Raw genomic sequence first — 230,686 nt, forward strand, 5'->3', positions numbered from 1 at the left:
CTGCTGCGCTCCTTCGGCCACGACCAGGTGCCCGCCGACCTCGACGGGCGGATGGCGCTGTGGCGTTCGGCGACGGCGGGGCGGCGCATGGCACTGCTGCTCGACAGCGCGCGCAGCGCGGCGCAGGTACGCCCGCTGCTGCCCGGCTCCGACGCCGCCGTGACCGTCGTGACGAGCCGCAACCGGCTGACCGGACTCGGCCCCGAGGGCGCATCCTTCCTCGAACTGCCCGCGCTGGCCACCCCGGAGACGATGGAGCTGCTCAGCCGCCGGGTCGGGGCGGACCGGGTCCGGCGGGAGCCCGAGGCCGCGCTGGCCATGGCGCGGGCGTGCGCCGGCCTCCCGCTGGCGGCCTGCGTCGCCGGCGCCCGGGCCGCCGCCCGGCCGCGCCAGCCGCTCGCCGTGATGGCCCGGGCGCTCGGCGGGGGCGACGAGAGCGCGCTGGACGCGCTCAGCATCGAGGGGGAGGCCGCCGTACGGGGCGCGTTACAGGAGTCGTACCGCCTGCTCGAACCGGAACTGGCCGCCGGATACCGGAGGCTGGGCCTGTTGCCGGTGCCCTTCTTCTCCTCGGCGGTCGCCGCCGCCGTCTGCGGGACCGGGGCCGGGGCGGTGGAGCGGATGCTCGACGCACTGGTGGAGGCGAACCTCCTGGAGGATCTCGGCCCCGACCGCTACCGCTTCCACGACCTGCTCCGGCTGCACGCCCGCGAACGCGCCGCGGCCGAGGAGAGCGCCGAGAGCGCCGCCCACGCGCGGCGGCGGGCCGTCGACCACTATCTGTCCGTGACCACGGCTGCCGAGGCGCTGCTCACCCCGACCCATCGCACGCTGCGCCGCGATTATGCGGGGCAGCCCTCGCCGGCTCCGTTCACCGACGCCACCGGAGCGCTGCGGTGGCTGGTCGAGGAGAGCGGCCCGCTCATGGCCGTCCTGCGCGACTGCGCCCGGCGGGATGAGGACACGGCGGTCTGGCAGCTCGCGGACGCGATGTTTCCGTACTTCCTGCGGATCAGGCCGTACGACCTGTGGACCGAGGCCCACGAGATCGGGCTCGTGGCGGCCCGCCGGACGGGGGACCGGGACGCCGTGGGCCGCATGCTGACGGACGGAGGCGGCGGTCTGCGCAACGCCGGCCGGCACGACGAGGCCATCGTCCTCTACCACGAGGCGCTGGACCTCGCACGTGAGGACGTGGCGTCCGCGGACCCGGGAGCGCCGCACACCGCCCGCCGGGCCGAGGCACAGGCGCTGCACGGGCTCGGGCAGTCCCATCAGCTCGCAGGACGGCTCTCCGAAGCCCAGACGTACTTCGCCCAGGCCCTCGCCCTCCGGGAAGCGATCGGTTACCGGCGCGGCGCGGCCCTGACCCGGCTCTGTCTGGGGGACATCGCCCTGGAGCGCGGCCGGCCGGACGAGGCGCTGCGCCATCTGGACCGGGCCCGCACCGGCCTCCTCGCCGAGAACGACCCGTACGACGCCGCCCGCGCCCTCGCGTTCCTCGGCCGCGCCCATGCCCTCGCCGGCCTGCACGACACCGCCGACCGCCAACTGCACCAGGCTGTCGCCGAGTTCGGGGCGACCGGCTCAGTCCACTGGCAGGCCCGGACGCTGGAGCTGCTCGGTCAGGGGGCCGAGGAACGCGGGGACGTGGAAGGGGCCAGGGACCGGTACAACGAGTCCCTGACCCTCTACCGGCCGGTCAGCGAAGCGGACGCGGGACGTCTGGCGGGCCGGTTGGAAGGGCTACGACCGTGAGGCGGGAGCGGGTGCCGAGGACCCAGCCGCCGTCCTCGCCGGGCACGCACACGAGGCCGCATCCCGGGTAGCGCTCCAGCACGAGAGAGGTCAGCGACCGGGCCTCCGGGAGTGCCAACGGGCGTGCCGCGTACAGCATGTCGGCGCACTCCCGCCAGTTCTCCCCGCCGCCCGCGTCCAGCCGGACGACCAGCAGGCCGCTCACGCCGACACCTCGCCCTGCGCCGTTCCCCACAAGGGGGCCGGAAGTGGCGGGGGCGGCAGGACCGCCGGATGCGCGGGCTCGCCGAGGCTCAGCAGCCGGTACATCACCTTCCGCAGGTTGCGGCCGAACCGGCCCGGCTCCGAGGAGAGCTGGCGGGCGATCCGGGCGTAGTCGTCCGCCGGGTACGTGGCGCGTGCGTACGCGAGCTGCTCGGGCAGGCGGTGCGCCGCCGACAACGCCGGTGCGACCCGTGCCAGTTCGGCCGTGGGCGAGTCGGGGTTGACGTCGTGCGAGGGGAACCGGGCCAGCAGAATGGGGACGCGGGCGAGGGTCCCGTACAAGGTCACCGAGCCGTGGTCCCCGATCAGCCAGTCGGCCGCGATCAGCGGTGCGCGCCAGTCGGCCTGCGGGGGGACGACAGCGATGCCGTGCCGGCGGGCCGTCGACAGCCAGGACCGGACCTGCCAGTCGCCGTGCCCGGACCAGACGTTGGGGTGGACGATCACGGCGATCCGGAACGCGTCGGCGTCCAGCTCCGCCAGCAGCCGGGGCAGCAGGGCGTCCAGCCGGTTGAAGCTGGACCCCGCGCCCCAGGTGGAGGAGACCACCACCAGCTTCTGGCCCCGGCGCAGCCCGAGCGCGGCCCGGATACGGGCACGCCCCCGCAGCCCGGCCTTCAGCAGGTCGTACGACGAGTCCCCGACCACCTCGGCGACCGGCAGCGCCTCCGGACAGTGCCGGCGCAGCGAGTCCAGGTCGTCGCGGTGGGCGAGGGCCAGCGCCGCCGGGACCACCCGGCCGTCGCGCATCAGGTACCGTCGGCCCAGCCCGCCCACGGTGCGCGGTGAGCCGGGGTCGCGGTCGTCGTCCGGGCGGGACAGCTTGATGTGGCCCGCGCCGTGCGGCAGCCGCAGCAGCGGGCCGTCCAGCAGGTGCAGCCCCTGTGAACCGGCGGCGATCACCAGGTCGTACCGGCCGCGGACCGCCGTCTCCCAGGGGATCAGCCCGCCGTGCCGGGTCGGTACGGCGCGTGCCGCTCCGGCGTTGAAGGCGTGCGGCGCGATCGTGAACTCGACCTGGACGCGCAGGTCCGACTCCAGCAGGGGCAGGATGTCGTGCAGTCGTTTGCCGTAGACCTCCGTGTGGACGACGACCAGGACACGCTTGCAGTGCGGCAGGGTGAGCCACTGCGAGGCGCCGGCCGGGGAAGCGGTGTGGGCGGGCTTGCGTTCCGTGCTCTGGTTCATGTGGTACCCCCGTGTTCCGTACCTGTCATGAAGGTGCTCGGTGAGGGGGTGGTGCCCGGGCGGGCCGACGGAAACCTTGCGGGGGCCTTGCGGAAACCTTGCAGGGGCTACAGCAGTTCGCGCTGGACCATCGCTGACATCACCAGCATGCCCGGCAGCAGAGGGACCCAGACGGTGAGGACCCGGTAGCCGAGGACGGTGGCGGTGGCGAGGGAGAGGGGGGTGCCGTAGCCGGCGAGGGTGAGGATGAGGGCCGCGTCCAGGGGGCCGATGCCGCCGGGGGCGGGGACGGCGCCGGCGGCGGTGCTGGCGGCGAGGTAGGCGAAGGCCAGCTGGAGCCAGGAGAGGGGGAGGTCCAGGGCCGTGCCCACCGAGGCGACGATCGCCGCCTGGATCAGGGGGGCCGCGAGCGCGCCGCCCCAGAGGGACAGGAAGCGGGTCGGGCGGGAGTGGATCGCCTTGACGCCGGTCAGGGCCGTGCGGACGAACTCCGTCGTGGGGCGGCGCAGGGGGCGGATCGTCGCCAGCAGGAGGGCTCCCGCCGCCGGGATCAGGAGGATTCCGGTGACCGCCATCATCAGGGCCCGGCCGTTGGGCAGGAGGGCCTCGGGGCGGACCGCGTCGGGGGCCGCGATGACGAACGCGAGGACCACCGGGGTCTTCGCGACCGCGCGGGCCAGCGAGTAGAGGGCCAGGGACGCGGTCGCCCGGGGCAGCGGGACGTTCTGGCGCTGGAGGAAACGCAGGGTGACCGCGTGCGCGCCGAGACTGGCCGGCAGGACGTGGTTGGCGGCACCCGCCGCGAACTGCGAGGCCAGCAGGGGGCCCGGCGGGAGGCGGTCCATCAGGGCGCCCTGGCGGATGAACGCCGCCGCGACACAGCCCAGGAACGTGAAACCCGCGCCGACCAGCAGCCACCAAGGGTCCGCGTCGGCCAGCTGGGTCACGCCGTCGCTGACCGTCTGCCAGTCGAGCGCCGCCCAGACGATCAGGAACAGCAGGGGCACGAGGCTGATCGCCCGGCGGACGTGCCGGCTCACGGCGGGGCCACGCCCGGCCGCCGGGGTCGTCGGGGGCGCCGGGGTCTCCGGAGTCGTCGGGGGTGTCGGGAGCGGGGCTGTCTCGTCGTACAGCGTCTTCGTGGTCGGCAGCACGGTCACGGGGCGCTTCGTCCTTTCGCGTCGCCCCCTTCCGCGTGGGGCGTGCGGGAGGGGGCGAGGTGCGGGCGGCGGCTGGTCCGCGGGGAGCGGTGGGGCGTACGAGGACTCTCGCGCGCCCCCTGGACCGGCCACCGGTGGGGAGGGGATGAAGGAACGGTTCCCCTCCGGTGTGACGGTGCGGTGTCCGGGAGCCTACGAGGTGCGGGCGGAGGGGCGACTCGGGGACGGGAGGCTGTCGGGTCGGTCGGGTGAGTTCTGCCCAGGGTGACCGTCGCTCATCCCGGTACGACGGGCCTGTCGCACTCTCATACGGCCCACACGGTGACTCGGTTCAACTCCGCCGAGGGCGGCCGGCGTTCCCGCTCAGCCCGCCCGCAGCACCTCCGGGCCCTCCTCCTCGATCCTGGCCGTCACCTCGTCCGGGAGACCGCCGTCGGTGACGACGGTGTCGAGCCGGTCGAGAGAGGTCACCCGGAACCGCTCCGTGGAGCCCCACTTCGTGCTGTCCGCGAGCAGCGCCACCGCGCCCGACGCCCGTATCACCGCCTGCTTCAGCAGCACCTTGTCCGTGGAGTGGCTGGTCACGCCGTGCGCCAGGTCCCAGGCGCCCGCGCCCAGCAGGCACAGGTCGACGGCGATGCCCTCGATCGTCCGCGCGGCCAGCGGACCGCCCCCGGCCGCGCTCGCCGGGTCCACCTCGCCGCCGGTGTGCACGATGTGGACGGACGGGAGGGCGAAGAGGGCGAGCGCGGCGTGCAGGTCGTTCGTGACGACCGTGAGGCCCGAGCGGGGGGCGAGGAACGGGACGACCGACTGGCACGTCGTCCCCGCGTCCAGGTAGACCACCATGTCGTCCGCCACCAGCGCCGCCGCCCGCTCCGCGATCGCCTCCTTGCGGGGGATCTCCAGGCCCGCGCGCGTCGCCCGCTCCCTCGGCGGCGCGTGCCCCGCGCGCTCGGCCAGCCGGACACCGCCCTGCACCGAGACCACGAGGCCCGTCCGCTCCAGCGCGGCGATGTCCCGGCGGACCGTCATGTGCGAGACGTCCAGCGCGGACGTGAGGTCCCGGATGCTCAGCACGCCGGTGGCGCGCAGCAGCCGCAGCAGCTCCTGGTGGCGCTGTTCGGGGATCAGGGGGGCCTTGCCCGCTGGGCTCACTGGGTCTCCTCGATACGGCTCCGCTGCGCGGGCGTTCAGCCTATCCGGGAAATTTTCGGTGTCCCGACTCGTGACATCGTGTGAATCCGTGTTCTAGTGTGTGATCCCATGGTAACCAAGTTTGCGGCTCTGGAGTCGATCACCCGTACGGGTGCACTGCTGATCGTCCGGCTCGACAGCGCCGAGGAGGCGCTCGCCGTCTCCGAGGCGGCGATCGAAGGGGGGTTCCGGGCGCTGGAGATCACCCTGTCCGTGCCCGGTGCGCTGGACGTGATCTCCACGCTGGCCGACCGGTACGGGGACGAGGTGGTGGTGGGGGCCGGGACCGTGCTGGACGCGGAGTCGGCCGTCGCCTGTGTGCGGGCGGGGGCGCGGTTGCTGGTCAGCCCCAATCTGGAGCCGGCGATGATCGCCGCCGCGAACCGGTATCAGGCGGTGACCGTCAGCGGGGCGTTCACTCCGACCGAGATCGTGCGGACGCTGGAGGCGGGGGCCGACATCGTGAAGCTGTTTCCCGCCGAGTTCTCCGGGGGGCCCGCTTATGTGCGGACCGTTCGGGCGCCGTTGCCGCAGGCGCCGATCATGCCGACGGGCGGGGTGACGCCGGAGAACGTGAAGGAGTGGTTCGACGCGGGGGTGGTGGCTGTGGGGGTGGGGAGTTTCGTGACCAAGGCGGCTCGGGGGGACGGGGATTACCGGCGGGTCACCGAGGCGGCGTCAGTGATGTTGCGAGAGATCGAAGGAGCGCGGAGCTAACACCGCGTCACACCCATTACCGTCCCTTTCTTCTCCTTTCGTCCCCAAGGAGTCGTTACCGTGGTTCAAGAATCGCTCGTTTCCGCTCCCGTCAAAACCTCCCCCCGCCTCCGTGTCCGCTGGTTCTTCGTCGCGCTGCTCGTCGTCGGTGGGATCGTCAACTACCTCGACCGGGCCACTCTCAGTGTCGCCAACACCACCATCGCGGGGGAGTTCGGGCTCAGCGCCACGGAGATGGGGCTGTTGCTCGCCGCGTTCTCGTGGCCGTACGCCATCGCCAATCTGCCGGCCGGGTATCTGGTGGACCGGTTCGGGCCGAAGAAGATGTACGCGTGGGCGGCCGGGCTGTGGTCGTTGATGACCATGGTGACCGCTGCCGCCAGTAGCTTCGGGTTGCTGTACGCCGCCCGGGTCGCGCTCGGGGTGGCCGAATCGCCGTTCTTCACCGCCAGTCTGAAGGTGAACGAGACGTGGTTCGGCAAGGAGGAGCGGGCGTTGCCGATCTCGGTGGTCAACACCGGGTCGCAGATAGCCAACGCGATCGCGCCGCCGCTGCTGACCTCGCTGCTGATCGCGTTCGGGTGGCGGGGGATGTTCCTCGTGGTCGGGGCGCTCGGGATCTTCGTGATGCTGGTGTGGCTGCGGGTCTACCGGGACCCGTCGCTGCGGGAACAGGCGGAGATCCGGGGCGAGGAGATCGCCGAGGCAGTCAAGGGCGATGGGGAGAAGGCCAGTTGGGGTGCGCTGTTCGGGCAGCGGAACACCTGGTTCATGATCGTGGGGGCGTTCGGGATCTTCTACACCGTGTGGGTGTACCTGACCTGGCTGCCCAGCTATCTGGAGACCTCACGGGGCTTCAGCCTCGCCGAGACGGGCTGGCTGGCCTCGCTGCCGTACCTGTGCGGGATCGCCGGCGTGCTGTGCGGCGGCGTGCTGTCGGGGCGGCTGATCCGGCGGGGGCTGCCCACGGTGACGGCGCGGAAGGTGCCCATCGTCGGCGGGGCCGTCCTCGCCGCCGTGTCCGTCCTGCCGGTGGCGTACGTCGAGAGCACCCCCCTCGCCGTGGCCCTGCTCTCCCTCGGCTACTTCGCGGCGCAGGTGCCGATGGGCTGCCTGTGGACGCTGGCCTCCGATCTCGCGGCGCCCCACCAGGTCGCCTCCCTCGGGGCGATCCAGAACTTCGGGGGGTTCCTCGGGGCGGCGCTGGCACCGATCGTCACGGGCGCGATCCTCGACGCGACCGGCAACAGCTACAGCCTGGTGTTCGTGGTGGGCGGGGTCCTGCTGCTGGTCGGCGGCGCGTCGTACCTGTTCTTCGTGAAGGACACGCGGGGCGCGGGGGCCGGCGCGTGAGGGCCTACTTCGTCATCGGTCCCGCCGGTTCCGGCAAGTCCACCGTCGCCCGCCTCCTCGCGCGGCTCACCGGCGCGGCCCACCTCGACAAGGACACGGCCTGCACACGGCTGACCGAGGCCCTGCTGACGGCGGCCGGCACGGACCCCGACGACCGGGACGGCAACGCGTACTACCTGTCCGCCGTACGGGAGCTGGAGTACCTGACGCTGCTCGACCTGGCGCGGGACAACCTCGCGGCCGGCCGTGACGTGGTCCTGGACGCCCCCTTCGGCAGCTACTTCGCCGACGCCGGTTTCCTCCCGGAGGCGGCCCGGCGGCACGGCTGGCCCGCCGGCGTCGTCCCCGTCGTCGTGCGGGTCCGGGTGGACTCGGGGACGGCGTACGGCCGTGTCCGGGCCCGGGGGCTCGCGCGGGACGCCTCGAAGCTGGCGGACTGGGAGACGTTCTGTGCGAGGACCGAGGCGAACCCCTGCCGGTGGGAGGGGGCGCGGTGGCTGGAGTTCGACAACCGGGCGGAGGGGGTGGCGGAGGAGACGGTACGGCGAGCGCTGGAGCCGGAGCCCGAGCTGGGCGAGGGTGTCCCGCCCATGGCATAGAGACAGCCGCGACGGCCCGCACCCGGCGCCGGATCGGTAGCCCCGACGCGCCCGCTCCCGTCACCTGACCGGCAGCTCCAGCGCGAACACCGTTCGGCCCGTCTCGTCGGTCGTCAGCCGGATCGTCCCGCCGTGGGCCCGGGCCAGGGAGCGGGCCACGGAGAGGCCGAGGCCGCTGCCGCCGCGGTCGCGGCTGCGGGCCTTGTCGACGCGGTAGAAGCGGTCGAAGACGCGTTCGCGGTCGGCGGCGGGGATGCCGGGGCCCTCGTCGGTGACGCGGACGTACGCCGTGGCGCCCTCGACGGACACCGAGACGGAGACCGGCGTGCCGGCCGGGGTGTGGACGGCGGCGTTGGTGAGGAGGTTGTCCAGGACCTGTCTGATCCGCTGCGGATCGAGCCGTACCTTCAGCTCCACCGGACCGGGCGCCGCCGTCAGCGGATGGTCCTTGTGGCTCACCCGGAACGCGTCGGCGGCCTGCCCGACGAGGTCCACGAGATCCGCCTCGGCCATCCGCAGCGGCGCCTCCACCTCGGCGGCGTCGAGCCGGGCCAGCAGGAGCAGGTCGTCGAGCAGGAACCCCATCCGCGCCGCCTCCGCCCGCAGCCGGGCCAGATGCCGTTCCCGCTCCGCCGGCTCGTTCGCGGCGGCGTACTGGAAGAGGTCCGCGTACCCCCGGACGGACATCAGCGGCGTCCGCAGCTCGTGCGAGGCGTCCGCGACGAACCGCCGCAGCCGCTGCTCGGCCTCCGCCCGCACCGCGAGGGAGTCGTCGATGTGCTCCAGCATCGTGTTGAAGGCGGTCCGCAGCTCCTCCACCTCGGGCCCGCCGCCCCGCTTGTCGGCGCGCAGCGGCAGCCGCGCGGCGGAGTCCGTGAGGTCGTGGGAGGCGATGCCGTGCGCCGTGTGGGCCATGTCGCTCAGCGGGTTGAGCCCGCGCCGCAGCAGCCGGCGGCCTATCACCACGAGGACGAGGAGCGCGAACCCGAACGCGACCACCTGGATCTTGATCAGGCGCTGCACGGTGTCGTCGATGTCGTCCAGCGGCGCGGCGCTCACCAGGACCACCCCGGGCTCGACCTCGCAGGCGCGCAGCCGGTAGTCACCGACGCCGGCGATGTGCTCGGTGCGCAGCATCTCCTGCGGGGCGCCCCCCTGCGCCTTGGCGAGGGCGGTGAAACCGGCGATGTCGTGCGGGAGGTCGGTCGGGTCCTCGGGTCTGCGCAGCTCCGCTTCGCCGCCCTTGATGTCGTAGACGGCGTAGAACCAGCTCCAGTACTTCTTGCCCACCAGCGAGCCGGTGTCCACGACGTTCTTGGACTGGGCGATCTGGGCCTGCGCGATCTGCGTGTCGAGCTGGGTGGAGAGGTAGTCGCGCATGTACGTCGTCAGGGCCGTGCCGACGACGCCGAAGACGACCAGCGCGAGCACGCCGAGGCCGAGCGCGAGGCGGGTGCCGAGCCGCATCCGCCGGTACGACCCCCGCAGCCGCGTGATCATTCGGCGGCCTGGCGGCGGACGACGTACCCGAAGCCGCGCACGGTGTGGATCAGCGGGTCGCCCGTCGCGTCGAGCTTGCGGCGCAGGCGGCTGACGACCAGCTCGACGACGTTCGACCGGCCGCCGAAGCCGTACTCCCAGACGTGGTCGAGGATCTGCGCCTTCGTGAGGACCGTCGGGGAGCGGCGCATCAGGTAGCGCAGCACCTCGTACTCCGTCGGGGTCAGCGTCAGCAGGGTGCCGGCGCGGCGGACCTCGCGGGTGTCCTCGTCCATCGTCAGGTCGGCGACCTGGAGGACCGAGCGGGTGAAGTTGGGGCCGGCGGAGCGGCGCAGGACCGTCCGCAGGCGGGCCATCAGCTCCTCGACGGCGAACGGCTTCACCAGGTAGTCGTCCCCACCGCGGGTGAGGCCGGCGACACGGTCCGCGACGCCGTCGCGTGCCGTGAGGAACACCACAGGGACCATCGTCCCGGACCGGCGCAGGCGGTCGAGCACCCCGAATCCGTCCAGATCGGGCAGCATCAGGTCGAGCACCACGATGTCCGGCTGGAACTCGGCGGCCAGCCGCAGCGCGTCCTCACCGGAGTTCGCGGTGACCGCTTCCCAGCCTTCGTAGCGGGCGACCGTCGCCACGAGATCGGCGATCGGCGGGTCGTCGTCCACGACGAGAAGGCGTACTTTCTCCACCCGCCCATAGTGCGCTACGCCACTGACAAGGCCAGACCCTCCGATGACACTCTCCTGGATCGATAATTACTTGAAAGTGTTACGACAGGATATCGACAGCTCCCGACGGCGAAGCTCATGTCCTGAGAACCCGATCGAGGAGTCCCAGCCCGTGACGACCGTCCAGCAGTCTCCCCCCACACCCGCCGCCACGGGTATCCGACCGAAGGTGGTGGCGCGCACCGGTCTGTACGCCGTGCTCGCCGCGAACGTCGCCGCCGTCACCTACTTCGCCGCGGACGCCGGCTTCGGCTCCAACGCCCTCATCGTGCTCGGCCGCTTCGCCGGCCTCTACGGCGCGCTCTTCATGGCCTTCCAGCTCCTGCTGGTCGCCCGGCTGCCCTGGCTCGACCGCCGCATCGGCATGGACCGCCTGACCAACTGGCACCGCTGGACCGGCTTCGGCCTGCTGTGGACGCTCGTCGGGCACGTCGTCTTCATCGCCTTCGGCTACGCCGACCTCGCCGGCACGATGGACCCGGTCAACCAGATAGTGAACCTCGCCGAGACCGCCGAGGGCGTCCTGCGCGCCGTCGTCGCGCTCGTCCTGATCCTGGTCATCGGCGGCGCCTCCGCCCGCTGGGCCCGCCGCCGCCTCGCGTACGAGACGTGGCACTTCATCCACCTCTACACGTACGTCGCCGTCGTCCTCGCCTTCACCCACCAGGTCGCCATCGGGACGACGTTCACCGCGTCCGACGCCGCGACCGCCTACTGGTACGGGGTGTGGGGCGTCGCCCTCGGCGCGGTCGTCCTCGGCCGGTTCGTGCTGCCGCTGTGGCGCAACTGGCGCCACCAGCTGCGTGTCTCGGAGGTCGTCCCCGAGTCGGACAACGTCGTCTCCGTGCACATCACCGGCCGCGACCTCGACAAGATGCCCGCCCAGGCCGGCCAGTTCTTCCTGTGGCGCTTCCTGACCCGTGACCGCTGGTGGCAGGCGAACCCCTTCTCGCTGTCCGCCGCCCCCGACGGCCTGCGGCTGCGCCTCACCGCCAAGGCGGCCGGCGACGGCTCGGCCGGCCTGCGCCACATCAAGCCCGGCACCCGCGTCTTCGCCGAGGGCCCGTACGGCGCGTTCACCGCGCTGCACCGCACCCGCACCGACGCGCTCCTCATCGCCGGCGGCGTCGGCGTCACCCCGATCCGCGCCCTCATGGAGGACCTCACCGGGCACGCGGTCGTCGTCTACCGCGTCGGCTCCGAGAGCGACGCCGTCCTCTACGACGAGCTGCGCGAACTCGCCCACGCGAAGGGCGCCGAGCTGCACCTCGTCACCGGCCCGCCCGTCCCCGACCGGCTCGCCCCGCGCGAACTCGCGGCGCTGGTCCCGGACATCGCCGAGCGGGACGTCTTCCTGTGCGGGCCGCCCCCGATGATGAACGCGGTCCTCGGCACCCTGCGCGAGCTGGACGTGCCGAAACCGCAGATCCACTTCGAGCGCTTCAGCCTGGCGGGATGAGAGAGACACCGTGAAACGAGCCATACCCGTCCTTGTCCTGTCCGTCGCCGGTCTGATCCCCGTCTTCCGGTACGAGCCCGGCGTCGAGTCGTCGTCCTCGTCGGCCAGCAGCAGTACTTCGGAGACGAGCGACTCCTCCTCCTCGGGCACCTCCGGAACCGTCTTCTCCGGGACGACCGTCACCACCGACAAGGGTGACGTCCAGGTCCAGATCACGTACACCGACGGCAAGATCACCGCCGTCAAGATGCTGAAGGCGCCGGACCATCCGCAGACGGAAGCGGCCGTGCCGAAGCTGATCGCGGAGACCCTGAGCGCGCAGAGCGCCGACATCGACACGGTGTCGGGGGCGACGATCACCAGCAACGGCTACAAGGAGTCGTTGCAGGCGGCGATCGACGCGTACACGGCCGCCGCGAAGGCTTCCCCGAGCCCGTCCGCCTCCTCCGCCTCTTCTTCGAAGGTCGTCGCCGGTACGACGGTGGGTACCGAGAAGGGGGACGTGCAGGTCCAGGTCACCTTCGAGGGTGACAAGATCACGGCCGTCGAGATGCTGAAGGCGCCCGATCACCCGCAGACGAAGAACGCCGTCCCGAAGCTCATCGCCGAGACGCTGGAGGCGCAGAGCGCGGAGATCGATACCGTGTCCGGTGCGACCATCACCAGCGACGGCTACAAGGAGTCCCTCCAGGCCGCGCTTGACGCGAAGGGCTGAACCATGCACCGGGTCGAGCACGTCATGGGGTTCCCGATCTCGCTGCGGATCGACGACGACACCGTCCCCGAGGGGCTCGGTGACACCGTCTTCGACTGGCTGCGCGAGGTCGACGAGCGGTTCAGCCCGTACAAGTCCGGCAGCGAGGTCTCGCGGTACGGCCGCGGGGAGCTGACGGACGGCGAGCTGAGCGCGGACCTCGTCGAGGTGCTCGGCCTGTGCGAGGAGTACCGGGTCGCGACGGGCGGGGCGTTCGACGTCCGGCTGCCCGGCCGCGACTTCGACCCGTGCGCCGTCGTGAAGGGGTGGTCCGTGCAGCGCGCGGCCGATCTGCTCACCGGGGCCGGGGTGCGGCGGTTCTGCCTCAACGCCGGGGGTGACGTCGTCGTCGGCGGCGGGCCCTGGCGGGTGGGGGTGCGGCATCCGGAGTTCGCCGACCAGGTGTGCGCCGTCCTGGAGATCGGCGAGGGGGCCGTCGCGACGTCCGCCCGCTACGAGCGGGGGGACCACATCGTCGACGGGCGTACGGGGCTGCCGGCGACCGGGCTCGACAGCCTGACGATCGTCGCGGCGTCGCTGACGCTGGCCGACACCGTCGCCACCGCGGCCTTCGCCATGGGGCGCGAGGGTGTGGAGTGGGCGGCCGGGCGGGCGGGGTGCGAGGTGTTCGCCGTGGTGGCGGGGGGAGAGGTGCTGCGGACGGACGGGGTGCCGATCGCGTCCTAGCGGGTTCGGAGTGTTTCAGCGCCCTCGGCCGGTCGTGGCCGGGGGCGCTTTTGGCGTGGTTGCTCTCGTCTTCCTCAAGTCGCGCTTGGGGGGCCGTCGTCGAGGGGCATCCCCCCTTCACTCAGCCGCACGGGCGGCGACTACGGGGGTGGGGGAGATGGACTTTCTGATGAGCGCGGGGATCGTGGTGTTCGGGTTGTTCGCGCTGTTCGTGATCGGGGGGCTGGTCGGGACCCGGTCGCCCGCGCGGCGCCGCAGGCGGCGGTCCGGCGGCTGGGGGGACGGCGGGGACGGGTGCGGGGAGGGGTCGTCCTGCGGGGGCGGCGGGTCGTCGTGCGGGGGTGGGTCGTCCTGTGGGGGTGGCGGTGGTGGTGGCGGGGACTGATGCCGGTCCCCGTACGGCACACGGGTGGGCCGCCGGATCTCTCCGGCGGCCCACCCGTTGTGTTTTGGAGGGGTCAGCTGACGTCGGACGCGTCCAGCCGGTAGAGGCCGCTGTACTCGCTCACCGCCGTGCCGTTCTTCTTGATCCAGGTGGAGAGTTCGGAGTCGGTGCTCTGGCCGCCGCTCTCGCTGACGACGACGTAGTGCAACTTGCCCGCCTTCACGAGGGACTTGAGCTTGGCGAGGGTCATCGCGTTGTCGCTGCCGGACCAGCCGCCCATGGAGATCACCGGCTGGCCGGACTCCAGGATGATGGAGGCGGCGGTCTGGTCGGTGGCGACCGCGACGAGCCAGGCGGCGCCGTCCTGGTTCTTCTTCAGGTAGCTGATCATCGCGGAGGAGACCTGCGTACCGCCGCCCATGCCGCCGGACTCACGGGTTCCGGACTCCGAAGTGCCCGAGGATTCCGTCGAGTCGCTGCCCGTCGGGGGTTCGCCCGTCTCCTGGCCCTGCGAACCGCTGGGCCGCTCACCGGAGTTGGTCCCCTGACCGCCCCCGTCACCGCTCGGCCGCTGACCGCCGCCCCCGCCCATGCCGCCGCCCATGCCGCCCGTGCTCGGGCCCGCCGTCGGGTTCGTGCCGTTGGTGGTGGACGTCGCCGCCGACGCGGAGTACGCGGCCGGACCGGCGAGGAGCGCGACGACCGCCGCGAGCGCGGCGACCCCCATCAGCCGGTGCCGCTGCGTGAACCGGCCGATCAGCAGGCCGAGGACGGCGGCCGTGCCGGCGACACCGGCGACGACCTCGGCGACCGTGTAGACGGTCCCGGAACCGGAGACCCGCTGGAGCAGGACGACCGCCAGCGCCGTGCTCGCGGCGATCGCCGTCGGCAGCACCCAGGCCCACTTCACGGCCGGGCGCTCACGGAACGCCTGGTGGAGCATGACCCCGCCCGCACCGGCCAGCGCCGCGATCCCGGGGGCCATGGCGGTGACGTAGTAGGGGTGGAAGGTGCCCTCGGCGAGCGCGAAGGTCAGGTAGTGCAGGACGAACCAGCCGCCCCACAGCAGGAGCGCGGCCCGCTTGGCGTCGGTGCGCGGCGCCCGGCCGCGCAGCACCAGACCGCCGACGAGGGCGATCAGCGCGAACGGGATCAGCCAGGCGATCTGCCCGCCCATGATCTCGTTGAACATCCGGTACAGCCCGGCCTCACCGCCGAAGCTCGCCCCGTTGCCCTGCGAGCCGACCGACGAACTCGCCCCGAAGATCCGGCCGAAGCCGTTGTAGCCGATGACCAGGTCCCAGACCGTGTTGTCGGTCGAACCGCCGATGTACGGCCGCGACGAGGCCGGGATCAGATCGACGACGACCATCCACCAGGCGCTGGAGACGACCAGCGCGAGCGTGCCGACGGCCAGGTTGCGCAGCCGCCGCCCGATGCCGCCGCGCGCGGCCCACAGGTAGACCAGGAAGAACGCGGGCAGGACGACGTACGCCTGCATCATCTTCGTGTTGAACGCGAACCCGATCGCCACCCCGGACCACACGAGCGGCATCAGCCGACCGGTGCGGACGGCCTTCAGGAGGCCCGCCGCGCCCAGCAGCATCAGGAAGACGAGGACCGGGTCCGGGTTGGTGTCCCGGGTGATGGCGACCGTGATCGGCGTCAGGGCGAGCGCCAGCGCGGCGACGATCCCCGCGACCGGCCCGAAGTCCCGCTTCACCATCCGGTGCAGCAACGCGACCGAGCCGACGCCGAGTCCGACCATCGGCAGCGCCAACTGCCAGGTGCCGTAGCCGAAGACGCGGGCCGACAGGCCCATCACCCAGAGGGCGAAGGGGGGTTTGTCGACGGTGATGAAGCTCCCCGAGTCCAGGGCGCCGAAGAAGAACGCCTTCCAGCTCTTCGTGCCGCTGTAGACGGCCGCGTCGTAGAAGGTGTTCCCGCTGATCGACGTCATGTTCCAGGCGTACAGGGCGGTCGCGAGGAGCAGCACCGACCAGAGCGCGGGGCGGGCCCAGCGGGGGTCGTCGGGGGAGCCGAGGAAGAGGCGCCGGGCACGGTCGCCCCGCTTCGGGGGCGCGGCGTGGTGCCGGACCGGGGCGGGCGGTGGGGCGAGGGTCGTCATGACGCGTACTCCAGGTCGGCCGGGGCGGGCTTCGCCGCGACGGGCGAGGCGGTGGGGGAGGTGAGGGCGGTCGGGGCGGTGCGGCGCGGGACACAGGGCACCCGGCGCCGGGTGCGGGTCATCCGGGCGATGCCCTTCAGGTCGTCCAGCGCGGTGCGGACGATGTCGACGCGGCTGTCCGGGTCGTCGATCCAGTCGACGGGCACCTCGTGCAGACGCAGGCCCGCGCGCTGGGCCAGGACGAGGAGTTCGGTGTCGAAGAACCAGGCGGTGTCCTCGATGTGCGGGGCCAGGGCGCGGAAGACGTCGGTGCGGACCGCCTTGAAACCGCACTGCGCGTCCGAGAAGCGGGCCTGGAGACCCGCCTTGAGGAGCAGGTTGTAGGAGCGCGAGATGAACTCCCGCTTCGCGCCCCGGGTCACGGCCGACCGGCGGTGCAGGCGGGTGCCGGTCGCGAGGTCGCTGTGGCCCGACAGGAGCGGGGCGACCAGCGGCAGGAACGCTTCGAGGCCGGTGGAGAGGTCGACGTCCATGTAGGCGACGACGTCCGCCTGCGAGCGGCTCCACACGTGCTTCAGGGCGCGGCCCCGGCCCTTGAGCTCCAGCCGGCGCGCGTGGACGTGGGGGAGCTCCAGGGTGAGGCCGGTGGCGACGGACCAGGTGGCGTCCGTGCTGGCGTTGTCCGCGACCGTGATGCGGAACGGGAACGGGAAGGACTCTTCGAGATGGGCGTGGAGACGTCCGATGCTGCCGGCGAGGACGTGCGCCTCGTTGTGGACCGGCACGACGATCTCTACGGACCGCCCCCGGACGCCTCCCGCGTTCGTTTCGTTCATGGCCCCGACCCTGAGGCCGCCGTCTGGGGCGATCCTGAGGCATCGCTGAGCGGACCATGAGAATCAGCGGACTCACAGGTGTGCCACAGGGACCTGCGGGCAGCCGCACGGGGAGGGTCGGCGGCCCGCGTCTCGCATGGCGAAATTCAGACCGTGTACCCATTGAAGAGATGCAACACAGGCGGTCTACACTCTCCCCGCAACGGCCCTAGTTGCGGTCGACAACGGGCGGATTCGGCCAGACCCGAAGGGTGTTCGGCGTTTTGATACGGATAGATTCAGTCACCAAGCGGTATCCGGACGGCACGACCGCCGTCGACCGGCTCTCCCTGGAGATCCCGGACCGCGCGATCACCGTCCTGGTCGGCCCCTCGGGCTGCGGCAAGACGACCACCCTGCGGATGATCAACCGGATGGTCGAACCCAGCGAGGGCACGATCTCCATCGACGGCGTCGACACCCGCCGGCAGCCCGTCAACACCCTGCGCCGGGGCATGGGTTACGTCATCCAGAACGCCGGACTCTTCCAGCACCGCACGATCCTCGACAACATCGCGACCGTGCCGCGCCTGCTGGGCCGGAGCAAGGCCGAAGCCCGGGAACGCGCACGGGAGTTGATGGGCCGCGTCGGCCTCGACGCCGCGCTCGCGAAGCGCTACCCCTACCAGCTCTCCGGCGGCCAGCAGCAGCGCGTCGGCGTGGCCCGCGCCCTCGCCGCCGACCCGCCGATCCTGCTCATGGACGAGCCGTTCTCCGCCGTCGACCCCGTCGTCCGCAAGGGACTCCAGGACGAACTCCTGCGCATCCAGGGCGAGTTGGGCAAGACGATCGTCTTCGTCACGCACGACATCGACGAGGCCGTCAAACTCGGCACGATGGTCGCCGTCCTGCGCACCGGCGGCAAGCTCGCCCAGTTCGCGCCCCCGGCCGAACTGCTCACCTCGCCCGCCGACGCGTTCGTCGAGGACTTCCTCGGCGCCGACCGGGGCATCCGGCGGCTCTCCTTCTTCCCCTCCTCGGGGCTGGAGCTGCTCACCGGCCCGGTCGTCGCCGTCGACTCCAGCGCCGAGCAGCTGACTTCGGCGCGGAACGCGGGGGCGCCCTACCTCCTCGTGACCGGCCTGGACGGCAAACCGCTCGGCTGGGGGGAGCCCGGCGAGCTGGTCGCGGGAGAGATCGACGCCGGGCAACTCCTGTCCTGCGGGCGCCCGTTCGCCGCCGGGACCGACTCCCTGCGGGCCGCCCTCGACTGCGCCGTGCTCTCGCCGACGGGCTGGGCGGTCGGCGTCGACGCCGAGGGCCGGGTCGCCGGGGTCGTCTCGCAGCAGGCCATCGGGGACGCGATTCGCGGGGCGCACGAAGAGAGCGCCTCCCCGGAGCCGAAGGTCCTGCGGTGAGCTACTTCGACGGCTTCTTCGACATCCCCAGCGACCTCCAGCACAGCTGGCTCGGCCTCATCGGCCTCCACCTGCGCGAGGCGCTGCTCCCGGTCCTCGCCGGGCTCGTCATCGCCCTGCCGCTCGGACAGCTCTGTGTCCGCCTCAAGTGGCTTTATCCGCCGGTCCTCTGGGTGACGACCGTGCTGTACGCGATCCCGTCGCTCGCGTTCTTCGTCGTCCTCATCGACTACACCGGCATGACCGAGCTGACCGTGATGATCCCGCTGACGGTCTACAGCCTCGTCGTGCTCGTCCCGGCGATCGTCGACGCGGTGCGCTCGGTGCCGCAGGAGACGCTGGCCGCCGCGACCGCGATGGGCTTCGGCCCCGTACGCCGGTACGTCCAGGTGCAGTTGCCGATCGCCGTGCCCGCGATCATCGCCGGCCTCAGGGTCGCCGTCGCCTCCAGCATCTCGCTGGTCAGCGTCGGCACGCTGATCGGCAACCAGGGCGCCCTCGGCAACCTGCTGCACGACGCGAACATCTACAACCGCCCCGAGCTGGCCTGGAACTCGGTGCTCACCTCGGCCGCCCTCGCGGTGCTCGTCGACGCGGCTCTGGTCGGCCTGCGGACACTGCTCACGCCGTGGATGCCCCGGGGGAGCGCCGGCCGGCCCAGGACCGAGGCGGCCCCCGCCGCACTGGAGGACGCCGTCCGGTGAACGTCCTGCACTACATCAGCAACTTCTTCGAGAACGACGCCAACTGGAGCGGCTACGCGGGGATTCCGACGCGGCTGTGGGAGCACGTCCAGTACTCGCTGGAGGCGCTCGGGCTCGCCGTGCTCATCGGCCTGCCGATCGGGCTGGTCACCGGGCACTACGGGCGCGGCGGCAACGCCCTCGCGTTCGTCGCGACGGCGGCCCGCGCGCTGCCGACGTTCGGGCTCCTGGTCCTCACCACGATGATCATCGGCTTCGGCATGCTGCCGGTGATGATCCCCCTCGTCGTCCTCGCCGTCCCGCCGATCCTCGTCACCACGTACGAGGCGATGCGCACGGTCGACCCGGCGCCGGTGGACGCGGCGCGGGGGATGGGGATGGGGGAGGCGGAGATCCTCTTCCGCGTCGAACTCCCCGTCGCCCTCGCCCTGATCCTCAGCGGGATGCGCTCCGCCGCCATCCAGATCGTCTCCACCGCCACCATCGCCGCGTACGTCGGCCTCGGCGGGCTCGGCCGCTTCATCATCGACGGCCTCTACCAGCACGACTACGAGAAGGTCGTCGGCGGCGCCACCCTCGTCGCCCTCATGGCCCTCGCGACCCTCGGCCTGTTCTGGGCGGTCGCCCGGTTCGCGGTCTCGCCGGGGGTGCGCAGGAACGCGTAGGCGGCGTCCCTCAGACAGAGAAGGGAGGCCGGTACCGGGAAACCCCAGGTACCGGCCTCCCTTCTCTGTCTCAGCCGCCCGTGCGGGCCAGCGCCTGTTCCAGGACGACCAGCAGCGCGTCCCGGACCGAGCCCCGTTCGCGGGCGTCGAAGACCAGGAGGGGGACGCCGTCGGTGACGTCGAGGGCCCAGCGGACCTCGTCGAGGGTGTGGTCGACCCTGCCGTCGAAGGCGTTGATGGCGACGGCGAAGGGGATACGGCGGTGCTCGAAGTAGTCGACGGCCGCGTAGCAGTCGTCGAGGCGCCGGGTGTCGACGATGACGAGGCCGCCGACGGCGCCCTCGACGATGTCGTCCCACATGAAGCCGAAACGTTCCTGGCCGGGCGTGCCGAACAGGTACAGCTTCAGCGTCGGGTCGATGGTGATGCAGCCGAAGTCCATCGCGACCGTGGTGGTCGTCTTGCGCGGCGTGTGCGACAGGTCGTCGACACCCGCCGCGACTTCGGTGATGGCCGCCTCGGTGGTGAGCGGCTCGATCTCGGAGATCGAACCGACGGCGGTGGTCTTGCCCACCCCGAAGCCGCCCGCGATCACCAGCTTCACCGGCAGCGGCGGCCGTTCGGCGGGCGCCGTGCCGGCGGCGCCGGTGAACGGTTCAGTCGGAGTCACGGAGTACCCCCCGGGAGTCGGGGATGGCCCGCAGGCCATCGATAACCCTGCGCAGGACGGACGCGTCGTGGATCGCGCCGGAGTCGGGAACGTGCACTGTCAGATGGCCCGCCGAACGCAGGTCCTCGGCGAGGACCCGCACCACGTTCAGATGCAGCCGCAGCCGCGCCGCGATCTCCGCGATCGACTGCGGACGGCGGCAGGCCGCGACGATGTCGTGCCGTTCGAAGGAGAGCCGGTCCAGCACGTCGAGCCCGCCCGCCGTGGCCACCACCTGCGTCTCGACCGGCATCGGCCGCCCGGAGGCCGCCGAACCGCCGGCCACCCGGCCCGCGGTGACCAGGAAGGGCCGCACGGCGGAGGGCGGACGCGCCGGGGCGCCGTCCTCTCCGGCGCCCTGCGGGGTGCGCCCGTCCGCCATCTTCGCCTGCTCTTCTCTTCTGCGGTCGGCTCGCCGGCCGGTGCCGGACGGTCAGCGCATCCTGCTCTGGTGACGGTGGCGGTCCTGCTGGCTCTGCTTGGCGGCGCCCACGGTGTTCTTCAGCTCCAGCACCAGCTGCGGGCTGAGCGCGGTGCCCGCGCGGTTCGCGAACACCGTCATCTCGTAGGCGATGTTGCCGAGCTTCGCCTCCTTGTCGGTGACGACCCCGAGGACGGCGCCGCTGCCGACCGAGGAGACCAGCACATGGCCGCCCTCCAGGTCGATGATGACCTTGTTCAGCCCGCCCAGGCCGTAGTTGCCGGAGGCCCCGGCGGCCAGCGAGGTGATGCCGGAGACGATCGCCGCGAGCCGCTCGGAGTCCGCGTGCTCACGCAGCTCCGAGACGGCTATCAGCAGTCCGTCCGAGGACACGGCGATGGCGTCGACGACGCCCGCGGTCTCGGTGGCGAAACGGTTGAGCAGCCAGGTGAAATCGGCTGCGGCGGCCCGCAGATCGGTCGGCGTGGCCTCACCCGCGGGGGTGTCACCTGTCGACGTGCTCACTGCTCGGCTCCTTCCGGAAGGTGGTTCTGGTGGTGCGTGGTGTTCCGGTCTTCGGGGGATCGGCGGCTCGGCACCTCGTCGTGCGCAAGCGCTTCCTGAGTCGTTTCCGGGACATTCTCCCCGGAGGTCCCCCCGGTGGTGAAGGGGGGCGTCGGCTGCTGCGCCGTATCGGCGTTCGCCCGCGCCACCGCCTCCTCGAACTCGTCCAGCGAGTCACGGACGGCGTCCGCGTCGGCGGGGCGCGAGGTCTGGCGCGTGGCCTGCTGCGCGGCGGCGTCCGCCGTCGTCCGCAGCGTCGCCCCCCGCACCCGGCGCTTCAGCGGCCGGGGGCCGCCGACGGGCGCCGGGGGCTCCTCCGAGCGGGCCCGGGGGATGAAGGCGGCGGCCGGGTCCACGGCGGCCGGGGCCTCGGGAGCGTCCGGCCGCGGATCGCGGCGGGGGAGCAGCGGAACGTCGTCGGACGCACGGGAGCCGGGGGCGGCACGCGGCGTCGGGGAAGCCGGTGCCACCGCGTCTGCGTCGCCCTCGCCCACTTGCCGCTCCGTGATCGCTCGCCCGGTCCCCGCGACGCCTGCCCCGAAGTTCCCGCCGGAAACCACGGCTTCGCGCACGACCGGCGCCGGCTCCTCACCGCTCAGGGTCAGCAGCAGCGTCGAGGGCAGCGCGATCTCCGCGGTGACACCCCCGCCCGGCGTCCGCGACAGGGTGACCTCGATCTCCCAGCGCCGCGCGAGGGCGCCGACGACGAACAGGCCGAGCACCTTCGTCGGGACCAGGTCCAGCCGCTCGCGCCGCACCAGCCGGGCGTTCTCCTCGGCGAGCCGCTCCGCGCTCATCCCGAGCCCGTGGTCGACGACCGTGATCGACGCCCCCTCGGCGTGCGAGCGCACCCCGACCTCGACCGGCGAGTCCGCCGGCGAGAACGACACCGCGTTCTCCAGGAGTTCGGCCACCATCAGGGTCAGGTCGCCGATGATGTCCGGCGCGACCATCACCTCCGACGCGGCCCGCAGCTCGACGCGCTGATACCCCTCGATCTGCCCGAGCCCGGCGCGTACGACGTTGGTGAGCGCCGTCGGACCCGAGTCGAGGACCGTCTCCCGGATGCCGGCCAGCAGCATCAGGCTGTCGGCGTTGCGGCGCAGGCGCACCGCGATGTGGTCGATGGAGTACAGCCGCTCCAGCAGCGCCGGGTCGGTCTCGCCGCGCTCCACCGCGTCGATCAGCGTCAGCTGACGGGTCGTCAGGTTGCTGACGCGGCGCCCCACGTTGCCGAACATCTCCGCGACGTTGCGCCGGCTGAGGACCTGACGCTCCAGCAGGGCGGCGGCCGTCGTCTGCACGTTGTTGAACGCCTCGGCCAGCTCACCGATCTCGTCGTCCGCGGTGACCGGCAGCTCGCGCAGCCGCGGCGGGCCGGTCTCCTCCGTGTCGTCGTCGGCGACCCGGGCCAGCTCGCGCCCGGCGACGTCCGCGACCTCCCGCGCCGCCCCGGTCAGCGCCAGCACCGGCCGCACGACCGAGCGGCGGACCAGGACCGAGAGGCCGATCCACAGGACGAAGCCGACGACCACCAGGTTCAGCAGCAGGATGACCCGCCAGCGGGCGCTGCTCGCCGCGTCGTCCGCGCGGTCGGCGATCTCGCCGATCAGCGAGTCGGTGATCTTCAGCCGGTTCTCGGCCTGCTGCTGGAAGTCGCCGTAGGCGCCCAGCGCCTGGCGCAGGGAGGTGCGCAGCTGCGCCGTCGACGTCGCCTGGAGCGAACTCGGGTCGACGGACAGCCCCGCGTAGTGCTGGTCGATCGCGGCCTGCGCCGCGTTGTGCTCGATACCGCCGAGCTTGTCGGCCTGGTCGGTGCTCGCGAACCGGGTGAACCGCTGGACCTGGTAGGTGTACACCTCGTAGGCGCCGACCGCGCCGGTGAACTCGATGAGCGCGTTGCTGTCGCCGGTCAGCGCCGAGAACACGCCGGTCTCGAAGGCGCCGTGCGCGGCGTCCGCCCGCAGCAGGGAGTCCAGCAGGTTGCCGGTGAACGTCGTCGCCAGCGCCGAGTTGCGGTCCAGGCCGAGGCCGTCGATGAGACCGCGGGCGGCGCCCGTGTACGCCGGGTCGATGTTGTCGGCGGGCAGATAGCCCTGCTCGATCGTCGACCTCAGGCCCGCGAGCCCCTCGATCTCGCGCAGCGCCTGCGCCTCGCCCGCCGGCAGCCGGCCGCCGAAGGAGTCGCGCACCTTCGTCACCTGGTTGTCGACCTTGACCTGCGCCACCCGGTAGGGGTCGGTCGAGGGGGTACCCCCGTCGAACGACGCCTCGTGACGGACCGACAGCAGGATCGCCTGCTGGTGCTCCGCCTCCACCAGCGAGACCAGTTCGGCGACTTGGGCGCTGTCCCGCACCAACTGCGCGGCGTCCTCGGCTCGCCTGGACTCCTGGATCAGGTCCGTGATGACGTACGTCAGCAGGACCGCGATCACCGCGAGCGGCACGCCCACGAGGACGTTCAGCTTGCGTTGGAAGGGCCACCGGTCGGCGAGGGCCCGCAGCCCCCGACGGCCGGGCGCCGGGGCCGGCTTGACGGGCGCGTCCACCTCTTTCGTGGACACCGGGCCTCCTTCGTCGCGGGTGGGGCACCGCGCGCGACGCACACGGATGGCCGGTTCCGATCGGTGACCGGTCGTGTCCGGCTCCGATCGGGTCGGCGACCGATTCGTACCGGTGAGTGATCGGAAGCCGACTGCGGCGAGGCTATCGCTTCCGTGAAGGGACGGGCACATCGCCCTGGGTCAAGAATCCATTACGAAGCGACGCCGACCACAACCAGCCACGTATACAAGCGGAACCGTAAACGGAGCGCTCGGGATCGAAAGCGAATCGTTTACACAACTCCCCTTGACTGCCGGAGAAGAGGCTGGATTGGATCGAGACCTTCGGGCGTCTCGCTCGTCTCTCCTCCCCCAAGTCGGAAACAGGAACCGTGACTTCTACCGACCACCCCCGCAGATCCCTCCTCCGCAACCCCGGCGCGGCCACGGCCGTGTTCGCCGCGGCGACGGTCCTGCTGGCGGGCTGTAGCTCCGACGACTCCGGCAGCAACCCCCTGGACGGGGGCGGGTCCGACGGCAAGTCGGTCGTCGTGGGGTCGAACAACTTCGCCGAGAGCACCCTCCTCGCCGACATCTACGGCGAGGCCCTCAAGGCCAAGGGCATCAAGGTCTCCTACAAGCCCAACATCGGCAGCCGCGAGACCACGTACGGCCTCCTCAAGAACGGTTCCATCCACGTTCTGCCCGAGTACAACGGCTCGCTGCTCGCCTACCTCGACGCCAAGGCCCCGCAGACCTCGCTGGAGACGGTCAACGCGGCGGCCAAGGCCAAGGTCGACTCGAAGCTGACGCTCCTCGAATCCTCCCCGGCCGAGGACAAGGACTCCGTCACGATCAACGCGGAGACCGCCAAGCAGTACAACCTGACGGCCGCCTCCACGCTCGCGGACCTCAAGGACATCGCCCCGGACCTGGTCCTCGGCGGCTCGCCCGAGTTCCAGACGCGCCACCAGGGCATGCTCGGCCTGGAGTCGGAGTACGGCCTGAAGTTCAAGTCCTTCAAGGCGCTCGACGCCGGCGGCCCGCTCACGCAGGCGGCGCTGAAGAAGAACACCGTGCAGGCGGCGGACATCTTCACGACCGACCCGACCATCGTCAAGGAGAAGTTCGTCGTCCTCCAGGACCCGAAGAACCTCTTCGGGTACGCGAACGTCACCCCGCTCGTCTACAAGAGCGCGCTCTCCTCGGACGGCGTCGCCGCCCTCAACGCGGTCTCCGCGAAGCTCGACACGAAGACCCTCCTCGACCTCGACGCGCAGGTCCAGCTGGAGAACAAGGACCCGCTGGACGTCGCGAAGGCGTGGCTGAAGACCGTCGGCCTGGACTGACCCGCTTGGACCTCACCGACCGGCCCCGGGTGTCCGCGTACCGCGCGGACACCCGGGGTGTCACGCTCACCGGCTCCGCCCTCACCGCGGCCGAGCTGATCTCCCTCGCGGACGCCGCCGCCCGGCCCGCCGTCGCCCCCGAGGCCCGCGAACGCGCCACCCGCTCCTGGCTGACGGCCCGTCAACTCGCCTCGACAGGACGGCTGTACGGCCGCGGCACCGGCGTCGGCGCCAACCGCTCCGTCGCCGTCGACACCGCCGACGAGCACGCCCACGGACTGCGCCTCCTGCGCAGCCACGCGGGCGGCGCGGGCGCGCTGCTGCCCGCCCGCCAGGTCCGCGCGATGCTCGCGGTCCGCGCCAACCAGCTCCTGGCTGGTGGCGCCGGCATCCAGCCCGCCGTCATCGACGCCCTCACCGACGCACTGCGCCTCGGGGTGCGTCCCGCCGTGAACGAGTACGGAGGGCTGGGCACCGGTGACCTGACGGCGCTGGCCCAGACGGGGCTGACGCTGATCGGGGAACGGCCGTGGATCGGCGGGGAGTTGGAGGGCGAGGGGGCAGGTGTCCCGACGGCGCCCGCGCAGACGGGGCTCACGCTGATCGGGGAACAGCCCTGGGCCGGCGGGGAGTTGGAGGGCGAGGGGGCCGACGCGAGCGGTGCGGAGACCGCGTCCGGCGGTGCCCTGCCCCTCGCGTGGGCCGCGTCCGCCGCCCGCCCGGCATCGCCCCTCGCCGGCCACCCCGCCCCCGTCACCCTCCAACCGGGCGACGCCCTCGCCCTGTTGAGCAGCAACGCCCTCGCCCTCGGGCAGGCCGCGCTCGCCTGGCACGGGCTCGACGTCCTGTTGCGGGCCACGCACGCCGTCGCCGCGCTGTCGCTCGCGGCGGTGTCCGGGTCGGGCGAGGCGTACGCGGCACCCGTGCACGCGCTGCGGCCGTACGCCGGGGCGGCGCGCGCGGCCGGGGAGGTGCGCCGGCTGTCGGGGTGGCCCGAGGTGCCGCAGGCCGCCGGGCGCAGGGTGCAGGACCCGTACGGGTTCCGGGCGTTCCCGCAGGTGCACGGCTGCGCGCTGGACGCCGCCGAACGGCTGCGCGAGATCGTCGAGGTCGAGGTCAACTGCCCCTCCGAGAACCCCCTCGTCGACCCCGACGCGCTCACCGCCTACCACCACGGCGGCTTCTTCGCGGCCCCCCTCGCCCTCGCCCTGGACGGCCTGAACCTGGCCCTGCTGAAGACGGCCCAGCTCTCCACGGCCCGCCTCGGCGCGCTCGGCCACCCCGAACTCACCGGCCTGACACCCTTCCTGGCGGACGGACCGGCGAGCAGCTCGGGCACGATGATCCTGGAGTACACGGCCAACTCGGCGCTCGCGGAGCTGCGTTCGCAGGCCGTGCCCGCCTCCTCGGGGCACGCCGTCGTCTCCCACGGTCTGGAGGAGGCCGCCAGTTTCGCCGGCCAGGCGGCCCGGCAGTCGATGCGCGCGGCGGACGCCTGCACGACCCTCCTCGCCTGCGAACTGGTCAGCGCCGTCAGGGCACTTCGGCTCCGCCCGACCCAGCCCCCGACGCCCGCCTTCACCACCGCGTCCGCCGCCCTGCCCACCGGCACGGACGACCGCCCACTCACCGCGGACATCGCGGCGGCGGCCGAACTCCTCCCGGTCCTCGCCGAGTTGTGAAGCACCCCCGGGCGTGGGGTAGAGTTCGATCACGAGCTGGCCGCCGAACAAGGCGGAACAGAACGCGCGTTGGTGGTCCAAGGAAAGATGCCCCGCTTCCTGCGGGGAGATGCAAGTGCAAGGCTTGCCCGGCGCTCAGAAAGAGAACCCGTCCCGGTTGGGGCGGGTTTTCTGCTGTCCGGGCGGACTATGCCGGAGGAAAATCCGGAACGCCATCCGGAACCGCCCGCTAACCTCCCCTCCGATGAACAGAAGACGCCGCAAGAAGCTCGCCCGCCGCCTCGACGCCGCGATCCTGAACGGCGACCGCACCGAGATCGCCGCCCTCCTGCGCGCCGGCGTCGACCCCGCCGCCCGCGACGCCGACGGCACCACCCCCCTCTACGCCGCCGCCGTCCAGGGCCGTGCCGAGGCCGCCCGCCTCCTGCTGGCCGCCGGAGCCCCGCCGGACGAGGAGAGCGCCGGCCCCGGCGCCGAGGGCACCCCCCTGTGCGCCGCCGCTTGCTGGGGCCACACCGGCACCGTCCGCGTCCTCCTCGCCCACGGCGCCGACCCCGGCCGCCGCGAGGACCGGGGCACCGGCCGCACCCCGCTGGAGTGGGCCCGCGCCGGCTCCCACGAGGAGACGGCCGCCGTCCTGCTCGCGGCGGGCGCGCGCGACGGCGAGTGAACCCCCCGGCCGGGCGGCGCCCCGCCGGGCCGCACGCCGTAAACTGGGGCGATCCGTTCAGTGACACGTCAGCGCTCAGGAGGTCGGCAACCGTGGCGTTCGAGGACCCCTCCGCCGAAATGCTCACGCAGGCCGCCGAGAACTTCGGGCTGCTCGCGTCGCCCGCGCGGCTGCACATCGTGTGGGCGCTGGCCCAGGGCGAGAGCGACGTGACGGGGCTCGCGGAGCGGGTCGGCGGGGCGCTGCCGGCCGTGAGCCAGCATCTGACGAAACTGAAGCTGGCCGGTCTCGTGCGCTCGCGGCGCGAGGGACGGCGCCAGGTGTACTTCGTGGACGACCCGGACGTCGTGGACGTCGTCCGCCTCGTCCTCGGGCGGCTGAGCGACCGCGCCGCCGGGGCCGACGTCCCGGTGCCCCGCCTCCGTGGCCTCTGAGCGGGCCGCCGACGGCACGGCCCCGAAGCCGGGCGCCACGCCCCCCGAACACGACGGAACGGCCCTCCAGACCCTGCGCAGGCTCGGCACCCGGCCGTACGGACTGACCGAGGACGAGGCCACGGCCCGGCTCGCCCGGTACGGCGAGAACACGCTGCCCGAGACCTCCACGGTCGCCTGGCCGCGCCTCCTGCTCACCGGCGTCCGCGACCCCTTCACCTGCGTCCTGCTCTGCCTCGGCCTGGTCTCCGCGCTGGTCTCCTCCTGGGGCACCGCGACCGTCATCCTCGCCCTCGTCGCCGTGAGCTGCGTCCTGCGCGCGAGCGGCGAGCGGCGGGCCGACCGGTCCGTGGCCGCCCTGCGCGACCTGGTCGCCGGCACCGCCACCGTCGTCCGCCGCCCCGCCCCCGGCGAGGCGCCCCTCACCCGGGAGGTCCCGGCCGGCGAACTCGTCCCCGGGGACGTCGTCCGGCTCGGCCCGGGCGACCTGGTCCCGGCGGAGGTACGGCTGCTGCGGGCCCGGGGGCTCACGGTGCACCAGGCGGCGCTGACGGGGGAGTCGCGGCCGGTCGCGAAACAGGTGGAGGGACCGGGGGCCGCCACCGGGGTCGCTCTTGAGAAATCCCCCTTCGCCGCCCCCCACCTCTGCTTCCAGGGCAGCGACATCGCCTCCGGGAGCGCCACCGCCGTCGTGGTGGAGACCGGGGCGCGGACGCGGTTCGCCGCCGCGCACGCGCCGCCCGCGCGGCCGACGGGGAACGCCTTCGACCGGTCCGTGCACGGGATCTCGTGGGTGCTGATCCGGTTCATGCTGCTGACGCCGCCGCTGGTGCTGATGGCGAACGCGGCGCTGCGGGACCGGGGCCTGGAGACGCTGCCGTTCGCGGTGGCGGTCGCCGTGGGGCTGACGCCCGAGATGCTGCCGGTGATCGTCACGACGTGCCTGGCGCGCGGGGCGACCCTGCTGGCCCGCTCGCACGACGTCATCGTCAAACGCCTCCCCGCGCTGCACGACCTCGGCGCGGTCGACGTCCTGTGCGTCGACAAGACCGGCACCCTCACCCAGGACCGCCCGGTCCTCGCGCACGGCGTGGCGCCCGACGGGGGCCCGGACACGGACGTCGTCCACTGGGCCGCCGTCCAGGCGTGGTGGACCCTGCAACTCGCCGAACTCCCCACCCCGGACGCCCTCGACGAGGCCCTCCTCGACGCCGAGGGCGCGGCGGGGGAGGAGTACGACGGTGTCGACACCGTGCCGTTCGACCCGGCCCGGCGGATCGCGACGGCGGTCGTCCGCGGCCGTCGTCCGGGCACGCACCTGCTGATCACCAAGGGCGCGGTGGACGACGTCCTGGAGCGCTGCGACCTCGCGGAGGACGAGCGGGAGCGGTTGCGGAAACTCGCGGCGGACCAGGCGGACGACAGCCTCAGGCTGCTCGCCGTCGCGACCGCCGAGCGGACCGCCCGCAGCCGCCCCTACACCCCCGCCGACGAACGCGGACTCACCTTCCGGGGCCTCGTCGCCTTCCGCGACGCGCTCGCCCCCAGCGCGGCCGAGGCGCTGCGGGGCCTTGCAGCGCGCGGGATCTCCGTGCGCGTCCTGACGGGCGACGCGCCCGGTACGGCGGCCCGGGTCTGCCGGGAGCTGGGGCTCGACCCGGGGGTGCCGGCCGTCCCGGGCGCCGGTGACGTCCCCGAGGCGACCGTGTACGCCCGCTGCACCCCCGAGGACAAGGCGCGGGTCGTCGCCGCGCTGCGCGAGCGCGGGCACACCGTCGGCTTCCTCGGGGACGGCGTCAACGACGCGCCCGCGCTGCGCGCCGCCGACGTCGGGATCGCCCCGCGCGCGGCCTGCGCGGTGGCCCGGGAGAGCGCGGACGTCGTGCTGGGCCGCAAGGAGCTGACGGCCGTCGGGCACGCGGTCACCGCCGGCCGCTACAGCAGCGGCAACATCGCCTCGTACCTGCGCGTCACGCTCTCCTCCAACCTCGGCAACGTCCTCGCGATGCTCTCCGCGGGCCTCCTGCTGCCGTTCCTGCCGATGCTCCCGGCGCAGGTCCTCGTCCAGAACCTGTGCTTCGACGCGGCCCAGCTCGCCTTCGCCTACGACCGTCCCTCGGCGGCCGTGCTGCGCCGCCCGACCGTGCTGCGGCCCCGCTCCTTCCTCGCCCTGATCACCGGCTTCGGCGCGCTCAACGCGGTCGCCGACCTCACGACCTTCGGCATCCTGGCGTTCGCGCTGCGCGGCCCCGACGAGGTGGACGACGAGGCGCTCTTCCACTCCGCCTGGTTCACGGAGAACCTCCTCACGCAGGCGCTGGTGATGGTCCTGCTGCGGACCGGGCGGCACGCCGTGCGCGGGGGGCGGCGGCCGGGGCCCGTCGGCTGGGCCGCCGTCGTCCTCGTCGGCGTCGGCCTCCTCGTCCCGCCGAGCCCCCTCGGCGCCGCCCTCGGGATGACCGGGCTGCCGCTGCCGTACTACCTGATGCTCGGCGCGGTCCTGGTGCTGTACGCGCTGGCGCTCAGGCCGCTGGCCCGGCGTCAGCCGTAGGAGAGGTTCGAGCAGGGGTTGTCGTCGGCGGAGCGGGCGTCCGCCGCGACCTGGGTGGGGACGGCGGTGGGGGAGGCCGCTGTGCCGGTGCCGGTGCCGGTGCCGGTGTCCGTGTCGGCCGTCGCCGCGTAGTCGGCGCCCAGGACGACGTTGAGGGCGGTGCCCTGGATCTGCTCCAGCCGTGCGCCGGGAAACGCCGTAGCAACCGTTTGCGCGCTCTTCTCCAGACCCGGCCCGTACTGGATCACCGTCGTCGTGTGGGCCTGGCTGCCCGCCGTCGCCGTGCCCGTCACCGTGAAGCCCGCCGACGTGAGCTTCGCGGCGCCCTTGGCCGCGAGCCCCGAGACCGTGGTGCCGTTGTAGACGGCGACGTCGATTCCCGCGCCGGAGACGGGAGTCGGCGCGGGCGTGGGGGTCGTGGTCGCCTTCTTCCTGCCGCCCGCGTTCTGCCCGTCGATCGTCCGGTCCTCCTTGAGGGCCGTCCACAGCGCGGACGCGTCCGGCTCGACGATCGCGACCCGCGCCCCCTCGTAACGCCAGGGCACCGTCACGAACTTGGTGTTGTGCAGGTCGACGTCCTTGAGGGACATCGCGAACGAGATCAGCTTGTCGGCGGAGCCGAGCCCGGGGTCGACGGTGAGTGACTTGGTCGCGGCCTCGGCCAGCGGCAGCAGGTTCGTCGGGGACAGCCCCTTCTCCTTGATCTGCTTCAACAGGGAGGCCACGAACGCCTGTTGGCGCTTGATCCGGCCGATGTCCGAACCGTCCCCGATACCGTGCCTGATCCGTACGTAGTCCAGCGCCTTCTGCCCCGAGACCTTCTGCTCGCCCTTCGTGAAGAGCAGGTCGCCGCGCGTGGCCCGGCCGGGGCTCAGGTCCTTCTGGTAGATGTCGTTCGGCAGGCACACGTCGACCCCGCCGACGACGTCCGTCAGTGACGCGAACCCCTTGAAGTCGACGACGACCGTGTGGTCGACCCGCAGCCCGGTCAGCTTCTCGACGGTGTTCTGCGTGCAGGCGGGGTTCCCTTTGTCCGTCTGGCCCATGGAGAACGCCGCGTTGAACATCGTGTTCCGCTGCTCGGCGGACCAGGTGCCGTCGGGGAGCTTGCAGGGCGGGATGGTCACCAGGGTGTCGCGGGGGATGGAGACCGCGAGGGCGTGCTGGTGGTCGGCGTAGACGTGGAGCAGGAACGCCGTGTCGGAGCGGCCGATGTCGCTCTTGTCGCCGCCGCCGAGCGCCGCGTTGCCGTCGGTGCGCGCGTCCGACCCGATGACCAGGACGTTTTCGCCGGCGGTGTCCTCGGGGCGGTCGTCGGAGAGGCCGCCGGCGTCGAAGGTGCTGATGTCGCCGGTCAGCTTCAGGTAGAGCCAGCCGGCGCCCGCGCCGAGCAGGACCAGCAGCGACAGGGCGATCGCGAGCCCCACGCGTATCCGCCGGGCGCGTGAGCCGCGTGGGCCGCGCTTGTCACCGCGCCGGCGCCCGTGGCCCCGGTCCGGCGGGGCGGCGCGTCGGCCGCCGGTCCGGTGGCGTGACGGTGCTGCGCTGCGGCTGCTGGTGACGGTCATCGGCGCCCTCGCTGTGTCTCACCCTAGGTTGTACAGTTGCGCAATGTAGCAACCTTCCGGAGTGTGACTCCGACCAGGCTCGACGAAAGAGAGATCAGGCCATGCTCCGTAACGGACTGGAACCCTGGCACCTGTTGATCGTGGCGATCGTCGTCATCGTCCTCTTCGGCTCGAAGAAGCTGCCCGACACGGCCCGCGCCCTCGGCAAGTCGATGCGCATCCTCAAGAGCGAGGCGAAGGCGATGAAGGACGAGAGCGGCGTGAACCCGTCGGAGCCGGTGGCCCCCGCCTCCCCGGTGGAGCCGACGACGGTGACGACCGCGGCGGAGACGGCGCGCACCCAGCCCCTGACCGCGCAGAACGTGCAGAACGTCCAGCCGCCGGTCGCCCAGAGCTGACGCCGCGCGGGGCGGCCGGGAGGGCTGAAGGACGACGGGGCCGGCGCGGTCCGCTGTGCGTGGCAGCGGGCCGCACCGGCCTGGTGTCTTGCTGTGCGCCGAAGGCGCGCCGGTCACGGACTCAGGCGGGCTCCCCGGCCCCCTTGGGGAGCAGCGCCTCCGCGGCCGAACGGGACTCCTCGCGCCGCTGCCGCCGGGTGCGGCGCGGCTCCTGGTCGGGCAGCCAGCCGAAGGCCATGCTGCTGCCGATCAGGCCGCACAACAGGCCGACCATGAACCCTCCGATGTTGGAGGTCACCCAGGTGCCCAGGGAGAGCAGCACGGCGGTGATCGAGTAGAACAGCCGCTGTGCCGGGTTGAACAGGATCAGCAGGCCGCAGAGGATCATGAGCGACGGCAGGAGGTATCCCGCCAGCCCCTGCATGCCGATGTGCAGGATCACCGGCAGCGGCGCCTTCATCGTGACGAGGATCTCGGCGCCGCCGAAGGTGAGCAGGACCCCGCCCACGAACGGCCGGTGACCTCGCCACCGACGGAAACGCTGCCGCGCCGGCTCCTTGGGGCCCGGCTGTGCGGGCGCCACCGGCTCGGCGGACGCGGTCGACCCGGGCTCGGGTACGGCCGGCGGTTCGTGCTGGGTCACTGTGTCACGTCCCCGGGCATCCGCTGGTGGAGAAACTCATGCGCAGGTCGGGCAGCTTGAACACGGCCGCGGTGGCGGCGTAGTTGTGCTGGTACAGGTTGTTGATCGTGACGGTGCGCGCCTGCTGGCCGTAGACACCGGCGGGGCCCTTGAAGCCGGGTACCCGGTCGAAGGTGCTGGAGTCGCGGCCGATCTCGATGTCGTTGAACTCGGCGTTACCCGTGATCTCGTCCGAGTCGATCGCCAGGTTCTCCACCTCGACCTTGGTGCCCTTGTTGCCGGCGGTCAGGAGGAGCTGGATGCCGCCGAGGTCCACGGACTGGCACATGTTGGTGAGCTTGCCCTTGCCGATGACCGAGGTCACGACGAGGACCGAGCCGTCCGTGTCGCCCTGGTTGGGGCTGTCCGGGATCATGTGGTCGAGCGCGCCGTACTGCTCGAAACCGACGCCTTCGAGTTTGTCGGCCTTGACGACGAACGGCATGCCGGAGATCGCGAACTGGACGCCGAGGATGCCCTCGGCGGTCAGGACGGCGAGGGTCGCGGCGGCGAGCGTCGCGGGCACCGCCAGCACGGCGGCCCGGCGCCCGCGGACCCTGCCGCGTCTTTCGGTGGTACCGCTACCCGGATTCCCGGGTGTGCTGTCGGCGGACGGTGTGACGTCCGGGGACGAAGCCATGTCTGCTCCCATGGGCATTAGTACATGCAGGTTGCTTTGTGGCGCGTTGTCCTGGCGCGGACAGCGGCTGCCGCGCACGCTCCCCACAACTCCCGGAAGTCGTACGGACTTTCTCGTTACGCGGCAGTAGCCAAGCCAGGAAGTTACCGATGGTTACAACTACGGGTCAAGGGAGTTGTGGAAAAAGGGTGTTCATTGTGCGTCAGGTATGGATCATGGCGCCACCCGTGGTGTACCGGTGACAGCCATGATTTTCTGACGGTCCGTCACTTCATCAACTTCGGTCCAACTCCTTGACTCTGACTGAGACTCAGGTCTACAACTCTGCCTGGCTCAGCCCGGGTCCGTGGCGCCGGACCCGCAGCGCGACGCTTCGTCGCGCTCCCGGACCTTCTGCACCGGACGTGCCCGCCCCCACCAGGGGCGGGCACCTCCGCCGAGTCCGCTCACCTGGTATCCCTCGGTGTCGCATTCGCGGCCACTTCCCCCCTGCCGGCCGCCGTCCCTCGGTCCGTCACGTACGGAGAAGGCGTCACGGACCAGCGGTAGACACCGAGACCCCCAATTCCCTGGAGACCCCCGGGCCACCCCGGTTGTCTCCGGTACCCCCAGAAAAGAAAGAGGCACCCGCAATGCGCGCTCGCTCTCTCGTCGCGATCCTCGGCACCGCCGCCGCCCTCACCCTGCCCGCCATCACCCCGGCCGCCGCCGACGCCGACGCGGTGCTCACCGCGAACGGCGCGAACGTGGCCGTCGGCGACGTCCTGACCGCGTCCCTGGCCAGCGGCACCGCCGCCACGTTCTACTCCAGCGCGACCGGCACCAGCGGCATCTCCTGTGCGTCCTCGGCGTTCAACGCCACCGTCACCAGCAACCCGACCGCGCCGGGCACCGCCACCGAGACGCTCACCGCGCACACCTTCGGCAGCTGCACCTCGAACGTCCTCGGTGTCACGGGCGTCACCAGCATCACCGTCAACAACCTGCCCTACACCGTCTCCGCGGCCTCCGGCGGCGCCCTCACGGTGAACCCGCCGAGCGGCGGCGTCATCCAGACCACGATCGTCCTGCGCACCCTGCTCGGCTCCATCACCTGCGTCTACCAGGGCCCGAGCCTGAACGGCACGACCAGCAACACCGACAACAGCATCAACTTCGCCAGCCAGGCGTTCACCCGCACCTCGGGTTCGTCCCTCTGCTTCGCCGCCGGCTACTTCACCGCGAAGTACGCCCCGGTGTCGGACGGCACGAACGTGGTCACGGTCAACTGACCTGATGCCGCAGGGGCGTTCACCTGCGCCTCAACCGCGTGAACAGGGCGGTGCCGCCGGCGAGCAGAAGAACCGCCGCGGCACCGCCCGCCAGCATGGGGGCGGACGGGCCCGAGTCGGTGTTCTTCGCGACGGGGGCGGCGGCCGGTGTGCTGTCGTCCGTGGTGGCGGAGGCCGGGGTGGGGGTGGCGACGGATGCGGGCGTCGGCGTGGGTGTCGGGGACGGCTCCTGGGCCTGGGCCTCGGGTGACGCCGACTCCTTCCGCTCCTTCTGGGCCGCCGCCTCCGGGAACACCACGTCCGAGCACGAGTAGTACGTGTCCGCCGTGCTCGTGTTCTGCCAGATCGTGTACAGCACCTGCCGTCCCGTCCGGTCGGCGGGCAGCTTCGCGCTGAACCGGTAGGCCCCGTCGGTCAGTCGCGGGTCCTTGACCACCGCGAACGGCTGCTCCGGCAGCTCCGACCAGGTCAGCGGCTTCGACGGGTCGTACCCCGGTTTGGTCAGGTACAGCTTGAACGACCCGGTGTGCGGGATCGTCGACTCGTACGTCATCCGCAGCGTGGCCCCCGGCTCCAGCTCGGTCGACGGCCAGTCGGCGCGGGCCAGGTCGAGCCCCTTGTACGCGGACAGACCTCCGCTGCACAGCTCGCCGTCCGGGATCGTCTGCCGGTCCCGCCCGTTCACGTCCGCCACCCGCAGGTTGTCCCACTGGGCGAAGGAGGCGCCGTTCGCCTTCACGGCCGCCCGGCAGGCCGCCGTACCGGAGTTCGCGCCGCCCTCGGGCGAGCAGGCGAACACCCGGCTCACCGGGGTGGTCGGGGCGCCGTGCGCGGCGGCGGGGCCCGCGGCGACGGACAGCGTGGCGACGACGGCCGCCGTGAGCGGGACCAGACGGTGACGGGACATGAGGGAACGCCTCCTCGGGAACGGCTGCACCGGGCAAGTACGGCTGCGCCCGCGCCCGCGTTCAGCGGGACGGCGCCCGCGCCCCGAGGTGTGGCGCATCAGCGCGGAAACCGCTTTCCGGAAAAGTGGCCGGAGCATGACCGAACCCGGACATCTGCTGGTCAACTGCCCCTGGAAATGGGGTTCTCCCGGTGTGATCGAGGGTTTCCCCTGTATCCCGATGACCAACTCTTTGCCTATCGTTCCACCACAGCCGACCCATAGGTCACCCCGAAACCGGTCGGTCGCCCCGCCTGGCCCGCCACAGCGCGCTCTCTCGATGCACCCCCCTCCGCTTCGACGCCGAAGCGAATCGACCGCCGCTCCCGCCTCGTGCCCGGAGCCGGCCACGAAAGGCACCCCCTTGCGCACTTCGCCCGCTCTTCGACGGAAGCTCATATCCGTCACCGCCCTCTCCGCGGCCCTGCTCGCCGGTTCGACCCTGCCGTCCGTCGCCGCTCCCGCCCGGGACGCCGCCGCGCTGCCGGCCGTGCCCGCCGCGCAGACCGAGGCCGCCCCCGGCCTCACCGCCGAGCGCCTCATCGTCGGCTACAAGTCCGGTGCGGCCGAGGCCACGTCGAACAAGGCCGCCGAGGCCGACGCCACCGCGAAGGACGCCGACTTCGAGCGCCGCCTCGGCACCGGTGCCGCCCTCGTCGACCTCGGCGGTGCCTCGAAGGCGGACGTCGCCGACGTCGTCGCCCAGTACCAGGCCGACCCGTCCGTCGCCTTCGTCGTCCCGGACCGCCTGAACCAGGCGCAGGCCGACCCGAACGACACCGAGTACGCCAAGCAGTGGGACCTCTTCGAGACCGCGGCCGGCATGAACGTTCCGGCGGCCTGGAACACCACCACGGGCACCGGCGTCACCGTCGCCGTCATCGACACCGGTTACGTCGCGCACTCCGACCTCGCCGCGAACATCGTCGGCGGCTACGACTTCATCGCCGACACCGCCGTCTCCGTCGACGGCGACGGCCGCGACAGCAACCCGGCCGACCCGGGCGACTGGTACAACGCCAACGAGTGCGGCTCCGGCATCCCGGCCTCCAACTCCTCCTGGCACGGCACCCACGTGGCCGGCACGATCGCCGCCGTCACGAACAACAGCAAGGGCATCGCCGGTATCGCGTACGGCGCGAAGATCTCCCCGGTGCGCGTGCTCGGCAAGTGCGGCGGCTACGACTCCGACATCATCGACGCGATCACCTGGGCGTCCGGCGGCACCGTCTCCGGCGTGCCGGCCAACACCAACGTCGCCAAGGTCATCAACATGAGCCTCGGCGGCGACGGCGCCTGCTCGACGGCCACCCAGAACGCGATCAACGCCGCCGTGAACCGGGGCACGACGGTCGTCGTGGCCGCGGGCAACGACAACGACAACGTCGCGAACCACAACCCGGGCAACTGCAACAACGTCATCTCGGTCGCCGCGACCAACCGCGCCGGCGCCAAGGCGTCGTACTCCAACTTCGGTTCCCTCGTGGACATCTCGGCGCCGGGCGGCGAGACCCGCACCGCGACCGCGAACGGCATCCTGTCGACGCTGAACTCCGGCACGAAGACGCCGGTCGGCGAGAACTACTCCTACTACCAGGGCACCAGCATGGCCACGCCGCACATCGCGGGCCTCGCGGCGCTGCTGAAGTCGGCCAACTCCTCGCTGACCCCGGCCCAGATCGAGTCGGCCATCAAGACCAACGCCCGTGCCCTGCCGGGCGCCTGCTCGGGCGGCTGCGGCGCGGGTCTCGCGGACGCCGGCAAGACCGTGGCCGCGGTGAGCGGTTCGGGCGGCTCGACCGGCACGGTGTTCTCCAACACCACGGCCGTCGCCATCCCGGACAACGCCGCGGCGATCGAGTCCTCGATCTCCGTCACCGGCCGCACCGGCAACGCGCCCTCGGCCCTCCAGGTCGGCGTGACCATCACCCACCCCTACATCGGTGACCTCGTCATCGACCTGGTGGCCCCCGACGGCGGCACCTTCCGCCTGAAGAACAGCTCCTCCGACTCCACGGACAACCTGAACACCACGTACACGGTGAACGCCTCCGCGAAGGTCGCCAACGGCACCTGGAAGCTGCGTGTCCAGGACACCGCCGCGCAGGACGCGGGGACGCTGAACAGCTGGAAGCTCACTTTCTGACGGTTCGTCAAGTGGGCTGGTCCCACTGAGCAGTTCGTAGATGCGGGCGGGCCCGCCGGTGTGGATGGACACCGGCGGGCCCGCCGTCTCGCGTGGGTGAAAGCCGGGCTCGCTGTGAACGCTTCTTCAAGATCGTCAGCGGCCCTGAACGCCGCTATGATCGTCCCGGAAACGTTTCTACGAAGCCACCCTTTCCGGTGACCCCAGGACCCGCACCCCCCGGTCCGCCTTCGTGTCCAGCGCGGGCAGCAGCCCCGGTACGGCGATGCTCGGCAGTATGTGTGCCCACAGCACGGACAGCCGCTCGCCGAGGTCCGCGCGCCCGGTCAGCGCCCGGGACATCAGCTGGATGCCGCTGAAGCAGCCGACGAGCAGTTCCACCGTCTGCCGGGGCTGCACCGTCGGCAGCAACTCGCCCCGCTCCCGCGCCTGTTCGAGCAGTTCCTCCAGCCGCTGCGACCACTGCCGGAACGGCCCTCCGTGGTCGATCCGGTGCGGCGCCTCCTGGTCCACCGCCAGCCGGATGCTGCCCCTCAGGAGGGAGCTGGTCAGCAGCCGCTGGCCCACCACGAACGTCATGTCGACGATCTCCTGGAGCTTGCACGCCTGCGGCGGCACGATCCCGAACGGCACCTGCTCGTCGAGCACCGCCCGCGCCAGCGCCTCCTTCGACGGGAAGTGGAAGTACAGCGCGCCTTTGGTGACGTCGGAACGCTCCAGGACCATGGCGATGGTGGTGGACGTGTAACCGTGCTCGTCGAAAACCTCACCGGCTGCTTCCACGATGGCCTGGCGCGTTCTGATGGCGCGCTCCTGTTTAGCCATAAGAGCCCCTCCGCGGAACCGAGTTGGCCGATCCCGCGATCGTGTGTCTGTTCGGCCCGATCATAGGATGCCGTCGACTGATCTCATTGATGCCAAACCGGTCGCCTCGTACTCTAACGTTCGCTGTGTGGACGATTCGCCGTCCGCCGGGGCCTTGCGGGGGACCGTGAGGAGGAAGCGATGACCCGTTCTTCGCAGTCCGCCGGCACCCCGCTCCTGACGGCGACCGTCCCCCGTCAGTTCGTCCACCGGGCGTCCCTCGCCGAGACGTTGCTCACCGACTGGCGCCGCACCGGACCCGACCGTTTCACCGTGTCCGCCCAATGGCCGCGCGCGCACGGCTTACACGTGTCTCCGGACTGGTGTTCCTACGATCCGCTGCTGGTCGTGGAGACCGTCCGGCAGGCCGGCACCCTGATCATGCACACCGAGTACGACGTCCCCCTGGACCGGCGGTTCGTGCTCAACGCGTTCGAAGTCGCCACGGACCCGCACCGGTTGGAGGTCGGCCCGCTGCCCGCCGAACCCGTCGTCGAACTCGCCTTCACCGAGCTGCGCCACCGGGGCGGGCGCCCCGCGGCCTGCCGCTACACCGCCCGCGTGCTGTGCTGCGGGGAGCCCGCCGCCACCGCCGACGTCGCCTTCAGCTGCGTCGCGGAGGCCGTCTACCGCAGGCTGCGGGGCGGCAGGACCCCGGCGACGGTCCGGGCCGTCCCGCTGCCACCGGGGCTGCCTCCGCAGGCCGTGGACCGGGCGCTGCCCACCGACGTCGTCCTCGCCCCGCCCGTCCCCGACCCCGGTGCGCGGGGCGGATGTTGGCAGCTCCGGGTAAATACCGCACACCCCGTTTTCTTCGACCATCCGCTCGATCACGTCCCCGGGATGCTCCTGCTGGAGGCGGCCCGGCAGGCGGCCCGCTTCGCACTTCCTGGAAAATATGCCCCCAGCGCATACCAGGCGGTCTTCCACAGGTACGCTGAGCTGGACGAACCCGTCTGGATCGAGGCTCGCGACGAAGGCGGCGGACACCTCCAAGTCGTCGGCGTGCAGCGGGAGTCGGCCGTCTTCGAGTGTGGGGTCGACGCCGCCGCAGGGTGAGTTATTGTGTACAGGGGGTGAGAAACAAACGGCATGACCCGTTCTTTTACCGGCCCCTTTCACCGGCCCAGGAGTGTTCCAGGCGATGGCGAGGCAGTTACGCGCCGAACAGACCCGCGCGACGATCATCACGGCGGCAGCCGATCTGTTCGACCGGCATGGATACGAATCGACGAGCCTCAGTGACATCGTCGAGCACGCCCAAGTCACCAAGGGCGCCCTGTACTTCCACTTCGCGGCGAAGGAGGACCTCGCCCACGCGATCATGGAACTCCAGTCCCAGGCGTCGCAGCGCGTCGCGGGCGAGATCGACAACCGCGGCTACTCCTCCCTCGAAGCGCTGATGCGCCTGACGTTCGGCCTGACCCGGCTGTCCGTCGAAGGGCCCATCGCCCGCGCGGGGTTGAGACTCGCGACCGGGGGAGTGGCGGTGAGACCGCCCCTGCGCCACCCCTTCTCCGAATGGCTGGAGCTGGTCACCCGCGGTCTGTCCGGCGCGGTCCGCGAGGCCGACATACACCAGGACGTCGACCTCGACGCCGTCGCGCACTCCATGGTCTGCTTCTTCGTCGGCACCCGCGTCGTCGGCCGCTCCCGCGAGGCGTCCGCCCGGCTCCCGCGCCGGATGGCGGAGATGTGGTACGTCCTCATCCGCGGCCTCGTCCCGGTCCCCCGCCGCCCCCGCTACCTGAGCCTCGCCTCCCGGCTGGAACGGGAGATCACGGCGGCGTGCGTGTCCTGAGGGACCGTGCGGGACGCCTCGGAATGTTTTCGACCGTGTCCTGAAACCGTTTCAGGAAGCGTTTTCGACAAGACCGGCGGGGGGACGGGTGGGGTACGGCGGGCACGCGGGTCCGCCGTACAGGTGTGGGGCGTGGCGCGGGCGGCCGGTGACGGGGCCGAACCGCGCGATACGGTGATCCGCATGCCCCGCACCCCCACCCCGCCCGTGCTGCTCGGCGACGAACCGGGCTCCTTCCGCCGCTCCGTCCTCGCCGACCGGCACCCCGCGATCATCCGCCAGGTGCGCGAGGCGTTCCCGTACGACGCCGGCGTCGGCCGCGCCCTCGACGCGCTCGCCGCCAACTGCGCGCGGGGCGTGCTGGAACCGCTCCCGGCCGACGCCCCCGACCTCGGCCGCTGGCGGTCCTGGGGCCTCGACGACCATCTCGGCACCTCCTGGTACGACGTCCCCTGGCTCTGGTCGGAGAGCTACTTCTACCGCCGACTCCTCGACGCCGTCGGCTACTTCGCCCCCGGCGTCTGGCAGGGCATCGACCCCTTCCGCCCGTTCAAGCTGGCGGAGCTCGACTCCCCGGAGACGGACGGGGAGTTGGCGGCCCTCGACGCCCTGACCGCCCTGTCCGCCGAGGAGCGCGGCCGGGCCCTGCTGCACGGCTCGCTCTGGGGCAACCGCGCGGACCTCGGCTTCCGCCTCTCCGACGCCGACGCCGAAGAGCGGGCCGCCGTACCGGGGCTGGTCGCCGACGACGGCGACGCGCTGTGGGCGGCGCTGGAGGGCGCGGCGAGCGTGTGCCTCGTCGCGGACAACGCGGGCCGTGAACTCGTCCCCGATCTGCTGCTCCTGTCCCACCTGCTGACGGAGCGCCGGATCGGGCGGGCCGTCCTGCACGTCAAGCCGTACCCGTACTACGTCTCCGACGCGACGCCCGCCGACGTCCTCGACGCGGTCCGCAGGCTGGTCGCGGCGGGCGGGGGCGCCGGGGCCGCCGGGGAGCACGGCCGGCGGCTGTGGGCCGCGCTCTCCGACGGCACCCTCACCGTCCGCGCGCACCCCTTCTCCGCCTCGCCCCTGCCCTACACGGACATGCCGGACGACCTGCGCGCCGACTTCGCCGCCGCCTCGGTCACGATCCTCAAAGGGGACCTCAACTACCGGCGGCTGGTGGGGGACCGGCTGTGGCCGCCGACCACGCCGTTCGCGGACGTCACGGACTACTTCCCGGGGACCGTCGCGGCGCTGCGGACCCTCAAGTCCGATGTGATCACGGGGCTTTCGGCGCGGACGGAGGCGGCGTTGACGGCGAGCGAGGGACAGGGGTGGCGGATCGGGGGGACCCGGGCGCTCATCCAGGTGCGGGGGGTGTGAGGCCGGGCCCGTTCCTCAGGCGCCGTCCGCCCTCAGGAAGTCCTCCACGGCCCGGATCAGCTCCAACGGCGTCTCGTCCATGGCGTAGTGCCCCGCCGACGCGAGTTCGTACAGCTCGGCGTTCGGGTACCACGTCATCCACGTCCGCCGCATCAGGTCGGCGGAGAGGGCCGGGTCCAGGGCGCCCGTGACCGCGAGGGCCGGGACCGGGGAGCCCTCGGTGTCCTGGTGGAAGTCCTCGCGGGCCCAGGAGTCGAGCCAGGCGCGGAACGCCTTCGCGTCGCTGACCGCGAGGGAGCGGGCGACCATCCGGTCCAGCCAGGCGGCGGGGCACCGGCCGCTGGTCGTGACGTCGAGGATCGTCCGGCGGTTCTCGGGGCGGCGATCGGCCTCGGCGAACAGCGTCCACTGCTCCGGCGGCAGGTCGAGCCCGGACGCGGGCACCGGCGAGACGCCCACCAGCCGCCGTACCCGGTCCGGGGCCCCGGCGAGGAGGCGTTGGCCGATCGCGCCGCCCATCGAGTGCCCGACGACCGAGAAGCGCTCCCAGCCGAGCCGGTCGGCGAGGGCCACGAGGTCGGCGGCGGCCTCGGTGGTGCTGAACGCGCCGCCCGCGTCCCTGGCCTCGCCGTAGCCGCGCAGGTCGACCAGGGCGTACTGGAAGGCGGCGCGGTCGAGGTCGGGGACGACGGGGGCGTAGGCGGTGCGGTCGGCGAACCAGCCGTGCACCGCGAACACCTTGTGGGCGCCGTCGCCGTGCAGTTCGTGGGGGAGTGCGAAGGGGGTCGTCATACCGGTCACGGTGCGGGGCGGCGGGGCCGGTGGCAAGGGGGCGTCGAGGGCGCCGAAGAGGGATGCGTACAGGGGTTCGGGGGGAATTCACGCGATGGTGTGATCATGTGCCGCCGGACGGATGCCCCGGAAGGGGCCTGGGTAGGGCCCGGCCATGACTCAGCCGTTCGAGCTCCCGCACTTCTACATGCCGCACCCCGCGCGGCTGAACCCGCACGTCGAACAGGCCCGCGCGCACTCCACGGAGTGGGCGCGCGGGATGGGCATGCTGGAGGGGTCGGGCATCTGGGAACAGGCCGACCTGGAGGCGCACGACTACGGCCTGCTGTGCGCGTACACGCACCCGGACTGCGACGCGGACGCGCTCTCGCTGATCACCGACTGGTACGTGTGGGTGTTCTTCTTCGACGACCACTTCCTCGACATGTTCAAGCGCACCCCCGACCGCGCGGCCGGCAAGGCGCACCTGGACCGGCTGCCGCTGTTCATGCCGCTGGACCCGGCGGCGCCGGTCCCGGAGCCGCGCAACCCGGTCGAGGCGGGGCTCGCGGACCTGTGGGCGCGGACCGTCCCGGCGATGTCCGACGACTGGCGGCGCCGGTTCGCCGTCGCCACCGAGCACCTGCTCAACGAGTCGATGTGGGAGCTGTCCAACATCGACGAGGGGCGGATCGCCAACCCCGTCGAGTACATCGAGATGCGCCGCAAGGTCGGCGGCGCCCCCTGGTCGGCGGGGCTCGTCGAGTACGCGACCGCCGAGGTGCCTGCCGCCGTCTCCGGGACCCGGCCGCTGCGGGTCCTGATGGAGACGTTCTCGGACGCCGTGCACCTGCGCAACGACCTGTTCTCCTACCAGCGGGAGGTCCAGGACGAGGGCGAGAACAGCAACGGCGTCCTCGTCCTGGAGACGTTCTTCGGCTGCACGACGCAGGAGGCCGCCGACACCGTCAACGACATCCTGACCTCGCGGCTGCACCAGTTCGAGCACACCGCGTTCACGGAGGTCCCGGCGGTCGCCCTGGAGAAGGGGCTGCGGCCCGACGAGGTGGCCGCGATCGGGGCGTACACCAAGGGGCTCCAGGACTGGCAGGCCGGCGGGCAGGAGTGGCACATGCGCTCCAGCAGGTACATGAACAAGGGCGCCCGCCAGGAGAGCCCCTGGGAGCGGCTGACCGGCCCGGGGACGTCCGCCGCGGGTGTCGGCGCCCTCCTCGCCACGGCCGCCGCCGAGCGCACGCGCGCGTACACGCACGTGCCGTACCGGAAGGTCGGCCCGTCCCTGCTGCCCGAGCTGCGGATGCCGTACGAGGTGGAGCTGAGCCCGCATCTGGAGGGCGCCCGCGCGCGGCTCGTGCCCTGGATGCACGTCATGGGCATGCTGGAGGAGGGCGTCTGGGACGAGGACCGGCTGCGCGCCGCCGACCTCGCGCTGTGCGCCGCGGGCATCGGCCCGCGCGCGGACGCGGACGAGCTGGACCTCAGCTCCCGGTGGCTCGCCTGGGGGACGTACGCGGACGACTACTACCCCCTCTACTTCGGCCGGCGCGGTGACTTCGCGGGCGCGCGCCTGGCCACCGCCCGCCTCTCGGCCTGCATGCCCGTCGACGGCGAGGGGGTGCCGGTGACCCCGGCGAACGGGCTGGAGCGCGGTCTCGTCGAGCTGTGGGCGGACACCACGGCCGAGATGACGCCCGAGGAGCGCGGCTCGTTCAGACGGGCGATCGACAAGATGACCGAGAGCTGGCTCTGGGAGCTGGCCAACCAGCTCCAGAACCGGGTCCCCGACCCCGTCGACTACCTGGAGATGCGCCGCGACACCTTCGGCTCCGACCTCACCCTCAGCCTCTGCCGGCTGGGCCTCGGCCCCGACATCCCGCCGGAGCTGCGCGCCGCCGGACCCGTGCGCGCGCTGGAGAACTCCGCCATGGACTTCGGGGCCCTCCTGAACGACGTCTTCTCGTACCAGAAGGAGATCGAGTACGAGGGCGAGCTGCACAACGCGATCCTCGTCGTCCAGAACTTCTTCGGCTGCGACTACCCGACGGGCGCGCGCGTCGTCGCCGACCTGATCAACCGGCGGATGGAGCAGTTCGAGCACATCGTCGCCCACGAACTGCCCGTCCTGTACGACGACTTCGACCTGTCCGCCGAGGGGCGCGCGGCGATGAACCGTTACGTCACCGACCTGCGCCACTGGATGTCCGGCGTCCTGCACTGGCACCGCGAGGTCGACCGGTACAAGGCCCCCCACCTCGCCGCCCGCGCCCACGGCTTCCTCCCGGACCGAGTACCGGCGAATCCGGTGTTTTCATAACTTTTTCTTGCGGAATAGGACATTCACTGAACCTTGGGGAGGCGCACGGAGTCTTCTGGGGTGAGGGGAACGACCGACCCGAACTCACTACGGGGGTAGTGCCTGATGACCGACACCGTCGAGAAGACCACCGAGACCACCGTCGAGCACGACATCGAGGCGGCGGCAGCCCAGGAGCTGACGCCGTTCGCCGCACCGCTGACCGTCCCGCCGGTCCTGCGCCCCGCGCAGGGGGACGTCACGCGGGAGACCGAGATCGCCCTGCGCCCCGCCTGGGTGCGCCTGCACCCCCAGCTCCCGCCGACCCTCATGTGGGGGTACGACGGCGTGGTGCCGGGCCCGACCATCGAGGTGCGCCGGGGACAGCGCGTACGCATCGCGTGGACCAACCGCATCCCCGAGGGGAGCGAGTACCCCGTCACGGCCGTGGAGGTCCAGCGCCCCGGGACGACGACCGTACCGGGCCGCGAGGGCGTCGAACCCAACAAGGACGTCGCGGCCCTCCCCGCCTGGTCTGTGACGCATCTCCACGGCGCCCAGACGGGCGGCGGGAACGACGGCTGGGCCGACAACGCCGTGGCCGTCGGCGACGCCCAGCTCTCCGAGTACCCGAACGACCACCAGGCCGTCCAGTGGTGGTACCACGACCACGCCATGAACATCACCCGGTGGAACGTGATGACGGGCCTGTACGGCACGTACCTGATCAGGGACGACGAGGAGGACGCCCTCGGCCTCCCCTCCGGCGACCGCGAGATCCCGCTGCTGCTCGCCGACCGCAACCTCGACACCGACGAGGACGGCCGCCTCAACGGCCGCCTGCTGCACAAGACGCAGATGCTCGGCGTCAACGCCGAAACGGGCAAGCCCGTCTCGCTCCCGTTCAGCGGCCCGTACTCCACGGTCAACGGCCGCATCTGGCCCTACGCCGAGGTCGAGGCCGGCTGGTACCGCTTCCGCCTGGTCAACGCCTCGAACGCCCGCATCTACAATCTCGTCCTGCTCGACGAGGACGACCTTCCGGTCCCCGGCGTCGTCCACCAGATCGGCAGCGACGGCGGCCTCCTGCCGCGCCCGGTGCCGATCGACTTCGACGCGGCGATGCCCGCGCTGATCGCCGCCCCGGCGGAGCGCTTCGACCTCCTCTTCGACCTGCGCGGCCTGGAGGGGCGCACGCTGCGCCTGGTCAACAAGGGCCCCAACCAGGCCCCCGGCGTGCCCGACCCGGCGGGTGACGTCCGCTATCCCGACGTCATGCAGTTCCGCGTCGGCGAGGCGTGCGAGCCGGACGCCTTCGAACTCCCCGAGGTGCTCTCCGGCTCCTTCCGCCGCATGAGCCACGACACGCCGCACGAACACCGGATGATCGTCCTCACCCCGCCCACCACCAAGGGCGGCGGCGGACATCCGGAGATCTGGGAGATGCTCCCCCTGGAGAGCGCGGACGGCATCCAGTTCCCGGCCGACGGGATCATCCAGATCACCGGGGCGAACGGCACGCCGAAGACGTACCGCCGCATCTCCCGCACCTTCAACGACGGCCTGGGCTTCACCGTCGCCGAGGGCGCCCACGAGCAGTGGACCTTCCTCAACCTCGCGGGGTTCGCCCACCCCATGCACATCCACCTCGCCGACTTCCAGATCATGGGCCGCGACGTCTACGACGTGTCGGGCTTCCGCCCCGAGGTCGGCGGCACCGCCACCCCGATCACCCTCAAGCCGGACATCGTGCCCCTCCCGGCCAACGAACAGGGCTACAAGGACGTCTTCCGCGCCCTCGGCGGCCAGGGCCTGCGGGTCATGGGCACGTTCGACGGCGCCTACGGCCGCTTCATGTACCACTGCCACTTCCTGGAGCACGAGGACATGGGCATGATGCGCCCCTTCGTCGTCCTGCCCCCGGAGGCCCTGAAGTTCGACCACGGCGCGGGCGGGCACGGCGGGCACGGGGGGCACACGGGCTGAGGAGACGCGGGTGCGGCGGGAGCCCGCGGTGCCTTACGCGCCGCTCCCGGTCAGCTGATCCGTACGCGTGCGTGCCGCGTGGTCCACGGCGGCTCGCGCCAGTGCCCTGATCACCGGGTGCGGGCGGGAGCCGTCGCCGGACAGCTCCGGCTGGAAGAGGGTCGCGAGGAAGAAGGGGTGGCCGGGGAGTTCGGCGACCCGGGGTTCGCCCGCCTCGTCCCGGCCGGAGAAGCGCAGCCCGTGGGCGGTGAGGGCGTCCTCGTCGCGGGCCAGGCCGTACCGGCAGGAGTAGCGCTCCACGCTGCGGTCCGAGCCGATGACGGTGTGGGCGAGCGAACCCGGCGCGAGCAGGACGGCCCCCTCGTGCCCCTCCAGGGAGCAGGCGAGGGGCGCCAGCAGGGGCTCCTCGGCGCCGGGGTCGTTCTCCGCGTGCGCGGCGTCCGCCAGTCCGGCGACGTTCCGCGCGAACTCCAGCAGGGCGTGCTGGAACCCGCCGCAGGTCCCGAGGAACGGCACCCCCGCCACGCGCGCGTGCCGTACGGCCGCCACCGCCCCCTCCTCGCTGCGATAGGGACTCCCCGGGACGACCCACACGGCGTCGAACCCTCGGACGGCGCCCTCCCGCGCCGCGTCCTCGGTGGGAATCCAGTAGGCGTCCAGGACGAGCCGGTCGTGGACCGCGAGGGCCTCGATCAGCCGCGGGACACGGGTGTGGGAGACGACGTGCGGGGAACGGTCCCCGACCAGAGCGATGCGTGCTGTCATGCCGTCCATCCTGGAAGGCGCCCCGAGTTCACGTCCAACGATGATTCCTGCACCCCCGATAAGCAGAACTGATGACACCCTGCGGACATGGACCCGCATCTCCTGCGCACCTTCGTCGCCGTCGCCCGCCTCGCCTCCTTCTCCGAGGCCGCCCGTGAACTGGGCTACACCCAGTCGGCCGTCTCCCAGCACATCGCGGCGCTCGAACAGGACCTCGGGGCGCCCCTCCTGACCCGCCGCCCGGTCACCCCCACGGCGGCCGGCGAACGCCTCCTGGAACACGCCGCGCCCCTCCTCCTGCGCCTCGACGCGGCCCGCGCGGACGTCACCCGCATCGCCGCCGCCCCCGCGTACGGCCTGACCCTTGCCGCCTCCCCGACCGCCCTCGGCGCCCGCGTCCTCGCCGCGCTCCCGCCGGCCGGCGTCACCCTGCGCGTCGTCGCCCGCGCGGACGTCCCCGCTGCCGTCGCCACCGGGACCGCCGAGATCGGCCTCGTGGACGGCCTCGCCGCCCCCAGCGACCCGCTGCGCCTGCCCGACGTGGCCCCGCTGACCACGCACGGGGTCTCGGAGGAACCGGTGGGCGTGCTCTTCCCGGACGGGCATCCCCTGGCGGGACGCGACGCGGTGCGGCTCGCGGACCTGGCGGACGCCCGCTGGATCGACGCCCCCGACACCGCGCTGCCCCTGCCGCACCTGCGCGCCGCCAACGGGGGGCACGGGTTCCGGCCTGCGCTGCGGTACGAGGGGGTCGACGTCCGCATGCTGACGGCGCTGGTGGCGGCGGGGCACGGGCTGGCGCTGCTGCCCTGTTCGGCGGGGGAGGGGGCGGCGGGGGTACGGGTGGTGCCGCTCGGGGCGCCTCGGGTGGTGCACCGGGTGGAGTGCGTGTACGCGGGGGTGCCGGCGGGGGCCGCGGGGGAGTTGGTGGGGGCGCTCGGGTGAGGGCTCCGGGCGGGGAGTGCGGGGCGGGGGTCCCGGGCGGGGAGTGCGGGGCAGGGGTTCCGGGTGAGGCGTTCAGCTGGCCCTACCTCTTTTGACCGTGGGTCAGTCTCACTCGTTCGTGGCACGTCGGGCGCCGGTGGGCCGGGTAGAGCACCTGCCGGAGGCGATCCCCATGGAACAGACTGCGTTGCGGCCCAAACCGATGCCCGGACGGGAGCCCGGAGGCGGTGAGCGGGGCCCGGCCGCCCGGCGCCCGCACGCCGCGCGCCGCCGGGGACGGCGGATCACGACCCTGCTGCTCGGGTTCCTCGCCGCGACGGTGCTCGTCCTGGCCGGCGTCGGGCTCGGTACGGTCGGGGCGACCGTCATCGGCATGAGCAAGCTGGCGGAGATGCAGAAACAGGCGGCACGCGCGGCGGCGGGCACGAAGTCGGCGCCGGGTGCCGGCCTCCCCGGTACCGCGCTGCCGGGCACCGCCCCGCCGGGCACCGCCCAGTCGGCCCCCGCGGCCCCCTCCCCGTCCACCGCCTCCCCGGCGCCCGCGCGTGGGGCACTCGGCGTGGAGGCGGTCGACGCAGAGAAGGCGGGCGCCGCGATCGTCGCCGTCCACGTCCCCGGCCCGGGATACACGGCGGGGCTCGTCCGCGGCGACGTGCTCCTGACGTTCGGCGGGACCCGGATCGACTCGGCGGCCGACCTCGTGCGCGCGGTGGGGCGGGCGGCACCCGGGAAGGAGGTCAAGGTGACGGTGCTGCACCGGGGCGGGGGGTACCAGCAGCTGACGGTCGTGCCGGGGGTGGTGGTCTGACCGGCGGACGAGCCGGGCGTGGCGGGGGTCGTGGACCGGCCGGCGGACGCCGGCCGTGCCGGGAGGCGTGGTCCGGCCGGTGGACGAGCCGGGCGTGGCGGTGATAGGGGATGATCAGCCGACAAATGGTGGGGCCTGTGGAAAACTTCCGCACCCTGTCCGAGGGATGCGCGACGATGGCCCCATGCCGCGCAGTACCCGCGGTGACCGGCTCGCGCGGCCCCCGCCGCACGGGCAGGATGCTGACCGTAGCCCCTGACCCGCCCGGAGGCCCGCATGACCGCCACCGCACCCTTCACCGCCGAGGACTACCGGGCCCGTATGGAGCGCGCCGCCCGGTCCGCGGCCGAGGCGGGGCTCGCGGGCCTGCTCGTCGCCCCCGGCCCCGACCTGGTCTGGCTCACCGGCTACGCCCCGACCGCCGAGACCGAGCGGCTCACCCTCCTGGTCCTCACGCCCGGCCAGGACCCCGTCCTCGTCGTCCCCGCCCTGGAGGCGCCCGACGCCGCCCACGCGCCCGGCGCGCCCGCGCTGTCCTTCCGGGACTGGACCGACGGCAAGGACCCGTACGCCGCGACCGCCTCCCTCCTCGACCCGCGCGGACGCTTCGGCGTCAGCGACAACGCGTGGGCGCTGCATCTCCTCGCCTTCCAGAAGGCCCTGCCCGGCACGGCGTACGCGGCGCTCACGGACGCGCTGCCGATGCTGCGGGCCGTCAAGGACGCGGCGGAGCTGGAGCTGATGGCCGCGGCCGGCGCGGCTGCCGACGCCGCGTTCGAGGGCGTCCGCGCGGTGCGCTTCGCCGGGCGCCGGGAGTCCGAGGTGGGCGCCGACCTCGCCCGCCTGCTGCGCGAACACGGCCACCAGCAGGTCGACTTCACGATCGTCGGCTCCGGCCCCAACGGCGCGAACCCGCACCACGAGATGGGGGAGCGGGTCATCGAGGACGGCGACATGGTCGTCCTCGACTTCGGCGGCCTGAAGGACGGCTACGGCTCCGACACCACCCGGACCGTCCACGTCGGCGAGCCCACCGACGAGGAACGCAGGGTCCACGACATCGTCCGGGAGGCCCAGGAGGCCGGGTTCCGGGCGGTGCGGCCCGGCGCCGCCTGCCAGGACGTCGACCGCGCCGCCCGCGAGGTCATCGCGGACGCCGGGTACGGCGAGTACTTCATCCACCGCACCGGGCACGGCATCGGGGTCACGACCCACGAACCGCCGTACATGATCGAGGGCGAGCGGCAGCCCCTCGTCCCCGGCATGTGTTTCTCCGTGGAGCCCGGGATCTATCTGCCCGGCCGGTTCGGGGTGCGGATCGAGGACATCGTGACGGTCACCGAGGACGGCGGACGGCGGCTCAACCGCACCGAGCGGGAGCTGGTCATAGTGCGCTGAGCACCCCGGAGCCCCCTCCCCACCTCACCGACCTGTGACGGCGCGACCATGACCCAGGCATCCACCCCCACCGCGGACACCGTCCGCCGACTGGCCCGCACACTCCTCGACAAGGGCGACCCGGGCGTCCGCCCCGTCACCGAGGGCGAGGGGCACTCCACGTGGTGGGTCGGCGCCCGCCACGTCCTGCGGCTCGCCCCGGACCGGGACGCGTCCCTGCGCCAGCGCCGCGAGCTGCGGCTGCGGGACGTCGTCCGGCCGCACGTCCCGGTCACCGTGCCGGTCAGCGTCGCGCACGGCGAGTGGGCGCCGGGGCTGACGTACACGCTCGACACGCTGGTGCCGGGCGGCACCGCCGAGGAGCACGACGTGTCGGCCGTCGGCGAGGCCGACCTCGCGGGGCTGCTCGGCGGGCTGCGCGAGGTGACCGCCCGGCAGGCCGAGTCGCTCGGGGTGCCACGCGCCGCGCCGCGCTCCCTGGAGGCGCTGCGGCGGATGGCGGTCCAGTCCGCGGAACGGCTCGCCGGGGCCGACGAGTTCGACGCGGGCCGGCTGGCGCAGCTCACCCAGGCCGGCGCCGCGCAGCTCGCCTCGCAGCCCGGGTCCGCCGTCCTCGTCCACCACCGGCTGCGCGGCGAGCATCTGGTGGTGAGCGCCGACGGCCGCGTCCGGGGCGTCCTCGACTGGACCGCCGCCGTCCTCGGCGACCCCGCCGAGGACATCGCCGGCCTCGTCCGCGCGGTCGGCTCCGGTGCCGCCGTCCGCGCCGCCACCCTCGCCGGCTACGGCCCCCGCCCCTGCCTGCGCGGCCTGTGGCTGGCCCGCTGCGACACGGTCACCCGCCTCGCCGACCACCTCACCGGCCCGGCACCGGCGCTCCCCCTGCTGCGGACCCAGCTGAAGCGGGCCTGGGAGGCGATCCTGCTGGAGAGGGCGACGGAGCTTCGGGAGGACGACGAGTAGGGGCGGGGGAGGTTGGGGCCGGGGGAGCGGCGGCGGACCACCGGTGACGGCGGCGGGGGCGGTCGGCGTGCGGGCCGCGCGGGGCTGTGTTCGGGCGCGGGCTGATGAGGCGCGCGGGTTGATCGGGCGGGCGGCGACGGTCCCCGAGTCCCGCCCCTCCCCTCAGTCCTGTTCCAGCACCGTGCACGACTCCCCGGGTACCCGGAGCAGCCCGTCGGCCCCCGGAGGCTCCACGGGGTCCCAGGCGGCCAGGACGCGGGCCGGACGGGGGCCGAGGGGGATGTCCGCCGGGGTCTTCGCCAGGTTGAGGGCCACGCGGACGTCGCCGCGGCGGAAGGCGAGCCAGCGGGCGTCCTCGTCGAAGGCGACGCGGAGGTCGGCGAGGTCCGGGTCGGTGAGGTCGGGGTGGGTGTGGCGCAGGGCGATCAGGGCGCGGTACCAGGCCAGGATTCGGGCGTGGGGCTCCCGCTCGCGCTCCGGCCAGTTCAGGCAGGAGCGGTCGCGGGTGGCCGGGGACTGCGGGTCGGGGACGTCCTCCTCGGCCCAGCCGTGCGCCGCGAACTCCCGCCGCCTGCCCCGCCGGACGGCCTCCGCGAGCTGCGGGTCGGTGTGGTCCGTGAAGAACTGCCAGGGCGTCGAGGCCCCCCACTCCTCGCCCATGAACAGCATCGGCGTGAACGGCCCCGTCAGGGTCAGCGCCGCCGCGCAGGCGAGCAGACCGGGCGGGAGGGACGCGGAGAGCCGGTCGCCCTGCGCCCGGTTGCCGATCTGGTCGTGCGTCTGGCTGTACCCGAGGAGCCGGTGGGCGGCCGTCCGGGAGCGGTCCAGCGGACGGCCGTGCCGGCGCCCCCGGAACGCCGAGTACGTCCCGTCGTGGAAGAACCCGCCCGTCAGCGTCTTGGCCAGCGCCGCCAGCGGGGCCCGCGCGAAGTCCGCGTAGTACCCCTGCGCCTCCCCGGTCAGCGCGCAGTGCAGCGCGTGGTGGAAGTCGTCGTTCCACTGCGCGTGCACCCCGAGACCGTGCCGCTCGCGCGGGGCGATCACCCGGGGGTCGTTCAGATCGGACTCGGCGATCAGGAACAGCGGCCGGCCGGATTCGGCGGCGAGCCGGTCCACGGCCTCCGACAGCTCCTCCAGGAACGGGTACGCGCGCGCGTCCCGCAGCGCGTGCACCGCGTCCAGCCGCAGCCCGTCCAGCCGGAAGTCCCGCAGCCACGCCAGCGCGCTCCCCAGCAGAAACGATCTGACCTCGTCCGACCCGGCCGCGTCCAGATTGACGGCGGCCCCCCACGGCGTGTGGTGCGTGTCCGTGAAGTACGGCCCGAACGCGGGCAGATGGTTTCCGGAGGGCCCCAGATGGTTGTGGACGACGTCCAAGACCACCCCGAGCCCCGCCTCGTGCGCCCGGTCCACGAACCGCTTGAGCCCCGCCGGGCCGCCGTACGGCTCGTGGACGGCCCACAGGGACACGCCCTCGTAGCCCCAGCCGTGCGTCCCCGGGAACGGGCACAGGGGCATCAGCTCGACGTGGGTGACGCCCAGGGCGGCGAGCAGGCCGAGCCGGTCCGCCGCCGCGTCCAGGGTGCCCTCGGAGGTGAACGTGCCGACGTGCAGCTCGTACAGCACCGCCCCCTGCAACGGGCGTCCCGGCCACGGCACACGCCACGTGTACGCGCCCTGGTCGACGACCGCGCTGAGCCCGTCCGGCCCGTCCGGCTGGCGGCGGGAGCGCGGGTCGGGCAGCACGGGACCGTCGTCCACCGCGAAGCCGTACCGGGCGCTGTCGGCTGCCTCCGCCTCGCCCGTCCACCACCCCGCGCGCCCCGGATCGCGCTCCAGCGCGCGCGTGATCCCGTCGCCGTGGAGCGTCACACGGCCGGCCTGCGGTGCCCACACCTCGAACTGCACGGACGGTTCCCCTTCGTCGGTGGCCCGTCCGTCGTGCACGCACGCGTGGACGACGGCTTCGGCGGACTTGCCCGTTATAACGTGCCCCTTTTTCGTCAAGCACGCGCGCGCAGGCCACCGTTCCCCGGTTTTCTGGACACCCGGGAGCTCCTGAAAGACAATCACCAGCGTGACGTCGTCCTTCGAGTTCAACACGTACCCCGCGCGGCTCTCCGACGTGGAGCGCGACAAGGCGCTGAAGGTGCTGCGGGACGGTGTCGCCATGGGGCGCCTGTCGCACGACACGTTCATCCGCCGCATGGAACTGGCCCTCGCCGCGCGCCGCTCCGACGAACTGGTGGCGCTCACCGCCGACCTGCCCCGCGAGAAGCGGCTGTCGCGGCTGGTGTTCGGCAGCGTCGAGGCCGTCTCCGGCTTCACGGTCCGGCTGCGCAACGCCTGGCGCGCCGAGCGGCTCCCGAAGCTCCTGCTGCCGATCCCGGGCTCGGAACACCCCCTGCGGATCGGCCGCGACCCGGCGAACGGGCTGCGCCTCACCCACGAGACGGTGTCCCGGGTGCACGCCGAACTGCGCCACCAGGGCGGCATGTGGGTGCTGCGCGACCTCGGCTCGACCAACGGCACCACCGTCAACGGGCGGCGCGTGATCGGCGCGGCGCTCGTCCGGGAGGGCGACCAGATCTCCTTCGGCCGGGTGGAGTTCCGCCTCGCGGCGGACTGACGTTCGGCGCACGTTCGGGTGAGGGGGGTGCGGCTGGGGTGAGCGCGTGCCGATGCCTACGGCATGACACGCTTCCTCGTCCTCGCCACGGCCCTCTTCCTCACGGCCCTCACCGCCCCCGCGACCGCGGCCCCCGAGAACGCCGTCCGGGGGGCGCTGCCCGGCAACTGGCTCCAGATCAGCGTCACCAAGAGCGACGGCCGCTCCAGCGACATGCGCGGCACCCTCCTGCTGTGCAACGACGTCCCCCAGGGCCACGCGCGCGCCGCCGAAGCCTGCGCCCAGCTCCGGGAGGCCCGCGGCGACATCCGGTCCATCCCGGCGCAGGAGGTCCTCTGCACCCTCGAATACGCCCCGGTCACCGCCGAGGCGCACGGGCAGTGGAACGGACGGTCCGTGCGGTACGAGAAGACGTTCGGCAACAAGTGCGAGATGGGCGCGCAGACGGGCGCCGTGTTCGCGCTGGACCGGTAGCCGCCCCGTCCCTCAAGCCGCTCTCCCGCGCGCGTGCAGCGCCGCCGCCACCACCGTGCGGGACTGGTGCTCCACCTGGTGGGGGAGCGGCACCCAGCGGGCGTGGAACTGGTCCGCGAAGGACGCGCTCCACATCCGTACCAGGTGTTCCAGCCGGGGCGCCGCCCGGTCGTCGTTCTCGCGCAGCACCCGCAGCAGCATCGCCGCCGCCCGCAGCGGCAGCCGCCGGGCGAACGCGTCGACACTGCTGACATAGGCCCGCGTGGTGTCCGCGGGGGCCGTGTGCGTCCAGTCGGAGGCCAGCCCCGGCACCAGGTCCAGGCCCCACCGCGCGGCCCGCAGCAGAGGCCCCTCCGGGCCGCCCAGCCGGGGCAGCGCCTCCCGGTGGACCTCCTCGACCATCCGCGCGTCGCCCAGCAGCCTGCGCGCCAACTGCCGCAGCGCCTCCGGCGGGTCCGGGTGCGGCGCCCCGTCGTCCACCAGGTCGCTCGCCCACATCGGCACCTCCACGACCGCCGTGAGCCCCCCGTAGCGGTGCGTGCGGTACCAGGTGCTGCTGCGCGCGTCGTCCGGCATGCTCGGGTACGCCGCGCCCGCCCCGGGCCCCGGCATCACGTGCACGCCGGGCCCCGACACCGGCCAGCCCGCCGCGTCCGAGGCGCCCGTCTCGACCGGGATGCGCAAGCGCGCCGCCGAGCGCGCGAACGGCGCCGCGAGCCCCGGGATGTCCCGGGTCAGCTGCACCCAGCTGCCGCCCAGGTCGGTGCCGTGCAGCGACACCTGGAGGTAGGGCCGCAGCTCGTCGATGACGCCGGTCAGCGCGAGCGTCTCGGGCGGCAGCCGGTCCGGAGGGAGTGCCGCGGGGGACCACTCCGGCTGCTCGGGGCCGGCCGGCCGGAAGAAACCGAGGTGGTACTCCAGCAGGCTGCGCGGCGCCGGGGTGCGGTGCAGGCTCGCGCCGTCCGGGTCCGCGCACACCAGGAAGTGCCACGACCTGCCGGTGCGCAGCCGCCGCTCCCGAAGGACGCGTTCGGCGAGCGCCAGCAGGGTCGGCCCGCCCGTCGGCTCGTTCGCGTGCGCCCCGGCCACGACGAGCACGGCCCGGCGCGCGTGCCCGACGGACAGCAGGTGCAGCGGACGTCCCGCGCGCGACACCCCCACCTGGCGCATCCCGCACAACCCGGGACGCCGTACGGCGAGCGCCCGCGCGGACGAGGTCAGTTCGGCCAACGTGGGATAGCGCGGCTCCGGCAAGACTCACCCCCGTCACACGTCCTGCTCCGCCCTCCCCACTACCCCACGCCCGTCAGGCCCTGTCAAGGACGGCGGAGACCGGTGGTGCGCGAGAGCGTCGGGGAGCGAGACGGTGGTGGCACGGCAACGGCGCGCACGCCCGGCGCACGACGAGGCGCCTACGCCGGGCGCACGACCCGCACCGCCCGCCACGCCGTACCCCGCCCACGCCCCGCCCGACCGATTCCGGACCCCGCCGTTCCCGGCGCGCACCCCACCCGTCCCGCTCACTCCCCGTCCCGCTCACTCCCCGACCCGCTCCAGCAGCCCCACCGGCAGCCCCTCCAACACGTCCGCCACGCGCGCGTGCCCCTCGAACTCCCGCCCCGGGTCCAGGACGTCCCGCCACCGCCCCGGCGGCAGCGGCAGCACCGTCCCCCGCCAGCCGCCCGCCTCCGCGAGCCCCAGCGGCAGCCGGGTCACCACCGCGACCACCGCGCCCGTGCGCGCGTACGCCAGACAGTGCCCGGCGGCCTCCCCGCGCGCGGGCAGCGGGGTGTACGTCGCCGACGTCCCGAACACCTCGGGGCGGCGCCGGCGCAGCCGCAGGGCGGCGGCCGTGAGGGCGGCCTTCTCGTCGGGGGCGGCCGGCGGGAAGCGCGCGGGGCGGCGGTTGTCCGGGTCCACCAGGGCCCGGTACTCGGTCTCGGTGCCCTGGTAGACGTCCGGGACCCCCGGCATCGTCAGATGGACGAGGGCGGTCCCGAGGACGTTCGCCCGGACGTACGGGGCGAGTTCCTCCCGGACGGCGAGCACCCGCTCCGCACCGGCCGGACCCGCCGCCACGAACGCCTCCACCGCCTCCTCGTACGCCGCGTCCCGCTCCGTCCAGCTCGTGCGCAGCCCCGCCTCCCGGACGTGCTTCAGCAGCGGCTCCCGCAGACGCGCGGGGTCGGCCTCGCCCAGCCCGAACACCGTCTGCCACACGGCCCACGCGAACGCCCCGTCCGGGAACTCCGGCAGCCCGGCGACGAGTCCGGCCCACCGCTCGGGGCACTCGGCCAGCACCGCGAGCGCCGCCCGGACGTCGGCGCTGCGTTTCGTGTCGTGCGTCGAGACGGCCGTCCCGGTCGCCGGCCAGTCGCGCTGCACGCGCGCGCAGTACGCGTGGAACTCCCGCGGCGACACGGCCGGGTGGCCCGGATCGCCGCCCACCTCCGTCGCCGACAGCAGCGGGACGTACCGGTAGAACGCCGTGTCCTCCACGGACTTGGCGCGCAGCGCGGAGGACGTCTGGGCGAACCGGTCGCGCAGTTCGGCACTGTGCGCGTGCGGGTGCATGAGCAGGTCCCGGACGACGCCCACCGCCCCGGCCTCCTCCGGCACGGCGAACGCCTCGCGGGCCTCCCGGGCGGCCTCCTCGGTGAGGACGGACGCCGGGTCGCCCGAGGCGTAGGGGCGGTAGACGTCCATGCGGACCAGGAGCTCGGTGAGGGCCGTGCGCAGGGTCCAGGGGGCCCGGTCGCGGGCGGCGGGGTCGGGGGAGGCGGCGCAGGCGCGGACGGCGGCACGCGTCAGGCGGTCCAGCTCGGCGGCGAGTTCGTGGGTGAGGGTCGGGTACGCGGCCCGCCGGACGGTCGCCGCCCAGTCGCCCCCCTGATCGGCCTGTACGCCCGTCTGACGGCGGTACGCGGCCAGGAGGGTGTCGCACCCCGCCGGGTCCGTGAAAAGGCCGTCCACGTGCCGTAGCGCGTCGTAGCCGGTCGTGCCCGCCACCGGCCAGGAGCGGGGGAGGGGTTCGCCGGCCGCGAGGATCTTCTCGACGACCGTCCACCGGCCGCCGGTCGCCCGGTGCAGCCGGTCCAGGTAGGCGTCCGGGTCGGCGAGGCCGTCGGGGTGGTCGACGCGCAGCCCGTCCAGGACCTCCTCGTCCAGGAGGCGCAGGAGCGTGCCGTGGGTGGCGTCGAAGACCTCCGGGTCCTCCACGCGCACCCCGATCAGCTCCGAGATGCTGAAGAACCGCCGGTAGTTCAGCTCCGTGCGCGCCAGCCGCCACCACACCGGCCGGTACCACTGCGCGTCCAGCAGCTCCGGCAGCGGCAGGTCCGCCGTCCCCGCGCGCAGCGGCAGGACGTGGTCGTAGTACCGCAGCGTCCCGTCCTCGACCCGCATCCGCCCGGTCTCGCCGCCCGCCGGGCCCCCGAGCACCGGCAGCAGCATCCGGCCGTCCCGCGCCTCCCAGTCGACGTCGAACCAGCGCGCGTACGGCGACGCCGGGCCCTCCCGGAGCACCTCCCACAGCGCGTGGTTGTACCGGGGCGCCATCGCCATGTGGTTCGGCACGACGTCCGCGACCAGCCCGAGCCCGTGCTCCCGCGCGGTGCCCGCCAGTTCCCGCAGCCCCTCCTCCCCGCCCAGTTCGCCCCGCACGCGCGCGTGGTCGACGACGTCGTACCCGTGCGCCGATCCCGGGACCGCTTCGAGGACCGGCGACAGATGCAGGTGCGACACCCCGAGGGACGCCAGGTACGGCGCCGCCCGCGCGGCGTCCGCGAACGTGAACGCGGGCTGGAGCTGGAGGCGGTAGGTGGCAGTGGGGACGGCGCGTCGAGGGGTCATGCTGAGCTAGGTACCCGGGGGACGGGGGTTGTGTACCGGGCCGGCCGGGAACCCCCGTCCTACGCCGGGCGTTGGAGTACCACCACGCTCCGGTCGATGAGGTGGAGACGGTCCCCGGCGGTCACCTTGGGGCCGGTGCCGGGTGGCGGCGGGGTGGGGTGGGCGGTGTCGATGACGAGGTGCCAGCGGGGGCCGTGGTCGACCGGGACGACGAAGTCGAGAGGGGTCGGGGAGGGGTTGAACATGAGGAGGAAGGAGTCGTCGGCGATGCGCTCGCCGCGAGGACCCGGCTCGGAGATGGCGTGGCCGTTGAGGAAGACGGTGAGCGCGGAGGCGGTCGCGGAGGTCCAGTCGCGGTCGGTCATCTCCCGGCCCTCCGGGGTGAACCAGGCGATGTCCGAGAGGTCGTCGTGAGTGCCCTCGACGGGCCGACCGTGGAAGAAGCGGCGCCGCCGGAACACCGGGTGCTCCCGGCGCAGCCACACCAGCGCGCGCGTGAAGGCGAACAGCTCGCCGGCGTCGTCCGGGGCCGGCCAGCGCACCCAGGACAGCTCGCCGTCCTGGCAGTAGGCGTTGTTGTTGCCCCGCTGGGTGCGCCCGAACTCGTCGCCGTGACTGAGCATCGGCACCCCCTGGGACAGCATCAGGGTCGCGACGAAGTTCCGGGTTTGCCGGGCGCGCAGCCGCAGCACCTCCGGGTCGTCGGTGTCCCCCTCGACGCCGCAGTTCCAGGACCGGTTGTGGCTCTCGCCGTCCCGGTTGCCCTCCCCGTTCGCCTCGTTGTGCTTCTGGTCGTACGACACCAGGTCCCGCAGCGTGAAACCGTCGTGGCAGGTCACGAAGTTGACGGAGGCCAGCGGTCGGCGGCCGTCGTCCTGGTAGAGGTCGGAGGAGCCGGTCAGCCGGGACGCGAACTCCGCGAGCGTGCGCGGCTCGCCCCGCCACAGGTCGCGCACGGTGTCGCGGTACTTGCCGTTCCACTCGGTCCACAGCGGCGGGAAGTTGCCCACCTGGTAGCCGCCCTCGCCGACGTCCCAGGGCTCGGCGATCAGCTTCACCTGCGAGACCACCGGGTCCTGCTGTACGAGGTCGAAGAACGACGACAGCCGGTCCACTTCGTGGAACTGGCGCGCGAGGGTCGCCGCGAGGTCGAAGCGGAACCCGTCGACGTGCATCTCGGTCACCCAGTACCGCAGCGAGTCCATGATCATCTGGAGGACGTGCGGGGAGCGCATCAGCAGCGAGTTCCCGGTGCCCGTGGTGTCCGTGTAGTACCGGCGGTCGTCCGCCAGCCGGTAGTAACTGCCGTTGTCGATACCCCGGAACGACAGCGTCGGCCCCAGGTGGTTGCCCTCGGCGGTGTGGTTGTAGACGACGTCCAGGATCACCTCGATACCCGCCTCGTGCAGCGCCCGGACCGCCGACTTGAACTCCAGGACCTGCTGCCCCCGGTCGCCCCAGGAGGCGTACGCGTTGTGCGGGGCGAAGAAACCGACCGTGTTGTAGCCCCAGTAGTTGCGCATACCGAGGTCCGAGAGCCGGTGGTCGTTCACGAACTGGTGCACCGGCATCAGCTCCAGCGCCGTCACCCCGAGCCGCGTCAGATGCCCGATCACCGCCGGGTGCGCGAGCCCCGCGTACGTACCCCGCAGCTCCGGCGGCAGCTCCGGGTGGAGCATCGTCAGGCCCTTCACATGGGCCTCGTAGATCACCGTGCGGTGGTAGTCGACGCGCGGCGGCCGGTCGTCGCCCCAGTCGAAGTACGGGTTCACCACCACGGACGTCATGGTGTGCGGCGCGGAGTCCAGGTCGTTGCGCCGCTCCGGGGCGTCGAAGTGATGGCCGTACACCTCCTCGCCCCAGCGCACCTCCCCGGCGACCGCGCGCGCGTACGGGTCGAGGAGCAGCTTCGCCGAGTTGCAGCGCAGCCCGCGCGCGGGGTCGTACGGGCCGTGCACGCGGAAGCCGTAGCGCTGACCGGGCATCACCCCGGGCAGGTAGGCGTGCCGGACGAACGCGTCGGTCTCGCGCAGTTCCACCGCCGTCTCGGAGCCGTCGTCGTGCAGCAGACACAGCTCCACTCGGTCCGCGGCCTCCGTGAAGACCGCGAAGTTCGTGCCGGCGCCGTCGTACGTGGCACCCAGGGGATACGCCTGTCCAGGCCAGACCTGCATGGGACGACTCTTCCAGGTGGGTGGGACGTGTGGTTGTACGACGGTAGGGCGAACCGGGGTCCGTCCGGTCGTCCAACTCGCTCCGACCCGCTCCGATTCACAGGGAACGCGGTCGCGCCCGCTTCCCGCCCGGCCCCGGTGTGACGGATTCGGAACGGTCCGCGACGACCCTGTCCATCCGGCTGCACCGCCGACCGCTCCCGGAGTACCCTTCCTTGATCGTTGGGACGGGAGAGCTCGGGGGAGCGGAAGGCGGTGCTTGGGTGGGCTCGGGAGGGCTGGAGCTGCCCCCTGGTGACGAGGGTCACGAGGGAGGCTCCGCAGACGCCCCGCCCGGCACGGTGTCGCTGGCCAGACCCATGGACGCGGGGGCCATCGGACCGGAGCTGGACTGGGACGCCGACGCCTGGCGCGAGGTGCGCACCCGCGCGCAGCGCGCGGGCCGGGCCTACATCTGGCTGAACCTCGTCGAACAGCGGCTGCGGGCCGTCGTGTCGGCGGTCCTGCGGCCGGTGTACGAGCCCGTCCACGGCGACGAGTGGGTGGTCGCCGCCGCCGGGCCCGCCGGGCAGGAGTGGGTGCAGCGCGCGGTCGCCGTGCGCGAGGTCAGCCGCCGCAAGGGCTACCTCCTCGACCCGGCCGACGACAACGTCATCTCGTTCCTGACGCTCCCGCAGCTGCGCGAGCTGATGGTCCAGCACTGGCCCTGCTTCGAGCCGTACTTCGACGAACGGCGCGACGTCGAACTCGCCCTGGACGAGCTGGAGGTCACCCGCAACGTCGTCTCCCGCAACCGGGCGCTGTCCGGGAACGTCCTCAGCCAGGCCGAACGGGCCTCCGCGCGGCTCCTGGAGATGCTCGGCGCCAGCGGTGACGTCCCCTCCGCGCGCCGGCTGCCGGTCGACGCCGTGGAGGACCTGGTCGGCGACCGGTACGGCGACGTCGTCGCCGTCCACTCCGACCGGGTGCGGCTCATGCGGCAGTTCCCCGCCGAGGACCTCTTCGGGGGCGCCCGGCGGATCGACGCGATCGGCATCGGCCTCAACCTGCTCGTGCAGAACTTCTCCGGGCGCCGCCTGGTGCGGCTCGCCGAGGGCGGCGGGCGGGTACGGCTGCTGTTCATCAACCCCGCGTCCAGCGCCGTCAAGCGCCGGGAGCGGGAACTCGGCATCAAGCGCGGCGAGCTGAGCCGGGCCGTCGAGATGAACATCCTGCACATGCGCCGGGTCCGCTCCCGGCTGCGCGACCCCGGGGCCTTCCAGATCCAGGTGTACGACGAGACGCCCCGCTTCACCGCCTACCTCGTCGACGGCGACGGCGCCGACGGCATCGCGGTCGTCCAGTCCTACCTGCGCGGCATGCGCGGGATGGAGGCGCCGGTGCTGGTACTGCGCGGCGGGAACCGGGTCGTCAGGGCGGGCGAGACCGAGGAGGGCGGGCTGTTCCCGGCGTACCGGGAGGAGTTCGAGCTGGCCTGGGCGGATTCGCGGCCTGTGTCCTGAGATCGGCGGTTCGGTGCGGGGGATGCGGAAGGCGGTCCTCCGATTGTCAGTGGCTCGTGGGAGGGTGGAGACCACTGGGGGAAAGCACCACCGAGAAGGGGGGCCCGTATGGCCTGGCACCAGGAGTTGATGATCGGCTTCGACCTGGAGACGACGGGGACGGACCCGAGGCAGGCGCGCATCGTCACCGCCGCCGTGATCGAGGTCGAGCGCGGAGAGGTCCGCGGGAGCCGCGAGTGGCTCGCCGACCCGGGCGTCGAGATCCCGGCGGACGCGGTCGCGGTCCACGGCATCGGCAACGAACGGGCGAGCAAGGAGGGCCGGCCCGCCGACGAGGTCGCGGGAGCCGTCGCCGACGCGCTGGTGAGCGCCTGGCAGGCGGGGGTCCCGGTCGTCGCCTACAACGCCACGTTCGACCTCACGCTCCTGTCCGCGGAGCTTCGGCGGCACGGACTGCCGTCCCTGCGCGAGCGGTTGGGCGGCGCCGACCCCGCGCCGGTCGTCGACCCGTACACCATCGACCGGCACGTCGACCGCTACCGCCGGGGCAAGCGCAACCTCCAGGCGGTCTGCGCGGAGTACGGCATACGGCTCGACTCGGCGCACGACGCGTCGGCCGACGCCCTCGCCGCCGCCCGCCTGGCCCGCGCGATAGCGGACCGCCACGCCAAGGTCGCCGCCCTCGGACCGGCCGAACTGCACCGGCAGCAGATCGAGTGGTACGCCGAATGGGCCGCCGACTTCCAGGCGTTCCTGCGCCGCAAGGGCGAGGCGGACGCGGTCGTGGACGGCGTGTGGCCGGTGCGGGAGGTCGTGCCGCAGGAGGCGTGAGGGGGCGGGGCGTGAAGGGGAGGGGCTAGAAGGGGTACCAGCGGACCGACTCGTCGCCGTCGCGCAGGGAGGCCACCCGGCGGGTGAACTCGGTGAGGGCCTTGGGGTTGGTGGGGGTGTGCTGGGCCACCCAGGCGCAGCTCGCGGTCTCCCGGGCACCGCGCAGCGTGGCGCAGCCGGACCAGTCGCGGACGTCCCAGCCGTAGGCGTCGGTGAAGGCGTCGTACGCGGCGGTGGGGAGGGCGTAGCGGTCGTGGGAGAGGGCGAGGACGACGAGGTCGTGCTCGCGGAGGTCGGTGGAGAAGGTCTCCAGGTCGATCAGGACCGGGCCGTCGGGGGTGAGGTGGACGTTGCGGGGGAGGGCGTCGCCGTGGATCGGGCCGGGCGCCAGCCGCGGGGTGAGGGCGGCCGACGCCGCCGCGAAACCGTCCCGCCGCGCGCGGAGGTAGTCCGCGTCCGCCGGGTCGATCGCGTCGCCCGCGAGCCGCAGCCAGCGCTCCACGCCGGACAGCAGATCCCGCGCGGGCAGCGCGAACGGCGGCGCGGGCAGGGCGTGCACGCGCCGCAGCAGCCCCGCGAGGTCACGCGGCTCGGCGGGCCGTACGGCGTCGGGGAGCCGGTGCCACACGGTCACCGGATGCCCGTCGACCAGCGCCGCCTCCGGCTCGGCCGCCCGGACCGCCGGTACGCCCTCCCTCGCCAGCCAGTCCGCGACGGCGACCTCCCGCCGCGCCCGGTCGAGGAGTTCGGCGTCCCGGCCGACCTTGACGACCAGGTCCCCGACCGCGAACACGGCGTTCTCGCCGAGCGCGAGCAGGGGCGCGTCGGCCCCGCCCGCCCACTCCGTCCGGGCCAGCACCTCACGCGCGCGTGCCTCGTCCATCGACCTGCCTCCACCTCTCGCCGTGCGGCGGTCTTCCGGCCGCCGGTCGTCGTCCTGCCGCCGAGCCCTGCTGCTGGGCCCTGCTGCCGGGCCTGCCACCGGGCCCCGTCCGTGAACGGCACCCCTGCCTCGGAGGCCCCGGTGACGCGGAGGGCCACGATGACGTGGAGACCCCGGTGACGTGGCGGGCACCCGGCCGCCGTACCCCCGTCGGGATTCGGCCATGCGTCGGTCAGTGTCGCATTCCCACTGGTGGGAGCGTGCGCGCGGTGTCTTGACGGGCGTCGGTGGGTTCACGACCATGGCGGGGCCCGGCGGAAGGGGTGGCGTGTGAGGGCGCGGCAGGGAGTGCTGGACCGGGGCGCGTGGTTTCTGGTGCTGCCCGCGCTGATACCGATCCTGGTGCTGAGCGTCGGCCCCCTGCTGTACGGGATCTCCCTGGCGTTCACCGACGCGCAGTCGGGCCGCACCCAGGCCACCCAGTGGATCGGCGGCCTCAACTTCCGGGACCTGCTGGACGACACGCTGTTCTGGGAGTCGTTCCGGATCGGCCTGGTGTGGGCGTTCGGCGTGACCGTGCCGCAGTTCCTCCTCGCCCTCGGCCTCGCCTCGCTGCTCAACCAGGGCCTGCGCTTCGGCCGGCTCGCCCGCGCGCTCGCGATCGTGCCGTGGGCGATGCCCGAGGTCGTCGTCGGCATCATGTGGCGGCTCGTCTACCAGCCGGACGCCGGAATCCTCAACGAGACGCTGCGGAACCTGGGGCTGGGCGAGGGCAGGGACTGGCTCGGCGGCCTCGGTACGGCGTTGCCCGCCGTGATCGTCGTCGGCGTCTGGGCGGGGCTGCCCACGACGACCGTCGCGCTGCTCGCCGGGCTCCAGAACACGCCGCGTGAACTCCACGAGGCGGCGCAGGTCGACGGCGCGGGCGCCTGGCTGCGGTTCCGCACGGTCACCTGGCCCGCCCTGCGCCCGATCGCCCTCGCGATCACCGCGCTCAACTTCATCTGGAACTTCAACTCCTTCGCCCTGGTCTACGTCCTGACGAGCGGCGGCCCCGGCGGACGCACCCGGCTGCCGATGCTGTTCGCCTACGAAGAGGCTTTCCGCTACGGCCAGTTCGGGTATGCGGCGGCGATGGGATGTGTGATGGTCGCGGTCGTCGCGGTCTGCCTCGCGGTGTTCCTGGCCGGCCGGCTCAAGGGAGGTGACGAGGCGTGAGGCGACTCGCACGGCCCGCCCAGTACGCGGCGCTGCTCGCGTATCTCGTGTTCCTCGCCTTCCCGTTGCTGTGGCTGCTGTCCACCGCGTTCAAACCGCCCCGGGAGCTGGGCAGTCCGCACCCGACGTGGATTCCCCGGGACCCGACGCTCGGCAACTTCCGCCAGGCGTTCGACGAACAGCCCCTGCTGCGCGCCGGGTTGAACTCCCTGCTGGTCGCGGCGGCAGCCGCGCTGCTCGCCGTGCTCGTCGCCACCCCGATGGCGTACGTCCTCGCACGGCGCCGGACACGGCTCGCGCGCGCGGTGAACGGCTGGGTCGTGGTCAGCCAGGCGTTCCCGTTCGTGCTGCTGATCATCCCGCTGTTCCTGCTGCTGAAGAACCTGCGGCTGATCGACTCACTCGCCGGACTGGTGATCGTCTACGTGGTGTGGGCGCTGCCGTTCGCGCTGTGGATGCTCACCGGCTATGTCCGGGCCGTCCCCACGGAGTTGGAGGAGGCGGCGGCCGTCGACGGCGCCGGGCGGCTGCGGACGCTCGTGTCGGTGACCGCGCCCCTGCTGGCGCCGGGGATCGCGGCGACGGCGATGTTCGCGTTCGTCACCGCGTGGAACGAGTTCTTCTTCGCGCTGGTCCTGCTGAAGACTCCGGAGCACCAGACGCTGCCGGTGATCCTCACCCACTTCATCGGCGCCGAGGGCGTCGCCGACCTCGGGCCGCTCGCCGCCGCCTCGTTCCTCGCGACCCTGCCGTCCCTCGTGGTGTTCGCGTTCGTCCAACGCCGGATCACCGGCGGCCTGTTGACGGGGGCGGTGAAGAGCTGATGCGGGCCAGGGCGCTGAGGGCCGTCGCCGTCCTCCTGCTGGCGTTCCCGGCCGCCTGCTCGGCGGACGCCACCCGGGACGACGGCCGGATCACCCTCCGCTTCCAGTCCCTCGCCTGGCAGGACGAGTCCGTCGCCGCCACCAAGGAACTCGTGAAGGAGTGGAACGCCACCCATCCGGACATCAATGTCAAGTACGTCCAGGGGAGTTGGGACAGTGTCCACGACCAGCTCCTCACCTCCTTCGAGGGCGGCGACGCCCCCGACATCGTCCACGACGCCTCCGACGACCTCGCGGACTTCGCGTACGGCGGCTACCTCGCGGACCTGACCGAACTGCTCCCCGCCCGCCTCAAGTCCGACATCCCGGAGCGGAGTTGGGCCACGACGACGTTCGGCGACGGCGTCTACGGCGTCCCCTTCCTCCAGGAACCCCGCGTCCTGATCGCCAACGCGAAGTGGCTGCGCGAGTCCGGCGTCCGCATCCCCACCCCTCAACGCCCTTGGACCTGGGAGGAGTTCAGGAGCGTCACCCGGCAGCTCAGCGGCGACGGGAAGTTCGGCGTCGCCTGGCCCCTGCGCGAACCTGTCTCCGCCACCCTCAACCTGTCCCTCTCGGCGGGCGGCCGGCTCTTCCACCGGGGCGCGGACGGCAAGGTCACCGTCCGCATGGACGCCGGCGACACGGTCGTACCGCGAACCATCCACGACCAGGTCGACGTCGACCACAGTGCCTCGGACTCCACGCTGGGCAGCGGGGGTTCGGACACGCTGCCCGGGTTTTTCGCCGGGAAGTACGCGATGGTCCCCCTCGGCCTCTCCTACCGCCAGCAGATCTCCCAGCAGGCGCCGAAGGGCTTCGAGTGGCAGGTGCTGCCCGCGCCCGCCGGTGCCGCCGGACTCACCCAGGGCGTCAGCCCGCAGACGCTCTCCGTCGCCGAGGACAGCCCGCACAAGAAAGAGGCCGTCGCCTTCCTCGACTTCCTCCTGCGCCCGCCGAACATGGTCCGCCTCGCCCTCGGCGACTGGATGCTCCCCACCGGCACGACCGCCCTCAAGGACCCGGCCCTCCGCACCGCCGAACACGGCTGGGCCACCGGCACCGCCCTCGCCCCCCACCTCGTCCCCGCCCCCGCGCAGTCGGTGCGCGGCTACCCGGAGTGGAAGGACAAGGTCGCCACCCCCGCCCTCCAGGAGTACTACAGCGGCGCGATCGGCCTCGACGGGCTGCGCCGGCGGCTGGAGAAGGACGGGAACCTGGTGCTCGCCCGCTACCAGCGCTGAAAATGCGTTGCCGCCACCGGCCCCGTCCTTCTAGCGTCGGGGCGTGGCAGCGAACTGCACGATCATCGACACCGGTCTCGGCCGGGGCGTCACGTATTCGATTCGGATGCGTCGCGGCCCCGGAACCCTGACCGGTCCGGGGTGCGACACCCGCTGACGGCTGAGCCGCCGGGTCGTCCTTCACTCCCGCACGCCTGAGGCGTGCCATTTCTCCTGTCTTCCGGTCGGGGTCACGTCTGCCCACTCCCCGAAAACCCGGAAGACAAAGGACGTCGGCCATGGCCCGCCCCTCCCCTGTCGCACGCGCGCTCTCCCAGAACTTCCTCGCGGACCGCGCCGCCGCACGGCAACTCGCCCGACTCGCCGTGCCGTTCACCTCGAAAGTCCCGCTCATGCTCGAAGTCGGCGCGGGCAAAGGCGCGTTGACCGAACACCTCGCCCCCCGATGCCGCGAGCTGCGCGCCTACGAGATCGACCGACGGCTCCTGCCCGCACTGCGCGCCCGGTTCACCGAGACTTCCCACGTCACCGTCATCGGCGGCGACTTCCTCACCTCGCAGCCGCCCCGGACGCCGTTCTCCGTCGCCGGGAACGTGCCCTTCTCCCGGACGGCGGACATCGTCGACTGGTGTCTGCGGGCGCCCGGTCTCACCGACGCGACCCTCATGACCCAGCTGGAGTACGCCCGCAAACGCACCGGCGACTACGGGAGTTGGACGCTGCTGACCGTGCGGACCTGGCCCCGGTACGAATGGCGGCTGGTCGGGCGGGTCGCGCGGACGCGGTTTTGGCCGGTGCCTCGGGTGGACGCCGGGGTCGTCCGGATCGAACGGCGGCGGACACCCTTGGTCGAGCCGGCGTCGTACGCGTGGTGGGGGGAGTTGGTCGAGGCCGGGTTCTCGGGGGTCGGGGGGTCGTTGCACGCGTCGTTGCGGAGGGTGTGTCCCAGGAGGCGGGTCGACGCGGCGTTCGGGGCGGCCGGGCTGGAACGGGGTGTGCTGGTGGGGGCGGTGACGCCTGGGGAGTGGCTGCGGCTGTTCGACGTACTGGGCTAGAGACGCCCAAGGGCCCGCCCTGGGGATGCCCGAGGGCCCGTCGGCTTCCCTCCGGAAGTCGACGGGCCCTCGGGGCGCGGCGGTTCACACCTTCAGCGGTGCCTTCCGCTCCTGCGGGAGGGCGGCGATCTCCTCCGCCGACTCGTCGTGCGTCAGGTCCGGCATCCACCGCAGCCACTTCGGCAGGTACCAGTTCCGCTCGCCGAGGAGCGCCATCACGGCCGGCAGCAGCACGCCCCGGATGATCGTCGCGTCGATGAGGACGGCCGCCGCGAGGCCCACGCCCATCTGCTTCATCGACTGCATGGACAGCGTCCCGAAGATCGCGAAGACGGCGACCATGATGGCGGCGGCGCTGGTGACGACCCCGGCGGTGGTGACGACGCCGTGCGTGATGGCGTCCTGGGTGGTGCGGCCCCGCATCCGGGCCTCGCGGATACGGGAGACCACGAAGACGTGGTAGTCCATCGAGAGGCCGAAGAGGATGACGAAGAGGAACAGCGGCAGCCAGGTGACGATGGCGCCGACGCCCTCCGCGCCGACCAGCGAGGCGCCCCAGCCGTGCTGGAAGACGGCGACGAGGATGCCGTAAGCGGCTGCCACGGAAAGGAGGTTGAGGGCGATCGAGGTGACCGCGACCGTGAGCGAGCGGAACGACAGCAGCATCAGCAGGAAGGCGAAGACCACGACGAAGGCGAACACCGGGGCGACGGAGCCCACGAGTTGCTCGTTGAAGTCGTGCGAACCGGCCACCTCACCGGTGATCGGCGCCTGAACTCCCGCCACCTTCCCGAGAGTTGCCGGCCGGACCTCGTCGCGCAGCGTGACCAGGCTCTTCCCGGCCGCGTCCAGATCGGACCCGCCGACCAGCGGGACGTACACGTAGGCGAGGTTCTGCCGCTGGTGCACCTTGATCTCGACGGGCCCGCGCGAGGCCCCCGAGGAGACCGCCTCCGCCTTGAACTCCTCCAGCGCGGACCGGACTTCGGGCGCGGAGATGTCCCGCGCCTTGACGACGACCTCGGCCGGCGCCGTACCCCCGGGGAACGCCTCGTTGACCCGGACGTACGTCTGGACGATGGGCAGCCGGTCCCCGAACTCCTGCTCCAGCGTGAGGTTCTGCGTCTTCATGCCCAGCGCGGGCGCGGCGATCGCGAGGAGCGCGCCGCCCGCGACGGCCACCGACACCCACGGCCGGGCCAGCACCCGCTTCAGGACGGCCGACCAGAACCGGTTCTCCCCGCTCCCGCCACCGCGCCGCCGCAGGAACGGCACCCGGCCCTTCTCGACCCGCTCGCCCAGCAGGGAGAGCAGCGCCGGCAGCACGGTCACCGACCCGACCATCGCGACGGCGACGACCATCAGCGACGCCAGCCCCATCGCCTCGAACTCGGCGAGCCCCGTGAACAGCATCCCCGCCATCGCGACGCACACCGTCACCCCGGAGACGACGATCGCCCGCCCGCTGGTCGCGGCGGCGATCCGCAGCGCCGTCCGCGCGTCCCGCCCGGCCTCCCGCTCCTCGCGCTCACGGCGCAGGTAGAACAGGCAGTAGTCGACGCCGACGGCGAGCCCGACCAGCAGCATCACGGAGTCGGCGGTGTCGCTCATCGGCTGGACGTGGCTGACGACACCCATCAGGCCCATCGTCGCCGCGATCGCGGTGAGCGCCAGCGCCACCGGCAGCAGCGCCGCGACCAGCGCGCCGAACGCGACGAGCAGGATGCCGAGAGCGACGGGGACGGCGGAGTACTCGGCCTGCTTGAAATCGTCGCCGAACGCGTCGTCGAACGTCTTGTTCATGCTGGCGGAGCCGATCTCCTCGATCCGCAGCGTGTCCGCGTACGTCCTCTGCACACCGGCGACGGCCTTCAGCACCGGTTCGACCCGCTCGCCCGCGGTCTCCGCGTCACCCCGCATGTCGAACTGGACGAGCGCGCTGCGGCCGTCCTTCGAGAGGGTCCCGGTGTCGTAGGGCGAGGTCACGTCGGTGACCCGGCCGGTCTTCTCGACGGCGGCGATCACCGCGCCGACGGCCTCGCGGAACGGCGCGTCGGTGGCCTTGAGCCCGCCGCCGGCCGCCTGCACGAGGACGGTCTCACCGGCCGGTTCCTCGATGCCGGAGTCCTTGACGATGGTCGCCGCGGTGCGCGTCTCGCCCTTCAGGCCGTCCGAGTCACCGACGTCCACCCGGCCCATCGCCGAGCCGAGCCCCACCGCCAGGACGACGAACAGCACCCAGATCCCCACGGCCGCCCACCGGTGGCGGGCGCTCCACCCGCCGGCGCGGGCCGCGAAGCCCCGTACCCGCACGTCTGCCTTCCCCATGACCGGCCATCCCCCTCGGGTCCGGCGACGACCCCCTGTCATCACCTCTGCATCGAAGGTATGGCGCCGATAAGGACCCCTCGTCGTGCCCACCGACGAAGTCCCGGCCTGCGAACTCATCCCCATGGACCGCGCGCCCTCGTCACCGCGGAGGACCGCGGGCCCTTACACACATCGGGGTCGGACCCCGCCCGCCTCAGGGGCGCGCCGCCCCCAAGGCCCTACGGTGACCCCATGACGACGACGTACGCGGCCCTCCTGCGCGGCATCAACGTGGGCGGCCACCGCAAGCTCCCGATGGCCGACCTGCGCACCCTCATGGAGGGCCTCGGGTACGGCGCCGTCCGCACCCATCTCCAGAGCGGACAGGCCGTCTTCACGACCGGCGACGGCGACGAGACCTCCCTCGCCGCGACCCTGGAGCGGGCGATCGAGGGGCACTTCGGGTTCACCGTGGACGTCATCGTCCGCGACCACGCCTACCTCAGGGCGATCGTCGACGACTGCCCCTTCCCGGCCGCCGAGTTGGAACCCAGACAGCTCCACGTCACCTACTACTCCGCCCCCGTGGACGCCGCCCGCTTCGCCGACGTCGACCAACCCGCCCATCTCCCCGAGGAGTTCCGCCTCGGCGACCGCGCGCTCTACCTCTACGCCCCCGACGGCCTCGGCCGCTCCAAACTCGCCGAACAGCTGGCCCGCCCCCGCCTCACGAAGGGCCTGATCGCGACCGCCCGGAACTGGAACACGGTCCTCAAACTCGCCGAACTCACCTCACCCCAGCCGTAGCAGCTCCGCCTCCGACAGCCGTACGACGCCGGAGTCCAGGTTCTCCTCCAGGTGGTCCGGCGTCCCCGTCCCGGGTGTCGGGCACAGCACCGGCGAGCGGTGCAGCAGCCAGGACAGCGCGACCTGCCCCGCGCTCACCCCGCGCGCGGCGGCGACGGCCGTGCACGCCGGGTCGGCCGTGAGGGTGCCGTTGCCGAGCGGGAACCACGGCAGGAAGGCGATCCCGCGTTCCTCACACACCGTCAGAAGCTGTTCGGAGGACCGGTCCCGCAGGTGGTACCGGTTCTGCACGGACGCGATCCGCGTCAACTCCAGCGCCTCACCGAGCTGTCGCGGCGTGACCGTGTCCAGCCCGACCAGCCGGATCTTCCCCTCGGCCCGCAACTCGTCGAGCACACCCAGTTGTTCGGCGAGCGGGACACCGGGGTCGATCCGGTGCAACTGGTACAGGTCGATCCGCTCCAGCCGGAGCCTGCGCAGACTCCCCTCGCACATCTCCCGCAGCCGCTCCGGCCGCCCGTCGACATGCCAGGCGCTGTCGCTCGTGCGCACCACCCCGCCCTTGGTGGCGATCACCAGCCCCGCCGGATACGGGAACAACGCCTCGGCCACCAACTCCTCGGCGACGTACGGCCCGTAGTTGTCGGCCGTGTCCACGAGCGTCACCCCGCGCGCCACGGCCCGCCGCAGCACCCCCACCGCGTCCCCGGCGGCCCCGCGCGGACCCCAGTAGCCGGGGCCGGTGAGCTGGGCGGTGCCGAAGCCGAGGCGGCGGACGGGGAGTTCACCGCCGAGGACGAAAGACTCCTGAAAAGCGCCGGTCATCCGGCAGAGCCTACGCTCGTCCCATGCGCTACATCATCATCGGAGCGGGTGCCGTCGGCGGCACCGTCGGGGGCCGGCTCGCGGGGGCCGGCCGGGAGGTCGTCCTGGTCGCGCGCGGCGCGCACAAGGCGGCGATCGAGGAGAAGGGGCTGCGCCTGCACGTCCCCGAGGGGGTGCTGACGTACCGGCTGCCGGTCGTCGACGGGCCGGCGGCGCTCGGTGAGCTGCGCGCCGACGACGTCCTCGTCCTGGCCGTGAAGACGCAGGACAGCGAGGCCGCCCTCGCCGTCTGGGGCCCGGCGCCGGTCGCCGGGGGCGGCACCGCGCAGGAACGGCTGCCGCTGCTGTGCGCCCAGAACGGCGTGGAGAGCCAGCGCATCGCCCTGCGCCGCTTCACCCACGTCTACGGCGTCTGCGTCTGGCTGCCCTCCGCGCACGTCGAACCCGGCGTCGTCTCGGCGGCCGGCTCCCCGCTCACCGGCATCCTCCACCTCGGCCGCTACCCGCACGGCACCGACGCCACCGCCCACCGCGTCGCCGAGGACCTCGAAGCGGCGAGGTTCGAGGCACCCGTCGTCCCCGACGTGGCCCGCTGGCAGTACGCGAAACTCCTCACCAACCTCGGCAACTCCCTCGACGCGGTGGCCGGCCACGAGGGCGCGACGGCCCTGTGGGAGCCGGTCCGGGCCGAGGGCGAGGCGGTGCTGAAGGCGGCGGGCATCGACTGGACCGGCACCGAGGAGGAGCGGGCCCTGCGCGGCGACAAGATCACCCTGCTCCCGCTGCCCGACGCCCCGCGCGGCGGCGGCTCCTCCTGGCAGTCCCTCGCCCGCGGCACCGGCAGCATCGAGGCCGACTACCTCAACGGCGAGATCGTCCTCCTCGGGCGGCTGCACGGCGTACCGACCCCGCTGAACACGCTCCTCCAGCGGCTGGCGAACGAGTTCGCGCGCGAGCGGCGCGAAGCCGGCTCGCTGTCGGTCGAGGAGCTGCTCAGGCTTGTCGCGTTTGTTCAAGAGAGCTGAGCCGACGGTCCCTAGCGTGGGGCGCATGACGAACGACACCTACGCCCACCTGGCCGAATGTGCCGCCGAGGCCGCCCGGGTCGCCCACGGCGTCCCGGCGGCACGGCTCGACGGGCCCACGCACTGCGGGGACTGGGATCTGCGCACCCTCGTCAACCACTGGGTGCTGTACACGTCCCACGGCCTGGAGCATCGCGCCCTGCGCACCCCGCTCCCCGAGAAACTCACGGAAACCGATTTCACCGCCGACCCCGGCTGGGCCGACGCGTACGCCGCGCAACTGGACCGGGCCCTCGCCCTGTGGGCCGGCCCGGCAGCCTGGGAGGGCGAGATCGACCTCGGGTACGCCGTCCTGCCCGCCGCCGAACTCGCCGGACTCCTCATCAAGGAGACGGCCGTCCACGGCTGGGACGTGGCCACCGCCACCGGCCAGGAGTTCCGCGTCTCGGAGCAGGCCGCCGCCTTCGTCCTGGACGTGGTCCTGACCCACGCCGACCTCTACCGGCAGTACGACGGTTTCGCCGCGCCCGTCGAACTCCCCTACGACGCCCCGGTGTTCGCCCGGGCGCTGGCCGCCAGCGGACGCGACCCCAGGACCGGCTGAGCCGGCGCGGGCCGGGTGCGCGCCTCGTCGTACCGCCGCAGCAGCAGCCGTGCCACCTCCGGCGCCGGTCCCAGCACCTCCGCCAGTACGTCCGCCTCCGCCGCACCCCGCGCGATCCGGTCCGGCAGGAAGCCCGGCGCGAGGACGTACGGCGCGACCGCGACCCGGCGGCAGCCGAGCGCGCGCAGCTCCCGTACCGCGTCCTCGGTGCGGGGCAGGGCCGCGGAGGCGAACGCGGGTCGCACGGCGCACCAACCGGTGTGCCACCACTCCCGCGCGATGTCGGCGATGACCGCGATCGCCTCCGGGTCGGTGGACCCCGCCGAGGCCAGCACGACCCCGGTCGAGGACTTGTCGGCGGAGGTCAACCCCGCCTCGTGCAAACGGCGTTCGAGCGCCGTCAGGAGCAGTGGCGACGGGCCGAGGACCGCCGCCTGGCGGATGCGCAGGGAGGCGGGCGCGTCCGCCAGCACCGCCGGGATGTCCGCCTTCGCGTGGAAGGCGCGGGTCAGCAGCAGCGGCAACGCCACCACGTCCCGCGCGCCTTCGGCCGCCAGGGACTCCAGCACCTGAGGGACGGACGGGGTGTTGAAGTCGAGGAAGCCGGTCTCCACGCGCAGCCCCGGCCGCAGCGACCGCACGCGCCGTACGAGGGCGTGGACGGTCGCCGCGTGCCGTGGGTCACGGCTGCCGTGGGCGATGACGAGGAGTACCGGCACGGGAGTTCAGCTCTTCACGAGCAGGCCGCGGCTGCGCAGCACCCACCGCTCCAGCGGACTGAAGATCAGCAGGTCGATCGCGATGCCGACGAACAGGATGAGGATGATCGCCTCGAACACCATCGCCATGGAACTGGCGTTGCGCCCGTTCTCCAGCAACGCGCCGAGCCCGATGCCGAGATCGGGGGAGGAGGCGATGATCTCGGCGGCCATCAGCGACCGCCAGGAGAACGCCCACCCCTGCTTCAGACCCGCCAGATAGCCGGGCAGCGCGGCCGGCATGACGATGTGCCAGGCGCCCTTCAGCCCCGTCGCCCCCATCGTGCGGCCGGCCCGCAGGAACAGCGGCGGCACCTGGTCGATGCCGGACACCAGGCCGTTGGCGATGGACGGGACGGCGCCGAGCAGGATCACCGCGTACATCATCGAGTTGTTCAGGCCCAGCCAGATCACGGCCGGCGGCACCCACGCCACCGACGGCAGCGACTGGAGTCCGGACAGGATCGGCCCGATCGCCGCCCGCACGAACTTCACCCGCGCCACCAGCAGCCCCAGCGGGGTGCCGATGGCGAGCGCGAAGAGGAAGCCGAGCAGACCGCGCGAGACGCTGGTCCAGATGTAGTCGAGGAGCCGCCCCTCCAGCCAGGCGCTCTTGAACTCCGCGCCCACGTCGGACGGCGAGGGCAGCTTCGTCGGGTCGTCGACGACCTTGAAGGTGATCAGCGCCTGCCAGACGAGGACCACCAGGACGACGGCGACGATCGGCGGCAGGATCTTCGTCCGGAAGGTGACGAGGAACGGCGTGCGGCTCGTCGCCGACGACTCCAGTGCGTCGAGGCCCGCCTCCAGGCCGCCGAGGCCGGCGCCCGTCTTCTCCTGCGCGGTGGTCTCAGTGCTGGCCATGACGGCGGATCTCCCCACGCAGTACTTCGGTGATCTCCAGGGACAGTTCGGCCACCGGCGCGTCCTCGATGCGGCGCGGCTGCGGGATGTCCACGGTCCACTCGCGGGCCACCCGGCCGGGCCGCGACGACAGCAGCACGACCCGCTGGGCGAGCCGGACCGCCTCGCGCACGTTGTGCGTGACGAACAGGACGGACACGCCCGTCTCGGCCCAGATCCGGGTCAGTTCGTCGTGCAGGACGTCCCGGGTGATGGCGTCGAGCGCGGCGAACGGCTCGTCCATCAGCAGGAGCCTGCTGTCCTGGGCGAGCGCCCGGGCCAGGGCGACGCGCTGGCGCATCCCGCCGGACAGCTCGTGCACGCGCTTGCCGTACGAGCCCTTCAGGCGCACCAGCTCCAGCAGCTCCTCGGCGCGGGTGCGGCGCTCGTTCTTCGCGACTCCCCCGAGTTTCAGGGCGAGTTCGATGTTCTTGCCCGCGGTGAGCCACGGGAACAGGGCGTGCTCCTGGAACATCAGAGCCGGGCGCCCGTCGGTCGTGATGGTGCCGGCGGAGGGCCTGTCGAGGCCCGCCACCAGGTTGAGCAGGGTCGACTTGCCACAGCCCGAGGCCCCCAGGAGGGTGACGAACTCACCCGGCGCGACATCCAGCGTGATGTCGTCCAGGACGAGCTGCTGCCCGGCGGGCCCGGCGAAGGACTTCGAGACGTGCTCGATACGGGCCGCGTGCTCCACCGACTCGGCGTCGGCGGCCTTGGCGAGAGCGGTTGCCATGATCGTCACCTCCTGGGAACTCGGGGGAATCCGGACCTACTTGACGCCGAGACCGGCGTCGGAGACCTCGGTGGCGCCCTCGGCCTTCAGGACCTTGTTCAGGAGCGTCAGGTCGTAGATGCCGTCCAGCTTGGGCTTGGCGAGCAGGCCCGCCTTGACCGCGTGCTCCGCCTCGGAGTTGAGGGTGGCGGCCAGCGGGTCGTCGATGAACTGGATCGACGACCACGCCGGGTCGAGGACGTCCGCCGGGAGCGCCTTGCCCGAGTCGATCTTCAGCTGGGCGTTGGCGGCGGCCTTCGCCTCCGCCGGGTTGGCGTTGATCCACTTGTTGGTGTCGACCGACGCCTTCAGGACCGCCTCGACGGCCTTCGGGTGCTCGGTGAGGAACTTCTGCGACACGATGATGTTCGTGATCACGAACTTCTTGTCCGGCCACAGCGACGCCTCGTCGAGCAGCACCTTCGCGCCCTCGGCGACCAGCTTCGACGCGGTCGGCTCCGGCACCCACGCGCCGTCGATGGAACCGGACTTGTAGGCGTCCGGCGTCACCTTGTTGTCGGTGCGGACGACGGAGACGTCACCCTTGCCGCTCTGCGCGTCGACCTTCCAGCCCTGCTCGGCGATCCAGTTGAGGAACGCCACGTCCTGCGTGTTGCCGAGCTGCGGGGTCGCGATCTTCTTGCCCTTGACGTCCGCGATCGACTTGATCTTCGCCGGGTTGACGACCAGCTTGACCCCGCCGGACGCCGAACCGCCGATGATCCGCAGGCTCTTGCCGTCCGACTTCGTGAAGCCGTTGATCGCGGGGGAGGGGCCGATCCAGCCGATGTCGATCGAACCGGCGTTGAGCGCCTCGATCTCGGAGGGGCCCGCGTTGAAGGTCGAGTACGACGCCTTGGTCGCGCCCAGCGCCTTCTGGAAGAAGCCCTTCTGCACCCCCACCAGCGCCGTGCCGTGGGTCAGGTTGCCGAAGTAGCCGATCTTGACGGAGTCGAGTCCGTCGATCTTCTCCGCGCCGGCGGCGACCTTCTGCTCCGAGGAGGTGTCCTTGGACTCGGAGCCGTAGCCGCAGGCGGCAAGTGCCAGCAAGGGGAGGGTGGTTGCCGCGATCAGAGTGCGGCGGGCGAGCGAGGAGCGGGAGGCAGGCACGGGAGGGGTTCCTCTCGTTGGCCCGGCGGGTCACGGTCTCTCAGGTCGTGGCCGGGAGTTCGGCAGGGCGTTTTCGTCGATGACGGGACGTCCGGTGGGGGGACAGGGCGCGCAGGCGGTGCGCGTACGTCATCACGCACATCGGGCCACCCCGCCCTGCCCGCTGCCGAGGGCGCCGCTGCCGACGCGGCCACCCTCCTTCGCGAACGTCGAGTAGAAATCCACCTGAGTCATCGTCAGAAGTCCCAACCGTCGTCGTCCGAGGCGTCCTTGACGGGTTCCGGCGCGGCGAACGACTCGCCGACCATGCCGGCCGTGAGCGTCGTGCCGTCGGCCGGGTCGATCAGGATGAACGAGCCGGTGCGGCGCGAGTCGGCGTACGAGTCGACCGGCAGCGGCTCGGCCGTACGGATCTTCACCCGGCCGATGTCGTTGGCGACGAGCTGTCCCGGGTGCGGGTGCAGGGACAGGTCGTCGAGGGTGAGGCGGGAGGGGATGTCCTTGACGATCGCCTTGACCGTGCGCGTGCCGTGCTTGATCAGGACGCGGTGCCCGACGGTCAGCGGCTGGTCGGCGACGTGGCAGACGGTCGCCTCGACGTCCTGCGTGGTCGCGGGGGCGTCCTTGCTGGGGACGATCAGGTCGCCGCGCGAGACGTCGATGTCGTCCTCCAGGAGGATCGTCACCGACTGCGTCGTCCAGGCTTCGTCAACTGCCGTGCCCAGCAGGTCGATCCCGGCGATCCGGGTGGCGCAGCCCGACGGCAGGACGGTGACCGGCTCGCCGACGCGGAACGAACCGGCGGCGATCTGACCGGCGTACCCCCGGTAGTCGGGGTGCTCGGCGGTCTGCGGGCGGATCACGTACTGCACGGGCAGGCGCGCGTGGCAGTGCGCCAGGTCGTGGGCGACGGGGACGGTTTCGAGGTGTTCGAGGACCGTCGGGCCGCCGTACCAGTCCATGTTCGCCGACGGCTCCACGACGTTGTCGCCGGCCAGCGCCGAGATCGGGATCGCGGTGACCTCGGGGACGCCCAACTCCGTGGCGTACGCGGTGAATTCCTGGGCTATCGCGGCGAACACGCCCTCCTGGTAGTCGACCAGGTCCATCTTGTTGACGGCGAGGACGACGTGCGGGACGCGCAGCAGGGCCGCGATCGCCGCGTGCCGGCGGGTCTGCTCGACGACGCCGTTGCGGGCGTCGACGAGGATCACCGTCAGCTCGGCCGTGGAGGCACCCGTCACCATGTTGCGGGTGTACTGCACGTGTCCGGGCGTGTCGGCGAGGATGAACCGGCGCTCGGCGGTCGCGAAGTAGCGGTACGCCACGTCGATCGTGATGCCCTGCTCGCGCTCGGCGCGCAGGCCGTCCGTCAACAGGGCGAGATCCGGGGCGTCCTGACCGCGCGACGCCGACGCCCGCTCCACGGCCTCCAGTTGGTCCACGAGGACCGACTTCGAGTCGTGCAGCAGCCGGCCCACGAGGGTGGACTTGCCGTCGTCGACCGAGCCGGCGGTCGCGAACCGCAGCAGCGTCGTCTCGGTGAGTGTCGTGGTCATCTCTAGAAGTACCCCTCGCGCTTGCGGTCCTCCATCGCGGCCTCGGACATCTTGTCGTCCGCGCGCGTGGCCCCCCGCTCGGTCAGCCTGGACGCGGCGATCTCGGTGATGACCTGCTCCAGCGTCACCGCGTCCGAGTCGACGGCACCCGTGCAGGACATGTCGCCGACCGTGCGGTAGCGCACGAGCCGCTTCTCGACCGTCTCGGACGCCTTCGGACCGCCCCACTCGCCGGCCGTCAGCCACATCCCGGCCCGCGCGAACACCTCGCGCTCGTGCGCGAAGTAGATCTCCGGCAGCTCGATGCCCTCACGGGCGATGTACTGCCAGACGTCCAGCTCGGTCCAGTTGGACAGCGGGAAGACGCGTACGTGCTCGCCCGGCGCGTGCCGCCCGTTGTACAGGTTCCACAGCTCCGGGCGCTGGCGGCGCGGGTCCCACTGCGAGAACTCGTCCCGCAGCGAGAACACCCGCTCCTTGGCGCGGGCCTTCTCCTCGTCCCGGCGTCCGCCGCCGAACACCGCGTCGAACTTCTCCGCCTGGATCTTCTCCGTCAGCGGCAGCGTCTGGAGCGGGTTACGGGTCCCGTCCGGCCGCTCCTTGAGGACGCCCCGGTCGATGTAGTCCTGCACGGACGCGACATGCAGCCGCAGACCGTGCTCGGCCACCGTACGGTCGCGGTACTCCAGCACCTCGGGGAAGTTGTGCCCGGTGTCGACGTGCAGCAGCGAGAACGGCACCGCCGCCGGGCGGAACGCCTTCAGCGCGAGGTGCAGCATGACGATGGAGTCCTTGCCGCCCGAGAACAGGATCACCGGGTTCTCGAACTCCCCCGCGACCTCACGGAAGATGTGCACGGCCTCCGATTCGAGGGCGTCCAGATGCGAGAGGGCGTAGGTGCCCCCGGTAACCGTCGCGACGGTGGTCACACCAGTCCCCTTTCGCTGAGCAGCGCGTACACCGACGCCGCGGACTCGCCCACGGTCTGGTCCTGCGACTCGATCCGCAGATCCGGCGACTCGGGCGCCTCGTACGGGTCGTCCACGCCGGTGAGACCGGTGAGTTCACCCGCCGCCTGCTTGGCGTACAGGCCCTTCACGTCGCGAACGGAGCACACCTCGACCGGAGTCGCCACATGCACCTCCAAGTACGCCGTCCCGCCCTCCTGGTGGCGCCCCCGCACGGCCTCCCGGCTGTCCGCGTACGGCGCGATCACCGGGACCAGCGTCTTCACGCCGTTGCGGGCGAGGAGTTCGGCGAGGAAGCCGATGCGCTGCACGTTGGTGTGCCGGTCCTCGCGGCTGAAGCCGAGCCCCGCGGAGATGAACTCCCGGATCTCGTCACCGTCGAGGACCTCGACGGCGTGGCCCTCGGCGCGCAGCAGCCCGGCCAGCTCGTAGGCGATGGTGGTCTTGCCGGCACTCGGCAGACCCGTGAGCCAGACGGTGGCTCCGGTCGTCACGTCGCTCTCCTGATTCGTCGTCATCCGTGCAGCCCGCACTCGGTCTTGGCGCGTCCCGCCCAGCGCCCGGCGCGCGCGTCCTCGCCCTCCAGGACCCGGCGGGTGCAGGGCTCGCAGCCGACGGAGGCGTAGCCGTCCATCAGCAACGGGTTGGTGAGCACGCCGTGTTCGAGGACGTACGCGTCCACGTCGTCCTGCGTCCAGCGGGCGATGGGGGAGACCTTCACCTTGCGGCGCTTCTCGTCCCAGCCGACCACCGGGGTGTTCGCCCGGGTCGGGGACTCGTCGCGGCGCAGGCCGGTCGCCCACGCCTGATACGCCGTCAGCCCCTGTTCCAGCGGCTGGACTTTGCGCAGCTTGCAGCAGAGGTCGGGGTTGCGGTCGTGGAGCTTCGGCCCGTACTCGGCGTCCTGCTCCGCGACCGTCTGACGGGGCGTCAGCGTGATGACCTTGACGTCCATCACGGCCTCGACGGCGTCCCGGGTGCCGATCGTCTCGGGGAAGTGGTAGCCGGTGTCGAGGAAGACCACGTCCACGCCCTTGCGGACGCGGGAGGCGAGGTGGGCGACCACGGCGTCCTCCATCGAGGAGGTCACGCAGAAGCCGGTGCCGAACGTGTCCACGGCCCACTGGAGGATCTCCAGCGCGGAGGCGTCCTCCAGGTCGCGGCCCGCCTGCTCGGCCAGCTCCTTCAACTCGTCGTCGGTACGCGCTATCTGAGCCGTCGTCATGTCCGATCCCCTCCGTCGTCCGCCTGTTGGAGCCCCCGGGAGAGAAGTCCCAGGAACTTCAACTGGAATGCGCGGTTGCAGGCCCCGCATTCCCAGGCGCCGTGACCTGTCTCGTTGGGGCGCAGGTCCTCGTCGCCGCAGTAGGGGCAGTGGAAGGGGGCCGCGCGCTCGCTCATGACAGGGCCTCTTCGGACGCCCGCGCCGTCCACACCGCGAACCGCTCGCCGTCCTCGCGCTCCTCCTGGAACCGCTTCAGGACCCGCTCCACGTAGTCCGGCAGCTCGGCCGAAGTGACCTTCAGGCCACGCACCTTGCGGCCGAACCCGGCCTCCAGACCGAGCGCGCCGCCCAGGTGCACCTGGAAGCCCTCGACCTGCTCGCCCTCGTCGTTCAGGACCAGCTGACCCTTGAGACCGATGTCCGCGACCTGGATACGGGCGCAGGCGTTCGGGCAGCCGTTGATGTTGATGGTGATCGGCTCGTCGAACTCCGGGATACGGCGCTCCAGTTCGTCGATCAGCTGGGAACCGCGCGCCTTCGTCTCGACGATCGCCAGCTTGCAGTACTCGATGCCGGTGCACGCCATCGTCCCGCGCCGGAACGGCGACGGCGTCACCCGCAGGTCCAGCGCCTCAAGGCCCTCGACCAGCGACTCCACCCGGTCCTGCTCGACGTCGAGGACGATCATCTTCTGCTCGACGGTCGTACGGACCCGCCCCGAGCCGTGCGCCTCGGCGAGGTCCGCGATCTTCGCGAGCGTCGCCCCGTCCACCCGGCCCACGCGCGGCGCGAAACCGACGTAGAACAGGCCGTCGTTCTGCCGGTGCACGCCGACGTGGTCGCGCCAGCGCTCCACCGGCTGCGCCGGGGCCGGACCGTCGGACAGCTTGCGCCCCAGGTACTCGTCCTCCAGCACCTGGCGGAACTTCTCCGCGCCCCAGTCCGCGACCAGGAACTTCAGCCGGGCACGGGTGCGCAGCCGGCGGTAGCCGTAGTCACGGAAGATCGAGATGACGCCCTCGTAGACGTCCGCCACCTCGTCCAGCGCGACCCAGGTGCCGAGCCGGACGCCGATCTTCGGGTTCGTGGACAGGCCGCCGCCGACCCAGACGTCGAAACCGGGGCCGTGCTCGGGGTGGACGACGCCGACGAACGCGACGTCGTTGATCTCGTGCGCCACGTCCAGCAGGGGGGAGCCGGAGATCGCCGACTTGAACTTCCTCGGCAGGTTCGAGAACGCCTTGTCGCCGATGATCCGGCGCTGGATCTCCTCGATCGCGGGGGAGCCGTCGATGATCTCGTCCTCGGCGATCCCCGCCACCGGGGAGCCGATGACCACGCGCGGGGTGTCGCCGCACGCCTCGGTCGTGGACAGGCCCACCGCCTCCAGACGCTCCCAGATCTCCGGGACGTCCTCGATGCGAATCCAGTGGTACTGCACGTTCTGCCGGTCCGTGAGGTCCGCGGTGCCGCGCGCGAACTCCTGCGAGATCTCCGCGATCACCCGCAGCTGCGCCGTCGTCAGCCGGCCGCCGTCGATGCGCACCCGCAGCATGAAGTACTTGTCGTCCAGCTCCTCCGGCTCCAGGATCGCGGTCTTGCCGCCGTCGATCCCGGGCTTGCGCTGGGTGTACAGCCCCCACCAGCGCATCCGGCCGCGCAGGTCGTTCGGGTCGATCGAGTCGAAACCGCGCTTCGAGTAGATCGTCTCAATGCGTGTCCGCACATTGAGACCGTCGTCGTCCTTCTTGAACTGCTCGTTCCCGTTGAGCGGGGTGAAGTGCCCTGCGGCCCACTGACCCTCGCCGCGGTGACGGCTCACCTTGCGGCGGGGCGCTGCGGCGGCAGGGTTCTCCGGGGTGGCGGCCATGGTTATGTACGTCCTTCAAGGCAGGCGAATGCGGCTCTGACCGGGGAATCCCAGCAGGTCAGGAGGGTTTGGCGCAGGGCGGACACAAGGGCGGGAACGGCGGCGACGCGGCTCGTCAGCTCGCCGGACAGATGGCGCTGGACATGCGGCAGAGATCGACGTGCCGCCGACTCACCAAGGCGATTCCAGTTCCGGACATGGTGGAAAGCGTGGCACGGCGTTCTGGACACAGTCCAGCTTCATCCGACATGCGGACACTCGTGTCTCGACAAGTGAGACCCGGGTGTGTTCGGTCACATGCGCTGCACGAGGGCTTGTCGGCGCAGGTCAGCCCGGGTATGCGCCGGGCCAGGGACCCGGCGCCGCGACCTCGGCCTGCTCCTTGACCTCGGTGTCGTACAGCCGGAAGCCCCGGCGCTGGTAGTTCGCCAGCGCGTGCTCGCCGTCCAGGCTGCACGTGTGCAGCCACACCCGCTTCGTCGGCGTCCGCTGCGGCCAGCGTTCGGCCAGGTCCCAGGCGCGCGCGACGCCGTACGACAGGAGGTGACCGCCGATCCGGCGGCCCCGGAACGCCGGGAGCAGACCGAAGTAGGCGATCTCCACGACGCCGTCGTCCTGCGGGTCCAGCTCCACGTACCCGGCCGGGGTGTCCCGCTCGTACGCCACCCACGTCTCGGCACCCGGACGCTCCAGCTGCTCGCGCCAGCGGTCGTACGGCCAGGCGAGCCGGTCGATCCAGCGGATGTCGCCGCCGACCGAGGCGTACAGGAACCGGCTGAACTCCGGCGAGGGGACGGCCGCGCGCGCCACCCGCACATCGCCCTCCGGGGCGGCGGCGGGCAGCAGATCGGTCGGCGCGGACTGCTCCAGGGACCAGGTGGTCACGGGGATGTTGCTCATGCACGCCAGGGAATCATCCGGGCGCGGGATCTGTCGACGACCTGCGGGGACCGGCAGAGAAGGCACAGCAATCGGTTACCGCCGCGCGGCTACGGGCGGGGCAGGTGCCGCGCGGCTGAAGGTGGGCCGACATCGCACGGCTGAGGGCGCGCCCGGAGAGGGGCCGGCCGTCCTCACGAGCCGTCGTCGTCGCTCCACTGCTTCTTCGCCGCCCGGTCCACCGACGCCAGCGGCATCGCGAACAGGGTGCGGCCCGACTGGGACCAGACCTCGCCGGTCGCCGCCCAGTACGACAGGGACTGCGGGGCCTCGCTCCAGCAGGCGTGCTGGTCGGAGCCGTCGCACTCCGCGGCCGACGTCCCCTCGGTGTCCTGGCGCCACAGCGTGCCGTGCGCGTGGTCCGCGCCGGGCGCCTGGCTGACGTACCAGGCGTCGTCGCGGGAGAGCACCCCGCGCAGCCCTTCGACCTCCGTGCGGTACGCCTCGGTCGCCGCGACCCGGCCGTACATGTCGGCGGCCAGCAGACCGCCCCGGTCGGGCAGGGAGCTGAGGGCGTAGCGCCACAGCCGTGCCGAGCCGCCGTGCCGCGTCGACTCGCCGGCCACCAGGCTGTCGGGGACCGTGCTGCGGTCCAGGGAGATCGTGTCGGGGCGCGGGGAGCCCGCCCCCAGCCGGTAGGTGCCGACCGCCGGCAGCACGAACCGCGCCCGGTGGGCCGACCAGCCCCCGGCGACCCGGCCGACCGCGTCACCGTCGACCGAGGCCCGCTGGATACGGTTCATGTCGAAGACGTACAGCGCGGCGCCGTCCCCGTCGTCCGCGGTGACCAGCAGCTTGTCCTGGTACCAGACCATCCCGGTCAGCCCCGAGCGCAGCGCGCGGAAGTCCGCGCCGTCCGACACCGGCACCGCCAGCAGCACCCACGAGTACGTCAGCCGGTCCGGGTCGTTCGCGTCGACGAACGCCACCCGCGCGAACCCGCCGTCCGCCGCCGCCCCGGCGCGCGACCAGCCGGAGAGGATCACCCGGTTCGTGCCCCACACGCCGTCGTCGTCCGCGTCCCCGGACGTCGTCAGCGCGCCCGGCCGCCAGCCGAGGGTGTCCGCCGCGTCCCAGCAGTACGACGTCACCGGCTCGGGCGCGACGGGGAGCTGGCCGCGTTCGGCGGCCGTGCAGTCCGCGGAGTCCCGCAGCAGCCGGTCACCCGCCTCCAGCACCGCGCTCACCCCGACCGGCCGGCCCATGCCCGCCGACAGCCGGTCCAGCGACGTCTGCGGGACCAGGTCCTCCGTCATCCGCAGCGCGGTCGTGACCTCCACCTGCTTCAGCGCGCCCGGCGCGTCCGAGACGGTCGCCTGCGACGCGCTGATCATGGTCGCGGCGGCGGTGAGAGCGAGGGCGGTCCCGGCGAGGAACCCACGCAGCGCTCTTCCCCTACGGCGCCGGCGGTGGCGGCCACGTTGCGTCATTACGTCCTCCCGAGGCGGGCCAACTGCGCCTGTTGATCCTTGCGTTGACCGAGGAGCAGGTGGGGTGACCCGTAAAGGATGCTACGGCAGACGGCCCGTGCCCGGGAGGAAGACCCGGCAAAGGATGGGGAGAAAGCGTGTGCGGAAGCGTTTCCGAGGGATATCCCTATGCCGACTCCCTTGCCGAGCAAGGGTTTTCTGTCGATTTTCTTTCTGCGCTTTTCCCGCTGCATTTCTCTGTACGGCTAGGAGGCGCGCGCCCGTTGCACCGTCGCCGCCGCCGAGTGCGGGAGCAGGTCCCTCGGCTCGTCCGGCAGGACGACGTCGACCTCCGTGTCCTCCCGGAACCGGTACGGCCGATGCTCCAGGAACTCCCCGAGATAGCGCCGCACGCGCGACAGCTCGGCCCGCACGGTCACCGTCCGCGCCGGATCGCCGAACACCTCCTCCGCCAGCTCCGCCGCGCTGCGCCCCGCCGGACACACCGCGAGGAGATACAGCAACTCGGCGTGCCGCGGGCTGAGTTCCTGCGCCCAGGAGCCCACACCCCCGGAGACGGTCACCGACCAGCGCCGCGCCAGCGACAGATCCAGGGTGATCCGCGCCCCGCCGCAGCGCCCCCCGCCCGGCTCCACCGCCCGCACCAACCAGCCCCCGTCCAGCGGCTCCAAGGCGCACGGCCCGAGCGACGGCACCCAACCGGCGCCCGCCGCGGCCGACTTGGGCAGCGTGATGCGCTGGACGTACGGCATGCCCGTCACCGCCGCCGTCCACCCGTCCCGGTCCACGACCGCTGCCCGCCCGCCGAGCCGCGCCAGCACCGGCGCGGCCACCGCGCGCAGCCGCTGGAGCGAACCGAGGTGCGTCTCCCGCAGCCGCGCCTCCGCGAGCTTCGCCACCGACTCCACCCAGGCGAGCGTCGCCGGGTGCAGCGACTCGTGCGGGCCGCTCACGTCGACCACCCCGAGGAGCCGGCCGTCCCTCGGGTCCGTGATGGGGGCGCCCGCGCAGGTCAGGTTCGTCAGCGAGCGGACGAAGTGCTCGGCGGCGAACACCTGTACCGGCCGGCGCAGGACCGCCGGGGTGCCGATGCCGTTCGTCCCGGCGACCTCCTCGCTGAGGTCGGCGCCGAGGGCGAGGCCCACCTCGTCGGCCCTGCGCAGCACCGGGGAGCAGCCCTCCCGCCACAGCACCCGGCCCTCCTGGTCGGCGACGATCATGATGTGCCGGGCGTCGTCGGCGGCCGGCAGCAGCCCCGCCCGCAGCACCGGGACGACCTCCCTGAGCGGCGACTCCGCGCGCCGTCTGCGGACCTCGTCCGGGCCGAGCAGGCCGGGGCCGAACTCGTGGTCGGGGTTCACGCCGCGCCGCAGGACCCGGGTCCAGGACTGCTCGATCACCTTGCGCGGGACCTGGTGGACTCGGCGGCCCGGGCTGGAGGCGCGCGGCGGGTCGGAGGCGCGGGGCGGACGGGCGGCGTCCACGGCCGCGTTCTGCGCGGCGTTCATCGGCGGATTCGCCACGGGTGCCTCCGGAGACGACGTGGGGTGGAGCGTGAGGTGAAGAGGGAAGAGAGCCGGGCGCCGGTTGTCAAGGTTCATGGCAGCCGGCTGTCCATCCTGCCGCCCGACGGGACGTCCGGGCGTACGCGGGTCGGCGCGGCCGGGCCGTTGCAACCCCCTGCAACCCTGGTGAACGTACCTGCGGTGCTTGAAAATTGAGCCACGCCGACGAGAGCGGCGGCCCCGGTCTCGCAGGACCGGGGACGCGCGGGTGGTGCCGTGTCGGCGCGGCACCACCCCGTGGGCGGGGCTTCGCGGGGTTGTGCAACCGCTTCCACAACCCCCGCCCCTCACACGGCGCGGGCCCTCTCCACGATCGCCTCCAGGTCCAGTGTGTGCGGCAGCCCCCCGAACGTCGCCCCCGCGTCCCCGCCGAGCCGGGACGCGCAGAACGCGTCGGCGACCTCCGGCGGGGCGAAACGGACCAGCAGCGCCCCCTGGAGGACCAGGGCGAACCGCTCGGCCAGGCGCCGGGCGCGGGCCTCGGCGCCGTAGTGGTCGGCGAGTTCGGTCAGCAGGTCCTTGATCGCCGCGTCGAGACGGTGGTCGGCGCCCCGCGCCCGCCCCACCTCCCGGAGGTACGCGTCCAGCGCCGCAGGCTCCCGCCGGAGCACCCGCAGCACGTCCAGCGCCTGGACGTTCCCCGCGCCCGCCCCGACCGAGCCGAGCGGCGACTCCCGCACCAGCCGGGGCATCCCCGACTCCTCGACGTACCCGTTGCCGCCCAGGCACTCCGCGGCCTCCACGACGACCGGCGGGCACCGCTTCGTCACCCAGTACCTGGCGGCCGGCACCGCGATCCGCAGCAGCGCCCGCTCCTGCTCGCCCCCGTCGTCGAGGGCCGCCGCCAGCCGCATCCCGAGGGCCGTCGCCGCCTCCGACTCCAGCGCGAGGTCCGCGAGGACGCTCCGCATGAGCGGCTTGTCGGCCAGCTTCCCGCCGAACGCCTCCCGGTGCGCGCAGTGGTGGACCGCCTGCGCGACCGCCTGCCGCATCAGCCCCGCCGACCCCAGCACGGAGTCCAGCCGCGTCGCCGCGACCACGTCCATGACCGTGCGCACCCCGCGCCCCTCCGCCCCGACCCGCCGCGCCCACGTCCCGTCGAACTCCACCTCCGCCGTCGCGCCGGACCGGCTGCCGAGCGTGGACTTGAGACGTTGCAGCAGAAACCGGTTGCGGGAACCGTCCGCCAGCACCCGCGGCACCAGGAAGCAGGTCAGCCCTTCCGCCGCCCGCGCCAGCACCAGGAACCCGTCCGACATCGGCGCCGAACAGAACCACTTGTGCCCGGTGAGCACGTACGCGTCCGTTTCGGCAAGCGGTTGCGCAACGGTCGTGATCGCCCGGAGGTCGCTCCCGCCCTGCTTCTCCGTCAACGCCGTCCCCAGCAGGGCGCCCCCCTTCGAGGCGACGGGCCGCAACTCCCGTTCGTACAGCGCCGACGTCAGCGGCGCCTCCCACTCGGCGGCGAGCGAAGGCTCCGCACGCAGCGCCGGCACCGCCGCGTGCGTCGTCGACAGCGGACCGCACGTCCCCCCGTCGGCCTGCGCCCACACCAGCAACCCCGCCGCCCGCCGCACCTCCCCGCCCGGCCGCGACCGGACCCCGGCCAGCCCCGCGCCCACCCCCTTGCCGAGCAGCCGGTGCCACGCCGGGTGGAAGTCGACCTCGTCGACCCGGTTCCCGTACCGGTCGTGCGTCCGCAGCCGGGGCGGATTCTCGTCCGCCTGTACGGCCCACTCGCGCACCTGTGCGGAACCGGCCGACCTCCCGAGTTCGGAGAGTTCCGCGTGGGCGTCGTCACGTCCGTCGGGCGGCAGATGCCGGCCCACGGCGTCCACCAGGGCCCGGTCGGTGGCGTACATGTCGTACGCGGCAAGGGGAGGAGGCTGATTGGTCACGGTGTGGGTGGTACCTGCCATGGCGCGCAACCTATCCCCTCCACCGGCGTCACGTGCGCCGACGCCGTACCACCGGGATGAGTGGGACCTCCGGCGGCGGATACCTTTAGGGCGTGCAGCCAGCAAGTCAGTCATCCGAGCAACCCGAAGGCGCGACCGGGCGCTTCCACCGGGCGCGTGCCCTCTACCGGGACGTCTCCATGCGCAGGACCACCTGGCTGCTGCTCAAGGACACCGTCAACTCGTGCGTCGAGTACCGGATTCTGGGCCTCGCCGCAGAAGCCGCTTTCTTCACGTTGCTGTCCGTACCGCCGCTCCTGCTCAGCCTCATCGGCCTGCTCGGCTACGTCGACGACTGGACCGGCACCGACACCATCACGAGCCTGGAGATCAACCTCCTCGACGCCTCCCGGACGGTCCTGTCCGACAAGGGCGTCCAGCAGCTCGCCCAGCCGATCCTCGACGACGTGATGAAGGGCGGGCGGCCCGACATCATCTCGATAGGGTTCCTGTTCGCCCTGTGGTCGGGCTCCCGCGCGGTGAACGTGTTCATCGACACGATCACCGTCATGTACGGCCTCGACGGCGTGCGCGGCATCGTCAAGACCCGGCTCGTCGCGTTCGCCCTGTTCGTCGTCGCGCTCGTCATCGGGGCGATCGCGCTGCCGCTGATGGTCGCCGGGCCCGACGCGGTCGTCCGGATCGTGCCCTGGTCGGCGACGCTCGTGCAGCTGCTGTACTGGCCGGTCGTGATCCTGCTGTCGATCGCCTTCCTGACCACGCTGTACCACGTGTCGGTGCCCGTGCGCTCGCCGTGGATCGAGGACGTGCCGGGGTCGCTCGTCGCGCTCGCGATGTGGGTGCTGGGCAGCTTCCTGCTGCGGATCTACCTCCAGAACACCATCGAGGGCGCCACGATCTACGGCTCGCTCGCCGCCGCCGTCGCCGTCCTGCTGTGGATCGGCGTGTCCGCGTTCGCCGTGCTCGTCGGCGCGGCCGTCAACGCCGCGATCGACCGGGTCTGGCCCGCCGCCGCGACCGCCGCCGCCCGCGCCGCCAACGACCGGCTGCGCAAGGAGGAGGTCGTCGAGTACGTCGCCCGGATCTCCGCCGAGCAGGGCCGCGAGGACCCCGACGACCCCGACATGCCCTCCGAGTTCCCCGAACGCTGGTCCCGCTTCCTCCCCCACGAGAACGTCACGGCCCGGCTGCGGACACACGCGAAGACGGTGGCGAAGGCGGAGGGGGAGCAGCGCCGGGAGAAGTAGCGCCCGCCGCCGCGTGCCGGGAGGGAGTGGGGCCCGCCGCCGCGTGACGGGAGGAGTGGGGACGGCCGCGCGCCGGGAGAAGGCGGGCCCGCCGGTTTCCCTACGACGCCGGCGCGCGCGTTTGTGCAAGCGGTTGCCGCGGGTTTCCTCAGACCTTCCAGGCGCCCTCCGCCGCCGCCTCCCGCGCCCAGTCCCCGAAGTCGCGCGGGGCGCGGCCCAGGACCTCGTGGACGTCGTCCACCGACAGGAACGAGTTGTGGCCGTCCAGGAGGGAGGCGAACACCTCGGTCAGGAAGGCGACCTCCTCGGCCGGCATCCCGAACTCCGCGAGGACCCGCGCGTACCGCTCCGAGGTGACCGGCGTGTAGGTGAGATCGCGGCTCGCTGCCAGCCCGATCTCGGTGACGGCCTGCCGGAACGTCATCAGACGCGGCCCCGACAGGTCCAGCGCCCGCCCCACGTACCGGTCGCCCTCGGTGACCGTCCGCACGACGACCTCCGCGACGTCCGCGAGGTCCAGGAACGGCTCGGTCACCTCCTGCGCCGGGAACACCAGGTCACCGGTGAACCGCAGCCCATCCGCCAGCGGCCCCTCGCTGAGGTTCTGCGTGAACCACGAGGCCCGCACGACTGTCCAGTCCGCGCCCGACGCGCAGAGCGCCTCCTCCGCCGCCCGCGCCGACGCCTGCCCGCGCCCCGACAGCAGCACGAGCCGCCGCACACCGAGCGCAACCGCTTCCTGAGACAGCGCACCCACCGCCGCCCCCGCGCCCGGCGCGCCGATGTCCGGCGGATACACCAGATACACCGCGTCCGCGCCGCGCAGCGTCCCCGCCCAGGTCGAGGCGTCCGCCCACGAGAACCCCTGCGCCCGCGAGGCCGGCCGCACCGTCAGCCCCGCCGCCTCGGCGGCCCGCGCCACCCGGCGACCCGTACGACCGGTCGCGCCGGTCACCACCAATGTCATGTCCCGTTTCGTCATGCGTCCAGTCAAGCCGCGCCCGGCGCCGGGGCCCATCCGCGAGCGGCTCACCCCCATACGCGCGCGTCTACGCTGGCCGTATGGACCCACTCGCCGGACTGCTGGAGGGCCCGCGTGCCCGGGGCGCCTTCCTCGTCCGCGCCTGCTTCGACCCGCCGTGGAGCATCCGCGTCGAGGACCGGGCGCCGCTCACGGTGATGCTCCTGGTCCGCGGGGACGCCTGGGTCGTGCCGGATCACGGCAAGCGGTTGCAGTTGCGCGCCGGCGACCTCGCGATCGCCCGCGGCTTCGACCCGTACACCTGCGCCGACGACCCCGACACGCCCCCGCAGGCCCTCATCCTGCCGCGCGGCGCCTGCGCCCGCCCCGACGGGCGGCCCCTCAACGGCTCCATGGACCTCGGGGTGCGCAGCTGGGGCGACCGGCTCGACGGCTCGACCGTCTTCCTGATCGGCACGTACCTGCTGCACGGCGAGATCAGCAACCGGTTGCTGGACGCGTTGCCACCCTTGCTCTCCCTCACCGCCGAGGAGTGGCCGAACCCCCTCACGCCGGTCCTCATGGAGGAGATCGTCCGGGACGAACCCGGTCAGGAGGTCGTCCTCGACCGGCTCCTCGACCTCATCGTCATCTCCGCGCTGCGCACCTGGTTCTCCCGGCCCGAGGCCGCCGCGCCCACCTGGTACAAGGCACTCGCCGACCCCGTCGTCGGCCGGGTCCTGCGCCTCCTCCAGGACGATCCCGCCCACCCCTGGACCCTCAACGCGCTCGCGGTGAAGGCGGGCGTCTCGCGGGCGGCCCTCGTCCGCCGGTTCACGGAGCTGGTCGGCGAACCCCCGATGACGTACCTCACGAACTGGCGTCTCGCCCTCGCCGCGGATCTGCTGCGGGACACCGAGGACACGATCGGGGCGATCGCCCGCCGCGTCGGTTACGGCAGCCCGTTCACCCTCTCCAGCGCGTTCAAGAGGGTGTACGGGGTGAGTCCGCAAGAGCATCGGGGGCGGGCGTAGCGTGGGGATGTGTACGAGGAGCGGGCGTCTCGGCTGACCGGGGCGGTGGTGTGGACGAACGGGCCGGGGGCGCCGGCGCCGGGGGGCTCGCCGCGGTCGGGGGTCTCGCCGTCGTCGGGTGATTCGCCGTTGTGGGGTGGCTCGCCGTCGCCGGGTGGCGCGTCCTTGTCGGGTGCGGGGTTCTCATCGGGTGGCGCGTCCTTGTCGGGTGCGGGGTCCTCGCCGAGTGGCGCGTCCTTGCCGGGTGGCTCGCCGTCGCTCGGCGTCTCGCCGTCGTGGGGTGCCGTGCTGCCCGACGGGTGCATGGATCTGCTGTGGAGCGAAGGGCGGCTGCTGGTCGCGGGGCCCGACACCCGGGCGTACGTCCCCTCGGGGCCGGGGGTCTTCTGGGCGGGCGTTCGCTTCTTTCCCGGTACGGCGCCGGCACTGCTCGGGGTCCCGGCGTGTGAACTCCGAGACCTTCGGGTCGAGTTGGCCGATCTGTGGCCGGCGTCGGAGGTGCGTCGGCTCGCGGCGCGGGTGGAGTCGGCGGTGGATGTGGTGACGGGGCTGGAGGAGCTGGCGCTCGAACGGGCCGTGGCGCCCGATCCGTTGCTGGCGCGGGTGGTCGCCGGGCTGGACGCGGGGCGCTCGGTCTCGGAGGTCGCGGACGAACTGGGGGTGGGGGCGCGGCAGTTGCATCGGTGGTCGCTGAAGGCGTTCGGGTACGGGCCGAAGACGCTGGCCCGGATTCTGCGGTTGCAGCGGGCCTTGGGGTTGCTTCGGCGGGGGGTGCCGGCGGTGGAGACGGCCGTGCGGGCGGGGTATGCGGATCAGGCGCATCTGTCGCGGGAGGTGCGGGAGCTGACGGGGGTGACGCCGGGGAGGTTGGTGGGTTGAGGGGGGTTCGGGCTGGGTGGGGTCGGCGGGGTCTGGGGGATGGGGGGCGGCTCGACGGGGGCCGGCTTGGTCGGGGTCGGTTCGGCGGGGGCGGTTCGGTCGGGACCGGTTCGGCAGGGGCTGGCTCGGCGGGGGGCGGTTCGGTCGGGACCGGTTCGGTCTGGGCTGGCTCGGCAGGGGCTGGCTCGGCAGGGACCGGCTCGACAAGGGCCGGTTCGGTCGGGGGCGGCTGGATCGGGACCGGTTCCGCTAGGGCCGGTTCAGCGGGGCGAACAGATCCACCCCGTTGCCGTCCGGATCGTGCACCACCGCGTACCGCTGGCCCCACACCGCGTCCCACGGCTTCGCCTCGCCGTGGTACCCGGCCGCCGTCAACTCCTCGTACACGGCGTCCACTTCACCGGGGCCGTCGCACAGCAGCGCCAGCGAGGCGCGTCCGCCGGGGCCGGGTGTCTCGAAGCCGGGGAGGAAGGACCGTACGGTCTCCTCGGAGTCGAGCATGAGGCGCAGTCCGCCGGGGAGGGCGGCCTCGGTGTGCCCCTCCCGCTCGGCCCCTTCCGGGAAGGCGAACCCGAGGCGGCGGTAGAAGGCGACGGAGGCCGCCATGTCGTGGACGAGGAGACCGATGGCGTCGAATCGTGGAGTCATGGGGACACCGTAGGGAGGGGGCGTACCCCCGGTCTTGAAGAAAACGGACGTCCGGTCTTCAAGGAAACCCCGGCCTTCAAGGAAACCCCGGCCTCAAGGAACCCCGTCTTCAAGGACACAGACGTCCCCGGAAACCGTTTGCACAACCGCGCCCCCGCCACGAGGGTGTCCCGATGACCACCCCCGCACGCCTCGACCTCCTCCGCTGGCAGACCGACCTCGCCTGGTCCCTCTTCACGTACCACCTGGACCGCCTGGCACCGGCCGACCACCTCTGGGAACCTGCCCCCACCTGCTGGACCCTCCACCCGGACGGCGCCGGCGGCTGGACCCCGGACTGGGCCGACACCGAACCCGACCCGGTACCGGTCCCGACGGTCGCCTGGCTGACCTGGCACCTCGGCTGGTGGCTCGGCACGGCGACGGACCACCTCCGCGCCCACACCCCCCGAGCCCGCGAGGACGTCCACTGGCCGGGCCCGGACGACGCCGTCGCCTGGCTGCGCGGCCTGCACGAGGAGTGGACGTCGGCCGTGGCCGCCCTCACGGAGGCCGACCTGGACCACCCCTCCGCCCACCCCTGGCCCGCGGACGCCGGCCTCACCGTCGCCCACCAACTCGCCTGGGTGAACGCCGAACTCATGAAGAATGTCGCGGAGATCGGCCAACTCCGCCTGATCAGGGCGGCTTGACGCATCGTCAGTCGGAGGCGGGCCGGCCCGTCCGCCGAAGACGACCGGCCCGTCGGCGAAAGGCGCCCCCTCGTCGGCCGAACCGCGACCGCCTCCTCGGCCGAACCGCGGCCATCCCGTCGTCCGGACGCGACCGCCCCATCAGTCGAACGTGACCGCCCCGTTGGGCGTGTCGAGTGTGAACGAGATCCTCAACGGCCCTTCGGACACCGTCAGTTCGACATCGAGCGCGGCGAGCGCCGGCCGGATCGCCGACGGCTCCGGCACCGTCGCGGACAGCGCCAGCAGCGGCGTGACCGGCAGACCGTCGCTCGGATGCGGCGAGGAACCCCAGTCGATGAGGAACGGCACGAGCCCCGAGGAGTCGGCGGCGCCGTCGGTGAGCCGCCACGCGAGCAGCGTCCCGTCGGGCCGGCGACGGCTCATCGGCCGCACGTCGCCGGGGTCGTAGCCGCGCGCCCGCGCCGTCTCGACCGTCAGGTCGATGTCGGGCGGTTCGATCGCCCAGGACAGCGTGCGCGGCTCGGTCAGCCAGTCGATGCCGAACGGCGGCGCGCCGCCCTGTTCCGGATCGGGGCCGATGATCTCCAGGTAGGCCCGGCCGCCGAGGCCGACCAGATGGTTGCGGGTACCGAGCCCGACATGCACCCCGCCCGGAGCGGGCACGACCCCGGTCCGCCGGGCGAAGTCGTCGATGGTCGCGGCCAGTTCGGGCGTCGCGAGCACGAGATGGTCGAGCCGTGCGGGAATCGTGTTCATCCTGTACGAGCCTACGCGCAACACGTTCACCTCAGGACCTGTGGGACGGAAAGGACCTACCGGAAGTCGGCGAGGACGGCCTCCACCGCGCGCAGGCCCAGCTCGGACATGGCCGGATTGGTCGTCCGGTAGTAGTCGATGCCGCTCACGAACGTCAGTGCCCACCCGCGCCCCCGCGCCCAGGCCGCGTCGTCGAACCCGGCGGCCTCCCGGAACGCCGCCCGGTGCGCCGGGTCCAGCAGCGCCCACGCCGGTATCGCGTCGCAGGCCGGATCGCCGGTCCCCGACGCCCCGAAGTCGATGACCGCGCCCAGCCCGCCCCCGGAGACCAGGACGTTGCCGGGGATGAGATCGCAGTGCACCCACACCGGCGGCCCGTCCCACTCGGGCTGCGCGAGGGCGTGCTCCCAGGCCGCGAGCGCGGCGGGGACGTCGATGTCGTGCGCGGCCGTGCCGATCCAGGCACGCGTGGACGCGTCCCGGGCCCGCAGCGGCACACCCCGGTACCCGGTCGGCGCCCCGGTCGGGTCGGCCCGGCGCAGCGCGGCCACGAACTCGCCCAACTCCCGTGCGAAACCCGCTCCTTCGGCCCCCGTCGGATGCGTCCCCTCGATCCACCGGCACACCGACCAGGGGAACGGGTACCCCTCGGCGGGCCGCCCGAGCGCGACCGGTTCCGGCACCGGCACGGGCAGCGCGGACGCCAGCCTCGGCAGCCACGTCCCCTCGAACTCGGCCTGCTCGACGGCGTCCTCGACGATCGGCAGCCGGACGACCAGGTCGTCGCCCAGTCGGTAGATCGCGTTGTTGGTCGCCGCCGACCGCACCTCGGCCACCGGCAGCCCCGCCCACGCGGGGAACTGGCCGGCGAGCAGCCGTCGTACCAGAGCGGCGTCGGTCCGGATCTCGTTCTCGTGCATCATCAGCGCGGGACACTAGCCCGCCCGTCGGGTGCGCGGCACCCGTTTTTTCAGCAACCGGTTACCACGAAATTTTCGCTCGCCGGGAGAACACCTGCCCGGCCCGCCCGTCGGCATAGGGTCGTGCCATGGCCCCATGTCTGCTCGTCTACAGCCGCACCACCGGCTACCGCCACGACTCCATCCCGTACGCGGCGGACGCCCTGCGCAGGATCATGGGGGAGTGGACGGTCGACCACACCGAGGACCCGGCGGCCCTGGAGTCCCCGCTCGGGCGGTACGCGGCGGTCGTCTTCCTCTCCACGAGCGGCGAGGTCCTCACCCCGAAGGGCCGCGAGCGGTTCGCGGAGTACGTCGAGTCGGGCGGCGGCTTCGCCGGCGTCCACGCCGCGTCCACCACCGAGTACGACTGGCCCCACTACGGCGACCTCCTCGGCGCCCGCTTCGACCGCCACCCCGCCTACCAGCCCGGCAAGGCCCTCGTCGAGGACACGCAGCACCCCGCCACGCAACACCTCCCGAAGATCTGGGAGTTCACCGACGAGTGGTACGACTTCCGCACCAACCCCCGGGGTTCCGTAAGGGTGTTGCTCACCGCCGACGAGTCCTCCTACGAGGGCGGCGGCATGGGCGCGGACCACCCCCTGGCCTGGACCCGCGACCAGGGAGCGGGCCGCGTCTTCTACACGGCCCTCGGCCACGCGGAGGAGGCGTACGACGACCCCGCGTTCCGGGAACACCTGCGCGGCGGCATCTCCTGGGCCGCGCAGGTCTCCTGACGGTTCGTCAGACGCGGGCGCCGACCCGTGGCGCGGCCGTGCTCGCCCGTACGACGAGCCGCGTCGACAGCTCCGTACGCGTCCCCTCCGGGTGTTCGCCGTCCATCATCCGCACCAGCAGGCGCAGTGCGGTCGCGGCCATCTCGCCGAGCGGCTGGCGTACGGTCGTGAGGCCGGGGCTGGCCCAGCGGGACTCGGGGAGGTCGTCGAAGCCGACGACGCTGATGTCGTCCGGGACTCTCAACCCCGCCTGGGACAGGGCCTCGTAGACCCCGAGGGCCATGTGGTCGGAGCAGACGAAGACGGCGGTCGGCGGCTCCGGCAGATCGAGCAGTTCGCGCATCCGCTGCCGCGCGGTGGCCTCCTCGAAGGAGCCGTAGCGGATGTACTCGGGCCGCTGCGGCAGCCCCGCCGCCGCCAGCGCCGAACGGTAGCCCGCCACCCGCGCGTTGCTGCACTGCTTGCGTCTGCGCCCGGCGACGACGGCGATCCGCTCGTGCCCGAGCGCCAGCAGGTGTTCCGTCGCGCTCACCCCGCCCTGCCAGTTCGCCGCGCCCACCGAGACCGCGCCGGGCGGCGGTTCGTGCGCCGGGTCGATCATCACGTACGGGATGCGGTGCTGTTCGAGCCACGCGTACTGCGAGTCCGTCAACTCGGCCAGGTTGAACAGGACTCCGGCCGAACCGCGGGTGGTGAGCTTGTCCAGCCAGCCGCGTTGCGGCCGGTCCCCGCGGGCGGAGCGGCCGAGGCCGGCCGAGACGACGACGTCCAACCCGGCCTCGTGCGCGGCCTGTTCGACGCCGTGCAGCACCGCGCCGGACCAGGAGCTGTCCAGCGAGTGCACGACCAGGTCGACGAGCCGGGGCGGCTTCGACGCGTCGAACCGCGGCCTGCGGACGTACCCCAGCCGGTCCAGCGCCTCGGTTACCCGGCGCCGGGTCTCCGGCGCGACGTCCTCCCGGCCGTTGACGACCTTGGAGGCCGTCGGCACCGACACCCCCGCCTCGCGCGCCACGACCGCCAGCGTCGGTCCGGCCGTCACGTTCGGACTCGCCGTGCGGACCATAGGGAACCCACCTCTCCGGCCCGCCGTTGGGCCAGCGAAAGCTCGACCAGCGCTGTTTCGGCCGTTTTCGTGCCCCCGGCCGACAGAAAGCGCTTGCTATCCTAAAGGCGCCACAGCGTGACGGGAAGACACCGGGAGTCACGGGTTCGCCTGGCCGGAATCGCGGACGTGAACTTTCGAAACCCCGAACAACCGGGGGGAACTCTGCGGTGATTCAGCGTGATTCGTGCGGCGACTCCTCGCACTCCAGACGGAAGTCCCGGAAGTCCGCCGTGAACGAGGCGTCGACGAGATCGCGGGCGTGAATGCCCGCGAGGGTGCCCGTGAAGCGCAGTCTCCCGCCGTGGTCGTCGGAGAGCCGGCCCATGTCGAGCGGCGGGCCGACCGGCGTGTACCCGTCCTCGCTGAGGTGCCAGAAACGGGCCTCGGCACCCTCGACCGAGACGCCGAGCGTGAGCGGCCCGCGCGTGTCGACGTCCACCACCGCGACCTCGCGCGTCCCCGTCTCGTCCCGGTCGATCAGGCTGAGGACCGTGCGGCCCCCGCCGCGCCACTGCTGGCCGCGCTGCCTCTCGCCCGGGGGCTCCCGCCAGGTGAGGTCGAGGCTGAGGTACGCCTCCGCGTCGTAGCGCAGGATCAGGCCGGCGGCCTGGGTGAACGTCGTGGGGTGGGCCTCGACGGTGACCTGGGCGACGGCGTGGTGCTCGGTGAGGCGCTGGGCCAGCAGGCTCTGGGACCAGCGGGACTCCGGTCCCTGACGGCCGCGGAGCCTGATCCAGCCGGGGCGGGAGGCGGTGTCGGCCCAGCTGGGTGAGGGGGGTTCACGGAGGGTGCTCCAGGGCCAGCCCAGGGAGGGCGGCGCCGGGTCCGGGGGCTGGTCTCCTGTGTGCGGAAACGTTTCGGACAGCGGCCCGGCCGTGGGCACGCCCTCCGCCGCACGGCCGGACGTCCCGGCCGTCGGTACGGTGACCTCCCGCGCCGGATGCCACCCCCCGCCCCTCAGCCGGGGCCACCCCTCCTCGTCCCACTCCACCGCCTGGACGGCCGTCTCCCGGCCCAGCGTGCAGCGCGGGCCCTGAGGGGTGTGGACCGGCCGGCCCACCAGGTGGCTGAGGAACCACTCGCCGCCTGCCGTCTCCACCAGCTCCGCGTGCCCCGCCTTCTGGAGCGGCAGCGAGGGGTCGTCCCGGGAGGTCAGCAGGGGGCGGTCGGCCACCTCGTACGGGCCGGTGAGGGCGCGGCTGCGGGCGGTCAGGACGCCGTGCTCGAAACCCGTGCCGCCCTCGGCCAGTACCAGGTGGTACCAGCCGTCGCGCTTCAGCAGCTTGGGCCCCTCGACGAGCCGTTCGTGCCGTTCACGCTGGAGCAGCAGGTGCGTGTCGCCGAGGGGCTTCAGCGTCACCCGGTCCAGTTCCGTCGCCGTGATCCCCGAGAAGCGGTTCCCGGCGGGGCGGTGGTCGTTCTGGAGGTTGAGCAGCCACAGCCGCCCGTCCTCGTGGAAGAGGGCGGGGTCGAAGCCGTGACTCGCCACCCGGCGCGGCTCCGACCAGGGGCCGGCGACGCCGGGCGCGGTGGTGACGTACGTGTCCAGGTCGAAGTACGGCGTGCCGACCGAGCGGACGATCGCGTACACCATCCAGAACGACTCGCCGTCCCAGCTCAGCGACGGCGCCCAGATGCCGGCCGAGTCGGGCACCCCGGCGAGGGAGCCGCCCGGGACGGCGCCCTCGACATGGCCGGCGTGCTCCCAGTGCGCGAGGTCGCGGGAACGGTGGATCGGGATCGTCGGGAACCACTCGAACGAACTCGTCGCCACGTAGTACCAGTCACCCGCGCGCACCAGCGAGGGGTCGGGGGCGAAGCCGCGGATCACCGGGTTGCGCAGGACCGTCACTTGAGGGCTCCCAGGGTGACGCCCGAACGCCAGTAGCGGCGCATCGCGACCATCATGACCGCCATCGGGACGATCGACAGCAGCGCGCCCGTCAGCACCAGGCTCGTCAGGTCGACGCCCGACTCCAGGCGTTTGCCGGACCAGTTGTAGAGGCCGATGTTCAGCGTCCAGTTGTTCTCGCCGCGCAGCACCGTCAGCGGCAGGAAGAAGGAGTTCCAGGTGTTGACGAAGGCCAGCAGGAACACCGTCGCCCCGCCGGTCGTCATCATGCGCAGCACGATCGAGAAGAAGATCCGCAGCTCGCCCGCGCCGTCGAGGCGGGCCGCCTCCAGGAGCTCGTAGGGGATCGTCGACTCGGTGTAGACCTTCGCGAGATACACGCTGAACGGGTTGATCAGACAGGGCACGAGCATCGCCCAGGGCGTGTCGACCATGCCGATCTCGGAGAACAGCAGGTACAGCGGGAGCGTCAGCAGGGCGATCGGGATGAGGAACGAGCCGACCACCGACGCGAAGACCAGACCCCGGCCGGGGAAGTCGAAGCGCGCGAGGCCGTACCCGGTGGCGAGGGCGATCAGGGTGCCGCCGAGGGAGCCGACGCCCGCGTAGAGCAGGGAGTTGGCGGTCCAGCGCAGGAAGATGCCGTCCTCGTAGGTGAACAGCTGGTGCAGGTTGTCCCAGAGGTGCCAGCCGGAGAACCACAGGCCGTTGGACTGGTACAGGCCCGTGCGGTCCTTCGTGGCCGCCACGATCAGCCACCACACCGGGAAGAGGCTGTACACGCTCGCGAGGACGAGCCCGACGAGCAGGAAGCGCTGGCCGCCGCGCGAACTGCCGCGCGGATCGGGCTTGGTGAGCCTGCGTACGGCCGTCTTCGGCGCGCGGTCTTGGGTGAGGGTCATCAGTCGGCCTCCCTCGATGTCAGCCGGTAGAAGACGAAGGAGGCGAGACCGAGGATCAGCGCGAGGAGCACCGACAGGGTCGCGGCGTAGTGGTAGTTGCCGGCGTTGAACGCCTGGTTGTAGATGATCATGATCGGGGTGAAGCTGTCGTTGACCGTCTGCGGGGTGACGTTCCTGAACAGGGCCGGTTCGTTGAAGAGCTGGAGCATCTGGATGATGGACAGCAGCCCGGTCAGCACCAGCGCGCCCCGGATGTACGGCACCTTGACGCTGCGGGCGATCCTGAGCTCCGAGGCGCCGTCCAGCCGGGCCGCCTCGAACAGCTCGCGCGGGACCGCCTGGAGCGCGGAGTAGATGATCACCATGTTGTAGCCGATGCCGTGCCAGGTCAGGAGGTTGCCGATGGACGGCCACACCATCGACGGCGCGAAGAAGTTCCAGTGCAGGCCCAAGGCGTCGCCGATCGCGGTCAGCGGGCCGACGTCCGGGCTGTAGAGGTTGATCCAGACGAGCGCCGCGACGACCCCGGGGATCATGTACGGCACGAGCAGCAGGATGCGGAAGCGGCTCGCGGCCCGCGAGGTCGCCGCGTCGAGCAGGAGCGCGAGGACCAGGCTGATCAGCAGCATCACCGGGATCTGCACACAGGCGAAGAGCACGACCCGCAGTACGGAGCCCATGAACGCGGAGTCCGTGAGCCCCTCGCGGTAGTTGGCGAGGCCCGTGAACTTCTCCGTCGAGCCGCCGAGCCCGAGCCCGGACTGCTGGACGCGGAACAGCGACTGGTAGACGGCGTACCCGATCGGGATCAGGTACAGGAAGACGAAGCCGAGCTGGAAGGGCACCGTGAACGCGGCACCCTTCCAGCGCTGGGAGCGAATCATCGGAGAGCTCCTCAGCCCTTCACGCTGATGCCGCGGGACTTCAGGTCGTCGACCGTCCACTTCTGCATGTGCGCCAGCAGGTCGGTGACCTTCTGCTGCTTGCTGACCACCTTGGCCCAGCCCGCCTGCAACTCGGTGAACATCGCCGTCCAGTTCGGGCCGAACGTCCAGTCCGTCGTGACCGTGCCCAGGCTGTCGCTGACGACCTTCTTCGCCGGGTCGTAGTGCGTGCCCAGCAGCTTCTGGGAGATCGACTCGTCGATGTAGGAGCTGGTGTCGGCGAGGGCGGGCATCACGCCGTTGCCGGTCTCGGGGCTCGCCAGCGTCTTGACCGCGCCCGGGTCCGTCGACATCCACAGCGCGGCCTCGGCGGCCTGCTTCTGGTGCTTGCAGTCCTTCGTGACCAGCGTGACGCTGCCCGTCAGGTTCGTCCCCGCGGGGGTCTTCGCGGCCTCGCCCGCGAACGTCGGCCAGGGCGTCAGCGCCCACTGGCCGAACGACTTGGTGAAGTTCTGCACCATGCCGGCCATCTGCCAGGTCGAGATCTGCCGCGTGACCGTGCCGCCGTTGTCGTAGTTGCGCTGCACGGCCGCGTAGTCCGCGAAGGAGAGCGTGGAGTTGAGGTCGTTGTCGATGACGTCCTGGATGACCTTCGCGGCCTTCAGGGTGCCCGCGTCCTGGAAGTCGATCTTCCAGGCGCCGCCGTCGATCGCGTACCAGTGCGCGCCCGCCTGCATCGCGAGGACCTCCAGCGTCGAGGGGTCCTCACCGGCGTAGTTGGTGATCTTGACGCCGTGCTTCTTCAGCTCCTTGCCGGCCGCGACGAACTCGTCCCACGTCGTGGGCGGCTCGACGCCGTACTTCTGGAAGACGTCCGCGCGGTAGATCGTGAAGTTCGGCGAGGAGCTGGTGGGGACGCCGTAGAACTTGCCCTGGACCTGGGCGCTCGCCCAGGAGCCGGCGTTGAACTTGTCCTTGCTGGACTCGACGTACTGCGAGATGTCGGCCAGGGCGTCCTGGGAGACCCACGTCGTGACGTATTCGGCGGTGTTCTGCGCCAGGCAGGGGGCGTTGCCCGCCTTCACCGCGTTGGTCAGCTGCTTCTGCATCGTCAGCTGGTCGGTGACCTTCGTGTACTTGAGCTGGACGTCCTTGTGCGACGCGTTGAACGCCTTGACGACCGCCTCCTGCCCGTTCGCCCAGCCCCAGTAGGGGAGCGTGACCGGGCCCGACGCCGAGGAGTCCCCGTCGTCACCCGAACCGCCGCATGCGGCGAGCAGACCTGTCAGCGCGATTCCCGCGGCGGCGGCGCGGGCGATCCTTCTGCGGGGGCTGATGGCATTCATCTGACCGTGTTCCTTCGGGAAGTAGGCGTCTCGGCGAGGCGAGAGCGGCGGCTCGGTACTGGCCGTGGGAGGTGACCGGACGGCTGGGAGGTGCGGCGTCGGGTCCGGCTCAAGCAGAAGCGGTAGTAACCGGTTGCTGTGACCGTAGGCCGACGGGAACGGCATTATCAAGAGGCGTGCGGGAAAATGTTGGGCGTATCGGCCCGGAATCCGGTAACCGCTTACGGTCGGCGGAGACGGCGTGCCGGCTCTTCAACTCCGGGGTGCGCGGCGGGAGTCAGCGCAGTGTGCGGGGCGGGCGCACCGAGTCGCGGACGACGACATGGGTGCCCAGGATCAGATGCTCGGCCTCCGCCGGACGCTCCGGCCCGGCGAGACCGGAGGCGGCCCTGCGGTCGGCCACCGCCCGCAGCGCGACCCGGCCCATCTCCTCGTACGGCACATGCACCGTCGTGAGGCCCGGCGTCAGCTGCGAGGCCAGCGGGATGTCGTCGTACCCCACCACCGACACGTCGTCCGGCACCTTCAGGCCCACCGATCTGAGCGCCTGCATCGCGCCCGCCGCCACCACGTCCGTCCCCGCGAGGACCGCCGTGAACCCCGGGGTCCGCGCGAGGGCCTGCTGGACCGCCGCGTACCCGTGCTCGTAGTCGTACGAACCGCGCCGCACGAGCCCCGGGTCGAACGGCACGCCGTACGCCTCGAACGCCCGGCGGGCGCCCGCCAGCCGGCCCTGGGCGGTGGTCAGCCCGGCCGCCCCCGGCAGCACCAGGATTCTGCGGTGGCCGGCCGACAGGAGGTGGCTGGCCATCGCGTAGGCCCCCGCCTCGTTGTCGTAGTCCACCGTCGTCGCCGGGACGTCGCCCTCCAGCGGCGGTCTGCCGACCAGGACCAGATGCGACCCCGCCGCGTCCAGCGAGCGGGCGAAGCGGCTCATCCGCGTCTGGTACTCCGTGCGGTCGTAGGCCCCGCCGAGCAGCACCACGGCCGCCACGCCCTGCTGGCGCATCAGGTTGACCAGCGCCAGCTCCCGCTCGGGGTCCTCCCCGGTGGTGCCGACCAGGGAGAGCCAGCCGCGCAGCGTCGCCGCGCCCTCGACGCCCTTGGCGACATGGGCGAACGCGGCTCCCGTGATGTTGTTCATCAGGATCGCCACCGTCGGCGTACCCCCGCCGGCGAGGGATCTCGCATGCGCGTTCGTCACGTAGTCCAGGTCGCGGACGACCTTCATCACCCGGCTGCGGGTCGCCGCGGCCACCGGGTAGTTGCTCACGCCGAGCACCCGGGAGACCGTCGCCACCGAGACCTCCGCCTCCTTGGCGACATCCCTTATCGTCACCCGGCGCTTGGACCGTGTCACGCCCTTCTTTCGCTCACTCACCGTCATGAATCCTTCCGGTCATGGGGGGTTCACCAGCCCCGGACGCCCTCTTCGCCCGAGCCGGTGACGGAAAGGTATCCCAGGACGCGACCACCCGTGCGGGCCTGTGGATAACTCTTGTTCATGCAGGTCAGAGCAGGTCAGGCGCTTCTGGCGAGGTCCGCTCGGCGTACCTCGTGCGTCAGCGGGAGGCCCTTTGTGAGCCGCTCCGCCTCGGAGACGACGATCTCGCCGAGCCGTCGCAGTTCGTTACCGAGGGAGCCCGCGATGTGCGGGGTGAGGATCACGTTGGGCAGCGTGTACAGCGGCGAGTCGGCGGGCAGCGGCTCCGGGTCGGTGACGTCGAGGACCGCGCTCAGCCGGCCCGCCACCACCTCGTCCGTGAGCGCGGCGTGGTCGACCAGCGCGCCCCGGGAGGTGTTGATCAGGACACCGCCGTCGGGGATCAGGGAGAGGCGGGCGCGGTCCAGCATGTGGTGGGTCTCGGGGATGTCCGGCGCGTGCAGGCTGACGATGTCGCTGCGCGTCAGCAGCTCCTCCAGGGACATCAGCCGGGCGCCGAGCCGGGCCGCCTCGCCGCTGTCGACGTACGGGTCGTGCAGCAGCACCTCGAAGTCGAACGGCCGCAGCAGTTCGAGGAGCCGGCGTCCCACCCGCGACGCCCCGATCACCCCGACCCGGCGGCCCAGATTGCCGATCGGCGCGGTCTCGGCGGGCGTCGGCTGCGCGTGCGTACGTCGGTAACTCTCGCGCAGGGAGAAGAAGTTCTTCCCGCAGAGCAGGATCATCGCGAGCGTGTACTCAGCGACGGGTACGGCGTTGGCGGTGACGGCGCTGGAGACGCTCACGCCGCGTTCCCACAGGGCGTCCCCGACCAGGGAACGGACCGAGCCCGCGGCGTGCAGCACGGCACGCAGCTTCGGCGCGGCGGCCAGCGCGCCGGGATCGAGGCTCGGACAGCCCCAGCCGGTGATCAGGATCTCGGCGCCGGCCAGCGCGGAGGCGGCGGCCGGATCGGTGAACTCCCGCACGACGAGGGCGGGATCGATGTCGGCCGTCCGGCGCAGCCGCTCCAGCACCGGCTCCGGGAACAGCAGGGGGAGGTGCACCGGGTCCATGGCGAACACGGCCCTGGGCAGCGGGGCACTGGGCATGACTCTCCTGAGGATGCGTACGGGAAACGTTTACTGAAAGCGTCTTCTACCGTAAATCTGTCGCCGAGCCATGGTCAATCAGTCGGGACGGATCAACTGAGCTGCCCATATCCCCCTTCTGTCCGGTTTTTGTGGGGAGATGGGGGTGGTGAAGCGGCTGGTCCGAGGAGTGTGTTGTCACAACCGGTTGCCTCCTCCATGGGTGGGTGGATTGTGTGAATCCGGCGAACGGGGCCTTTGGTCGTCGGTGGTCCCGGTGGCTCGGGGTGATTGGCGAATGCCCAGGTCGGAGGAGTTTCCCGGGTGTGAGGGCGGCGTTTTGGGGAGGGTCCGGGGGTTGACTGGGTACGTGCACAGAGTTTTCGAAAACGTGCGCAAACCCTTGACGGGCCCCGTCGGGCGGCAGAAGCTCAGCGCACTCGGTCGTAGCAACCGGTTGCTACGCGTTACTCGGGCGAGCCGCTGTCATGCCCGTTTCCCGTCGCCTCCCATCACTTCCCATCACCTCCCGTCACCTCAAGAAGGCGAGACCCCATGCGCTCCCACGCCGGTGCCCCTCCCAGTCGCCGCAGGTTCCTCGCGCTGTCGGCCGGCGGGGCCGTGGCCGGTGCGGCGGCGCTGAACGGCTGCGCGCTCCAGGTGGCCGGCTCGGTCGGCGGCGGGGGAGAGACCGTCACGATGATGGTCTCCGGCGGGGACATCACCCCCGACCAGGTCAAGCAGGCCAAGCGGAAACTCGGCATCGGCATCGAGCTGGTCAAGTGGGACGTCACCAAGCTGATCGCCATGCTGACCAGCGGGAACCCGCCCGACCTGGTGCGCGGTGTGGGCGCCGTGGACACCGCGTACTTCGCGGCGCGGGACGTCGCCGAGGTGCTCGACCCCTACTTCGCCCGCTCCACCGTGCTGCGGCCCGACGACCTCGACCCGGTCAACGACCTGTGGCGCTTCGACGGCCGGACCCAGGGCAAGGGCCCGCGCTACGGCATGGCGAAGGACTTCTCCCAGGACTCCATGTACTGGTACAACACCGCCGTCTTCGACAAGGCGGGGCTCGCCTACCCGTCGGAGACGGACCCGGTCACCTTCGAGCAGTGGCAGGAGGACGCGCGCCGCCTGGTCCGGCGCAAGCAGGGGCAGACCATCGTCTTCGGCGGCAGCTACGCGGGCCTCACCCGCTCGACGCTCCTCGCGACGATGACGGCCTCGGCGGGCGGCAGCCTCTTCAGCGACGACTTCACCCGCGTCGACTTCACCACCCCCGAGGCCCGCAAGGCGCTCGCCTGGTACATCGACTACTGCCGCACCAAGGTCGGCCCCAGCCTCATCCAGCCCGACCCCAACGGCTGGGACGGCCCCACCTACCAGGCCGGACGCATGGCGATGACCAACTCCGGCTACTGGCTCGGCGGCATGATCGGCACCGACCCGAAACTCGCCGCCGTCTCCCGGCTCGCCCCCGCCCCCGTCTTCGCCGGCGGCCCCCGCATCAGCGCCTGCCAGGGCGGCACCGGTCTGTGGATGCCGAAGAAGGCGAAGAACAAGGACGCCGCCTGGCGGGTCTTCGAATGGTTCTTCGGCGAGGAACCCGCCAAGGACCGCGCCGCCGGCGGCTGGGGCATCCCGACCCTCAAGTCCCTGCGCTCTCTGATGCCCCATCAAGAGACTTACCAGCAGCGGACGTTGAAGGTGCAGGAGAACGAGCTGAAGCATTACTCGGTCGTCTCCTTCACCCCGTACACGCGGGCCGACGCGTTCGACGCCCTCTTCAACCAGGTCGCCCCCGCGGCGATGAACGGCGGGATCTCCGTCGACAGACTCGCCGGACAGCTGAACGACGTCGTCAACGAGCAGCTCAAGCGCGGTAAGGAGCAGGTGGGATGACGGTCGATCAGATCACCGCGAAACCGGTACGGCCCGAGGCGCCGCCCGCTCGCGGCAGGCGCGGCACCACCATGGTCGCCCGCCGCCACCGCGCGTTCTACATGTTCACCTCCCCCTGGATCATCGGCTTCGTCCTGCTGACCGTGATCCCGATGGGGTACGCGCTCTGGCTCAGCTTCACCACGTTCGACGGGATCTCCCCGCACTGGAGGTTCATCGGGCTCGGCAACTACCGCGAGCTGATGGGCGATCCGGTGACCTGGGACGCCCTCGGCCGGTCCGGGCTCTTCGCCGTGACGTCCGTGCCGCTGTCCATCGCCGCCGGGCTCGCCCTCGCCGTCCTGCTCAACAGGCCCCTGAGAGCACGGGGGTTGTTCCGGACGCTGATCTATCTGCCGGCGGTCGTGCCGCCGGTCGGCGCGGGGCTCGCCTTCAAGGCACTGTTCGACCAGAACTCCGGTGCCACCAACGGGGTGCTGACGTTCTTCGGCATCGACGCCGTGGGCTGGCTCGCCGACCCGTACGCCCGGTACGTCCTGCTCATGACCGTGCTGTGGACCGCCGGGAACATCATGATCATCTCGCTGGCGGGGCTCCAGGACGTCCCCCGTGAACTCCACGAGGCCGCGAAACTCGACGGGGCGAGCGCCTGGCGGACGTTCCGCAGCATCACCGTCCCGCTGCTGTCGCCCGTCCTGCTCTTCCAGACCGTCACCGGGATGATCGCCTCGGTGCAGACCATCATGCCGCTGCTGCTCGCGCCGCTCGGCGACACCAGCGGGATCACGACCGTCCCGCAGTCCAACTACCTGTACATGATGCACGTGTTCGCGCAGTACTTCGCGCTCGGCCGGTACGGCTACGCCTCCGCGCTGCTGTGGGTCCTCTTCGTCATCATCCTCGCCGTGACGGGACTGCTCTTCAGGTTCACGTCCGGCGCGGTCTTCTACAACGTCGACCCGGAGGCGAAGAAGTGACCACCCTCGTCCGCGTCCGCATGGGCCGCCTCGCCCTCTACACCGGACTCGTCGCCCTCACCGGCCTGTTCCTCGGCCCGTTCGGCTGGCTGATCCTCACCGGCCTGAAGACACAGGGGGAGTTGGCGGCCTCACCCGTCCACTGGCTGCCGGACCACTTCCAGTGGCACAACTTCGCCGACGCCTTCACCCAGATCGACTTCCTCGGCTACGCCCGCAACTCCCTGATCATCGCGCTCATCTACGCCACGCTCGTCACCCTCAGCTCGGCCTGGGTCGGGTTCGGGTTCGCGCGGCTCGGCGCGCCCGGCAAGAAGACCCTGTTCGGCATCCTCATCGGCTCGATGATGCTGCCCCAGATGATCACCCTGCTGCCGACCTACCTCATCTTCGCCAAGCTCGGCATGGTCGACACGTACTGGCCGTGGGTGCTGTGGGGGCTGTCCGCCGCGCCCTATCTCGTCTTCCTGTTCCGGCAGTTCTTCGCCGGCCTGCCCCGCGAGCTGGAGGAGGCCGCGATCATCGACGGCGCCGGATACGCGGGGATCTTCTGGCGGATCTTCCTCCCGCAGTCCTGGCCCGTCCTGTCCGCGAGCTTCATCATCGCCTTCACCTGGACGTGGGGCGACTACATCGCACCCCAGCTCCTGCTCTCCACCGACCGCACCACCCTCGCGGTCGCCGTGATGACCACGTACGTCAACGACTCCGGCGCGCCGGTCCCCGAACTCCAGGCCGCCGCCTCGGTGATGTACGTCGTGCCGATCCTGCTGGTCTTCCTCGTCGCCCAACGCGGCTTCGTCGCGGGGATGTCGACGTCGGGACTCAAGTAACCGCCTTCGCCGTACGGGGTGTTCGCCGACCGGCCCGCGAACGCCCTGCCTCTCGGAGCCGCCCCGCTTCCCGGAGTCGTCCCGCCTCCCAGGCCCCCGCCTCCCAGCGCCGCCCCGCCCACCCGAGCCGCCCCTTCTCCAAGGAGCCCCGCATGAACACGCCCCTCTCCCGCCGCACCGCCCTCCAGGCAGCCGGCGCCGCCACCCTCGCCGCGGGCCTCACCGGCGTGACGGCCGGCGCGGCGAGCGCAGCCCCGGGCGACGCCAAGTCGGCCCCGAAGCTGGTCACTTACCCCCGGCCCGCGACCATGCCGACGAACACCAGCTACAAGGTCCGCGTCCGCACCGCCCCCGACGGCGACTGGCAGACCCTCGACATCTGGCGCCCGCAGCTCGGCGAGATCAACGCGGCCACCGGCTCCGGCAAGGTCTACAACTCCTCCCTGGTCTCCTTCGACTTCTGCGGCCCCGTCGAGATCGAGGTGACCTACCTCAAGGGCGGCACCACCAAGGCCCGGGTGAGACCCGACTCGTACGGCATCAAGCCCGAACTCCTCGGCGACACACTCCGGTTCACCCTCGACGAACCGCGCAACGTCATCGTCCAGATCAACGACGACGTCTTCGACGCCCTGCACGTCCTCACCGGCAGGCCGAACCCCCGCCCGCCCAAGTCCGGTGACCCGAACGTCCTCTACTTCGGACCCGGCGTCCACACCACCTCCGACGGCACCCTCAAGGTCGCCGAGGGCCAGACCGTGTACCTGGACGGTGGCGCGGTGCTCACCGCGACCGTCCTCTTCCAGGGCGTGAGGAACGCCCGCCTCACCGGCCGGGGATTCATCAACTCCACCTCCGGCGGCGGGGCGTTGGTCGAGAACAGCGAGAACATCCGCATCGAGGGCGTCACGATGCTCAACCCGAACGGGTACGCCACCCAGCTCGGCAACAGCAGGAACGTCCACATCGATGGCCTGCGTTCGTTCAGCTCCAAGGGCTGGGGCGACGGCATCGACGTCTTCTGCAGCGAGAACGTCGTCATCGACGGCGTCTTCATGCGCAACTCCGACGACTGCATCGCCATCTACACGCACCGCTGGAACTACTACGGCGACACCCGCAACGTCACCGTCCGCAACTCCACGCTCTGGGCGGACGTCGCGCACCCCGTCAACGTCGGCACGCACGGCAACACCGACAGCCCCGAGGTCATCGAGAACCTGCTCTTCCAGAACATCGACATCTGCGACCACCGCGAACCGCAGATGAACTACCAGGGCTGCATCGCCCTCAACCCCGGTGACTCCAACCTGATCCGAGGTGTCCGCGCCGAGGACATCCGGATCGAGGACTTCCGGTGGGGCCAGGTCATCTACATGAAGGTCATGTACAACACGAAGTACAACACCTCCGTGGGCCGGGGCATCGAGAACGTCTACATCAAGAACCTCACCTACACCGGCACCAACGCCAAGCCGTCTCTCCTCCTCGGCTACGACGCCGAACACGCCATCAAGAACGTGACGTTCGAGAACCTGGTCATCAACGGGCAGGCCATCGCCGACTCGATGAAGAAGCCGGGCTGGTACTACACCACCGACGTCATGCAGTGGTTCTCCAACGAGCACGTCATCAACCTGAAGTTCATCACCACCGCGGAAGCGCAGGCTGGCAAGTGAGCCCCATCAGCCGCCGCGGACTGCTCGGTTCGTCCGCGGCCCTCTTCCTCGCCGCCGGGACGAGCACCCTGGCCGTCCCGGTGGCGAGCGCCACCACCCGTACGGCACAAGGGAGTTCCGGGTTCGCCCACCCCGGTCTCCTGCACACCGCCGCCGACCTGGCCCGGATGAGGACCGCCGTCGAGACGAAGCAATCCCCGGTGTACGACGGCTACTTGGCGCTCGCCGCCCACGCCCGCTCGCAGAGCACGTACGCCGTGCAGAACACGGGCCAGATCACCTCCTGGGGCCGGGGGCCCACCAATTTCCAGAACCAGGCCGTCGCCGACTCGGCCGCCGCCTACCAGAACGCCCTGCTGTGGGCGGTCACCGGCAACCGGGCCAACGCGGACAAGGCCCGCGACATCCTCAACGCCTGGTCCGCCTCACTGACGATCGTGACCGGCGCGGACGGCCCGCTGGGCGCCGGGCTCCAGGGCTTCAAGTTCGCGAACGCCGCCGAACTCCTGCGCCACACCGGCTACGACGGCTGGGCCGACGCCGACATCGCGCGCTGCGAACGGTCGTTCCTCGACGTCTGGTACCCGGCGGTCTCCGGCTACATGCTGTACGCCAACGGCAACTGGGACCTGACGGCCATTCAGACCATCCTGGCCATCGGGGTGTTCTGCGACGAACCCACCCTCGTCGAGGACGCCCTGCGCTTCGCGGCGGCCGGTGCAGGCAACGGCAGCGTCGCCCACCGCGTCGTCACCGACGCCGGCCAGGGTCAGGAGTCCGGCCGCGACCAGGGCCACGAACAGCTTGCCGTCGGCCTCATGGGCGACATCGCGCAGGTCGCCTGGAACCAGGGCGTCGACCTCTGGGCCTTCGACGACAACCGCATCCTCGCCAACGCCGAGTACGCGGCCCGCTACAACCTCGGCGGAGACGTCCCCTTCACCCCCGACCTCGACCGCACCGGCAAGTACATCAAGCAGACGGTCTCCGCGATCGGCCGGGGCAGCCTCCCCCCGGTCTACGAGATGTACCTCGCGCACTACAGCGGAGTACGCGGCCTCGACGCCCCGAACACGCGAGCCGCCGTCTTCCGGGGCACCGGCGGCACCCGCCTCGTCGAGGGCAGCAACGACGACCTCCCGAGCTGGGGCACCTTCGCCTACGCCGGTCCGACGGCCCCCGCGCCGACGATCCCGGCGCCCCCGGCCGGGCTCACGGCGGTGGGGGAGGACCGCGCCGTCGAGCTGGCCTGGCTGCCGTCGGTTTCGGCAACCGGTTACACAATCCGCCGGGCCACCCACCCCGCCGGGCCCTACACGGTCCTCGCGACCGGAGTGACCGCACCGGCGTACACCGACACCGCCGTCCGCCCCGGACGGTCGTACCACTACACCGTCACCGCCGTGGGCGACCTGGGCAGCAGCGGGAGTTCGGCCGCCGTCGGCGCCGGAGCCGGGCTGCCGGTGCCCTGGTCGAGCGGGGACGTCGGGGCCGTGAAGATCCCCGGGTCGGCCGCCTGGGACGGGGAGCGGTTCGTGCTGGAGGCGTCCGGCGCCGCCGACACCCACCGGTTCGCCCACCTCCCGCTGCGCGGCGACGGCTCGGTCACCGCGCGGATCGTCTGGCCGCTCAGCTCCCAGTACTCCAAGATCGGCGTCACCCTGCGCGACTCCACCGACCCCGGCGCGGCGCACGCCTCGATGCTGATCCAGGGGCTGCCGCTGCACACCTGGAGCGGGGTGTGGAGCGTGCGCGCCACCCCCGGCGCGGCCGTTTCAGCAACCGGTTCCACCCCCGTTCCCCCCACCCAGCAGGAGGCGATCACCACCAGGGCCGCCTTCCCGATCTCCAGCCTCGGCGCGCTTCCCGAGTCGGCGACCCCGCTCGAAGCGCCGTACGTCGAGGGCGCGGGCGACGGGTACCGGCTGCGGGCGCCCTACTGGGTACGGGTGACCCGCAAGGGCCGCCGCTGCACCGGGGCGATCTCCCCGGACGGCGTCCACTGGACCGAAGTCGGCTCCACCGAGGTCGCGTTGGGCCGCACGGTCCGCGCGGGACTCACCCTCACCTCCTGCCTGGGCGTCGACGAGACCTACGCCGAGACCGGCACCGGCGCCTTCGACGACGTCAGCGTGACGGACGGCTCCGGCACCGTCTGGCGGACCCCGCGCCCCACCCGTACCGCCACCGACCTCACGTCCGGCCCCACCGGCCTCACCTGGACCGACCCCGACCTGTCCGCCCGGTACACCGTCCTGCGCGCCGCGCGTCCGCAGGGGCCCTTCAAGGCCGTCGCCACCGGCGTCGGACCGGTCGGCTTCGGCACCCGCATCCGCTTCACCGACCCGACCGCCGACCTCGGGACGACGTACCACTACACCGTCGCCAAGACCAACTCGGCCGGATCGGGGCCGCGTTCGGCCTGCGTCGAGGCGGACGTGGCGGCGGTGCCCGCACCCCTCGTCCCGGTCCCGGCCAGTCGGGTCCCGGCCCCCTGGAGCGCCGGCGACCTCGGCGACCCCGTCGTCGACCGCTCCGCGTTCGGCACCCTCGGCGTCGTCGCGATCCTCACCCCCGGCAGCACCTCCTACGCGGACGACACCTTCACCGTACGCGGCGCCGGCGTCGACCTCAGCGCCAACAACCAAGGGATGACAGGCCAGTTCGTACGACGGCAGGTGAGCGGGGACTGCACGGTCACCGCGCGGCTGCGCTCCCGGGAGGGCGCCACCGCCGACCGGGTCGGACTGCTGATGACCAAGTCCCTGAACCCCTTCGACCTCGCCGCCGGGACCGTCGTCACCGGCGGGAGCAGCGCGCAGCTCATGCTGCGCCCGACGGTCGCCGGAGCCTCCGCGTTCACCGGCGCGACCGCTGTCCAACTCCCCACCCTGCTGCGGCTGAAGCGCACGGGAACCGCTTTCGCCGCGGCCGTCTCCACCGACGACGGCGCCACCTGGACCACCCTCGCCGAGGGCACGGTCCCGCTCTTCGGTGACGCCCCCTACCACGTGGGCCTCGTGGTCTGCTCACGCAACCAACTCGCCCTCGCCACCGCACAGTTCACCGAGGTGATCATCACCTCCGGATAACCCGACGGGAGCCCCACCCCCATGAGCCGCACACCCCAGAGCCGCACCACTCCCCAACTCTCCAGCCGCCGCACCCTGTTCAAGACGGCGGGCGGACTCACCGCCGCCCTCGCCCTCGGCGGAGCGGCCTCCGCGCTGACCCCCACCACCGCGGATGCCGCCCCGGCGACTTTCACCCACCCCGGCATGCTCCACAACGCCGGGGACATCAACCGCGCCAAGGTCCGCGTCGCCGCGGGCACCGACCCCTGGCTGTCCGGCTGGAACAGGCTGACAGCCAACTCCCACTCCGCGTCCACCTGGACGAACCGGGCCACCGCCACCATCGTGCGCGGCGGCGGCACCGGAGAGAACTACGGCCTGCTCTACAACGATATCGCCGCCGCCTACCAGAACGCCCTGCGCTGGAAGGTCGCCGGCACCGAGGCCAACGCGGTCTGCGCCGCGAACATCCTCAACGCCTGGTCCACCACGCTGACTTCGGTCACCGGCAACGCGGACCGCTTCCTCGCCGCCGGCATCTACGGCTGGGAGTTCGCCAACGCCTGCGAACTCATGCGCGGCTACTCCGGGTTCGACCTCGCCGCCGCCCAGGAGATGCTGGCGAACGTCTTCTACCCGCTCAACAACCAGTTCCTCACCGGCCACAACGACGCCTGCATCACCAACTACTGGGCCAACTGGGACCTGTGCAGCATGGGTTCCGTGATGGCCATCGGCATCCTCAACGACGACGCGGCCAAGTACGACCAGGCCGTCACCTACTTCAAGTCCGGCGCTGGCAACGGCTCCATCAAGAACGCCGTCCCCTTCCTCTACACCGACTCCGACGGCTACGCCCTCGGCCAGTGGCAGGAGTCGGGCCGCGACCAGGGCCACACCGTCATGGGCATGGGCCAGATGGGCGCGGTCTGCGAGATGGCCTGGAACCAGGGCGACGACCTGTACTCCTACGACGACCGGCGGTTCTTCAAGGCCGCCCAGTACGTCGCCAAGTACAACCTCGGCCTCGACGTCCCCTTCACGACCTACACCTGGGGTACGGGGCAGAACTGCTCCCAGCAGTCCCAGACGGTCGTCTCCGACAACTCCCGCGGCCAGGCCCGCCCGGTCTGGGCCCAGCTGCACTTCCACTACAACCGCAGGCTCGGCCTCGACGACAAGTACATCTCCCAGATCTACGCCACCGTCGCCCCCGAGGGCGGCGGCGGGGACTACGGAACCACGAGCGGAGGCTTCGACCAGCTCGGCTTCGGCACCCTGATGTACGCCAAATAGCCCTCTGACCGGCTCGTGCACCGGAATACCCGGCGCCCCTGTGGTGCTCTGGTACTACTCGGTGCACGAGTGCGGCGAAGGGCTGGTGGCGAATGAGGCCGGTGGTCAGAACCCCTTACGGCGACGTACGCGGCAGGTACGAGAACGGTGTCTCGGTCTTCCGGGGTATCCCGTACGCGGCTCCCCCCTTCGGGGCGCTGCGCTTCCGGCCCCCGGTGCCGCCCGAGCCCTGGACCGGTGTCCGGGACGCCGGGGAGTTCGGGCCGACGGCGCCGAAGCCCCCGTACTCGGAGGCGTTCGCGCAGTTCCTCAGCGACCCCGACATCTCGGGGGACGGGTGTCTGAATCTCAACGTCTGGACGCCCGAACCAGGTCCCGGCGCCCGGCTCCCTGTCGTTGTCTGGTTCCACGGCGGCGCGCTGACCAGGGGTTCTTCCGCTGTTCCGGTGTACGACGGGACGTCGTTCGCGCGGGACGGGATCGTGTTCGTGTCGATCAACCACCGGCTCGGCGTCGAGGGCTACGGCCTCTTCCCGGACGCCCCCGCCAACCCCGGACTGCGCGACCAGCTCGCCGCCCTGGAGTGGGTGCGGGACGCGGTCGGGGCGTTCGGCGGCGACCCCGACAGGGTCACCCTGATGGGGCAGTCGGCGGGTGCGATCAGCATCGGCGCCCTCATCGCCGTTCCCCGCGCGCAGGGCCTGTTCCGGCGGGCCGTGCTCCAGAGCGGGGCGCCCGAGGCGCCCGACCGGGACAAGGTGCGGCGGATGGTGCGCCGGATGGCCGCCCGGCTCAAGGTCCCGGCGACCGCCGAGGCGTTCGCGGCCGTCGACCGGGAGCTGCTGCTGCGCACCCAGTACGAGGTCGGACGGCTCTCCAGCCCCGTCCTCGGCGGCCCCGCGTTCGGGATCGTCACCGACGGCGATCTCGTCCCCCGCGACCCGCTCCAGGCCCTCGTGGACGGTGACGCGGCCCGTGACGTGGACCTCCTCGTCGGCTGGACCAGCGACGAGTACCGGCTCTGGCTCGTCCCCGGCGGGCTCGTCGAGCGCGTCGACCGGCTCGGTCCCGTCGCCCTCGCCGGGGCCATGGCCCGCTGCCACTGTGGCTCCGAGGTACCCCGGGGCTACCGCGCCCTGCACCCCGACGCCGGGCCCGCCGAGATCGTCGGCCAGATGGTCACCGACCACATGCTCCGCCGCCCCCTGCACCGGCTGGCCGGCTCCCGCCCGGGCCGGTCGTACGTGTACGAGTTCGCCTGGCCCTCCGGACGGCCCGGACTCGGCGCCTGCCACTCCCTCGAACTCGGCTTCGTCTTCGACGCCGGGCACTCGCCGGACTCTGTGAAGCTCGCGGGGGAGAACCCGCCGAAAACGCTTGCTGCCGAGATGCACGGCGCGTGGACCCGGTTCGTGAAGACCGGGGACCCGGGCTGGGAGGCGTGGGACGCGACGCACCCGGTGCGCGTCTTCGGGGACGGCGAGACCCGTACGGAGCCGGGGCTGCGGGACGCGGACCTGGCGCTGTGGGACGCGGAGACCGTCGTACCGCACCAGTCCGTTGTGGAACCGCTTCCCGCGCGGTCTCTGCGCGGGACCGAGCTGCGGTCGGTGGTGCGGCGGCTGCGGCGGACGGGATCGGAGAAGGCGGGGTAAGCGCGGGGTAACCGGTTACGGTCCGTTACTGCGCGGTGCGCGGCGGCTTCACCGAGTCGCGGACCACGACGTGCGTCCCCAGCAGCAGATGCTCGTCCGAGGCGCCCGGCGAGCGGCCGAGGGCCGTACGGACGGCGACCCGGCCCAGCTCCTCGTACGGGACGTGGACGGTCGTCAGCGCCGGGTACAGGTCCCGGGCGTAGGGGATGTCGTCGTAGCCGGCCAGCGACACGTCGTCCGGGACCTTCAGGCCCGCCTCGTGCAGGGCGGTGAGCGCGCCGGCGGCGACCATGTCCGTCGCGGCGACCACGGCCGTGAAGTCGAGGCCGTCCGCGAGGGCCCCGCGCATCAGGCGGTGGCCGGAGTCGCGGGTGAAGTCGCCGTGCAGGACGAGCGCCGGGTCGACGTCGACCCCCCGCGCCCGGTGCGCGCTCAGGTAACCGCGTTCACGGCCTTGCGCGGTCGTGTGGTCCGGGCGGCCCCCGAGGAACAGCACCCGGCTGTGGCCCTGCGCGAGGACGTGGGCGACCAGGGCGTGGGCGCCCGACTCGTTGTCGTACTCGATGACCGTGACCGGGGCGCCCGCCGCCAGCGGCGGACGGCCGCACAGCACCAGGCGGGAGCCCGCCGAGGCCAGCGAGTCGGCCATGCGGCGGGTGCGCTCGCGGTACTCCGGGGTGTCGGCCGTGCCGCCGACCAGGATGACGGCGGCGGCCCGCTGCGCCCGCATCATCTCGACGAACTCGGTCTCCTGGCGGACGTCGCCCTCGGTGCCGCAGACCAGGCACAGATGGCCGTGCCGGGCGGCCTCGCGCTCCACGCCGTACGCCATCAGCGCGAACGACGGGCCCGTGATGTCCTCCAGGACGAACGCCAGCGTCGGGGTGCCCACGCCCGCGATCGCCTTGGCGCGGGCGTCGGCGACGTAGTCCAGCTCGCGCACCGCGCGCAGCACCCGCGCCCGGGTCTCCGCGCTCACCGGGTACACCCCGCCGAGGACCCGTGACACGGTCGCCGCCGACACCCCCGCGCGGGCCGCCACGTCCCGGATGTTGCTGCGTCGGGCTTCCCCGGTCTTCCTGGTCATGTTCCGCCCCTCTTCGCCCCGTGGGAACCGCCCCGTCGGAACCGCCCCGTACCGCCCCGTGCCGACCGCGTCGCGCCGCGCCGCGGAGCGCGCCGTGCGCCCGGTACGCCATGTGGGCCTGGTGGGCCGTAGAAACAAGGTCGGCAAACGGTTTCCCAGCGGGAGGCTAGCAGTGCTCGGCCCGCCCGGCGCCACCCGCGTCTACTCCAGCGGGTCCAGGCAATCGGCGATGTCCACGATGCCCTGCGTGCCGACCCGGCAGCAACCGCCGACCAGTCGCGCCCCGGCCGCCGCCCAGCCCTTCACCTGCTCCGGCGCGAACGACGAACTCCCCGTCCAGGAACGGGAGTCGGCGTCCCAGGTCTCCCCGCTGTTCGGGTACACCACGACCGGCTTGCCCGTCACCCGCGCCGCGATCTCCACCGCCCCCTGGACGTCCTGCGGAACGCAGCAGTTGACCCCCACCGCGATCACCTCGGACACGTCCGCCGCCAGCGCGAACGCCTCCTCCAGCGGCTGCCCGGCCCGGGTCCGCTCCCCGGCGACGCTGTACGACAGCCAGGCGGGCGTCCCCAGCCCGCGCACCACGCCGAGCAGCGCCTCGGCCTCGTCGGTGTCGGGGATGGTCTCCAGGGCGAGCACGTCGGGGCGGGCCGCGGCGAGGACCTCCAGGCGGGGCCGGTGGAACTCCGCGAGCCGCGCCACGCTCAGCCCGTACCGGCCCCGGTACTCCGAGCCGTCCGCGAGCATCGCGCCGTACGGGCCGACCGAGGCCGCCGTCCACAGCGGGCGAACGGCACCCCGCTCCCGCGCCCTGCGGATCGCCCGGCGGCCCAACTCGACGCTGGACGCGATGAGTTCGGCGGCCCGGTCGTGGTTGATACCGCGTTTCGCGAACCCCTCGAAGGTCGCCTGGTAGCTCGCGGAGATCGCGACGTCGGCGCCCGCCATGAAGTACCGGAAGTGCGCCTCGACGATCGCCTCGGGTTCTTCGGCCAGCAGCCGCGCCGACCACAACTCGTCGCTCAGGTCATGCCCTTGGGACTCCAGCCGGTTGGACATGCCGCCGTCGAGGAAGACCACCCGGTCGGCCATGACGTCGGCGAGCGGCGGAGTGGGGGGTACAGGAGGGAGGTACATGGGACGACGCTAGTCGACGCGGGCGGGGTCCGGACGAATATGTCCAGTGTGTGAACAGATCGACCACGATGTGGGATGCGGGGATACGATCGCGCCCTCCCCGCACAGAAAAACCGGAAACAGATGACCTCCGCCGACACCCCCGAAGCCGTCGCCGACACCCCCGTGCCCGCCCCGGCGTCCTCCCCGCGCCGCAGGTTCGGCCTCACCGCGGCCACCGCTCTCGTCATGGGCAACATCATCGGCGGCGGCATCTTCGCGCTGCCCGCCGCCGTCGCCCCCTACGGCACGCTCAGCATCCTCGCCTTCGGCGTCCTGTCCGTCGCCGCCGTCCTGCTCGCCCTCCTCTTCGGCAAGCTGGCCAGGCGCAGCCCCGTGACCGGCGGCCTCTACGTCTATCCCCGCGACGCGTTCGGCCCGTTCGCCGGGTTCCTGTCGGCCTGGTCGTACTGGACGATGTGCTGGGTCAGCATCGCCGCGCTCGCCGTCGCCGTCGTCGGATACGTCGACGTCCTGATCCCGCTGCACGGCAACCACGCGCTCGAAGGGCTCGTCGCGCTGCTCGCGCTGTGGCTGCCGGCCGCCGCGAACTTCGCGGGGACGCGGTGGGTGGGGACGGTGCAGATCGTGTCCACCGTCCTCAAGTTCGTACCGCTGCTGCTCGTCGCGACGATCGGGCTGTTCTTCGTCGACACCGACAACTTCGGGCCGTTCAACGCGACCGGCGACAGCGTGCCGGGCGCGCTCGCCGCTGCCGCCGCGCTGCTGCTGTACAGCTTCCTCGGGGTGGAGTCGGCGGCGGTCAGCGCGGGGGAGGTCGACGATCCCGAGCGGACCGTCGGGCGGGCGAGCGTGCTGGGCACGCTGGCCTCCGCGCTCGTCTACATCCTCGGGACCGTCGCCGTCTTCGGTCTCGTCCCGCACGCTCAACTCGTGGAGTCCGGGGCGCCGTTCGCCGACGCGGTCAACGCGATCGCCGGCGGGACGTGGGGCGGTACGGCCATCGCGCTCGTCGCCGTGGCCTCCATCGTCGGGTGCCTCAACGGGTGGATTCTGCTCGCCGCGCAGATGCCGTACGCCGCCGCGCTCGACGGGCTGTTCCCCAAGCCGTTCGCGAAGGTCGGGAAGGGCGGGGTGCCGGGGTTCGGGGTGTGGGCCGTGGCCGTGCTGGGGACCGCGCTGATCGGGCTCAACTACACGGCCGGTCCGGACACGACGTTCCGAGTCCTCGTCCTCATCACGACGTTCACCGGCTGCGTGCCGTATCTCCTGTCCGCCGCCGCGCAGTTGTACTGGCTGGCGCGGGGGACCCGGGAACGGGTGCGGACCGCCGGGCTCGTACGGGACCTGATCGTCGCCGGGCTGTCGTTCGGGTTCTCGTTCTGGCTGATCGCGGGGGCGGGGTACGCGGCCGTGTATCAGGGGGTGTTGTTCCTGTTCGCGGGGATTCCGGTGTACGTGTGGTTGAGGGGGCGTCAGGAAGGGCCTGAGGGCGCGGAGTTGACCGAGGGGGAGGCCAAGGCCGAGGCCCAGGTCTAGGCCGGGAACGGGCTGGCGCGAGTCGAGGGGCCGGGTCGGTGACGGCGGGAGGGCGTGTCGAAGTCGCGGCACGGGTGTGACGTACGGTCGCCCGTCACCTCCCTCGCCGCCGCCTCCCCCCACGCCTGACCTCGTCATGAGCCCGAGGCCACAGCGTCCCCGGCGTCAGCAGCGCCCCCAGCGTCCCCAGCAGCAGGACGTACGGCCACCACCCGAACTCCCCGTTGTCGGCGGCGCTCGGGGCGTTCCGGTCGGCGGGCTCGTCGAGGGCTGACGCCGGGCCGGTGGCCGTGAGGGTGACGTCGTTGCCGTCGCCACCCCGATAGCTGATCCGGTAGAGGGTCGAGCCGAGTTCGACGCCGGTCCCTTCGGGGAGCCCGGCGAAGGTCCCCTCGACGGCCGTGCGGCCACCGTGGTCGACGAGGACGATCTCGTCGGCGGGCACGCGGCCCACCCCGGAGAGATCGATGCCCCCGGCCAGCCGCACCCGCCCGCTCACGGTCAACGGCCGCTCGCGCGCGACGAGTTCGGCCCCGCCGGCTTGGACGTAGTCGCCGTCGACGGTCAGTCCGCCCGCGAGGGCGGTCCGGTTGACGAGGGAGCCCACCACCTGGGTGTGTGGGGGAGCGGCTGCCGAGACGAGGGTCAGGGCGAGGGCCGGGAGGACGAGGCTGCGCACGCCGGGGGAGACGGGCCGGGAAGCGGCGCGATAACAGAAAAACGCGGCCCGGTTCGAACGGGGAAGCGTGGCCCGGTCCGGTGGGGCCCTGTCCGAAAGTCTGGCGGAAACCTTTCGGAAAAAGTTTGAGAAAACGCTTTCCCGTAAGTCACGTCCGACCCGTTGACCTCGCCGTAACACGCCCTTACCTTTTCGCCGTTCGGAATGTCACATTCAGTTCGAAGTCTCGAACGTCGTTCGCGAGGTGCGCCCCCCACTCACGGCGTCCCCAGCGCCGACACCGCGAAGGAGAGTGCGTGAGATGAGACGTGTGTACGCGATCCTGATCGCCCTCTGTACGGCCCTGGCCGGCGCCCTGGTCGTGGCGGGCCCCGCCCAGGCCGCACCCCAGACGCTCCCCAACGGCGTCCAGTTCACCGACACTTCGGGCAACGTCGTGCACGCCCACGGCGGCGGCGTCATCAAGGTCGGCTCCTACTACTACTGGTTCGGCGAGGACCGCAACACCGACAACACCTTCCGCTCGGTGAGCGCCTACCGCTCGACCGACCTGAAGACGTGGGAGTTCCGCAACCGCGTCCTGACCCAGTCCAGCGCCTCGGAGCTGGGCACGGCGTACATCGAGCGCCCGAAGGTCATCTACAACGCCTCCACCGGCAAGTTCGTGATGTGGATGCACAAGGAGAACGGCGTCGACTACGGCGAGGCCCGCGCCGCCGTGGCCGTCTCCGACACGGTCGACGGCAACTACAGCTACCAGGGCAGCTTCCGCCCCCTCGGCCAGTACATGTCCCGTGACATCACGGCGTTCGTCGACACCGACGGCACCGGCTACATGGTCTCGGCGGCGAACGAGAACTACGACCTCCAGATCTACAGGCTGACGGCCGACTACACCGCGATCGACAGCCTCGTCGCCAACCCCTGGGCGGGCGGCCACCGCGAGGCCCCGGCGCTCTTCAAGCGCAACGGCGTGTATTTCATGCTGACTTCGGGCGCCACCGGCTGGAGCCCCAACCAGCAGCAGTACGCCACCGCGACGAACCTCGCCGGCCCCTGGTCCGCGATGACGAACGTCGGCGACTCGACGGCGTACGGCTCGCAGACCGCGTACGTCCTGCCGATCCAGGGGACTTCGGGCACCTCGTACCTCTACATGGGCGACCGCTGGGGCAACTCCTTCGGCGCGACCGTCAACGACTCCCGTTACGTGTGGCTGCCGTTGAGCTTCCCGAGCAGCACCTCGCTGTCGATGTCGTGGTCCCCGGAGATCACCGTGGACACGGCCGCCGGGACCGTCTCCGGAGTCAGCGCCACCTACAACACCCTGGTGGCACGCCACAGTTCGAAGTGCGCGGACGTCGCCAACCAGTCCCTCCTGACGGGCATCGCGATCAGCCAGTACACCTGCAACAGCGGCAACAACCAGAAGTGGTGGTTCAAGGACCTCGGCACCGGCTACTACCAACTGATCGGCCGCCAGAGCTCGTTGTGCCTCCAGGAGAACGCGAGCAACGTCACCCAGGAGAACTGCGGCACGGCGACGACCCAGCAGTGGAGCGTCACCGCCTCCGGCAGCTACTGGCTCGTGAAGTCCCGGGCGAGCGGCGAGTGCCTCGACGTGAACGGGGCGTCGACCGCCAACTCGGCGGCGATCATCACGTACACGTGCAACGGGGCGACCAACCAGCAGTGGACGCGCGGTAGTTGACGCACGGCGACGAGAAGGAGGGCCGGGGTCCGTCAAGACCCCGGCCCCCTCGCTCGGTCGGCTAGGCCAGCAGGTCGATCGCGTCGATCGCCGTCCCCGCGCTGAGGAACCCGGTCGACCCCGAGCCGCTCACCACGTTGATCTTCAACTGGTTGTACTGACTCGTGTCCGTGAGCCACGCGCTCGCCGGAACGCTGTACGTGAACGTGTAGTTGTTCCCCCGGTAGGACCCGTTCGTCAGCGACCGCGTGCTCGGCTGCGTGGGCGGCGAGGGGATCGCCGACGTCCAGGAGTCGTTGACGACGACCTGCGGACGCCCGTTCGCGTAGGCGGTCGTCACCCCGATCCGCAGCGTGTGCGCGGCGGCGGCCTGCGCGGCCGTCAGCTTGAAGTACACGATCAGCCCGGAGTTGACGTCCTTCCACAGATAGCAGGGGAACGCGGACGTCTCGCTGCCGCTGCCGATCACCACGTTCCCCGTCCACGCCGAGGCACGGACGTCGGAGGGGTGCGCGTACGTCATCAGGTCGGCGTTCTTGAACCCGCTCGGCGTCCCGTTCCAGTCCCCGATCCGCCAGATCGTCCCCGCGTTCGAGGGGTCGTTGGAGGACGGGATCGCGATGGAGTTGAGGCTGGTCGTGCCACCGGCGCTGACGGTCACCGACGTGGTGTAGACGCCGAGTTCACCCTTGAACACCGTCAACGTGTACGTCCCCGGCAGGACTCCGGCGATCGAGAAGAAGCCGTCCGAGGCGCGCGCCGAACCCCAGTACTGGGCGGCCGAGTTGGCGAGCCCGACGGTGTACGCGTACGCCGTGTTGCGCCCGGTGATGCCGACGCCCGCGACCTTGCCCCGGCCGCTCGCCGGGACGTACCCGGAGATGCCGAGGGAGTCCGCCCAGGACGTCGTCAGCGTGCCCGGGTACAGCGTGGAGGAGGGGGCGCCGCCGTCGGTGAGGGCGATGACGTACGGGCCCTGGAGGCCGAAACGCTCGTTCTCCGTCTGGTTCTGGGCGTAGTGCAGGATCTCGTACAGGCCGCCGCCGTCCGCGCTCTGGTGGCGCAGCAGGGAGCGGTAGAAGGGGCCGCCGGACGCCTTCTCGTGGTTGGAGCGGACGATCCACAGGCCGACGCCGTTCGCGCTCCAGCCGACGTAGTTGTAGTCGGCGACCCGCAGCTTCGAGTAGTGCTTCGAGCGGGTCTGGCCGTCGGACTTCTGGAACACGTCCGACGCCTCGATGGTCGTCGGCGCGTAAGTGTAGGAATCCGGCTCGTCGTTGAGGAACAGGCCCGCCTTGACGCGCAGGATGAAGCGGGTCGAGGCGACCGAGGTGTCCGCGCGGTTGGTCCACAGGTAGACGTTGTTCTCGCCGCTGCGGGCCGCGTAGTAGTGCCGGAGCGTGCCGTAGGCCACCGAGACGAGGATCGTCGAACCGGACTGCGCGATCGTCACCGTGGAGGTGCCGAGACCCGACTCGATGTGCGAGTTCTTGCCGCCGTAGCCCTGGTACTCGGTGCCCTTGTAGACCAGCGAGGACAGGTCTCCGTTCGACTTGCTGACCTTGAAGACCAGGTTCGCGCCGGTGTCCACCACGTAGTTGGAGCCGTCGTCGCTCCAGCCGAACGCCGCCGCCGAGGCGCCTGCGGCGAGCGGGCCCGCGAGTGCGGCGGTGCCGGCGGCTGCCGCGGCGCCGACGACGAAGGCGCGGCGGCCGACTCCCGTTGCCACGGCGGCCCTTGGGGTTTCGGACACGGTGTTTTCGGACATCTGGAGAGCCTCCTGTGGGGTGGGGGATCGAGGTGTGGGGGGTGGGTGCGGGTGCCGGGGCCGTGCTCGGCTCGACCCGGCGGAAGCCTTAGCAGAGTGACAGTTGAATCGATTTCGCGAAAGGGCTTTCGCTTGCTGGAGGTTGGCAATCATGTGAAATAGGTCCAGAGTCTAGAAAGCGCTTGCCGAAGCGGGTACGGTCCTGCCGCCAGGCCCAGTCGCACCCATGAGGAGCAGCGAGTGAGACGTTTCAACATCGCCGTGCTGGCGGCCCTGACCCTCGGCACCGCCCTGTCCGCCGCCCCCGCCCAGGCCCACCCCGGCGCCCCACCCCTCGGCCTGGACAACTGCACCGCCACCGCCTGCCACTTCGACGTCCCGCCCGGCACGTACGACGTGAAGGTGCTCCTCGGCGGCGACGCCGCGTCCGCCACGAGCGTCACCGGCGAGACCCGCCGCTCCCTCCTCCCGGAGACGGCGGTCCCCGCGGGCGAGCGCGCCGCCCGCAGCTTCACGGTCGACGTCCGTACGCCGGAGGGCGAACCGACCGGACCCGACGGCACCCCCGGCCTCGACCTCGCCCTCGGCGGCGCCGCCCCCGCCCTCGCCGGCATCCAGGTCACCCCCGCCCGGCACGCCCGGCAGATCTTCCTCGTCGGCGACTCCACGGTCTGCGACCAGCCCGGCGACCCCTACTCCGGCTGGGGCCAACAGCTCCCGCAGTTCCTCCGCAAGGGCGTCTCCGTCGCCAACTACGCGGATTCCGGGGAGAGTACGGTCACCTATCTGTCGAACCCTCAACTCTGGTCCACCGTCCAGCCGTTGATCCGGCCCGGTGACCTCGTCCTGATCCAGCTCGCGCACAACGACAAGACGACCGACGAGGCGACGTACCGCGCGAATCTGGAAGCGCTCGTCGCGGGCGTCCGCGAGAAGCAGGGGCGGCCCGTCCTCGTCACCCCCATCGTGCGGCGCTGGTTCAACGCCGACGGCACGCTCGACAACGGAACGGCCCTTCTGGTCAACGGGCTCGGCGTCGACCATCCGGCGGTGATCCGCTCCGTCGCGGCGGCCGAGGGCGTTCCGCTGATCGACCTCACCGCGAAGACGAAGGCGCTGGTCGAGTCGCTCGGGACGGAAGGGTCCAAGGCGATCTACCTGTACAACGAGAAACGCGACAACACGCACACGTCCGTTCACGGGGCGACCGTGTACGCGGAGCTCGTCCGGGACGAACTCGCCGCCCAGCGGCTGATACCGAGGGGTCTGGTGAGGGTGGGGTGACCTTCTCGGGGGAATGAGCCGTACAAGCCCCTGGGGCGTCCCGACCGGAACCGGGGCGCTCCAGGCCCATGAACATCCCAAAGCCGCTGCCTGAGAAGGGCGTTCGTCCATGCACCTCCCCCCGCCCGACCGCACCCTCAGCCCGGCCACCGGCTACACCCGCGCCCACTGGGAGCGGGCCGCCGACACCCTCCTCGCCGCGACCGAGCCGTACGCCACCCCCGACCGCGCCCTCTACCACTTCCCCGGCGACCGCGAGAGCTGGTCGGGCCGCCTCTCCGACGGCCTCGAAGGCTACGCCCGCACCCTGCTGCTGGCCGCGTTCCGCCGCGACGAGACGGCACTCGAGCGCTACGCCGACGGACTGGCGGCCGGTACGGCGGGCGTCTGGCCGAAGATCGGGGACCACGGTCAGCCCCTGGTGGAGGCCGCGTCCATCGCCCTGGCCCTGCGCCTCACCCGCCCCCTCCTGTGGGACCGCCTGGACTCCTCTGTCCAGCAACGCGCCGCCGCCTGGCTGGCGGACGCCCTCACCGCCGAACCCTGGCCCTGCAACTGGGAGTTGTTCCCCGTCACCGTCGGCGGCTTCCTGGAGTCCGTCGGCCACGAACCCGAAGCCTCCCGCCGGGCGATCGAACAGGGCCTCGACCGGATCGAGCAGTGGTACGTCGCGGACGGCTGGTACACCGACGGCGACGGCCGCAAGTTCGACTACTACAACGGCTGGGCCATGCACCTCTACCCGGTCCTGCACGCCTGGCTCGCCGACGACCCCGCCCTCCTCGACCTCTACGGCGGTCGCCTGGAGCGCCATCTCACCGACTACGCCCGCCTGTTCGGCGCGGACGGCGCCCCGCTCCACCAGGGCCGCTCCCTCACCTACCGCTTCGCGACGACGGCCCCCCTGTGGCTCGGCGCGCTGACCGGCCGCACCCCCTTGGCCCCCGGCGAGACCCGCCGCCTGGCCTCGGGCGCCCTGAAATACTTCCTCGACCGCGACGCCGTCTCCCCGGACGGCCTCCTCACCCTGGGCTGGCACGGCCCGAACGCCTCGGTCCTGCAAGGCTATTCGGGTCCCGCCTCCCCCTACTGGGCCAGCAAGGGCTTCCTCGGTCTCCTCCTTCCCCCCGACCACGAGGTCTGGACCGCGACGGAATCCCCGTCCCCAGCGGAACGCGAGGACGCCCTCACGCCACTGCCCGCCCCCAACTGGCTGCTCCAGTCGACCCGTTCGGACGGCGTCGTCCGCCTTCACAATCATGGGAGCGAGGATGCGCGGTACGACCCGTATTACACGCGCCTTGCCTACTCGACGGTGACGACGCCCTCGCCCTCGCCCGCGCCCTCGCCTTCGTCCGAGTGCGACAACAGCGTCATCGTCGGCGACGACGCCACCCGCACCGACATCACGCCCCTGGGCATTGGCGCCGACTGGATCGCCTCCCACCACACCACTTCTACGGGAGCCCGGGTCACGAGCGTCACCTTGGCTCAAGGGGCCCTGGAGGTACGGGCGTTCCTGGTCTCCGACGTCCCCCCGGGCACCCCCGTCCACCTCACCGGCTGGTCCGCCCCCGAAGGCACCCGCTCCGAACTGACAGTCCTGAAGGGCACGGAGACGGGCCCCGGCCCCACGCTCTTCGTCGCCCTCGTCCGCCTCACCGGGGAATCGGAGCCCGGGAAGTTGGGCGAGGGGGTGAGAGTCGAGACCTGCGGAGAAGGGGAGTTGACGGTCAGGTGGGCCGACGGGAGCGGACGCAGGGTGCGGATCGGGGCGGGCGAGGTGACTGTCGGCGACTGAACAGGGCCCTGGCCTACGGCGTCAGGGCTTCAGCCGTGCCACCCGCAGCCAACCGGTGGTGGGCGAAGCCCCGTTGAGAGTCGTTGTGTACGACGGAGTCACCGGGGTGTAGGCCCAGGTGAGGGTGCCGTCCTTGAGGACGGCGAGGTCGCCGGTGATGCGGACGGGGACGACCTTGTCGGGGGACTGGGGTTTGCCGGTCCAGTCGATGAGGCGGAAGTGGGTGCCGGTGAAGGTCCCGGTGCAGGTGCCGGAGGCGCACTTGGGGTGGGAGAGGGATTCCCAGGAGACGAGGAGGCGGTCCTTGCCGTACGGGGCGATGTGGACGTTCGTGTTCTCCGTGCCGGGCGCCGCGGTGAGGTAAGTGGCCTTGCCCGGTGCCGAGTTGCGGTTCGCCAGGAACGCTATCGCCACCTGGTGGGTCGATGTCTTCGGGGTGACGCTCCAGCCCCGGCCGCTGGAGTCCGCCGGGTTCTTCTTCGCGGAGGCGGCGCCTCGGGAGGCGAACGCCGTCGCGTAGCGGCCTGTCGAGGAGCGGACCAGGTCGCCGGTGCGGCCCGGGAACGTGCCGCCGCAGTAGCCCGCCCAGCACTGCTCGCGCTGGACGACCGGGGCGACGTCGGGGGCGCCGATGCCGGTGGAGACGAACAGGCCCGAACGCCAGTCGTCGAAGCAGACGGAGGCGAAGTCGCCGGTCGGCTCGGCGTGCAGGGCGATGCCCTCGTTGTGGCTGCAACCCCAGCCCCAACCCCCGGACAGCTTCGCGCCCTTGGGGCTCACGTACGACAACTTGTCGCCGAAGTGGCCGTCCGCGAAGCCGCCCGCGCCGTGCACGACGAAGTACGCGCCGTACTTGCTGCCGTTCCAGGTGAGTTGACCGTCGAGCGTGGGGGACGTGTCGTTGCTGGCGGTGCCGGTGAGCTTCGTGGACCAGGTCTGGCGGCCGTTCGTGAAACGGACGATCGCCGCCGCCGTCTCCTTCCACTTGTTCGTGTCCGCGACCCGGGTCAGCAGCGCGAACCCGTCGTTGTGCGCGACGAGTCCGCCGACCTCCTTGGCCCCCTTCACGACCGAGTCCGCGCCCGACCGCTGCCCCGCCGCCGTGAGCGGCGTGACGTGCACGCCGTCCGCCGCCGGCCAGGCCACCCGCAGCGTGCCGTCCGGGGCGACCGCCGTCGACGTCCGCGTCCATTCCCGCGTGTTGTTGTAACCCGCCGACAGATAAGGGAACTTGGCCCCGCCGAGCGAGACCAGTGTGCTGGTCGGCGTGAGGTTCGGCGCGGGGGTCGCCGCCCCGGCGGTGGCGTACCAGGCGCCTGCGAGGACCCCGACGGCCGCGAGCCCTCCGATGAGGGGCTTGCGGGCGCCGTGGACCCGGCGGTGGCGTGTGGTGCGTGGTGCGGTTGTCATGCCCTGTGGTTGCCGCAGAGGGCGGAAAGGGTTGCCGGGGAGACTGCTGGTGGTGGAGATTTTTCCGTGGCGGTCCCCCCGCCGTTGTACGAGGATCACCGCATGACCTCACTGATCCGTCACACCACCATCGACTCCCACGACGCCCACACCCTCGCCGTCTTCTGGTCCCAGGTGCTCGGCCAGCCCCTCCACGAGGACGACGAACCCGGCGACCCCGAGATCCTGATCGAGGGCGCCGGCATCCTCTTCGTCACCGTCCCCGAGGCCAAGTCCCTCAAGAACAGGGTCCACTTCGACATCCAGCCCCAGGACCGCACCCGCGACGAAGAGGTCGAACGCCTCCTCGCCCTCGGCGCCACCCTCGCGGCCGACCACCGCAACCCGGACGGCACCGGCTGGGCGACGCTCCAGGACCCGGAGGGCAACGAGTTCTGCGTGGAGCGGAGCGCGGCTGAGCGGAAGAGCTGAGAACCGCTAACGGCCCTCGTCGCGGGGCCAGTTGACCAACGCCGAGTGCAGGGCGTCCACCGCCCGCTCCCACGACTCCTGGACGTCCCGGGAGGCCCCGAAACCGCCGGCCGCCTCCAGGACGCAGTACCCGTGGAAGGTGCTCCTCAACAGGCGTACGGCGTCGGTGAGATCGGGCTCCTCCAGGCCGTACGCGCGCAGCATGCCGTAGGTGATGTCGGCGGTGCGGCGCAGGGCGGGGGACTCGGCGACGAGGGACTGGTCGATCCGGATCTGGGTCGCCGCGTACCGGCCGGGGTGGCGGAGGGCGTACTCGCGGTAGGCGCCCGCGAAGGCGACGAGCGCGTCCTTCCCGGCCCGCCCCGCGACGGCCGTCGCGATGAGGTCGATCAGCTCGGCGCCCGCGAGGAAGGCGAGCCGGGTGCGCAGCTCCTGGAGGTTCTTGACGTGGGAGTAGAGGCTCGCGTCCTTCACGCCGAACCGCCTGGCCAGCGCGGACAGGGTGACGTTCTCGAACCCCACCTCGTCGGCGAGCTCGGCGGCGGCCCCGACGAGCCGGTCCACCGTGATTCCCGCACGCGCCACGCGCCACCTCCGTCCGTGTCCTAGGCGGAATCCTAGGACACGTAGGAAGGTGGCGCCGGAACCTCGTCGGGCCGGTCGGCGGCTGGTCGGCGGCCGGTCGGTCGCCGGTCAGCCGGTGGGCCGGTGAGCCAGTCAGCCGACCGGCCGACCCGCGGGCCGTTCCGTCACCGGATCACCCGATCGGCGCGTACAGCACGCCCAGCTTGTCGACCTCGTCCCCCGACCGTCCGGTGAACCCGACGATCTGCCAGCCGGCCGGCGCCGTGAAGGTCCGGGTGTCCGAGGTCGCCGTCCCGGCGGACAGCGAACGCCCCTTGTCGGTGCCGAACGAGGCGGAGAAGATCCTTGTACGGCCGTCTTTCTGACCCTGCGTCAGCTTGACGGAGGTCAGGTGCTCGCCGGTCGCGAGCGTGAGGGACGTGGCCGTGCCGCCGGTGCCGCCGTGGGTGAGCGCGGTGCCGTTCGCGAGGGTCAGGGCGACCGCGTCGAGGCGGGAGCCGCCGTGCAGGGTGAGGGTGCGCGGCGCGGGGGCCGAGGGGAGGTCGTCGGCGTCGTTGAAGGCGGTGCCGTGCGGGCCGCCGAAGAAGTCGCTCGCCCGCAGGGAGGAGTTGAGGGTGTAGGAGAAGTCGACCGTGTGCGGGAAGTGGTCGGAGAGGTTGCCGCCCGCCGAGTCCAGGAACTTCGCCCAGTCGTTGCTGTAACGGGTTGCCGAGAGGTTCACCAGCTCGCTGCCCCGGTACAGGACCTTGTCGACGACCTCGCAGGTGTTCGGCGGCGCGCTCGTCGGGCACACCAGCGCCTCGGAGCCCTGCGCCGGGGGAGTGCCGCCCTTGACCAGTTGCACCCACGCGTCGGTGAGGCCGTTCACCGAGGTCAGGGTCCGGATGTTGTCCCCGGCACGGGTGTAGCGGGTGTTCGTGTCACCCATCACGATCACCGCGTTGCCCGCCGAGTTCGCCTTGATGAAGTCGGAGAGCTGCGTGATGTTGGCGCGGCGCGCGGCGAGCGCGTCCTCGGAGTCGTCCGCGTTGGTGTGGACGTTGTACAGGTCCACGAAGACGCCCTCGGCGATCCGCACCCGGGCCAGCGAGAAGCCCTTCGGCGTCAGGCAGTTGGTGCCCGTGCACTTGGCCCACTTCACCCGCTCGAAGTCCTCGAAGGGGACGTCGGAGAGTGTGTTGAGCCCGTCCCCGAACGGCACCCCGCCGCTCGTCGCCGTCCGGTACGCGTGGTCGTCGTTCGCGTACAGCGCCGCGTGGTAGTTGAAGTCCTCCTGCACGTTCACGATGTCGTACGCCCCCAACCGGGGCGAGATCAACGGCGTGTTGGTGGCCGGCTTGCTCGAACTCAGCGGCTCCGGCAGGCCCGCGACGTTGTACGTGAGGACGTTGAACGTCCCCGAGGTCGCCGCCTGCGCGGGCGCCGCCGAGGTCACGGTCAGCCCGGCGAGCCCGAACGCGGCTGCCGCGAGGGTGCCGATGATGCGTCTCATGGTGGGGGAGTCTCCGGTCGGTGAAAAGAGAGCGGAAAGGAGAGGGAAGGGAAGCGTAAAGAGACTTGAGCAATGCTCAGGTTGGAGGTGACCGGTGTGACGCACAAGGGCGCGGAGCGAACCGCCGGGAAATTGTGAGCAAGCGGTTGCTACGACTTGCCGCGTTTCCGCTCTTTACGACACTCTCACCGCGACCGGCGGACACTCGCCGGCTCCCCGACACCGCCCGCCTCTCCGTCCGCCCTGCCCCACCAACCGGCACCGCGACATAAGGTCGGCCCAATGGACCCGACCCGCTCCGGCGCCGACCCCGATCAACCCCTCTGGAGACAACGCGACTTCGTCGCCTTCTGGCTTGCTCAGACCCTCTCCGTCCTCGGTGACTCCTTCGCGTTGATCGCCCTCCCCCTGCTGGTCCTGGAGGCGACCGGATCGGTCGCGAGTATGGGGCTGCTGACGGCGGCGGGAGGGGTGGCGTTGGTGGTGTCGGCGGTGTTCGCGGGGGCTGTCGTCGATCGGGTCGACCGGCGGAAGCTGCTGATCGGGTGCGATCTGGCCCGGATGGTGCTGTACGGGGTGATCCCGCTGGTCTGGCTCGCGGGGCCGCAAGTGTGGCTGTTGTACGTGGTGTTGCCGGTGTGCGAGGCCATCGGGATGCTGTTCGCGGTGGGGTACGTGACGGTCGTGCGGGGGCTGGTCGGGACGGCGCGTCTCACCGAGGCCAACGGGCGGCTGAACGCGACGGCGGCGGCAGCGGGGGTGCTCGGGCCGCTCGGTGCGGGGGCGGTGGCGGCGTGGACGGGGCCGGCGGCGGCCGTCGGGGTGGACGCGGCCAGCTTCGGCGTCTCCGCCTGCTGTCTGCTCGCCGTGCGGCTGAGGCGGCGTACGGGCGGCGAGCGCACCGAACGGGCCGGGGTGTGGCGGGAGTTGAGGACCGGGGTCGCGTTTCTGTACGGGCATCCCGTACTGCGGTCGCTCACCGCGCTGCTGTTCCTGTTCAGCTTTCTCACCCTCGGCCTCGTCGACCTGGTGATCTACCACCTCAAGCACGACCTGGGCCGGGACGACGGCACGGTCGGTGCCGTGATGGCGGTCGGGGCGCTGGGGACGGTGGCCGGGTCGCTGCTGGTCGCCCGGCTGCGCCGCCGGCTCGGCTTCGGGCCGGTGTGGACGGCCTCGGTCGCGGTGTCCGGCGTGGCGGTCGCCGGGCTCGGGCGGGCCGGTGCCGTACCCCAAGTCGCCGTCCTGGCCGCCCTGTTCCTCGCCTCCGTCGCCGTCGGCGGCACCTGTTCGATGTCCTTGCGCCAGGAGGTGACCCCCGAACACCTCCTGGGCAGGGTGACTTCGGCCTTCTGGACGCTCCAGTACTCCGCCGCCCCGATCGGCGCGGCCGTCCTGACCTGGGCGGCCGAACACCACGGCACGGCACCGGTCGCGGCGACGGCGGGCGCCTGCTGCCTCCTCATCGCGGGCGCCGCCCTGTTCACCCCGATCCGCCGGGCGGGCCGCGAGCGTCCGAAGGCTCGGCCCGGCGAACCGGACCCGGCCGCGCGGCCGACCGGCCCGAAGGAGCCGAAAGAGCCGCAGCAGCCGAAGGACCTCAAGGACCCAAAGAGCCTCAAGGACCCAAAGGGCCTCAACAACACCACGGCCCCCAGTCCCGGGAGCGGCCTCAACTCCCGCCCCCAGCCCGCCGCCCCGGCAACCGCAGCGCCGGAACCACCGCCAGCGCGGGCAGCACCGCCGCCACCAGAAACACCGTCCGGAACCCCGTCGCGCTGACCCCCACCGACCCCAACAGGACGGAGAAGAAGGCGGTCCCCACGGACGCCGCCACCTGCTGGTTGATCGTGAGCGCCGTACTCGCCGCCCCCATCCGCTCCTTCGGCAGCTCCCGGCTCGCGGCGGCCATCGTCGGCATCATCACCATCCCGACCCCGACCCCCATCACCACCATCGTCGAGACGACCCGCCACGCGGCCACCCCCTCGATCCCCACCTGCACCCCGGTCCCCGCCATCCCGGCCGACGCCAGCACCGCCCCGCAGACGACCAGCATCCGAGGCGACACCCGGTCCACACTCCGCACCGCGACCTGCATCGTCCCCCCGATCGCGATCCCCACCGGCACCCCCAGCAACCCCGTCTCCGTGGCCCCCCAACCCCGCACCCCCTGCCAGTACATGGGCCCGAGCAGCGCCGACCCGAAGTACCCGCAGGCGAACAACGCGAGCGTCCCGATCCCGACCGCGAACGTCCGGTCCCCCAACAGCCGCAGATCCAGCAGAGGCTGACGCACCGTCAAGGCATGCCGTACGAAGGCCCCGACGAGGACGACGCCGGCGACCGTCGGCGCCAGCACCCCCGGCGCCCCGAACTCCCCGCGCTCCGCGCCCCGGGCGAGCCCGAACAGCAGCAGCGCCAGCCCCGGCGGCAGCAACACCAGCCCCCGCGCGTCGAGTCGGGGGACGGCGCCGGCCCGAGGCGTGTCGGGGGTCAGGAGCCGGGCGGCGAGAGCCAGCGCCAGCGCGCCGACCGGCAGGTTGACCAGGAAGATCCAGTGCCAGGACGCGGCGTCGACGAGCCAGCCGCCCAGCACGGGCCCGGACACCGGGCCGATCAGGACGGGCAGCCCGACCAGCGCCATCGTCCGCCCGAACCGCTCCCGGTCGGCCAGCGAGAGCGCCATCGCCATGCCGACCGGCATCAACAGCCCGCCCCCGAACCCCTGGACCACCCGGAACGCGATCAGCGCACCCGCGCTCCAGGAGAACGCGGCAAGCACGGAGCCCCCGGTGAACACGGCGAGCGCCAGCAGATAGGCGCGCTTGGCGCCCAGCCGGGCCATCACCCACGCCGCCGTCGGGATCACGGCGGCCAGCGCGAGCGTGTACCCGGTGAGCGTCCACTGGATCGTCGCCAGCGAGGCGTGGAACGCGCCCGACAGACTCGGCAGCGCGACGACGACGATCGTCCCGTCGAGGACGACCATGAGCGAGCCGACGAGGACGACACCGAGCGTACGGTTGAGAGCCGCCGCCGGTGAGACGGCGACACCCGTCCCGGACGACCTCATCCCCTCGTCCCCGATCCCCTCGTTCCTCACCCCTCAGCCCTGGTACGGGTGTTCGGCCCGAGCGGACCGCAACGCCCGCCCCCACCAAAGCAGTTGCCCCAACATCCCCTTCGCCGCCCCCTCGCACACGGCGCCGTCGCGCGGCTCCCCGTCCTCCCCGAGCCCGGACCATGGGCCGTGCAGGCTCACCGCGTCCCGCACGCTCACGGCGTGCAACTCGGCGACCACCTGCCGCAGATGCTCCACCGCGCGGACACCGCCCGCGAGCCCGCCGTACGAGACGAAGCCGACCGGCTTGGCCTGCCACTGCTGCCCCGTCCAGTCGAGGAAGTTCTTCAGCGAGGCAGGGAAGCTGTGGTTGTACTCGGGCGTGACGACGACGAACGCGTCGGCGGCGGCCAGCCGTGGGTACACGCCGGCCAGTGCGGCGCGCGCGGCGGGACTCGCCCCGCTGCCCCAGTCCGGCATCACCGTCGGCAGGTCGACGTCCGCGAGGTCGACGACGTCCGGCTCCAGTCCGTCGTACGCGGTCGCGACACGCAGGAACCAGTCCGTGACGGCGCGGCCCTGGCGGCCCTCGCGGACGCTGCCGACGATCACGGCGACGCGGAGGGGAGTTGTGGAATCGGTTGCTGCGGGCATGGGTGTCCCCCTGTTCGTGCCCCGGTCCGAGCGCCGGGGCGAGCTCACGTCGGGTAAAGTACAACGAGCGTTGTCGAAAACACAACGAGCGTTGTTCAGCGGGACGGGGGAGCGCTCGGAAGTGCGACGCTTGGCGGGACACGGAACGGTGGAAGGACGAGGTGACGGCGTGGGCACGACCAACGACGCCCGGTGGGAGGCCGCTCTGGCGGACCACTCGCCCCGCAAGGTCCAGAAGTGGGCCGCGATGGCGGGCGCCGCCTGCACGCTTTTCGGCCGCGAGGGCTACACGCGCGCCTCGATCGACGCGGTCGCGGCGGCGGCCGGCGTCTCGACGCGCACGCTGTACAACCACTTCCCCGGCGGCAAGGCCGAGCTGTTCCGGACGGTCGTCACCTGGACGTCGTCCGAGGTGAAGGACGCGCAACTGGCCTGCCTCAACTCGGTGCTGCCCCCCGGCAGACCCCCGCACCCCGACAACCTGGAGCGCGATCTCCTCGCCCTCGCCGAGGAGTTCGTCGGCCTCCTCACCCGGTACGCCGACCACTTCGCCCTGGTCCGGCACATCCACGCCGAGGTCGACCACGTCCCGCGCGAGGTCCTCGACGCCTGGCACGCGGCCGGCCCCGGACCGGTCACCGCCGCCCTCACCGAGGCGTTCCAGGGCCTCGCCGACGCGGACCTTCTCGACGTCCACGGCGACCCCGGCCTCACCGCTGCCCACTTCGTCGCCCTGACCTCCCACTCCCTCACGATGCGCACCCACTACGGCGTCCTGCCGCTCCCGAAGGAGGACACGGAAACGCTGGTCAGGGGCGGTGTGGCAGCGTTCCTGCGGGCCTACCGCACCACATGAGGAAGCGGGGGCCCGCCGAAACCGACGGACCCCCGCACCGATCAACCGGCTACCGGCCCCCGCTCAGCCGGCCGGCCCACCACCTGGATCGCTCAGCCGTTCACCCCGCTGTAGTGCCGCAGACTCCACCGCCACAGCACCCGCGTCCCCAGATACGCCAGCAACCCCAGCAACGGCGAAGCCGCCGCCAGCCAGTACGGGACGACCGTCCCGTGCCCGTGCCCGGTCAGGACCGCCGCCGGGAAGTACGCGACGAAGGCGAGCGGAAGGCCGTACGTCAGCAGCCCCCCGACCGCGCGGGGAAGGACGTTGAGCGGGTAGCTGCCGAACGTGCCGAGCAGCTCCTCCAGCCAGCGCCCCCAGTAGTCGGCCGCCGGGAAGCGGAGCGAGGCGCAGGCGACCAGGGTGAACAGGGCCGCCTCCAGGAGCATCCCCCCGAGGACGGCGGCGATGAGATAGCCGACCCGGGCCAGATCCCAGTCGAGCGAGCTGCGGCTCAGCGCGCCGATCATCAGGCCGACCGCGACCGTCAGGTCACCGATGGCGTTGGTGGGGAAGTACTCCAGCTGCACCTGCCGGTACACGGGGAGCGGACGCAGCAGATACGCGTCGATCTTCCCCTCCTGGATGAACCGGCCCAGCCCGTGCACCCGCCCGAGGAAGAGCACGAACAGGCCGTGGGCCAGCATCCGGATCGCCGGGATCATCAGGACGTCCCGGCTGTCCCAGCCGCCCATCCCGCTGAACCGGGTCAGCAGGACGGTCGCGAACACGATGACCGACACCTGCCAGACCGCGCCGATCGCGATCATCAGCAGGAACTCGGCCCGGTACTCCAACTGCGCACGGAAGTTGAGGCGCGTGATCCGCCACATGATCCGCGTCGCCTTCACTACGGAGCCCATGCGGATCAGCCTCCTTGCGCGACGACCCTGCGGGCGGCACGCGACCACAGGAACCGGGTGAACAGGGCGAGACCGGCCACCCAGCCCGCCTGGACGGCGAGTTGGAAACCGGCGTCGGACAGCGGGATGCGCCCGATGTACAGGGACAGCGGAACGCTCAGCGTCGCCTGGAACGGCAGATAGGAGCTGAGCGTCACGAACCAGTCGGGGAAGAACCACAGCGGCGCGTACACCCCGGAGAGCAGGTTCTGCGCGAAGAGCAGGATCATCAGCGCGGCCCCGTTGCGCAGCGCCCAGAAACACCACTGGTCGATGACCAGCATGATGTAGTAGAGCACCCACTGCCCGAGCAGCAGACTGAGGACGAACACCCCCGCCACGGCAGCCGACTTCGGCGGATCGACGACACCCGCCGCGAGACACACCGCGTACCCGGTCAACGCCCAGGTGAACCCGTACAGTTGCTCGCCCAGCGCCCGCAGCGCGTAGTAGCGGCGGGGCGGCATCGGCCGCATCCACCAGTAGACGATCGTCCCGTAGTGGACGTGCTGCTGGACGGTGTCCCGCCCCGAGTACCGGTCCAACTCCCGGATACGGGAGCTGAGTACGGCCAGCACCGCGTACGTCACCGCCTGCCCCCGGTCGAGCCCGGCGGTCGTCCCGGACTGCGCGTACAGGCCGTGCCACAACGACGCGACCAGCACGATCTGCACGGTCAGCCGCAGCAGCGCCCCCGTCATCCGGGGCGGCGCGTACAGCTCGCCCAGCGGGGTGACGCGCGCCGCGCGCCACGCGTACCCGCTCATCGCCCGTCCTCCGTGTGGGCGTAGGCGGCCCGCATGACGTCTTCGAGGTCGGCCTCGTCGAGGGCGACGTCCGTCACCTCGTACCGCTCGATGACCGCCTTGAGCGCCTGGTTGACGGTCGGCGCGTCCGGTCCGTCCGGGCCGAACACGACGACGGGGCCTTCATGTTGGACGACGGCTATCCCGCGCAGCGGGGTCACCTCGGTGTGCGGGTCGGCGAGCGTGGCCCGCACCTGCCAGGTCGAACCGAACTTGCGCCGGATGTCCTCCAGCGGGCCGTCCAGCATCAGCCGCCCGTGATTGATCAGCACCACGCGCTCCGCGAGGCGTTCGACCTCCGTCATGTCGTGCGTCGTCAACAGGACCGTACGGCCCCGCTGTTCGACCTGGTACCGCAGGAACTCCCGGACCTGCTCCTTGACGACGACGTCCATGCCGATCGTCGGCTCGTCGAGGAAGACCACCGCCGGGTCGTGCAGCAGCGCCGCCGCCAGATCGCAGCGCACCCGCTGGCCCAGCGAGAGATGGCGCACCCGGGTGCCCCAGAACGACGACAGGTCGAGCAGCTCGTCGAACTCCTTGAGCCGCGCCGCGTGTTCGGGACCCGGGACCTCGTAGATGTCCCGCAGGATCATGAACGACTCGCGGACCGGGAGGTCCCACCACAGCTGGGTGCGCTGCCCGAACACGGCGCCGATGTTGCGGGCGTTGCGCTCCCGCTCGCGGTAGGGGACGACACCCGCGACCTTCGCCTCGCCCGAGGTGGGGGTGAGGATGCCGGTCAGCATCTTGATGGTCGTGGACTTGCCCGCGCCGTTCGGGCCCAGCAGGGCGAGGAGTTCGCCCTCGTCGACGTCGAAGGTGACGTCCGCGACGGCGTGTTTGACGACCCGCTCGGGGTCGACCAGCGAGCGCAGGGCGCCCGCGAAACCCGGCCGGCGGACAGTGGTCTGGAAGGTGCGGGACAGCCCGCGCACCTCGATGCTGCCGCTCACTCGATGAGCCTCCATACAACACAGGGACGGATACGAAGGGAAAGCGAGAGCTGCGGGGGGTGGCAGGCGCACGGCCGAGGCCGGCCCGGAGGGTGCCGGGCCGGCCTCGGGAAGGGATGGGGGGAGACCGTGCGGATCGGGGCCGTGCGGGTCACACGGCTCCGGGGATCACCCGGCTTCCGAGAACACGAACGAGAACTCGGCGGGCGCGGCCTCCAGTACGTACTGCGGGAGCGGCCGGGGTCCGCAGGCTTGTGTGCCCACGCCGTGCGCCGCGTGGTCCAGGTGGACCCACACCGTCTCGCCCGGCACCAGGTCGGTGCGGTGGCGGGCGGCGTCCAGCTCCTCGGTGGTCCAACGGCGGGCCGTGAACCAGAACTCCGGGTCGCCCTCGACCTGGAGCCCGCCCAGCGTAGCCCTGCGCACATCGGCCCGCGACCCATTTTCCTGCGGGTACACGTACGGCGTCTGGAGCGCGTCGACCGTCGACTCCCACGCCCCGATCCGCGACGCCTCCCGGGTGTCCGGGTACGCCTCCAGCGGCCCCCCGCCGAACCAGCGCACGGCGTCCGTCGTACCGGGCAGCCCGAACCGCACCCCGAGCCGGGGCAGCGGCACCGTCCACCGGCCCTCGGGCGTCACCGACACCGCGAGCCTCAGCCGCTCCCCGTCCGACGTCCACCGGTACACGGTCGCGAGCCCGGCCTCCGCGGCGGCCGGCGCGACCCGGGTCCGCACGGTCAGCGCGTCCCCCTCGACCTCCACCGCGTCGATCCGGTGCCGCATCCGGTGCAGGCCCAGCTTGCGCCACAGCTCGCTGTAGTTGATCCCGGAGTGCCACTCGGTGCCGTTGTCGTTGTCGGTCGTCGCCCGCCACACGTCGAGCCTCAGCCCGCCCGTCACCGGCACCGCGCCGATCGAGAGCAACGCACCCGTACGGGCGTCGAAGACACCCGGCCCGAACGTGATCCGCGCCCCGTCGACGACCGGTGAGACCGCCGCCCCCAGCGAGGGCAACACCCGCTCCGCGACCGGTACTTGACCCCACGCGACCTCATGGCCCCGCGCACCCCACAGGGTGTCGGCGGCCAGCACGGCACGCACCGTCCACCCCGTCTCCGCGCCCTCCGGCACGTCCACGGACGGCACCGGCGGCAGCTTCACGTCCGCCGACGCGCCGGCCGCGAGCGCGGGCACCTCCAGCGGACCGGAGGCGGCCTCCTCACCGTCGACCTGGAACGCCCAGGAGAACGCGAACGCCGAAAGGTCCGCGAAATCCTGCTTGTTGGTGACGGTGACCGTGCCCGCGCCGCCCACGAAGGACACCGGCTCGATGACCTTCTTGAACTCCAGGAGCCCGGGGGAGGGCGTGCGGTCGGGGAAGATCAGGCCGTCGCAGACGAAGTTCCCGTCGTGCAGCTCCTCGCCGAAGTCACCGCCGTACGCGTACCCGAACTCCTCGTGGACGATGCCGTGGTCGATCCACTCCCAGATGAACCCGCCCTGGAGGCGGTCGTACTTCTCGAACAGCCGCTGGTAGTCGACGAGTCCACCCGGGCCGTTGCCCATCGCGTGCGCGTACTCGCACTGGATGAAGGGGAGTTCACGCCGTTTGCCGGTGCCCCCGTCGAGGTGCTTGCCGATCTCCTCGGTCTCGTCGTGGAAGGCGTACATCCGCGAGTAGACGTCGGTGTCCCGGCTCGACCAGTCGCCCTCGTAGTGCACGAGCCGCGAGGAGTCCCGGCCGTGAATCCACTCGGCCATCGCGGTCAGCCCGCGCCCGGTGCCGGCCTCGTTGCCCAGCGACCAGAACACGATCGAGGGGTGGTTCTTGTCGCGCTCGACCATCCGCTCGGCCCGGTCGAGGAGGGCCGGGGTCCAGCGGTCGTCGTCGACCGGGTTGTCCCGCCACTTCTGCTCGACGAAGCCGTGCGTCTCCAGGTCGCACTCGTCGATCACCCAGAGGCCGTACTCGTCGCACAGGTCCAGGAACGCCGGGTGCGGCGGGTAGTGGGAGGTGCGCACCGCGTTGATGTTGTGCCGTTTCATGAGCAGCACGTCCTCGCGCATCGTCGCCAGGTCCAGCGCGCGGCCCCGCTCGGGGTGCCACTCGTGCCGGTTGACGCCCTTGAAGAGGATCGGCGTCCCGTTGACCTTGATCAGCCCGTCGTCCAGGGCGACGGTCCGGAACCCGATCCGCAGGGGGACGCGCTCACCGGCGGTGGCGAGGACGGCGTCGTACAGCCTCGGGGTCTCGGCGGTCCACGGGGCCACGGCCACCGAGACGGACGCGCCGGTCTCGATGTCGAGGTCCAGCTCCGGGACGGTCACGCGGCCGGGGACGTCCGAGTCGACGCGCAGGGTGCCGGTGCCGGCGGTGTGGTCGTAGGAAGCGGTTACAGAGAAGTCCTGTACGGCCCCCTCGGGGCGGTGCAGGAGGGTGACGTCACGGAAGATCCCGGGGAGCCACCACTGGTCCTGGTCCTCCAGGTAGGAGCCCGCCGACCACTGGTGGACGCGGACCGCGACAACGTTGCCTTCCGGCCGCAGCAGCCCTCCCACCGAGAACTCGTGGGCGAGCCGGGAGCCCTTGAACTCGCCCAGTTCCGTGCCGTTCAGCCAGACCCGGGCGCAGGACTCCACGCCGTCGAAACGCAGGCGGACGTCCCCGCCGGCCGGCCAGTCGGCGGGCAGGTCGAAGACGCGGAGGTGGTCACCGGTGGGGTTCTCGGTCGGGACGTGCGGCGGGTCGACCGGGAACGGGTAGAGGACGTTCGTGTAGATCGGGGCGCCGTGGCCCTGGAGCACCCAGTGCCCGGGGACCGAGACCTCCGCCCACCCCCCGGCGTCGTATCCGGGCGCCGCGAACGCGTCGTCCTCGGCGCCGGCCGTCGCGAGAAGCCGGAACCGCCAGGGGCCGTTCAGCGACAGCGTGGCCGCGTCCGACGACGCGTACCAGGCCCGCGGCGGCAGCGCCCCGCGGCCCGGTGCGACGTCCTCGACGTAGTCGACGTCCGTGGAGGTGGTGCGGAAAGACATCGGTCTCCTAGCTCAGCCCTTGATACCCGTCTGTGCGATTCCCTGCACCAGCCAGCGTTGCAGGAAGAGGAAGACGAACACCAGCGGGAGGATCGACACGGCCGTGGCCATGAAGATCAGGTGGTAGTTCACGGTCTGGTTGGTCATGTACGAGGACAGCGCGACCTGCACCGTCCACGAACTGGGATCTTGCCCGATGACCAGGGGCCAGAGGAAGGAGTTCCAGCCGTTGATGAACGTGATGGTCGCCATGGCCGCGAAGAAGTTCAGCGAGTTCGGCACCACGACACGCCAGTACGCGCCCCAGTAGCCGAGCCCGTCCACCCGCGCCGCCTCCTCCAGCTCCTTGGGGAACCCCAGGAAGTACTGCCGGAACAGGAAACAGGTGAAACCGCTGAACAGCCCCGGAACGATCAGACCCCGGTAAGAGTCCACCCAGCCGAGGGACGAGACGAGGACGAAACTGGGCACGAAGGTGACGGCCGTCGGAACCATCAGGGTCGCGAGGACGACGTAGAACACCTTGTTGGCGTGCTTGTACGGGATGCGCGCGAGGCCGTACCCGGCCAGCGAGCACACCAGCAGGATGCCCGTCGTCGACAGCACGGCGACGACCGCCGAGTTCCACAGCGAGCGCGCGAAATCGACCGTCGGGTCGTCGAACAGCTCGCGGACGTTGCTCCACTGGATGCTGGTCGGGAACCACTTCCAGTTCTCGCCGGTGATCTCCTGGTCCGTCATCAGCGCGTTGCGGACGATCAGATAGAAGGGGATCAGGAAGAGCAGCGCGGCCACGGAGGTCGCGATGTACAGCCCCGTGTTGCCGAGGACGCCGCCGCGCCTGCGGGACTTCCGCTCGCGTACGTCGGGTGCGGTGGTGGTCACTTCGACTCCTCCCCCCGGCCGAAGCCCATGATCTTGCCCTGGACCAGGGTGACGGCGCAGATCAGCAGGGTCAGGACGACCGCGCCCGCGCTGCCGACGCCGTAGTTCTGGTTCTCACCGAGCGCCATCTTGTAGAGCTCCACCAACGGCGGCTGGCCCCAGGTGGCCTTGGACAGCAGGTTGAAGAACTCGTCGAACGCCTGGTAGGCGGCGATCAGCAGGAGCAGGATCACGGCCGTCGAGGTGGCCCTCAGCTGGGGCAGCGTGATGTAGCGGAACGTCTGCCAGCCCGGCTTGGCGCCGTCGATGGCCGCGGCCTCGTACAGCTCCTTCGGGATGTTCTGGAGCGCCGCGATGAACAGGATCATGTAGAAACCCGACTGGAGCCACAGTCGTACGGTGACGATGACCAGCCAGTACCACGGCGGGTCGGGGCTGGCGAGCCAGGCGATGTTGTCGACGCCGAACCAGCCGATGACCGTGTTCGCGAGGCCGAAGCGCACCCCGTTGAACATGGACATCTTCCAGATCAGCGAGGCGGCGACGTAGCTCACCGCGGTCGGCAGGAAGAACGCCGAGCGGAAGAACGCCCGCATGAACCTGATCCGGTTCACCATCAGCGCGAGCCCCAGCGAGACCGCCCAGGTGAGCGGCACGATGAACGCGGCGAAGACGGTGAACGTGACCAGCGAGTTGCGGAAGTCGACGTCGGTCAGGATCTGCTTGTAGTTGTCGAAGCCGACGAACTCGCTCGGCGTGACGGTGAAGCGTGCCTCGAAGAAGCTGAGCCACAGGCTCCAGCCGATCGGCACGAAGACGAAGATCACCAGGCCGATCAGGAAGGGCCCGGTGAAGAGCCAGAAGTTCGCGGTGGGGGAGGCGGCGAACCCCCGCCTCGGCCGCCGGCCCGAGGGGGCCGGGGACGAGGCGGAGGCGGCGGCCTTCCGCGTGGTGGTGGTCGACATGTCGGGTTCCCGGCCGGTCTATCCGAAGAGCTTCTTGAGCTCGGCGTCGACCTTCTTCTCGGCGGCGGCGAGCTGGGCCTTCGGGTCGTCGCCCTTACGGATGGAGTTCGCGACGACGTCGTTGATCGACGAGATCATCGCCTGCGTCCAGCCGATGTTGTCGAAGTGCCCGAACTCGTTGAAGAGCTTGACGCCCTCGGCCGGCAGACCCGTCTTGAGCTTCGTGGCGCTCTGCGCGAGCGAGGTGCGCGGCGGGATGTGGAAGCCGTAGGAGGTCGAGAAGTCCTCCTGGTACTGCTTCTGGTCGATCCACAGCCACTTCACGTACTCCTTGGCCGCCTCGACGTTCTTGCCCTTGGCGTTGACGAACATCGACCAGCCGCCGTTGACGACCGACTGCTTGCCGGCCGCGCCGACCTTCGGGAACGGGAAGATGCCGATGTCGTCGCCGAGCGCCTTCTGCATGACCGGCATCGCCCACATGCCGCACCACTGGATCGCCGTCAGACCCTGCGTGAACGCCGACGGGTCCCACCAGTCGGTCGGCGCGCCCAGCAGCAGGTTGCCGCTCGTGAACAGGCCGCGCATCTGCTTGAAGCCGGCCGCGACCGCGTCCGTGTTGAACGCGGGCTTGTTGTCCGCGGTCAGCGTGTCGGCGCCGGCCGACCAGATCAGCGGGGACTGGAGCGGGGTGAGGTCGTTGCCCAGGTAGGCGCCCTTGACCTTGCTCGTGGTGAGCGCCTTCGTGGCCTCTATCAGCTCGTCGAGCGTCGTCGGGACCTGGATCTTCGCCTTCTCGAACAGCGAGGGGCGGTAGAAGAAGAACTGCGGGTCGTCGATCATGCGGACGCCGTAGATCTTGCCGTCGACCGTGTGCGAGGTGATGTCGGCCTGGTTGAAGTCGCTCTTGACCGGCGCGATGATGTCGGTCAGATCGGCCACCTGACCGCTCTTGACGAGCTGGATCTGCGGGTGGAACTCGAAGACGTCGGGCGCGTTGTCGGTGAGCAGCGCGGCGAACAGCTTCTGCTCGAAGTTGGAGCCGGTGATCCACTGCGTGGAGACGTTGGCCTCCTTGTACGCCTTCGCGTACCGCTTCACCGCCGCCTCGACGCCGTCCTCGCCGTAGGCGTGGAAGTACTGGACGAGGTTCTTGCCCGAACCGGAGCCGCCGCTGCGCCCGGTGTTGCCGCCGCACGCGGCCAGCCCGCCGGCGGCGGCCAGACCCATGGCGGCCCGCAGGACGGATCGACGATTCCAGTTGCTCATGCTCGATGCCGACATGCTTGACGTCCTTGTCTTGAGTGCGGCTGCGACACAACGGCTCCGGCGCTCTGGCTCGAAAGCGCTGCGGAGCGGGACGTTAACCTTCGGCTAAGGCTTCGGCAAGGGGTTGAACAAAGTCTGTTCGAAGCGTTGTGACTGTTCGGTATCACGAACGGCCGACCGGGGCAGGGGAGTTGAGGACCGCCCGCGTACGCCGCCGGCGGCCCTCCGACCTGGGGTGACTAGCTCTTGGTCCAGGCTTGGTTGGTTCCTCCGGTGCAGGTGTAGAGAATCACCCTGCTCCCTTCCGCGGTCGCCTGACCGCTCACGTCCAGACACTTGCCCGAGCTCTCGGAGACGATCTGCCCATTGGCGTTGAGCAGCCACCTCTCGGCGTCCCCGGCGACCTCGGGAGCCGTCGTCAGCCCCGAACTCCCCACGCTCAGATAGCCGTCGGCCCCCTTGAGTCCGCCCCGCGCGTCGTACGACCACGTCGGGCCGTCCGCCGAGCAGGTCGCGAGCCGCGCCCCCGAGGCGTCCGCCGCGAGGCACTTGCCGGACTGACGGCCCGTCAGGGTGCCGGTGAGGGCGGTCGGTTCGGTGTGGCGGCGCTGGTCGAGGACGTACGTCGTCACCGAGCGCGGCGCGAGCGTCGCCGACAGGGTGCCGTCGTGGACGGCGGGGCGGGCGGCGCGTGCCCAGTTCTCGTCGGCGGAGGTGCGGACCGCCTCCCGTGCCCGGACCGGCGTCCTGCTGTGGAAACGCAGGTCGAGAGCGGTTTCCGTCGTGTTGTGGTTGTTCACCACGACGACCCACTGTCCGTTCCGGTCGTAGGCGGTGGCCTCGACCCCGGACGGCACCCCCGTCACGTTGTGCGCGACGGACCCCGGCTTCACGAACTTGCTGTACTGGCCCAGGACGTAGTACCGCTTCGTGAAGTACAGCGTCTGGTTGCCGTTCGCCGCGTAGTCCGGGTCGTAGTAGATCAGGCCGTCGTTCCAGCCGTCACCGTTCTTCGCGTACGGATCGGAGCCGATCATCTCCGACAGGGCCACCCACCACTGGAACGCCGAGTCGTGTGCGACGGCGAAGTCCTTGTAGATGATCCGGGACAGGTTCAGCCCGCCCTCGATCGTCGGGTCGTACTCCTTCGCCCAGCCCGTACCGCCCTGCCCGAAGCAGCAGATCTCCGTCGACCAGGACTCCTTGCCGACCGACTTGGACGTCTCGTAGACCTTCGCCCGCTGGTCGTCGCCCGGGTTGTTGTACGTGTGGTGCGCCAGCTTCGACACGTACTGCGCGGTCCCGGGCTGCGAGATCCACTGCGGGACCTCGGAGTTGAAGCCGGTCGTGCTGCTCGACTCGTCCGCGATGATCCCCGTGCGCTGCCCGCGCGCCCGCTGCTCGGCGCCCAACGCCCGCACGATGTCGTCCCGTTGGGCGACCGGGACCAGCATGCCCTCCTGACCGCAGGAGTCGAAGCTGTTCGTCGGCTCGTTGAACGGGCTGATGTAGTCGAAGCGTTGACCCTGGCGGGCGAAATGGGCGGTCACGTCGGCGACGTACCGCGCGAAGTCGGCGGTGTTCTCCTCCTTCAAGTACCCGCCGCAGCTCTGCCCGTTGGTCTTCCAGGCGGCCGGCGCGCTGTTCACGAACGCGATCAGGTCCTCGACGCCGTACTTCGCCGCGTACTTGAGGAAGGTCCGCCCGCCCTTGTCACGGGTCCAGTCGTACGTGCCGTCGGGCTTCAGGAAGTCCTGCGGGGCACGGGAGGGCGTGGTGACCGCCGTGCCCCCGCCGCCGATGTTGTAGCGGTAACTGCTCAGGTCCAAGCCCTGCTCGGAGAACAGGAGCCGAGCGACCCGAGCCTGGACGTCGGGGTTGAAATGCTGGAGGTCGTTGACCCACCAGGCCCCGGAGGCCCCGATGTTGTCGATGGTCTGTGCCGCGTACGGCGACACCTCGGCCACCGGCGTCACGGCACCGGCCGAGGGGGGTACTGCTAGCAAGGTGGAGCCAACCGCCAAGGTGAGCGCGGCGGTTGTGATCAGTGATCTCGACAAGACTGCATCCCTTCGTTCGTCATGAAGGCGGTGCGGTACGGCTCCTCGCTGTGGTGCGCTTGCTGCCGCTCTGCCCGACGGACCGCAACGCACCCTCAAGGGCGAGCGTCGCCGCACCGAGGCAGGCGGGGTCGGTGGGGATCGACGAGAGGACGATCCGGGTGGCGGCCATCGGCCGCTTCAGGGCGTGCCGGGCGACGGCCTCGCGGATCTCCTGGACGAGGGGTTCGCCCAGGCGCGCGGCGACCCAGCTGCCGAGGACGATCACCTCGGGGTTGAGGACGTTCACCAGGTCGGCGATGGCCGCGCCGAGGTAACGGGCCAGATCCCGGACGACCTTGACGGCCACCGGGTCCTGCTCGGCGAGCCCCGTGGCCAGCGCGTCCAGCGTCGCGGACTGGTCACCGGGGTGCAGCAGCGGGCTGCGCGGGCTCAACTCCCTTATGTTCTGCATGATTCCGGGCGCCCCGACGTACGTCTCGACGCAGCCGTGGTTGCCGCAGTGGCAGAGCCTGCCGTCCAGGACCAGCGTGGAGTGCCCCCACTCCCCGGCGCTGGAGCTGACACCCCGGTGCACCGCGCCGCCCAGGATCAGCCCGGCGCCGACGCCCGTCCCGAGGATCACCACGACCGCGTCGCCGTGCCCGCGCGCCGCCCCGAACCACAGCTCCGCGACCGCGCAGGCGCGCAGCGGGTTGTCCAGGTACAGGGGGTACGCGATGTGCTCGGAGAGCAGGTCGAGCAACGGCACGTCGTGCCAGTCCCAGTTGGGCGCGTACTCGGAGACGCCGGTGGCCCGGTCCACCTGCCCCGGCATGCTCACCCCGACGCCCAGCACCCGCGCCGCGTCCACCCCGGCCTGCGCGACGACCGAGCCGGTGGCCGCCGCGATGTGCGCGACGACCTGCTCGGGCCGGCTCTGCCCCGGCCGCATCCGCTCCTGGGCCCGCGCGAGGACGTTCAGCCCGAGGTCGTACAGCTCGACATGGACGTACGTCTCCGCGATGTCGACGCCGATCAGCGCGCCGCCCTTGGCGTTCACGGCGACCAGGCCGCGCGGCCGGCCGCCCGCCGAGTCCTCGAAACCGACCTCCGTGATCATCCGGAGGTCGAGCAGCTCCCCGACGAGGGTCGCGACCGTGGCGAGGCTGAGGCCGGTCTCGGCGGCCAGCTCCTGCCGGGAGGTGGGGGAGCGGGCGATGATCTGGCGCAGCACCTCGTAGCGGTTCGCGGTGCGGATGTCGCGTGATGTGCGCTTCACCGGAGTTGCCCCATCCCTTCCACCCGCGCCGGAGCAGCGTCGCTCCGGCGCCGCGCCAGGCTATGGCGGGGTCCCGCCATTCGACAAGGGTTCGGAAAGGGGGTTTACAAAGTAGGTCGCCGAAGTGCGCGGGCTCAGTCGCCGAGCACCTCGCGAACGAACGCGTTCGTGAACTTCCCGGCCGGGTCCAGGTCACGGACGAGCGCCCGGAAGCGGTCCAGCTCCGGGTAGCGCGTCCGCAGTACGGCGGGGCCGGTGGTGAAGACCTTGCCCCAGTGCGGGCGCGCCCCGAAGCCGTCGAGAGCGCTCTCGACCTCGCCCACGACGGGCAGCACCGCGTCGGTGTCGTCGACCCAGGTGAAGTGGAGGGCCACCGAATCGCGTCCGTACGCCGGGCTCAGCCACTGTCCGTCGGCCGCGACGGTCCGTACCTCGCAGGTCTGGAGAACGCCGGAAACCGCTTCCCGGATGTTTCCGAGTGCACTCAGCGCGGCCGTCGCGTCCTCGCGGGGGAGCAGGTACTCCGACTGGAGTTCGTCGCCGCTGCTCGGGGTGAACTCCGCCTTGAAGTGCGGCAGCCGCTCGTGCCAGGGGCCGGGCACGCCGAACTGCTCCGTGCAGTTCATGCCGGGCATTCCCGGCACCGGGTGCAGCTTCTCGGTGGCCGGCGCGGCCCACGGGAAACCGGCGTACGGCTGGTCCGTCCGCCGCTTCACCCACACCTGCCGGAACCCCGGCGCCCGCCAGTCCGTGAACAGGCTCACGCTGTACGCCGCCCCCGCCACCGCCTCGAAGTCCAGCCCCTCCAGCGGGAGTTCGGTGAACGTGTACTGCTCCACCCCGTACTCCGGCTCCAGGTCCAGCGTCAGCGCGACGACCACCCCGAGCGCGCCGAGTGAGGTCACAGCGCCGGGGAACCGCGGGTCGCCCCGGCCGATCGTGACGAACTCCCCGTCAGCGGTGAGGAGTTCGACCTCCCGGACGGCGTCGGCGAGCGGGCCGTTCCGGACGCCGGAGCCGTGCGTCCCCGTCGCGACCGAGCCGGCCACGGAGATGTGCGGCAGCGACGCCATGTTGGCCAGCGCGAGGCCCGACGCGTGGACCTGCCGGGCGAGTTCGGCGTACCGCACCCCGGCGCCGACCCGTACGGTACGGCGCTCCGTGTCGACGTCGATCACCTGCGGCAGCCCGTCCAGCGCCACGAGCACACCCTCGGCGCCGGGCTCCGCGATCCGGTTGAACGAGTGCCCGCTGCCGAGCGCGCGCACGTGATCGTTCCCCACGACCGCCTTCCGCAGCGCCTCCACACCGGCCGGCCGCAGCACCTCCCGCGCCGTGAAGCTGATGTTTCCCGCCCAGTTGGTCACACTCGCGGCCATACGTCGTCCTTCCGGCTTCCGAGGGGATGCGGGGGAAACCTACCTTGTGAAGGTGGCCGTCGGGGCAGGTGGAGGGGGGTCGGCGAAGGGGGCGGACCAGGAGGCCGGCAAAAGGGGGTCGCACCGGAGGGTTCGGGAAGGGGGCGCACCAGGGGGCCCGGCAAGGGGAGCGCACCGTCGGGCGGCGCCCTCTGCCGCACCGAGACCGCCGGTCTCCCGCCGGGGCAGGTCGGCCTGGGGCGCGGGGGGTGCACGCCGCGATGCCGGTCGTGCGGGTGGGGCTACCCGCCGTGCCGCTTGCCGCCGTGCCCGACCCGGGGGAACGGCACGCCGAGGGCCGGGGTAATCCCCTATCGGCGGGCAGGGGCGACGTTTCCGCAGTCGTGCGTGATCATTTCGACGGCCTCCGGAGTTCCCGGACGGGCCGCGGGATGCTTGATCATTCCGCCGCCGGATTCGAGGTGCCGTTCGCGTCGGCGCCGGAGCGTGCCACCGGCAAGTATCCCGGGGTGTTCGGGACCGGCGCGGGGCTTGCGGAGGCGGTCGCTCCGGGGTCGGTGATCGCGTTGTGTGTTTCCCGGGAGAAGGCGGGACGGATTGTGCCGGGGTGATGTCCGCGGTCACCGGAATGCCCGCGCCGAGGATTACCGGCGGGCGGAAAGAGGGGGGGCAGGAATTCTCCGGGACGGGGCGCGGAGTGCCGCATAGGGGGCGTACGACAAGGGGTGTGCGCCGGTGTGCGGAAAGGACTCGGTGGCTGTTGAAACCGCTTGCTGAAAATCCGCGTCCGGCGCCGTAAAGGGACCCCGCTCCCACGGCACCCCCGCCGGGGGCATACCGTGAGGAGTCGTACGTGTGGAGCGGGAGGAGTGACGGGATGGGCAGCCGTACCGCGCTGGTCGAGGATCTGATGGAGCGGTTCCCGGAGGTGCCGCGGGAAGCCGTCTTCAAGGAGGACCTGTTGCGCGGGGGAGTGGCCTTCGACCCCTCCGCGCTGAGCGACAACGAGGGCGGGGAGGTGAAGCCGAAGTCGTACTTCATCTTCTCGTTCGACCACGGGACCTTGCCCGAGCTGGGGGAAGCCGCGCTCAGGAGGCCGCCGGAGGAGATCATCCTCACCGGTGGTCCGTACGACCTGCGGCGGACCGTCGTGTCCGTGCGGGTCAACCCGGCGTCGCCGTACCGGGTCGCCGCCGACGAGGAAGGGCAGCTCGGGCTCTACCTGGACGGCAAGCGGATCGCCGATGTCGGGGTGCCCCCGATGCCGGAGTACTACCGGCACAAGCTCTCCAACGGGAAGTCCGTGATGGAGGTCGCCCCGACGATCCAGTGGGGTTACCTGATCTACCTCACGGTCTTCCGGGTCTGCCAGTACTTCGGCGCCAAGGAGGAGTGCCAGTACTGCGACATCAACCACAACTGGCGCCAGCACAAGGCGGCCGGGCGTCCGTACACCGGCGTCAAGGACGTCGAGGAGGTCCTGGAGGCGCTGGAGATCATCGACCGGTACGACACGGCGAAGGCGTCCACCGCCTACACGCTGACCGGCGGCGCGATCACCAAGACCGTCTCCGGCCGCGACGAGGCCGACTTCTACGGCCACTACGCCAAGGCCATCGAGGAGCGCTTCCCCGGCCGCTGGATCGGCAAGGTCGTGGCCCAGGCGCTGCCGAAGGACGACGTCCAGCGGTTCAAGGACTACGGGGTGCAGATCTACCACCCCAACTACGAGGTGTGGGACGAGTACCTCTTCAAGATGTACTGCCCCGGCAAGGAGCGGTACGTCGGCCGCGACGAGTGGCACCGCCGCATTTTGGACTCGGCGGAGATCTTCGGCGCGCGCAACGTGATCCCCAACTTCGTCGCCGGCGTCGAGATGGCCGAGCCGTTCGGCTTCAAGACCGTCGACGAGGCGATCGCCTCCACCACCGAGGGCCTGCGCTTCTTCATGTCGCAGGGCATCACCCCCCGGTTCACCACCTGGTGCCCGGAGCCGACGACCCCGCTCGGCAAGGCCAACCCGGCGGGCGCCCCGCTGGAGTACCACATCCGGCTGCTCCAGGCGTACCGGCAGACCATGGAGGACTTCGGCCTCTCCTCCCCGCCCGGCTACGGCGAGCCCGGCCCCGGCCGCGCCGTCTTCTCCGTCAGCTCCTTCATGGACAGCCTGCCGGCGAAGGACGAGACGCGGGCCGTGGCGGCAGAGGGCGCGGCACGAGTGGAGTAAGCGCTTACTGTGCCCTGTCTGTGTAACGGATGGGGCACGAGCTGAGTGTCGGCGCGGCCGGCCCCGTATGAAGGACCGACGTCGGGTCTCTCGTGCGGGGCCGGCCGCGTTTCACGTCAAGGTGCTTTGTCGACCTTCGGTACGAAGTGGCAACCTCTGGTAACCGCTTTTGAATACCGCGCTTGTCAGTTGTGCGGATGACGTGAAAAGCTTCGGCCCTGCCGCGAGGTTCCCCCCAACTCCTTTACCGCTATGGTGAGTTGACCTCGCATTCGAATGCAGGAGACCCATGCCCGACCTGCCGACCCCGAAGGACGCCGCGGAAGCCGCGCTGTTCTCCGAGTGCTGGGACGCCGTCCTTTCGTACGCCGACCTGTGCACGGCCGGCTCGACAGCCGCCCACCAGCTGGCCCGTGAGGCGTTCGCCCTCGGCATCCGCGAGGCCCGGGCCGCCGAGGACGGCACCCGAAGCATAGGCCGCCGCTCCGCCCGGCTGCCCCGCATACCCCTGCTGCTGACGGCCGTCCGCACCACGGCGGCCGGCTGGGAGGCCGGGGGACACGGTCACCGCCTCGACCCCGACCTGCGCCTGTGGCTCAACTCGGACAAGGCCGCTCGCTACATCGGCCCGCCCCTGCGCCGCCCCATCGCCCTGCGCGGACTGCGCGACATGCAGGAGCCGGACGCCGCGCTGCTGTGGCTCGCCGAGGTCGAGGCGCTGCCGCTGCGCGCGGTCGCCCGCCGGCTCGGCCTCGACCCGCAGGACGCCGCCGAGCAACTCGGCGAGGTGCGGGGGCTGTTCCGGGACCGCTGCCACCGCAACCACCTCGACACGCCGCTCGACGCGGAGTGCCGCTCCTACGTCCGCCTCCTCGACGCGGTCACCCGCTCGTCCACCGCCGACGCGCCCGAGGACCTCTCCCGCCACCTCGCGACCTGCGTCGAGTGCGCCGAGGCCGCCGCGTGTCTGCGGCTGCACGGCGGCGGGCTGCCCGCCGCGCTCGCCGGCGGTGTCATCGGCTGGGGCGGGCTCGCCTACCTGGAGCGCCGCCGGCGCGCCGCGGAGGTACGGCTCGGCGCCGGGCGGCCCGATCTGGCCGACCCGGAGAGCGAGGCGGCCCTGGCGGCTGCGGCCAAGGCGAAGGCGCTGCGCGGCGGGCTGCTCGTGGCCGCCGTACTGGTGTCGGTCCTGGCGCTCGGCGTGTCGCTGATGCCGTTCGGCGGCGACACGCGCGACGAGACGGCCTCGCGGGGGACGCCGACCGACTCCACGCCGGTCGTCGGGGGCGTGCCCTCGTTCGAGACGCCGACGCCGAAGTCGGACAGCCCCTCGCCGTCCAAGGGCGGCGGGCGCACCGATCCGGAGCCGCAGGGGACGTCGTCGGCGGCGGCGAGCGAGTCGCCGGGCACGTCCGGGGAGCCGTCCGGCTCGGGTTCCGGCGGTTCCGGTGGTTCCGGGGACGACGAGGCGCTGTGCGCGGTCACCTACGACCTCGTCAACCAGTGGCCCGACGGCTTCCAGGCGACCGTCACCGTGACGACCGTCGAGAAGCTCACCGACTGGCACGTCTCCTGGTCCTTCAAGGACGGCCAGCACGTCGACCAGATGTGGGACGCGTCCGTCGCGCAGATGGGCTCGCGGGTCATCGCCACCGCCGCCGACTACAACAAGTCGGTCGCGGCCGACGGCACGCTGTCGTTCGGGTTCCTCGCGTCCTGGGAGGGCAAGAACACGGCGCCGTTCGGGTTCACGCTGAACGGACACCCGTGCGATTAGCGGGACTTGACGAACGCCCCGGACCTGTACCTGGTCCGGGGCGTTTCGTGCTGTGGTGGACGATGTCAGGGGCAAGTTCAGTTACCCATCGGTATGTGTGACGATACGTTCCGTAGAACTTGATGACTCAAGCATCCCTGTACGAGTGCCCCTGTGGACGAAAGAACGGGACATGACCACGCCTGTCTCCGCGCGCCTCCTCGTCGTCGACTCCGAGGACAGCGTCCGGGGCATGCTCACCATGGCCCTGGAGTTCGCTGGATTCCGGGTCACCGCCGCCGCGACCGGCCGCCAGGCCCTGGAGCTGATCGAACGCGGGCTGCCCGACCTCGTCCTGCTCGACGTCCGCCTCCCCGACATCGACGGCTTCCAGGTCTGCCGCATCCTGCGCGCCCGGGGTGTCACCGTGCCCGTCCTCTTCCTCGCCGGGCGCGGCGGGGTCGACGACCTCGTCCGCGGCCTCGACCTCGGCGGCGACGACTTCGTCGCGAAACCCTTCGAGCTGCGGGAAGTCGCCGCACGCGTACGGGCGTTGCTGCGCCGCAGCGGCGTCCGGGGAACCGGCTCCGGGCCGGGCCGGCTCAGCGCCGGGGAGGTCGAGATGGACCTCGACGCCCACCAGGTCCGCGTCTCCGGACGGCCGTTGGAGCTGACCGGCACCGAATTCGCCCTCCTGCGCTGTCTGTTGGAGAACCCCGGGCGGGTGCTGACCCGGGAACAGCTCCAGGAACAGGTGTGGCAGCGGCGGATCGAGGGGTCGGGGAACGTGGAGACGTACGTCTACTACCTGCGCCGCAAGCTGGGGGACCCGGGGCACACGCTGATCAGGACGGTACGGGGGGTGGGGTACCGGCTCTGCGTCGACTGAGCCGTGCCGGAGCCCCGGTCTTGCTTGAGCCCCGGTCAGCGGTACAGCCCCTCCACCTCCCCCGCGAAGTCCCCCAGCACCCGGTCCCGGCGCAGCGTCCCCGTCGGCGTCAGATGGCCCGACGTCTCCGTGAAGTCCCCCGGCAGCACCGCGAACCGGCCGATGCCGGCGCCCGTCGCCGTGTTCGCCTCGTCCACCGCCGCCTGGAGGACGGCCCGCAACTCGGGGTCGTCCAGCAGCAGTTCGTACGGCGTGGCGGTGCGCTTCTCGGTCCGGCGCCAGTGGGTGAGGCCGGCCGGGTCGAGGGTCAGCAGGACGGAGACGTACGGGCGGCCCTCGCCGACCAGGACGGCCTGCGAGACCAACGGGTGGGCCCGTAGCCGGTTCTCGACGGCCAGCGGCGCGACCCGCGCCCCGGTGGACGTCGTCAGCGTGTCCCCGCGCCGCCCGGTGACGACGAGATACCCCTCCTCGTCCAGCCGCCCGAGATCCCCCGTCGGCAGCCAGCCGCCCGGCGCCGCCGGCAGCAGCTTGCTCGCGCCCGGGTCCCAACGGCCGTGCAGGACATGCCTGCCGGACAGCAGGATCTCCCCGTCCTCGGCGATCCGCACCGCCGTACCCGGCAGCGGATGGCCCGCCGTGCCGAGCCGGGGCCGCAGCGGCGGGGCGAGGGTCGCGATGCCCGTCGTCTCGGTCAGCCCGTACGTCTCGTACACCGGCACCCCCGCGCCCGTGTAGAACGCCGCCAACTGCCGCCGCAGCGCCGCCCCGCCGCACACCACGTGCCCGACCCGGCCGCCCAGCGAGCCGCGCAGCCGGCGGTACACGCTCTGGTCGTAGACCGCGCGCGCCGCCCGCAGCGTCCGCCCCGGACCCTCGCCCCGGCCCAGCCGCTGCCGCTGCTCCGCCTCGCCGAAGCGGGCCGCGATCCGCGCCGACCGGTCGAACGCGGTGAGCCGGCCCGACTCCTGCGCCCGCGCCCGCATCGAGCGGAACAGCTTCTCCAGCACCACCGGCGTCGCGAACAGCGCCGTCGGCCTGAACTCCTCCAGCAGCGGCAGGAGTTCCTCCGGCACGGGGCTCGGCGCGTGCGCCGTCCGCACCCGCGCCCGCACGCACGCCAGCGCCGCGACCCGCCCGAACGCGTGCGCGGGCGACGCGCACAGCACCACCGAAGTGTCCCGCCCCGCCGCCGACTTGAACGCCGGGAAGAGCAACTCCACGACGTTGTCGACCTGCGCGAAGAAATTGCCGTGGGTCAGCGCGCACGCCGTGGGCCGCCCGGTCGTCCCGGACGTGTACACGAGCGACGCCGGCGTCCCCGGGCCGAGCATCCCGCGCCGCACCCCGACCTCCGCGTCCGGCACGTCCGCGCCCAGCTCCACGAGCCGCTCCAGATGCCCCCGTTCGATCACCCACACATGCCGCAGCCCCGCCTCCGGCGCCCCCACCGCCGCCGCCTGCTGCACGCTCTGCGTCACCAGCGCCGCCGCCCCCGAGTGCCGCAGCACCCACTGGATGCGGCGCGGCGAGAACCCCGGATGCACCGGCACGGTCACCAGCCCCGCCGCCCACGCCGCGAAGTCCGTCAACGTCCACTCGTACGAGGTACGCGCCAGCACCGCGATCCGGTCACCCGGCGAAAGTCCTTCCGCGATCAGGCCCTTGGCGAGCGCCGTCACCTCCCGCGCGAACCGCTCCGCCGACACGTCGACCCGACGCCCGTCCCGGGCACGCCTGCTGAACACCACGTCCTGCGGAGCCCGCGTCGCGTTGTCGAACGGCAGGTCCGCGAGCGACCCGTACCCCACCGCCGGCACCAGCGCGGGCACCGACACCTCCCGGACCGCACCGTCGTCGTACCGGACGATCTCCGGCTCCACGACCGGCGGTTCGATGTCGTCGAGCAACGTGGACGCGAGCGGATAGAGCGAGGACACGGGCGGCTCCATAGGGCGGGGGGAAGAGCGCTGGGGGGTGAACGGACGGCGACGACACGCCCGTGGCGGAGTGGATCGTACGGTCGCCGTGTGATGAACTCGTGTGGTTACTCGGGGTATTGGAAGGTGACGGACCGGTACGACAGGGCACCGAGGGGAATCTCCGAGGGGATTCTGATGCGGCTCTGATGGGGCTCTGATAATCGCGGGCCCGGCGCGGAAAACCGGTGGTGAACGCCTGCTCCGGTTCTCTACGCTGTGCGGGCCCCGTGCGGATCGGGGAAGAGACCGGCGAGGAAAGTTCGGGAGGTGTGCGTCATGGCTGCTTTCGAGGCGGGTGTGTCCCGCGGCAACCAGGTGTTCGTGCTCCACTTCCGCGGTCGTCGGCTTACTTTCTGAGGCGCAACGCGCGCTGCCGGGGCCGCCCTTGTGAAGGGTTTCCCTTGAGTTTCTCCGTTTCTGAAGTTTCCTCGCATCCGCTCGCCGCCTATGGGTGGGACGAAGGGTGGGAGGGTGTTTTCGCGCCCCATCGGGAAAGGGGCGCTGTTCTCGGCCGGGTCGTGCGGGTCGACCGGGGGCTGTGCGATGTCGTCACCGCCGAGGGGGTCGTGCGGGCGGACACCGAGTTCGTCGTGCCGCGCGATCCGATGAAGGTCGTGTGCACCGGCGACTGGGCCGTCGTCGACCCGGCGGGCGAAGACCCGCGCTACGTACGGACGTTGCTGCCCCGGCGGACCGCGTTCGTGCGGTCCACCTCGTCCAAGCGGTCCGAGGGGCAGGTCCTCGCGGCCAACGTCGACCACGCCGTGATCGCCGTCTCGCTCGCCGTCGAGCTCGATCTCGGGCGTGTGGAGCGGTACCTGGCGCTCGCCTGGGAGTCGGGGGCGCAGCCCGTCGTCGTCCTCAGCAAGGCCGACCTCGTCGGCGACCCCGTCGTCCTCGCGCACCTCGTGCGGGACGTCGAGGGCACCGCGCCCGGCGTGCCGGTGCTGACCGTCAGCGCGCTCGCCGGGGAGGGCGTCGAGGAGCTCGCCGGGCTCGTCGGGCGGGGGACGACCGTCCTCCTCGGCGCCTCCGGGGCCGGCAAGTCGACCCTCGCCAACACGCTCGTCGGCGCCGACGTCATGGACGTACAGGCCGCCCGCGACGTCGACGGCAAGGGGCGGCACACCACGACCACCCGCAACCTCCTCACCCTGCCCACCGGGGGTGTCCTCATCGACACGCCCGGACTGCGCGGCGTCGGGCTCTGGGACGCCGGGCACGGGGTCGGGCAGGTGTTCTCCGAGATCGAGGAGCTGGCCGGCGACTGCCGGTTCCAGGACTGCGCGCACGAGGCGGAGCCGGGGTGCGCGGTGCTCGTGGCCGTCGAGGAGGGGGCGCTGCCCGTGCGGCGGCTGGAGAGCTACCGCAAGCTCGTCCGCGAGAACCAGTGGATCGTCTCCAAGTCCGACGCGCGGCTGCGGGCCGAGATGCGGCGGGAGTGGAAGGTGAAGGGGGCGGAGGGGCGGGCCAAGCGGGCGGCCAAGCGGGGGTGGGGGGAGTAGGGGAGTAGGGGAGTAGGGGAGTAGCGGGGAGGGGGCGCGGGGCGGGGCGTGGCGGGTGCGGCGAGGTGCGGTGCGGGGGCGGGTGCGGCGGGTGTGGCGGGGTGCGGTGCGGCTGGTGGGGGCCGGCCCCTCGCTGCCCTGTCGCTGCCGCCCGCTGCCCCGGGCCGTTCTGCGCCGCCGGGTCGCTGCCAGGACTCCCGCCCCGCCGCGCGCCCATGCGTGCTTGCCGAGGCGTACGACACGTCCCGCGCCGGTACGTGCTTGCCGGGACCTACGACAAGTCCCGCGCCGGAGTGCCCGACCAGCCGCTCACGGCGGCGTGCCCATTGGCCCGTCCGGCGTCCGCCCACCCCCCCCGCTGAACCCCATGTCGGATTTCCGCCAGCCCCCCGGCCCCCGTACCGCTCACACTGGACGGTACGAGGGCCCGGAGCGGCGGGCCGACCGGCGAGCTGAGGAAGCGCGATGAGCACGACGTACACCCGGATCACCAGCCCCCTCGGGGAGCTGCTCCTCACCGCCGCCCCCGACGGTGTCCTCACCTCCCTCTCCGTCCCCGGCCAGAAGGGCGGGCGCAGCCCCGAGGCCGGCTGGCGGGAGGACGCCGGCCCCTTCCGGGCCGCCCGCGAACAGCTCGACGCGTACTTCGCCGAGGAGCTGACGGAGTTCGCCCTGCCCCTGCGGGCGGAGGGGACGGAGTTCCGGGAGAAGGTGTGGAAAGCGCTGGAGAGCGTTTCCTACGGGACGACTGTCACGTACGGGGAGATCGCGACCCGCGTCGGGGCCTCGCGAGCCGCCGTACGGGCCGTCGGCGGGGCGGTCGGGGCGAACCCGCTGCTGATCCTGCGGCCGTGCCATCGGGTGATCGGGGCGGACGGGTCGTTGACGGGGTACGCGGGCGGGCTGGAGCGGAAGGTGAGCCTTCTGACGCTGGAGGGGAGCTTGGCGGGGAGCGCTGCGGGGGGTCGGTAGGGAAGCGTGGTGAGGGCTGTAGGGAAGCGTGGCTGGGCTTCAGGGAAACGCGGCGGCGAGCCGGTAGGGAGAGGCGTCCGGCGGTATGGCGAACCGGGATCGTCCGGGTGCTCACCCCCACAGCACCGCCCCCACCCACGCCCCCGCGATCAGCAGGCACGTGAACAGCTCCGTCAGGACGCTCGTCCCGCCCGCCCGCATCACCGTCCGCAGCGCCGCCCTCGCCTCCCCGTGGCGCCCCAGCCGGAGGCGTTCGCTCAGGTAGACGCCGCCGACGAAGCCGGGGACCGCGCCCAGCACCGGGACCAGGACGAACCCGAGAAGGGCACCCACTCCGGCGTACACCGCCATCCGGGGCGTCGCCCCGCTCCCCCTCAGCCGGCGCGGGGGCAGCGCCCAGCGGACCACCTGCGCCAGGAACAGGGCGACCGTCGCGCCGACCAGCACCGACCACGCGACCGGCTGCGGGTCCTTCAGCGCCCACCACAGGACCCCGGCCCACACCAGCCACGACCCCGGCACGCCGGGTACCAGCACTCCGCACAGGCCGAGCAGGATGACCAGACCGACCAGCAGGAGTTCCCACACTCCCATCTGCCCAGAGTGCAGGAGGCCGGGGTGCGGCGCAGGTCAAGAAGCGCTCACGATCGGGCGCACGGTGTCCCGTGGGCCCCGGTACTCACAGCGGATTATCAGGTAGGGGCTGCACACTCGGACTGCCGGCCCGCAGCAAACGGTTGTGGTACGGCCTCCGTGACGTCGCCGGGCGGTTCTCCCGTGGGGGGTGGGATCGCCCGGCGACCCACGTTCCCGAACAGGTGTCCGGAGCCCCTCGCGACACGCCGTGCGAACCGTTTCCCATGACGCGCATTTTCCCGATGCCCCGTTTTCTTCCGGCCCCGTCGGTGGACAATTGGGGTCATGAGCCAGCAGGGGGGAAGTCCCACCGGCCGCCAGGACGACTGGTGGGGGCAGCTGTACGACGCCCCCACCGACGACACCGGCCCCACACCCACCACCGACACCCTCGACGACCGCTTCGCCTCCGCCACCGACACACTGAACCCGGACGCGGAGGAATGGTGGGCGGGGGGTACCGGGGACGACGTCGGCGAGCGCGCCGGCGTGGAGGCCGCCGCCGCGAACGGAACGCCGGCCGAGGCGGCTGACGGCGCTGTACCGGAGAGCTTGCGGGAACCGGAGCGGCCTGGGGGACCGGGGAGGCCGGAGCCGACGCCGGAGCCGGCCGGGGTCGCGGGACCGGGCGGGCCGGGGGAGCCGAGGGAGTTGGGTGAACGGGGGGTGCCCGGGGAGCTGGGGAAGTCGGAGGGGGTGGAGGAGTTCGGGGGACCGACCGGGACGGAGCAGCCCCGGAGGTCGAGGAGCCCGGAGGGTGCGGGGCAACTCGGGAGGCCGGCCGGCGTGGAGGAGGCCGGGCCGTTCGCGGAGTGGGAGAGCCCGGGACGGTTCGGGCCGTCGGTGAGCCCGGAGAGGCTTGAGGGGGCGGAGAAGTCGGGGGAGCCGGGAGCGCCGGAAGAATCGGGAGCGCCGGAGGAGCTGGCGGAATCGGGGGACACGGTTCATCTCACGTTGCCCCGGCAGGCCGTACCCCGCCAGGCCGCCCCTCCGCAGTCTGCCCCTCTACAGGCCGCCCCCCAACCGCCGAGCACCCGCCCGCCCACGCCACCGCTCCCTGAGTCGCCCCCCGAGCCGCCCCCCTCCGTCTCACCCCCACCCCCTCCGCCCTCACCCCCCTCCCCCCGCCCCACGTCGTACCGCGCCCCCTGGGAACCCCCGCCCCCCAGGCCGGCGGGCCCCACGACCTTCCCGACGGGCCCGCTCCCGCCGGGTTTCGCGGGCCGGGCGGAACAGGGCGTGCCCGAGGCGCGGGCGGCCACCGGGACACCGGACACGGCTACGCCGTCCCTGAACCGTCCGCCCGCCGGCAGCCCGTACATCTCGTGGAAACCGGCAGCGGACACGGGCCGAGGCCCGGACACCTCCGCAGCCGCCGACGAGGGCCCGCCCTGGGACGCGCAACCGGCCGCGTTCCTCCCCGAGACACCCCCCGAGGGCGCACCCCCAGACCCGCGCTCGCCCCTGGACCCCACCCCGGCCCCGGGACCACCTCTGCCTCCGCCGTCGGCTGCCCCGTCCGCCCTGGACGCCTTCTCGGCGCCCGGCGGCTTCAAGGCGTCCGGTGCCGGGGGCTCGCCCCTGAGCGTGCCCCCGTCCCCCGGCCGACACCCGGCCGTGGACGACTCCTCGGCGCCCCAGATCCCCCCACCCCCCGACACACCCCCCACCCGCACCACCCTCGACGAACCCCGCCCGGTCGTCACGGAGTACGTCGGGTCGGGACCGCCGACCTACGACGCCGACCCGACGGCGCTCCCGCTGGCGGACCCCGACGCGTTGGAGGACCTCGTCGCGGACACCGTGCTGGACGGAGCCCGGTACGGGAACAGCACGTTGCGGGCGGTCTCGCTCCGGGGGGACTCCGCGAGGTACCGGGGGGAGCCGAGGCGGGACGCGCTGGTGACGGCGCGGTTCGGGTACGGCGAGCAGGCGCTGGTGCTGGTGGCGATGGCGACCGGGGCCCGGGCGACGGTGGGCGCGCACAAGGCCGCCGCCGAGGTCTGCCGGTGGATAGGACGGGCCGTGGGCCGCAGCCACGTACGGCTGGCGGAGGACATCAGGGCGGGCAGGCGGGGCGACCTCAAATCGGGACTGCACAGGCTGACGGACCGCAGCCTCGGAAGACTGCGGGCCGGCGCCGCCGAACAGGGGCTCACCCCCCAGGAGTACACGGCCACCCTCAGATGCCTGCTCCTCCCCGCCGACCCCGCATGCCGCACCCGCGTCTTCTTCGGCGTCGGAGAGGGCGGCCTGTTCCGCCTGCGGGGCGGGGAGTGGCAGGACATCGAACCGGCCTTGGGCGAACCGGCGGCCGGCCCCGCCCCCACCCCCTACGACCAGCTCCCACCCCCCGACCCCTTCCTCTTCCGCACCTCCGTAGCCCGACCGGGTGACACCCTCCTGATGTGCACGGGCGGCCTCGCGGACCCCCTGCGGGGTGAGCTGGAGCTCGCGGGGCACCTCACCGCCCGCTGGGCGGACGCCCCCGTACCCGGCCTCGCGGAGTTCCTCGCGGACGTGCAGATCAGGGTCAAGGGCTACGCGGACGACAGGACGGCGGCGGCGATCTGGGAGGCGTGAAAGCGGTTGTTGCGGTTTGACTGGACCCCTGAGCGAGCGAAGGGGTGCAGCGGTCCATGGCCAAGCAGAACATCGCCGAACAGTTCGTCGACATCCTCGTCGGAGCGGGGGTGAGCCGGTTGTACGGGGTCGTCGGGGACAGCCTCAACCCCGTCGTCGACGCGGTCCGCCGCAACCCCGCGATCGACTGGGTACACGTACGGCACGAGGAGACGGCCGCGTTCGCGGCGGGGGCCGAGGCGCAGGTCACCGGGCGGCTCGCGGCGTGCGCGGGCAGCTGCGGACCGGGGAACCTCCACCTGATCAACGGCCTGTACGACGCCCACCGCTCGATGGCCCCCGTCCTCGCCCTCGCCTCCCACATCCCCTCCGGCGAGATCGGCCTGGGCTACTTCCAGGAGACCCACCCCGACCAGCTCTTCCGCGAGTGCAGCCACTACAGCGAGCTGATCTCCAGCCCGAAACAGATGCCCCGCCTCCTGCACACGGCGATCCAGCACGCCGTCGGCCGGGGCGGCGTCAGCGTCGTCTCCCTGCCCGGCGACATCGCCGACCAGCCCGCCCCGGAAGCGACGGCGAAGACGGCCCTCGTCACCTCCCGGCCCGCGATCCGCCCCGGCGACACGGAGATCGACCGCCTCGTCCGGCTCATCGACGACGCCCGGAAGGTGACCCTCTTCTGCGGCAGCGGCACAGCCGGCGCGCACGCCGAGGTCATGGAGTTCGCCGAGAAGATCAAGTCCCCGATCGGCCACGCCCTGCGCGGCAAGGAGCACATCCAGTACGACAACCCGTACGACGTCGGCATGAGCGGGCTCCTCGGCTACGGCGCCGCCTACGAGGCCACCCACGAGTGCGACCTCCTGATCCTGCTCGGCACCGACTTCCCGTACAACGCGTTCCTCCCGGACGACGTGACGATCGCGCAGGTCGACGTCCGTCCCGAACACCTGGGCCGGCGCTCGAAGCTGGACCTCGCGGTGTGGGGGGATGTGAAGGAGACGCTGAGGTGCCTCACGCCGCGTGTGCGGGAGAAGAGCGATCGCCGGTTCCTGGACCGGATGCTGAAGACGCACGCGGACGCGTTGGAGGGGGTGGTGAAGGCGTACACGCGGAAGGTGGAGAAGCATGTGCCGCTGCACCCCGAGTACGTCGCGTCCGTCGTGGACGAACTCGCGGCGGAAGACGCCGTGTTCACCGTCGACACGGGGATGTGCAACGTGTGGGCGGCCCGCTACCTCACCCCCAACGGGCGGCGCAGGGTGATCGGTTCGTTCTCGCACGGCTCCATGGCGAACGCGCTGCCGATGGCGATCGGCGCCCAGTTCACGGACCGGCGCCGGCAGGTCGTCTCGCTGTCCGGGGACGGCGGGTTCACGATGCTGATGGGGGACTTCCTGACGCTCGTGCAGTACGAACTCCCCGTGAAGGTCGTCCTGTTCAACAACTCCTCGCTGGGGATGGTGGAGTTGGAGATGCTGGTCGCCGGGCTGCCGTCGTACGGGACGGCCAACAAGAACCCCGACTTCGCGGCCGTGGCGCGGGCTTGCGGGGCGTACGGGGTGCGGGTGGAGAAGCCGAGGCAGCTCGCGGGGGCGCTGAAGGACGCGTTCGCGCACAAGGGGCCCGCGCTCGTCGACGTCGTCACCGATCCGAACGCGCTGTCCATCCCGCCGAAGATCAGCGCGGAGATGGTGACCGGGTTCGCGCTGTCCGCGTCGAAGATCGTGCTGGACGGGGGAGTCGGGCGGATGCTGGCCATGGCCCGCGCCAACCTGCGGAACATTCCCCGGCCTTGAGCGTCACTCGGAGTACGGACGCCAGTTCCGGTTCAGGGTGTCGTACATGTACCTCGGCAGGTCCGTGATCGCGGTCGTGCGGAAGGGGCGGCCGGCGTCGTCGACACGGACCGTGCCGGTGCGGCCCTGGGAGGACCAGTCCAGCTCCAGGTACCAGGAGCAGTCGCAGGCCGCCGTGCGCGCCGTGACCAGGAGGATCTCCGGGTCCTTCGCGGAGACGCGGTAGGGGAGGCTGACGGCGGGGAGTTCGGTGCCGGCGTCGTTGCCCGGCATCGAGCGGGCGATCGGGCGGTCCTTGTCGAGGTCGACGGCGAACTCGCGCGGGGTGAGGGCGCCGCCGCAGCCCTGGTCCATCGCGTACGCGTTCCCGCCGGACGGTGTGGCGCGGGCCGTGACCCGCACCCGCAGCGCCTCCAGCACCACCGCCGTGTCCGACCGGCCCTGCACGGAGATCCTCACCATCGTCTCCCTCCCGTGCAGCGCGTTCTCCGCCGTCGCCCAGACCCGGGCGTCCTGGGCCATCGGGGGCGGCGGGACCTGCGTGGGCGGGCGGTCGACGACGTAGTAGTGGCCGCAGCCCTGCGCCCAGACGTGCGAGTCGACGGACCAGGTGAGGGGGGTGCCGGTGCCGGGCTTCGGCCCGGCGGCGGACGGCGCCCCGGAAGGCTCGGCGGAGGGGCTCGCCCCTTTCCCGGACGACGACGGCGACGCTGACGGTGACGGCGAGCCGGACCCGCTCGGGCTCCCGCTCGGACTCGCCGTCAGCCTCCCCGGCCGCGACCCCAGCGACGGCACCCCGTCCCCCGCCTGCGCCGTCGCCCCCGACGCCGGTTCCCGCCCACCCTCCGGCAACGCCGACAGCGTCCCGATCGTCGCCGCGACCACACAGGCGACAGCGGCGAACACGGCCACGCGCCGGCGGTACCAGGGGCGGGGGTGGGGTGGGGTGGTGTTTTTGACGACGGGGTCGGGGGCGGACGAGAGGCGAGTGCCGGCGCCGGGGGTGGACGGGGAGTGGAGGCCGGGGGCGGTCGAGAGGTGGGCATCGGGGCCGGGGCGAGCGGGAGCGGCGTCCGGCTCACCGACGCCGGTCCCAGCGGAGTCCGTTGCGGAACGGGAGCCCGCATCGGCCTGGGGGGCCGGAATCGGAGTGTGGGCGGGGGCGGCTGCGGAGGCGGTGGAGGTGGCGGCCGGGGCGAGAGAGACGTCCCCCTCATCCACGCCGGCCTCGGGACCATCGTCCGAGTCGATCCCACACCCGGCTTCCGCCCGGCTTCCGACCTCCGCCTGGCCCTCGGCTTGCGCCTGGCTCCCGGCCTCCGCCCGGCTCCGGGCATCCGCCTGGCCCTTGGCCTCGGCGTGGCCCTCGGCTTGCGCCTGGCTCCCGGCCTCGGCCCGGCCCTCGGCTTCCGCCCGGCTCCCGGCTTCCGCCTGGCTTCCGGCCTCGGCCTGGCCCTCGGCCTCGGCCCGGCCCTCGGCCTCGGCCCGGCCCTCGGCCTCGGCCCGGCCCTCGGCTTCCGCCTGGCTCCCGGCCTCGGCGCGGCCCTTGGCTTGCGCCCGGCTTCCGGCCTCCGCCCGGCCCACGGCCTCCGCCCGGCCCACGGTCTCAGCCCGGTCCCCGGCTTCTCCCTCTGCTGTCGCCCCGCCCCCGGACCCCGGCTCCTCTTCCCCCTTGCGGCCCCGGCTCTGGCGTTCCTCCAGGGCCAGTAGCCACAGGCGGTGGAGTTCGAGGCGTTCCTCGGGGGTTGCGCCGCAGAAGCCGGCGAGGCGTTCGACGGGGGCGAAGTCCTGGGGGACGGCCTCGCCCGCGCAGTAGCGGTGGAGGGTCGAGGTGTTCATGCCGAGGCGGCGGGCGAGGGAGCCGTAGCTGCGGTCGGTGCGGGACTTCAGTTCCCTCAGACGTGCCGCGAAGTGTGCCGCGTCCTGGCCGCTCGTCACCGTGCCCCCGGTTTCTCGGGCCTGGGACGGCATCCCAGGCTTCTCTGTATCTGCACGTCAGCGGGGGTGGGATGGTTCCATCCCCGGCGGACGGGCCCAGCCGCTTGCGATCGTCCGGCGTGGCGCCTGATGCTCGTGGTGTCGCACCGGACGGCACGGTCGGAACCCGACCTGTCCCGACCGAAGGTACGCCGAGGTGCGGCCTGTTCACATCCACGCACATATTCACGGGGGATCACCCATGCGCACTCGCGTCCACACGGCCGTGCTCACCGCACTCTCCGCCGTCTGCCTGACGGTCGTCACCGCCTCCGCCTCGGTCTCCGCCCCCGCCGCGCCGGCGCCGGCCGGTCCGACGGCGCCGGGGTTCCTGGCCGCCGGTGACCTGCCGCCGCACCCCTCCTCCGCGTGGACGGCCGGCCCGGTCACCCGGGGCGTCCCGGAGGAGGTCGAGGTCGACACGTGCCTGAGCATGGCGCTGGGCGGCGGCGGCAACGCCTCCTGGTACCGCACCTTCCGCACCGAACTCGACACCGGGGCACGCCAGGTGAGCGTGGTCCTGCCCAACGAGACCCTCGCGAAGGGGCGTTACGAGCGGATCGAGAAGGACATCCGGTCCTGCGCCGCCCGGATCGAGCAGAAGTTCCCCGACATCCAGGCCGAGTTCAAGGACTACGGGGCGGTCCGGGTCGAGGAGGGGGCGCACGTCTTCGGGCTCCACACGGTCGCCTCGTGGGGCGCGACGGACGTCCGGCTGCTGGCCGTCGGCCGGGACGGGCGGACCGTCACCGTCGTCGACTGGGGGCAGCTGGGCAGCTTCAAGGACGCCCCGGTCAAGGCGTTCAAGAAGACCACGGTCACGGCGGTGAACAAGCTCCGCTGAGACCCCGAGACGGGGCCGCCCTCACGCATGGGGGACGAGAGGGCGGCCCTGGCACCACCCCCCCGCACCCTTGACGCCCTCCACCTCCGGCCCCGCCTCACCAGACCTCCGCGCCGAGCCCACGCCGACGGGCCCGGCGCGGTTCGCGTGCCCCCACGATGGCCCGCTCTCGGCGCTTCCCCCGCCCTCCGCTTCCGTTCACCCCCCGCTCACCCGCGCGTGACCAGCACCAAGCGTTGGTCTGCACCACCCCGCCTCCCGGAATCGGGTCGGTTTTTGGCCAAGTTCGATGGTCCGGACCGGGATTCCGGGGCGCCCCGGCGCCCGGCACGCCTCCCCGAGCCTTGGCCCCCGCTCCGGGTCGGGTACGCCGGGTTCGGGAGAGGGAGATCGACGTGGGGGACCGAGTGGGGCGCCGGGGGAGCGTAGACCGGGCGGGGCCGGCGGTCGTCGGCGGCGGAGCGCCGTGCGCGGGACGTCGTGGAGGGCTCTTCGCGCTCGCGTACACGCCGTCAGGAGGCCAGGTGTCCCCCGGGTCACCTCACGGTAGGCCATCGGCATATGCCGGGGGCCTGTGTCGGCAGGTCAACGGGGTGCGACGGCCCGTGACACCCCGTGCCGAGAACATGGCCGAACACCTGGGCGTTGCCGACGTGACATGACTGCCGCCCGCCCCACGGGGCATGGATTCCCGTGAACGTGTTCGAGGCAGGAGGGAAACCGACATCGGCGCGCGGGCGGGGGTCATGAAAAGGCAGGCACGAGGGGGCGGTCCCATGGCGATCGGGGCCTCCTCGGCGACACCGCAGGGCGAGAACTTCGAAAACTTCGAGAATTCCGACAACGCCGACGGCGTGGGCGGGCCGCAGCTCAGGCGGCGGCTGGAGCGCGCGGACCTGGGTGCGGTGCCCGAGGCCCGGCACGCGCTCAGGGAGCTGCTGCACAACTGGGGGAAACCGGGACGCTCGGACATTGCGGAACTGCTCACCAGCGAACTGGTCACCAACGCGCTGGTCCACACCGACGACGACGCGGTCCTGACGGCGACCGTCGGACCGGACGGACTCCATGTGGAGGTACGGGACTTCGTCGCCCTACTGCCCCGCCCCGAGCCGGCCCGCACCGACGACAGCACCCACGGCCGCGGCCTGCTCCTGGTCCAGTCCCTGGCGGACGCCTGGGGCGTGAGACCACACGGCATCGGCAAGGCGGTCTGGTTCGAACTCGGCGCGGAAGCCGCCTAGTCCGGGGTGGTCGAGACACGCAACGGGGCGGGGGCGCGACCCTGTCCAGGTCGCGCCCCCGCCCCGAAGTGCTCATGGCTCACGGAGCCGTCAGTCGGCTCGTGCGAGCCGTCAGCCGAACTGCTGCTCCAGATCCTTGAGCTTGCGCTCCAGGGAGTCCAGACGCGGCAGCGCCATCGTGTCGTCCTCGGCGGTGAGGTCGACGGTGGAGGAGGACGCCGAGGTCGGCACCTCCGAGCCGTGCCGGACCGGCGAGAGCGAGGGACGCTGGCGGACCGGGAGCTGCTCGGTCGAGGACGCCGTCACGGCAGACTCCGAAGCGCTGCTGGCGACCCGCTCCAGGGCCACCTCAGGCGGCGCCTCCATCGGACGGCCACCCCGCCCCGGAAACCCCCGGTGCCCCCGGCTGATCGCCTTGAGCTGTGCCTTCTCGACACGCGACTGCTCACGCCGCAGCCGCTTGGTCTCCTCCTTGCGCACCTTGTCGTCGCGCACCTCGTCGACCGCCTCGTCGAGGCTGCGGACGTTCTCCAGGAGCATCAGCGACCACGCCTTGTAGGTCTCGCGCGGAGCCCTTATCCAGCGGACGACACGGATCTGCGGCAGCGGACGCGGCACCAGACCCTGCTCGCGCAGCGCGGAACGGCGAGTCTGCTTCAGCGCGCGGTCGAACAGCACCGCGGCGGAGAGGGACATGCCGGCGAAGAACTGCGGGGCGCCGTCGTGGCCGAGGCCCCGGGGCGCGTGCACCCAGTTGAACCAGGCGGCAGCGCCCGCGAACGTCCACACCAGTATCCGGGAGCCGAGCGCGGCGTCGCCGTGGCTCGCCTCGCGGACCGCGAGGACGGAACAGAACATGGCCGCGCCGTCGAGGCCGAACGGGACCAGGTACTCCCAGCCGTTGGAAAGACCGAGGTTCTCCCGGCCGAAGCCGACGAGCCCCCGGTAGGAGAGCGCCGCGGCGACGGCGGCGCAGCAGAACAGCAGGGCGTAGGAGGCCATGCCGTAGAACGTTTCCTTGCGCCTACGCCGTTCCTCGCTGCGTTCCCACGAGTCGTCTTTGGCGTGTTCCCCGCCGGATCGCTTGCTCCGCGCGAGCACCGCCATCGCCGCCAGCAGGCCCAGGAGCAGTACGGCGCCCGGAAGCAGCCAGTTCAGCGATATGTCGGTCAGTCTCATCTGGAGTCCCTTGCATTGGGATAGGGCGTATCGCCCGCCATATTGGCCCAATCCCACCGGCCCTCAAGGGGGTTTCGGGACAAGAGGCCGCCAAGGAGGTGCAAGGGGATGCCCACGGCGACGTTCTGCTCGAACTGCTGCTTGAGCGGAGGGAGTTGAGTTCGAACAAGACTACCCGTACGGATGGTTCCACGGAAAGTTCCCGCGGCGCGTGAGGAAATTGTGAATCCCCTGTTACCGTACGGCCGTCCCGTTCGGCGATGATCTTACGACAGTACCGGACGCGCCGCGCGCGGGGGTTCGGCCGGACGGCGTGTCAACTCGCGGCGACCGCCGTGAGCTTGGCGATCCGTTCGGCGTCGCAGGTGCGCGGGCAGGTCACGCAGGGGTCGTCCGCGTCGATCGTGTAGTACATGCAGCAGCTCGCCCGGTCCCGGGTCGGCAGCGACTCCCCGTCGGGGCCGGTGAGTTCACGGAACGCTGCGGTGCCGACGTACGGCTTGGTCGTGCCCGGCAGCAGCAACTCCAGCTCCCTGCGGGCCCGTTCCTTCTCCTCGTCGCCGAGGAGCGCCGCGACGTACCAGACGCCCTCGACGATCTCGTCCGTCACCATCGCCCACAGGGCCCGGCCCCGCCGGCGCATCCGCGGGCCGAAGCCGGCCAGCAGCGGTTCGTGGTGCTCGGCCACCGCCGCGCGCAGCTCCGCCCGCAGCGCCTCCTCGTCCGGGACGACGACGGCCCCCGGGCGCCCCGCCGCCGGGTCGTCCGGCAGACACGCGAACGACACCGGCGTACGCACCGCGAGGCGCATTCCGTCGGTGCGGTCGTACGAGACATGCGTCACGGGGAAGCGGGGGACCCGGCGGTGCAGGAACCAGGGGATCGTGAACAGCAGGCAGGCGGGCCAGGAGTAGCGGTGCAGGCCGAAGCTCGCGACGACGTCCGGGCGGCCCTTCTTCCCGTAGTCGCGCAGCACCTGCGCGTCGTCCCAGGCGAGGAATCGTTCCAGCTCGGCGTTTCCGTCCGCGAGGCCCGCCGCCGACACCCAGCCGCCGTCCGCCGGTGCCGCCTCGCCGTCCGCGAGGTGCCGGACCGTGACGCTCGGGCAGACCTCGGTCAGGCGGGCGTACGCGTCGTGCACGACGGGCGGGGGAGTGGGCATGCCGGGGCCACCGATCCACGAGTGTTTGAAGGTAAGCCTAACCTTACCCATGGCGGCCGGGATTTGAACTGGCCGCGAGTGGGCCTAAGGTGCTTGACGGACGAGTAACAACCGGTCGTAATGGCCCCAAGTACCGACAAGCCCGGAGGAGACCCCCGTGACCCCGACCACACCGGGCTCCTACGAGCCGCACGGCGCCGCCGCGGGCTTAGAGACGACGCCACCGTACGGAACGGGCCCGTACGACGCCGGCAGGTACGACGCCGGCGGGTACGACTCCGGTACGGGCGCCGGTGCCGGTGCGGGCGTCGAGCGGCCGGTCACCGTCCCCCGGCAGGGCGCCGCCCCCCGCCTCCCCGAGCCGGACTCCCCGCACGGGTCCGCCCGCGGCGAGCACACGCACAGCGAGCCGCCGATCCCCCGCCCCCGGCCGGTGATCCAGCGGTCCTCCGTCCGAGGGCAGATCCTCGACGCCCTGCGCACCGCGCTCGTCGCCGGTGAACTCCTGCCCGGCGAGGTCTACTCCGCCCCCGCCCTCGGCGACCGCTTCGGTGTCTCCGCGACCCCCGTCCGCGAGGCCATGCAGCAACTCGCCCTGGAGGGCGCCGTCGAGGTCGTCCCCAACCGGGGCTTCCGGGTGGTGGCCCGGGGCGCCCGAGAGCTGGCCGAACTCGCCGAGATACGCGGCCTCCTGGAGGCCCCGGTGATACTCCGCCTCGCGCGGACCGTGCCGTGCGAACGCTGGGCGGAACTGCGGCCGTTGGCGGAGGCGAGCATGCGCGCGGCGGCCTCCGGCTGCCGGGCCACCTACGCGGAGGCGGACAGGGCGTTCCACGCCGCACTGCTCGGCTTCGCCGGCAACAGCCAACTGGTCCAGATCGCCGAGGACTTGCACCGCCGGACCCAGCAGGGGTACGGCGACCTGTCGACGGACGCGGCAGGCCACGTGCGGTTGCTGGACGCGCTGACGGTGGGGGACATGGAGACGGTGCGGGTGCTGGTGGGGGAGCACTTCGGGGGCTAGCGGACGGGGTACCGGGGCTAGGCTCCCGGCATGTCCGGTCCGATATTGGTGATCGATCTGGCGGAGCCGCTGTCTCCGGCCGTGCTGCGGGAGTTCCGTGCGTTGATGGTGGGGCTGTCCTCCCGCTTCGCCGAGAAGCGGCCCGGGTTCTTCGATGTCAGCGTGCCTGCGGAGCGCCTGGGTGTCGAGGACGAGCGCGAGGAGGACTGGCGGCGGCGGTTCCCGGTCCCGCTCCTCGCCGGCACTCCCGCGGACGAGGGGCTCAGGGCCCTGGCGGGGTTCGACCCTCGGCGCGTGGACCAGCACCGGCCCTTCCTCGTCTACCTGATGGGGCCGGGTGTCGGAGACGAGGACACCTTCGAGGCCGAGCACGCCGACGAGCCCGAGGTCGAGGCCGCCCTCGGCTTCAGACCGACCCACGCCGTCAACGTCAGCGCCTGCTGCAACCGCGACATCGACCACGTCACCACGGCCCTGCTGACCGCCGCCGTCATGGACGTCATCGGAGGCGTCGCCAAAGCGGAACTCCTGGACGGACAGGCGTCGGCCGTCGCCGGCCTTCCCGGACTGTCGAGCATCACGGACGACGGCTGGACGGCACTGGGGACGGCGGAGTTCCTGAGGGCCTGGGCGGAGCACCCCGCCTTCCGGCTGGTCAAGTAGCCGGAAGGCTGCGCGGCAGGGGCGGGTGGCGCCGTACCCGGGAACGCCCGCCGGGCCGCCTGGTCACGCGGCGACGGCAGGCCGGCCGCCCCAGCGGACGGATCTCCCCACCACCCATGCGGACACACTCACGCCGTCGGCCGACCGGCCCGCCCCCTCCACCTCAGGCCACCGCCCCCAACCGCGCCGGAGGCGGAGGTTCCTCGTGGTGGATCGGGGTGTGTGCTCCCGTGAGGGGCAACCCCGTGCCGCCCCTCCGGTTCGCCGTGATCTCCGCCGCGATCGAGAGGGCCGTCTCCTCGGGTGTGCGGGCGCCGAGGTCGAGGCCGATCGGGGAGCGGAGGCGGGTGAGTTCCAGTTCGGTGACTCCTGATTCGCGCAGGCGGGTCAGGCGGTCGAGGTGGGTCCGGCGGGAGCCCATCGCGCCGATGTAGGCGACGGGGAGCCGCAGGGCCAGCCGAAGCAGCGGGATGTCGAACTTCGCGTCGTGGGTGAGGACGCACAGGACCGTGCGGGCGTCCGTCTCCGTGCGCTCCAGGTACTGGTGCGGCCACTCCACCACCACCTCGTCGGCCTCCGGAAAACGCTCACGGGTCGTGAACACGGGCCGCGCGTCGCACACGGTGACGTGGTAGCCGAGGAACTTCCCGATCCGGACGAGCGCCGAGGCGAAGTCGATCGCCCCGAAGACGATCATCCGGGGCGCCGGCACGGACGACTCGACCAGCAGCTTCACCGGCACGGCACACCGCGCCACCTCCACCGTCCCGGTCCGCCCCGCGTCCAGCAGCGCCCGCACCTCGGCGACGGCCGCCCGGTCGAGCCCGGCATACCGGCCCCCCGCATCACCACCGAGCCCGCCCTCAAGAGACCCCTCGTACGACCCGTCCCCCCGCACCACCACCCCTCTCCCCACCATCCCGGACGGCCCGCTCACCACCCGGGCCAGCGCCAGCGACTCCCCGGCAGCAGCCCCCCGCACCGCCTCCAGCGCGACCCCCCGCCCCGGTGCCACCAGCACATCGATGACACCCCCGCAGGTCAGCCCCACGGCGAACGCGTCGTCGTCGCTGTACCCGAACCGCTCGACGACCGCCTCCCCGCTCGCCAGCGCCTCCCGGCACAGCTCGTACACGGCCCCCTCGACACACCCCCCGGAGACGGACCCGATCGCCGCCCCCTCCGAGTCGACCGCCAGCGCGGCCCCCGGCAGCCGGGGCGCGCTCCCGCTGACGGCGACGACCGTCGCGACGGCGAACTCCCGCCCCTCGTCGACCCAGCGGCTCAGCTCCTCGGCGATGTCGAACATGTCAGGCCGTCCCGGTGAGGTGTTCCGGCCGGACCGGCGTCCGGTTCAGTTCGAGGCCCGTCGCGGCGCGGATCGCGGCCAGTACGGCCGGGGTCGAGGAGAGGGTCGGCGCCTCCCCGACCCCCCGCAGCCCGTACGGCGCGTGCTCGTCGGCGAGTTCGAGGACGTCGACGGGGATCGTGGGCGTGTCGAGGATCGTCGGGATCAGGTAGTCCGTGAAGGAGGGGTTGCGCACCTTCGCGGTCTTCGGATCGACGACGATCTCCTCCATCACGGCGATCCCGAGCCCCTGCGTCGTACCCCCCTGGATCTGCCCGACGACGGACAGCGGGTTCAGCGCCTTGCCGACGTCCTGCGCGCAGGCCAGTTCGATCACCTTGACGAGTCCCAGTTCCGTGTCGACCTCGACGACGGCCCGGTGCGCGGCGAACGTGTACTGGACGTGCCCGTTGCCCTGCCCGGTGCGCAGGTCGAACGGTTCGGTGGGCCGGTGCCGCCACTCCCGCTCCAGCTCGACGACGTCGTCGCCGAGGACGTCCGCCAGATCGGCCAGCACCTCGCCCGCGTCGGTGACGACCTTCCCGCCCTCGAGGAGCAGCTCGGCGTGCGCCCAAGCCGGGTGGTAGGAGCCGAACTTGCGGCGGCCGAGCTCCAACACCCGTTCCCTGACCAGCTCGCAGGCGTTCTTGATGGCGCCGCCGGTGACGTACGTCTGCCGGGAGGCGGACGTCGAACCGGCGCTGCCCACCTTCGTGTCGGCGGGATGGATCGTCACCCGCGAGACACCCAGCTCGGTCCGGGCGATCTGCGCGTGGACGGTCACCCCGCCCTGCCCGACCTCGGCCATCGCGGTGTGGACCGTCGCGACCGCCTCACCGCCGACGACCTCCATACGGACCCGGGCCGTCGAGTAGTCGTCGAACCCTTCCGAGAACCCGACGTTCTTGATGCCGACCGCGTACCCGACCCCCCGCACGACCCCTTCGCCGTGGGTCGTGTTGGACAGGCCGCCCGGCAACTGCCGTACGTCGACGCCCTCGCTGCTCTCCCACTGCCGCTCCGGAGGCATCGGCATCGCCTTGACGCGCCGCAGGAGTTCGGCGACCGGCGCCGGTGAGTCGACGCGCTGTCCGGTGGGCATCACCGTGCCCCGCTCCATCGCGTTGAGCCGCCGGAACTCGACCGGGTCCAGGCCGAGTTCGGCCGCGACCTTGTCCATCTGCGCCTCGTACGCGAAGCACGCCTGCACCGCCCCGAACCCGCGCATCGCCCCGCAGGGCGGGTTGTTGGTGTAGAGGGCGAGCGCCTCGATGTCGACGTCCTCGACGACGTAGGGCCCGACCCCGAGGGAGGCCGCGTTGCCGACGACCGCGGGGCTCGCGGAGGCGTACGCGCCGCCGTCGAGGACGATGCGGCACTTGACGTGCGTCAGCTTGCCGTCACGGGTCGCGCCGTGCTCGTAGAAGAGCCGCGCGGGGTGGCGGTGGACGTGGCCGAAGAAGGACTCGAACCGGTTGTAGACGATCTTCACGGGCTTGCCGGTGCGCAGGGCGAGCAGGCAGGCGTGGATCTGCATCGACAGGTCCTCGCGCCCGCCGAACGCGCCGCCGACGCCCGCGAGGGTCATCCGGACCTTCTCCTCGGGCAGGCCGAGGACGGGGGCCATCTGGCGGAGGTCGGAGTGCAGCCACTGGGTCGCGATGTAGAGGTGGACGCCGCCGTCCTCCTCGGGCACGGCGAGCCCCGACTCGGGGCCGAGGAACGCCTGGTCCTGCATGCCGAAGACGTACTCCCCGGAGACGATCACGTCGGCCCGGCGGGCCGCCTCGGCGGCGTCGCCCCGGACGATCGGCTGCCGGTGCAGCACGTTGGGGTGCGGGGCGTGCGCGAAGTGGTGGTCCGTACGGTTCTCGTGGACGAGCACCGCGTCCGGCGCCGTCGCGGACGACTCGTCGGTGATCACGGGGAGTTCGCGGTAGTCGACGACGATCTTCGCGGCGGCCCGGCGCGCGGTCTCCGGGTGGTCGGCGGCGACGAGGGCGACGGGCTCGCCGTGGTGGCGGACCTTGCCGTGGGCGAGGACGGGGGTGTCCTGGACCTCGAGTCCGTAGTGGCGGACGGCGGTCGGGAGGTCGTCGTACGTCAGGACGGCGTACACGCCCGGAGTCGCGAGCGCTTCGGCGACGTCGATGGAGACGATCTCCGCGTGGGCCACGGGGGAGCGCAGGATCTGGCCCCACAGCATGTCCTCGTGCCACATGTCCGAGGAGTAGGCGAACTCGCCGGTGACCTTGAGGGTGCCGTCCGGGCGGAGGGTGGACTCGCCGATGCCGCCCTTGGTGCGGGTGCCCTGGGTGAGTCCGACGGGGGTCGTGCGGGACATGGTCACTCTCCCTGCCGGGCCGCCGCGAGACGCACGGCGTCCATGATCTTCTCGTAGCCGGTGCAGCGGCACAGGTTCCCGGAGAGCGCCTCGCGGATGTCGGCGTCCGAGGGGCTCGGGTTGTGCTGGAGCATCTCGTCGGCGGCGACCAGCAGACCGGGCGTGCAGAACCCGCACTGGACGGCCCCGGCGTCGATGAACGCCTGCTGGATCGGCGCGAGTTGCCCGTCCTGCGCGAGCCCTTCGACGGTGACGACCTCCCGGCCCTCGACCTGGCCCGCGGCAACGAGGCACGAACAGACGGGAATTCCGTCGAGGCGGACCGTGCAGGACCCGCACTCCCCTTGCTCGCAGGCGTTCTTGGAGCCCGGCAGCCCGAGCCGCTCGCGCAGGACGTACAGCAGGGACTCGCCCTCCCACACCTCGTCGGCCTCCTGCGGACGCCCGTTGACGGTGAAGTTGACGCGCATTACGCGACGCCCCCCTTCCGGTGAGAGGCCCGGTACGACTCCCAGGTCCAGGTCAGTGTGCGGCGGGCGAGGATGCCGACCGCGTGGCGGCGGTAGCTCGCGGTGCCGCGTACGTCGTCGATGGGGTTGCAGGCGGCGGCGCACAGGTCGGCGAACTGCCGCGCGACCGCCGGGGTGACGATCCGGCCGTTGTCCCAGAAACCGTTCTCTTCCAGTTCCGCCGCGAGGAACTCCTCGGCCGTCCTCGCCCGGACGGGGGTCGGGGCGGCGGAGCCGATGCCGGTGCGGACGGTCCGGGTCTCGGGGTGCAGGGCGAGGCCGAAGGCGCAGACCGCGATGACCATCGCGTTGCGGGTGCCGACCTTGGCGTACTGCTGGGGGCCGTCCGCCTTCCTCACGTGCACCGCGCGGATCAGCTCGTCCGGCGCGAGCGCGTTGCGTTTGACGCCCGTGTAGAAGTCGTCGATGGGGATACGGCGGCTGCCGCGCACCGACTCCGCCTCGACCTCGGCGCCCGCCGCGAGCAGCGCCGGATGGGCGTCGCCGGCCGGGGAGGCGGTGCCGAGGTTGCCGCCGACGCCGCCCCGGTTGCGGATCTGCGGGGAGGCGACCGTGTGCGCGGCCAGCGCCAGCCCCGGCAGCTCGGCACGCAGGTTCTCCATGATCCGCGTGTACGGCACGGAGGCGCCGAGCCGGACGGAGTCCTCGCCGACCTCCCACTCGTACAGCTCGCCGATCCGGTTCAGGTCGAGCAGGTGCTCGGGCCGGCGGTGGTCGAAGTTGATCTCGACCATCACGTCGGTACCGCCCGCGATGGGCACAGCGGTGGGGTGCTCGGCCTTCGCGGCGAGCGCCTCCTCCCAGCTGGCGGGGCGAAGGAAGTCCATGACCGGCTCACTCCTACATCGTCCGGATCTTGTCGTGTTCAGATGTTGTTCACGGGGATCACCGCCAGTACACAAGCCGCTGAGCCGACCGGGTCAGTCACCGAATCTCCGAAGGAGTTGGCTGGTCGGGAAGGTCATCTTGTAGATTCGTATGAAGAGAAGTCCTCGGAAACCTCCCTGCCTTCCCACGGAAACACAGGGAAACACAGGGAGCGATTCCCGACCTCCATCGTAGATTTCGAGACACGGAAACGGCGGCGACGAACCATGCGGCTGCGCGCACTGCTGGACACCGACGCGCTGGGCCTGAAGCTGCTCGGCGGCGGTGACGAGCTGGACCGTACGGTCCGCGGGGTGATGACGACCGACCTGCGCGACCCGAGCCGCTATCTCGCGGGCGGCGAACTGGTCCTGTCCGGCCTCGCCTGGCGCCGGGACGCCGCCGACTCCGAGCCGTTCGTCCGGCACCTCGTCCAGGCCGGCGTCGTCGCGCTCGCGGCCGGGACGGCGGAGTTCGGGGAGGTCCCGGAGGATCTCGTCGTGGCCTGCGCGCGGCACCGGCTGCCGCTGTTCGGCGTCGACGAGTCGGTGTCGTTCGCGACGGTCACCGAGCACGTCGTCCGGCAGGTGTCGGGGGAGCGGGCCGGGGATCTCGCGGCGGTCGTGGACCGGCACCGGCGGATGATGACGTCCGGCCCGGCGGGCGGCGGCCCCGACGTCGTCCTCGACCTGCTCGGCTCGGACCTCGACCTGCGGGCCTGGGTCCTGTCCCCGACCGGGCGGCTCGTCTCGGGCTCCAAGGGGACCCCGCTGCCCGCCGAGGTCCGCACCCGGCTCGCCGCCGAGCACCTCGCGGCGGCCCGCACTGGGCGGCGCGGCCTCCAGCGGGTCGCGGTCGGGCCGGTGACGTACTCCCTGTTCCCCGTCCGGGGCGGCGGGCGGGCGGCCCAGGCGCCGCGCGGCATCCGGGAGACGGCCCTGTCGGACTGGCTGCTGGCCGTCGAGGCGGACGCCGGGGACTGGCCCGACGAGCGCATGGACCTCCTGCACGGCGTCACCCAGCTCATCGCCGTCGAACGCGACCGCCGCGATGCCGCCCGCACGGTCCGCCGCCGGCTCGCCCAGGAACTCCTCGAACTCGTCCAGACGGGCGCCGCCCCGCCCGAGATAGCCGCCCGCCTGCGGGTCGCGGCCCCCGTCCTGCTGCCGGGCGTGGGCGCGGCCCCGCACTGGCAGGTGGTGGTGGCCCGGGTGGAGTGGACGGACCCGGGCGCCGGCCGTGGGGAGCGGGCGGAGGACGGGGACGGCGTCGGCGGTGCCCGGGGCGAACGGGAGCCCGGCGCCGTACGCGGCGAGTGGGGCGGCGGTGACGACGAGAGCGGCGAGGTCGCGCGGGCCCTGCTGGAGGAGATCCTCGTCGGCAGGTTCACGGCCGGGGCGGAACCCGCCGAGCGGATCGCCGTCGCGCACACCGGCGAGGAGGCGGTCGCGCTCGTACCGCTGCCCTCGGTGGCCTCCGAGCACGACGGCTCCGAGGCGGGCGTCCTCGCGGAGGCGCTCCTCGACGCCGTGCGCGAACCCCTCGCCGCCGGGCTCGACGGGGACGGGCGGCTCACGCTGGGCGTCAGCGCGGCCGTCCACTCCGCGGAGGGGCTGCGCGGGGCGCTGGAGGAGGCGCGGCACGCCCGCCGGGTCGCGGCGGCCCGGCCGGGGCCCGTCTCGGCGGCCGGGCACCAGGAGCTGGCCTCGCACGTCCTGCTCCTGCCGTTCGTCCCCGACGACGTCCGGCGCGCCTTCACCGCCCGCCTCCTGGACCCGCTGCGCGAGTACGACCGGCGTCATCGCGCCGAACTCGTCCCGACCCTCGAAGCGTTCCTCGCCTGCGACGGCTCCTGGACCCGCTGCGCCTCCCGGCTCCACCTGCACGTCAACACGCTGCGCTACCGGGTGGGCAGGATCGAGCAGTTGACGGGGCGTGACCTCGCGAAGCTGGAGGACAAGCTGGACTTCTTCCTCGCCCTGCGCATGAGTTGACGCGCGTTCGTCGAAGCGGCGCAAGGGATCGGTGAAGTGGCGTGAGGCGCCGGTGAGTTGGCGCCGGGGCGGGAACCCGGCGCCGAGCGGCCGAAACCCCGGCGCACCGAGTTCCCCCGACTTTGTGAAATCCTTCACCCACCCCCTTGGCCCCGTGCCACGATCCATGCTGAGATGCGGCCACCACTCAACAGCTCGATGGCGTGCTCGGGGAGGGCAACGTGGCGCACACCGCCATGTCTGGTTACGGAACGACCCCTGGTGACGATCCCCTCCAGACCGCGGTGTGGCGGCTGCGGTCGCGTGCCTGCTGGGCGGACGCGGCGGCGCTGCTGCCCGCCGACACGGCGGCCGGCTCGCTCCAGCGGGCCGCGCTGCTGGTGGAGCGGTGTCTGTACACGGAGCAGGGGTGGGCCGACGCGGAGGACGCGCTGCGGGTCGCCGAGGCGCTCGCGCACTCCGACGCGGAGCGGGGGGCCGCCGCTTGTGAACGCGGGTACTTGGCGTACTCGTCCACGTTGCACGGGGTGCGGGACCGGACCGACGAGGCGCGGGCCGCGCTCGGCCGGGCCGCCGCGCTGATCCCGCCGGGGGCTGTGCCGAGGGCGCTGCTCGACTTCCGTCGCGGGCTCCTCGCCGAGAACCTCGCGCGTTCACCCCAGTCCGCCCGGGCGGCCTACCACCGGGCCCACACGGCCGCCGCCGAAGCCTCCGACACCCTGCTCCTCTCCTTCACCTGGCGCCACCTCGCGGGCCTAGCCCTCCGAGACGGCGACCTCCCCGAGGCCCGCCACGGCTTCGCCGAGTCCCTCCGCCTGCGCGAGGAACTGGGCTACCTCGTCGGCACCGCCCCCGCGCTCGCCTCCCTGGCGGACGCGGAGGACGAACCGGAGGCGTCCCGCCTCCGCGAGGAGGCGAGGAGGCTGTTCCAGCTGCTGGGGGGTGTTCCTACTTGGCTGGCACGGCAGCTGGGGGTGGTGAAGGACGCGTCGTAGCCGGGAGAGAGACCGCGATGACGAGTTCCGTACCGGTGGATCTGATCCGCCTGGAGGACGCGGAGGGGAACCGCTGCGTCGTGCGTGTCACCGGCCGTTTCCAGCCGGGCGTCCTGACCGGCCACGACATCCTGCGCGCCGACGTGCTGGTGTCCGCGAGTTTCGTGGACGCTCGGCTGGAGGTCTACCTCTCCCCGCACGACCTCGACGACTGGCAGCGGGACCTGTCCGGCATCGCCCCGGGGCGGCAGGCCCGCATCGGAGGCGACCGCGGCCTGAGCCTCACCCTGTACGCGCACGACGACGGCTGGCTGTCGGTGACCGTCCACGATCCCGACCGGCTCACCGCGGACCTGGGCATCCGCCCGGAAGACGACTGGGCCGACAGGCATCAGCAGTATCTGCGGCAGGTGCGGCGGACCTGGCCCAGCGAAGTCGTCAGCACAGGGACGGGGGTCTACGAGTGGAGCCCGGAGCGCGGGCGGTGATCGGAGAGGGGCCCTTCAGCGGGGGTGCTCCGCCGCCCGCTCCTTCCGGAGGACGAAGCACCGCAGCCCGCCCGCCTCAAGGTCGTACCAGGCCCCCTCGGCCCACCCTTCCGTGAACGTCGAGACGTCCTCCGCCGCCAGCCCGATGGCCCGTCGGGCCTCGGGGAGTCGCTCCGCGAGAGGCGTCGTCACGAGCCACACCCCGCCCGGCGCGAGCAACTCCCGCACACGTTCCCCGACGGCCGCCTTGTCCGGCAGGAACGCCAGCACGAGCCGCATGGTGACGAGCCCGAACACCCCACGAGGCAGCGTACGGGCGGGTTCCGTGAAGTCGAGGCGGCGTGCGCTGAGCCGGGGCTCCAGATCTGCGTACCGGTCCCGGACGGCCGCGACGGCGGACTCGGCCCAGTCGACCGCGAGGGTCTCCCAGCCGAGGGAGGCGAGGAGAGCTGCGTACGTCCCGAGACCGCAGCCGACGTCGAGGGCACGGTGGGGGTGGGGGGCGTGGCCGGAGTAGGAGGCGTGGCCAGGGAAGGGCGCGTGGGCGGGACAGGAGGTGTGGCCGGGACAGGGTGCCGCCTCGCTGAGCCGCCGCATCTCCTCCGAACCGGCCTCCCGGAAACCGTTGCCGGAGGCGAAGCGCTCCTCCCATCCGGCGTGCCGGACAGAGGTCTCCTCGTCCACCGCGCTCACCTCCCGGAGCTGCCGCCCCCGCACTCGGCACTTCGCGGCCGGGGTATCGCCCACCGCCCGCACCCCGATCGTGACAGGCCATTCGTCCCCTCCGCAGCAGGGCCACCCATACCCTTCGCGGCGCCTTCCCGCACCCCTCGCCTGTACCGCTCGCAGCGCCCCCACACCCCTGCGACGCCCACTCATCCCCCTGCGGTGCCCGACTGATCTCGCGGGAGCGAGCTCGACCCCTCCCGCGGCTGGCCATACGCGCTCTTCCTGCGACACCTGACGATTGCCCGCCCGCGCCTTCTCCACAGCCCCCGCCCCTGACGATTGCCCGCCCGTGCCCCCCCACAGCCCCCGCCCCCGGCGTCAACCCACCCACGCTCTCCTTCAGCCCCCGCCCACCTCCCCGGCGGCAGCCGCCCCCTCAAACCCCCCGCAGCAACCGATTCACCGCCCTCCCGAACACCCTCCGAGCCACCACCCGCACCGCCGGATCGAGGAAACTCGGCAGAAACCGCATGCGTAGTTCCTCTCGCCAGATCACTCGGGCTCGGCCGCCGGGGCCGGGGTGGACTTCGATTTCGGCCCAGCCGAGGACGACGCGGCCGAGTTTTTCGAGGCGGCAGAGGCCGGGGGTGGTGTGGGAAGGGGGCTGCCAGACCGTTACTTCCATGCGGTCGTCGAATGCGAGGGGGCCGACGCCGGTGCGGGCGACGAAGACCGTGCCCTCGCCGGTGGGCGCGGGTGTTCGGACGGTCACCCGGGTGACCGGGACGACATCGCCGTGCCGATGCCACGCGGTGAGCCGGCTCCACGCCTCCTCCGGCGAGAGCGGGACCGTACGGACGAGTTCGAAGGTGACCACGCGCCGATCGTAGGGCGACCACGGTGTCCGGGTAACCCGGTGATCAAGGACGCCATACCTCTACCATCACCGCAGAGACGGGCAATCCGCCCGCCCCTCGGGGGAGTTGATCACTCATGCCGTTGAAGACCTATGGCGTCCTGATCGCCCGTGCGGTGGACACCCGCCGCGAAGGCGGCACGGACAGCCCCCACTACCAGATCCACCTCGCGGACGAGTCCGGCACGCACTACCGCGTCTCCGTGAACGTCCTCTCCCAGGAGCGCCCCTCGGAGCTCCTCTACCTGGTGGACGACGATTTCACGCACCCGGTCACCACCCGCCTCACCGGCCTGACCGCCGGCTGGACCAAGCTCCCGGCGGGCCCCGGCGGCCCGAACCTGGACTTCGTCCGGGGCAACCTCTTCGACCCGGCGGACCTCCGCACCCTCCCGCCGGACGTGAGCGGCCCCGACAACGACCTCGCCGACCTCCTCGACCACTACGTGAGCCGGGCGATCGACACCGAGGGCGCCCGCCTGCACGTCTTCGGCGAACGCTGGGGCCCGGAGACCGGCGTCAAGGACAAGGTGTTCGGCTTCCTGCCGGGCAACGGCGTCCACGACATCCACATGAACCAGGGCAACAGCAAACGCTTCCAGAAGGACGACGGCGTCTGGCAGGACGGCGGCCTCCTCATCCACTTCCCCGCCGAGAACCGCTGGATCGCGATCTTCCTCGCGTTCCAGAGCCAGGCATGGCACACGGACGACGTGACGGGCCACGTCCTCAAGGACACCGACGGCACCCGCCCCAAGCCCGACAGCCGGCCGGTCCGGATCGTCGCCGCCCTCGTCAACCCGCGCGGCCCGGCCCCCGAACCCGAGCAGGTCACCCTCCTCAACGCCTCCCCGGACCCCCTCGACCTCACCGGCTGGCGCCTGGTGGACCGCGTCGGCAACACCACCCCCGTCCCGCGGGGCGAGCTGGCGGCGGGCGCCACCCTGCCGGTTCCCCTGCAAGGCGGCGCCCAACTCCCCAACACCGGCGGCGAGATCACCCTCCTGGACACCAAGGGCCTGAAGGTGCACGGCGTTTCGTACACCTCGGCACAGGCGGATCAGGAGGGCTGGACCGTCACTTTCTGACGACACCCGCTCACTGGCGGTAGAACGTCGCGTCGGCCCGGTCCGTCGCCGTGCTCAACGCCTGCACGTACAACAGGTAGTTGTAGTGCCGGACATACCGGCCGGGCGTGCCGTACGACTCGTACGACACCCCGGCCGAGTCCGCCAGCCCGGCCCGGCCGTAGAACGTCGCGTCGGACGCGAACGCGGCCGTCCCGTCGTTCTTCTCCACCCGCACCTCGAACGCGCTGTTCGAACGCAGGTAGTAGCCGGGGAAGTTGGCCGACTCCAGCGACACCGTCCCGCTGCCCGCGAGCCCGGTGACGATCCGGAACTGCGAGTCGGCGAGTGGCGACACGTTCGCGTCGACGCGGGCCCGGTAGTCGTAGTGGCGGACGAACCGGTCCGGGAAGTTGTACGAGGACAGGCGCTGCGGGGTGACCCCGTCGGCGACCGGGATGCCGAAGTCGGGGGTGCCGTCGGCCTTCCAGTACACCTTCTGCACGCGGGTGCGGCGGTTCGGGTCGTTCAGCGGGTCACCGGTGATGTCCTTGTAGCTGCGGTCGTGGTAGACGATGATGTCCGACTTGCCGTCCTCGGAGACGGTGAACGAGTTGTGGCCGGGCCCGTACTGCGAGGTCGCGGCGCTGCTCTGGAAGACCGGGGTCGAACTCTTCGTCCAGGACGCCGGGTTGGTGAGGTCGGCCGTCGCGGACGCGGTCAGCATGCCCAGGCAGTAGTTGGCGTCGGTCGCGCTCGCCGAGTACGTCATGAACACCTTGTCGCCGTGCTGGATCAGCGCCGGACCCTCGTTGACCTTGTACCCGATGGTCTCCCACGACAGCGTCGGCTGCGACAGCTCGGCCGGAGTCCCCTGGATCGTCCAGGGGTTGGCCATCTTCGCGATGAACAGGCTGGTGTTGTTGTCCTCGGCGGGGTTGCGCTGCGCCCACGCGAGGTAGCGCACGCCGTTCACGACGAACGTGGTCGCGTCCAGGGAGAACGTCTCCCAGGTGGTCGTGATCTGGCCCTTCTCGGTCCAGGTCGCGGTCAGCGGGTTCGCGCCGGTGCCCTCCAGGACGTACATCCGGATCGCCCAGACGTCATTGGTGGCCCCGGCCGCGAAGTACACGTACCACTTGCCGTCGATGAAGTGGATCTCCGGCGCCCAGATGTGCGCGCCCATCACGCCGCTCGTGTGCTTGGTCCAGATGGTGACCTCCGGGGCCGTGGACAGGCCCTGGATGGTCGTCGCCCGGCGCAGCACGATCTTGTCGTAGGCGGGGACCGTCGCGGTGAAGTAGTAGTAGCCGTCGGTGTGTTTGAAGATGTGCGGGTCGGCCCGCTGTTCGGCGATCGGGTTGGTGTAGGTCACGGCGGGCGACTCCGGTACGGCGGCCTGGGCGGGCGTCAGGCCGGCGAACACGCCTGCCAGGGCGAGGAGTACGGCCGTCAGCAGCCGTACGGCGTTACGTCTCAAGGGAGTTCTCCAAAAAAAGGGGGAGTCAGGAGGAGGGCACGAGGCGCCACTGCTGGCAGGTGTTGTTCAGCCACGTCCACTGCCGGACGTCCGTCCCGTCGGCGGTCCCGCAGTCGGCGACGTCCGCGACCTTGCCGCTGTTCTCGTTGACGATCCGCACGTAGTCCCCGGTGGCGGTGAACACCAGCCGGGAGCGCTGGCACCGGTTGTTGAGCCACGACCACTGGCGCAGGTCCGCGCCGTCGGCCGTCGAGCAGTCGGCGGTGTCCAGGACCTTGCCGCTCGCCACGTTCACCAGCCGGCTGGTGTCGTCGCCGAGGTCCTCGACGCGCCACTTCTGGTTGGCCCCGCCGGTGCACGTCCACTGCTGGACGTTGGCCCCGTCGGCGCTCGAACTCCCGCTGAGGTCCAGGCACTTGCCGCTGTTGCGGTTGACGAGCGTGTACGCGGTGGGGGTGGCGGCCGTCTCGCCGGACGGGCCGGGGAGGGTCGTGCCGAGGGCGACGGGGGTGCCGAAGTCCGGGGTGCCGTCGGCGTTCCAGGTGAACTTCTGGGCGCGGGTGGTGCGGCCGTTGCCGCAGCCGCCGGAGGCCGAGGAGTTGGCGTGGTAGACGATCCAGTTCTCGGTGCCGTCCGGCGAGCTGAAGAAGCCGTTGTGACCGGGGCCGTAGACACCGTTCGCGTCACTGCGCTGGAAGACCGGCGTCTGCTTCTTCGTCCACGACGAGGCGCTCAGCGGGTCGGAGCCGGTCAGCTCCAGCTGGCCGAGTTTGTAGTCGGCGGTCTGGCAGTAGCTCGCGGAGAACGTGAGGAACGTCCGCCCGTTGTGGTAAAGCGGCTCGGGCGCCTCGTTGACCGGGGCGCCGGACGTCTCCCAGCTCAGCGTGGGGCTGGAGATGATGCTGAACGTGCTGCTGGCCAGGGTGTACGGGTTGGTCATCGGCGCGATGACGAGGCTCTGCGTACTGCCGTTGCTGAAACCGCTTCCTACGAGGTACAGCTTCCCGCCGGCCTGGAGCACGGTCGCGTCGATCAGCCAGCCGCCCGGCGTGAGGTTCGAGCCGGTGAGCGTGTTCTTGTACGTGTAGGGGCCCAGCGGATCGGTGCCGGAGCTCTCCAGGACGTGCGTGCGCTGCGAGTCGCAGCAGGCGACGCCGCTCTGTCCCGCCGAGTAGTACAGGTACCACTTGCCGTTCAGGAAGTGCAGCTCGGGGGCCCAGATGTTGGTGTTGCGGGTCGACGTGGTGTCCGACCAGACCTGGATGTTCGGCGCGGTCGCGAGGCCCGCGAGGGTCGGCGACTTCCGGATGCCGAGGATGCCGGTGAACGTCGTGGTCACCAGGTAGTAGTTGCCGTCGTAGTACTCCAGCCAGGGGTCGGCGCCCTTCGACGACTTGAGCGGGTTGGTGTACGGGCGGCCGTCGGCCGCGGACACCGGCTGGGCGGTGGTGAACAGCAGGCCGAGCAACGCGAGCACGCAGACCAGAAGATTCCGGCCGCGATACATCCGAGGCATACAGACCGTCCCTTGTCCGTAATTTCGAACACAGTTCGTAACTTCGGCCAGAACTTAAAGGTGCGGCATGGTCGCGTCAATGAGCTGGACAACGGAAACCGGTCGGTTTATGGTGAGGGAGTTGTGCGGAAACCGATCGGTTTCCCTCCTGTTCCCGCTGCTCTGGAGACCCCCGTGACCACCCTGAAGAACTCCGTCGTCCTCGTCACCGGCGGCAACCGAGGCATCGGAAAAGCCCTGGTGGAGGAGGCGTACGCACGCGGCGCGGCCAAGGTCTACGCCGCCGCCCGCGACCCCCGCACCGTCACCCACCCGGACGCCGTCCCGCTCGCCCTCGACGTCACCGACCCGGCCTCGGTGGCCGCCGCCGCGCAGGCCGCCCAGGACGTCACGGTCCTCGTCAACAACGCGGGCATCGCGGTCGGCGCGAGCGTCCTCGACGGCCCGCTGGACGACATCCGCCGCGAGTTCGAGGTCAACTTCTACGGCCCGCTGCACACCGCCCGCGCCTTCGTCCCCGTCATCGAACGCAACGGCGGCGGCCATGTCCTGAACGTCCACTCGGTCCTGTCCTGGCTCGCCGAGGGCACCACCTACAGCGCCTCCAAGGCCGCCGCCTGGTCCCAGACCAACAGCCTGCGCCTCGCCCTGCGCCCGCGCGGCATCCAGGTCACCGGACTGCACATGGGCTACGTCGACACCGACATGACCGACGGCCTCGACGTCCCCAAGGCCACCCCCAAGGACATCGTCACCGCCGCCTTCGACGGCGTCGAGTCCGACGCGTACGAGGTCCTCGCCGACGACACCACCCGCTGGGCCAAGAGCGCGCTCGCCGGTGAAGTCGCGGAGATGTACGCCCAGTTCGGCCTCTGACCCCCTCGCCTAACGGGCTCGCGCTCCCGGCCCCGGTCTGGCGCTCACCTCCCGGGGTCCCAGCTCCCCGTGGCCGTCCGCGCACTCCACCGCCACCCGGACCTCGCCTCCGCAGTCCTTGTGCCGTAGGTCCAGCACGGGGCCCGGCTCCTCGCCGGCGTAGGTGTCGCCCCACTGGCGGAGGGCGATCAGGACCGGCCACAGGTCCCAGCCCTTGCGGGTGAGGCGGTATTCGAGGCGGGTCCGGGCGCCCGGCTCCTGGTAGGTCTCGGTGCGCAGAATGCCGCTGTCGAGGAGCTTGCGCAGGCGGGTGCTGAGGACGGCCTCGGAGACGCCCAGGTGGCGGCGGAACTCGTCGAAGCGGCGGACGCCGTTCGCGGCGTCGCGCAGGATCAGGAAGGTCCACTTCTCGCCGACGACGTCCAGGGTCCGCTGTACCGGACACAGCTCGGTGTCCACGTCAAGCCACTCCATGAGGCCACTCTAGCGAGCTGGCTTCGTCATTGACAGTCAGCTGAGCGGCTGGCTACCGTCGCCGCATGGAACGCACCAGGACGTACGAATGGGGAGACCCGGCGGTCACGGCGGCAGCCGTCGGGCAGGGCAGCGGACTGGACTTCCTGAGGGAGATCCAGGCGGGCAACCTCCCCGCGCCCCCGATCACCGCGACCCTGGACTTCACGCTCGACGAGGTGGAGAAGGGGAGGGCCGTCTTCTCGATCGTCCCCGGCGAGCAGCACTACAACCCGATCGGCAGCGTGCACGGCGGTGTGTACGCGACCCTCCTGGACTCGGCGGCGGGCTGCGCGGTCCAGTCGGTGCTGCCCCCGGAGACCGGGTACACCTCCCTCGACCTGACCGTGAAGTTCCTGCGCCGGATCACCGCCGAGACGGGCCGCGTCCGGGCGGTCGGCACCGTCCTGCACGCCGGGCGCACCACGGCCCTCGCGGAGGCGGTCCTCCTGGACGACGCGGACCGTAAACTCGCCCACGCCACGAGCAGTTGCCTGATCTTCCCGGTCACCGCCTGAGCGGACGCCCGGCAAGCCCGGCGCCGTACACGAACGCCACTCACGCCGGCCGCACCAACCCCGCGTCGTAGGCGAAGATCACCGCCTGCACCCGGTCCCGCGCCCCGATCTTCGCCATCACCCGGCTGACATGGGACTTCACGGTCGACTCGGCGAGATACAGACGCTCCGCGATCTCCCCGTTGGTCCAGCCGGAGGCGACGGCGACCAGCACCTCCCGCTCGCGTTCGGTGAGTTCGCCTAGGCGGCCGTCCGAACCGGACTCCCGCCCCGGCATCCGCGTGGTGAACGCGTCGATCAGCTTCCGGGTCAGGCCGGGCGAGATGACGGAGTCCCCGGCGGCGACCGCCCGGATGCCGACGACCAGCTCCTCGGGGCGCACGTCCTTGAGGAAGAAGCCGCTGGCGCCGGCGCGCAACGCGTCGTACGCGTACTCGTCGAGATCGAACGTCGTCAGGACGAGGACCCGGGAGCGGCCCCCGGACTGGACGATGCGGCGGGTCGCCTCGATGCCGTCCATACCGGGCATGCGGACGTCCATCAGGACGACGTCCGGGCGGAGTTCGGCGGCCAGCCGGACCGCCTCGCCGCCGCCGGACGCCTCCCCGGCGACGGTCAGATCGGGCTGCGCCTCCAGCAGCATGCGGAAACCGAGCCGTTGGAGAGCCTGGTCGTCGACGATCAGTACGGTGGTCATGAGTGGCGGTTCTCCGAGTGATCCGAGTGGTCAGAGTGGTCCGAGTGGGTGGTCGGGGTGAGCCGGGCCCGGACGGTCCAGCCGCCCCGGGAGTTGGGGCCCGAGGCGACCTCCCCCTGGTAGAGGGCGGCGCGTTCCCGCATCCCGACGAGCCCCCGCCCGCCGTGCGAGCGCGGGGCGTCCGCGACGGCCGGCCCGCTGTCCTCGACGGTGATCCGCACCGCCTCCTCGTCGGCGACGACGGCGACGGACACGGCGGTGTCGGCGGCGGCGTGCTTGAGCGTGTTCGTGAGCGCCTCCTGGACGATCCGGTAGACGGCGAGCTGCAACCCCGGTGACAGCGCGCCCAGTTCACCCTCGGTACGCAGCTCGGCGGCCGGCCCGGCGGCCCGGACCCGGTCCAGCAACGCGTAGAGATCGCTTGCCCCCGGTTGCGGCGCGAGCGGCGCCTGACCGCGCGGCGCTCCCTCCGCGTCGATCACGGCCAGCAGCCGCCGCAGCTCACCGAGCGCGTCCCGCCCGCTCTCCCCGATGATCCGCAGCGTGTCCGCGCCCCGCTCCGGCCTGGTCGCGGCGAGCGCGGCGGCCCCGTCGGCGAGCCCGACGATCACGGCGAGGGTGTGGCCGAGGATGTCGTGCATCTCGCGCGAGACCCGGGCCCGCTCCTGCGCGGCGGCGAGCTGGCTCTGCTGGTCGCGGTCCTTCTCCAGCGCGGCGATCACGGTGTTGACCAGCCGCCCGGCCAGCCCCAGCCCCGCGAACGCCGCCATGGCCGCCATCGCCAGCAACGTCACCACCTCCGGCCGCGTCACGTGCTTCAGCTGGCCGCCGGTCCAGAACACGGCCGACCAGACCATGAGCTGGACCGTCGTCACGCCCACCGCGACCGCCAACTGCCGTGGCGTACCGTGCCGTCCGACGTTGTACAGGGCCACCGCCCGCGCGGCGTCCGCCCCGTTGAACACCACGAGCGCCTGCGTCAGCGCCGACACCCCCGTGGTGAACGCGAACACCGTCATCGGCCGCCGCTCCCGCCACAGCAACGGCAGAGCAAACGCTGTCATCAGCAGCAGATGCACCCACACGCCCGCGTCGTTCGCCGGGTTCAGCAGCGACGGCAGCCCCAGCAGCGCGCACAGCACCGGCACCCCGGCCCGCCGCACCCAGGGGTGCGCCCGGTCGGCCAGCCGCCAGCCCGAGAGGCGGTAGATGATCGACACGATCACCTTCTGGTCCGGGTCGCAGGCCAGCTCCTGGGGAAGCCGGGTCCGCTCCCGGAAGAGGGACGGAACGGTCATGCGAGAACGCCCTTCACCGGGGACGACCGCCCGCCGGCCCAGGGGGGAGAGGCTGGCGGACGGAGCGGGGAGTGCCGTACGACTCTACGGCCGGGCCGGCGTCGTACCTGGTCAGCCCTGCCGGGCGGAGACCGGCTCGGTCGGCTCGGGGCGCTCCGGATGCTCGCGCTCGGCGAGGGCGTGGCGGAGTTTCTCGCCCTCGACGTCGACGTTCGGCATGGCGCGGTCGAGCCACTTCGGCAGCGCCCACGCCTTGCGGCCGACGAGCGCCATGACCGCCGGGACGATCGTCATGCGGACGACGAACGCGTCGAACAGGACGGCGGAGGCGAGCCCGAGGCCGATGGACTTCACGAGCGCGACGTCGTCGAGGAGGAACCCGGCGAACACGGAGATCATGATGATCGCGGCGGCCGTCACCACCCGCGCCCCGTGCCGGAACCCGGAGACGATCGCCTCCACCGGCTGCGCGCCGTGCACGTACTCCTCCCGCATCCGGGTCACGAGGAACACCTCGTAGTCCATCGCGAGGCCGAAGACCACGCCGATCAGCAGGATCGGCAGGACGCTCACGATCGGCGCGGTCTGGTCGATGCCGAACAGGTCCTTCAGCCAGCCCCACTGGAAGACCGCGACCAGCACACCGAGCGTGGCGGCGACGCTGAGCAGGAAGCCGAGCGCGGCCTTCAGCGGGACCAGGATCGAGCGGAACACCAGCAGCAGGAGGATCAGCGCGAGGCCGACGACGATCGCGAGGTAGGGGACCATCGCGTCGCCCAGCTTCTGCGAGACGTCGATGTTCACGGCCGTCGTGCCGGTCACCATCAGGTCCGCGCCGGTCTCCGACTTCAGCTGCGCGCTGTGCCCGCGGATCTCCCCGACCAGGTCCTTCGTCGCCTCGCCGGTCGGTGAGGACTTCGGGATCGCGCCGATCAGGGCGACGTCGCCGGAGGCGTTGAAGGCGGCGGGCCGTACGGTCGCGACGTCGTCGAGGCCCTTCAGCATGCTGTAAGCGTTTTCCGCCGCTTTCTGCGGGTCGCCGCTGTCGCGCGCGTCCACGACGACGGTCAGCGGCCCGTTGAAGCCGGGGCCGAAGCCCTTGCTCAGCGTGTCGTACGCGATCCGCTGGGTGGAGCCCGGCGAGGCCATGCTGTCGTCGGGCAGCGTGAGACGCAGATCCGCCGCCGGAATGGCCAGCACACCGAGCCCGAGGACCGAGACGACCAGCATCTTCACCGGGTTGCGGGTGACGAACCGCCCCCAGCGCACCCCCATCGGCTCCCGCTCGCCGCGCTCCTCCGCCTTGTGCCGCTTACTGGTCAGGTTCCCCTTCATGATCCGCATCCCGGCGAAGCCGAGCGCGGCGGGCAGCAGGGTCAGGGCGATGACGACGGCGACGGCGACGGCGAACGCGGCGGCGAGGCCCATCGTGGTGAGCATCTTGATGCCGATGACGCTCAGCCCGGCCAGCGCGATGATCACGGTCAGCCCGGCGAAGACGACCGCCGAACCGGCCGTCCCCAGCGCCCGCCCGGCCGCCTCCTGAGGCTCGTGCCCCTCCCGGATCTCGCTGCGGTACCGGGACACGATGAACAGCGCGTAGTCGATCGCGACCGCGAGGCCCAGCATCAGCGCGAGCGTCGACGACGCCGACGCCATGTCCGCGAACGAGGTCGCGACCGTGATGCACAGGATCGCCACCCCGACCCCGAACAGGGCCGTCAGCAGCGGGAGTCCGGCCGCCAGCATCGAACCGAACGTGATGACGAGCGCGACCGCCGCGACCGCCAGACCGATCAACTCGGCCGCGCTGCCACCCGACTTGTCCTGGACGGCGGTCCCGCCCAGGCTGACCGTGAGCCCGGCCTTCTTCCCCTCGGCGGCCACGTCGTGCAGCACGTCGGTGGCGGACTCCGGCAGATCCGCCTTGGCCTCCTTGTACGTCACCTGCGCGTAGGCGATCGTGCCGTCCTTGCTGACCAGCCCGCCCGTGAACGGCTCGGTGACGCTCGCGACGTGCGGCGCCTTCTTCAACTCGGCCGTGAGGGAGGTGATCTCGGCCTTGTTGGCGGCCGACGTCAGCTGCTGGCCGGCGGGCGCCTCGAAGACGACCCGCGCGGTCGCGCCGGACGCGGACGCCTGCGGGAACTCCTTGCCGAGCAGGTCGATCGCCGACTGCGACTGGGTGCCCGGCAGCGTGAAGTCGTCCGTCGTCTCGCCGGAGGCGGTCGCGGCGCCGATCCCCACGGCGGCCAGGACGACGATCCACGCCATCAGGAACAACCGTCGTCGCCGGAACGCCAGCCGGCCCAGACGGTAGAGGAACGTGGCCACGGAAGTACTCCCACCAGGAGAAGGAACGGGACGCGGGGAGGGCCGGGATTCGGCACCGGCCCCGCGACTCACGCTAGGAGCGGGGTGGGGCGCGGGGGCGGCACCGGGGGACTCAATCCGGTGGGGGAGTAGTACCGGGGTACTACTCCTGGCCGGTGAGGGCGGGGCTTCCGCAGGGGGCGTCCCCTGGCGTCCGGATACCCCCGGGGGTACATGTGCTACGGTTTTTTGCATACCCCCGGGGGTAATTCTCGAACCCGGGGCCGACCGTGAGGGAGCGTGTCCGGATGTTCTTCATCGACGCCGTCGAGGTGCCCGGCCTCGGCAATCGCGGCTACCTGGCGGGTGGCGCGCGGACGGCGGTGGCCGTCGATCCGCCGCGCGACATCGACCGGGTGCTGGCGCTGGCGGCCCGGCGCGGGGTGCGGATCGCCCGGGTCGTCGAGACCCACGTCCACAACGACTACGTCACCGGCGGCCTCGAACTCGCCCGGCTGACCGGCGCCGAGTACCTCGTGCCGGCCGGGGCGCGGGTGGCGTACGCGCGGACCGCCGTGCACGACGGGGACCGTACGGACGTCGACGCGGGGCTGTCCCTGCGGGCGATGGCCACCCCGGGGCACACCCCGCACCACACCGCCTACGTCCTGGAGGAGGACGACGCCCCCGTCGCCGTGTTCACCGGCGGCTCGCTCCTCATCGGCACGGTCGGCCGGCCCGACCTCGTCGAACCCCGGCTCACCGAACGCCTCGCGCGTCAGCAGTACGCCTCCGCGCGCCGCATCGCCGCCGAACTCCCCGACGCGGCCGAGGTGTTGCCCACGCACGGGTTCGGCAGCTTCTGCGCGTCCGGCTCCGCGCCGGGCGCCGGGAGCGGGACGACCGTCGGTGCGGAGAAGGTCTCCAACGTCGCGCTCACGCGTGATGTCGACACGTTCGTACGGGAGTTGCTCGCCGGGCTCGACGATGTACCCGCGTACTACGTCCACATGGGGCCGGTGAACAGCGCCGGTCCGGCACCGATCGACCTGAGCCCGCCCGCTGTCGCCGATCCCGGGGAGATCGCCGCGCGGCTCGCCTCGGGGGAGTGGGTGGTCGACCTGCGTCATCGCCTCGCCTTCGCCGAGGGGCATGTCGCGGGGGCGCTCAACTTCGAGGCGGACGGCCAACTCGCCACGTATCTCGGCTGGTTGCTGCCGTGGGGGAAGCCGGTGACGCTCCTCGCCGAGTCGGCCGAGCAACTGGCGCACGCACAGCGGGAGTTGGCCCGGGTGGGCATCGACCGTCCGGCCGCCGCCGCGCTCGGCGGACCGGCCGACTGGCTCCGCCCCGACGTCCGCCCGGCCGCTTTCCGCCGGGCCCGCTTCACGGATCTCGCCGAACGGGGTGCCGGAGCGGTCGTCCTGGACGTCCGCCGGGCCACGGAACGCGCGGCGAGCGGCCACCTCCCCGGCTCCCTCCACATCCCCCTCCACACCCTCCCGCACCGCCTCGCCGAGATACCCGCCGGTGAGATCTGGGTCCACTGCGCGGGCGGCATGCGCGCCGCCGTCGCCGCATCCCTGCTGGACGCCGCCGGGCGAGAGGTGGTCGCGGTCGACGACGGGTTCGCCTCGGCGGAGACGGCCGGGCTCGTGCGGCGGGTGGCCTGAGGTGGGGGAGGCGGTGAGGGCCGGGTGTGCCGGAGAGGGCGGTGGGGCATCGGGGGGCGGCCCTCGGGTGCTGTGCCGGGTGCCTGTGTCCGGCTGCTGCGGGGTGGGGGTGATGCCGTCGGTCCGGCGGGGGCCGGGGTGCGTGGCGGCGTCGGCCGGCTGCCGGGCGGCGGGCTTCGCGCCACCGGCGAGGCGGGGGGCGTCGGGGGGTCGGCGGGTGGTGGGTGTCGCGTCGCTGGTCGGCCGAGGGCCGGGGCATGGGGCGGCGTCGGTCGGCTGCCGGATGCCGGGGGCTGTGCCGCAGGTCAGGCGGGGGTCGGTTCGGCGGAGGCTCGGGCGCACCGCGGTTCGGGGCGGTCGTACGGCGATACCCGTGGCGGCGCTGCCCGGCTGCGGCCCGTTCCACGCGGTCACCCCGGCCGCGCCCACCCCTCCCGGAACCCCCCGATGAGCCTCGCGCTTCTCGCGCTGCTCGCCGGGGCCGTCGTCGGGCTCGCTCTCGGGGTGCTCGGTGGGGGCGGGAGTGTGCTGGCCGTGCCGGCGTTGATCTACCTGCTCGGGTTCACGCCGGTCGCGGCGACCACCGCGAGCCTCGTCATCGTGAGCGTCACCTCGGCCACCGCGTTGAGCGCGCATGCCCGGGACGGGTACGTCCAGTGGCGGACGGGGCTGCTGTTCGCCGCCGCCGGCGTCGTACCCGCGATGCTGGGCGGACTGCTGGCGGCCCGGCTGCCAGGCCGGGTGCTGACGTTGGGGTTCGGGGTGGTGGCCATGGTCGCGGCGTGGCGGATGCTGGGGGCGCGGGGCGGTTCGGAGAGTTCCGTCGCCCCCTCCACCCCCGTACGCCCCGTCCGGGCCTCCGTCGCCGGGGCCGGGCTCGGGGGTGTCACCGGAGTGCTCGGGGTCGGGGGCGGGTTTCTCGCGGTGCCGGCGCTGGTGGGGGTGCTGGGGCTGCGGATGCGGGCGGCCGTCGGGACGAGCCTGCTGGTCATCACCGTCAACTCGGTGGCCGCGCTGGGGCTGCGGGCCGGGACCGTGCACGACCTCGACTGGTCGCGGGTCGCCCCCTTCGCCGGGGCCGCGCTGCTGGGGGCCTGGGACGGCCGGCGGCTCTCCGCGAGGTTCTCGGGGCCGGGGCTCCAGCGGGCGTTCGCGTGGGTGCTGCTGGGGGTGGCGGGCCTGATGCTGCTGGACGGGGTGCTGTAGCAACCGTTTCCACCAGGGCAGTCACCCCCTCCCCCCTCCGCCCTCTCTCCTCACGCCAGCGAAAGAAACAGCTTCTCCAGCCGCGCCTTCATCGCGTCCGCGTCCTCCCCGCTCCGCCGCCCCGACTCGATGTCGGCGACGCACTGCTGCAACCCCGTCGCGATGATCGCGAACCCGGCCCGGTCGAGCGCGCGCGACGCCGCCGCGAGCTGGGTGACGACCTCCTCGCAGTCGCGGCCCTCCTCGATCATCTTGATCACCCCGGTGATCTGCCCCTGCGCCCGGCGCAGCCGGTTCAGCACGGACTTCAGGTCGTCGCCCTTCAGATCCAGCTCCACTACGACTCACTCCCACACTCGTCCAATACCCCTAGGGGTACTGTACGTCGCCGCGAGGCGACACCTCGAACCTCAAGGATCACACCTGCCATGACCACCCCCGACACCGACACCCTGACCCCCGCCGAGGCCCGCCCGCGCCTGCGCGACCTGACCGTCCTCGACGTCCGCACCCCCGCCGAACACGCCACCGGCCACCTCCCCGGCGCCCTGAACATCCCCCTGGACCACCTCCCCGCCACCCTCCCCGACCTGCGCACGGCGGCGGCGCATCGCACCCTCCTGATCGTCTGCGCCTCGGGCAACCGCTCCGCCAGGGCCTGCGCCCTCCTCGCGGAACACGGCATCCCGGCGACGAACCTCACCGGCGGTACGACGGCCTGGGCGGCACAGGGCAACCCGCTGGACCACCCCGCCGGCCCCGTACGCCGTACCTGGTCGATGGAGCGCCAGGTCCGTTTCGCGGCGGGTGCCGCCGTCCTCACCGGCCTCGCCGTCGGCGCGCTCGTCCATCCGGCGGGCCGGCTCCTGTCGGTCGGGATCGCCGCGGGCCTGGTGTACTCGGCGGTGTCGGACACCTGCGGCATGGCCGCCGTCCTGTCGAGGCTCCCGCACAACCGCCCGGCCGCCCCCGACCTCACCGCGACACTGGCCGCGCTGACGGCACCGACGGCACCGGGGACACGTACCCGGGAGTGACCCGAATCGGGACGATCGCGGAGGTATCGTCCGACCGATTCCCATGAGCGAACAGACCCTCCCCCCAGCCTCCCCGGCCACCCCGACCCCCGAAGGCCCCTCCCGCCGGACCCTCCTGACCGGCACGGCGGCGGGGCTCGGGGTGGTCGCCGCAACCGGTTGCACAAGATTCCCGCCCCCGGCCCCGGGCACGGAACACCCCGGTACCCCGCACCCCGCCCCGCGACACCGCCCCCGGCAGCCCGGCATCACCACCCCCCAACCCCCGGCCGTCCTCGTCCTCGCCCTCGACCTGGCCCCCCACCTCACGGGCCCGGCCGCCCACCGGGCCCTGGCGGAGACCCTCACCCGCTGGACCCCTCTCCTCCAGCACCCGAAGGACCCGGCCCTCACCGCCACCCTCGGCTTCGGCCCCACCCTCCCCCCACGCCTGGCCCGCACACCCCCCGCGCTCCTGCGCGACCTCCCACCGTTCCCCGGCGACCGCCTCACCCACCGGGGCACGGACCTCCTCCTCCAGCTCTGCGCCCCCACCCCCGCCGCCCTCACCGCCCACGCCACCACTCTCCTCGCCGCCGCGGCCGGCACCCTCCGCCCCCGCTGGCGCCAGCCCGGCCACCTCCCCCCGACCGAACCCGGCCAGACCCCCCGCAACCTCCTCGGCTTCAAGGACGGCACCGAGAACCCGACCCCCGAGGAGTGCGAACGCTGGATCTGGACGGCCGACGCCACCTACCTCGTCGTCCGCCGCATCCACCTGAAGGTGAAGGAGTTCACAAGCCTCCCGCTCACCGCCCAGGAGCAGGCCGTCGGCCGCCACCGCGACTCCGGCGCCCCCCTCGGCCGCCGCCACGAGCACGACGACGTCGACGTCTTCGCCAAGACCCCCGAGGGCCGCTACATCACCCCCCTCCGCTCCCACGTCCGCGCCGCCAGCCCCCGCTACGACGGCGGCGCCCGCATGCTCCGGCGCGGCTACACCTACGACAACGGCCCCGCGGACCGGGGCCTGCTCTTCCTCGCCTACATGCGCGACCCTGCCCTCTTCACCCGCGTCCAGGAACGCCTCACCACCCGGGACGACCTCCACCCCTATACGGAACACCGCGCGTCGGCCCTCGCCCACGTCCCCCCGGCCCCGGCCCCCGGCGAGTACCTCGGCGAGCGCTTCCTCGACTCGCTCAAGACGGGGCGGTGAGGACGCGCTCGCACGGACGAGCGCGTCCCCGGGACCCCTACCGGTCCCCGCCGGCCCCCGCCGGGAGCTTCGCGAGGACGTCCGGCGCGGTCGTGTGCCGGATGTCGGCGCCCAGCTTCACCAGGTCCTCGACGAGGTCGCGGTAGCCGCGCGCCAGGTGGTGATGGTTGCGCAGCGTCGTCCGGCCCGGCACCGCGAGCGCGGCGAGCAGCAGGACGGCGGCGGCGCGCAGGTCGGTGGCGTAGAGGTCGTTGCCGGGCCGGTGCGGCGCTGCGGGGCCGTCGACGCGCAGGACCGTGCCGTCGACGGCCGTCCGCATGCCGAGCGCGGCCAGCTCCGGGACGAAGCCGAAGCGGTGTTCCCAGACGGCCTCCGTGATGTAGGTGGGGCCCTCGGCGTAGGCCGCCAGCAGGGCCATGAAGGGCTGGCTGTCGCTGAACACGCCCCGCGACGCGGCGGTGAACTCCACGGGCCGCAACGGCTTCGTCAGCGGGTGCACGGTGATCTCGTCGGTGCCGACGTCGACGCGGACCCCCATCCGGTCCAGCACGTCGAACTCGGGCGCGAGCGCGTGGGCCGCGCGGTCGATCCCCGGGCCGGTGATCCGCAGCGGTTCGTCCGCCAGCACGGTGCCGGCGCAGATCCAGGTGATCACCTCGATCAGGTCGGGGATCAGCGTGGGGGCGGCGGGCCGGCCGAGCGACTCCGGGCCACGGCCGTGGATCAGCCAGGTCTCGGGTCCGGCGAACTCGATGTCGGCGCCGAGGTCGCGCAGCACGGTCACCATGTCGGTGACGTCGGGCTTGAGGTACGGGTGGTGGAGGGTCGTCGTCCCGTGGGCGACGGAGCCCATCAGGAGGGCGGTCTTGACCGCGCCGCTGTAGCACGGCCCGCTCATGAGGGCCTTGTTGCGCGTGTAGTCGAGCATGTCGACGGTGCACGGCGTGAGCCGGTCCGCGCTGAGGTCCACGGAACCGTCGGCGGCCAGCCGGGTGGTGACGCCGAACCGCTCCATCACGTCCAGCAGGTGTTCGACGGGCCTGCCCCGGGGGCCTTCGCCGATCAGGCAGCCGCCGCTCGCGGGCAGCCGGGCCGTGCCGTTGCGGGAGACGAGCGCGGGCAGCAGGTAGAGCGAGCCGTGGATGCGGCCGACGAGTTCGTCCGGCAGCTCCGCGGAGTCCCAGGTGGACGCGTCGAGGGTGAACGTCTCGGTCGGCCTGTCGTAGTGGGCGTGGGCGCCCGCGGCGCGGAAGATCTCGCCCAGCACGGTCGTCTCGACGATGTCCGGGCAGTTCGCGATGCGCACCGGCGCGCTCGCGGTGGCCGCCGCCGCGGCGATGGTAACCAGGGAGTGCTTGAACCCGGAGGTCCGGACGGACCCGGAGAGCCGGTTCCCGCCGTGGATCTCCAGCAGCGGTTCGCCGGGGGGAGCGGGTTCTCGTCGGCGGTCCTGCATGGTGATGCCTCCTGCGCTGAGTGGTGAGGGGTCGGGCGGAGCGGTCCGGTGGGGCCCGGCCGTGGCCGGGATCGAGCGCAGCCACCGCCGGGCCTGCCGGGCGCCGGTCAGGTGGACGACGGTGAGGCCGGGATGCTGATCGAGGAAGGCGGCCGTCTCGGCCCGCCGGGTGGCGTGCCGGGTCCAGGCCCAGCGCAGCGGGTGGCGCGGGTTCGTCAGCATCGACCGCCAGGTCTCCCGGTTGCCGTGCCACAGCTCCCGGCCGGTCGCGGCCCGCACCAGCGAGCGCCGCAGCACGCGCCGCATGACGGTCCGGCGGGGCAGGTCGAGCCAGACGAACGTGTCGGCGCGCTCGCCGAGCAGCTCACCGACCACCCAGTGGTACTGGGCGTCGCAGATCCACGCCGGCGCCCGTGTGACCCGCTCCACGTCCCCCGCGAACTCCGGCCGGTGCGTCCAGCCGGGCCCGTGGTAGAGCGCGTCCATCTCGATGTGCCGGACGTCCAGCACCCCGGCGAGGGACGCGGCGAGCGTCGTCTTGCCCGCGCCGGAGATCCCGCCGACGACGATCCGCCGCATCGGCGCCGCCCCGGGCACCGGCGGGGTCGGCAGCGTCGGCGGGGCCGGCCGCATGAGGAACCCGACCGCCGAGAACGTCACCGCGCAGACGGCCGCCAGGCCGAGCCACAGGACGGTGTTCCCCCGGGCCAGCAGTGCCGTCCCGGCCGCCGGGGCGACCGCGCCCGCGATGCCGAAGGACGTCTGGAAGGTCGCGTTGTAGCGGCCCGCGAGACCGGGCGGGGCGGCGGCGTTCGCCGTCGTGGTGACGACCGGCGCGAACAGCGCGTCGCCGAGCGTGCCGATCAGCGCCGCGCACAGGACGACGGCGGTGGTGGCCGGGCCCGCCCGGCCGGTCGTCGCCATGACGAGGACCGACAGCCCGAGGAAGCCGGTCGCCAGCCGCAGGGCCCGCGCGGCGGGGACGCGCCGCGCGTAGGCGACGGCGGGCCGCCGGGCCACGGCCATCGACACGCACGCGACGGCCACCACCACCCCCGGCACCCACGACGGCTGCCCCAGCACCACGAGGGCGACCACCGGGAGCATCGCCGTCAGACAGTCCGAGACGAACGCCAGCGCCAGCGTCAGCAGACACAGCCGCAGGAAGCCGGGGTCGTCCCGCAGATCGCGCCACCGCCACGCCCGCCCGTCCGCCGAGGGCCCGGCCCCGGGGACGGCCCGGACGTGCCGGCGGACCGTGAGGACCAGGGCCATGGCCGCCAGGTAGGTCAGGCCGTTGGCGTAGGCGACCAGATGCAGGCCCGTGCTGCTGCCGATCAGCAGCCCGCCGGCGGTCGCCCCGATCGCGCCTCCTGTCGCCCACCCGCCGACCTTGAGCACGCTGGACGTGCTCAGCACCCCGAGCAGCGCGTCCGCCGGGACCAGCCGGGCCAGCAGCGGTGTGCTGGCCGTCCAGAACAGCCGGTCCCCGGCCGCCGCGACGACGGCGAGCGCGCCCACCTCCCAGGTGGCGGAGACGAACGGGAACAGCGCGAAGACCGCCGTACGCACGGCGTAGCTCAGGGCGGACGCGTTCGCCGGCCCCCACCGGTCCACCAGCAGGCCGTTCACCGGCCCCGACAGCAGGCCGAGGAGCCCGCCGACCGTCAGCGCGACACCGACGTGCGCCAGGGGGAGATGCTGACCCCGGGTGAAGAAGATCAGCGCGACGGGCGTCCACAGGCCGTTGCCGACGCAGTCGACGGTCATGGCCAGCAGATAGGCGCGTTTCCCGGGCGTCTCCCCTCCCCGGCGCACCCGTCCCGTCACGGGCGGACGAAGTGGACGAGCAGGGCCAGCCGGTCCACCGGGCAGCTCTCGGAGACCGGCGGGACACCGTGCCAGGACCGGTCCGAGCGCACGAGCACGACGGACGTCCCGGTGACCGGCGCCACCCGCTTCGCGCAGTCGGCCATGTCGGCGCTGCGCAGCAGCCGCAGATCACCGCTCCACTCCGCGTCCCACCCGTCGTTGAAGTAGAAGAGGTGGGTCACCGCCTTGTCCGGGCGGTCGGTGTGCGGCTCGATCCAGCAGCCCCGGGCATAACGGGTCATCCGGGCCTCGACGAGGCAGCCGTCCAGGTCCACGCCGGTCAGCGCGGACAGCGCCTCCCGGTAGGGCCGCGAGACGACGTCCTCGACGAGCGACCGCCAGCTCTCGGGGAGCGCGCTCACCTGCTCCTCGTCGACCGCGCCGGCGGTGACGAGGCCGCGGTTGAACATCCGGTACTGCTTGTCGGACCGGGTCACGTCCGTGCGCTCCGACTCCTCGAAGCCGACGTCGCTGAACTCGCCGCGCAGACGCTCGGCGATGTCGTCCGTGACGAACGAGCGGGGGATCACGGCGTGGCCGAACGGATCGTGTTCGAGCTCGGCCCGGCTGATGGTCTCGATGTCGACGAGGGACACGTCTTCTTCCTCACGGGTGGACGGGGTGGGTGAACGCGCCGGCGACCGCGCGCAGCCGGGTCTCCTCCTGGAGGCCGTGGAGCGTGAGCAGCCGGGCGACGCTGCCGTGACCGGCCTCGATCCCGGCGATCAGCGCCCGCATCGTCGCCGCCGGCGTGGAGGTCCGCAGCCGCAGCTGGGCGAGGCTGTCCTCGCGGGTCCAGCGCGGGCGGGGATCACCGCTGCGCAGGGCGCGGTACGCGCGGGCGGTCAGGGCGTAGTCCCGGGCGACGTCCGCCGTGCGCACCCCCAGCGCCCGCAGGACGAGGGCGCTGACGACTCCGGTGCGGTCCTTGCCCATCGCGCAGCAGACGTAGACGGGCACCTCCGCGTCGTCGGCGAGCAGGCCCACGATCTCCGCCGCGACCGGGGCCGCCCTGGTGAGCATGTCGCGGTAGTTCGCGAGGTAGTCGCTGGGCAGGGGCCGTACGTTGCCCCGGATACGGCTCATGTCGCCGGCCACGGGACGCGGCAGGACGGTCGCGCCCGTGCTCTCGGGCCCCGGGTACTGCCGGCGCTCGTGCTCCAGCCGCAGATCGACGACGGTACGCACGCCCAGCCCGTCGAGCGCCGGGGCCGTGTCCGGCGAGGGCGCCGGCCCCCGCAGGACGAGGCCCCGCCGGAAGTACCCCCCGTCGGGACCGCGCAGCCCGCCCAGGTCACGCACGTTGGGCAGGCCCGGGACCGCGATCCGCCGGGTGTCCATAAGAATGTTCGTGCGGGTGTTCGCGCGGGGGTTCATGCCGCCTCCCCCCGGTGCCAGTCGCCCAGCGCGGCGACGACGCGGCGGGCGACGGGCTCGTTCGCGACCGCGATACGGACGGCGGCGGGGAGCCCTGGCGCCCCGGACAGGTCCCGGACGACGATGCCCCGGTCCAGGAGATACCGGCTCGCGGCCCGGGCGGCGTCCCGGTCGGGGACGTCCCAGGTCACGAAGTTCCCGCCGCTGGGCCGCGACCGCCAGCCGGGCACCGCCCGCTCGACGTCGGCCGCGAACCGCCCCCGCAGCCGCCGCACGTCGGCCCAGATCTCGGCGAAGACGGCCCGCTCCTCCAGCGAACGCCGCAGCAGCGCCACCGCGAGAGCGGACACCGGGCCCTCCGGATCGAGGTCGAACAGGTGCCGGGCGACCGCCGGGTGAGCGACCGTCACCGCGATCCGGGCCCCCGACAGCCCGTAGCACTTGGAGAACGTGTTCACGCGGACGACATGGCGCAGACCGGCGAGCCCGCGCACCAGCTCCTCGCCGCCCTCGGTGAACGCCAGATAGGCGGTGTCCACGACCAGCAGACTCCCGTGCTCCGCCACCGCGTCGGCCAACTCCGCCAGCTCCCGCGCCTCGTGCACCTGCCCGGTGAAGCTGTGCGGGACGGTGACGACGACGAATGCCGGCGCCCCCGCCGACAGCCGTCGCGCGAGGTCACGCAGGTCGAACAGCCCGGTCCCCGGGTCCGGGGCGACGGGGTCGAGGACACACCCCGAGATCGCCGCGAACTTCGTCCACCCGTCGAAGTTCGGCTGGTGGAGGACGATCCGCGACACCTCCGGGAACGCCCGGGTCAGCAGGTTCAGCCCGGGGTCGGAGCCCGCGGTGAGCACGAGGGAGTCGACGTCCACCCCGAACCCGCCGGCCAGCAGTCCGTAGACCGGTCCCAGGATCGGGTAGGTCAGCACGTCCTGCGGGTCGAACTCCGCCAGCGTGGCCCGGTGCACCGCCGCGGCCCGGCCGTCGAGCAGCCCGCAGCTCTTGAGGTTGATCTCGTCGGGGACCCGGGCCCGCCGGTTGCGGAACCGGCCGGGGCTCTCCCGCAGGAACGGGGAGAGCGCCCGTTCCCGCGCCGTCACGAGCGTCTCGTCCGTCATACCGGGCGCAGGGCCGGGCCGGCGGCGGCGCGGGCGGGGATGTGCTCGAACACCTGCGTGACGTCCGGCTGGCTGCCGAAGACGATGTCGTAGCCGCGGCTCAGCTCGTCCTCGGTCAGCGCGTGGGTGCCCGGCACGAACAACTGCCGGTTGAACGCGGCCATCTCGTGGTCGCTGAGGTCCGGGCCGGCGATCTCCCAGGGGGCGTACACGGTCGGCCGGGCGCGTCCGCCGCGTTCCTGGACGGCCTCGATGGTCCGCTCGGCACCCTCGATCGTGGTGCCGGGCAGCCCGACGATCACGAAGCAGTTCAGCTCGATGCCCGACTGCGCGCACCAGTCCGCGAGCCGGTCCAGGTCCAGCGCGGACTTCTGCTTCGGCCGGGGCAGCAGCGCGCCCTCCTCGGGGTCGAGCGTCTCAAGACCGACACTGATCCGGACACAGCCGGCCGCGCCCATCGACCGGATCATCTCCTCGCCGAGATGGTGGATCGTCGTCGCGCACTTCCACGGGTACGGCGACCCCCGGCCGGTCAGCTCCTCGCAGAACTCCGCCATCCACTTCTTGTCGAGAGTGAACGTCGGCGCGTAGAACGCCACGTACTCGAACGGCGCCGCCGCGAACGACTCCTCGATGTACCGGACCGTCCGCTCGACCGTCAGCCGCCGCTCCTTCTTCGAGAAGATGATCGGCACCTCGCAGTACGAACAGCCCACCGGGCACCCTCGGGCCGCCGGCACGACCAGCTCACGGCGGCGCGGGATGCCGCAGAACTTGTTGGCGTCGTCGAAGTAGAGGGCGTCGTAGTGCGCGTAGGGGATCTCGTCCGGCGTCGGCAGGTACCAGTCCTCCGCCGGGAGCAGCTCGCCGCGCCGCGCCGGAGCCGTCCAGGAGCCGTCGCGCCGCAGATGCACCCCCGGGGCCTCGGCCGCGCGGCCCCGGAAGGTCTCGATCGCGGCGCCGACGCCCGCCTCGAAGTCGCCGTTCTCCACGATCGCGTCGATGTCGAAGCGCTCGAAGAAACGCGGGTTGACCCCGGACAGCCGGCCGAACGTGACGATCGGGGCGTCCGGGTTCAGCGCCCTGGCGTACGAGACGAACCGGCGCAGCCCGTCGATGCCGTCGAACTCGTTCATCACGGCGATGACGTCGTAGCGCTCCTGGAAGAGCCTGCTGCCGAGGTCCTTCCACGTCAGGCGCTCGACACTGGCGTCGACCGCGGTCACCCGCGCGCCGGGGTAGACGGTGCGCAGATGGCCGGCGACCTGGTAGAGCGCGAGGTGGTGGCCCGCGTTGAAGTAGCTCAGCACCTGCGGCGGCCAGATCACGAGGATCTTCCGGGGGTCGTCCACGATCTCTCCCATGGGGGGTCCTTTCGGTTCCGGCACGGTGGGCGTCGGGCGCCGGACGGTCAGCTCTGCGGCCGGTACGCGGAGCCGGCGAGCCCGGTGGTCAGCCAGTACTCGATCTGGACGGTGATCCGCTCGGTGCCCTCCGGGTGCTCGATCTTCGAGACCGCGTGCCAGGACTTGTCGGTGGGCGGGAAGGCGAGCAACTGGCCGCCGACCGGGCTGATCTCCTCCGTCGGGCTCGACCGGGGGGAGTCGAAGATCTGGAACTGCCCGCCCGCCTCGACCGGCCAGTCCCGGTTCAGGTAGAGGATCACGGTGATCGCTTTGGTCGGCTTGTCCTTGTGGACCGACAGGTAGTCGCCGTTGCGGTGGGTGTAGAGGCCGATGCTGCGCTCCAGGCCGGCCAGCTCGATCCCGGTCGCCGCTTCGAGCCAGGCCGTGAACTCTGCGCCGCGCAGGTCCTCCACGAGGTCGCGCCAGATCTCCGGGAGCCGCTCGTACACGGGGGCGTCCTTCTCCAGGACGACGAGGTCCACGAGGTTCATCCGGTACTGCTTCTCGTGCTTCGGGTCCTCCACCGCGATCTTCGCGACGTCGGCGGTCGGCATGGTGGCGAGCAGCTGCTCCAGTTGATCGCCGTCGAGCAGGTCACGGCCGCGGAAGAGCTGGAACGGCTGGGTGCGTTCCTCCAGCGTCGAGTCGAGCGACAGCACCACGGTGCCTCCTTGGGGTTGATCCGGGATTCCGGCCTGGCCACAGCCTGTCCGCGGTCCCCTGCCGACCCCTTGTCGATCCGCTGCCGCGCGGCAGCAAGGTCTTCGCAAACCGGCACGCCATCGCACGGCAAGCGCGCCGACGACACTGGCGGGGCAGCCCTGACGCGACCCCGAGAGGTGTGACCCTTGATCGACCTGGACACCCGGCTCGAAACGCACGAGCACCCCTTCCGGCATTTCCGGGGGGCCGCCCTGCTCTCCGCGCGGGCCCTGGCGGACCTCGGCGCCACCGCGCCGGACGAGGGCCTGTTCAAGCGCATCGACACGTCGACCACCACCGGCTACGTCCGGCGCCGCTACCGCTCGTCCGTCCTGCCGCTGTCCGACAACAAGAGCGGGTTCGCCTTCGGCCTGGACGCGCTGGCGCCGCCGTGGCGCGAACTGGCCACCGATCTGGTCTCCGGTGAACTCGCCGACTGGCTCCGGCGCGAGACCGGGGTGGACACCGCCGGGCTCCATCGCACGAGCGAGATCTTCCGGCACTACGACGGCGACTTCGACGACCTCAACACGGGCAAGCTGCACAAGAGGCTCCAGCTGTCCCTGCACCTCAACGAGGACTGGCCGGGCGACGGCGGCGGGGAGTTCGAGCTCTGGTCCGGCCCGGACCGGTCGGCGGGCCCCGCCTGGGCGATGTCACCGGTCGGGGGGACCGCCCTGATCTACTCGGCGTCCCCGTCGTCCTGGCACCAGACCGTGCCCGTCAGCGAGGGCCGGGGCCTGGTCCGGCTGTCGGTCTCGCTGTCCTTCTTCGAGTAGACGTCCTTCGTTCGAGCAGCCTGTGAGGACGGCCCGCGCTCGCGGGCCGTCCTCACAGGCTGCTCGTCGGTTGTTCGTCGATCCGGATGGCCGAGGAGGGGCACAGCCCGACGGCCTGCCGGACGGCCGGCTCCTCCTCCCCGGCCGGCCGCGCCGTGAGCGGCGCGACCAGCCCGTCGTCGTCCTGGTCGAAGACGCCGGGCGCGGCCAGCACACACTGCCCGGCGCCGACGCACCGCTCCCGGTCCGCGGTGATCCGCATGACGTGCCTCCCCCTCAGAAACGCACCGGCACCTGGTGGATGCCGTAGATGCCGGCGTCGTCCTTGTACCGCAGCTCGTCGGCGGGGACGGCCAGCGACAGGCTCGGCACCCGCCGCAGCAGAGTCTCGAAGACCAGCTCCAGCTCCACCCGGGCCAGATTCTGGCCGAGGCACTGGTGCACGCCGTACCCGAACGCGACGTGGTTGCGGGCGCCGCGCCGGAAGTCCAGCCGGTCCGGGTGCGCGAAGACCTCCTCGTCCCAGTCGGCGGCCAGCCCGGACACGACGATGCCCTCGTCCTTGCGGATGGTCACACCCCCGATCTCGATGTCCTCGGTGGCCACCCGGGCGGGCGCGTTCTCCACGACGCTGAAGTAGCGCAGCATCTCCTCGATCGCCGAGGGCAGCACCGACGGATCGGCGGTGACCTGCGCCTTGTGCTCCGGGTTCGCCAGCAGCGTCACCACGCCCAGCGAGATCATGTTCGCGGTGGTCTGGTGCCCGGCGATCAGCAGCATGACGGCGGTGCCGACGATCTCGTCGTGCGTCATCACCGGCGTCCGCCGGTTGCGCGCGATGAGCCGGCCGATCAGGTCGTCGGCGGGCTCACCCCGCTCCTTCTCGGTGACCAGGGTCTCCAGGCACTCGTTCAGCGCGTCGGAGGCCGCGGTGCGCTCCCGCGCCGAGGCGGTCCGGCTGATCAGCCTGTTCGCCCACGCGTGGAAGTCGTGCCGCCGCTCGTACGGCACGCCCAGCAGCTCGCAGATCACGAGCGACGGCACCGCCTGCGACACGTGCTCGACGAGGTCGGACGGCCGCGGCGCGGCCAGCAGGTCGTCGACGCAGCGGTCGACGATCTCCTGCATGCGCGGGCGCAGCGCGGCGATCCGGCGCAGCGAGAACTCGCCGGTCAGGAACCTGCGGTGGGCCCCGTGGTCGGCCCCGTCCAGATGGATCATGGACCGGCGGGTGCTGAGCCGGCGGACGCGCTCGGCCGCCGTGCGCTGCTCGGCGGTCAGACTCCCCGGGAACGCCGGGTGCAGGCGGTCGGAGCTGACCCGGGGGTCGGCGAGCAGCCTGCGGGCCTGCTCGTGCCCGGTGACCAGCCAGGCGACCTGGCCGTCGGGCATCCGCACCCGGGTGACGGGCTCCCGCTCGCGGATCTCCCGGTACGCGGCCGGCGGGCGCATGGGGCACTCGCGGGCCATCGGGAACGACGGGACCTCGTGGTCGGGCAGCTCGGTCATGGGACGCGTTCCCGCTTCTCTCGGTCCTGCCGTTTCGCCGCCGCCGCGCGCAGGGCGACCCGGTCGATCTTGCCGACGCCGATCATCGGGAGGGCGTCGACGACCCTCAGTTCCTCGGGCAGCTTGTACGTGGCGATCCCGCGTCCGGTGAGGAACCGGCGCAGTTCGAGCAGCGCCGGCCGCGCCCCCGGGTCGGCGGGGACGGCGAAGACGCAGACCGTCTGCCCCCAGACCGAGTGCGGCATCGCGACCGCCGCGACCGCGCGCAGCCCGGGATGCTCCCCGAGCAGCGACTCGATCTCACCGGCGGAGATCTTCTCCCCGCCCCGGTTGATGACGTCCCCGGTCCGGCCCTCCACCACCAGGCCGCCCGACGGATGCAGCCGCGCCAGGTCACCGGTGCGGTAGAAGCCGTCGCCGGTGAAGGCACGCGCGTCCGCCTCCGGTGCCGCGTAGTATCCGGCGACCGTGTACGGGCCCCTGGTCAGCAGCTCTCCCACCGCGCCCTCGGCGACCTCCGCGCCGTTCTCGTCCACGATCCGGATCTCGTCGCCGGGGGAGGCCGGCCGGCCCTGGGTGCGGGCTATGACGTCCTCGGGATCGTCCAGCGCGGTGTAGGTCAGCAGCCCTTCGCTCATGCCGTAGCACTGCTGGACCGTGCAGCCGAGCAGCTGCCGGGCCTCGGCGGCGGGGGCGGGCTCCAGCCGGGCGCCGCCGGCCTGCATCACCCGCAGCGACGTCGGCCCGCGACCCCGCCGCCGGACCTCGGCCAGCCACTGGGCGACCAGCGCGGGCACCAGCGTCGTGTGCGTCACCCCCTCACGGTCGACGAGGTCGAGTGCCGCCGCCGGGTCTCCCGGGGAGCCCAGGACCAGCCGGCCGCCGAAGGCCAGGACGCCGAGCATCCCGGGGCAGTTGAGGACGAATCCGTGCGCCCCCGACATGACGGCGAGGTACACCGTGTCCGGGGAGAGCCCGGCCCACCGCGCGGCCGTACGGATCATGTAGCCGTAGCCCTCGTGGGCGCGCGCGATCGCCTTCGGCGGGCCGGTCGTCCCGCTGGACAGCAGGAAGACGGCCGGCTCGTCGGCCAGCGGCGGCCCCAGCTCGGGCAGGGGCACGGCCTCGGGGTCCGGACGGCACAGCTCGACCAGGTCCGTGACATCGGCGTCCTCGGGACCGGCGCCGGACGCGCGGTCGGCGACCAGGAGGTGGCGGATGCTCGGGCAGTCCCGCTGGAGTTCCCGGGCCAGCGCCACATGGTCGAAACGCTGCCAGCGGCCCGGTACGGCCACCGCCGTGGGCCGGGTCGCCGCCACGACCGCCAGCAGCTCGCGGCGGCGCAGCGTCGGCACCGCCATCACCGGGTGGGCGCCCAGCCGCATCAGCGCCAGCGGCAGGACGACCAGCTCCAGGTCGTTCGGGAGCTGGACCAGGACACGGTCCCCCCGCGCGATCCCGAGGGCGGCCAGCCGGGCGGCGGCGCCGTCGACCGCCTGCGCCAGCTCACGCCTGGTCAGCCGGCCGCCGGGGCCGCTCACGGCCTCCCGCCCGGGGTCGTCGTCCACATGCCGCAGCGCCAGGCGGTCCACCCGCTCGGGAAGCCACCAGCCACGCCGGCGGTACTCCCGCGCCCGGTCCGGAGGGACGCGCGGGAGACCGAGATCATCGGGACGGAACGGATGCATGCCCGGTCACCTCCCCGCCGATTGCAGGGCGAGCCGTGAGATGTCGTACGGGGTGGAGTCGTCCACGGCGAGGTCGGCGCAGATCCGGCCGAAGAGCGGGACGAACTTGAACCCCCAGCCCGCCCCGTAGACGACGAGCCGGTCCCCGTGCGTCATCAGGTCCCGCGCGGTGCCGAGGAAGAACTGCCGTTCGGTGTCCGTGGGCAGCACGGCCAGGCAGGTCGAGGTCCGCACCGGGTCGGGGTCGACCGTGGGCAGATGGTCCCTCAGCCAGCCCGACAGCCGTCGCATCTGGCGCGGGTCGGCGACGCCCGTGGACGCCGACGGATGGCCGAGCGGGTCCACCTCGAAGATCGGCCCGCAGCGCACGAACTCCCCGGGGGCCCACGGGTTGTGGCCGAACCCGTAGAACAGGTTGGTGTCCTCCCGCGTCGGCTGCTGGAAGGCGAACCAGAACGGTGCCTCGGTCACCGGGACGGCCTGCCGGTAGGCGGCGATCGCCATCTCGTACACCGAGTAGGCCAGCCGCACCCCCAGCGGCTCCAGCAGGTCGTTCGTGTAGGGGCCGCAGGCCAGGACCACCTTGCCGGCCCGGTAGGCGCCCCGGTCGGTGGTGACGCTCACCCCGTCCCCGTCCGGCACGAGCGCCGTCACCGCCTCACCGGTGCGCAGGGCGCAGCCGGCGGCCTGGGCGAGGGTGAAGAGCGCCGACAGCGTGCCCCGGACGTCGATCGTCCCGCCGTCGGGCTGGAGGAACCCCTCGTAATGGGTGGGGAGCCCGCGGAACCCGAACCGCCGCTCGATGTCGGCCGCGCCGAGCCATTCGTAGCGCACCGAGAGCTTGTCCATCATCTCCGCGGTGCCCGATATCTGGCCCTCGTTCGTCAGCACGTCGGTGTCCCCGAACCAGAGGCTGCCGATCTCGTGGATGAGGCGCCGCTCGCAGTGGCTCTCCAGCGAGCGCCACAGCGGAAGGGTCTCCAGCGTCAGGCGGAACAGGTCCTCCTGCGTGTACTGGAGCCGCCAGTGCCGTTCGGCGCCGCTCGTCCCCGCGGTCTCGTTGAAGAACGTGTGCCGCTCCAGGACGAGGACCCGCTGCCCGCGTTCGGCCACCTGCCAGGCGGCGGCCAGGCCGACGGGCCCGCCTCCCACGACCACCACGTCGTACGACTCCGTCATGCCCGCGCCTCCTCGTAACTCGCCGTGACGCCCCGCCGTCCGGTGAGCGCGGACTTCAGGGCCAGCACCAGATGCTCGACCTGGCCGTCGGTCATCGACGGGTAGCACGGCAGGTTGACCTGCTCGTGGAACCAGATCCGTTCGGTCACCGGACACTCGCCGAGCCGGTGCCCCCGGCCCCGCCACTCGGGGCGCAGATGGAGCGGGAAATAGCGCACCTGCACCTGGACCCCGGCGTCCTCCAGGGCGTGGATGACCTCGTCACGGCTCACCCCCCGGCCCTGCCGGACGAAGAACGTGAACAGGTGGTAGGGGTGCCGGACGTCCTCGGGCACCTCCGCCAGCCGCACGTGCGGGAACTCCGCCAGCGTCCGGGCGAGGCGCCCGGCGATCCACCGCCGCCGCCCGGCCAGCTCCTCCAGCCGCGCCAGCTGGGCGAGCCCGACGACCGCCCCGGCCTCGCCGAGCGTCGCGTTGCTCCCGGGATGCCGCACGCGCAGGCACTGCCGTTCGTAGGAGTCGTCCGCCCACATCATCCAGGGCTCCGCGCGCCGGTACGGCCCGGCCGACAGCGGCGAGGGGGCGAACACCCCGTCGGCGGCGTTGGAGCGGATGCGGTCGATGCGCTCGGCCCACCCGGGATCGTCGAAGGTGAGCATGCCGCCCTCGCCGAGGGTCGTGATGTTCTTGCTGGAGTGGAAGCTGAAGCACCCGATGTCGCCCAGCGCACCGGGCCGCCGGCCCCGGTAGAGGGCGCCGAGCGCGTGCGCGCAGTCCTCGATCACCCGGACGCCGTGCCGGCGGGCCACCCGCATGATCTCGTCCATCCGGGCCGGCCGGCCGCCGTAGTGGACCAGGATCAGGGCCTTGGTCCGCGGGGTGATCAGCGACTCGAACGAGTCGACGTCCACGTTCAGGGTGTCCGGCTCGACGTCGCAGAAACGGACCGTCACGTCGTGGGCCAGCAGCGGGTCGGCGGTGGCCTTGAAGGTCTGCGGGGTCACGATCACCTCGTCGCCGGGGGCGAGGTCCAGCAGGTGCACCGCGAGGGCGACGGCGACGGTCCCGCTGGTGACGGTCATCGCGTACCGGCTGCCGACGTGCTCGCGCATCGCCTGCTCGAAGGTGTCCCTCCACCGCCCCTGGGAGAGGGTCTCGCCGGACCGGACCAGCTCGCCCAGCGCCGCCAGCTCGGTGTCCCCGAGGACGCTTCCCAGGCTGGGGGCGGGCACGAAGTACCTGGAGTTCGTGTTCACGCCGTTCACGCCCCGGTCCCGCCGGCCGGCAGGGCGGCGCGCAGGGCCAGCGCCACCTCCACGATCAGGTCCTCCTGGCCGGCGACCACCTGACGCCTGCCGAGTTCGAAGAAGACGTCACGCGGATCGACGCCCTCCCGCGCGGCGATGTCGAGCACCGGCTTCTTGAACCCGGAGAACACCCCGGCCAGCCCGCTGACGACGGCCACGGAGTCGATCGTCGGCGGCGCCGGCATCAGCTCCCGCTCCGCGACGTCCGCCGCGTCCAGGAGCCGGTACAGGTCGATGCCCGTCCGGAACCCCAGCCGCTCCAGCACCGGCACCAGCACTTCGAGCTGGGTGTTGCCGGCGCCCGCGCCGAAACCCCGGGCGCACGCGTCGAGGATGCCGGCCCCCGCCTCCGCCGCCGCGACCGAGTTCGCCACGGCCATCCCGAGGTTGTTGTGCCCGTGGAACATCACCGGCACGTCGACGGCGGCGCGGATGGCCCGGACGCGGTCCGTGACGTCCGAGGGGAGGAAATAGCCCGAGGAATCGAGAATTCCCACGCCGGTCGCCCCGAATTCCACCAGGCGCGCGCATTCCTCGGCGAGTTGATCGGGGCTCGCCATATGCGTCATGAGGAGAATTCCGTGCGCCTCCACGCCTTTGTCGCGCAGAAATCCGAGATGCCGCTCGGCGACGCTCGCCTCGGTGCAGTGCGTCGCGATCCGGACCAGGTCGACCTCGTACGTGAGGGCGTTCTCGAGGTCCTGGGTCGTGGCCCAGCCCGGGAACATGAGAACGGCCAGCTTGCTGTGGGTCAGGGTCTCCCGGGCGATCGACATCATCTCGTCGTCGCTCAGCCGGGCCCGGCCGACCTGGAGGGAGGCGGCGGACAGGCCGTTGCCGTGGCCGATCTCGACGACCGGGACGCGCGCGGCGTCGGCGGCCTTCAGATAGGCGCGGAACTGCTCGGCGCCGAGGCTGTGCCGGACGGCGTGCTGGCCGTCGCGCAGCGTCGGGTCGTGGATCTGGACCGGCCTGCCCGCGGCGGCGTCCCGAGCCGCTTCCTGACTCATGACGTCTCCCTGCCCGCCGGCGCGAGCCGGTCCGCCGCGTAACACTCGGCGGCCTGGATCGCGGCGGAGTTGATGATGTCGAGATTCCCGGCGTAGCGCGGCAGCCGGTCGCCGGCCGACGTGACCTCCACGGACACGAAGGCCGTCGAGCCGTCGACGGTGCACACGTTGACGGCGAATCCCCTGGCGTACGAGCGGATCTCGGCCGCGGCCTTTGCCACCAGCGAGCGCACCGACTCGGTGGTGAGATCCCGGCCCAGCAGGTACATGGCGACCCGGAAGGTGGCCGCGGGCCGGGCCGGGCTGATGTTGACGAGCGCCTTGACGTGCTCGACGCCGGTGAACCAGCGGATCGCGTCCTGCGTCGTCCGTACGTACTCGTCGAGGTTCAGGCGCGACGCGCGGCCCACGCTCAGTGTCGCGGCCGTGGTCACGACCTCGATGTAGTCGATCGCGTGCACTCTCGACAGCGCGTGCAGGATCGGCAGGCACGCCTGTCCGCCGCAGGTCACCATGCTGATGTCGCGGTGGGAGCCGATGTCCGCCCGGTTGACGGCCGGGACGATCATCTGCCCGGCCCGGCTGGGCGTCAGGTCGACGAGCATCGCGCCGGACCCCGCGAGCTGCTCCGCGTGCTCGGCGTGGCAGGACGCGTCGGTGGCGTCGAAGACCACGTCGAAGTCCTCCCCGGCGTCGAGGAGGGACCGGATGCCCCCGGTCGCGACCGGCAGCCCGCGCCGGGCCGCCCGCCGCAGCTCCGGGGCGTCGTGCCGGCCCGCGACGAGCCGCAGGTCGAGACGGTCCGAACGCGTGATCTTGGTCGCCAGGTCCATACCGATGAGTCCGGCGCCGAGTACCGATACGGACAGCCGTCCTTTTGTTTGCATGTACGGTCGCCTTTCCCTCAAGGTGCAGCGTGCTCCGCCGATCGGCGAGGAGGCCGAATGCAGTGATCCCCCGAATTCCGTCTCTTTCACGGTGGGTCGATTTCTCGTGGCCCAGCTTGTGCCCGTGACCTTGCCGACGGCTTGCCGTCGCGCTGACAAGCGAGGCGGCGAGGGGCTTGCAGGGGCGCGCGGCCACGCTGTGCCGGTACCGCCCGAGGAGCGGCGCCCGCCGCACACCTAGCATCCGAAGGGGACTGCGAGCCGTGGTCAACCCGATTCATGACGACAGCGGTGTCTCTCTGGTCCTGGTGAACAGCGAGAACCGGCACGCTCTGTGGGCCGGCGGTCTCGGCGTACCGCCGGGCTGGCGCGTCGCGCACCGGGCGCGCAGCCGCCAGGAGTGCCTGGAGTACGTCGGCGCGCACTGGACGGACATCCGGCCCGCCCGGTCACCGGACGACGAACGGGCCGGGGGCGCCTGCCTGCACGACCTGTTCGCCGCCCAGGCCGCCCGCACCCCGCTGGCACCCGCCCTGATCTGGCGGGACCGGCACCTGACGTACCGCGAGCTCGACGACGACTCCGGCCGGCTGGCCGCGTTCCTGCGGCGGCGCGGCATCGGTCCGGGCGCCTTCGTCGGACTGTGCGTCGAGCGGTCCCCCCAGATGATCACGGCCCTGCTCGGGGTCCTGAAGGCCGGCGCGGCCTACCTACCCCTCGACCCGGAGTACCCGGTCGCCCGGCTGCGGTACGTCCTGGCCGACACGGGAGCCCGCCTGCTCCTGACCCAGGAACCCCTCCGCCCGCTCTTCCCCGACCACGACGGCGAGATCGTCTGCCTCGACAGCCAGGACCTCGACGAACCGCCCGCCGAGCCCGCTCCGCCCGGCCCCGCCCCGCTCCCCTCGGACACCGCCTACGTCATCCACACCTCCGGATCGACGGGCCGCCCCAAGGGCGTCATGGTGACCCACCGCTCGCTGACGAACCACAGCGCCGCCGTGAACCGGCACTTCGCCCTCGCCCCCGGCGACCGCGTCCTGCAATGCCGGCCGCTGAGCTTCGACGCCGCCGCCGAGGAGATCTTCCCCGCGCTCCTGCACGGCGCGGCCCTCGTCCTCGGCAGCGATCCCCTGCGCCAGACGTTCCGGGCCCTGACCCAGCAGGTCGTCGACACCGGGACGACGTTCCTGAGCGTCCCCACGGCCTTCTGGCACAGCTGGGTCACGGAGGAGGACTGCCTGCTCCGGCTGGCCACCGAGTCCGCGCTGCGCACGATGATCGTGGCCGGCGAGAAGGCGTCGCCCCAGGCGCTGCTGACCTGGAAGAAACGGGTCGGCGAGGACATCCGCTGGTTCAACGTCTACGGCCCGACCGAGGGCACCATCACCACGACGGTCCACGAACCGGGCCCCGACCCGCAGCCGGGCGAGCACGCGTCCGTCCCCATCGGCCGGCCCATCGACAACGTCCGGACCTACGTCCTCGACGACACCCTGCGGCCCGTCCCGGCGGGCACGGCCGGCGAGCTGTTCATCGGCGGCGAGGGCGTCGCCGTCGGCTACCTCAACGCGCCGGGGACGACCGCCGAACGGTTCCTCCCCGACCCGTTCTCCGGGGTTCCCGGCAGCCGCATGTACCGCACCGGGGACCTGGTGCGCGCGGACGCCGACGGCTGCGTCGAGTTCCTCGGCCGCCGCGACCACCAGGTGAAACTGCGCGGCCACCGCATCGAACTCGGCGAGATCGAGACCGTCCTCACCGAGCACCGGGACGTCCGGGCGGCCGTCGCCCAGGTCACGGGCGACGGACCGGACGCCGCCCTGGTGTGCTTCGTCCTCGCCGCCGAGCGGTCCGTGCCGTCCCCGGCCGGTCTGATCGCCCACCTGAGAAGCCGGCTGCCGTGGTACATGATCCCGGCGGCCGTCCACGTCCTGGACGCGTTCCCCCTGACCCCCAACGGGAAGACCGACCGCACCGCCCTGCTCGCCCTGGCACCGGACGACGACGCCGAGGCCGCCCACATCGCGCCGCGCACCCCGGTGGAGGCGGCCCTCGCCGCCATCTGGGAGGAGATACTCGGCCGGCGGGACATCAGCGTCGACGCCGACTTCTTCCAGTCGGGCGGCCACTCCCTGCTCGCCGCGAGCCTCATCTCCCGTATCCGCGCCCGGTTCGACGTCGGCATGACGGCCCGCGTCCTCTTCGAGTCCCCGACCATCGCCGGGCTCGCCGAGGCCGTCACCCGCGTGACGGGCGACGGCGCGGCGGACCGCGCCGGGCGGGGCTGACCGGCGATGGCGTGGGGACAGACCGCCGCCACGCGGCCGGACAGCTTGTGGCTGCGCGCCGTCGGGCCGCCCCGGCCGTCGGCCCCGGCCCGCCTCGTGTGCTTCCCGCACGCCGGGGGAGCGGCCAGCTACTTCCGGGACTGGGGCGGCCGAGGCGTCCCCGGGGCGCAGGTGTGGGCGGTCCAGTACCCGGGCCGCGAGAACAGAATCCGCGAGCCGTTCCCGCCCGACCTGCACACCCTCGCCGACCGGCTCGCCGAGGAGCTGAGCGGGTTCCTCGACCGGCCCGCCGTCTTCTTCGGGCACAGCATGGGCGCGGTCGTCGGCTACGAGGTCGTCCGCCGCCTGACCGCCGACGGCCGCGCGGACGCCGTACGCCACCTCGTCGTCTCGGGGTGCGGGGCCCCGCACCGGGTGCGGCCCTTCGCCGGGCAGGAGGGGGCCCATCTCCTGGACGACGACCGGCTCGTGGCCCTGCTCAAGGAGCTGGGCTCCGGCAACGCGGCGCTCCTGGACGACCCGGACATGCGCTCCGCGTTCCTGCCGGCGGTCCGCGCCGACTACCGGATCGTCCAGTCCTACGCCCCGCGCACCGGCGGCCCCCTCCTGGGGACCGACGTCACCGCGTTCGTCGGCGGCCAGGACGCGGCCGTCGGCATCGGCGACGCGCACGCCTGGGCCGCCGTGACCCGGGGCCGCTTCACCCTCCGCACGTTCCCCGGAGGCCACTTCTACCTGGGCGAGCACCCGGACGACGTCCTGCGCGCCGTGCGCGACGTCCTTTGCCCCGCAGGCACCACCGACACCGGGAGAGCTGATGAACGTTGACCTGTCGGACCCCCTCCTCTACCGGGACTCCGATCCGGGACCGGTCTGGTCGCGGCTGCGCGCCGAACACCCCGTGTACCGCAACCGGCGGGCGAACGGGGAGCACTTCTGGGCGGTGCTGACCCACGGCCTGTGCACCGAGATGCTGACCGATCCCCGCGTGTTCAGCTCCCGGGGCGGGATGCGGCTCGACTCCGACCCGCAGGTCCTCGCCGCCGCGGCCGACAAGATGCTCAACATCACCGACCCGCCCCGGCACGACAAGATCCGCAAGGTCGTCAGCTCGGCGTTCACCCCGCGCATGGTGAACCGGCTGGAGACCAACATGCGCGCGACGGCCGCCAGAGCCATCGACGAGGCGCTGGCCGACGGCGAGTGCGAGTTCACCCGGGTCGCGCAGAAACTCCCGGTCTCCGTCATCTGCGACATGCTGGGCGTCGCGCCCGCCGACTGGGACTTCATGGTCGAACGCACCCGCTTCGCCTGGAGCTCCACCGCGCTCGACGAGGCGGACGAGGCCCGCAAGACCCGGGCCCACACCGAGATCCTCCTCCACTTCCAGGACCTGGCCGAGGAACGTCGGCGAGCCCCCCGGGACGACCTCATGAGCGCCCTGGTGTGCGGCGAGATCGACGGCGCCCCGCTCACCGACCAGGAGATCCTCTACAACTGCGACGCCCTGGTCTCCGGCGGCAACGAGACGACCCGGCACGCCACCGTGGGCGGACTGCTCGCCCTCATCGACAACCCCGGCCAGTGGCACCGGCTGCGGGACGAGCCCGCCCTCATGCCCTCGGCGATCCAGGAGATCGTCCGCTACACCTCGCCCGTCATGCACGCCCTGCGCACCGCGACCGAGGACGTCGAACTCGGCGGCGAGCGCATCAGCGCCGGTGACCACGTCGTCGCCTGGCTGCCCTCGGCCAACCGCGACGAGACGGTCTTCGACGACCCGGACCGCTTCGACATCGAGCGGGAACCCAACCGCCATCTGGGCTTCCTCCAGGGCAACCACTACTGCATCGGCTCCTCGCTCGCCAAGCTCGAACTCACGGTGATGTTCGAGGAACTCGTCAAACGCGTCGAGGTGGCCGAACTCGCCGGCCAGGTCCGGCGGCTGCGCTCGAACCTGCTGTGGGGGTTCGACTCGCTTCCTGTGAAACTCGTCCCGAGGGCCTGAGGAGACACGCCCCATGACCGCGCCGACCGCCCCCGCGATCGAGAAGTACCTCGGCAGCAGCCTCCGGCTGCTGCCCCAGACCGCCCAACTGCGCGCCCTGCACACCGCGATCCGCGACCGCGACGCCCGCCCCGAGGACTTCGTCCACTACGCGCGCCGGGTCATCCGCATGCTGATCGAGGCGGGCATGGACCTGCTGCCCTTCGAGCCGTACGAGGTCCGCACCCCGACCGGCGCCCCCTACCAGGGGCTGCGCTTCGCCTCCGGGCTGTGCGGGGTGACCGTGGTGCGCGCCGGGGAGAGCATGGAGGGCGAACTGCGGGCCGTCTGCCCGGGCATCCGGATCGGGAAGATCCTCATCCAGCGGGACGAGACGACCAAAGAGGCCCGCCTCTACTACACCGCCCTGCCCGCCGACATCGCCGACCGGCACGTCCTGCTGCTCGACCCGGTCATGGCGACCGGCGGGACCGCGCTGGCGGCGCTGCGGGTGCTGAGGGACCTCGGCGTCCCCGAGGAGAACACCGTCTTCGTCAACCTCATCACCGTCCCCGAGGGTGTCGCCGCCGTGTGCGAGGAGTTTCCGCGGGTCAGGATCGTGACCTCCGCCGTCGAGGAACGCCTCGACGAGAACGCGTGGATGCTGCCCGGCATCGGGGACTTCGGGGACCGCTACTTCGGCACGGACGCCTGACGGCGTGCCGGGGCCGGCCAAGACCGTGGACACAACGACTGATCTGAGGACGAACATGGCGGCCGAACAGGGTCCGTTTCTTCTGCTGAACACCAAGGACGTCGTCTCACGCCTGCACGAGTGGTTCCCGGACGCGGCGCGCGAACTGGTCGTCGTGACCACCCGGGCCGACATCCCCCCTGGCGAGGACGCCGCGTACGCGCGGCGGTTCCGGTACCTGGAGGTGGTGGACGGCATCGCCGGGGTGCCGGACGACACGCTGCTCGGCCTCGCCCGGCGGTTCGGCGTCCGCCGGGTCCTGTCGCTCGGCGAACGCGAGGTGCTGCGCGCGGCGCACCTGCGGGCCGCGCTCGGCCTGCCCGGACAGAGCCTCGCCTCGGCCACCGCGTACCGGGACAAGCACGTCATGAAGTCGACGCTGGCGGCGGCGGGCGTCGAGGTCGCCCCCATGCGCAAGTTCCGGACCGCCGACGAACTCGTCGAGTTCACGTGGAAGACCGGCTACCCGGTCGTCGTCAAGGAACTCGACTCCGGCGCCTCGAACGGCACCGTGGTCCTGATGGACGAACAGGACCTGGCCGGCCTCCCGGCCTCCCCGACCGGCTCGCCCCGGCTGGCCGAAGCCTGGGTCGAGGGCGACTTCTACCACGTCAACGGCCTCATGAAGGGCGGGGAGGTGGTGGTGGGGGTGCCCTCCCGCAACCTCTACTCCGACTGGTTCTCGGTCGCGTTCGACGCCCCCGCCATGACCGGCATGCTGGCCGACGGGCACCCGCTGTCCGAGCGGCTGCGGGACACCGCCCGGCAGGTCGTGGCCGCGCTGCCCGCCGCGGCGGACCTGTGCGCCTTCCACCTCGAACTGTTCCACACCGCCGACGATCGCCTGGTCGTCTGCGAGATCGCCTGCCGGGCGGGCGCGGCCCTCGTCGTCGACGTCCACGAGGAGACGCTGGGCGTCAACTTCCACGGCGCGAGCCTCCTCGGCCAGGCCGGACGCGGCGAGCAGGTGGAACTCCGCCCGAGCGGCGAGCGGCTCGGCTTCGTCCGGTTCTCGCCCGCCAAGGGAACCCTGCGCGCGCTCCCCGACACCTGCCCGCTGCCGGGGACGGTGAGCTACCGGCCCCGCGGCGAGGTCGGACGCGTCTACGACGGCCTCACCGGACTCGGCCCCCACATCGCCGAGATGGTCTTCCGGCTCACCGGACCGGACACCGAGGAGGAGCTGCGGCGGATCGAGGAGTGGTGGGACGACAACGTCGTCTGGGAGGACCGGACCAATCCGGTCCCCGACCGCTGGAAGACGTCCCGGAGGAAGCCGGCCGACGCGTAGCGGCCCGGCGATCGGAGCGGAGGACCCATGTACGAACTGCTGAAGACGATCATGATCGACGACCTCCAGGTGGAGGCCGACGAGCTGTCCCCGGACGCGAGCCGCGAGGACGCGGGCCTGGACTCGCTCGCCACCTTCGAACTCTCCCTGGCGCTGAGTCAGCGCCTCGGCATCGAGATCGCCGACGACGAACTGTTCGGACTCAAGACGCTCGCGGAGATAGCCGAGTTCGTCGAGAGACGGGCCGCCGGCCTCCCGGACCCCTTTCCGGCGGTGGACCCGTCCGAGGCCCACGAGGGCACCGGACTCGCCCTGCTGCTCGGCACCGGAGACCCCTCCGCCGCCGGCCCCGGCGCCCGCCAACTGGCCCGCAACGAGACCCCGTTCCCGCCCCTGGACTCCGTGGCCGCCGCGATCGCCCGCGCCGCGACCGACGCCAACCGGTACCCGGACCCGGCCTGCGGGGCGCTGCGCGCCGGACTCGCCCGGCACCTCGGCCTCTCCCCGGACCGGATCGCGGTGGGCGCCGGCTCCATCACGCTCCTCCAGGCGCTCCTCGCGGTGACCGCCGAGCCGGGAGCCGCCGTCGTCCACTCCTGGCCCTCGTTCGACGGCTACTCCGTCCTCGCGGACCTCGCCGGGTTCCACTCCGTGCGCGTCCCGCTGGCCGAGCACGGACACGACCTCGACGCCCTGGCCGCCGCGATCGACGAGCGGACCCGCCTGGTGCTGCTGTGCAACCCCAACAACCCGACCGGCACGGCGTCGAGTTCGGACGACCTCCTGAAGTTCCTCGACGCGGTCCCGCCGACCTGCCTGGTGGTCCTCGACGAGGCGTACGCCGAGTTCGCGCACGATCCCGGACTGGGCGTCCGCCTGCTCGGATCGTGGCCGAACCTGATCGTCACCCGCACCTTCTCCAAGGCGTACGGCCTCGCCGGCCTGCGGATCGGCTACCTCCTCGCGGAGCCCCGCCTCGTCTCCCGCGTCCGGCGCATGGTCATGCCGCTCAGCGTCAGCGACATCGCCCAGGCCGCCGCCGTCGCCTCGCTGGCGGCGCGGACCGAACTCCTCGGCCGCGTCCGGGAGACGGCCGCCGAACGCGACCGGGTCCGCGCCGCGCTGCTCGCCCTGGGCTTCGACGTCCCCCCGTCGGAGGCGAACTTCGTCTGGCTGCCGCTCGGCGGCCGGGCCCAGGAGTTCGCCGCCGTGTGCGCGTCGGAGGGGGTCGACGTACGGCCCTACCCGGGCGACGGCGTCCGGGTGACGACCGGGACCGCGCGGGACAACGACGCGTTCCTGGCGGCGGCCGGGCGGTACGCGCGGGACCGGGCGGGCGCGGTCGGCCGGTGAACCCTGATTCCCCCGGCGTTTCCCATGCCGTTCCCCGTGGCGGCGCGGGGACGTTCGTCGTGACCAGCGTGTCGTCGGATTCCCACATGTGGAACCTCGTCTTCCTCCAGCTGCTGATCGAGGAGCACGGCGGGCAGGTGGTCAACCTGGGCGCGTGCACCCCGGACGAGCTCGTCCTGTCCGAATGCGCCAGAGTCCGGCCGGACGCCCTGGTGATCAGCACCGTGAACGGGCACGGCCACATCGACGGCCTGCGGCTGATCAGGAAGATCCGCCGGGACCCGCGGCTCGCCCGGATGAAAGTCGTCATCGGCGGCAAACTGGGCGTCCACGGCTCCCGGCACGCGAGATTCGGGGCGGAACTGGTCACGAACGGCTTCGACGCGGTGTTCGAGGCGGACGCCGGCTTCGACCGGTTCCTCGACTGTCTCGGACTCGTTCCGCCGACGCCGAGGAGATCCACCTCCTCGGAAATCCGGAGCAGCTGATGGCAGCCCCTCCCCGTCCCGGCCGCTTCACCCGGTTCGTCCGGCGGGCTTCGAGCGAAGGGAGACTGGTCGTCCAGCCGCGCATGGGATTCGGCACGGTCGAGCGGATGCGCGCGGGGCTGGAGGCGGTCGGCCGAGTCGGCGCGGCCACGGTCGGCACCATCACCGTCGACAGCTATACGCGGGTGAACGACCACGCCTCGGCGCTTCTCGCCCTGGAGCAGGGCGCGGACCTCAACGGATTCCCGCTGGTCGCGCACGGCGCCGAGGTGACCCGCCGGATGCTCGCCGGAATCGCCGGAGACGACTTCCCGGTGCAGGTGAGACACGGATCGGCGCTGCCCGGCGAACTGTTCGCGGGACTGGTCGCGGCCGGTGCCGACGCCACCGAAGGCGGCCCCGTCTCCTACTGCCTGCCCTACAGCCGCGTCCCCCTCGCACAGGCCGTCGCCGCCTGGGCGGAATGCTGCGAGATGCTCGCCGGAACCAGCGAACCGGTCCATCTGGAGAGCTTCGGCGGATGCATGCTGGGGCAGTTGTGCCCGCCCAGTCTGCTGATCGCCCTGAGCATCCTGGAGGGCCTGTTCTTCCGCGAACACGGGCTGCGCGACATCTCCGTCAGCTACGCCCAGCAGACGCATCCCGAGCAGGACAGGGAGGCGATGTCGGCCCTGCGCACCCTGGCCAGCGAATGGCTCGCGGACACCGACTGGCATTCCGTCCTCTACACCTACATGGGTGTCTATCCCCGCAGCCGGCACGGGGCGTACGCGCTGCTGGCGGAGAGCGCGCGGCTCGCCGCCCGGTCCGGGGCCGAGCGGCTGATCGTCAAGACCGCCGTGGAGGCCAGCAGAATCCCCTCGATCACGGAGAACGTCCACGCCCTGGAGTTCGCGGCGTCGGTGGCCGCGCAGGAGACGGCGGACGATCCGGCCGGCGTTCCGGACTCCGGGATCTACGAGGAGGCCCAGGCGATCATCACCCACACCCTGACGCTGGGGAGCGACGTCGGATCGGCGCTCGTCCGCGCGTTCCGGCTCGGACACCTCGACGTCCCGTTCTGCCTCCACCAGGACAACGCGAACCGCTGCCGGGCCCGCATCGACGGCCGGGGCCGGCTGACCTGGGCCGACCCCGCAGGCGTACCCGTCCCCCGGGCCCGCGACCTGGCCGGGAACCGGGAACGGCTCACCGCCCGGGGCCTCCTCGACATGCTCAGCTACAACGAACGGCGTTACGACGACAGTGCCTTGAAGATCACGAACTAGGGTTGGAGTGAACTCGGACTGGGTTCGGCATCCTTCTACCGGGACTTGTGACGATGAACGAAGACCAGAGTCATCACGTGCGATTTGCGGTCCTGGGATCGGTCAAAGTATGGCGAAGAGGCACCGAGCTGCCCCTCGGGCCGCCCAAACAGCACGCCCTGCTCGCGTTACTCCTCTTACACGCCGGACAGACCGTCGGCCTGAGCCAGATCGTCGACGTCCTGTGGCACGGCGACCCCCCGAACAGCGCGGTGAACGTCGTCCACCGGCACATCGGCTCGCTGCGCAAACTCCTGGAACCCGAACTCCCGCCCCGCGCCCCGGGCGACCTGCTGGTACGCCACGCCGGGGGATACGGCATCGACGCCGACGCCACCACCCTCGACCTCCTGCGCTTCCGTGACCTCGTCGCCCGCGCCCGCGCCGCCACCGACGCCGGCGAGGTGAACGGCGCCGCCGAGTCGTACACCAAGGCGCTCTCCCTCTGGCGCGGCGAGGCCGCCCAGGGAGTCCCGCAGGACATCCGGGTGCACCCGCTGTTCTCCGCCGTCGACAGCGAACACCTCGCGGCCCTGCGCGAGGGCGCCGACCTGATGCTGACGCTGGGCACGCCCGTCCCGGTGCTGCCCCTGCTGCACCGGGCGATCGCGCAGTACCCGCTGGACGAGTCGCTGCACGCCCGGCTGATCCAGGCGCTCGCCCGGACCGGGCGTCAGGCGGAGGCGTTCGGGCTGTTCCAGGAGATGAGCCTGCGGCTGAAGAACGAACTCGGCATCGAGCCGGGCCGCGAACTCCGCCTCGCCCACACCGCTCTCCTGCACCGGCCGGAACGGGCCGGCGGCGCCCGGGACCCGCGCCCCGAAGCCGCCCCGAAGGACGTCACCCCACCCCCACCCCCGCCCCCGGTGCCGGCCGTCGTCCGCCCCACCCAACTCCCCCTGGACCTGCGCACCTTCGTCGGCCGACGGGACGAACTGGCCCGGATCACCGGCGCCCTCGACGACCGCGACGGCACGACCGCGACCGCCTCGGCGGTGATCAACACCATCGAGGGAATGGCCGGCGTCGGCAAGACCGTCCTCGCGGTGCACCTCGCCCACCGCCTCGCGCACCGCTTCCCCGACGGCCAGCTCTACGTCAACCTCCGGGGCTTCGACGCCAGCGGCCCCTACGTCACCGCCGCCGAGGCCCTGCGCTCCTTCCTCATCGCCCTCGGCGTCTCCGCCCGCCACCTCCCCGCCGACGTCGACTCCCAGGTGGCCCTCTACCGGAGCATCCTCGCGGGCCGCCGGGTCCTGGTCGTCCTCGACAACGCGCGCGACTCGCAGCACGTACGGCCCCTGCTGCCGGGCAGCTCCACCTGCCTCGTCGTCATCACCAGCCGCACCCAGCTGCGCGGCCTCGTCGCCACCCACGGAGCCGCCCCGCTGATCCTCGGCCCGCTGAGCGAGGCGGAGTCCCGGGAGGTCCTCGTCCGCCACCTCGGCCAGGACCGGACCACCGCCGAACCCGAGGCCGTCGACGCGATCGTCGAGTTCTGCCACCGGCTGCCCCTCGCCCTCGCGGTCATCGCGGCCCGCGCGGCCACCCTGCCCGGCTTCTCCCTCTCCGCCATCGCCGCCGAACTCCGGGCCGGCCACGACAACCTCGACGCCTTCGCCGACGACGACCCCTACACCGACCTGCGCACCGTCTTCTCCTGGTCCCTCGACGGCCTCGGACCCGAGACGGCGAGGTTCCTGCGGCTGCTGTCCCTGCACCCCGGACCGGACCTGTCCGCCACCGCCGCGGCGAGCCTCGCCGCGCTGCCGGTGCGCCGGACCACGGCGCTGCTCGCCAGGCTGGCCGACGCCCACCTGATGATCCGGCCCCTGCCGAACCGTTTCGCCTTCCACGACATGATCAAGATCCACGCGTCCGAGCAGCTCCAGGACCACGACGACGCCGAGACGCGCGAATCGGCCCTGCGGCGCCTGCTCGACCACTACGTCCACAACGCCCACGCCGCCACGACCACGCTGACGCCCCACCGCATCGACGCCGCCCCCAGCGCCCCCGCGGCGCCGGGCGTCGAACTCGACCCCCTGACCGAACCCGGCCCCGCCGCGGCCTGGCTGGAGCGGGAACTGCCCGTGCTGCTGTCCGCCATGGCCCAGGCCGGTCGCGGGGGACACCCCGCCCACGCCTGGCTGCTCGCCCAGACCCTGGAGCTGTACCTCGACCGCAGGGGCCGCTGGCAGGACCAGATCGACGCCCAGTCCATCGCCCTGGAGGCCGCCCTGCTGCTCCGGGACCCGCTCCGCGAGGCGAAGGCCCGCCGGGCGCTGGGATTCGCGTACGGGCGCCTCGCCCGCTACGACCGCGCCGACGCCGAACTCACCCGGGCGCTGGCCCTGTTCACCGCGCACGGCCAGCGCGACGGCCAGGCCCGCGCCCACCGGTCGCTGGCCTTCCTGGCCAACGGCCGCGACGAACACGAGGCGGCCCTGCGCCACTACGCGCTGGCCCTGGACCTCTACCGGTCCACGGGCAACCTCACCGGACAGGCCCTCGTCCTCAACGAGACGGGCTGGACCTACATCCTCCACGGCGCCCACCGGCAGGCCGTCGCCGAGTGCACCCGGGCGGTGGCCCTGCACCAGCGGATCGGCGACACCAACGGCGAGGCCGCCGCCTGGGACAGCCTCGGATACGCCCACCACCACCTGGGCCGGCACGACGAGGCCCTGCGCTGCTACGAACGGGCCCTCAAGCTCTACCAGCACATGAACGACCGCTACCTGGAGGCGGACACCCTCCTGCACATGGGGGACACCCACGAGGCCCGGGGAAGCCGCACCGCCTCCCTGCCGCTGTGGCGGGAGGCGGTCCGCATCCTCGAAGAACTCGGCCACCCCGAGGCCGAACAGGCCCGCGCCCGGCTGAACGGCGAACCCGTCCCCGGCTGAGGAGCGGCGGCGGGCCGGGCCGTGTCCTTCGGCCCGGCCCCGGCCCGCTACGACACCGACGTCAGCCGGCGCAGCCCGGTGAACGGCAGCTTGCGGCTGTCGTAGGCGAATTCACCCCGGGACTCGATCTCCGCCGCCGACGACCGCAGCGTCCGCCTGGCGTCCTCGACCGCCCCGCTGCTGTGCTGCGCGTGGGCCAGCAGGCCCAGGTGGAGCGGCAGCCGGATCAGCAGACGCCGTTCGCGCAGCTCGGCGACCGCCGACTCCAGGCCGGCCAGCGCGCCGGGCTCGCCGGCCTGCTGCCGCGCCCAGCTCTCGCACACCTGGAGCATGGCGGTCCAGTGGCTCAGCCCGTGCGCGCGGGCGATGTCGAGACCCCGGCCGCTGGAGGCCGCCGCCGTACGGGGGTCCTCGCCCAGGGCCGCCACCAGGGAGTGGAAGTAGTAGGCGCTCGCCCGGTCGACCGGGGTGCCGGCCCCGTCGGTGGCCACGAGCAGGTCGTCGCAGAGCGCGCGCGCCTCGTCGGTGGCACCCAGCAGCCACAGGGTGAGGACCCGGTGGCTCATGGCCAGGAACAGCGGGTCGTGCTGCGACCGGCGGGTCATGCCCGCCCGCTGTTCGGGGCTCAGCTCCTCGGCCGTGCGCTCCGCCTCGGTCAGGGCGGTGAGCGCGTCGGCGGTCTCGCTGGGCAACTGGAGCAGCCCGCGGGCGATCCGCTCGTAGAACCGCAGCTCCGGGGCGTCGGACCGGTCGGCGAGCGACCGCAGTTGCGCCACGTGCCGGGCGCACTCGGCGTGCCGGCCGGTGACCAGCTCGGCCACGCACTGACGCAGCAGCAGCGCGGCCTGCTCGGTGGTCCGGCCCGTCGTCCCGGCGGACAGCTTCCGGATGCGACCGGCCTCGGCCTCCATCTCGCGGTCGCCGTAACCGCGGGTGATGCTCGCCGTGTACAGGAGCCTGGTGCGCAGGTCGAGGGTCTGCTCCGACGCCTCGTCGGCGCTCTGCGGCGCGGCCGAGAGCAGGGTGTGCGCGTGCTCGAACCAGGTCTGCGCGCGCCGGTAGTCGCCGTCGCCGATGGCCTGCTCGCCCGCCCGCCGCAGATGCGGCACCACGTCCCGCGCCGGCAGCGCCAGGGCGGCCTGCCAGGCGTGCCGGGCCACCTGCTCGCTCGCCTCGGGGGAGCCCCCGTGGTGAGCGCTGAGCACGCCGACGGCACGGGCGTGCAGGGCCGCCCGCTCCTGGCAGCGCATCTCCGCGAGGAGGACGTCGCGGATGAGGCCGTAGCGGAAGACGAGCCGGTGCGGGTGGTCGAGGTCGCTGCGCATGAGGCCGGTCCGCAGGACCTCCTCCACCACGTCGTGCACCACGTCGTGGTCGGCCTCGCCGTCGTCGAGCATGCCGGTGAGCGAGGTCAGCGCCGCCTCCGCGCCGAGCACGGCGCAGCACTTCAGGAACCGCAGGACGCGCGGGGGCAGCCCGGCGAACCGCCGGCGCAGCATGCTGCGCACCCCCGTCGGGATTCCGGCGCGGACGACGTCGGCGACCCGGGGGTCGTGCAGCCGCCGCGGCCCGCCGGCGTCGGCGAGCAGCTGGTCGAGGAGGTAGGGGTTGCCGGCGCTGCGTTCGTACAGGGCCCGGACGACGGACGCGTCGACGCCGGGGCCGGCCTGGGCGGTGACCGCCGCCAGGACGTTGTCCTCGGCGAGGTTGTCCAGGCGGACGACCCTGGTGCGGGAGTCGGCCAGCAGGTCCACGAGCGGGCCGTCGGAGTCGGGCCCGGCGCCGAGACCGGTCTCCCGGAGCGTGATCACCACGCTGACGGGCCGTCCCTGGGTGCGGCTGCCGAGCAGTCCCAGCACGTCGAGGGTGAGGCGGTCCGCCCCGTGCACGTCTTCGAGGACGAGCAGGAGCGGGCTGTCGTCGGCGCACTGGAGGATCGCCTCGCACAGCGCGTCCTGGACGAGGAAGTACATCTGGTCCGCGGGCCGCTGTCCGGCGAGGTCCGTACCGGGTCCCGACAGCGTTGTCATCGGGGGGAGGGCGCACTTCCTGAGCAGCCCGTCGAACGACACCCCGTACGAGACCTCCAGCCGGCGCAGCACCTGCTGCCACACCCAGCCGACGGGCATCCCGCCGCTGCTGCGGCAGTTGACGCGGATCGTCTCCGCCTGCGGGGGCGGCTGCGACTCCGTCGTGGCGCGCGCCACCAGCTCCGTCTTGCCGACGCCCGCCTCGCCGACGACGGCGGTGACGTGTCCGCTGCCGCGCAGGGCGCCGGTGATGGACGACCGCAGGGCGTCGAGGGCGTCGTCGCGGCAGGGGAAGCCGGAGGACACCGGCGGCGCCGTACGCGGCCGTCCGCCCTCGGGCGCGGCCGGGCCGCCGTCCTCGGGCGGGGCGGCGGGCGCGTCCGCCGTCCGCTCCGCAGGGGCGTCGGACCGCTCCCGGGTCTCGACGGCGGCCGGGGCGGGTGCCCGGTCGTCGAGTTCGTGGCGCAGCAGGGCCAGGTGGACGCGCTGGAGTTCGCGGGCCGGGGCGACCCCGAGCTCCTCGGAGAGGTAGGCGCGCGTCCGGTCGTACAGCTGGAGCGCCTCGGCCTGGCGGCCCAGCCGGTACAGGCCCGTCATGAGACTGCCGACGAGGCGTTCGTCGGTGGGGTGCAGGGACACCTCGCGGCGCAGCAGCGAGACGGCGTCACCGGCCTCGCCGAGGGCGAGCAGCGTGTCGGCGTGGGCCGCGACGGCGGTGGTCCGCAGCAGGTTCAGGCGGGCGCCCTCCTCCGCGAGCGGGGTGTAGGCCGCGAGGTCCAGGAAGGGGTCGGCCCGCCATAACCGCAGCGCCTCGTCGAACACCTCGCGGGCGGCCTGGAGCCGCCCGTCGGCCGTGTGGCGCTGCCCGCGGGAGACGAGGCTCTCGAACCGGGCCAGGTCGAACGTGTCCGGCTCCACCGTCAGGACGTATCCGGGAGCCTGGTAGCGCAGCGGGGCGATCGGGCCGCGCGGTCCGGTCAGCACCCGCCGCAGGTGGGACAGGTAGGTCTGCAAGGTGGCCTGCGGGCGCCGGGGGAGGTGGTCGCCCCACAGTTCGTCGACGAGCTGATCGGCGGGCACCACCTGGCCCAGCCGGATGAGAAGCAGTCCCAGGACGGCCCGGTGCCGTGGGGGGCCGAGGGGCACCTGCTCGGTCCCGCGCCGGGCCGTCATCACTCCGAAGGCTTCGAACGACAGCTCCGCGAGGGACGCGAGTCGGGGTTCTTGCGCTGTGTACGCCATGCCGGGGGCACTTGCCTTTCGACGGTCACGCACTTGACGGTCGGTCGAGCGTACGGCGGGACAGGTGCTGAAACAGTGCCGATGAAGTGACGCACAGAACACGCCAAGACACGTACAGATACGAGCCACCCGCGGCCGTCCCTCGCCGGCCGGCCGCTCAGAGCCAGTGCCTCCGCTTGAACACGACGTACAGACCGGCGCAGACGACGGCCATCAGGGCGATCGCGAAGGGGTAGCCCAGGGGCCAGTCCAGCTCGGGCATGTGGGTGAAGTTCATGCCGTAGACCGTGCCGACGAGGGTGGGCGCGAACAGGATCGCCGCCCACGACGAGATCTTCTTGACCTCCTCGTTCTGCG

General features: G+C 72.2%; 192 protein-coding genes and 1 pseudogene (2 of these 193 only partly in view). 89 read left to right on the top strand and 104 right to left on the bottom strand.

Annotated features, from left to right (window positions below; genetic code table 11):
• Window positions 1–1,758: the 3' portion of a tetratricopeptide repeat protein gene (locus ABZX85_RS05265; protein ID WP_355862622.1), read on the top strand. Its footprint begins 546 nt before the window's first position; the window shows 1,758 of its 2,304 coding nt (coding positions 547–2,304); its start codon lies beyond the left edge, outside the window; its stop codon occupies window positions 1,756–1,758.
• Here ABZX85_RS05265 and ABZX85_RS05270 read toward each other — a convergent pair.
• The 4 genes from ABZX85_RS05270 to ABZX85_RS05285 form a co-directional block, all read right to left on the bottom strand.
• Window positions 1,703–1,963: a hypothetical protein gene (locus tag ABZX85_RS05270; RefSeq protein WP_355862623.1), complete on the bottom strand. Its 261-nt coding sequence runs from the start codon at window positions 1,961–1,963 to the stop codon at window positions 1,703–1,705. The genes ABZX85_RS05265 and ABZX85_RS05270 overlap by 56 nt on opposite strands.
• A complete protein-coding gene (locus tag ABZX85_RS05275) occupies window positions 1,960–3,210 on the bottom strand; it encodes a hypothetical protein (RefSeq protein ID WP_355862624.1) in 1,251 nt (416 codons plus the stop codon). The genes ABZX85_RS05270 and ABZX85_RS05275 overlap by 4 nt, the downstream gene beginning before the upstream one ends.
• Before the next feature lie 107 nt (window positions 3,211–3,317).
• Complete coding sequence (locus tag ABZX85_RS05280) at window positions 3,318–4,370, bottom strand: lysylphosphatidylglycerol synthase transmembrane domain-containing protein (RefSeq protein ID WP_355862625.1); 1,053 nt, start codon at window positions 4,368–4,370, stop codon at window positions 3,318–3,320.
• A 363-nt stretch (window positions 4,371–4,733) separates the two neighbouring features.
• Window positions 4,734–5,528, bottom strand: a complete 795-nt coding sequence (locus ABZX85_RS05285; RefSeq protein ID WP_355862626.1) for a DeoR/GlpR family DNA-binding transcription regulator — start codon at window positions 5,526–5,528, stop codon at window positions 4,734–4,736.
• Between the two features lie 108 nt (window positions 5,529–5,636).
• Between ABZX85_RS05285 and eda the strand changes: the two genes are divergently transcribed.
• From eda to ABZX85_RS05300, 3 genes are read left to right on the top strand one after another with little or no spacing between them, the layout of a single operon-like run.
• On the top strand, window positions 5,637–6,284 hold the full coding sequence (gene eda, locus ABZX85_RS05290) for a bifunctional 4-hydroxy-2-oxoglutarate aldolase/2-dehydro-3-deoxy-phosphogluconate aldolase (RefSeq protein ID WP_355862627.1): 648 nt from the start codon (window positions 5,637–5,639) through the stop codon (window positions 6,282–6,284).
• A 60-nt stretch (window positions 6,285–6,344) separates the two neighbouring features.
• Window positions 6,345–7,637 carry an MFS transporter gene (locus ABZX85_RS05295; RefSeq protein WP_355862628.1) on the top strand — a complete coding sequence of 431 codons (1,293 nt, stop codon included), beginning with the start codon at window positions 6,345–6,347 and terminating at the stop codon, window positions 7,635–7,637.
• Window positions 7,634–8,236, top strand: a complete 603-nt coding sequence (locus ABZX85_RS05300) for an AAA family ATPase (RefSeq protein ID WP_355862629.1) — start codon at window positions 7,634–7,636, stop codon at window positions 8,234–8,236. The genes ABZX85_RS05295 and ABZX85_RS05300 overlap by 4 nt, the downstream gene beginning before the upstream one ends.
• Before the next feature lie 60 nt (window positions 8,237–8,296).
• Here ABZX85_RS05300 and ABZX85_RS05305 read toward each other — a convergent pair whose 3' ends face one another.
• Window positions 8,297–9,736, bottom strand: a complete 1,440-nt coding sequence (locus ABZX85_RS05305) for a HAMP domain-containing sensor histidine kinase (protein WP_355862630.1) — start codon at window positions 9,734–9,736, stop codon at window positions 8,297–8,299.
• Complete coding sequence (locus tag ABZX85_RS05310; RefSeq protein WP_355862631.1) at window positions 9,733–10,425, bottom strand: response regulator transcription factor; 693 nt, start codon at window positions 10,423–10,425, stop codon at window positions 9,733–9,735. The genes ABZX85_RS05305 and ABZX85_RS05310 overlap by 4 nt, the downstream gene beginning before the upstream one ends.
• 151 nt (window positions 10,426–10,576) lie before the next feature.
• Between ABZX85_RS05310 and ABZX85_RS05315 the strand changes: the two genes are divergently transcribed.
• From ABZX85_RS05315 to ABZX85_RS05330, 4 genes are all read left to right on the top strand, one after another.
• Window positions 10,577–11,923, top strand: coding sequence for a ferredoxin reductase family protein (locus ABZX85_RS05315; protein ID WP_355862632.1), 1,347 nt, complete (start codon window positions 10,577–10,579; stop codon window positions 11,921–11,923).
• A 10-nt stretch (window positions 11,924–11,933) separates the two neighbouring features.
• Window positions 11,934–12,638: an FMN-binding protein gene (locus tag ABZX85_RS05320; RefSeq protein ID WP_355862633.1), complete on the top strand. Its 705-nt coding sequence runs from the start codon at window positions 11,934–11,936 to the stop codon at window positions 12,636–12,638.
• Window positions 12,639–12,641: 3 nt separating this feature from the next.
• Window positions 12,642–13,364, top strand: coding sequence for an FAD:protein FMN transferase (locus tag ABZX85_RS05325; protein ID WP_355862634.1), 723 nt, complete (start codon window positions 12,642–12,644; stop codon window positions 13,362–13,364).
• A 157-nt stretch (window positions 13,365–13,521) separates the two neighbouring features.
• Window positions 13,522–13,749 carry a hypothetical protein gene (locus ABZX85_RS05330; protein WP_355862635.1) on the top strand — a complete coding sequence of 76 codons (228 nt, stop codon included), beginning with the start codon at window positions 13,522–13,524 and terminating at the stop codon, window positions 13,747–13,749.
• Between the two features lie 73 nt (window positions 13,750–13,822).
• Here the strand turns inward: ABZX85_RS05330 and ABZX85_RS05335 are convergent, their stop codons facing one another.
• Together ABZX85_RS05335 and ABZX85_RS05340 are read right to left on the bottom strand one after the other, a co-directional pair.
• A complete protein-coding gene (locus tag ABZX85_RS05335) occupies window positions 13,823–15,877 on the bottom strand; it encodes a glycosyltransferase family 39 protein (RefSeq protein ID WP_355862636.1) in 2,055 nt (684 codons plus the stop codon).
• Window positions 15,874–16,713, bottom strand: coding sequence for a dolichyl-phosphate beta-glucosyltransferase (locus ABZX85_RS05340; protein WP_355862637.1), 840 nt, complete (start codon window positions 16,711–16,713; stop codon window positions 15,874–15,876). Before ABZX85_RS05340 ends, ABZX85_RS05335 begins: the two co-directional genes overlap by 4 nt.
• 263 nt (window positions 16,714–16,976) lie before the next feature.
• Between ABZX85_RS05340 and ABZX85_RS05345 the strand changes: the two genes are divergently transcribed.
• Genes ABZX85_RS05345 through ABZX85_RS05355 form a run of 3 tightly spaced genes read left to right on the top strand, consistent with a single transcriptional unit; the run spans window position 16,977 to window position 19,479 of the window.
• Entirely contained in the window at window positions 16,977–18,110 is a 1,134-nt protein-coding gene (locus ABZX85_RS05345; RefSeq protein WP_355862638.1) for an ABC transporter ATP-binding protein, read from the top strand.
• Entirely contained in the window at window positions 18,107–18,814 is a 708-nt protein-coding gene (locus ABZX85_RS05350; protein WP_355862639.1) for an ABC transporter permease subunit, read from the top strand. Before ABZX85_RS05345 ends, ABZX85_RS05350 begins: the two co-directional genes overlap by 4 nt.
• A complete protein-coding gene (locus ABZX85_RS05355) occupies window positions 18,811–19,479 on the top strand; it encodes an ABC transporter permease (protein ID WP_355862640.1) in 669 nt (222 codons plus the stop codon). The genes ABZX85_RS05350 and ABZX85_RS05355 overlap by 4 nt, the downstream gene beginning before the upstream one ends.
• A gap of 70 nt (window positions 19,480–19,549) precedes the next feature.
• Here the strand turns inward: ABZX85_RS05355 and ABZX85_RS05360 are convergent, their stop codons facing one another.
• Genes ABZX85_RS05360 through ABZX85_RS05375 form a run of 4 tightly spaced genes read right to left on the bottom strand, consistent with a single transcriptional unit; the run spans window position 19,550 to window position 23,737 of the window.
• Window positions 19,550–20,149 (bottom strand): ATP/GTP-binding protein, encoded by a 600-nt coding sequence (locus tag ABZX85_RS05360; protein ID WP_355862641.1) that lies wholly within the window; start codon window positions 20,147–20,149, stop codon window positions 19,550–19,552.
• Window positions 20,136–20,570, bottom strand: coding sequence for a DUF742 domain-containing protein (locus ABZX85_RS05365; protein ID WP_355862642.1), 435 nt, complete (start codon window positions 20,568–20,570; stop codon window positions 20,136–20,138). Before ABZX85_RS05365 ends, ABZX85_RS05360 begins: the two co-directional genes overlap by 14 nt.
• Before the next feature lie 51 nt (window positions 20,571–20,621).
• Window positions 20,622–21,134, bottom strand: a complete 513-nt coding sequence (locus ABZX85_RS05370; protein WP_355862643.1) for a roadblock/LC7 domain-containing protein — start codon at window positions 21,132–21,134, stop codon at window positions 20,622–20,624.
• Complete coding sequence (locus ABZX85_RS05375) at window positions 21,131–23,737, bottom strand: ATP-binding protein (RefSeq protein WP_355862644.1); 2,607 nt, start codon at window positions 23,735–23,737, stop codon at window positions 21,131–21,133. The genes ABZX85_RS05370 and ABZX85_RS05375 overlap by 4 nt, the downstream gene beginning before the upstream one ends.
• Before the next feature lie 371 nt (window positions 23,738–24,108).
• On the opposite strand from ABZX85_RS05375, the gene ABZX85_RS05380 reads away from it, so the two are divergent.
• The 5 genes from ABZX85_RS05380 (at window position 24,109) to mgtA (ending at window position 30,402) form a co-directional block, all read left to right on the top strand.
• Window positions 24,109–25,065 carry an ABC transporter substrate-binding protein gene (locus ABZX85_RS05380; protein WP_355862645.1) on the top strand — a complete coding sequence of 319 codons (957 nt, stop codon included), beginning with the start codon at window positions 24,109–24,111 and terminating at the stop codon, window positions 25,063–25,065.
• 5 nt (window positions 25,066–25,070) lie between these two features.
• A complete protein-coding gene (locus ABZX85_RS05385; protein WP_355862646.1) occupies window positions 25,071–26,747 on the top strand; it encodes an aromatic amino acid ammonia-lyase in 1,677 nt (558 codons plus the stop codon).
• A gap of 244 nt (window positions 26,748–26,991) precedes the next feature.
• A complete protein-coding gene (locus tag ABZX85_RS05390; RefSeq protein ID WP_355862647.1) occupies window positions 26,992–27,417 on the top strand; it encodes an ankyrin repeat domain-containing protein in 426 nt (141 codons plus the stop codon).
• A 119-nt stretch (window positions 27,418–27,536) separates the two neighbouring features.
• Window positions 27,537–27,851 carry a metalloregulator ArsR/SmtB family transcription factor gene (locus ABZX85_RS05395; protein ID WP_355863096.1) on the top strand — a complete coding sequence of 105 codons (315 nt, stop codon included), beginning with the start codon at window positions 27,537–27,539 and terminating at the stop codon, window positions 27,849–27,851.
• Complete coding sequence (gene mgtA / locus ABZX85_RS05400) at window positions 27,841–30,402, top strand: magnesium-translocating P-type ATPase (RefSeq protein WP_355862648.1); 2,562 nt, start codon at window positions 27,841–27,843, stop codon at window positions 30,400–30,402. The genes ABZX85_RS05395 and mgtA overlap by 11 nt, the downstream gene beginning before the upstream one ends.
• On the opposite strand, the gene ABZX85_RS05405 is transcribed toward mgtA, so the two are convergent.
• Complete coding sequence (locus tag ABZX85_RS05405; RefSeq protein ID WP_355862649.1) at window positions 30,393–31,970, bottom strand: LCP family protein; 1,578 nt, start codon at window positions 31,968–31,970, stop codon at window positions 30,393–30,395. The genes mgtA and ABZX85_RS05405 overlap by 10 nt on opposite strands.
• Window positions 31,971–32,071: 101 nt before the next feature.
• On the opposite strand from ABZX85_RS05405, the gene tatA reads away from it, so the two are divergent.
• Entirely contained in the window at window positions 32,072–32,368 is a 297-nt protein-coding gene (tatA, locus tag ABZX85_RS05410) for a Sec-independent protein translocase subunit TatA (protein WP_355862650.1), read from the top strand.
• A 121-nt stretch (window positions 32,369–32,489) separates the two neighbouring features.
• Here the strand turns inward: tatA and ABZX85_RS05415 are convergent, their stop codons facing one another.
• Both ABZX85_RS05415 and ABZX85_RS05420 read right to left on the bottom strand, forming a co-directional pair.
• Window positions 32,490–32,951, bottom strand: coding sequence for a DUF6114 domain-containing protein (locus ABZX85_RS05415; RefSeq protein WP_355863098.1), 462 nt, complete (start codon window positions 32,949–32,951; stop codon window positions 32,490–32,492).
• A gap of 64 nt (window positions 32,952–33,015) precedes the next feature.
• Entirely contained in the window at window positions 33,016–33,690 is a 675-nt protein-coding gene (locus ABZX85_RS05420; RefSeq protein WP_355862651.1) for a DUF6230 family protein, read from the bottom strand.
• A 632-nt stretch (window positions 33,691–34,322) separates the two neighbouring features.
• Here ABZX85_RS05420 and ABZX85_RS05425 point away from each other — a divergent pair.
• The gene (locus ABZX85_RS05425) at window positions 34,323–34,961 is read left to right on the top strand and encodes a Tat pathway signal sequence domain protein (protein WP_355862652.1); all 639 of its coding nucleotides are present in this window, start codon (window positions 34,323–34,325) and stop codon (window positions 34,959–34,961) included.
• A gap of 19 nt (window positions 34,962–34,980) precedes the next feature.
• Here ABZX85_RS05425 and ABZX85_RS05430 read toward each other — a convergent pair whose 3' ends face one another.
• On the bottom strand, window positions 34,981–35,868 hold the full coding sequence (locus ABZX85_RS05430) for a lytic polysaccharide monooxygenase (protein ID WP_355862653.1): 888 nt from the start codon (window positions 35,866–35,868) through the stop codon (window positions 34,981–34,983).
• Between the two features lie 403 nt (window positions 35,869–36,271).
• On the opposite strand from ABZX85_RS05430, the gene ABZX85_RS05435 reads away from it, so the two are divergent.
• Window positions 36,272–38,053, top strand: coding sequence for a S8 family serine peptidase (locus tag ABZX85_RS05435; protein ID WP_355862654.1), 1,782 nt, complete (start codon window positions 36,272–36,274; stop codon window positions 38,051–38,053).
• A gap of 177 nt (window positions 38,054–38,230) precedes the next feature.
• On the opposite strand, the gene ABZX85_RS05440 is transcribed toward ABZX85_RS05435, so the two are convergent.
• On the bottom strand, window positions 38,231–38,878 hold the full coding sequence (locus ABZX85_RS05440) for a ScbR family autoregulator-binding transcription factor (RefSeq protein WP_355862655.1): 648 nt from the start codon (window positions 38,876–38,878) through the stop codon (window positions 38,231–38,233).
• Window positions 38,879–39,058: 180 nt separating this feature from the next.
• On the opposite strand from ABZX85_RS05440, the gene ABZX85_RS05445 reads away from it, so the two are divergent.
• The 3 genes from ABZX85_RS05445 to ABZX85_RS05455 all read left to right on the top strand — a co-directional run bounded on the left by ABZX85_RS05445 (window position 39,059) and on the right by ABZX85_RS05455 (window position 42,086).
• Complete coding sequence (locus tag ABZX85_RS05445; protein ID WP_355862656.1) at window positions 39,059–39,976, top strand: ScbA/BarX family gamma-butyrolactone biosynthesis protein; 918 nt, start codon at window positions 39,059–39,061, stop codon at window positions 39,974–39,976.
• An 85-nt stretch (window positions 39,977–40,061) separates the two neighbouring features.
• Window positions 40,062–40,718 carry a ScbR family autoregulator-binding transcription factor gene (locus ABZX85_RS05450; protein ID WP_355862657.1) on the top strand — a complete coding sequence of 219 codons (657 nt, stop codon included), beginning with the start codon at window positions 40,062–40,064 and terminating at the stop codon, window positions 40,716–40,718.
• Window positions 40,719–40,901: 183 nt separating this feature from the next.
• A complete protein-coding gene (locus tag ABZX85_RS05455; RefSeq protein WP_355862658.1) occupies window positions 40,902–42,086 on the top strand; it encodes a damage-control phosphatase ARMT1 family protein in 1,185 nt (394 codons plus the stop codon).
• A 15-nt stretch (window positions 42,087–42,101) separates the two neighbouring features.
• Here ABZX85_RS05455 and ABZX85_RS05460 read toward each other — a convergent pair whose 3' ends face one another.
• Window positions 42,102–42,878 (bottom strand): alpha/beta hydrolase, encoded by a 777-nt coding sequence (locus ABZX85_RS05460; RefSeq protein ID WP_355862659.1) that lies wholly within the window; start codon window positions 42,876–42,878, stop codon window positions 42,102–42,104.
• A gap of 154 nt (window positions 42,879–43,032) precedes the next feature.
• Here ABZX85_RS05460 and cyc2 point away from each other — a divergent pair, with 154 nt between their 5' ends.
• A complete protein-coding gene (cyc2, locus tag ABZX85_RS05465; protein WP_355862660.1) occupies window positions 43,033–45,192 on the top strand; it encodes a germacradienol/geosmin synthase Cyc2 in 2,160 nt (719 codons plus the stop codon).
• 105 nt (window positions 45,193–45,297) lie between these two features.
• On the top strand, window positions 45,298–47,157 hold the full coding sequence (gene phsA, locus ABZX85_RS05470; RefSeq protein WP_355862661.1) for an O-aminophenol oxidase PhsA: 1,860 nt from the start codon (window positions 45,298–45,300) through the stop codon (window positions 47,155–47,157).
• A gap of 33 nt (window positions 47,158–47,190) precedes the next feature.
• On the opposite strand, the gene ABZX85_RS05475 is transcribed toward phsA, so the two are convergent.
• Window positions 47,191–47,922, bottom strand: coding sequence for a hypothetical protein (locus ABZX85_RS05475; RefSeq protein ID WP_355862662.1), 732 nt, complete (start codon window positions 47,920–47,922; stop codon window positions 47,191–47,193).
• Between the two features lie 87 nt (window positions 47,923–48,009).
• Between ABZX85_RS05475 and ABZX85_RS05480 the strand changes: the two genes are divergently transcribed.
• From ABZX85_RS05480 to ABZX85_RS05495, 4 genes are all read left to right on the top strand, one after another.
• Window positions 48,010–48,867, top strand: a complete 858-nt coding sequence (locus tag ABZX85_RS05480) for a LysR family transcriptional regulator (RefSeq protein ID WP_355862663.1) — start codon at window positions 48,010–48,012, stop codon at window positions 48,865–48,867.
• A 172-nt stretch (window positions 48,868–49,039) separates the two neighbouring features.
• Window positions 49,040–49,675 (top strand): PDZ domain-containing protein, encoded by a 636-nt coding sequence (locus tag ABZX85_RS05485; protein ID WP_355862664.1) that lies wholly within the window; start codon window positions 49,040–49,042, stop codon window positions 49,673–49,675.
• A gap of 276 nt (window positions 49,676–49,951) precedes the next feature.
• On the top strand, window positions 49,952–51,073 hold the full coding sequence (locus ABZX85_RS05490; protein WP_355862665.1) for an aminopeptidase P family protein: 1,122 nt from the start codon (window positions 49,952–49,954) through the stop codon (window positions 51,071–51,073).
• A gap of 48 nt (window positions 51,074–51,121) precedes the next feature.
• Window positions 51,122–52,036 (top strand): aminoglycoside phosphotransferase family protein, encoded by a 915-nt coding sequence (locus tag ABZX85_RS05495; RefSeq protein WP_355862666.1) that lies wholly within the window; start codon window positions 51,122–51,124, stop codon window positions 52,034–52,036.
• A 162-nt stretch (window positions 52,037–52,198) separates the two neighbouring features.
• Here the strand turns inward: ABZX85_RS05495 and treZ are convergent, their stop codons facing one another.
• Complete coding sequence (treZ, locus tag ABZX85_RS05500) at window positions 52,199–53,944, bottom strand: malto-oligosyltrehalose trehalohydrolase (RefSeq protein WP_355862667.1); 1,746 nt, start codon at window positions 53,942–53,944, stop codon at window positions 52,199–52,201.
• Window positions 53,945–54,113: 169 nt separating this feature from the next.
• Between treZ and ABZX85_RS05505 the strand changes: the two genes are divergently transcribed.
• Window positions 54,114–54,665 (top strand): DUF1707 and FHA domain-containing protein, encoded by a 552-nt coding sequence (locus ABZX85_RS05505; protein WP_355862668.1) that lies wholly within the window; start codon window positions 54,114–54,116, stop codon window positions 54,663–54,665.
• Window positions 54,666–54,728: 63 nt separating this feature from the next.
• Entirely contained in the window at window positions 54,729–55,139 is a 411-nt protein-coding gene (locus ABZX85_RS05510) for an SSI family serine proteinase inhibitor (protein ID WP_355862669.1), read from the top strand.
• Between the two features lie 12 nt (window positions 55,140–55,151).
• On the opposite strand, the gene ABZX85_RS05515 is transcribed toward ABZX85_RS05510, so the two are convergent.
• From ABZX85_RS05515 to glgX, 3 genes are all read right to left on the bottom strand, one after another.
• The gene (locus ABZX85_RS05515; RefSeq protein WP_355862670.1) at window positions 55,152–56,393 is read right to left on the bottom strand and encodes a M14 family zinc carboxypeptidase; all 1,242 of its coding nucleotides are present in this window, start codon (window positions 56,391–56,393) and stop codon (window positions 55,152–55,154) included.
• 282 nt (window positions 56,394–56,675) lie between these two features.
• Window positions 56,676–58,991 carry a malto-oligosyltrehalose synthase gene (gene treY, locus ABZX85_RS05520; protein WP_355862671.1) on the bottom strand — a complete coding sequence of 772 codons (2,316 nt, stop codon included), beginning with the start codon at window positions 58,989–58,991 and terminating at the stop codon, window positions 56,676–56,678.
• Window positions 58,992–59,050: 59 nt separating this feature from the next.
• Window positions 59,051–61,165: a glycogen debranching protein GlgX gene (gene glgX / locus ABZX85_RS05525; protein ID WP_355862672.1), complete on the bottom strand. Its 2,115-nt coding sequence runs from the start codon at window positions 61,163–61,165 to the stop codon at window positions 59,051–59,053.
• Window positions 61,166–61,428: 263 nt separating this feature from the next.
• Here glgX and ABZX85_RS05530 point away from each other — a divergent pair, with 263 nt between their 5' ends.
• Together ABZX85_RS05530 and ABZX85_RS05535 are read left to right on the top strand one after the other, a co-directional pair.
• On the top strand, window positions 61,429–62,667 hold the full coding sequence (locus ABZX85_RS05530) for an SAV2148 family HEPN domain-containing protein (protein ID WP_355862673.1): 1,239 nt from the start codon (window positions 61,429–61,431) through the stop codon (window positions 62,665–62,667).
• Window positions 62,668–62,775: 108 nt separating this feature from the next.
• Entirely contained in the window at window positions 62,776–63,498 is a 723-nt protein-coding gene (locus tag ABZX85_RS05535) for a 3'-5' exonuclease (RefSeq protein ID WP_355862674.1), read from the top strand.
• 25 nt (window positions 63,499–63,523) lie between these two features.
• Here ABZX85_RS05535 and ABZX85_RS05540 read toward each other — a convergent pair whose 3' ends face one another.
• Window positions 63,524–64,381, bottom strand: a complete 858-nt coding sequence (locus ABZX85_RS05540; protein WP_355862675.1) for an aminoglycoside phosphotransferase family protein — start codon at window positions 64,379–64,381, stop codon at window positions 63,524–63,526.
• A gap of 330 nt (window positions 64,382–64,711) precedes the next feature.
• Here ABZX85_RS05540 and ABZX85_RS05545 point away from each other — a divergent pair, with 330 nt between their 5' ends.
• The 4 genes from ABZX85_RS05545 to erm all read left to right on the top strand — a co-directional run bounded on the left by ABZX85_RS05545 (window position 64,712) and on the right by erm (window position 68,761).
• Entirely contained in the window at window positions 64,712–65,599 is an 888-nt protein-coding gene (locus tag ABZX85_RS05545) for a sugar ABC transporter permease (protein ID WP_355862676.1), read from the top strand.
• Window positions 65,596–66,423: a carbohydrate ABC transporter permease gene (locus ABZX85_RS05550; RefSeq protein WP_355862677.1), complete on the top strand. Its 828-nt coding sequence runs from the start codon at window positions 65,596–65,598 to the stop codon at window positions 66,421–66,423. Before ABZX85_RS05545 ends, ABZX85_RS05550 begins: the two co-directional genes overlap by 4 nt.
• The gene (locus ABZX85_RS05555) at window positions 66,423–67,706 is read left to right on the top strand and encodes a sugar ABC transporter substrate-binding protein (protein WP_355862678.1); all 1,284 of its coding nucleotides are present in this window, start codon (window positions 66,423–66,425) and stop codon (window positions 67,704–67,706) included. Before ABZX85_RS05550 ends, ABZX85_RS05555 begins: the two co-directional genes overlap by 1 nt.
• Window positions 67,707–67,984: 278 nt before the next feature.
• A complete protein-coding gene (gene erm, locus ABZX85_RS05560; protein WP_355862679.1) occupies window positions 67,985–68,761 on the top strand; it encodes an ErmE/ErmH/ErmO/ErmR family 23S rRNA (adenine(2058)-N(6))-methyltransferase in 777 nt (258 codons plus the stop codon).
• A gap of 84 nt (window positions 68,762–68,845) precedes the next feature.
• Here the strand turns inward: erm and ABZX85_RS05565 are convergent, their stop codons facing one another.
• Complete coding sequence (locus ABZX85_RS05565) at window positions 68,846–71,089, bottom strand: MMPL family transporter (protein WP_355862680.1); 2,244 nt, start codon at window positions 71,087–71,089, stop codon at window positions 68,846–68,848.
• A gap of 234 nt (window positions 71,090–71,323) precedes the next feature.
• Between ABZX85_RS05565 and ABZX85_RS05570 the strand changes: the two genes are divergently transcribed.
• Window positions 71,324–71,878, top strand: coding sequence for a DUF1697 domain-containing protein (locus ABZX85_RS05570; RefSeq protein WP_355862681.1), 555 nt, complete (start codon window positions 71,324–71,326; stop codon window positions 71,876–71,878).
• Here the strand turns inward: ABZX85_RS05570 and ABZX85_RS05575 are convergent.
• Window positions 71,864–72,703: an aldo/keto reductase gene (locus tag ABZX85_RS05575; protein ID WP_355862682.1), complete on the bottom strand. Its 840-nt coding sequence runs from the start codon at window positions 72,701–72,703 to the stop codon at window positions 71,864–71,866. The two genes, ABZX85_RS05570 and ABZX85_RS05575, sit on opposite strands and share 15 nt — an antisense overlap.
• 23 nt (window positions 72,704–72,726) lie before the next feature.
• Here ABZX85_RS05575 and ABZX85_RS05580 point away from each other — a divergent pair, with 23 nt between their 5' ends.
• Window positions 72,727–73,728 carry a 2-dehydropantoate 2-reductase N-terminal domain-containing protein gene (locus ABZX85_RS05580; RefSeq protein ID WP_355862683.1) on the top strand — a complete coding sequence of 334 codons (1,002 nt, stop codon included), beginning with the start codon at window positions 72,727–72,729 and terminating at the stop codon, window positions 73,726–73,728.
• A gap of 25 nt (window positions 73,729–73,753) precedes the next feature.
• On the top strand, window positions 73,754–74,332 hold the full coding sequence (locus tag ABZX85_RS05585) for a TIGR03086 family metal-binding protein (RefSeq protein ID WP_355862684.1): 579 nt from the start codon (window positions 73,754–73,756) through the stop codon (window positions 74,330–74,332).
• On the opposite strand, the gene ABZX85_RS05590 is transcribed toward ABZX85_RS05585, so the two are convergent.
• The 15 genes from ABZX85_RS05590 to ABZX85_RS05660 form a co-directional block, all read right to left on the bottom strand.
• Window positions 74,269–75,051 (bottom strand): sirohydrochlorin chelatase, encoded by a 783-nt coding sequence (locus ABZX85_RS05590; protein ID WP_355862685.1) that lies wholly within the window; start codon window positions 75,049–75,051, stop codon window positions 74,269–74,271. The two genes, ABZX85_RS05585 and ABZX85_RS05590, sit on opposite strands and share 64 nt — an antisense overlap.
• 6 nt (window positions 75,052–75,057) lie before the next feature.
• Window positions 75,058–75,954, bottom strand: a complete 897-nt coding sequence (locus ABZX85_RS05595; protein WP_355862686.1) for an ABC transporter permease — start codon at window positions 75,952–75,954, stop codon at window positions 75,058–75,060.
• Window positions 75,941–76,726, bottom strand: coding sequence for an ABC transporter ATP-binding protein (locus ABZX85_RS05600; RefSeq protein WP_355862687.1), 786 nt, complete (start codon window positions 76,724–76,726; stop codon window positions 75,941–75,943). The genes ABZX85_RS05595 and ABZX85_RS05600 overlap by 14 nt, the downstream gene beginning before the upstream one ends.
• Window positions 76,727–76,762: 36 nt before the next feature.
• Window positions 76,763–77,875: an aliphatic sulfonate ABC transporter substrate-binding protein gene (locus tag ABZX85_RS05605; protein ID WP_355862688.1), complete on the bottom strand. Its 1,113-nt coding sequence runs from the start codon at window positions 77,873–77,875 to the stop codon at window positions 76,763–76,765.
• A 236-nt stretch (window positions 77,876–78,111) separates the two neighbouring features.
• On the bottom strand, window positions 78,112–79,434 hold the full coding sequence (locus ABZX85_RS05610) for a GTP-binding protein (RefSeq protein ID WP_355862689.1): 1,323 nt from the start codon (window positions 79,432–79,434) through the stop codon (window positions 78,112–78,114).
• Window positions 79,435–79,436: 2 nt separating this feature from the next.
• A complete protein-coding gene (cysD, locus tag ABZX85_RS05615) occupies window positions 79,437–80,363 on the bottom strand; it encodes a sulfate adenylyltransferase subunit CysD (RefSeq protein WP_355862690.1) in 927 nt (308 codons plus the stop codon).
• Window positions 80,360–80,896, bottom strand: coding sequence for an adenylyl-sulfate kinase (gene cysC / locus ABZX85_RS05620; protein ID WP_355862692.1), 537 nt, complete (start codon window positions 80,894–80,896; stop codon window positions 80,360–80,362). The genes cysD and cysC overlap by 4 nt, the downstream gene beginning before the upstream one ends.
• A gap of 20 nt (window positions 80,897–80,916) precedes the next feature.
• Window positions 80,917–81,627, bottom strand: a complete 711-nt coding sequence (locus ABZX85_RS05625) for a phosphoadenylyl-sulfate reductase (protein WP_355862694.1) — start codon at window positions 81,625–81,627, stop codon at window positions 80,917–80,919.
• Window positions 81,624–81,803: a hypothetical protein gene (locus ABZX85_RS05630; RefSeq protein WP_355862696.1), complete on the bottom strand. Its 180-nt coding sequence runs from the start codon at window positions 81,801–81,803 to the stop codon at window positions 81,624–81,626. Before ABZX85_RS05630 ends, ABZX85_RS05625 begins: the two co-directional genes overlap by 4 nt.
• On the bottom strand, window positions 81,800–83,497 hold the full coding sequence (locus tag ABZX85_RS05635) for a nitrite/sulfite reductase (protein ID WP_355862698.1): 1,698 nt from the start codon (window positions 83,495–83,497) through the stop codon (window positions 81,800–81,802). The genes ABZX85_RS05630 and ABZX85_RS05635 overlap by 4 nt, the downstream gene beginning before the upstream one ends.
• A 115-nt stretch (window positions 83,498–83,612) precedes the next feature.
• Window positions 83,613–83,747: a putative leader peptide gene (locus tag ABZX85_RS05640; RefSeq protein WP_316685686.1), complete on the bottom strand. Its 135-nt coding sequence runs from the start codon at window positions 83,745–83,747 to the stop codon at window positions 83,613–83,615.
• Between the two features lie 77 nt (window positions 83,748–83,824).
• Window positions 83,825–84,397 (bottom strand): GNAT family N-acetyltransferase, encoded by a 573-nt coding sequence (locus tag ABZX85_RS05645; RefSeq protein WP_355862700.1) that lies wholly within the window; start codon window positions 84,395–84,397, stop codon window positions 83,825–83,827.
• A gap of 173 nt (window positions 84,398–84,570) precedes the next feature.
• Window positions 84,571–85,866 (bottom strand): hypothetical protein, encoded by a 1,296-nt coding sequence (locus ABZX85_RS05650; RefSeq protein ID WP_355862702.1) that lies wholly within the window; start codon window positions 85,864–85,866, stop codon window positions 84,571–84,573.
• A gap of 245 nt (window positions 85,867–86,111) precedes the next feature.
• A complete protein-coding gene (locus tag ABZX85_RS05655) occupies window positions 86,112–87,389 on the bottom strand; it encodes a GAF domain-containing protein (protein WP_355862704.1) in 1,278 nt (425 codons plus the stop codon).
• Between the two features lie 329 nt (window positions 87,390–87,718).
• On the bottom strand, window positions 87,719–89,350 hold the full coding sequence (locus ABZX85_RS05660) for an acyl-CoA dehydrogenase family protein (RefSeq protein ID WP_355862706.1): 1,632 nt from the start codon (window positions 89,348–89,350) through the stop codon (window positions 87,719–87,721).
• 92 nt (window positions 89,351–89,442) lie between these two features.
• Here ABZX85_RS05660 and ABZX85_RS05665 point away from each other — a divergent pair, with 92 nt between their 5' ends.
• Window positions 89,443–90,597 (top strand): YihY/virulence factor BrkB family protein, encoded by a 1,155-nt coding sequence (locus ABZX85_RS05665; protein ID WP_355862708.1) that lies wholly within the window; start codon window positions 89,443–89,445, stop codon window positions 90,595–90,597.
• Between the two features lie 148 nt (window positions 90,598–90,745).
• Here the strand turns inward: ABZX85_RS05665 and ABZX85_RS05670 are convergent, their stop codons facing one another.
• Window positions 90,746–91,579 carry an NAD(P)H-binding protein gene (locus ABZX85_RS05670; RefSeq protein ID WP_355862710.1) on the bottom strand — a complete coding sequence of 278 codons (834 nt, stop codon included), beginning with the start codon at window positions 91,577–91,579 and terminating at the stop codon, window positions 90,746–90,748.
• Between the two features lie 80 nt (window positions 91,580–91,659).
• On the opposite strand from ABZX85_RS05670, the gene ABZX85_RS05675 reads away from it, so the two are divergent.
• Complete coding sequence (locus ABZX85_RS05675) at window positions 91,660–92,592, top strand: AraC family transcriptional regulator (RefSeq protein WP_355862712.1); 933 nt, start codon at window positions 91,660–91,662, stop codon at window positions 92,590–92,592.
• Window positions 92,593–92,829: 237 nt separating this feature from the next.
• Complete coding sequence (locus ABZX85_RS05680; protein ID WP_355862714.1) at window positions 92,830–93,471, top strand: helix-turn-helix transcriptional regulator; 642 nt, start codon at window positions 92,830–92,832, stop codon at window positions 93,469–93,471.
• 249 nt (window positions 93,472–93,720) lie between these two features.
• Here ABZX85_RS05680 and ABZX85_RS05685 read toward each other — a convergent pair whose 3' ends face one another.
• On the bottom strand, window positions 93,721–94,119 hold the full coding sequence (locus tag ABZX85_RS05685; RefSeq protein ID WP_355862716.1) for a VOC family protein: 399 nt from the start codon (window positions 94,117–94,119) through the stop codon (window positions 93,721–93,723).
• 173 nt (window positions 94,120–94,292) lie between these two features.
• On the opposite strand from ABZX85_RS05685, the gene ABZX85_RS05690 reads away from it, so the two are divergent.
• On the top strand, window positions 94,293–94,811 hold the full coding sequence (locus ABZX85_RS05690) for a DinB family protein (RefSeq protein WP_355862718.1): 519 nt from the start codon (window positions 94,293–94,295) through the stop codon (window positions 94,809–94,811).
• A 141-nt stretch (window positions 94,812–94,952) separates the two neighbouring features.
• On the opposite strand, the gene ABZX85_RS05695 is transcribed toward ABZX85_RS05690, so the two are convergent.
• The gene (locus ABZX85_RS05695; protein WP_355862720.1) at window positions 94,953–95,570 is read right to left on the bottom strand and encodes a VOC family protein; all 618 of its coding nucleotides are present in this window, start codon (window positions 95,568–95,570) and stop codon (window positions 94,953–94,955) included.
• A gap of 56 nt (window positions 95,571–95,626) precedes the next feature.
• Window positions 95,627–96,493, bottom strand: a complete 867-nt coding sequence (locus ABZX85_RS05700) for an aminoglycoside phosphotransferase family protein (RefSeq protein ID WP_355862722.1) — start codon at window positions 96,491–96,493, stop codon at window positions 95,627–95,629.
• 125 nt (window positions 96,494–96,618) lie between these two features.
• Between ABZX85_RS05700 and ABZX85_RS05705 the strand changes: the two genes are divergently transcribed.
• Entirely contained in the window at window positions 96,619–97,269 is a 651-nt protein-coding gene (locus ABZX85_RS05705; RefSeq protein WP_355862724.1) for a ThuA domain-containing protein, read from the top strand.
• Between the two features lie 7 nt (window positions 97,270–97,276).
• Here the strand turns inward: ABZX85_RS05705 and ABZX85_RS05710 are convergent, their stop codons facing one another.
• The 7 genes from ABZX85_RS05710 to ABZX85_RS05740 all read right to left on the bottom strand — a co-directional run bounded on the left by ABZX85_RS05710 (window position 97,277) and on the right by ABZX85_RS05740 (window position 105,896).
• Window positions 97,277–98,335 (bottom strand): LacI family DNA-binding transcriptional regulator, encoded by a 1,059-nt coding sequence (locus tag ABZX85_RS05710; RefSeq protein ID WP_355862726.1) that lies wholly within the window; start codon window positions 98,333–98,335, stop codon window positions 97,277–97,279.
• A 214-nt stretch (window positions 98,336–98,549) separates the two neighbouring features.
• Window positions 98,550–100,229, bottom strand: a complete 1,680-nt coding sequence (locus ABZX85_RS05715) for a family 43 glycosylhydrolase (protein ID WP_355862728.1) — start codon at window positions 100,227–100,229, stop codon at window positions 98,550–98,552.
• Window positions 100,226–101,131 carry a carbohydrate ABC transporter permease gene (locus ABZX85_RS05720; protein WP_355862730.1) on the bottom strand — a complete coding sequence of 302 codons (906 nt, stop codon included), beginning with the start codon at window positions 101,129–101,131 and terminating at the stop codon, window positions 100,226–100,228. Before ABZX85_RS05720 ends, ABZX85_RS05715 begins: the two co-directional genes overlap by 4 nt.
• Window positions 101,131–102,015, bottom strand: coding sequence for a sugar ABC transporter permease (locus ABZX85_RS05725; protein ID WP_355862732.1), 885 nt, complete (start codon window positions 102,013–102,015; stop codon window positions 101,131–101,133). Before ABZX85_RS05725 ends, ABZX85_RS05720 begins: the two co-directional genes overlap by 1 nt.
• Window positions 102,016–102,026: 11 nt before the next feature.
• A complete protein-coding gene (locus tag ABZX85_RS05730) occupies window positions 102,027–103,361 on the bottom strand; it encodes an extracellular solute-binding protein (RefSeq protein WP_355862734.1) in 1,335 nt (444 codons plus the stop codon).
• 277 nt (window positions 103,362–103,638) lie between these two features.
• Complete coding sequence (locus tag ABZX85_RS05735; RefSeq protein WP_355862736.1) at window positions 103,639–104,742, bottom strand: LacI family DNA-binding transcriptional regulator; 1,104 nt, start codon at window positions 104,740–104,742, stop codon at window positions 103,639–103,641.
• Window positions 104,743–104,882: 140 nt separating this feature from the next.
• Window positions 104,883–105,896, bottom strand: coding sequence for a hydroxyacid dehydrogenase (locus tag ABZX85_RS05740; protein WP_355862738.1), 1,014 nt, complete (start codon window positions 105,894–105,896; stop codon window positions 104,883–104,885).
• A gap of 534 nt (window positions 105,897–106,430) precedes the next feature.
• Between ABZX85_RS05740 and ABZX85_RS05745 the strand changes: the two genes are divergently transcribed.
• The 7 genes from ABZX85_RS05745 (at window position 106,431) to ABZX85_RS05775 (ending at window position 117,294) form a co-directional block, all read left to right on the top strand.
• Window positions 106,431–107,780: an extracellular solute-binding protein gene (locus ABZX85_RS05745; protein WP_355862740.1), complete on the top strand. Its 1,350-nt coding sequence runs from the start codon at window positions 106,431–106,433 to the stop codon at window positions 107,778–107,780.
• On the top strand, window positions 107,777–108,757 hold the full coding sequence (locus tag ABZX85_RS05750) for a sugar ABC transporter permease (protein ID WP_355862742.1): 981 nt from the start codon (window positions 107,777–107,779) through the stop codon (window positions 108,755–108,757). The genes ABZX85_RS05745 and ABZX85_RS05750 overlap by 4 nt, the downstream gene beginning before the upstream one ends.
• A 20-nt stretch (window positions 108,758–108,777) precedes the next feature.
• Window positions 108,778–109,590, top strand: a complete 813-nt coding sequence (locus tag ABZX85_RS05755; protein WP_355863100.1) for a carbohydrate ABC transporter permease — start codon at window positions 108,778–108,780, stop codon at window positions 109,588–109,590.
• Between the two features lie 152 nt (window positions 109,591–109,742).
• Window positions 109,743–111,269, top strand: coding sequence for a glycosyl hydrolase family 28 protein (locus tag ABZX85_RS05760; protein ID WP_355862744.1), 1,527 nt, complete (start codon window positions 109,743–109,745; stop codon window positions 111,267–111,269).
• Window positions 111,266–114,361: an alginate lyase family protein gene (locus tag ABZX85_RS05765; protein ID WP_355862746.1), complete on the top strand. Its 3,096-nt coding sequence runs from the start codon at window positions 111,266–111,268 to the stop codon at window positions 114,359–114,361. Before ABZX85_RS05760 ends, ABZX85_RS05765 begins: the two co-directional genes overlap by 4 nt.
• Before the next feature lie 21 nt (window positions 114,362–114,382).
• Window positions 114,383–115,639 carry an alginate lyase family protein gene (locus ABZX85_RS05770; protein ID WP_355862748.1) on the top strand — a complete coding sequence of 419 codons (1,257 nt, stop codon included), beginning with the start codon at window positions 114,383–114,385 and terminating at the stop codon, window positions 115,637–115,639.
• Between the two features lie 92 nt (window positions 115,640–115,731).
• On the top strand, window positions 115,732–117,294 hold the full coding sequence (locus ABZX85_RS05775; protein ID WP_355862750.1) for a carboxylesterase family protein: 1,563 nt from the start codon (window positions 115,732–115,734) through the stop codon (window positions 117,292–117,294).
• Window positions 117,295–117,319: 25 nt separating this feature from the next.
• Here ABZX85_RS05775 and ABZX85_RS05780 read toward each other — a convergent pair whose 3' ends face one another.
• Window positions 117,320–118,381, bottom strand: a complete 1,062-nt coding sequence (locus ABZX85_RS05780) for a LacI family DNA-binding transcriptional regulator (protein WP_355862752.1) — start codon at window positions 118,379–118,381, stop codon at window positions 117,320–117,322.
• A gap of 201 nt (window positions 118,382–118,582) precedes the next feature.
• On the bottom strand, window positions 118,583–119,521 hold the full coding sequence (mmuM, locus tag ABZX85_RS05785; RefSeq protein WP_355862753.1) for a homocysteine S-methyltransferase: 939 nt from the start codon (window positions 119,519–119,521) through the stop codon (window positions 118,583–118,585).
• Window positions 119,522–119,644: 123 nt separating this feature from the next.
• On the opposite strand from mmuM, the gene ABZX85_RS05790 reads away from it, so the two are divergent.
• Window positions 119,645–121,060 carry an amino acid permease gene (locus tag ABZX85_RS05790; RefSeq protein ID WP_355862755.1) on the top strand — a complete coding sequence of 472 codons (1,416 nt, stop codon included), beginning with the start codon at window positions 119,645–119,647 and terminating at the stop codon, window positions 121,058–121,060.
• 94 nt (window positions 121,061–121,154) lie between these two features.
• Here ABZX85_RS05790 and ABZX85_RS05795 read toward each other — a convergent pair whose 3' ends face one another.
• Window positions 121,155–121,739, bottom strand: coding sequence for a hypothetical protein (locus ABZX85_RS05795; protein ID WP_355862757.1), 585 nt, complete (start codon window positions 121,737–121,739; stop codon window positions 121,155–121,157).
• A 301-nt stretch (window positions 121,740–122,040) separates the two neighbouring features.
• Here ABZX85_RS05795 and ABZX85_RS05800 point away from each other — a divergent pair, with 301 nt between their 5' ends.
• Complete coding sequence (locus ABZX85_RS05800; RefSeq protein ID WP_355862759.1) at window positions 122,041–123,450, top strand: RICIN domain-containing protein; 1,410 nt, start codon at window positions 122,041–122,043, stop codon at window positions 123,448–123,450.
• Between the two features lie 61 nt (window positions 123,451–123,511).
• Here the strand turns inward: ABZX85_RS05800 and ABZX85_RS05805 are convergent, their stop codons facing one another.
• The gene (locus ABZX85_RS05805; protein WP_355862761.1) at window positions 123,512–125,218 is read right to left on the bottom strand and encodes a rhamnogalacturonan lyase B N-terminal domain-containing protein; all 1,707 of its coding nucleotides are present in this window, start codon (window positions 125,216–125,218) and stop codon (window positions 123,512–123,514) included.
• A 240-nt stretch (window positions 125,219–125,458) separates the two neighbouring features.
• Here ABZX85_RS05805 and ABZX85_RS05810 point away from each other — a divergent pair, with 240 nt between their 5' ends.
• Both ABZX85_RS05810 and ABZX85_RS05815 read left to right on the top strand, forming a co-directional pair.
• Window positions 125,459–126,502, top strand: coding sequence for a rhamnogalacturonan acetylesterase (locus ABZX85_RS05810; RefSeq protein WP_355862763.1), 1,044 nt, complete (start codon window positions 125,459–125,461; stop codon window positions 126,500–126,502).
• A gap of 109 nt (window positions 126,503–126,611) precedes the next feature.
• Entirely contained in the window at window positions 126,612–128,303 is a 1,692-nt protein-coding gene (locus ABZX85_RS05815) for a DUF2264 domain-containing protein (RefSeq protein ID WP_355862765.1), read from the top strand.
• A 21-nt stretch (window positions 128,304–128,324) separates the two neighbouring features.
• Here the strand turns inward: ABZX85_RS05815 and ABZX85_RS05820 are convergent, their stop codons facing one another.
• On the bottom strand, window positions 128,325–129,713 hold the full coding sequence (locus tag ABZX85_RS05820) for a hypothetical protein (RefSeq protein WP_355862767.1): 1,389 nt from the start codon (window positions 129,711–129,713) through the stop codon (window positions 128,325–128,327).
• A 102-nt stretch (window positions 129,714–129,815) separates the two neighbouring features.
• On the opposite strand from ABZX85_RS05820, the gene ABZX85_RS05825 reads away from it, so the two are divergent.
• Window positions 129,816–130,184: a VOC family protein gene (locus ABZX85_RS05825; RefSeq protein ID WP_355862768.1), complete on the top strand. Its 369-nt coding sequence runs from the start codon at window positions 129,816–129,818 to the stop codon at window positions 130,182–130,184.
• Between the two features lie 6 nt (window positions 130,185–130,190).
• On the opposite strand, the gene ABZX85_RS05830 is transcribed toward ABZX85_RS05825, so the two are convergent.
• Together ABZX85_RS05830 and ABZX85_RS05835 are read right to left on the bottom strand one after the other, a co-directional pair.
• On the bottom strand, window positions 130,191–130,769 hold the full coding sequence (locus ABZX85_RS05830) for a WHG domain-containing protein (RefSeq protein ID WP_355862770.1): 579 nt from the start codon (window positions 130,767–130,769) through the stop codon (window positions 130,191–130,193).
• A gap of 172 nt (window positions 130,770–130,941) precedes the next feature.
• Entirely contained in the window at window positions 130,942–132,261 is a 1,320-nt protein-coding gene (locus tag ABZX85_RS05835) for a jacalin-like lectin (RefSeq protein ID WP_355862772.1), read from the bottom strand.
• 282 nt (window positions 132,262–132,543) lie between these two features.
• Here ABZX85_RS05835 and ABZX85_RS05840 point away from each other — a divergent pair.
• A pseudogene (locus ABZX85_RS05840) lies at window positions 132,544–133,770 on the top strand (MFS transporter); the annotation flags it as partial.
• A 163-nt stretch (window positions 133,771–133,933) separates the two neighbouring features.
• Here the strand turns inward: ABZX85_RS05840 and ABZX85_RS05845 are convergent.
• Window positions 133,934–135,337 (bottom strand): DHA2 family efflux MFS transporter permease subunit, encoded by a 1,404-nt coding sequence (locus ABZX85_RS05845; RefSeq protein ID WP_355862774.1) that lies wholly within the window; start codon window positions 135,335–135,337, stop codon window positions 133,934–133,936.
• 33 nt (window positions 135,338–135,370) lie between these two features.
• Window positions 135,371–135,979, bottom strand: coding sequence for an NAD(P)H-dependent oxidoreductase (locus tag ABZX85_RS05850; protein WP_355862776.1), 609 nt, complete (start codon window positions 135,977–135,979; stop codon window positions 135,371–135,373).
• Between the two features lie 169 nt (window positions 135,980–136,148).
• Between ABZX85_RS05850 and ABZX85_RS05855 the strand changes: the two genes are divergently transcribed.
• Window positions 136,149–136,835 (top strand): TetR/AcrR family transcriptional regulator, encoded by a 687-nt coding sequence (locus tag ABZX85_RS05855; RefSeq protein WP_355862778.1) that lies wholly within the window; start codon window positions 136,149–136,151, stop codon window positions 136,833–136,835.
• 92 nt (window positions 136,836–136,927) lie between these two features.
• Here the strand turns inward: ABZX85_RS05855 and ABZX85_RS05860 are convergent, their stop codons facing one another.
• The 10 genes from ABZX85_RS05860 to ABZX85_RS05905 form a co-directional block, all read right to left on the bottom strand.
• Window positions 136,928–137,740: an ABC-2 family transporter protein gene (locus tag ABZX85_RS05860; RefSeq protein WP_355862780.1), complete on the bottom strand. Its 813-nt coding sequence runs from the start codon at window positions 137,738–137,740 to the stop codon at window positions 136,928–136,930.
• 5 nt (window positions 137,741–137,745) lie between these two features.
• The gene (locus ABZX85_RS05865) at window positions 137,746–138,546 is read right to left on the bottom strand and encodes an ABC-2 family transporter protein (RefSeq protein ID WP_355862782.1); all 801 of its coding nucleotides are present in this window, start codon (window positions 138,544–138,546) and stop codon (window positions 137,746–137,748) included.
• Window positions 138,543–139,541, bottom strand: coding sequence for an ATP-binding cassette domain-containing protein (locus ABZX85_RS05870; RefSeq protein ID WP_355862784.1), 999 nt, complete (start codon window positions 139,539–139,541; stop codon window positions 138,543–138,545). Before ABZX85_RS05870 ends, ABZX85_RS05865 begins: the two co-directional genes overlap by 4 nt.
• A 168-nt stretch (window positions 139,542–139,709) precedes the next feature.
• Entirely contained in the window at window positions 139,710–142,580 is a 2,871-nt protein-coding gene (locus ABZX85_RS05875; RefSeq protein ID WP_355862785.1) for a glycoside hydrolase family 2 TIM barrel-domain containing protein, read from the bottom strand.
• Between the two features lie 12 nt (window positions 142,581–142,592).
• Complete coding sequence (locus tag ABZX85_RS05880; RefSeq protein WP_355862786.1) at window positions 142,593–143,465, bottom strand: carbohydrate ABC transporter permease; 873 nt, start codon at window positions 143,463–143,465, stop codon at window positions 142,593–142,595.
• Window positions 143,462–144,430, bottom strand: a complete 969-nt coding sequence (locus ABZX85_RS05885; protein WP_355862788.1) for a sugar ABC transporter permease — start codon at window positions 144,428–144,430, stop codon at window positions 143,462–143,464. Before ABZX85_RS05885 ends, ABZX85_RS05880 begins: the two co-directional genes overlap by 4 nt.
• 18 nt (window positions 144,431–144,448) lie before the next feature.
• Complete coding sequence (locus ABZX85_RS05890) at window positions 144,449–145,714, bottom strand: sugar ABC transporter substrate-binding protein (protein WP_355862790.1); 1,266 nt, start codon at window positions 145,712–145,714, stop codon at window positions 144,449–144,451.
• A 224-nt stretch (window positions 145,715–145,938) separates the two neighbouring features.
• The gene (locus ABZX85_RS05895) at window positions 145,939–147,705 is read right to left on the bottom strand and encodes a glycoside hydrolase (RefSeq protein ID WP_355862792.1); all 1,767 of its coding nucleotides are present in this window, start codon (window positions 147,703–147,705) and stop codon (window positions 145,939–145,941) included.
• Between the two features lie 73 nt (window positions 147,706–147,778).
• Entirely contained in the window at window positions 147,779–149,020 is a 1,242-nt protein-coding gene (locus ABZX85_RS05900; protein WP_355862794.1) for an ROK family transcriptional regulator, read from the bottom strand.
• A 134-nt stretch (window positions 149,021–149,154) separates the two neighbouring features.
• Window positions 149,155–150,399: an FAD-binding protein gene (locus ABZX85_RS05905; RefSeq protein ID WP_355862796.1), complete on the bottom strand. Its 1,245-nt coding sequence runs from the start codon at window positions 150,397–150,399 to the stop codon at window positions 149,155–149,157.
• Between the two features lie 877 nt (window positions 150,400–151,276).
• Here ABZX85_RS05905 and ABZX85_RS05910 point away from each other — a divergent pair.
• The 3 genes from ABZX85_RS05910 to ABZX85_RS05920 all read left to right on the top strand — a co-directional run bounded on the left by ABZX85_RS05910 (window position 151,277) and on the right by ABZX85_RS05920 (window position 155,271).
• Window positions 151,277–152,626, top strand: coding sequence for a radical SAM protein (locus tag ABZX85_RS05910; protein WP_355862798.1), 1,350 nt, complete (start codon window positions 151,277–151,279; stop codon window positions 152,624–152,626).
• Between the two features lie 289 nt (window positions 152,627–152,915).
• Window positions 152,916–154,403 carry a cellulose-binding domain-containing protein gene (locus ABZX85_RS05915; protein ID WP_355862800.1) on the top strand — a complete coding sequence of 496 codons (1,488 nt, stop codon included), beginning with the start codon at window positions 152,916–152,918 and terminating at the stop codon, window positions 154,401–154,403.
• A gap of 172 nt (window positions 154,404–154,575) precedes the next feature.
• A complete protein-coding gene (locus tag ABZX85_RS05920) occupies window positions 154,576–155,271 on the top strand; it encodes a response regulator transcription factor (RefSeq protein ID WP_355862802.1) in 696 nt (231 codons plus the stop codon).
• Between the two features lie 35 nt (window positions 155,272–155,306).
• Here ABZX85_RS05920 and ABZX85_RS05925 read toward each other — a convergent pair whose 3' ends face one another.
• Window positions 155,307–157,223 (bottom strand): AMP-dependent synthetase/ligase, encoded by a 1,917-nt coding sequence (locus ABZX85_RS05925; protein ID WP_355862804.1) that lies wholly within the window; start codon window positions 157,221–157,223, stop codon window positions 155,307–155,309.
• A gap of 431 nt (window positions 157,224–157,654) precedes the next feature.
• On the opposite strand from ABZX85_RS05925, the gene rsgA reads away from it, so the two are divergent.
• On the top strand, window positions 157,655–158,758 hold the full coding sequence (rsgA, locus tag ABZX85_RS05930; RefSeq protein WP_355862806.1) for a ribosome small subunit-dependent GTPase A: 1,104 nt from the start codon (window positions 157,655–157,657) through the stop codon (window positions 158,756–158,758).
• Between the two features lie 465 nt (window positions 158,759–159,223).
• Entirely contained in the window at window positions 159,224–159,730 is a 507-nt protein-coding gene (locus ABZX85_RS05935) for a methylated-DNA--[protein]-cysteine S-methyltransferase (protein WP_355862808.1), read from the top strand.
• 111 nt (window positions 159,731–159,841) lie between these two features.
• On the opposite strand, the gene ABZX85_RS05940 is transcribed toward ABZX85_RS05935, so the two are convergent.
• Window positions 159,842–160,324: a DUF456 domain-containing protein gene (locus tag ABZX85_RS05940; protein ID WP_355862810.1), complete on the bottom strand. Its 483-nt coding sequence runs from the start codon at window positions 160,322–160,324 to the stop codon at window positions 159,842–159,844.
• Window positions 160,325–160,651: 327 nt separating this feature from the next.
• Here ABZX85_RS05940 and ABZX85_RS05945 point away from each other — a divergent pair, with 327 nt between their 5' ends.
• Both ABZX85_RS05945 and ABZX85_RS05950 read left to right on the top strand, forming a co-directional pair.
• Window positions 160,652–162,949 carry a protein phosphatase 2C domain-containing protein gene (locus tag ABZX85_RS05945; RefSeq protein WP_355862812.1) on the top strand — a complete coding sequence of 766 codons (2,298 nt, stop codon included), beginning with the start codon at window positions 160,652–160,654 and terminating at the stop codon, window positions 162,947–162,949.
• Between the two features lie 56 nt (window positions 162,950–163,005).
• On the top strand, window positions 163,006–164,748 hold the full coding sequence (locus ABZX85_RS05950) for a pyruvate dehydrogenase (protein ID WP_355862814.1): 1,743 nt from the start codon (window positions 163,006–163,008) through the stop codon (window positions 164,746–164,748).
• 3 nt (window positions 164,749–164,751) lie between these two features.
• On the opposite strand, the gene ABZX85_RS05955 is transcribed toward ABZX85_RS05950, so the two are convergent.
• Complete coding sequence (locus ABZX85_RS05955; RefSeq protein WP_355862816.1) at window positions 164,752–166,719, bottom strand: helix-turn-helix domain-containing protein; 1,968 nt, start codon at window positions 166,717–166,719, stop codon at window positions 164,752–164,754.
• A 208-nt stretch (window positions 166,720–166,927) separates the two neighbouring features.
• On the opposite strand from ABZX85_RS05955, the gene ABZX85_RS05960 reads away from it, so the two are divergent.
• Both ABZX85_RS05960 and ABZX85_RS05965 read left to right on the top strand, forming a co-directional pair.
• Window positions 166,928–167,569 (top strand): hypothetical protein, encoded by a 642-nt coding sequence (locus ABZX85_RS05960; protein WP_355862817.1) that lies wholly within the window; start codon window positions 166,928–166,930, stop codon window positions 167,567–167,569.
• A gap of 776 nt (window positions 167,570–168,345) precedes the next feature.
• A complete protein-coding gene (locus tag ABZX85_RS05965; RefSeq protein WP_355862819.1) occupies window positions 168,346–168,813 on the top strand; it encodes an ATP-binding protein in 468 nt (155 codons plus the stop codon).
• Between the two features lie 111 nt (window positions 168,814–168,924).
• Here the strand turns inward: ABZX85_RS05965 and ABZX85_RS05970 are convergent, their stop codons facing one another.
• Together ABZX85_RS05970 and ABZX85_RS05975 are read right to left on the bottom strand one after the other, a co-directional pair.
• Entirely contained in the window at window positions 168,925–169,992 is a 1,068-nt protein-coding gene (locus ABZX85_RS05970; protein WP_355862821.1) for a DUF2637 domain-containing protein, read from the bottom strand.
• A gap of 316 nt (window positions 169,993–170,308) precedes the next feature.
• Complete coding sequence (locus ABZX85_RS05975) at window positions 170,309–171,154, bottom strand: (2Fe-2S)-binding protein (protein WP_355862823.1); 846 nt, start codon at window positions 171,152–171,154, stop codon at window positions 170,309–170,311.
• Window positions 171,155–171,311: 157 nt separating this feature from the next.
• On the opposite strand from ABZX85_RS05975, the gene ABZX85_RS05980 reads away from it, so the two are divergent.
• Window positions 171,312–172,178: a GntR family transcriptional regulator gene (locus ABZX85_RS05980; RefSeq protein ID WP_355862825.1), complete on the top strand. Its 867-nt coding sequence runs from the start codon at window positions 171,312–171,314 to the stop codon at window positions 172,176–172,178.
• A 30-nt stretch (window positions 172,179–172,208) separates the two neighbouring features.
• A complete protein-coding gene (locus tag ABZX85_RS05985) occupies window positions 172,209–172,841 on the top strand; it encodes a DUF6368 family protein (protein ID WP_355862827.1) in 633 nt (210 codons plus the stop codon).
• A gap of 163 nt (window positions 172,842–173,004) precedes the next feature.
• Here ABZX85_RS05985 and ABZX85_RS05990 read toward each other — a convergent pair whose 3' ends face one another.
• The 4 genes from ABZX85_RS05990 to ABZX85_RS06005 are packed head-to-tail and all read right to left on the bottom strand — an operon-like array spanning window position 173,005 to window position 177,890.
• Window positions 173,005–174,150, bottom strand: coding sequence for an XdhC/CoxI family protein (locus ABZX85_RS05990; RefSeq protein WP_355862829.1), 1,146 nt, complete (start codon window positions 174,148–174,150; stop codon window positions 173,005–173,007).
• 1 nt (window position 174,151) lies between these two features.
• A complete protein-coding gene (locus tag ABZX85_RS05995) occupies window positions 174,152–176,533 on the bottom strand; it encodes a molybdopterin cofactor-binding domain-containing protein (protein ID WP_355862831.1) in 2,382 nt (793 codons plus the stop codon).
• A gap of 2 nt (window positions 176,534–176,535) precedes the next feature.
• On the bottom strand, window positions 176,536–177,003 hold the full coding sequence (locus tag ABZX85_RS06000; RefSeq protein ID WP_355862833.1) for a (2Fe-2S)-binding protein: 468 nt from the start codon (window positions 177,001–177,003) through the stop codon (window positions 176,536–176,538).
• Window positions 177,003–177,890: an FAD binding domain-containing protein gene (locus ABZX85_RS06005; RefSeq protein WP_355862835.1), complete on the bottom strand. Its 888-nt coding sequence runs from the start codon at window positions 177,888–177,890 to the stop codon at window positions 177,003–177,005. Before ABZX85_RS06005 ends, ABZX85_RS06000 begins: the two co-directional genes overlap by 1 nt.
• Window positions 177,891–178,157: 267 nt before the next feature.
• On the opposite strand from ABZX85_RS06005, the gene ABZX85_RS06010 reads away from it, so the two are divergent.
• The 3 genes from ABZX85_RS06010 (at window position 178,158) to ABZX85_RS06020 (ending at window position 181,407) form a co-directional block, all read left to right on the top strand.
• Window positions 178,158–179,924, top strand: coding sequence for a PucR family transcriptional regulator ligand-binding domain-containing protein (locus ABZX85_RS06010; protein ID WP_355862837.1), 1,767 nt, complete (start codon window positions 178,158–178,160; stop codon window positions 179,922–179,924).
• 221 nt (window positions 179,925–180,145) lie between these two features.
• Window positions 180,146–180,919, top strand: a complete 774-nt coding sequence (locus ABZX85_RS06015) for a hypothetical protein (protein WP_355862839.1) — start codon at window positions 180,146–180,148, stop codon at window positions 180,917–180,919.
• A 17-nt stretch (window positions 180,920–180,936) separates the two neighbouring features.
• Window positions 180,937–181,407 (top strand): DUF5959 family protein, encoded by a 471-nt coding sequence (locus ABZX85_RS06020; RefSeq protein WP_355862841.1) that lies wholly within the window; start codon window positions 180,937–180,939, stop codon window positions 181,405–181,407.
• Between the two features lie 15 nt (window positions 181,408–181,422).
• On the opposite strand, the gene ABZX85_RS06025 is transcribed toward ABZX85_RS06020, so the two are convergent.
• Both ABZX85_RS06025 and ABZX85_RS06030 read right to left on the bottom strand, forming a co-directional pair.
• Window positions 181,423–182,154 carry a class I SAM-dependent methyltransferase gene (locus ABZX85_RS06025; protein WP_355862843.1) on the bottom strand — a complete coding sequence of 244 codons (732 nt, stop codon included), beginning with the start codon at window positions 182,152–182,154 and terminating at the stop codon, window positions 181,423–181,425.
• A gap of 358 nt (window positions 182,155–182,512) precedes the next feature.
• A complete protein-coding gene (locus ABZX85_RS06030) occupies window positions 182,513–182,953 on the bottom strand; it encodes an SRPBCC family protein (protein WP_355862845.1) in 441 nt (146 codons plus the stop codon).
• Between the two features lie 116 nt (window positions 182,954–183,069).
• Here ABZX85_RS06030 and ABZX85_RS06035 point away from each other — a divergent pair, with 116 nt between their 5' ends.
• A complete protein-coding gene (locus tag ABZX85_RS06035; RefSeq protein ID WP_355862847.1) occupies window positions 183,070–184,080 on the top strand; it encodes a DUF2278 family protein in 1,011 nt (336 codons plus the stop codon).
• A 10-nt stretch (window positions 184,081–184,090) separates the two neighbouring features.
• Here the strand turns inward: ABZX85_RS06035 and ABZX85_RS06040 are convergent, their stop codons facing one another.
• Both ABZX85_RS06040 and ABZX85_RS06045 read right to left on the bottom strand, forming a co-directional pair.
• Complete coding sequence (locus ABZX85_RS06040; protein WP_355862849.1) at window positions 184,091–185,539, bottom strand: family 43 glycosylhydrolase; 1,449 nt, start codon at window positions 185,537–185,539, stop codon at window positions 184,091–184,093.
• A gap of 25 nt (window positions 185,540–185,564) precedes the next feature.
• Window positions 185,565–187,055, bottom strand: a complete 1,491-nt coding sequence (locus tag ABZX85_RS06045) for a family 43 glycosylhydrolase (RefSeq protein ID WP_355862851.1) — start codon at window positions 187,053–187,055, stop codon at window positions 185,565–185,567.
• A gap of 174 nt (window positions 187,056–187,229) precedes the next feature.
• On the opposite strand from ABZX85_RS06045, the gene ABZX85_RS06050 reads away from it, so the two are divergent.
• Window positions 187,230–187,931 (top strand): SDR family oxidoreductase, encoded by a 702-nt coding sequence (locus tag ABZX85_RS06050; protein WP_355862853.1) that lies wholly within the window; start codon window positions 187,230–187,232, stop codon window positions 187,929–187,931.
• Between the two features lie 9 nt (window positions 187,932–187,940).
• On the opposite strand, the gene ABZX85_RS06055 is transcribed toward ABZX85_RS06050, so the two are convergent.
• Entirely contained in the window at window positions 187,941–188,405 is a 465-nt protein-coding gene (locus ABZX85_RS06055; protein ID WP_355862855.1) for a helix-turn-helix domain-containing protein, read from the bottom strand.
• 65 nt (window positions 188,406–188,470) lie between these two features.
• On the opposite strand from ABZX85_RS06055, the gene ABZX85_RS06060 reads away from it, so the two are divergent.
• The gene (locus ABZX85_RS06060; protein ID WP_355862857.1) at window positions 188,471–188,962 is read left to right on the top strand and encodes a PaaI family thioesterase; all 492 of its coding nucleotides are present in this window, start codon (window positions 188,471–188,473) and stop codon (window positions 188,960–188,962) included.
• A gap of 40 nt (window positions 188,963–189,002) precedes the next feature.
• On the opposite strand, the gene ABZX85_RS06065 is transcribed toward ABZX85_RS06060, so the two are convergent.
• The 3 genes from ABZX85_RS06065 to ABZX85_RS06075 form a co-directional block, all read right to left on the bottom strand.
• Window positions 189,003–189,659: a response regulator transcription factor gene (locus ABZX85_RS06065; RefSeq protein WP_355862859.1), complete on the bottom strand. Its 657-nt coding sequence runs from the start codon at window positions 189,657–189,659 to the stop codon at window positions 189,003–189,005.
• Window positions 189,656–190,957 (bottom strand): histidine kinase, encoded by a 1,302-nt coding sequence (locus tag ABZX85_RS06070; RefSeq protein ID WP_355862861.1) that lies wholly within the window; start codon window positions 190,955–190,957, stop codon window positions 189,656–189,658. The genes ABZX85_RS06065 and ABZX85_RS06070 overlap by 4 nt, the downstream gene beginning before the upstream one ends.
• Before the next feature lie 111 nt (window positions 190,958–191,068).
• Window positions 191,069–193,291 carry an MMPL family transporter gene (locus tag ABZX85_RS06075; protein WP_355862863.1) on the bottom strand — a complete coding sequence of 741 codons (2,223 nt, stop codon included), beginning with the start codon at window positions 193,289–193,291 and terminating at the stop codon, window positions 191,069–191,071.
• A gap of 287 nt (window positions 193,292–193,578) precedes the next feature.
• Between ABZX85_RS06075 and ABZX85_RS06080 the strand changes: the two genes are divergently transcribed.
• Both ABZX85_RS06080 and ABZX85_RS06085 read left to right on the top strand, forming a co-directional pair.
• Entirely contained in the window at window positions 193,579–194,943 is a 1,365-nt protein-coding gene (locus ABZX85_RS06080) for an MBL fold metallo-hydrolase (RefSeq protein ID WP_355862865.1), read from the top strand.
• Window positions 194,944–195,390: 447 nt separating this feature from the next.
• Window positions 195,391–196,149 (top strand): sulfite exporter TauE/SafE family protein, encoded by a 759-nt coding sequence (locus ABZX85_RS06085; protein WP_355862867.1) that lies wholly within the window; start codon window positions 195,391–195,393, stop codon window positions 196,147–196,149.
• 50 nt (window positions 196,150–196,199) lie between these two features.
• Here the strand turns inward: ABZX85_RS06085 and ABZX85_RS06090 are convergent, their stop codons facing one another.
• Complete coding sequence (locus tag ABZX85_RS06090) at window positions 196,200–196,487, bottom strand: metal-sensitive transcriptional regulator (protein WP_355862869.1); 288 nt, start codon at window positions 196,485–196,487, stop codon at window positions 196,200–196,202.
• A gap of 90 nt (window positions 196,488–196,577) precedes the next feature.
• Between ABZX85_RS06090 and ABZX85_RS06095 the strand changes: the two genes are divergently transcribed.
• A complete protein-coding gene (locus ABZX85_RS06095) occupies window positions 196,578–197,186 on the top strand; it encodes a rhodanese-like domain-containing protein (protein WP_355862871.1) in 609 nt (202 codons plus the stop codon).
• A 43-nt stretch (window positions 197,187–197,229) separates the two neighbouring features.
• Window positions 197,230–198,384 carry a Dyp-type peroxidase gene (locus ABZX85_RS06100; protein WP_355862873.1) on the top strand — a complete coding sequence of 385 codons (1,155 nt, stop codon included), beginning with the start codon at window positions 197,230–197,232 and terminating at the stop codon, window positions 198,382–198,384.
• Between the two features lie 37 nt (window positions 198,385–198,421).
• Here ABZX85_RS06100 and ABZX85_RS06105 read toward each other — a convergent pair whose 3' ends face one another.
• From ABZX85_RS06105 to ABZX85_RS06130, 6 genes are read right to left on the bottom strand one after another with little or no spacing between them, the layout of a single operon-like run.
• Entirely contained in the window at window positions 198,422–201,670 is a 3,249-nt protein-coding gene (locus ABZX85_RS06105) for an MFS transporter (protein WP_355862875.1), read from the bottom strand.
• Window positions 201,667–202,308 (bottom strand): 2OG-Fe(II) oxygenase, encoded by a 642-nt coding sequence (locus ABZX85_RS06110; protein WP_355862877.1) that lies wholly within the window; start codon window positions 202,306–202,308, stop codon window positions 201,667–201,669. Before ABZX85_RS06110 ends, ABZX85_RS06105 begins: the two co-directional genes overlap by 4 nt.
• 10 nt (window positions 202,309–202,318) lie before the next feature.
• Window positions 202,319–203,089 (bottom strand): tyrosine-protein phosphatase, encoded by a 771-nt coding sequence (locus ABZX85_RS06115; protein WP_355862879.1) that lies wholly within the window; start codon window positions 203,087–203,089, stop codon window positions 202,319–202,321.
• A complete protein-coding gene (locus tag ABZX85_RS06120) occupies window positions 203,086–204,210 on the bottom strand; it encodes a pyridoxal phosphate-dependent aminotransferase (protein WP_355862881.1) in 1,125 nt (374 codons plus the stop codon). Before ABZX85_RS06120 ends, ABZX85_RS06115 begins: the two co-directional genes overlap by 4 nt.
• Window positions 204,207–205,574, bottom strand: coding sequence for a radical SAM protein (locus ABZX85_RS06125; protein ID WP_355862883.1), 1,368 nt, complete (start codon window positions 205,572–205,574; stop codon window positions 204,207–204,209). The genes ABZX85_RS06120 and ABZX85_RS06125 overlap by 4 nt, the downstream gene beginning before the upstream one ends.
• Before the next feature lie 47 nt (window positions 205,575–205,621).
• Window positions 205,622–206,278, bottom strand: a complete 657-nt coding sequence (locus tag ABZX85_RS06130) for a 2OG-Fe(II) oxygenase (protein ID WP_355862885.1) — start codon at window positions 206,276–206,278, stop codon at window positions 205,622–205,624.
• Window positions 206,279–206,464: 186 nt separating this feature from the next.
• On the opposite strand from ABZX85_RS06130, the gene ABZX85_RS06135 reads away from it, so the two are divergent.
• Entirely contained in the window at window positions 206,465–207,097 is a 633-nt protein-coding gene (locus ABZX85_RS06135) for a 2OG-Fe(II) oxygenase (protein ID WP_355862887.1), read from the top strand.
• A 52-nt stretch (window positions 207,098–207,149) separates the two neighbouring features.
• On the opposite strand, the gene ABZX85_RS06140 is transcribed toward ABZX85_RS06135, so the two are convergent.
• Genes ABZX85_RS06140 through ABZX85_RS06170 form a run of 7 tightly spaced genes read right to left on the bottom strand, consistent with a single transcriptional unit; the run spans window position 207,150 to window position 214,677 of the window.
• Window positions 207,150–207,359 carry a ferredoxin gene (locus ABZX85_RS06140; RefSeq protein ID WP_355862889.1) on the bottom strand — a complete coding sequence of 70 codons (210 nt, stop codon included), beginning with the start codon at window positions 207,357–207,359 and terminating at the stop codon, window positions 207,150–207,152.
• Window positions 207,360–207,373: 14 nt separating this feature from the next.
• Complete coding sequence (locus ABZX85_RS06145) at window positions 207,374–208,606, bottom strand: cytochrome P450 (RefSeq protein WP_355862891.1); 1,233 nt, start codon at window positions 208,604–208,606, stop codon at window positions 207,374–207,376.
• Window positions 208,603–210,294 (bottom strand): AMP-binding protein, encoded by a 1,692-nt coding sequence (locus ABZX85_RS06150; RefSeq protein WP_355862893.1) that lies wholly within the window; start codon window positions 210,292–210,294, stop codon window positions 208,603–208,605. The genes ABZX85_RS06145 and ABZX85_RS06150 overlap by 4 nt, the downstream gene beginning before the upstream one ends.
• A gap of 6 nt (window positions 210,295–210,300) precedes the next feature.
• A complete protein-coding gene (locus ABZX85_RS06155; protein ID WP_355862895.1) occupies window positions 210,301–211,473 on the bottom strand; it encodes an FAD-dependent oxidoreductase in 1,173 nt (390 codons plus the stop codon).
• Window positions 211,470–212,738, bottom strand: coding sequence for a DegT/DnrJ/EryC1/StrS family aminotransferase (locus ABZX85_RS06160; protein ID WP_355862896.1), 1,269 nt, complete (start codon window positions 212,736–212,738; stop codon window positions 211,470–211,472). The genes ABZX85_RS06155 and ABZX85_RS06160 overlap by 4 nt, the downstream gene beginning before the upstream one ends.
• Window positions 212,735–213,790: a 4-hydroxy-2-oxovalerate aldolase gene (gene dmpG / locus ABZX85_RS06165; protein WP_355862898.1), complete on the bottom strand. Its 1,056-nt coding sequence runs from the start codon at window positions 213,788–213,790 to the stop codon at window positions 212,735–212,737. Before dmpG ends, ABZX85_RS06160 begins: the two co-directional genes overlap by 4 nt.
• On the bottom strand, window positions 213,787–214,677 hold the full coding sequence (locus tag ABZX85_RS06170; protein WP_355862900.1) for an acetaldehyde dehydrogenase (acetylating): 891 nt from the start codon (window positions 214,675–214,677) through the stop codon (window positions 213,787–213,789). The genes dmpG and ABZX85_RS06170 overlap by 4 nt, the downstream gene beginning before the upstream one ends.
• 263 nt (window positions 214,678–214,940) lie before the next feature.
• On the opposite strand from ABZX85_RS06170, the gene ABZX85_RS06175 reads away from it, so the two are divergent.
• From ABZX85_RS06175 to ABZX85_RS06215, 9 genes are all read left to right on the top strand, one after another.
• On the top strand, window positions 214,941–216,968 hold the full coding sequence (locus ABZX85_RS06175) for an amino acid adenylation domain-containing protein (protein WP_355862902.1): 2,028 nt from the start codon (window positions 214,941–214,943) through the stop codon (window positions 216,966–216,968).
• Window positions 216,969–216,974: 6 nt separating this feature from the next.
• Entirely contained in the window at window positions 216,975–217,796 is an 822-nt protein-coding gene (locus tag ABZX85_RS06180) for an alpha/beta fold hydrolase (protein WP_355862904.1), read from the top strand.
• Window positions 217,786–218,976: a cytochrome P450 gene (locus ABZX85_RS06185; protein WP_355862906.1), complete on the top strand. Its 1,191-nt coding sequence runs from the start codon at window positions 217,786–217,788 to the stop codon at window positions 218,974–218,976. The genes ABZX85_RS06180 and ABZX85_RS06185 overlap by 11 nt, the downstream gene beginning before the upstream one ends.
• A 13-nt stretch (window positions 218,977–218,989) precedes the next feature.
• Window positions 218,990–219,670 carry a uracil phosphoribosyltransferase gene (gene upp, locus ABZX85_RS06190; RefSeq protein WP_355862907.1) on the top strand — a complete coding sequence of 227 codons (681 nt, stop codon included), beginning with the start codon at window positions 218,990–218,992 and terminating at the stop codon, window positions 219,668–219,670.
• A gap of 55 nt (window positions 219,671–219,725) precedes the next feature.
• Window positions 219,726–221,000 carry a hypothetical protein gene (locus ABZX85_RS06195; RefSeq protein WP_355862909.1) on the top strand — a complete coding sequence of 425 codons (1,275 nt, stop codon included), beginning with the start codon at window positions 219,726–219,728 and terminating at the stop codon, window positions 220,998–221,000.
• Window positions 221,001–221,027: 27 nt separating this feature from the next.
• Window positions 221,028–222,353 carry a histidinol-phosphate transaminase gene (locus ABZX85_RS06200; protein WP_355862911.1) on the top strand — a complete coding sequence of 442 codons (1,326 nt, stop codon included), beginning with the start codon at window positions 221,028–221,030 and terminating at the stop codon, window positions 222,351–222,353.
• Window positions 222,354–222,412: 59 nt separating this feature from the next.
• Complete coding sequence (locus ABZX85_RS06205; protein ID WP_355862913.1) at window positions 222,413–222,841, top strand: methylmalonyl-CoA mutase; 429 nt, start codon at window positions 222,413–222,415, stop codon at window positions 222,839–222,841.
• The gene (locus ABZX85_RS06210) at window positions 222,841–224,109 is read left to right on the top strand and encodes a methylaspartate mutase (RefSeq protein WP_355862915.1); all 1,269 of its coding nucleotides are present in this window, start codon (window positions 222,841–222,843) and stop codon (window positions 224,107–224,109) included. Before ABZX85_RS06205 ends, ABZX85_RS06210 begins: the two co-directional genes overlap by 1 nt.
• A gap of 77 nt (window positions 224,110–224,186) precedes the next feature.
• Complete coding sequence (locus tag ABZX85_RS06215; RefSeq protein ID WP_355862916.1) at window positions 224,187–227,057, top strand: BTAD domain-containing putative transcriptional regulator; 2,871 nt, start codon at window positions 224,187–224,189, stop codon at window positions 227,055–227,057.
• A gap of 47 nt (window positions 227,058–227,104) precedes the next feature.
• Here the strand turns inward: ABZX85_RS06215 and ABZX85_RS06220 are convergent, their stop codons facing one another.
• Window positions 227,105–230,329, bottom strand: coding sequence for a BTAD domain-containing putative transcriptional regulator (locus tag ABZX85_RS06220; protein WP_355862918.1), 3,225 nt, complete (start codon window positions 230,327–230,329; stop codon window positions 227,105–227,107).
• Window positions 230,330–230,486: 157 nt separating this feature from the next.
• Window positions 230,487–230,686 carry the final stretch of a magnesium and cobalt transport protein CorA gene (locus ABZX85_RS06225; RefSeq protein WP_355862920.1) on the bottom strand. Its footprint extends 853 nt past the window's final position, so the window shows 200 of its 1,053 coding nt (coding positions 854–1,053); its start codon lies off the right edge, out of view; its stop codon occupies window positions 230,487–230,489.

The organism is Streptomyces sp. NPDC004539 (genome assembly GCF_040610055.1).
Lineage (GTDB): Bacteria > Actinomycetota > Actinomycetes > Streptomycetales > Streptomycetaceae > Streptomyces.

Excerpts from the sequence above, each read along its gene's own strand:
- ABZX85_RS05425 (WP_355862652.1), top strand. The coding sequence starts at position 34,323 with ATGCGCGCTCGCTCTCTCGTCGCGATCCTCGGCACCGCCGCCGCCCTC.
- ABZX85_RS05535 (WP_355862674.1), top strand. The coding sequence starts at position 62,776 with ATGGCCTGGCACCAGGAGTTGATGATCGGCTTCGACCTGGAGACGACG.
- ABZX85_RS05580 (WP_355862683.1), top strand. The coding sequence starts at position 72,727 with ATGCGCTACATCATCATCGGAGCGGGTGCCGTCGGCGGCACCGTCGGG.
- ABZX85_RS05945 (WP_355862812.1), top strand. The coding sequence starts at position 160,652 with ATGAGCCAGCAGGGGGGAAGTCCCACCGGCCGCCAGGACGACTGGTGG.
- ABZX85_RS05480 (WP_355862663.1), top strand. The coding sequence starts at position 48,010 with ATGGACCCGCATCTCCTGCGCACCTTCGTCGCCGTCGCCCGCCTCGCC.
- ABZX85_RS05705 (WP_355862724.1), top strand. The coding sequence starts at position 96,619 with ATGGCCCCATGTCTGCTCGTCTACAGCCGCACCACCGGCTACCGCCAC.
- ABZX85_RS05825 (WP_355862768.1), top strand. The coding sequence starts at position 129,816 with ATGACCTCACTGATCCGTCACACCACCATCGACTCCCACGACGCCCAC.
- glgX (WP_355862672.1), bottom strand. The coding sequence starts at position 61,165 with ATGCAGGTCTGGCCTGGACAGGCGTATCCCCTGGGTGCCACGTACGAC.
- ABZX85_RS06005 (WP_355862835.1), bottom strand. The coding sequence starts at position 177,890 with ATGGACTTCCTTCGCCCCGCCAGCTGGGAGGAGGCGCTCGCCGCGAAG.
- ABZX85_RS06120 (WP_355862881.1), bottom strand. The coding sequence starts at position 204,210 with ATGACGGACGAGACGCTCGTGACGGCGCGGGAACGGGCGCTCTCCCCG.
- cyc2 (WP_355862660.1), top strand. The coding sequence starts at position 43,033 with ATGACTCAGCCGTTCGAGCTCCCGCACTTCTACATGCCGCACCCCGCG.
- ABZX85_RS05365 (WP_355862642.1), bottom strand. The coding sequence starts at position 20,570 with ATGGCGGACGGGCGCACCCCGCAGGGCGCCGGAGAGGACGGCGCCCCG.
- ABZX85_RS05485 (WP_355862664.1), top strand. The coding sequence starts at position 49,040 with ATGGAACAGACTGCGTTGCGGCCCAAACCGATGCCCGGACGGGAGCCC.
- ABZX85_RS05330 (WP_355862635.1), top strand. The coding sequence starts at position 13,522 with ATGGACTTTCTGATGAGCGCGGGGATCGTGGTGTTCGGGTTGTTCGCG.
- ABZX85_RS05460 (WP_355862659.1), bottom strand. The coding sequence starts at position 42,878 with ATGACGACCCCCTTCGCACTCCCCCACGAACTGCACGGCGACGGCGCC.
- ABZX85_RS05920 (WP_355862802.1), top strand. The coding sequence starts at position 154,576 with ATGACCACGCCTGTCTCCGCGCGCCTCCTCGTCGTCGACTCCGAGGAC.
- ABZX85_RS05925 (WP_355862804.1), bottom strand. The coding sequence starts at position 157,223 with ATGGAGCCGCCCGTGTCCTCGCTCTATCCGCTCGCGTCCACGTTGCTC.
- ABZX85_RS05760 (WP_355862744.1), top strand. The coding sequence starts at position 109,743 with ATGAACACGCCCCTCTCCCGCCGCACCGCCCTCCAGGCAGCCGGCGCC.
- ABZX85_RS05775 (WP_355862750.1), top strand. The coding sequence starts at position 115,732 with ATGAGGCCGGTGGTCAGAACCCCTTACGGCGACGTACGCGGCAGGTAC.
- ABZX85_RS05770 (WP_355862748.1), top strand. The coding sequence starts at position 114,383 with ATGAGCCGCACACCCCAGAGCCGCACCACTCCCCAACTCTCCAGCCGC.
- ABZX85_RS05815 (WP_355862765.1), top strand. The coding sequence starts at position 126,612 with ATGCACCTCCCCCCGCCCGACCGCACCCTCAGCCCGGCCACCGGCTAC.
- ABZX85_RS05800 (WP_355862759.1), top strand. The coding sequence starts at position 122,041 with ATGAGACGTGTGTACGCGATCCTGATCGCCCTCTGTACGGCCCTGGCC.
- ABZX85_RS06210 (WP_355862915.1), top strand. The coding sequence starts at position 222,841 with ATGGCAGCCCCTCCCCGTCCCGGCCGCTTCACCCGGTTCGTCCGGCGG.
- ABZX85_RS05610 (WP_355862689.1), bottom strand. The coding sequence starts at position 79,434 with ATGACCACGACACTCACCGAGACGACGCTGCTGCGGTTCGCGACCGCC.
- treY (WP_355862671.1), bottom strand. The coding sequence starts at position 58,991 with ATGACCCCTCGACGCGCCGTCCCCACTGCCACCTACCGCCTCCAGCTC.
- ABZX85_RS05790 (WP_355862755.1), top strand. The coding sequence starts at position 119,645 with ATGACCTCCGCCGACACCCCCGAAGCCGTCGCCGACACCCCCGTGCCC.
- ABZX85_RS05740 (WP_355862738.1), bottom strand. The coding sequence starts at position 105,896 with ATGCCCAGTGCCCCGCTGCCCAGGGCCGTGTTCGCCATGGACCCGGTG.
- ABZX85_RS05305 (WP_355862630.1), bottom strand. The coding sequence starts at position 9,736 with ATGATCACGCGGCTGCGGGGGTCGTACCGGCGGATGCGGCTCGGCACC.
- ABZX85_RS05675 (WP_355862712.1), top strand. The coding sequence starts at position 91,660 with ATGGACCCACTCGCCGGACTGCTGGAGGGCCCGCGTGCCCGGGGCGCC.
- ABZX85_RS05495 (WP_355862666.1), top strand. The coding sequence starts at position 51,122 with ATGACCCAGGCATCCACCCCCACCGCGGACACCGTCCGCCGACTGGCC.
- ABZX85_RS05635 (WP_355862698.1), bottom strand. The coding sequence starts at position 83,497 with ATGGCCGCCACCCCGGAGAACCCTGCCGCCGCAGCGCCCCGCCGCAAG.
- ABZX85_RS06060 (WP_355862857.1), top strand. The coding sequence starts at position 188,471 with ATGGAACGCACCAGGACGTACGAATGGGGAGACCCGGCGGTCACGGCG.
- ABZX85_RS05690 (WP_355862718.1), top strand. The coding sequence starts at position 94,293 with ATGACCACCCCCGCACGCCTCGACCTCCTCCGCTGGCAGACCGACCTC.
- ABZX85_RS05940 (WP_355862810.1), bottom strand. The coding sequence starts at position 160,324 with ATGGGAGTGTGGGAACTCCTGCTGGTCGGTCTGGTCATCCTGCTCGGC.
- ABZX85_RS05725 (WP_355862732.1), bottom strand. The coding sequence starts at position 102,015 with ATGATTCGCTCCCAGCGCTGGAAGGGTGCCGCGTTCACGGTGCCCTTC.
- ABZX85_RS05660 (WP_355862706.1), bottom strand. The coding sequence starts at position 89,350 with ATGGCAGGTACCACCCACACCGTGACCAATCAGCCTCCTCCCCTTGCC.
- ABZX85_RS05585 (WP_355862684.1), top strand. The coding sequence starts at position 73,754 with ATGACGAACGACACCTACGCCCACCTGGCCGAATGTGCCGCCGAGGCC.
- ABZX85_RS05965 (WP_355862819.1), top strand. The coding sequence starts at position 168,346 with ATGGCGATCGGGGCCTCCTCGGCGACACCGCAGGGCGAGAACTTCGAA.
- ABZX85_RS05885 (WP_355862788.1), bottom strand. The coding sequence starts at position 144,430 with ATGTCGACCACCACCACGCGGAAGGCCGCCGCCTCCGCCTCGTCCCCG.
- ABZX85_RS06010 (WP_355862837.1), top strand. The coding sequence starts at position 178,158 with ATGCGGCTGCGCGCACTGCTGGACACCGACGCGCTGGGCCTGAAGCTG.
- ABZX85_RS05860 (WP_355862780.1), bottom strand. The coding sequence starts at position 137,740 with ATGGGCTCCGTAGTGAAGGCGACGCGGATCATGTGGCGGATCACGCGC.
- ABZX85_RS05430 (WP_355862653.1), bottom strand. The coding sequence starts at position 35,868 with ATGTCCCGTCACCGTCTGGTCCCGCTCACGGCGGCCGTCGTCGCCACG.
- ABZX85_RS06155 (WP_355862895.1), bottom strand. The coding sequence starts at position 211,473 with ATGACGGAGTCGTACGACGTGGTGGTCGTGGGAGGCGGGCCCGTCGGC.
- ABZX85_RS05975 (WP_355862823.1), bottom strand. The coding sequence starts at position 171,154 with ATGCCCACTCCCCCGCCCGTCGTGCACGACGCGTACGCCCGCCTGACC.
- ABZX85_RS05820 (WP_355862767.1), bottom strand. The coding sequence starts at position 129,713 with ATGACAACCGCACCACGCACCACACGCCACCGCCGGGTCCACGGCGCC.
- ABZX85_RS05750 (WP_355862742.1), top strand. The coding sequence starts at position 107,777 with ATGACGGTCGATCAGATCACCGCGAAACCGGTACGGCCCGAGGCGCCG.
- ABZX85_RS06185 (WP_355862906.1), top strand. The coding sequence starts at position 217,786 with ATGAACGTTGACCTGTCGGACCCCCTCCTCTACCGGGACTCCGATCCG.
- ABZX85_RS05510 (WP_355862669.1), top strand. The coding sequence starts at position 54,729 with ATGACACGCTTCCTCGTCCTCGCCACGGCCCTCTTCCTCACGGCCCTC.
- ABZX85_RS05905 (WP_355862796.1), bottom strand. The coding sequence starts at position 150,399 with ATGGCCGCGAGTGTGACCAACTGGGCGGGAAACATCAGCTTCACGGCG.
- ABZX85_RS05935 (WP_355862808.1), top strand. The coding sequence starts at position 159,224 with ATGAGCACGACGTACACCCGGATCACCAGCCCCCTCGGGGAGCTGCTC.
- ABZX85_RS05575 (WP_355862682.1), bottom strand. The coding sequence starts at position 72,703 with ATGACCGGCGCTTTTCAGGAGTCTTTCGTCCTCGGCGGTGAACTCCCC.
- ABZX85_RS05445 (WP_355862656.1), top strand. The coding sequence starts at position 39,059 with ATGACCCGTTCTTCGCAGTCCGCCGGCACCCCGCTCCTGACGGCGACC.
- dmpG (WP_355862898.1), bottom strand. The coding sequence starts at position 213,790 with ATGAGTCAGGAAGCGGCTCGGGACGCCGCCGCGGGCAGGCCGGTCCAG.
- ABZX85_RS06125 (WP_355862883.1), bottom strand. The coding sequence starts at position 205,574 with ATGGGAGAGATCGTGGACGACCCCCGGAAGATCCTCGTGATCTGGCCG.
- ABZX85_RS05805 (WP_355862761.1), bottom strand. The coding sequence starts at position 125,218 with ATGTCCGAAAACACCGTGTCCGAAACCCCAAGGGCCGCCGTGGCAACG.
- ABZX85_RS05730 (WP_355862734.1), bottom strand. The coding sequence starts at position 103,361 with ATGAATGCCATCAGCCCCCGCAGAAGGATCGCCCGCGCCGCCGCCGCG.
- ABZX85_RS05450 (WP_355862657.1), top strand. The coding sequence starts at position 40,062 with ATGGCGAGGCAGTTACGCGCCGAACAGACCCGCGCGACGATCATCACG.
- ABZX85_RS06035 (WP_355862847.1), top strand. The coding sequence starts at position 183,070 with ATGCCGTTGAAGACCTATGGCGTCCTGATCGCCCGTGCGGTGGACACC.
- ABZX85_RS06115 (WP_355862879.1), bottom strand. The coding sequence starts at position 203,089 with ATGAACCCCCGCGCGAACACCCGCACGAACATTCTTATGGACACCCGG.
- ABZX85_RS06045 (WP_355862851.1), bottom strand. The coding sequence starts at position 187,055 with ATGCCTCGGATGTATCGCGGCCGGAATCTTCTGGTCTGCGTGCTCGCG.
- ABZX85_RS05570 (WP_355862681.1), top strand. The coding sequence starts at position 71,324 with ATGACGACGACGTACGCGGCCCTCCTGCGCGGCATCAACGTGGGCGGC.
- ABZX85_RS05745 (WP_355862740.1), top strand. The coding sequence starts at position 106,431 with ATGCGCTCCCACGCCGGTGCCCCTCCCAGTCGCCGCAGGTTCCTCGCG.
- ABZX85_RS05670 (WP_355862710.1), bottom strand. The coding sequence starts at position 91,579 with ATGACGAAACGGGACATGACATTGGTGGTGACCGGCGCGACCGGTCGT.
- ABZX85_RS06065 (WP_355862859.1), bottom strand. The coding sequence starts at position 189,659 with ATGACCACCGTACTGATCGTCGACGACCAGGCTCTCCAACGGCTCGGT.
- ABZX85_RS05555 (WP_355862678.1), top strand. The coding sequence starts at position 66,423 with ATGCGGGCCAGGGCGCTGAGGGCCGTCGCCGTCCTCCTGCTGGCGTTC.
- ABZX85_RS05910 (WP_355862798.1), top strand. The coding sequence starts at position 151,277 with ATGGGCAGCCGTACCGCGCTGGTCGAGGATCTGATGGAGCGGTTCCCG.
- ABZX85_RS06055 (WP_355862855.1), bottom strand. The coding sequence starts at position 188,405 with ATGGAGTGGCTTGACGTGGACACCGAGCTGTGTCCGGTACAGCGGACC.
- ABZX85_RS05695 (WP_355862720.1), bottom strand. The coding sequence starts at position 95,570 with ATGAACACGATTCCCGCACGGCTCGACCATCTCGTGCTCGCGACGCCC.
- ABZX85_RS05600 (WP_355862687.1), bottom strand. The coding sequence starts at position 76,726 with ATGGCAACCGCTCTCGCCAAGGCCGCCGACGCCGAGTCGGTGGAGCAC.
- ABZX85_RS05875 (WP_355862785.1), bottom strand. The coding sequence starts at position 142,580 with ATGTCTTTCCGCACCACCTCCACGGACGTCGACTACGTCGAGGACGTC.
- ABZX85_RS05645 (WP_355862700.1), bottom strand. The coding sequence starts at position 84,397 with ATGAGCAACATCCCCGTGACCACCTGGTCCCTGGAGCAGTCCGCGCCG.
- ABZX85_RS05340 (WP_355862637.1), bottom strand. The coding sequence starts at position 16,713 with ATGAACGAAACGAACGCGGGAGGCGTCCGGGGGCGGTCCGTAGAGATC.
- phsA (WP_355862661.1), top strand. The coding sequence starts at position 45,298 with ATGACCGACACCGTCGAGAAGACCACCGAGACCACCGTCGAGCACGAC.
- ABZX85_RS05850 (WP_355862776.1), bottom strand. The coding sequence starts at position 135,979 with ATGCCCGCAGCAACCGATTCCACAACTCCCCTCCGCGTCGCCGTGATC.
- ABZX85_RS05700 (WP_355862722.1), bottom strand. The coding sequence starts at position 96,493 with ATGATGCACGAGAACGAGATCCGGACCGACGCCGCTCTGGTACGACGG.
- ABZX85_RS05780 (WP_355862752.1), bottom strand. The coding sequence starts at position 118,381 with ATGACCAGGAAGACCGGGGAAGCCCGACGCAGCAACATCCGGGACGTG.
- ABZX85_RS05835 (WP_355862772.1), bottom strand. The coding sequence starts at position 132,261 with ATGAGACGCATCATCGGCACCCTCGCGGCAGCCGCGTTCGGGCTCGCC.
- ABZX85_RS06070 (WP_355862861.1), bottom strand. The coding sequence starts at position 190,957 with ATGACCGTTCCGTCCCTCTTCCGGGAGCGGACCCGGCTTCCCCAGGAG.
- eda (WP_355862627.1), top strand. The coding sequence starts at position 5,637 with ATGGTAACCAAGTTTGCGGCTCTGGAGTCGATCACCCGTACGGGTGCA.
- ABZX85_RS05865 (WP_355862782.1), bottom strand. The coding sequence starts at position 138,546 with ATGAGCGGGTACGCGTGGCGCGCGGCGCGCGTCACCCCGCTGGGCGAG.
- ABZX85_RS05395 (WP_355863096.1), top strand. The coding sequence starts at position 27,537 with ATGCTCACGCAGGCCGCCGAGAACTTCGGGCTGCTCGCGTCGCCCGCG.
- ABZX85_RS05325 (WP_355862634.1), top strand. The coding sequence starts at position 12,642 with ATGCACCGGGTCGAGCACGTCATGGGGTTCCCGATCTCGCTGCGGATC.
- mmuM (WP_355862753.1), bottom strand. The coding sequence starts at position 119,521 with ATGTACCTCCCTCCTGTACCCCCCACTCCGCCGCTCGCCGACGTCATG.
- ABZX85_RS05540 (WP_355862675.1), bottom strand. The coding sequence starts at position 64,381 with ATGGACGAGGCACGCGCGCGTGAGGTGCTGGCCCGGACGGAGTGGGCG.
- ABZX85_RS05455 (WP_355862658.1), top strand. The coding sequence starts at position 40,902 with ATGCCCCGCACCCCCACCCCGCCCGTGCTGCTCGGCGACGAACCGGGC.
- ABZX85_RS06150 (WP_355862893.1), bottom strand. The coding sequence starts at position 210,294 with ATGCATCCGTTCCGTCCCGATGATCTCGGTCTCCCGCGCGTCCCTCCG.
- ABZX85_RS05490 (WP_355862665.1), top strand. The coding sequence starts at position 49,952 with ATGACCGCCACCGCACCCTTCACCGCCGAGGACTACCGGGCCCGTATG.
- ABZX85_RS05650 (WP_355862702.1), bottom strand. The coding sequence starts at position 85,866 with ATGACGCAACGTGGCCGCCACCGCCGGCGCCGTAGGGGAAGAGCGCTG.
- ABZX85_RS05755 (WP_355863100.1), top strand. The coding sequence starts at position 108,778 with ATGGGCCGCCTCGCCCTCTACACCGGACTCGTCGCCCTCACCGGCCTG.
- ABZX85_RS05960 (WP_355862817.1), top strand. The coding sequence starts at position 166,928 with ATGCGCACTCGCGTCCACACGGCCGTGCTCACCGCACTCTCCGCCGTC.
- ABZX85_RS05685 (WP_355862716.1), bottom strand. The coding sequence starts at position 94,119 with ATGACTCCACGATTCGACGCCATCGGTCTCCTCGTCCACGACATGGCG.
- ABZX85_RS05275 (WP_355862624.1), bottom strand. The coding sequence starts at position 3,210 with ATGAACCAGAGCACGGAACGCAAGCCCGCCCACACCGCTTCCCCGGCC.
- ABZX85_RS05440 (WP_355862655.1), bottom strand. The coding sequence starts at position 38,878 with ATGGCTAAACAGGAGCGCGCCATCAGAACGCGCCAGGCCATCGTGGAA.
- ABZX85_RS05475 (WP_355862662.1), bottom strand. The coding sequence starts at position 47,922 with ATGACAGCACGCATCGCTCTGGTCGGGGACCGTTCCCCGCACGTCGTC.
- ABZX85_RS05955 (WP_355862816.1), bottom strand. The coding sequence starts at position 166,719 with ATGCCGTCCCAGGCCCGAGAAACCGGGGGCACGGTGACGAGCGGCCAG.
- ABZX85_RS05625 (WP_355862694.1), bottom strand. The coding sequence starts at position 81,627 with ATGACGACGGCTCAGATAGCGCGTACCGACGACGAGTTGAAGGAGCTG.
- ABZX85_RS06085 (WP_355862867.1), top strand. The coding sequence starts at position 195,391 with ATGAGCCTCGCGCTTCTCGCGCTGCTCGCCGGGGCCGTCGTCGGGCTC.
- ABZX85_RS05970 (WP_355862821.1), bottom strand. The coding sequence starts at position 169,992 with ATGAGACTGACCGACATATCGCTGAACTGGCTGCTTCCGGGCGCCGTA.
- ABZX85_RS06140 (WP_355862889.1), bottom strand. The coding sequence starts at position 207,359 with ATGCGGATCACCGCGGACCGGGAGCGGTGCGTCGGCGCCGGGCAGTGT.
- ABZX85_RS05995 (WP_355862831.1), bottom strand. The coding sequence starts at position 176,533 with ATGTCCCGCACGACCCCCGTCGGACTCACCCAGGGCACCCGCACCAAG.
- ABZX85_RS06170 (WP_355862900.1), bottom strand. The coding sequence starts at position 214,677 with ATGCAAACAAAAGGACGGCTGTCCGTATCGGTACTCGGCGCCGGACTC.
- ABZX85_RS05990 (WP_355862829.1), bottom strand. The coding sequence starts at position 174,150 with ATGTTCGACATCGCCGAGGAGCTGAGCCGCTGGGTCGACGAGGGGCGG.
- ABZX85_RS06220 (WP_355862918.1), bottom strand. The coding sequence starts at position 230,329 with ATGGCGTACACAGCGCAAGAACCCCGACTCGCGTCCCTCGCGGAGCTG.
- ABZX85_RS06100 (WP_355862873.1), top strand. The coding sequence starts at position 197,230 with ATGAGCGAACAGACCCTCCCCCCAGCCTCCCCGGCCACCCCGACCCCC.
- ABZX85_RS06080 (WP_355862865.1), top strand. The coding sequence starts at position 193,579 with ATGTTCTTCATCGACGCCGTCGAGGTGCCCGGCCTCGGCAATCGCGGC.
- ABZX85_RS06020 (WP_355862841.1), top strand. The coding sequence starts at position 180,937 with ATGACGAGTTCCGTACCGGTGGATCTGATCCGCCTGGAGGACGCGGAG.
- ABZX85_RS06095 (WP_355862871.1), top strand. The coding sequence starts at position 196,578 with ATGACCACCCCCGACACCGACACCCTGACCCCCGCCGAGGCCCGCCCG.
- ABZX85_RS06000 (WP_355862833.1), bottom strand. The coding sequence starts at position 177,003 with ATGCGCGTCAACTTCACCGTCAACGGGCGTCCGCAGGAGGCCGACGAG.
- ABZX85_RS06180 (WP_355862904.1), top strand. The coding sequence starts at position 216,975 with ATGGCGTGGGGACAGACCGCCGCCACGCGGCCGGACAGCTTGTGGCTG.
- tatA (WP_355862650.1), top strand. The coding sequence starts at position 32,072 with ATGCTCCGTAACGGACTGGAACCCTGGCACCTGTTGATCGTGGCGATC.
- ABZX85_RS05335 (WP_355862636.1), bottom strand. The coding sequence starts at position 15,877 with ATGACGACCCTCGCCCCACCGCCCGCCCCGGTCCGGCACCACGCCGCG.
- upp (WP_355862907.1), top strand. The coding sequence starts at position 218,990 with ATGACCGCGCCGACCGCCCCCGCGATCGAGAAGTACCTCGGCAGCAGC.
- ABZX85_RS06145 (WP_355862891.1), bottom strand. The coding sequence starts at position 208,606 with ATGACCGAGCTGCCCGACCACGAGGTCCCGTCGTTCCCGATGGCCCGC.
- ABZX85_RS05640 (WP_316685686.1), bottom strand. The coding sequence starts at position 83,747 with ATGTCGGATGAAGCTGGACTGTGTCCAGAACGCCGTGCCACGCTTTCC.
- ABZX85_RS05405 (WP_355862649.1), bottom strand. The coding sequence starts at position 31,970 with ATGACCGTCACCAGCAGCCGCAGCGCAGCACCGTCACGCCACCGGACC.
- ABZX85_RS05420 (WP_355862651.1), bottom strand. The coding sequence starts at position 33,690 with ATGGCTTCGTCCCCGGACGTCACACCGTCCGCCGACAGCACACCCGGG.
- ABZX85_RS06195 (WP_355862909.1), top strand. The coding sequence starts at position 219,726 with ATGGCGGCCGAACAGGGTCCGTTTCTTCTGCTGAACACCAAGGACGTC.
- ABZX85_RS05390 (WP_355862647.1), top strand. The coding sequence starts at position 26,992 with ATGAACAGAAGACGCCGCAAGAAGCTCGCCCGCCGCCTCGACGCCGCG.
- ABZX85_RS05845 (WP_355862774.1), bottom strand. The coding sequence starts at position 135,337 with ATGAGGTCGTCCGGGACGGGTGTCGCCGTCTCACCGGCGGCGGCTCTC.
- ABZX85_RS05630 (WP_355862696.1), bottom strand. The coding sequence starts at position 81,803 with ATGAGCGAGCGCGCGGCCCCCTTCCACTGCCCCTACTGCGGCGACGAG.
- ABZX85_RS05915 (WP_355862800.1), top strand. The coding sequence starts at position 152,916 with ATGCCCGACCTGCCGACCCCGAAGGACGCCGCGGAAGCCGCGCTGTTC.
- erm (WP_355862679.1), top strand. The coding sequence starts at position 67,985 with ATGGCCCGCCCCTCCCCTGTCGCACGCGCGCTCTCCCAGAACTTCCTC.
- ABZX85_RS05720 (WP_355862730.1), bottom strand. The coding sequence starts at position 101,131 with ATGACCCTCACCCAAGACCGCGCGCCGAAGACGGCCGTACGCAGGCTC.
- ABZX85_RS05595 (WP_355862686.1), bottom strand. The coding sequence starts at position 75,954 with ATGGCCAGCACTGAGACCACCGCGCAGGAGAAGACGGGCGCCGGCCTC.
- ABZX85_RS05565 (WP_355862680.1), bottom strand. The coding sequence starts at position 71,089 with ATGGGGAAGGCAGACGTGCGGGTACGGGGCTTCGCGGCCCGCGCCGGC.
- ABZX85_RS05985 (WP_355862827.1), top strand. The coding sequence starts at position 172,209 with ATGTCCGGTCCGATATTGGTGATCGATCTGGCGGAGCCGCTGTCTCCG.
- ABZX85_RS05710 (WP_355862726.1), bottom strand. The coding sequence starts at position 98,335 with ATGGTCCGCACGGCGAGTCCGAACGTGACGGCCGGACCGACGCTGGCG.
- ABZX85_RS06200 (WP_355862911.1), top strand. The coding sequence starts at position 221,028 with ATGTACGAACTGCTGAAGACGATCATGATCGACGACCTCCAGGTGGAG.
- ABZX85_RS05950 (WP_355862814.1), top strand. The coding sequence starts at position 163,006 with ATGGCCAAGCAGAACATCGCCGAACAGTTCGTCGACATCCTCGTCGGA.
- ABZX85_RS05890 (WP_355862790.1), bottom strand. The coding sequence starts at position 145,714 with ATGTCGGCATCGAGCATGAGCAACTGGAATCGTCGATCCGTCCTGCGG.